Consider the following 230,686-nt stretch of genomic DNA (forward strand, 5'->3'; position numbering starts at 1 on the left):
TCGATGGTGGCCGCCTCGCCGGTGGGGGTGGCGGAGGTGTGGGGCGGAACCACGTTGCCCGCGGTGCGCAGCTCGAAGAGCTCACCGGGACGGGCGCCCGTGATCAGGGCCGGTACGACCCTGGAGTCGGAGCAGGTGATGAACAGGACGTCCGGTGACTGTCCCTTGGCGAGGTGAGCGAACTCCTCAGGGCGCTGTCCGAACATGCGGGCGTTGTCGATGAGGGGCTGCATGGTTGGTGACTCCTCCTGGCGCGCCGTGGGGTGCGCGTCGGACTTACACGACAGGGGTGGGGGTTGTGCTGCTCAGCAGCGGAACACCTGTGGAGCGGCGGGCGAGTGGGCGGACGCCCACCTCGGCCTGCCATCGTGCGCAATGCGGGCCGTGACCGCGTGACGCGGCCGAGGCCCGCCCCTTCATGGGCGGGCGGTCCGGCGTGCCGGAGACGCTACCGCCTGCCCGGGGCCCATTTCGGGTATGCAAAGGACCCGTTCGATCCCCGGGGACTTACGACTCCCGCGCTGTGTGCGCGGACGCAATGGGCACCGAACACGCCGGGAACTGGAGGACGAGCAGGACGGCGACACCGAAACTACGGTCTGGGGCTTCGTGACTCCGGACATGCGCCCTCCTGCCAGTCCACTACCCTTTGTGTGTACCAAGGCCCGGTCAATGGTCAGTCAAGAAACACATTAACTTGGCAAAGTCGTTTGCGGGGTTAACTGAGCGTTTGTGGCTGAAGAGAGCCTGAAAGTCGAAGTGGACTTGGCGTAAAAGTTTCTTCGACGGCAGCCGATGGCTGTTCGGCGCGGCGGAAGGCGGCCGTGCAACGCAATCGCGCCGGCGTCGCCCCTCGGAAACCGGGGTGTGACAGACGACCCCGTTTCCCCCTCCCACTCGACCGTATAGCGCATGGGGGATCTTGCCGCAAGCCCCCCACAGGGGACGAACATGGCCCTTCGCGCGACGAGACGCGACAGGAGGACTGGGGGAGTGAACATGCGGACGCTGTTGTCCACGATCGGCTCGCGGGGAGAGGTCCAGCCGGTGATCGCTCTGGCCCTGCGATTGCAGGAACTGGGGCAGGAAGCCGTGGTGTGCGCACCGCCTGACTTCCGGGAATGGGCGGAGTCACTCGGGGTCACCTATGTTCCGGTCGGTCCGCGGCTGCAGGCCACGGCGAAACAGCCGGCAGGAGCTGTGCCCACGCCCGGGCAACTGCGACAGATGATCGAGGGCACGGTCGCGGAGCAGTTCGCGGTGGTGGGTTCGGCCGCCGAGGGATGCGACGTGATCCTGGCAGGCGGTGCTCTCGCGATCGCGGCTCGCTCGGTGGCCGAGCAACGGGGCACCGGCTACGTCTACGCCGCGTTCGCGCCCATGACGCTGCCCTCCCCACATCACGCACCGCCCGTCTTCGGGATGCTGGGAGACAAGCCGGCGGACGGCACGATCGACAACCGGACCCTGTGGGACCAGGACGCACAACGCTGGAACGCCATGTGGGGCGCGGCCCTCAACGCGCAGCGCGAGGCCACCGGGCTCGCTCCGGTCGACGATGTCAGGCGCCACATCTTCACCGACGCCCCCTGGCTCGCCGCCGACCCCGCCCTCGCGCCGTGGCCCGAGCCGTCGGAGCTGGACGTCCTGCAGATCGGGGCGTGGACGCTGACCGACCACCGCCCGCTCCCGCCCGAGCTGGAAGAATTCCTCGACGCCGGAGAGCCGCCGGTCTACTTCGGATTCGGCAGCGTACGAGCCCCCGAGGGCGTCACCCGGACGGTGATCGCGGCCGCCCGTGCACTCGGCCGCCGCACGGTTCTCGCCCGCGGCTGGGCCGGCCTCTCGCTTGACGAGCCCGCGTCCGACTGCCTGGTGGTCGAAGAGGTGAACCAGCAGGCACTGTTCCCGCGCGTCGCCGCGGTCGTGCACCACGGCGGGGCCGGCACCACCACCACGGCTGCCACAGCCGGGACACCCCAGGTGCTCGTCCCGCAGATGTTCGATCAGTTCTACTTCGCACACCGCGTCGACGAGCTACAGATCGGCAGCGCCCACCCAGGGAGCAACCCGACGGCCGACTCCCTCACGACAGCGCTGCGACGTGCCCTCGCCCCCCGGACGGTGCGGGCCGCCCGTACCCTGGCGGGCCGGATGCGCACCGACGGCGCATTCACCGCCGCGCGCCTACTGATCGGCAAGCAGCACTGACCCACCGTCAGGCCGCCCGGCGCACGGGCTGCCGTTCCAGCTCACCGCCCCCTCGGGCCGACCGCACGGCGCGCACCTCCGGGGGAGAGAGACCCTCACGCACGCCCCGCCGGTCGTCAGAGGGCGGCGACACCGTGGTGCCGGGCGTACCGGGCGGCCTCCGCGCGGTTCGCCACGCGAAGCTTCCGCAGGACGGCGGCCACATGGTGCTCGACGGTCCGCCGCGACAGGAACAGCGCCTGCGCGATCTCGGCGTTGCGCAACCCGTCGGCCAGCAGGGCGAGCACCTCCCGCTCACGGGCGCTGAGCCCGTCGGGGCCCGCCGCGCGCGACGGGCGCCTGGGGATGTCGCGCACGCCGAGCCGGCGCAGCCGGCGGGCGGTGATGTCGCGCATCGGTCCGGCACCCAGACGGTCGAACGCGGTGAGCGCCTGCCGCAGTGCGCCCTCGTCGGTGGTGCCGGCGAGGGCGAGCGCGGCTTCGTAGGGGCAGCCGAGCTCCTGCCAGCGTGCGGACGCCGCCCGCGGGCGCCCCGACAGCTGGAGCCGGTACGGCTCGGCGACGTCCGGCGGCACGGCGGGAGGCCCGTCGAGCAGGGCGAGCCAGGAGGCGAGTTCACCCAGCAGCCACGGCTCACCCTGTTCCTCCGCCGCGGCCGACACCGACGTGGCGATCGCGCGCACCTGGCCGGTGTCACCCGTGTACGTGACGGCCTCGATCAGGGCCGGTGTGGCGCCGATGATCCAGCCCACGACCGGTTCGGCCGTGACCATGGCCGACCGTGCCGTGGTCAGCAGGGGACGGGGGTCGCAGTCGCCCCGGCGTGCGCGCAGCCGCCCCAGCACCACCATGCTGAGCATCTTGCGTCCGTCGTCCACGCCCGCCGTGCGCAGCACCTCGGACGCGAGCGCCTCCGCCTCCTCCCACCGTCCCTGGTCGAGCAGCGCACGGGAACGGAACGCGCGCAGCCACTGCCGCCAGACCTCCTGGCCGTGGTCGTCGGTGAAGGCGAGGGCCTCGCCGTACCAGCGTTCGGCCTCCGCGTACCAGCGGCGGGTCACGCAGATCAGCTGCAGCCAGAAGTAGGCGAGCCCGGCCTGGTCGTGAGCGGCCGCCCCGCGGGCCAGCCGGACGCTCTCCCCGATGAGGCCGAGGCCGGCCGCGTCCCCGCCCAGAGCGCGCCCGATGCCGATCGACGACAGCGCGAGCGCCCGCCCCTGCGGATCGGTTCCGTCGCCGGTCATCGCGAGGAGCCGCTCACCCCAGGCGAGCGCCTCGGTGTGCCGGAACGCCATCGCGGACAGTTTCGCGCGGACGGCGCAGGCCAGTGCCAGCTCAGGCGTCGGCGGCGGCCCGGACAGCAGCCCGAGGGCCTCCTCACAGGCCTTCTCGCCGAGCTGGATCTGCCGGGCCAGATGCGCCGCGGTGATCGCCAGACCGACCAGTGCCCCGCCCTGCCGTCGCCGGTCACCCGCCTCCCGCCACGCCTCGGCCGCTGCCTGCCGGGCCCGCAGGGCGGCTTCGAGGTCGTCGGCGAGATGGCACTCCCGTCCGAGTTCCTCCAGCAGCCCCGCCCGGTCCGCGGCCGGACCCGCACCGAGGGCGTCGAGCGCGTGGCGCAGGTGGGCGGCGGCTTCCTTGTGAGATCCGAGCGCGGACGCCCGCCGCGCCGCGAGGGGTGCGTGGACCAGTACGGCGGCCCGGTCGTGGGCCCGTTGCGCGTGCTCGGCGAGCCGGGCCGGTTCCACCTCGCCGGTCGGGCGCGCGGTGAGCACGGCCAGTGCCCGCCGGTGCAGCTCCGCCGCCCGCCCCGGCGGGACGGCCTGCTCGACTGCGACGCGCACCAGCTCGTGCCGGAACGCGACGGTGCCGCGATCGCCGGTGAGCAGCCCACGCTCCACGCACGCGTCGAGCTCTCGGGCCGGGCGGCCGGAGACCGCTTCGACCAGCCATGGCGCGGCCCGGGTCCCCAGGCAGGCGAGGGTGTCGAGTGCGTCGCGCGCCCCCGGTTCCAGACGTGCGGCTCGGGCGAGCACCGCGTCCCGGACGCTGGCGGGCACGGTCGCTCCGCGGTCGGCCAGCACCTGCGTCACGAAGAAGGCGTTGCCCCCGGTACGGCGGTGCAGTTCCCCCGGATCGATGCCGGTTCCCGCCGCGAGACGCGCGACGGCCGCCTCGGACAGCAGCGGCACGGTCAGCCGGCGCACCGAGGGAAGCGCCGCCAGGTCGCCGGCCAGCACCCGCAGCGGATGGCGGGGCCCCACCTCGTCCTGCCGGTAGGCCACGACGACCAGGGCCCGGCAGGCCCCGAGGCGGCGGCCGAGGAAGCGCAGCAGGTCCAGGGTGGCCTCGTCGGCCCAGTGCGCGTCGTCCAGCACCACACAGGTCGGAACACCGCCCTCGCGCAACTCGTCGAGCAGGAGGCGACGCACCTTCACGGGGTCGATGCCGTCGCTGAGCTCCCGGCGCAGCGGATCGGGCAGGGCGCCGGTCATGTCGCGCAGCGGACCGAGCGGGAGCGGTGTGGCCAGTGGTTCGCTGCTGCCGCTGAGCAGGCGTACGTTCCCCAGGCGTCGGGCGAAGGCGTGGAGCAGCGCGGTCTTGCCCGCCCCCGCGTCACCCCCGACCAGGACGAGGCGCCCGGCGCCGGCGGCTGCCTCGTCCCACCAGCGGGTCAGCGACCCGAGCTCCCGCTCCCGCTCTTCCAGCGCCCATGTTCCGGCCGTCACCCTTCGATGGTAGGTAGGCGACCGCCCGGGAGGATGGGTATCGCCTACCGATGTCCGCGCCCGGCCGTCGCGCGCACGCTGCCTGATGAGGAAGGGACCCATTAGGACGGCGGAGGCGGCCATGGACTACGACATGATCATCGTGGGCGCGAGCATCGCCGGCTGCACGGCGGCGACGGCGTACGGCCGGGCGGGGCTGCGGGTGGCGCTGGTCGAGCGGCACCGCAGCCCGCAGGCGCACAAGACGCTGTGCGGGCATTTCGTGCTCGGCGGTACGCACGACGTGCTGCGGCGACTGGACCTCTGGCAACCGATGCTCGCGCGCGGCGCGGCGGTGACGCACGGCCTCGGCGTATGGATCGGATCCGGGGCGGGGCCGGCGACCCGGCCCGGGACACGGGCCCAGGGCGGGACCGAGTGGATCGTCCCCCGGCCGGGCGACCAGGTCCCGCCCGCGATCAGCCTGCGCCGCAGGAAACTCGACCCGCTGCTGCGGGAGATCGCCGGGTCGACCCCTGGAGTGGACCTCAAGCCCGGGCACCGGGCCGTCGGCCTCGTCGAGGGCGCGGGGGGAGCCGTCGAGGGGGTCGTCACGACGGACGTCAGGACCGGACGCACCGCCACGCTCCGAGCCCGTCTGGTCGTCGGCGCGGACGGTCACCGGTCCACGGTCGCCGGTCTCGCCGGGGTCATCGAGGACCACGCCCCGAACGAGCGCTTCCTGTTCTGGACCTACTACGAGGGAGCGGTGGCGAACGGCCCCGGCGACGGTCAGGTCTGGCGCATCGGGCGGGACGTCGCCGTGTGCATCCCCGTCGACGACGGGCTCACCCAGGTGGGCGTCTTCCCGGCGAAGGACCGGCTCGCGGAGTTCACCGCCGACCGGACCGCCGCCTTCGAACGGTTCGCCGCGGGTCTGCCCGACGGGCCCTCCCTGGCCGGCGCGCGACGGGTGTCGAACCTCGTCGGCACCACCGACTACCCGTGCGTCCGCCGCGATCCCACGCCGCGGCCCGGGCTGGCCCTGATCGGGGACGCCGCGACCACCTCCGACCCCGTCCCGGCGGTCGGATGCGGCTGGGCGTTCCGCAGCGCGGTGTGGCTGGCCGACGCGACCGCCGAGACCCTGGCCCGCGGGGGAGACCTGCGCCCCGCACTGCGCTCCTACCGTCGGGCGCACCGGTTCATCGACCAGTACGACGCCCTGGGGCGGCGAGAGGCCCTGGCCGCACCGCCCGACCGTCTCCAACGGGCCGTCTACGCGGCCGCCGTGTCCGACCCCGACATCGCCCGCCGACTGGCGGTGTTCGCGATGCGGGCGGCCGGCCCGTCCGTCCTGCTCAACCCGAAGGTGATGGCCCGGGCCTTCGCCGGATCCTGGGTACGGGGCAGGCGGCGCGACGGGTCCCGGGTGCCGGCCGGCGCCGGCACGGGGCACCGTGCACCCATGCCGTAGGCGGGCGAGGATGGTAGAAGGGCAGGGTCCGACCCGGTGCCGGGAGGTGGCGACCATGCTGAAGACGCCGCTGTGCGACGTGCTGCGGATCGAGGTGCCCGTCATCGGCGCACCCTACGGGCCCTTCGAACAGGTCGATCTCGCCGCCGCGCTGTGCGGGGCGGGAGCCCTCGGCAGCCTGGGCACCGCGGTGCGCCCGGTGGCCGATCTACGGCGCCAGTGGGCCCGGATGCGGGAGCTGACCGACCGGCCCTTCGCCGTCAACCACACCCTGCGCCCGCTGAACGAGGAGGCGTTCCGGGCGACCCTGGAGGAGCGCCCGGCCGCGATCTCCTTCCACCTGGGCGTTCCCGGTGACCTGATCGAGCGCGCACACGAGGCGGGCATCCTGTGGATCCAGCAGGTCATGGACGTCCGGCAGGCGGAACAGGCCGTCCAGGCGGGCGCGGACGTCATCGTCGCCCAGGGCGGCGAGGCGGGCGGCCAGGGCGGTGAGGTGTCCACGATGGTGCTCGTCCCGCAGGTCGTGGACATCGCCGGGGACACACCCGTCGTGGCCGCGGGCGGCATCGCCGACGGACGGGGCATGGCGGCGGCACTGACCCTCGGCGCCCAGGGCGTCGCGATCGGCACGCGCCTGCTCGCGTCGGTGGAGATGGCCATCGCCGACGAGTGGAAGGACCGGATCGTCGCCGCCGATGCGCGTGACACGGTCAAGCTGCGGCACAGCGAACGGTTCATGCCGCCGTTCTCACGCCCCGGGGGTTACGCCTTCCCGCGTTCGCTGCGCACGCCCTTCCTCGACGACGCCGAAGCGCACCCCGAGCAGCTGGAGCCGGCCGAAGCCGGCCCCCGCATCGTGGAAGCGATGCTGGACGGGCGCGGACACGAGTTCCTGCCCTTCACCGGCCAGTCGGCGGCGCTGGTCCACGACGTCCTCCCGGCGGCCGAGATCGTGCGGGGCATCGCCGCTGAGGCGGAGTCGATCCTGCGCCGCACCGCGGACGCGTACACGCGCCCCACGTCACGCTGAGCGCGGTCCCGGGCCCGTCGGCGTCGGCACTCCGTCCGCTCAGGTCCTGGCCTTGCGTCCGGCGGAAGGGAGGTCCCCGGGGCCGGGGAAGATGTACAGCCCGATCAGCAACACGTACAGGGCCAGGCTGAGCACCGGGTTGACGAAGACCGCGGCGAAGGCGATCAGGTAGAGCAGCGGCCCGACGCGATAGCGGCGGGACACGGCCCGTACCAGGTCCGGATGCATCCGGGCGTCGAGCAGTCCGCGGCGCGCAGCCCACCACCAGCCGATGTTGAAGAAGACGGCCTCCCCGAGGATGACGCCGACGTAGATCCCCGCCGTCAGCACCTGCTCCTCGTGGCTGCCGCGCAGGTACTCGGCCAGCAGGCTGGCGGTCCAGGGGATCGGGGCGACGAAAAGGAGGAGGGCCAGGTTGAGGGCGAGCAGGGTCTGGTCGACCCGTTCGACATAGCGCCACATGTTGTGATGGGTGACCCAGATCTGGCCGACGATCAGGAAACTGATGACGTAGGCGAGGAAGGCCGGCCACTCATGCGCGAGCGCGGCACCGAGGCTCTCGGCCTCGGTCTCGCCCGGGACGAGGCCGAACAGTTCGACGGACATCAGCGTGAGCACAATGGCGATGACCGCGTCGCTGAACGCCTCGACCCGTCCGCTGTCCCGCTCGCGTTCCGCCCCGACCAGCCACCGCCCCGGTGCGGCGTTCACCCCACCGTGCGACGGCTCGTCGCCCGCGTCGCCCCCGGCCGCGGTGCCGTGTTCCGCCATACCGTCCGCCACCTCCGCTTCCCCGGTACAGCACCCGGAACGCGCCATATGTCACTTGGTTACCGAATCTAGGTCTTTGCCTGTCGTGGGCAATCACGGGACGTCCGCCGGTACTGCTCCGACCACGGGGCATCGCGTGCCGGAGGCGTCTCGGGCACAGAGCCGCTGACCGGTGTAGAGGCCCGTCGCCTCGGCCTGTAGGGTGCTTGTCCGACACACGGTGCCTCATGCGGCCGTAAGCGGCGCTTGGGAGAGGCGGAGTGGTTTTGGCTGACGACGCATCCGCCTTCGCGGGCGCAGAAGCGGCAGGCAGCAAACATGCGAGCGTGGTGTTCTCCACCGATGCCGAGTGGGCCGACCATGTGGAGGCGTTCGTCCGCGCAGGACTGCGGCGCAGCGAACAAGTGCAGTACTTCGCGGACACCACCGACCCCGGTCTCGTGATGCGCACCCTCACCGACCGCGGCATCGACGCCGACTCCGCCGTTCGCTGGGGTCAGCTGGTGGTGACGACCGCCGCGGAGACCTATCTGGCCGGAACCGGATTCGATCCCGACGCCATGGTCGGCCTGTGGCATGAAACCGTCGCATCGGCCACCGCGCGCGGTCATGCGGGCGTGCGGGCGATCGGGGAGATGTCCTGGGCAGCCCGCGACGTCGCCGGTGTCGATCGTCTGCTCGAATACGAGTTGCGCATCCACCACGAGGTCTTCGACCGTCTGCCGTTGACCGCATGGTGCTTCTACGACCGGCGTCTGCTGCCGCACGATCATCTCGAGGTGCTCGCGGGAGCACATCTGACGCAGCTGAGGCCGCCCGGGTGCGACGACCGTGCGCCCGGGCTGTCGGTCGTTCCCCTGGCCGACGGCCCAGGCCTGCGCCTCGCCGGATCGGCCGGATACGAGAACCGGCACGTCACCGCGGCGGCGGCGGCCGCCCTGGCCTGGTCCCCGGCGCAGCGGGTGACCCTGGACCTGTCAGGCCTTGATCATCTCGATGCCGCGGCGCTGGCCGACCTCGCTGAAGCGGCGATACGACGGTCCGCCGGGGCATCCGTACACGTCCTTGGTGCTCCTTTGGCTCTGACGCGCATCCTGGAGCTCTTCCCCGAGCTCGGCAGTGGTCTGGAAGTGGTCGGCCGATGACGACGTTGACACGCCCGTCTTCCGGCCCGGACCACGACGCGGTCTTCCACCACCCGGCCCTCTTCTACTCGACGCCGGAGGACTACCTGGCGGGCGTCGGCGAGTTCATCCGCTCCGACGCCTCCCGTGGACGTCCGGTGCTGGTGGCCGTGCCCGGCGAGCGTCTGCGTCTGCTCCAGGAGATGCTCGGCGCTGATCACCCGCACATCACCTGGGTCGACATGCGTCAGGCCGGACGCAACCCCGGGCGGATCCTGTCGATGCTGCAGGAATTCGCCGACCGCAACCGCACCGGGCGCCCGTCCATCGTGGGCGAGCCGATCTGGGTGGGACGCACGCCGGAGGAGACCCGGGAGGCCACCCGTCACGAGGCGCTGATCAATCTGGCCTTCGCCCACCGCGGTGCCACCATTCTGTGCCCGTACGAGACCGCGCTGCCCGAGCCCGTGCTGGCCGAGGCGGGCCGCACCCACCCCGTCATAGCGCGGGCCGACGGTTACCTTCCCAGCCCGGCGCACACGGATCCCCACGAGGTCTGCCGGGACTGCGACACGCCACTGCCCGAACCCGAGAGCGCCACCGTTCTGCACTTCGGCGAACGGGACCTCGCAGGCGTCCGGGACGCCGCGCGGCTCTGGGCGGAAGCGGAGGGCCTGTCACCCCGTCGGGGCACCGACTGGCTGCTGGCCGTCAGCGAGGCGACCAGCAACTCCGTCCGTCACGGTGGTGGGGAGGGCACTCTGCGTCTGTGGCGCTTGGGGCAGGCGGTGATCGCCGAGATTCGCGACCGCGGCCGGATGGCCGATCCGCTCGTCGGACGGCAGCGGCCCGACCCCTTCTCGGCAGCCGGCGGCCGGGGCGTGTGGATGATGCACCAGCTCTGCGACCTGGTGGAGATGCGCATGCTCCCCACTGGTCTCACCGTGCGCCTGCACATGACCGTGGACTGACCTGATTTGCCGTACGGGGGGCCAGACGCCCGGGTTCACCTGTCCCTCGACGTTCGTGCAGTCGGCCACCGACCTGGTGCTGTGTTGTGGCGCACGGGGACGGGTGCGTGCGTCGGTGCGGGCTGCGACTTCCCGGGTATCCGTCAGCCCCGTGCGTGGTGATGCGGCGACGCGCTGCTCGGCCGCTCGGCGGTACGCCATAAGGTGGGCGGGAACGGGCGTCTGGCAGTAGTGCGCCGAAGGAGGATCGTGGTGCCCGCCGACGCTGTCGTCCGGGCCCGGTGACGTGACGGAGTGCGGCGGGTATGCGAGTAGAGCTGGGCGCTGCGGTGTCCATGGCGCGAGAGATCGGTGAGCAGCTCCTGGCCCCACAGGCCGCGGCCGTGGATGAAGGGCGGAGCTGGCCTGAGAAGGGCATGGCCGCGCTGCGGTCCCGGCTGGGCGGGTTGGTGGTGCCGGCCGCATACGGAGGGATGGGGCACGGGCTGCTGGCAGTGGCACAGGTGGGGGAGGCGACGGGACGGGCCTGCGCCTCGACGTCGATCTGCTTCGGCATGCATCTGGTCGGCTCAGCGGTGATCGCCGCCAAGGCCAGCCGGCGGCAGCGGGAGCTCTATCTGGAACCGATCGCCGCCGGTGAGCACCTGACGACCCTGGCCCTGTCGGAGCCGGGGACGGGCGGGGAGTTCTGGCTGCCGCAAACCCGCATGGAGCGTGTGGCGGGGGACCGGCTGCGGCTGACCGGATCCAAGAGCTTCGTCACCAACGCCGGCCACGCCGATTCCTATGTCGTCTCCACTCTGGCCGCCGGACCGGGCATGCCACCGGGACAGTTCTCCTGCACGGTGGTCGACGCCACCGTGCCGGGTCTGGAGTGGGGGCCGCCGTGGCAGGGCTTCGGCATGCGCGGCAACGCCTCGCGCGGGATGGAGCTGCGAGGGGCCGAGATCGCCGACTGGTGCCTGCTGGGGGAGGAGGGCGACGAGATCTGGTACGTGTTCAACGTCGTCGCCCCCTATTTCCTGATGGCCATGGCCGGCACCTATCTGGGAGTGGCCGCTGCGGCCCTGGAGGAAGCCCGCACCCACCTGCTGCGGCGCAAAGGGGCGCGCACCGGCCGGTCCGCTGCCGGGCAGCCGGTGGTTCAGCACCGGCTGGGCACGATGTGGGCCCGCGTGGAGCGCACGCGGCGCCTGATCTACCACGCCGCCGCCGAAGCGGAGATCGGCAGCCCTGACGCACTTCTCGGGCTGGCCTCCGCGAAGGCCGAGGTGGCCGACGCTGCCGAGGCCACCGTCAACGACGCCCTGACCCTGGTCGGCGGGGTCGGCTACGGCGAGCAGTCACCGCTGCACCGTCTGCTCCGCGACGCCCGTGCCGCGCACGTGATGTCCCCCGTGACCGACCTGCTGCGCGTGTGGACCGGCCGGGCCCTGCTCGACGAACCGCTCCTCGAGGGCTGACACGATGAGCCACGGTCTGCCCCTGTTGCTGCTCGTCGACGTCCCGTCCGGGACGGTCAGCGCCGTCACCGCCGAACTGGCCGCAACGGCCGAGATCATCCAGACCACCGCCGAGGACGTACTGGCTTACACCGGCGGTACGCCCGGCCGGCGCCGGCCGACGGTGGTCGTGCTCGGGGAGACGGTCACGGCGCCTGTCGGCGTCGTCCACTCCCTGCGGCCGCACCCCGGGGACCTGGCCGTCGCCGTGACGGCCGTCCCCGCCACGAAGGACAAGCTCGCCGTGCTCCCGCTGCTGTTCTCCGACGAGGTGGTGCGTCGGGTGGAGGGCGGTCAGGCAGCGCATCGGCTGTCCGGTGTGGTGAGCGAGCTGCTGCGGCACCTCAGTCACCGTCGAGCGCACGTGGCGGCGCAGGCCGCCGCCCAGCGCAGCTTGTCGGCGGGGGCCTCGATCGACCGGCAGCTCGGGGAACGGCTGCTGGGAGAGTTCCTGTCCCAGGCTCCCATCGGTGTGTTCATGCTGGACGGCGACGCGGTCGTCGCCTGGAACCGGCGGGCCGCCGATGTACTGGAGCTGACCGAGGCCCAGGCACTGCACCGGCCGTTGACCGACCTGTTCCCCGAGGACCAGCGCACCGCGTTGCACCGCCACCTGACGACCGCCGGCCGACACCGGAACGCCGAACCCGACGCGGTCTTCGAACGCGTACGCGGCGACGGCACCTCCCAGGCGCTGAGCATGGCTGTCCGGCAGGTGCTGGACACCGAGGGACGCAGCCGGACGCTCGTCCTCACCGAGGACGTCACCGACCGCCTGCACGCCCAGCGCAGACTCGCCGAACGCACCACCCACGCGTTGCTCACCGCGGAAGTCGCCGCCGCCATGACGGCTCCCGGACCTCTGGGCGAACGCCTGCACCGGTGCGTGCGCGCCGCCACCGACCGCCTGGGCGCCGACCGCGTCTGCGTGTGGACCCTGAACACCCGTGGCGAACTGGACCATGCCATCTGCGCCGAAACCGACGCCGAACACCTCGACACCTCCCTGTGCGAGCGGAACCAGCGCGCTCTGGCGGAACGCGTGGTCGCGTCACGCCGACCGCACCTGGACCTCGCCTCACGAACCGAGCCGCACGCCTCCGAACCCTCGGAGACGCCTGGCTCGTTCGCCGGTTTCCCGCTCGTCTCCGGTGGGGAACTGCTCGGTGTACTGTCGATCACCACACCTCTGGCGCTGCCCGGTTCCGTCCTGGCCACCTTGGAGAACATCGCCGACCAGATGGCCGTCGGCGCCCAGCAGGACCGTCTGCTCAACCGCCTGACGGAGGCCACCCGCGCCCTGGAACGGCCCCTCCTCCCACCGCGCCTTCCCGACCTGCCCGGGTTCCAACTGGACGCCCGCTACGCCCCCTTCAGCCAGGGGCTGCACATCGGCGGCGACTTCTACGACGCCTTCACCGCCCCCGACGGCCGGCACGTGCTGGTCCTCGGAGACGTCTGCGGCAAGGGACCCGACGCGGCCGCCATCACCGGCCTGGTCCGGCACACCCTGTGGACCGCGGCCCAGCACACCAGCGAACCCACCCACGTGCTCGACCTGATCAACACCGCGCTGCGCCGCCAGAACACCCCTTTCTGCACCCTCGTCTACGTGGTCATCGACGCCAGCCGGACCCCCGCCCGCCTCCGGATCGCCAGCGCCGGCCACCCCGCACCGCTCCTGCGCCGAGCAGCCGGTGACACCGCCCCCCTGGAGACACGGGGCCCGTTGCTCGGCGTTCTGGACACACCGCGCCACCCGGTCACCGAAGCGGAACTACGAGCCGGTGACACCCTGGTGCTCTACACCGACGGCTTCACCGAGGGGGCCGGCGCCGCCGACCAGCGGACCACGGAAGACCTCGCTGCCATCGTCGCCTCCCTGCCGCCGGCCGGGGCGTCGCCACCCGCGCAGAACATGGCCACCGCCCTGATGGACGACGCTCACCGGTGGTGGGGTGAACGACTGCGCGACGACCTCGCCGTGCTGACCCTGACGGCAACTGCGCCGCACGGCCCACCCGGTGGGCTGGGTCCCTGACATCTGTCAGGAGCGGCAGCGCGTCTCGGTTCCTACGATACCGGTGCCCGGTCAAAGCGGCCGGACTGCGCCGACCTGCGTGCGCGCAGAGAGCAGGAAGACGAACGCGCCCTGCTTCAGGCCCCATGGGGCAGGTGGAGTGAGGCGCCGGCGCACAGGAAAGCACAGCGAGTCGGCCACCGACGAGCCACCCGGCACACGTTGTCGTAGAGGGAGAAACCATCATGCGGCGCAGGACTTCACGTTCGATGACCAAGCTCATGACCGCAGTGGCGGCAGCGATCGTGGTGGCGGGCGGCGCGGCCGTTCCGGCCGCCGCGGCACCGGCCCCGTCGGCGGAGCGACCCGCGGCCCAGCCCGCGAGCATTCAGGCGCAGACCGTCACCACCTGGATCAACGGCAATGTGCGCATCGGACCCTCGACGGGCTACCGGATCGCCTACACCGTCGCGGCGAACCAGAACCTGAGCGCCGAGTGCTGGCTCGAGGGCGGTTACGTCAACGCCAACGGCGTCTACCACAACAAGTGGGTGCTCCTCTCGGACGACAACTACATCTGGGGCGGCCTGCTCAAGGGCAACGAGGTGGGCAACGTCTCCAGGCCCTGCTTCTGACACATCGTCAGGCGCCTCGGTACGACACAGAACGTGCCGGGGCGCTGCTGTCCACCCGATCGCCTCTTCCTCCGGCCGGGCGGAGACGTCCGCGTGGGATGGGAGTGCCGTCCACTGTCCCGGTCCGCCCGGAAGACTCCGGCGACCTCGCCCCAGGTGGAGGAACAGGCCCACCGATGGCCGTCGGCGCTCCTCGAACACGGCGACCGCATCGAGCCCGGCGTGGCGCGGCGTCTGCTGGGCGGCGGGCTGCCGGAGCCGAGAGCGGTCAGGGCCGGGCCGGCTGGTGCTCGGGCAGCCGTGCCCGCAGTGTGGCGGCGAAGTCCTCGGCGCGGGCGAGCTGGACGCGTAGCTTCTCCACCTGCTCCGCCGCATTCCGCTCGTACTCGCGCACGCGTTGAAGGAGCGCCTCGCGCTCATCCGGGCCGAGTGCGTCACCGGCGTCGAGGCGGTCGGTGGCGTCCAGCAGGTCCCGCATCTCATCCAGCGTGAAGCCGAGCGGCTTCATCCGCCGGATGACCATGAGGCGGGCGACGTCGCTGTCGGTGTAGAGGCGGAAGCCTCCCTGGGAGCGGGCGGAGGGGACGACGAGACCGGTTTCCTCGTAGTGCCGGATGGTGCGCAGGGACAGCTCGGTGCGCGCGGCGACCTCGCCGATCTGCATGTGCCTGCCGTCCACGTCCTGCTCCTGGCCTTCCCTCGTGGCGGGCTGCGTCCCGTGCGACCTCACCGACCCCTACTCTAACGTTAGGGTAGAGTTGGGAAAGGTGAGGGCGGCCCGGCTGCCCCCGCCACTGCCGTTCCGGGGCCGATGCCGCTCCCGGCGAAGATCCGATTCTTGCAGGAGAGACGCGTGCGCGAGCCCATGACGCCCGGCGCCGCCGTCTGCCCGCCGTGACGCTCCGCCCCTGGACGTGAGCCCTGGCGCCCTCGCGCCAGCCCACTCCGCCCCGTCTGGTCCTCCGGCTCCGCGCATGACGGGGCCGTCCCCGCGACGTGCCGGACCGGCCCCTCCGCGACATCCCGCCCATCCCCGGCCTGCGACGGGGGTGTGCCCGAGCACGACAGGTTCCTGAACTCTTGTCCTCCGCTACCGCTGTGTCCCCGGCCGCGCGCCTGCGCGGCCTGAAGCCCGACTGGCTGAACAACCCGAAGGTCTGGCGCACCGAGGTCCTCGCGGGCCTGGTCGTGGCCCTGGCACTGATCCCCGAGGCCATCTCCTTCTCGATCATCGCCGGGGTCGATCCGGCGGTGGGCCTGTTCGCCTCTTTCACCATGGCCGTGGTCATCTCGGTCGTCGGTGGCCGCCGTGCCATGATCTCCGCCGCGACCGGCGCCGTCGCTCTGGTCATCGCCCCGCTCAACCGGGAGCACGGCCTGGGCTACCTGATCGCCGCCGTCATCCTCGCCGGCGTCTTCCAGATCGTGCTGGGCGCGCTCGGGGTGGCGAAGCTGATGCGGTTCATCCCGCGCTCGGTGATGGTCGGCTTCGTCAACGCCCTCGCCATCCTGATCTTCATGGCCCAGGTACCGGAGGTGACCGACGTGCCATGGGCGGTATACCCGCTGATCGTCGGCGGGCTCGCGCTGATGGTGTTCTTCCCGAAGGTCACCACCGTGATCCCGGCGCCGCTGGTCTCCATCGTGGTCCTCACCGTCATCACCGTCGGCGCGGCCATCGCCGTGCCGACCGTCGGGGACAAGGGCGCGCTGCCGTCCTCGCTGCCGGTGCCCGGCCTGCCCGACGTGCCGTTCACGATGGACACGCTCACGACGATCGCCCCCTACGCGTTCGCCATGGCGCTCGTCGGTCTCATGGAGTCGCTGATGACCGCCAAGCTTGTCGACGACATCACCGACACGCACTCCGACAAGACCCGCGAGTCCATCGGCCAGGGCGTCGCCAACATCGTCACCGGCTTCTTCGGCGGCATGGGCGGCTGCGCCATGATCGGCCAGACGATGATCAACGTGAAGGTCTCCGGTGCCCGCACCCGCGTCTCGACGTTCCTGGCCGGCGCGTTCCTGATGGTGCTGTGCATCGCCTTCGGCCCGGTCGTTTCCGACATCCCCATGGCCGCCCTCGTGGCCGTCATGATCATGGTGTCGTTCGCGACCTTCGACTGGCACTCCATCGCCCCCCGGACCCTCAAGCGGATGCCCGCGGGCGAGATCGCCGTGATGGTGATCACGGTCGCCTGCGTCGTGGCCACCCACAACCTCGCCGTCGGCGTCGTCGTCGGCTCCATCACCGCGATGGTGGTCTTCGCCAAGCGCGTTGCGCACCTCGCCCAGGTCACGGCCGTGCTCGACCCGGACGGCAGCACGGTGGTCTACCGGGTCACCGGCGAGTTGTTCTTCGCCTCCTCCAACGACCTCGTCGGCCAGTTCGACTACGCGGGTGACCCGAAGAAGGTCGTGATCGACCTCTCCGCGGCGCACGTATGGGACGCCTCCTCCGTCGCGGCCCTGGACGCGATCGAGACCAAGTACGCCCAGCGCGGCAAGAGCGTCGACATCACCGGCCTGAACGACCCCAGCGCGCGGTTGCACGACAAGCTCAGCGGCGAGCTCGCGGCCGGCCACTGACGTACCGGGAACCGTGAGCGTCCGGGCCGGGCGGCCGACGCCGATCAGGGCGGCCGACGCCGGTCAGGGTGGTCGACGCCCGGCCGGTCCAGTCGCCGTAGCCGGGCAGGTGCGGTCGCGTCTCTCCGAAAGCGCGGGTGCCGTCGGCAGGGAGGCGGCCGTGCGGACCGCGGAGGTTCGGCGGTGCCGGGTGGCCGACAAGGCCTCGCGGTGGCGGGCGCAGCGCGGGAGCTTCAGGCGGGGCAGCGCGCCGGTGTGCCGGGCGGCACGTCGCCCGCAACCGTGGCCGAGTACGCGGGACGAGTCCATCGGATCACGGCCCCCCGGGTTGTCGCGCCCGGTCGCGGTGCCGTTGACCGGAACCGCGCGTGGCAAGTGGAGGCCGTGGTGCGTACCCGGCATCGCCGAGCGCTCTTTCAGCAGGCAGGATTCGAGCAGTTCTGGGCTGGCGTGTCGCTGCGATCGGAGGGAATGGCGCACAGATAAATGGCTCAAAAGAGAAGGCCGCGGTCGGAATGGCGCGGCGCCGCGGTGCCGGACTTCTGGAAACGCGCCACGCTTCTCGGGGCCTGGTGGTCACACCGCCGTCCACCGCCCGGTCCGAGCGAACCGGCAGGCGGTGGGGCATGCGGCCAGGAGCGCGGGGGCGGCGGTGCCCGAGCGCCGTGACGCGGCCCGGTTTTTTCTTCTCAGGTCCCGGGTTTGAGTGTGAAACGGCGGGATACACGCCCTCTTTGGTGGGCTGCTGGACGGCCATCTCCCCTTCATCGTCGGGGGGTTGCCAACCTGTGACCCAACGTGAAAACTGTGAGCGCACTCGGCCGGGATGAACCGTGTCGAAGCGATTTCTTGGCACGTGAATCGTAAGAACAGGGGAGTTCTGCGCAGGGCTGCTGCGCGGAGAAGACACTGGGGGGACGTGGTGGTGTCTGCTAGGTGCCCTGGGCGCGTACCGCCAGGCAGCGCACGTGCGGGCCTGTCCGCTGCTCGGTGGGCGTCCGGACCGTTCGGAACCGCCGCCCCACCGTCCCCGTCGTGCCCTCGGTTCCGCTGACGCCGGTCCGGCACGTCCCGAGCGGTGGACGGCGCCACGCAGCTGGAGTCCATCGAGGATCCAGCCGCTGCCAGCGCCGACCCGGCTGAGCCACCGCGCCGGTCGCCTGGCGCGGAACGACCGCCCCGCGGTGCCACGCCCCCGATGGCCGAACCCGTGGCGGCCACCGCTGCCCGCGATCGGCCACCGCGCACGGTCGGCGGTCCGCCGCCGGATACGCGCGTCCTCACCCAAGGAGAAACGTGACAAGCACACAACTGACCGGGGCCGAATCGCCCCTTGACGCGTTACCCGAGCACTGGCGGTCCTTACGCGACGCGGGCCCCGTGACGTACGACGAGGAGCGGCGGCAGTGGCACGTCGTGGACCACCAGGGTGTCTCGGCGGTCCTGTCCGACCCGGCGACGTACTCCTCGGACATGACGCCGATCGCCCCCACCCAGGAGGACTTCGAGGCCTTCCGGCAGGGCAACTTCGTCGGCATGGACCCGCCGGAACACCGCAAGCTCCGCACCCTGGTGAGCCAGGCCTTCACTCCGCGCGTGGTCCACGGGCTCGCACCCCGCATCGAGGCCGTGTGCGCGCGGCTGTTCGACGGCGTCGCCGACCGCGACCGGTTCGACCTGGTCGACACCCTCGCCTACCCGCTGCCGATCATCGTGATCGCCGAACTCCTCGGTATCCCCGCCGAGGACCACCGGCTGTTCCAGGAGTGGGCCGCCACCCTCTTCGGCGGCGACCAGCTCGGGGACAGCCTCGACACGGCCGACCTGGAACGGGCGCTGGAGGCCATCGCCCCGACCGTGCGCGAGATGAACGGCTACGTCCTGGATCACATCCGGCACCGCCGCGCCCACCCCGGTGACGACCTGACCAGCAGCCTCCTCACCGCCGAGGTCGACGGAACCCGGCTGGAGGACCAGGAGATCGTCGGGTTCGTCGCGCTGCTGCTGGTCGCCGGGCACATCACCACCACCGCGCTGCTCGGCAACGCCATGGTCACCTTCGACCGGCGGCCCGGCACGCTCACCGCACTGCGCGAGGACCCGGACCGGGTGCCGAACGCCGTCGAGGAAGTCCTGCGCTGGCTGCCGCCCTTCCCCGAGCTCGGCCGGCGCACCACCCGGCCGGTGACGCTCGGCGGGCACGAGATCCCGTCCGGCACGCTGCTGATGGTGCACCTGGGGGCCGCCAACCGCGACCCCTCCCGCTTCACCTCGCCGGATGTCTTCGACGCGGCCCGCGATCCCAATCCCCATCTGACCTTCGGACACGGCATCCACTTCTGTTTCGGCGCCCCGCTGGCCCGGCTGGAGGCCCGTATCGCCCTGCAGATGATGATGGAACGTTTCTCCTCCATCGCGGTGCCCTCGTACGACGACGTCACGTACCAGAACCCGGCCGTCATCGTCGGCGTTCGCCATCTGCCGGTCGTCGTCACCAGGCCGTAAGGCGCGTCGACGCGCACGCCCCGCACCGCTCACCCGCGGGCCGGCCGCGTCTTTCGTCCCCGCACCCGCTCTCACCAGGAGTCACCTCCCCATGCCGTACCCGACCACCGCTCCGGCCGCGCACCGGCCGTCGACCTCCTCGCACCAGGAGTTAGGCAGCCGCCTCGACTCCCTCGCGCGCGCCCACCGCGTGCCCGGCGCCCAACTGGCCGTCCACACGGGCACCCAGGTCCTCAGCGCGCACACCGGCACGGCCGACGCCCTGGCGAACACCCCGTTCACCGCGGAGACGGCCGTCCCCCTGGGCTCCGTCACCAAGGTCGCCACGGCCGCGGCCGTCCTGCTCCTCGCCGACGACGGGGACCTGGACCTGGACGAACCCGTCAGCGACTTTCTGCCCGACTTGTCGGGGGAGATACCCGAGGTGACGGTGCGGCACCTGCTGAGTCACACCGCCGGTCTGCCCACCGGCCCCGACTCCGACAGTGCCGTCGGCACCACCGCCTCCCGGTACCTCTCCGCGGTCTGCACCGCCGGGAACACCCTCTTCCCGCCGGGCACCGGCTTCTCGTACTCCAACGCCGGCTACGTCGCCGCCGGCCGCATCCTGTCCGAAGTGACGGGCATGACCTGGCAGGAAGCGGTGGCAGCGCTCGTCCTGGAGCCCCTGGACATCGTCCCGACCTTCCTCGGCGACGTCGCCCCCGCCCGGCCGGTCGCCAGCGGCCACGCCCTCAACACGGCCACGGGCCTGGTACGCCCGGCCCGCCAGAACCTCGCTCCGGTGGAGGCCCCGGCCGGAGCGCTGCTGGCGAGCGCCGAGGACCTGGTCGCCCTGGGCAGGGCCGTGATCGGCAGGTCCGCCGGGCTGCCGGCCGCCGTCGGCGAGCGGATGCGGCGCCCCGAACCGTCCGCCGACCCCGGCGCCCTCGCCGACGCCTGGGGCCTGGGTCTCGCCCTCTTCCGGCAGGACGGCCGGGTGTGGTGCGGCCACGACGGGAACGCCCAGGGCACCTCCTGCCACCTGCGGGCGGACCCGGAAAGCGGCGTCGTCGTCGCCTTCACCGGCAACGCGGGCGCCGCCACCGCCCTGTGGCGTGACCTGGGCGCGGAGCTCGCCCGGCTCACCGGCGTGCGCGTGCCCACCGCCCCGGCCGCCGGCACCGGCCGCGGACCCGCCGTGGCGCTCCCGGAGTGCGCCGGGACCTACCGCAACGGGGGCACCGAGTACGTCGTCAAGCTCGACGGGGACGGCATGCCGACCCTGTCCGTCGACGGCGACTATCCCATCCCGCTGGTGTGCTACCCGGACCTGTCCTGCGACCTGGTGGATCCGGCCACCGGCCGGGTCGAACCGGGCGGCCGCTTCCACCGCGATCCCGCCACCGGGGCCATCGACCGCCTGCAGGTCTCCGGACGCACCGCGCGCCGCACAGGCACCGACTGACCGCGCGCCCGATCGGCACCGTCTCACGGTGTGCCGGATCGGCAGTGCCCGACCGCGCGCCGGACCGGCAGTGTCCGACGTGTGCCGGATCGGCAGTGTCCGGCCGCGCGCCGGATCGGCAGTGTCCGATCGTGTGCCGGACCGGCAGTGCCCGACCGCGCGCCGGAGGGACACCGTTCCGGCCGAACGCGGCACCGGCACCGTCCGGTCGCGCCCCGCACCCGCCCCGTAACGCAAGGACCCCGCACCGCTCCGGTGTGCCCACGGGCAGCCCGAGAGCGGGCGCGCCGGGTCCGTGCGCCGCCCCCGCCCGAAGGACTGCACCCCGATGACGGACCCGCACGCCCCGCGCCCCGCCACGCCCGTCCCCCCAGCGGCCGGCACCGTCCCGCCGGCCCCCGTCCGCGACGTCACCCGCCACGTGCCGCTCGGCGAGCTGTTCACCGGGTGGGTGACGCGCGACCCGGACGCCCCCGCGGTCACCGACGGCCGGACCACCTGGTCGTACGGGGAACTCGCCCGGCGGGCCGGCCGGCTCGCCGCCCACCTCGTCGCGGACGGCGCGGGACCGGAGCGGACGGTGGCCCTGGTCCTGCCGCGCTCGATGGAACTGATCGCCGCCGAGCTGGCCGTGGCCCTCAGCGGTGCGGCCTTCCTGCCCGTGGACCCCGCCTACCCGGCCGAACGACGGGCGTTGATGCTCGCCGACGCCGCGCCCGCCGTCGTGCTGGACGACCTCGACCGGGTCCGCGCACTGACGGAGGGCGAGGAGCCGGGGACGGACCCGGTCCCGGGGCGGACGCTCCCCGATCACGCGGCCTACGTCATCTTCACCTCGGGGTCCACCGGCACACCCAAGGGCGTCACCGTCACCCACCGCGGCATCGCCGGTTTCGCCGCGGCGGCCGCCGAACGCTACGCCGTCGGCCCGGGCGACCGCGTGCTGCAGTTCTCCTCGCCCAGCTTCGACGCCTCCGTACTGGAGCTGTTCATCTCCGTGCTGTCCGGCGCCCTGCTGGTGGTCCCGCCGCACGGGCCCTGGCTCGGCGACGAACTCGCCGGCGTCCTGGACGAACACGGCATCACCCACGCCCTCGTACCGCCGGCCGCCCTCGCCACGCTCCCCGACCCGGCGGACATCGGCGGCCTGCCCTCGCTGCGCACCCTCATCGTCGGCGCCGAGGCGTGCCCGGCCGCGCTCGTGGACCGGTGGGCACCCGGCCGCCGCATGATCAACTCCTACGGGCCGACCGAGGCCACCATCGTCGCCACCTGGACCGGGCCACTCACCGCCGGCACCGGGACGCCCGCCATCGGCCGTCCGCTGCCCGGAACCGAGGCGCACGTCCTGGACGCGGCGCTGCGCCCGGTGCCCCCCGGCGGCGAGGGCGAGCTGTACGTGGGCGGCGACGGCCTGGCCCGCGGCTACCTGGGCCGCCCCGGTCTGACCGCGACGCGGTTCGTCGCCCACCCCTCCGGGACGCCCGGCGCCCGGCTCTACCGCACCGGTGACCGGGTGCGCCGACGCGCCGACGGCGAGCTCGAGTTCCTCGGCCGGGTGGACCGGCAGGTCAAGGTCCGCGGCTTCCGCATCGAGCCCGGCGAGATCGAGGCAGCCCTGACGCGGGACCCGGACGTCCGGGAGGCCGTCGTCGTGGTCCGCGACGAGGAACCCGCCCGCGGTCGCCTCATCGGCTACGTCACCCCCGCCGCCCTCGCTCGCAGACCCGAGCCGGCCCGGCTGCGCGCCGCCCTCACCGCCGCCCTGCCGGCCCACATGGTGCCCTCGGCGGTCGTCGTGCTGGACGCGCTGCCGCTCACCCCGCAGCACAAGATCGACCTGCGGGCGCTGCCCGCCCCCGGCGGCGTGGCCGCCGAGCAGCACGTCGCACCGCGCACCGACGAAGAACGCACCCTGGCCGCGATCTGGGCCGACGTCCTCGGCGTCGACGCCGTCGGCGTCACCGACGACTTCTTCGACCTGGGCGGCGACTCGATCCTCGCGGCCCGCACCCTGACCCGCATCCGGGAGGCGTTCGGCGCCCGGCTCACCCTGCGCGACGTGTTCACCGCGCGGACCGTCGGCGCGCTCGCCCCGCTGACCGCCGACCCGTCCGCCGCCGCCCCGCAGGAGCCGATCCCCTCCGCACCGCGCTCGCGGCCCGTCCCGCTCTCCAGCGCCCAGCGGCGCCTGTGGTTCCTCGACGACCTTGCCGACGGCGGCACCGAGTACAACACCGGCGTGGCACTGCGCCTGCGCGGCCCCCTCGACAGGCCGGCCCTGGAACGCGCCCTGCACCGGCTCGCCGCCCGCCACGACTCCCTGCGCACCACCTTCGCCACCGTCGACGGACAGGCCGTCCAGCTCGTCGCCGCCGAGGCGCAGCTGCCGCTGGGCACCACCGACGTCGGGCACGTGCCCGCCGAGCGGCGGGACCAGGCCGTCGAACGCCTGCTGACCGACGAACTGCGCCGCCCCCACGACCTGACGACCGGACCCCTGACCCGGGCCCTGCTCGTCCGCAGGGCCCCCGAGGACCACGTACTGCTGCTGGCCCAGCACCACATCGTCACCGACGGCTGGTCGGTCGGCGTCCTGACCCGCGACCTGGCCGCGCTCTACCGCGCGGAGGCCGCGGGCGAACCCGACGGCCTGCCCCGGCCGGACGTGCAGTACCCGGACTTCGCGCTGTGGGAGCGCGCACGGCACACCGCCGACGCCCACGCCGACGACCTCGCCTACTGGAAACGCCACCTCGACGGCCTCCAGCAGCTCGACCTGCCCACCGACCGGCCGCGCCCCGCCGTGCGCACCACCGCGGGCGCGGCCCACCGCCAGGAGGTACCGCGCCACCTGGCGGACCGGCTGCGGCAGCTCGCCGCGGGCCGCGACACCACCGTCTTCACCGTGTTCGCCGCGGCGGCGGCCGTCCTGTTCGCCCGCTACTCCGGGCAGCGGGACGTGGCGTTCGGCACCGTCACCAACGGGCGGGACCGCCGCGAACTGGAGGACGTGACCGGCTTCTTCGCCAACACGGTCGTGCTGCGCGGCGAGGTCGACGACGCCGCCACGGTGGACCGGTTCGTGCAGACCATGCGCGCCACCGTGCTGGACGCGTTCGCCCACGACGGCGTGCCCTTCGACCGGGTGGTCGAGGAACTGGCCCCGCCCAGGGACCCCAGCCGCACTCCGCTGGTGCAGGCGCTGGTGGTCCAGCAGGCGGCGCCCGCCCGGCCGCCGGCCGCCGCCGGGGTACGCATCGAGGAACATCCCCTGCCCCGCCCGGCCGCCCGCTTCGACCTCGTGCTGGAGTTCGCGCCCCGGGCCGACGGCGGCCACGAGCTGACCGTCGAGTACAACACCGACCTGTTCGACTCGGCGACCGTGGCCCGGATGGGCCGTCAGCTGCACCGGCTGCTGGAAGGCATGGCGGACGGCCCGCAGCGGACGCTGGCCGAACTCCCGCTGCTGTCCGAGGACGAGCGGCGCGTGCTCCTGGACTCCTGGAACCCGCCCGTTCCGGCCGGCGACCGGACCGACGACGCCACGCTCCCCGCGCTCTTCGAGGAGCAGGTGGCCCGGACCCCCGGCCGGACCGCCGTCACCTGCGGTGGGACCCGGCTGGACTACGCCGGGCTGAACCGGCGCGCCAACCGTCTCGCCCGGCTGCTGGCGGCGCGCGGCGCGGGCCCGGAGTCCCTGGTGGCGCTGTGTCTGCCGCGTACCGCCGACCTGGTGCCGGCGCTGTGGGCCGTGCTGAAGTCGGGCGCCGGATACCTGCCCGTCGACCCCGGCTACCCGGCCGAGCGCATCCGCTTCATGCTCGCCGACGCGGCCCCCGCCCTCGTCCTCGCCACCCGGGAAACGGCGCACGCGCTCCCCGAGGGCTGCCGGCCGCTGCTGCTGGAGGACGTGGCGGCCTTCGACGCCGACACCCCGGACGCGGCTGGGGCCGACGCGCCGGGCGCGACCGATGCCGGTACCGCCGACCTGACCGACGCCGACCTGACCGACGCCGACCTGACCGACGCCGACCGGACGCGACCGCTGCATCCGTCCCATCCCGCCTACGTCATCTACACGTCCGGCTCCACCGGCCGCCCCAAGGGCGTGGTCGTCACCCACGGCAGCGTGGCCGCGCTGGCCGCCTGGGCCGGGGACACGTTCGGCGGGCGCGGGTTCTCCCACGTCGTCGCCTCCACCTCCCTCAACTTCGACGTGTCCGTCTTCGAGCTGCTGTGCCCGCTGCTGGCCGGCGGCAGCGTCGAAGTGGTCGCCGACCTCACCGCCCTGGCCGATGCCACCGCTTCCAGCGACGGTTCCCGGCCGCGCCGGGCCGGACTGCTCAGCGGCGTGCCGTCGGCGCTGTCCCGGGTGCTCGGGGACGGCGCCCTCGTGGCGGACACCGTCGTCCTGGCCGGCGAGGCCCTGCCCGCCCGGACCGTCCGCGACATCAAGGACGTCATGCCCGACGCCGAGGTGGCGAACATCTACGGCCCCACCGAGGCCACCGTCTACGCCACCGCCTGGTTCGCCGGCGGCACCGTCCCCGACCAGGCGCCCCCCATCGGCCGTCCCGTCGCCCGCACCCGCGCCTACGTCCTGGACCGCCTGCTGCGCCCGCAGCCGCCGGGCGTCACCGGCGAGCTGTACCTGGGCGGCGGCGGACTCGCGCGCGGCTACCTGCACCGCCCCGGCCTGACCGCCGCCCGCTTCGTCGCCGACCCGTTCGGCGCTCCCGGGGACCGCATGTACCGCACGGGCGACCTGGTGCGCTGGAGCGCCGACGGCCGGCTCGAGTACCTGGGGCGCGTCGACCAGCAGGTCAAGGTGCGCGGCTTCCGCATCGAACTCGGTGAGGTGGAGGAGGCCCTGCGCGGCTGCGCGGGCGTCGCCGAAGCCGCCGCCACCGTCCGCGACGGCGACGGCCACCGCCGCCTGGCCGGATACGTGGTCCCCGCCCCCGGCGCCCGGGTGGAGCCCGAGGCCGTACGCCGCGAACTCGGGCGCACCCTGCCCGACTACATGGTCCCCTCGGCCGTCGTGGTGCTGCCCGCCCTGCCGCTCAACCCCAACGGCAAGCTGGACCGCGGCCGGCTCCCCGACCCGGCGCCGGCCGCACCCGCCGCCCGCCACGTCGCGCCCCGCACCCCCACCGAGCGCACGCTCGCCGCCGTCTGGGCCGGTGTCCTGCACGTGGAACGGGTCGGGGCGGACGACAACTTCTTCGCGCTGGGCGGCGACTCCATCCTCGGCATCCAGGTCGTGGCCCAGGCCCGGCAGGCGGGCCTGGCGATCAGCTCGCGGGATCTCTACCAGCACCAGACGCTCGCCGCCCTGGCCCGCCGCGCCGACGAGACGGGCCGTCACCGGACCGCCGCCCCGGCCGCCCCCGTCGACGCCACCGGCACCGCGCCGCTGACCCCCATCCAGCGCTGGCTCTTCGACAGCACCGGCGAGCGGGCCGGGCACTTCGCCCAGACCCTCTCGGTGGAGCTGCCCGCCGACGTCGACGCGCACGCGCTCCAAGCCGCCCTCGACGACGTGGTGACGCACCACGACGCGCTGCGCTCCCGCTTCCCCGCCGACGACACGGGCGTGCGGTGGTTCATCGACGGCCCGGCCGTCCGCTGCGGCCTCACCCGCCACACCGGCCCGGACACCGACACCCCGCACCTCGGCCGGTACGACCTGCGCCAGGGGCCGCTGCTGCGCGCCGTCCTGCACGACCGGGGCGACGGACGGCCGCCCGTCCTGCACCTGTCCGTCCACCACCTCGTCGTCGACGGCGTCTCCTGGCGCCTGCTCCTCGAAGACCTCGAACGCGCCTACCACGCCCGCCGTGCGGGCCGGGACGGCGCGGCCGAGCTGCCCCGCAAGTCCTCTTCGCTGCGGCAGTGGGCCGAGCGCCTGGCCGCGCACACGGCCGCCGGCGGCTTCGACGACGAGAGGGCGTACTGGATCCGCGAGACGGAAGCCGCCCGGGCGGCTCTGCCGGCGGACCGGGAGGGCAGCAACACCTACGCCTCCCAGCGCTCGGTGACGGTGCGGATCGGCCCCGAGGACACCCGGCTGCTGCTGCGGACCCTGCCGGAGACGTACCGCACCCGGGCCAACGACGTCCTGCTCGCCGCACTCGGCCGGGTGCTGTGTCACTGGAGCGGCCACGACCGGGTGCTGGTCGACGTCGAAGGACACGGCCGCGAGGACCTCTTCGGCGACGTCGACACCAGCCGCACCGTCGGCTGGTTCACCACCCGCCACCCCGTCGCCCTGGCCGTCCCGCCCGAGGCGGCCTGGGACAGCGTGCTCAAGCAGGTCAAGGAACACCTGCGCGCCGTGCCCCGGCACGGCATCGGCCACGGCGCCCTGACCCTGCCGGGCCGCGACGACGCACCCCTGCCCGCGACCAGCGCGCAGATCAGCTTCAACTACCTCGGCCGGTTCGGCCTGTCGGACACCTCCGCGGGCCTGTACCGCGGGCTGGTGCGCCCGCTGGAGCTGGACGCCGATCCCGCCTCGCCGCGCCCGCACCCCCTGGAGGTCGTGGGGCGGCTGGACGGCGACAGCCTGGAGTTCACCTGGTTCTACTCGGACCAGCTGCACCGGCCGGAGACCGTCGCCGGCCTCGCGGAACGCTACGCCGACGCGCTGGCCGGTCTCGCCCGGTACGCGGCCCGCCCCGGCGCCGCCGGACGCACCCCCTCGGACTTCCCGCTGGCCCGGCTCGACCAGAGCCACGTCGACCGCATCACGGGGGAGGACCCCGCCGGCGTCGAGGACGTCCACCCCCTCACGCCCACCCAGGCCGGCATGCTCTTCCACCGGCTCTCCCAGGACGACCGCGGCGTGTACTTCCAGCAGCTGACGTTCGTCCTCGACGGCGTCCCCGACCCGCACGTGCTGGCGGACGCCTGGCAGCAGGTCACCGACCGCACTCCGGTGCTGCGGTCACGGGTGGTGTGGCAGGACGTGCCCGAGCCACTGCTCGTGGTGCAGCGCCGCGCAGCCGTGCCGGTGGAACTGCCCGACTGGCGCGGCCTGACCGCCGCCGAGCAGGACGAGCGGCTGCGCGACCTGCTCGACAGCGACCGCGCCCGGGGCGTCGACCTGACCCGCGCCCCGCTCCAGCGGCTGGTGCTGGCCCGGGTCTCCGACCGCGCGGTGCGTGTCGTGTGGTCCTTCGACCACCTGATCCTGGACGGCTGGAGCCTGTTCCAGGTCCTCTCCGACGTGTTCACCTGCCACGCGGGCGCGTCCGGCGGCACGCAGGTGCCGCCGTTGCCCGAGCGCCGCCCGTTCCGTGACTACGTCGCCTGGCTGCGGGAACGCGTCGACGCGGCCGAGGGCGAACGGCACTGGCGGACCCGCCTGAACGGCCTGGCCGAGACCACCGCGCTGCCCTTCGACCGCGAGCCCCGCGAGAGCCACCGCGCCGAGTCGACGGCGGCGGTCCGCGTCGCCCTGTCCGAGGCCGCCACGAAGGCGCTGCAGGACGTGGCCAGGACGGCGGGCCTCACGATGAGCACCCTCGTCCAGGGCGCCTGGGCGATGCTGCTGGGTCGTCAGACGGGCCGCGACGAGGTGGTCTTCGGCACCACGGTCTCCGGCCGGCCGCCCGAGCTGCCCGGGGCCGACGCCATCACCGGCCTGTTCATCGCCACCCTGCCCACCCGCGTGACCGTGCCGCGCGACGAGCCGCTGCTCACCTGGCTGGCCCGGCTCCAGCAGGAGCAGAGCGAGGACCGGCGCCACGACCACGTGCCGCTGCACCGCATGACGGCCTACACCGAACTGCCCGAACGGGCCGCCCTGTTCGACAGCATCGTCGTGTTCGAGAACTACCCGGTCGACGACGGCCTCGCCGCCGCGCACGGCCTCCGGCTCACCGGTCTGGACGGGATCGAGACCACCAACTACCCGCTCAGCCTGGTCGCCTACCCCGGCACGGAACTCGCCCTGCGCCTCGGCTACGACCCGGAGCTCTTCGACGCCGCCACCGTCGAGCGGATGGCCGAGTACCTCACCGTCCTGCTGGAGGGCTTCGCCGCCACCCCGCAGCGCACCCCCGCGCGCCTGCCGTTGCTGACGGCCGCCCGCCGTGAGCAGGTGCTCCGCACCTGGAACGACACGGCCGCCGGCACCCCCGCCGCGACCACCGCCGACCTCTTCGCCGCGCAGGCGGAGTGCACCCCCGAGGCCCCCGCGCTGCTGGCCGGCGCCGAGCGGCTGACCTACCGCGACCTCGACGCCCGGGCGGCGGCCCTGGCCGGCCGCCTGGCCGCGCTCGGGGTGCGTCCGGAGGCCGCCGTCGGCGTGCTGATGGACCGCTCGGTCGCCCTCGTGGTCACCCAGCTCGCCCTCGCCCGCCTCGGCGGCGTGTACGTCCCGCTCGACGGACGCGCTCCCCGGGAACGGCTGCGCACGATGCTCGCGGAGGCCGGCGCGGGCCTGCTGCTCACGGACGCGGAGTGGCACGAGACGGCCGCGGACCTGCTCCCGGACGGACGCGTCCTGTGCCCGGATTCGGACACCGGCGGCCCGACAGCGGACCTCGCCTCCGTGCCGCGCGTGCACCCGGACAACGTCCAGTACCTCATGTTCACCTCCGGCTCCACCGGCGCCCCCAAGGGCGTGGCCGTACGGCAGCGGGACGTCGCCGCGCTGGCCCTGGACCGGGCCTTCGCCGGCCACGACCGCGTCCTGGTGCACTCGCCGCACGCCTTCGACGCCTCCACCTACGAGCTGTGGGTGCCGCTGCTGCGCGGCGGCACGGCCGTCCTCGCCCCGCCGGGCGACCTGGACGCCGCCGCCGTCCGCCACGTGATCACCGAACAGGGCGTGAGCTGCCTGTTCCTGACGGTCGGCCTGTTCCGCCTGTTCGCCCAGGAGGACCCCGCCTGCCTGCGTGGTGCCCGGGAGGTGTGGACGGGCGGCGAGGCCGTGCCCGGCGCCGCGGTACAACGCGTGCTGGACGCCTGCCCCGGCCTCATCGTCGTCGACGTGTACGGCCCGACCGAGACCACCACCTTCGCCACCCGGCGGCCCTTCCGCGCCGGTGACCCGCTGCCCGCGACACTCCCCATCGGCCGCCCCCTCGACGACACCCGCGTCTACGTCCTGGACGGCGCGCTCCAGCCGCAACCGCCCGGTGTGCCGGGAGAGCTGTACCTCGCCGGCGCCGGACTGGCGCGTGGGTACGCCGGACGCCCCGGCGCCACCGCCGCCCGCTACCTGGCCGACCCCTACGGGCCGCCCGGCGGACGGATGTACCGCACCGGCGACATCGTGCGCTGGAGCGCCGGCGGCGAACTGCACTTCGTGGGACGCGCCGACGACCAGATCAAGATCCGCGGTTTCCGCGTCGAGCCCGCCGAGATCGAGGCCCGGCTCACCGCCCACCCGGCGATCGCCGAGGCGGTCGTGTCGGTCTCACGGCACGAGGGACGCAAGCGCCTGGTCGCGCACGTGGTGCCGGCCCCCGGGGCAGCCGTGCCGCAGGCGGCCGGGCTGCGTGACCACGTCGCCGCGGAACTGCCGGACTACATGGTCCCGGCCGCGTTCGTCACCCTGCCCGCGCTGCCCCTCACCGCGAACGGGAAGGTCGACCGGCGCCGGCTGCCCGAACCCGAGTGGTCGGCGGCGGCCGAGACCGCCCACCGCGCGCCGCGCACCGAGGCCGAACGGGTGCTCGCCGGCATCTGGGCCGACCTGCTGGGCGTGGAACGGGTGGGCCTGGACGACCACTTCTTCATGCTGGGCGGCGACTCGATCGTCAGCATCCAGGTCGTCTCCCGCGCCCGCACCGCGGGACTGGCGCTCACCCCGAGGGACCTGTTCCGTCACCCCGTGCTCGCCGACCTGGCCGCCGCGTCGACCGGGGCCGCCGCGACCGTGGCGGGCACCGGGCCGGTGTCGGGGGAGGTCGCCCTCACACCGATCCAGCACTGGTTCCTCGACGCCGGGCTCCCGCGTCCGGAGTACTTCAACCAGTCGGTGGTCGTCGAGACGCCCGAGGACGCCGACCCCGGCGCGCTGAAGGCCGCTCTCGCCGCGCTGTGGACCCACCACGACGCCCTGCGCGCCCGCTTCACCCGCGCAGCGGACGGCACCTGGCGCCAGGAGTACGCCGACGCGGACGCCGGCGTTCCGGAACTGCTGCGGGTGCACGACCTGAGCGGTCAGGACGCCCACGCCGCCGAGCAGGCCGAGGCCCGCCTGTCCCACGAGGCGCACACCGGCTTCCGGCTGGACACCGGGCCGCTGATCGCCGCCCGCCTCTTCACCGGCGGCGGCCGGTCGCCGCGCCTGCTGCTGACGGCCCATCACCTGATCGTCGACGGCGTCTCCTGGCGCGTCCTGCTGGAGGACCTGGAGACCGCCTACCGGCAGGCCCGGGCCGGTGAGCCGGTCCGGCTGCCGCAGCGCACCACGTCCGTGCGGGAGTGGGTGCGGCGGCTCACCGCCCGCACCGGCGAGGCGGACCTCGCCGCGCAGCGCGCCCACTGGGCGGACGTCTCGCGCCACTGCGCCGAACCGCTGCCGGTCGACCTCGACGGCGGCAACACCGTCGCCGACCTGCGCGCCGTCACCGTACGCCTCGACCGGCAGCGCACCGAGGAGCTCCTGCGCGAGGTCCCCGGCGTGTACCGCACCCGCGTCGACGACGTCCTGCTGACCGCCCTCGGCCGCGTCCTGGCCGACTGGACCGGCCACCGCACCGTCGCCGTGGGCCTGGAGGGCCACGGCCGTGAGGACCGGCACTTCGACGACGTCGACCTGTCCCGCACGGTCGGCTGGTTCACCAGCCTCTTCCCCGTAGCCCTCGACCTGCCCGAAGGGGACTGGGGCGCCGCGCTGAAGGCCGTGAAGGAACAGCTGAGGGCGGTGCCCGACCGGGGCATCGGCTACGGCGCCCTGCGCCACCTCGCGGACGACGAACGGCTCGCCGCCGCGCCGATGCCCGGCATCAGCTTCAACTACCTGGGCCGGTTCGACTGGTCCGCCCCCGACGCCCAGCTGGTCCGGGCCGTACCCGGCGGCCTGGACGGCGCGGAGGACCCCGGGGCGCCGCGTCCGCACCTGCTGGACGTGGTGGCCCGCGTCGAGGACGACGAGCTGGAGATCACCTGGCACTACAGCGGCGGCCGCCACCGCGAGGAGACCGTCGCCTCCCTCGCCGAGGGCATGCTGCGCTGCCTGGAGGAGATCGTCGCGCACTGCGCCTCCCCCCAGGCCGGCGGCCGCACCCCCTCGGACTTCCCGCTGGCCCGGCTCGACCAGGCGGCCGTGGACCGGGTCGTGGGCGACGGCCGCGGCGTCGAGGACGTGTACCCGCTGACCCCGATGCAGGCGGGCATGCTGTTCCACAGCCTGATGGACCCCGAGGGCCGCACCTACGTCAACCAGGTGCAGGTCGTCCTGCACGGCGTCACCGACCCGCACACCCTCGCCGAGGCGTGGCAGCGCACGGCGGACGCCAACCCGATCCTGCGCACCCGCCTGGTGTGGCAGGAGACGGCCGAACCCCTCCAGGTGGTGCAGCGACGGGCCGCCGTGCCGGTCACCCACCACGACTGGACCGGGTGGTCCGCCGAGCGGTGCGCCCGCGAGACGGAAGCCCTGCTCGACGCGGACCGCGAAGCAGGGATCGACCTCGGCGCGGCCCCGCTGATGCGCCTGGCGCTGATCCGGCTGGCACCGGACCGGGTGCGCATGGTGTGGACGTTCCACCACGTGCTCCTCGACGGCTGGAGCGCGGCCCAGGTCTTCGACGAGGTGTGCGAACGGTACGCGGCCCAGAGGGCCGGCCGCCGTCCGCAGGTGCCCGGCCGGGCCCCCTTCGCCCGCTACCTGGAGTGGCTGGCCGCCCAGGACACCGCCCGGGCGGAACAGCACTGGCGCGACACCCTCGCCGGATTCGCCGTGCCCACCGAACTGCCCCGCGACCGGCGCCCCGCCGACGCCCACCGCGCGTCCTCCTCGGGCACGGTGCGGGTGACTCTCGGCACGGAGGTCTCGGCGCGGCTGAGGGACACCGCCCAGCGGGCCGGGCTGACCGTCAACACGGTGCTCCAGGGCGCCTGGGGGCTGCTGCTGCACCACTACGGCGGCGGCGACGACGTCGTCTTCGGCACGACCGTGTCCGGCCGCCCGGCCGAACTGCCCGGCGTGACCTCCATGGTGGGGCTGTTCATCAACACCCTGCCCACCCGGCTGCGCGTCCACCGGCGGCGCCCCCTGCTGGAGTGGCTGCGCGAACTGCAGGCCGCCCAGTCGGAGTCGCGCCGCCACGACTTCGTGTCCCTGGCCCAGTTGCAGTCGTGGAGCGAAGTGCCCGGCGGCACCGGCCTGTTCGACAGCATCGTCGTCTTCGAGAACTACCCGTTCGACGCGGGCGCCCTGGCCCGGCACGGACTCGCCGTCGAGCAGGAGCGCGACGTCGAGCCGACCAGCTACCCGCTCAGCGTGGTCGTCGCCCCCGGCGACGACGTCACCGTCAGCCTCGACTACGACCCCGCCGCCTTCGACGCGGCCACCGTCGAGGGGATCGGCGCGAGCCTGCGCACCCTCCTGACGCAGGTCGCCGCCGGCGCCGACCGCAGCCTGGCCGACCTGGCCCCGCTCGAACCGGCCGCCGGACGCCGCCTGCTGGACCGCCTCGCCGGGCCGGGCGCGCCGCTCCCGCGGCGTACGCTGCCGGACGCGTTCGCGGCCCAGGCCGCCCGCACCCCCGACGCGCCCGCCGTCAGCGCCGGCGCCGACCACCTCACGTACCGGCAGCTCGACGAGCGCGCCAACCGGCTCGCGCGCCTGCTGATCGAGGCCGGGGCCGGACCCGAGCGGTTCGTCGCCCTGGCCCTGCCCCGCACCGCCGACCTGATCGTGGCACTCCTGGCGGTCCTCAAGAGCGGCGCCGCCTACCTGCCCGTCGACCCCGGATACCCGGCGGAGCGCATCGCGTTCCTCTTCGAGGACGTACACCCCGACGCGGTGATCACCTGCGCGGAGACCTCCGCGCGGCTGCCGGACGGCCCGTACGCGCGGATCGCCCTGGACGACCCGGCCTGCGCCACCCGGCTGGCCGCCGCGTCCGCCGCGCCCCTCGGCGACGACGAGCGGCGCGCCCGGCTGCTGCCGGACCACCCCGCCTACGTCATCCACACCTCCGGCTCCACCGGCCGGCCCAAGGGCGTCGTCGTCCCGCACGCCTCGGTGGTGGCGCTGACCGACTGGGCCGCCGCCGAGTTCACCGGCCGCGGGCTCGCCCACGTGGTGGCCTCCACCTCGCTCAACTTCGACGTGTCGGTGTTCGAGATCTTCTCGCCGCTGCTGGCGGGCGGCCGCGTGGAGGTCGTCCGCGACCTGCTGGCCCTCGCCGAGCGGCCCGAGCCCTGGCGGGCGGGCCTGCTCAGCGCCGTGCCCTCCGCCCTCGGCAGGCTGCTGGCCGAGGACACCGTGCACGTCGGCGCCGACACCGTCGTCCTGGCCGGCGAGGCCCTGCCCGCCCGCGCCGTCCAGCAGGTGCGCGCGGCGATCCCCGGCTGCCGCGTGATGAACATCTACGGCCCCACCGAGGCCACCGTCTACGCCACCGCCTTCACCTGCGACCCGGCCGACCCCGACCGGGTCCCGCCCATCGGCCGGCCCGTCGGCGGCGCCCGCGCCTACGTCCTCGACGCCCGCATGCGGCCGGTGCCCGTCGGGGCGCCCGGGGAGCTGTACCTCGCCGGGACCGGGGTGGCCCGCGGCTACCTCAACCGGCCCGGCCTGACCGCCGGCCGCTTCCTCGCCGACCCCTTCGGCCCGCCCGGCGGCCGCATGTACCGCACCGGCGACCTGGTCCGCTGGACCGCCGACGGCGACCTGCTGTACCTGGGCCGCACCGACGACCAGGTGAAGGTGCGCGGCTTCCGCATCGAACTCGGCGAGCTGGAGGCCGCGCTGGCCCGGCACCCGCAGGTCGCCGCGGCCGCCGCCCGCGTCGTCGAACACGACGGCCACAAGCGCCTCGTCGGCTACGCGGTGCCGCGCGGCGGCGACCTCCCGGCACCGGCCGAACTGCGGGCGTTCCTCGCCGGGACCCTGCCCGACCACCTGGTCCCGGCGGCCGTGGTGCCCCTGGAGCGGCTGCCGCTGGGCGCCACCGGCAAGCTGGACCGGCGCGCCCTGCCGGAACCGCAGTGGTCCGCTGCCGTCACTCCGCAGGACACCCGGCCGCCGCGCACCGCCACCGAGCGGGCCCTCGCCGGGATCTGGGCCGAGGTGCTGGGCGTGCCCGAAGTGGGCGCGACCGACAACTACTTCGCGCTCGGCGGCGACTCCATCCTCGGCATCCAGATCGTCTCCGCGGCCCGCCGGGCCGGACTGGCCCTCACCCCCCGGCACCTGTTCCAGTACCAGACGGTCGCCGAACTCGCCGCCGCGGTCGACGAGTCACCGGCCGGTCCCGCCGTCGTGGCCGACCAGGGCCCGGTCGTCGGGGACGTCCCCCTCACGCCCGTACAGCACTGGCTGTTCGACACCCTCACCGGCGATCCGGCCCGCTTCACGCAGGCGGTCTCCTTCGAGGTGGCGCCCGGCACCGAGGAGACACTGCTGCGCGCCGCCCTCGCCACGGTGCTGGAGCAGCACGACGCGCTGCGCATGCGCTACGAAGTGGCCGGTGAGGGCCGGTGGAGGCAGCTGGGCACACCGCCCGGCACCGAGCCGCACCTGGAGGTGCACGCGCCCGGGCACCCGGCCGCCGTCGCCGCCGGGCTTTGCGCCGGGTTCGACCTGGCGCGCGGGCCGCTGCTGAAGGCCGCCCTGTGCCACCGGGACGGCGACCGGCCGCCCGTCCTGCTGCTGGCCGCCCACCACCTGGTCGTCGACGCGGTGTCCTGGCGGGTCATCCTCGAAGACCTCGCCGGCGCCCACCGGGCGCTGCGCGCCGGCGAGACCCCCGACCTGGGCGCGAAGACCACCTCCTTCCGCGACTGGGCCCGGCGCCTGGCCGCGCACACCGCCGACGGCGGCTTCGACGACGAGGTCGCCCACTGGAGCGCCCTGCACCCGACGGCCCTGCCGGCCGACCTCCCCGGCGGCAACACCGCCGCCGACGAGGAGACCGTGACGGTGAGCCTCGACGCCGAGGAGACCGAGCGCCTCCTGAAGGAGGTCCCCGAGGCCTACCGCACGCGCGTCAACGACGTCCTGCTGTGCGCGCTCGGCCGGGTCCTCGCCCGCTGGACCGGACAGGACCGGGTGGTGGTCGCCCTGGAGGGCCACGGCCGCGAAGACCTCTTCGACCGGGTCGACCTCTCCCGCACCGTCGGCTGGTTCACCACCATGTTCCCCGTGGGCCTCGACGTGCCCCGCGACGCGGACCTCGGCACCGCGCTCAAGACCGTCAAGGAGAACCTGCGGGCCGTACCGCGCGGGGGAGTGGGCTACGGCGCGCTGCGGCACCTGCACCCGGCGGGACCCGAACTGCCCGACCTGCCGCAGGTGGGCTTCAACTACCTCGGGCAGCAGGACTGGAGCGCCACCGGGGACGGACTGCTGCGCGCGCCCCACGAGGGCCTGACCGGCGGCATGGACCGCTCGGCGGACCGGCCCCACCTCATCGACGTGCTCGGCCGGGTCACCGACAAGCGGCTCGAGTTCACCTGGTCGTACTCCCGCGCGGCGCACCGGCGGGACACCGTCGCCCGCCTCGCCGAGGAGACGGCCGGGGAACTGCGCCGCATCGTCCGGCACTGCGCCGAGCCCGGCGCGGGCGGGCGCACCCCGTCCGACTTCCCGCTGGCCGCGCTGGACCAGGCCGCCGTCGACCGGCTCGTCGGCGACGGGCAGGACGTGACGGACGTCTACCCGCTGACCCCCACCCAGACCGGCATGGTCGTGCACGGCATGGACGAGCCCGGCGAGGGCCTGTACGTCGAGCAGATCACCTTCGTCGCCGACGGCGTGCGCGACCCCGCGCTGCTGTCGGACGCCTGGCAGCACGTCGTGGACGCCACGCCCGTGCTGCGCACCGCCGTCGCCCTGACCGGGGTGCAGGCGCCGCTGCAGACCGTGCACCGCCGCGTCCCCCTGCCCGTCACCCGGCTCGACTGGGCCGACCTCGACCCGGCGCGGCGGGAGGGCGCGCTGAAGCGGCTGCTCGACGAGGACCGCGCCCGCGGCATCGACCTGCACCGCCCCCCGCTGCTGCGCGTCACCCTGATCCGGCTCGGCCCGGACCAGGTGCGCGTGGTGTGGACCTTCCACCACGTGCTGCTGGACGGCTGGAGCGTCTTCCACGTGCTGTCGGACGTCCTTCAGGCGCACGCCGCGCTCGCCGCCGGGACCGAGCCGCGGCTGCCGCGGCGGCGGCCCTTCGCGGACTACGCCGCCTGGCTGGCCGGCCGGGACACCGCGGCCGCCGAGGAGCACTGGAAGGCCGCCCTCGCCGGGTACACGGCGCCGACTCCGCTGCCGTACGACCGCAGGCCCGCCCCCGGCGCCGCCGCCCGGTCGGGCACCTGGCTGTCGCAGCGGCTCGACGCGGACGGCACCGCCCGGCTGACCGACTTCGCCCGCCGCCACCGGCTCACCCTCAACTCCCTGGTCCAGGGCGCCTGGGCGCTGCTGCTTGCGCGCACCGGCGGCGAGCGGGAGGTGTGCTTCGGCACCACCGTCTCCGGCCGGCCCGCCGACCTGCCGGGCGCGGACACCATCACCGGCCTGTTCATCACCACCCTGCCCGCGCGGGTCACCGTGGACGAGGCCACGGCGTGCACCGCCTGGCTGCGGGAGCTGCAGGCCGCCCGCGCCGAGGACCGGCGCTTCGACCACGTGCCGCTGACGGACCTCCACCAGTGGAGCGAACTGCCCCCCGGCACACCCCTGTTCGACAGCCTGCTGGTGTTCGAGAACTACCCGGTCGGCGACGCCACCGCCGGTGCGCACGGCGTGCGCGTGCGCGGCCTGGACGCCCGCGAGGCCACCAACTACCCGCTCACCGTGGTGATCTCGCCCGGCGACGAGCTGAGCGTGGAACTCGGCTACGACCCGCGGTACTTCGAGGAGAGCACGGCCCGAGCGCTGACCGACCGGCTGATGCACGCCCTGACCGCCCTGGCCGCGTCCGGTGACGAGACGCCGCTGCACGGGGTGGACGTGCTGCCGCCTGCCGAACGCCACCGGCTGCTGCACGGACCCGCCCGCCCGCACCTGGCGCCGCCGCCCCCGGCGACGCTGCCCGCCCTGATCGAGGCCGCCATCGACCGGTGGCCCGACCGACTCGCCCTGGACACGGAGGGGTCGACTCTCACCTTCGCCGAGACGGAGGCCCGGGCCAACCTGCTCGCCCACCGGCTGATCGCTCGCGGTGCGGGGCCCGGCGACATCGTCGCGCTGGTCCTGCCGCGCTCGGCGGACATGGTCCTCGCACAGCTCGCCGTGGCCAAGGCGGGCGCCGCGTTCCTCCCGGTGGACCCCGGCTACCCGGCCGAGCGGGTCGCGCTGATGCTGCGCGACGCGCGGCCCGCCGTCACGCTGACCGCCGAGGAGGTCGCCGGCCTGCTCGCCGCGCCGCCCGGCGGCACGCCCGGCCACCGGCCCGCCGACACCGACCGCGTCCGCCCGCTGCACCTCGACGACCCGGCGTACGTCATCTACACCTCCGGTTCCACCGGCACCCCCAAGGGGGTCGTCGTCACCCACCGGGGACTGGCCGCGTTCGCCGCCGCCGAGGCCGCGCACTACCACGTGAGCGCCGGGGACCGCGTGCTGGCCTTCGCCACGCCCAGCTTCGACGCCTCGGTGCTGGAGCTGTGCATGTCCCTGCCGCACGGCGCGGCACTCGTCGTACCCCCGCAGGGCCCGCTGCTCGGCGCCGAACTGGCCGGCGTCCTGCGCGGCGCGCGCATCACACACACCCTGCTGCCGCCCGCCGCGCTCGCCACCCTCCCGCCGGACACCCCCGGCACCCTGCCCGACCTGCACACCCTGATCGTCGGCGCGGACGCCTGCCGGGCCGAACTGGTCGCCCGGTGGGCACCGCACCACCGCATGGTCAACTCCTACGGGCCCACCGAGGCCACCGTCGTCGCCACCTGGTCCGATCCGCTGGAACCGGACGGCGCCGCACCGCCCATCGGCCGCGCCCTGCCCGCCACCGCCGCCTACGTCCTCGACGATCGCCTGCGCCCCGTCCCCGACGGCGTGCCCGGCGAACTGTGGCTCGCCGGACCGGCCCTGGCCCGCGGCTACCTGGGCCGCCCCGGCCTGACGGCGACCCGCTTCACCGCCGACCCGTTCGGGCCGCCCGGCGCCCGCATGTACCGCACCGGCGACGTCGTGCGCCGCGACGCCCGCGGCGAACTGCACTACCTGGGCCGCACCGACCACCAGCTCAAGCTGCGCGGCCACCGCATCGAGGCCGGCGAGGTGGAGGCCACCCTGGTGCGCCACCCGGCCGTCCTGGACGCCGTGGTGGGCGTGCGGGAGGACGAACCGGGGCTGCCGCGCCTGGTGGCCCACGTGCTCGTCGCCCCCGGCGCCGAACCGCCCTCCGGCGCGGACCTGCGGGCCCTCGCCGCCCGCACCCTGCCCGGCCCGATGGTGCCCTCGGCGTTCGTGGTCATGGACCGCTTCCCGCTGACGGAGAACGGCAAGACCGACCGGGCCGCGCTGCCCGCCCCCGGCCCGGAGACGCGACAGCCGGACGCCGGGTACGTACCGCCCCGCACACCCACCGAGGAGGCCGTCGCCGCCCTGTGGGAGGAGGCCCTGGAGACCACCGTGGGCGCGGAGGACGACTTCTTCGCCCTGGGCGGCGACTCCCTGCGCGCCCTGCTCATCGCCTCCCGCGCCAACGACGCCTTCGGCGTGCACCTCACGCCCCGCGACGTCCTGGTGGGCCGCACCGTCGCCGCCCTGGCGGACCTGGTGGAGGAACAGGTGCTGAGCGAACTCGAAGACGCCGCACGCGGCGACAGCGACCACGAAGAACGGTGAGGACCGGACGACCATGACGTCTTCGAAGCGAAACCGTGCCGAGGCCCTCCCGCAGGACCTCCAGGAAGCACTCCGCCGCCGGCTGGCCGGACGGGCCGCCGCGGGCGCACCCGGCACCGCCCGGCAGGCCATCCCGCGCGCCGACCGCACCCGGCCGCTGCCGCTGTCCTTCGCCCAGCAGCGCCTGTGGTTCCTGGACCGGCTGCGCCCCGGCGACCCGCGCTACAACAGCGCCGTGGCGCTGCGCCTGACCGGCGCCCTCGACCACACCGCCCTGGCCGCCGCAGTGGAGCACGTGGTGGCGCGGCACGAGGCGCTGCGCACCACGTTCGAGGAGCACGACGGCACCCCGGCGCAGACCGTGCACCCCGCCGCGCCGCTGCCGCTGCCCGTGCGGGACCTCACGGGCGAGGCGGGGGCCGACCCGGAAGCGGCCCTGCTGGCCGAGTACGAGCGGCCCTTCGACCTGGAGACGGGACCGCTGCTGCGCGCCCTGCTGCTGCGGGAGGCGCCCGACACGCACGTCCTGCTGCTGACGGCGCACCACATCGTCACCGACGGCTGGTCCATGGGCGTCGTGCTGGACGAACTGTGCACCGCCTACGACGCCCTCGCCCAGGGCACGCGGCCCGGCCTCGCGCCGGTGGCCACGCAGTACCCGGACTTCGCCGTCTGGCAGCGCGAGCAGCTCTCCGGCGCCCGGCTGGAACGCCACCTGGCGCACTGGAAGGAGAGACTGTCCGGGGCGGTCGCCCCCGAACTGCCGCTGGACCGGCCGCGCCGCGGCGAGGAGTCGGGTGCGGGCGCGGTGCACACCTTCACCGTTCCCGCCGCCACCACGGCCCGGCTGAGGCAGCTCGCGGCCGACCGGCACACCACCCTGTTCACCGCGCTGGTCGCCGCCTGCCAGGCCCTGCTGGCCCGCTGGTCCGGTCAGGACGACATCACCGTCGGCTCGCTCACCCCAGGGCGCGGCCGCACCGACCTGGAGCGGGCCGTCGGGTTCTTCGTCAACACCGTCGCGCTGCGCACCCGCGTCGAGACCAGCGGCTCCTTCCGGGAGCTGCTCACCGCCACCGCGGACACCGTCAACGACGCCTTCGCCCACGGCGACACACCGTTCGAGCGGCTGGTCGAGGCCGTCGGCGCCACCCGCGAGGCGGGCCGCAACCCCCTGTTCGACGTGATGGTCCTGCTGCACCCGGCGCCGCCCGCCGCACCCGACCCGCACGGCCTGACCGCCTCCCCGGTCGCCGTGCCGCGGCGGGCCGCCACGTTCGACCTGAGCGTCGAGTTCGTGCCCGACGGGGACGGGCTGACCGGGCTGCTGGAGTACCGCACCGACCTGTTCGACGCGGCCACCGCCGAGCGCATGGCGGACCAGCTGCTGCGCACGCTGGAGGGCGCCGCCACCGAGCCCGACCGGCCGCTCGGCGCCCTCCCTCTGCTCTCGCCCGAGCAGGAGCGGCAGGTGACGCGGGACTGGAACGCCACCGCGCGCCCGGTGCCCGAGGAGACCCTGCCCGAGCTGTTCGCCCGGCAGGCGGCCCGCACCCCGCACGCCACCGCCCTGGTCGCCGGCGACGTACGCCTGGACTACGCGACGCTCGACGCCGGCGCCGACCGCCTGGCCCGCCACCTGGTGGCGCGGGGAGCCGGACCCGAGCGCCTGGTCGCCCTGCGACTGCCGCGCACCGCCGACATGATCGTGGCGATCCTCGCCGTCTGGAAGGCCGGCGCAGGTTACCTGCCCCTGGACCCGGCGCTGCCCGAGGACCGGGTGCGGTTCCTGCTGGACGACGCGCGGCCCGCGCTCGTCCTCGACGAGGCCGCGCTGCGGGAGGCCGACGACACCCCCGGCGACACCCCCGGCGGCACGCTGGTGCCGCCGCACCCCGACACCACCGCCTACGTCATCTACACGTCCGGCTCCACCGGCCGCCCCAAGGGCGTCGCCGTGACGCACCGGTCGGCTGCCAACCTCCTCGCGGGCCACCGCGAGGGCTTCGTCGCCGAGGCCGGCGGCGGGCCGCTGCGCGTGGCGCTCACCGCGTCGTTCTCCTTCGACACCTCGCTGGAGGGCGTGCTGCTGATGGCCGACGGCCACCCGCTGCACCTGGTCGACGAGTCGACCCGGCTGGACGCCGCCGCGCTGGTCGCGTACGTGGTCGAGCACCGCATCGACTTCCTCGACCTCACCCCCACCTACCTGCGCCAGCTGCTGCCCGCCGGCCTGCTCACCGACCCGCGTCACACCCCGCGCGTCCTCATGCTCGGCGGCGAGGCCGTCGGCCCCGCCCTGTGGCGGGAGCTGGCGGCCCGGCGGGACGTGGCCGCGTACAACTTCTACGGGCCCACCGAGTGCACGGTCGACGCACTCGCCTGCCGGATCGGGGGCGACGGCCGGCCGACCGTGGGCCGGCCGCTGCCCAACGTGCGCGCCTACGTCCTCGACGACCGGCTCCGCCCCGTGCCGCCCGGCGTCGGCGGCGAGCTGTACCTGGCCGGTGTCCAACTGGCGCGCGGCTACAACGGGCGGCCGGGACTGACGGCCGCGCGGTTCCTGCCGGACCCGTTCGGCCCGCCCGGCACCCGCATGTACCGCACCGGCGACCTGGCCCGCTGGAGCGCCGACGGACGCCTGGACTACCTGGGGCGGGCCGACGACCAGGTCAAGGTGCGCGGCCACCGCATCGAGCCCGGCGAGGTCGAGGCGGCCCTGACCGACCTGCCCGAGGTCGCCGCCGCCGCGGTCGTCGCCGTCACCGACCCGCACGGCCACGTCCGGCTCGCCGCCTACCTCGTCCCCGCCGACCCCGACGCGCCGCCCGCCCCGGGCGAGGTACGGACGGCCCTGCGGCGGGTGCTGCCCGACCACATGGTGCCGTCCTCCTACACCGTGCTCGACGCCCTGCCGATGACCGTCAGCGGCAAGGTCGACCGGCGTGCCCTGCCCGCCCCCGACTTCGAAGCCGCCGAGCGGGAACGGGAGTTCGTCGCCCCGCGCACCCCCGAGGAGGAGACCCTCGCCCGCATCTGGGCCGAGGTGCTGGGCGCGCGCCGGGTCGGCGTGACGGACAACTTCTTCGAGCTGGGCGGCGACTCCATCCTCAGCATCCAGGCCGTCTCCCGCGCCCGCGCGGCCGGACTGCACCTGACCTCGCGGGACGTCTTCCGCCACCAGACCGTCGCCGACCTCGCCGCCGCCGCGTCCGCGCGCACCGAGCGGGTGCCCGCGCCCCGGCGCCCCGCCGAGGAGGGGCCGGCGCCGCTGACCCCCGTGCAGGAGTGGTTCTTCGCCACCCACGGCCCGCTGCGGCACTTCACCATGTCGATGCTGCTGGACCTGCCGTACGACCTGGACGAGCCCGCCCTGGAGCGGGCTCTGGAGGCGCTGGCCGCCCACCACCCGGCGCTGCGCACCCGCTTCGCCCGCTCGGGGGACGCCTGGCGCCAGCACCCCGGCGAGGGCCCGGCCACCGGGCTGCTCACCCGCCACGACCTCTCCGCCGCCGCCGACCCGGCGGCCGAGCGGGAACGGGCCGCCGAGGCCGCCCGCGCCGCACTCGACCCGGCAACCGGCGCCCTGCTGCGCGCCGCCTTGTTCACCCGCACCGGCGAGCGACCCCGACTCTTCGTCACGGCACACCACTTGGCGGTGGACAGCGTCTCCTGGCGCATCCTGCTCGCCGACCTCGCCGAGGCCTACCGGCAGGCGGCCGGGGGAGAGGCGGTCCGGCTGGAGCCCGTCGCCACGCCGTTCACCGACTGGGCCGCGCACCTCGCCCGCCGGGTGCGCGACGGCGACCTCGACGCCGACCTGCCGCACTGGACGGCCGAGGCCGCCGAGCCCCGCACCCCGCTGCCCGTGGACCGCCCGGGCACCCCGCTGGCCGGATCGGTCCGCACCCTCGGCACCCGCGTGGACCGCGCCACCACCGAGGCACTGCTGCGCCGGGTGCCCGCCGTCTACCGCACCCAGGTCAACGACGTGCTGCTCGGCGCGCTGAGCCGGGTCCTCGCCGACTGGACGGGCGCCGAGCGGGTGACCGTCCTGCTGGAGGGCCACGGCCGCGAGGACGACACGCTGGACCTGTCCCGCACGGTGGGCTGGTTCACCGCCCAGTACCCCGTCACCCTCGCGCCCGCCGGACCGCCCGGGGCGCCCGACTGGGGCGCCACCCTGAAGGCGGTGAAGGAGCGGCTGCGGTCCGTGCCCCGGCACGGCCTGAGCCACGAGGCGCTGGCCCGCCTCGGCTCGCCCGACCCGGCCGCCCGCGCCCTGCGGGACGTGCCGCTGCCGCAGATCAGCTTCAACTACCACGGCCAGTGGGAGGCCGCCGACGGCGGCGACTTCGCCCCGGCGGGCGAGGCCCCCGGCCGCGACATCGCCCCCGACGCGCCGCTGGACCACCTGCTGGACGTCTCCGCCGTGGTCTCCGACGGCGAACTGCACCTCACCTGGCACTACAGCGACCAGGTGCACGACGAGGCCACCGTGCGCGCCCTCGCCGACGGCATGACCGACGCGCTCGCCTCGATCACCGAGCACTGCGCCCGCCCCGGCGCGGGCGGCCACACCCCCTCCGACTTCCCGCTGGCCCGCCTCTCCCAGGAGCGCCTGGACCGCCTCGTCGGCGACGGCCGGGACGTGGAGGACGTCCTGCCGCTCACCCCCCTGCAGGAGGGCATGCTCTTCCACCGGCTGGTCGGCGGCCCCGACGACGTCTACGTCGACCAGGCGGGCCTGCTGCTGGAGGGCGTCACCGACCCGCACGCCCTCGCCGCCGCCTGGCAGCACGTCACCGACCGCACCCCGGCCCTGCGCGCCTGCGTGGTCTGGGAGGACGTCCCCGTGCCCCTCCAGGTCGTGCGCCGCGACGTACGGGTGCCGGTCACCCACCTCGACTGGCGCGACCTGGACGAGGCGGAACGCGCCGAGCGCCTGGCCCGGCTGCGCGCCGACGACCTCGCGCGGGGCATCGACCTCGCCGCCGCGCCGCTGATGCGGCTCACCCTGGTCCGGCTGCCCGACGCCCGGCTGCACCTGCTGTGGACGTCCCACCACCTGATCCTGGACGGCTGGAGCCTGGCCCAGGTGCTGACCGAGGTGTGCGAGGAGTACGCGGCGCTCACCGCGGGCACCGGGTTCCGCCCGCCGCTACGGCGCCCCTTCGGCGACTACGTGCGCTGGCTCGCCGACCAGGAGCCCGACGCCGCCCGCGCCCACTGGCAGGGCGTCCTGGCCGGCTTCGCCGAACCCACCCCGCTGCCCACCGACCGCCCCCTGCGCGAGGCCCACCGGGCCCGCTCCGCCGGGGTGCACACGGACGGCCTGGACGCGGAGGCGTCGGCCCGCCTCGCACGCACCGCCGGCGAGGCCGGACTCACCCTCAACACGGTCGTCCAGGGCGCCTGGGCGCTGCTGCTGTCCCGCTACGCCGCCCAGGACGACGTGCTGTTCGGCACCACCGTCTCCGGGCGGCCCGACGACCTGCCCGGCGTCGAGTCGATGGTCGGCATGTTCATCAACACCGTCCCCACCCGCGTCCGCGTGGACGCCACGCGCCCCGCCGGGGACTGGCTGCGCGAACTGCAGGACGCACAAGCCGAGTCGAGACGGTTCGCGGCCGCCTCGCTCGCCGAGCTGACCCAGCTCAGCGACGTGCCGTCCGGCAGCCCGCTCTTCCACAGCATGGTCGCCTTCGAGAACTACCCCTTCGACGAGGCCCGCACCGCCGGATCCGGGATCCGCCTGGCGGAGGTGACCTCCCGCGACGCCACCAACTACCCGCTGGTCCTGCGCGCCTACCACCGCGACCGCCTCGGCTTCGACCTGGCCTACGACCCGGACCTGTTCGACCCGGAGACCGTCCGCGCCCTCGCCGGCCGGCTGTGCCTGCTCCTCACCGGGCTGGCCGACGGCACCGACCGGCCGCTGCGCGCCCTGGCCTGGACGACGGCCGGGGAACGGCACCGCATCCTCACCGGCTGGAACGGCACCGAGTCCGGCCGGCCCGCCGAGACGCTGGTCGACCTGTTCGAGGCGCAGGCCGCCCGCACCCCCGGCAACACCGCCGTCACCTGCGGGGCCGAGCACCTGGACTACGCGACCCTCGACGCCCGCGCCGGCCGCCTCGCCCACCGGCTGGCCGAACTCGGCGCCGGACCCGAGCGGTTCGTCGCCCTCGCCCTGCCCCGCTCCACCGACCAGGTCGTCGCGATCCTGGCCGTGCTGAAGACCGGCGCGGCCTACCTGCCCATCGACCCGAACTCGCCCGCCGAACGCATCACCCACCTCCTCACCGACGCCACCCCGGTCACCCTGGTGACCACCCGCGACACCGCGGCCCGCGTCGACGGCACCGCTGTGCCCGTCGTCCTCCTCGACGCCCCGGACGAGGAGGCCGACCTCGCCCGGCGCCCGGCCGGCGGACCCGCCCCGGCCCGCCGCCCCCTGCCGGAGAGCCCCGCCTACGCCATCTACACCTCCGGCTCCACCGGCCGCCCCAAGGGCGTGGTGATCCCGCACGCCAACGTGGTGCGGCTGTTCACCCGCACCCGCCCCTGGTTCGCCTTCGGCCCGGACGACGTGTGGACGCTGTTCCACTCCTACGCGTTCGACTTCTCCGTGTGGGAGCTGTGGGGCCCGCTGCTGCACGGCGGCCGGCTCGTCGTCGTGCCCGACGAGACCGCCCGCTCCCCGGAGGACTTCCTGCGGCTGCTGGCCGAGGAAGGGGTCACCGTCCTCAACCAGACGCCGTCCGCCTTCTACCCGCTCGTCCGCGCCGACGCCGAGCACCCCGAGACCGGTGCCCGCCTCGCCCTGCGCACCGTCATCTTCGGCGGCGAGGCCCTCGACGTCGGCCGGCTCGCCGACTGGTGGGCCCGCCACCCGGCCGACGCGCCGCGCCTGGTGAACATGTACGGCATCACCGAGACCACCGTGCACGTCACCCACGCCCCGCTCGACCCCGCCACCGCCGCCCACGGCCCCGCCAGCCCCATCGGCGCCGGCATACCCGACCTGCGGGTCTACGTGCTCGACGCGGACCTGGCACCCCTGCCCCCGGGCGCGACCGGCGAACTGTACGTGGCGGGGGAGGGCCTGGCCCGCGGCTACCTGGGCCGCCCCGGCCTGACCGCCACCCGGTTCCTCGCCGACCCGTTCGGCCCGGCCGGCACCCGCATGTACCGCACCGGCGACCGGGCGAAGTGGCGGCCCGACGGCACCCTGGAGTACCTGGGCCGCGCGGACGCCCAGGTGAAGATCCGCGGCTACCGCATCGAGCCCGGTGAGATCGAGGCCGCCCTGCACGCCCACCCCGGTGTGGCCGAAGCCGCCGTCGGCGTGTTCGAGGACGCCTCCGGCACCCGCCGGCTGGTGGCGCACGTCGTCGGCACCGGCGGTGCGACATCCCCGGCGGCCGAGCTGCGCGCCCACCTGGAGCGGCTGCTGCCCGCCCACATGGTGCCCGCCGCCTACGTGCCGATGGACGCCCTCCCGCTCACGGTCAACGGCAAACTCGACCGGCGCGCCCTGCCCGCCCCCACGGCGGACGGCTACGCCGCCGACACCGGCCGGACCGCACCCCGCACCCCCGCCGAACGGGCCGTCGCCGCGGCCTGGTCGGACGTGCTCGGGGTCGAGGAGGTGCACGCGGGGGACGACTTCTTCGCGCTCGGCGGCGACTCCATCCTCGCCGTCCGCGTCACCGCCCGGCTACGTGCCGCGTTCGGGCCCGACGTCTCCCCGCGCCTGCTGTTCACCCACAGCACGGTGTCCGCGCTCGCCGCCGAACTGGGCGAACCGGCCGCCGCCGTCTGCGCCCCGCCCGCCGACGCGATCCCGGTGACCGCCCCGGACACCCCGGCTCCGCTGTCGTACGCCCAGCAACGCCTGTGGTTCCTCGACCGGTTCGAGCCCGGCAGCACCGAGTACACGACGCTGTCCGTGCTGCGCCTGCGCGGCGCGCTCGACGAGCCGGCCCTGCGCACCGCCCTGGACGGCCTCGTCGCCCGCCACGAGGCCCTGCGCACCACCTTCACCGAACAGGACGGACAACCCCGGCAGGTGGTGCACCCACCGCACCCGGCCGCCCTCACGGTGGACGACCTCACCGCCGCCCCCGACCCGCGCGCCGCGCTGGAGGAGCTGCTTGAACGCGAGGCCGCCACGCCCTTCGACCTGGCGGCCGGTCCGCTGCTGCGCGCCCGGCTGGCCCGCACGGCGGACGGCGAGCACGTCCTGGCCCTCGCCGTCCACCACATCGTCACCGACGGCTGGTCGCTCGGCGTCCTCGGCCGGGACCTGGGCGAGCTGTACGCCGCCGCCCGCGAAGGCCGCCGCCCCGAACTCCCGGCGCTGCCCGTCCGGTACGCCGACCACGCCGCCTGGCAGCGCGCCCGCACCGGCCAGGTCGAACGGCAACTCGCCCACTGGCGCGAGAAGCTGGAAGGCGTCCCGCCGCTGGAGCTGCCGACGGACCGGCCGCGCCCCGCCGTACGCACCCGCGACGGCGCGCTCGTCACCTTCACCCTGCCCGCCGAGCTGACCGGCCGGCTGCGCGAGCGGGGCCGGGAGGCCGACGCCACCCTCTACATGACCCTGCTGACCGCGTGCACGGTCCTGCTGTCCCGCTGGGCCGACCAGGACGACTTCGCCGTCGGCACCGTCACCGCGGGCCGGGAGCGGCCCGAACTGCACGACGTCGTCGGCATGTTCGTCAACACCCTGGTGCTGCGCAACGAGGTCCGGCCCGGCACGTCGTTCCGCGCGCTGCTGGAGCGGGTGCGCGGCACCGTCCTGGACGCGTTCGCCCACCAGGACGTGCCCTTCGAGCGGCTGGTGGACACCCTCCAGCCCGAACGGGACACCAGCCGCACGCCCCTGTTCCAGGTCATGGTCGCCCTGCACAACCTGGGTGCCGAGGCGCCCGCGCTGCCGGGCCTGGAGGCCGAACCGGTCCTGCCGCCGGTCCGGCACGCCACCTTCGACCTGGCCTTCGACTTCGTCGAGGGCGACGGCGGCGTCACCGGCCACCTGGAGTACGACACCGGCCTGTTCGACGAGGACACCGTCCGCGGCCTGGCCGCCCGCCTGCGGCTGCTGCTGGAGGCGGCGGTGCGGGACCCGGACCGCGACGTGCGGGCGCTGGAGCTGATGACCGCCGAGGAGCGGCGGCGGGTGCTGCACGACGGGCAGGGAGCGCACCTGACCGTCCCGGACACCACCTTCCCCGCCCTGTTCGAGGCGCAGGCCGCCCGCACCCCGCACGCCACCGCTCTGGTGGCCCGGGACGCCACCTGCGACTTCGCCGCCCTGAACGAGCGCGCGAACCGGCTCGCCCACCACCTGCTGGCCCTGGGCGCCGGCCCCGAGCGGGTGGTCGCCGTCCGGCTGCCGCGCACCTCCGAGCTGATGGTCGCGGTCCTCGCCGTCGCCAAGACCGGCGGTACCCTGCTCTACCTCGACCCCGGCCTGCCCGCCGAGCGCGCCGCCGGGCTCCTCGCGGACGCCGCCCCGCACACCGTCCTCACCGCCGACGCGCTGCGCGACACCCCGTGGGACCGGCTGCCCGCCCACGATCCCACCGACCGCGACCGCCCGGCCCCGCTGCGCCCGGACCACGCCGCCTACATCGTCTACACCTCCGGCTCCACCGGCCGCCCCAAGGGCGTCGTCGTGGAACACCGCCACCTGGTCAACCTCTGCCACGACCACTGCGCAGGGCTCGTCGCCCCGCACACCGCGGACGGAGAGCGGCTGCGCGCCGCGCTCAGCGCCTCGTTCTCCTTCGACACCTCCTGGGAGGGGCCGCTGCTGCTCGCCCTCGGCCAGGAGGTCCACCTCGTCGACGACGACGTACGCCTGGACCCCGAGGCGTTCTGCGCGCAGATCACCGAACGACGCCTGGACCTGGTCAACGTCACCCCGTCCTTCCTGCGCGAACTCCTCGCCGCCGGGCTCCTCGCACCCGGGCGCCACCACCCCCGCGTCCTGCTCGTCGGCGGCGAGGCGACCGGCCCCGACACCTGGCGCGAGCTGTGCGCCGCCGCCGAACTCGGCGTCACCGCCTACAACATGTACGGCCCCACCGAGTGCACCGTCGACGCCACCTACGGGCGCGTCACCGACCGCCCCGGCCGGCCGGTCATCGGACGGCCCGGCGCGAACCTGCGCGCCTACGTCCTCGACGGCGCCCTGCGTCCCGTGCCGCCCGGCACGCCCGGCGAGCTGTACCTCGCCGGCGCGCAGGTCGCCCGCGGCTACCTGGGCCGCCCCGGCCTGACCGCCGGACGGTTCCTCGCCGACCCGTTCGGCGCGCCGGGGGAGCGGATGTACCGCACCGGCGACCGCGCCCGCCGCGACGAGCACGGCGTGCTGGAGTTCCTGGGCCGCGCCGACGAACAGATCAAGATCCGCGGGTTCCGCATCGAGCCCGGCGAGGTCGAGGCCGCGCTGCTCGCCCACCCGGACGTGGCCGACGCCGTCGTCACGGCACGCGAGCACGCGGGCCGGCTGATGCTCGTGGCGTACCTGGTGCCCGCCGGGGACACCGCCCCGACCGCCGACGAGCTGCGCCTCGCGCTGCGCCGCACCCTGCCGGACCACATGGTTCCGGCGGCGTTCGTCCCGCTCACCCGGATCCCGCGCACCACCAGCGGCAAGACCGACCGGCGCGCCCTGCCCGCCCCGCCCGCGCAACCCGACACCACCGCCGCCCACGTGGCTCCCCGCCCCGGCACCGAGCAGACGCTGGCCGCCATCTGGGCCGACGTCCTGCGCGTCGAACGGGTGGGCGCGCGCGACAACTTCTTCGCGCTCGGCGGCGACTCGATCCTCAGCATCCAGATCGTCTCCCGGGCCCGCCAGGCCGGGCTCGCGCTGACCACCAAGGACGTCTTCCGCCACCAGACCGTCGCCGAACTCGCCCTGCGCGTCACCGAGTCGGCGCCGGTCACCACCGACACGACCGCCCCGGCAGAGGCACCGCTCACGCCCATCCAGCGCTGGTACCTCGACGGCCGCCGTCCCGGCGATCCGCTGCGCTTCAGCATGTCGCAGCGCCTCGAACTGGCCCCCGGAACAGACCTGCCGGCCCTGCGCACCGCCGTGGACGCCCTCGTACGCCACCACCCGGCGCTGCGCACCCGCTTCCGCCGCACCGAGGAGGGCTGGCGCCAGGAGGTCCTGCCCGCTCCCGCGGACGGCATCGTCACCCACCACGACCTGGCCGGCCTGGACGACCCCGCCCTGGAGGCCGAGACGGCCCGCCTCGCGGACGAGGCCCGCGCCGCCCTCGACCCCACCGAAGGCCGGACGGCCCGCGTCCTGGTCCTCGACCGCGGCCCGCGCCTCCCCGCCCACCTGCTGTTCACCGTCCACCACTTGGCCGTCGACGGCGTCTCCTGGCGGATCCTGCTGGCCGACCTGGAGACCGCCCACCGGCAGGCCGCCGCCGGACACCCCGTCGAGCTGCCCCCGGCCACCACCGCGTACGGCCACTGGGCGGCCCGGCTGGAGGCCCACACCCGCTCCGGCGCCCTGGACGGCGACCTCGGCCACTGGCGGCGCACCACGCAGGCCCCCGCCGACCTGCCCGCGGGCCGGCCCGGCCCCAACACCCACGGCACATCCGCCACCGTCACCGTGGAACTGGAGCCGGAGACCACCGAGGCCCTGCTGCGCCAGGTCCCGGAGGTCTACCGCACCCAGGTCAACGACGTCCTGCTCAGCGCCCTCGGCCGCACCCTGGCCCGCTGGTGCGGGCGCGAGAGCGTACTCGTCGGCGTGGAGGGCCACGGCCGCGAGGACCTCTTCGACGACCTGGACCTGTCCCGGACCGTCGGCTGGTTCACCGCCGAGTTCCCCCTCGCGCTGACCGTCGCCCCCGACGCCGGCTGGCACGACACCCTGCGCTCGGTCAAGGAGCAACTGCGCGCGGTGCCCCTGCACGGGCTGAGCCACGGCGCGCTGCGCCACCTGCTCCCCGACAGCCCCCTGGCCGCCGCCCCGGCGCCCCAGGTCGGCTTCAACTACCACGGCCGGTGGGACGCCGACGGCGGCGGCAGCGGCCTGTACGGCGCCGCCCTGCCCCCGGCCGGCTCCGACACCGACCCCGACGCCCCCCGGCCGTACCTGCTGGACATCACCGGCGTGGTGCAGAACGGCCGGCTCGAACTCGGCTGGACCTATCCGCCGGCCGTCTACGACGAGCCCACCGTCCGCGCGCTCGCCGGGCAGATGTGCGCGGCGCTGCGCGAGATCGCGGCCCACTGCGCCCGTCCGGACGCGGGCGGCCGCACCCCGTCGGACTTCCCGCTGGCCGGGCTCGGCCAGACGGAGCTGGACCGCCTCGTGGGCGACGGCCGGCACGTGGCCGACGTCCTGCCGCTGACACCGCTGCAGGCCGGCATGCTCTTCCACGGCCTGGTCGACACGGCGGGCGCCTACGCGGACCGCGTGGCCGTCCGTCTGTCCGGGGTGAGCGACCCGCGGGGCTTCGCCGCCGCCTGGCAGCAGGTCGCCGACCGCACCGAAGCCCTGCGCACCAGCGTCCACTGGCAGGGCCTGCCGCACCCCGTACAGGTCGTGCACCGGCGCGTGGAGCTGCCCGTCACCCACCTGGACTGGCGAGGCCTGACGCCCGAGGAGCGCGCGGCGGCCACCGAGGAACTGCTGGCCGCCGACCGCGCGGCGGGCATGGACCTCACCACCGCGCCGCTGACCCGCATCACCCTGGCCGCGCTGCCCGGCGACGAGATCCTGCTGCTGTGGTCCTCCCACCACCTGATCCTGGACGGCTGGAGCACCGGACAGCTCCTCACCGAGGTGTGCGAGCGCTACGCCGCCCTCACCGGCGGCCGAGCCGCCCCCGCACCGGTCAGGCGCCCGTTCGCCGACTTCCTGCGCTGGCTCCACGACCAGGACGACACCGCCGCCGAGGCCCACTGGGCCGAGACCCTCACCGGGTTCACGGACCGCACCCCGCTGCCCTACGACCGCACGCCGGCCGAGGAGCACCGCGCCCGCGCCGCCGCCCTCACGAGCCGGCGGCTGGACGAGGACCTGTCGGCGCGGCTGCGGTGGAGCGCCGCCCGGGCCGGGCTCACGGTGAACACCGTGATCGAGGGCGCCTGGGCGCTGCTGCTGGCCCGCCACAGCGGCCGCGACGACGTCGTGTTCGGCACCACCGTCTCCGGACGCCCCGCCGAACTGCCCGGCGTGGAGTCGATGATCGGCATGTTCATCAACACCGTGCCCACCCGCGTCCGCGTCGCGGGCGGGGGAGCGGCGTCCTGGCTGCGCGAGGTGCAGGAGCGCCAGAGCGACACCCGGCGCTTCGACTTCCTCGCCCTGCCCCGCATCCAGGCGCTGAGCGAGACACCGGCGGGCGAGGCGCTGTTCGACAGCATGGTGGTGTTCGAGAACTACCCCGTCGACGAGTCCGCCACGGCCCGCACGGGCGTGCGGGTCGAGGAGGTGCGCGCCGAGGACGCGCCCACCTTCCCGCTGTGCCTGCGCGCCCACCTCGGTGACCGCCTCGGCGTCGACCTCGCCTACGACGCCGCCCTGTTCGACGCGGACACCGCCGAACGCCTCGCGGACCGCCTCACGGTCGTCCTGCGCGCCCTCGCCCACGCCCTGGAGACCGGCGCCGATGTCACCGGCCTGGAGGCGCTGACCGAGGACGACCACCTGCTGCTGCGGCGGTGGAACACCACCGCCCGTCCGGTGGTGCCGCGCAGCCCCGTCGACCTGTTCGCCGAGCAGGCCCGCCGCACCCCCGAAGCTCCCGCGCTGCTCGATGGCGACACCCAATTGACGTACCGTCAGCTGGACGACTGGTCCGACGCCGTGTCCTCCCGGCTGCTCGCCGACGGGCTGCGGGCCGAGGACCGGGTGGCCCTGCTGATGGACCGCGGCGCCGCACTCGTCGTCGGCCAGCTCGCCGTCCTCAAGGCGGGGGGCGCCTACGTGCCCGTGGACGCCCGCGCCCCCGAGGACCGGCGTCGCGCGCTCCTCGCGCGGGCGGGCGCCACCGTCCGGCTCACCGCCGAGGACGTCACCATCGCGCGCACCCCCGTGCCGGGCGCGCCGGTCGCCGCACCGGCGGACCCCGACCGGCTCGCCTACGTGATGTTCACCTCCGGGTCGACCGGCGAACCGAAGCCGGTCGCCGTACGCCACCGTGACGTGGCCGCCCTCGCCACCGACGGCCGCTTCACCGACGGTGTGTGCGAACGGGTGCTGCTGCACTCCCCGGTGGCCTTCGACGCCGCCACCTTCGAGGTGTGGGCACCCCTGCTGACCGGCGGCTGCGTCGTCGTGGCACCCCCGCCGCCGCTCGACGCGGCACAGCTGCGGCTCCTGGTCCGCGACACCGGCCTGAGCGCCCTGTGGCTGACCGCCGGCCTCTTCCGGCTGCTGGCGCAGGACGCACCCGATTGCTTCACCGGTCTGCGCCAGGTGTGGACCGGCGGCGACGTCGTGCCCGCCGCTGCCGTACGGCGTGTGCTGGCCGCCTGCCCGGGCCTGACCGTCGTGGACGGCTACGGCCCCACCGAGACGACGACGTTCGCGACGTCGTTCGCCCTCCGCGACGCGACAGCCGTCCCCGACACCGTGCCCATCGGCCACCCCCTCGACGACATGCGCGTCCACGTCCTCGACGGCAGGCTGCGGCCCGTACCGCCGGGCTGCACGGGTGAGTTGTACCTCGCCGGCGAGGGCGTCGCCCGCGGCTACCTGGGCCGCCCCGGCGACACCGCGGCCCGCTTCCCGGCCGACCCGGCCGGCCCGCCCGGCAGCCGCATGTACCGCACCGGCGACCTGGCCCGCCGCCGCCCCGACGGCACCGTCGAGTTCCTGGGCCGCGCCGACGACCAGGTGAAGATCCGCGGCTTCCGCGTCGAACCCGGCGAGGTCGAGGCGGTCCTCGCGGCGCACCCCGGCGTCACCGACGTCACGGTGCTGGCCCGCGAGGACCGGCCCGGCAGCCGCCGCCTGGTGGCCTACGTGGTCGGCACCGAAGACGTCGCGGCCGTACGGGAGTTCGCCCGGCGCTCCCTGCCGGACTACCTCGTGCCGTCGGCGTTCGTCGTCCTGCCGGCGCTGCCGCTCAGCCGCAACGGCAAGGTCGACCGGGCGGCGCTCCCCGCACCCGAGCACGCGAGCGGCGACCCGCAGGGCGCACCGGCCGAACCGCGCACCGACGCCGAGCGGCGCACGGTGGAGATCTTCGCCGACGTCCTCTCCGTGCCGCACCCCGGTGTGCGGGACGACTTCTTCCAGCTGGGCGGCGACTCCATCCTCAGCATCCGGCTGGCCGTCCGCCTGGCCGAGGCGTTCGGCACCGACCTGTCCCCGCGCGCGGTGTTCACCCACCCGACCCCGGAGGCCCTCGCCGCCCTGCTCACCGAGGAACGCCCCGGCGACGCCGGGCCCGCCCCGATCGTCCCGGTCACCCGCGACACGCCCGCCCCCATGTCGTACGCCCAGCAACGCCTGTGGTTCCTGGAGGAGTTCGCGCCGGGCAGCGGCGAGTACGTCACCGCGCTGGCCCTGCGGCTGCGCGGGCGGCTCGACGTGCCCGCCCTCACCGCGGCCCTGCGGGCCCTGGTCGAGCGGCACGAAGCGCTGCGCACCACCTTCGACGCGGTCGACGGCCACGGCGTGCAGATCGTCCACCCGGCCGGGGACGTGCCGCTGACCCTGCACGACCTGTCCGCGCTGTCGGGCAGCGAACGCGACGCCCGGCTCGCGGACCTCCTGGACGCCGAACGCGCCCGCACCTTCGACCTGCGGCGCGGCCCGCTCCTGCACACCGGGCTGATCAGGTTCGCCGACGACGAGCACGTCCTGACGCTGACCCTGCACCACATCGTCACCGACGGCTGGTCCACCGGCGTGCTCACCGGCGACCTCGCCCACTTCTACCGTGCCCGACTCGGTGCGGAGCCGGGCACGCTGCCGCCGCTTCCGGTGCAGTACGCCGACTACGCCCACTGGCAGCGCGGGCGCGGCACCGACGACCACCTCACCTACTGGAAGGAGCGCCTGGCCGGGCTGGAGACGCTGGACCTGCCCACCGACCGGCCCCGTCCGGCGGTGCGCACCCACCACGGCTCCTCCGTGCGGCTCGTCCTGCCCCGCGACACGACCCGCCGCCTCGCCCGGGTGGGCCGCGACCGGCAGGCCACCCTGTTCACCACGCTGGTCGCCGCCGCCCAGGCCTACCTGGCCCGCCTGACCGGCGGTGAGGACATCACCGTGGGCACGGTCACCTCGGGCCGCGACCGGGCCGAGGTCCAGCACCTCGTCGGGTTCTTCGTCAACACCCTCGTGCTGCGCTCGCGCGTCGAACCCGACCGCAGCTTCCCCGAGTTCCTCGACGAGGTGCGCGGTACCGTCCTCGACGCCTTCGCCCACCAGGAGGCGCCGTTCGAGCAGGTGGTGGACGAGGTGCAGCCCGTGCGCGACACGAGCCGCACCCCCCTGTTCCAGGTCATGGTGGTCCTCCAGAACGCCCCGGCCGCCGCCCTCGACCTGCCCGGCATCGAGGTCACCGACGTCGACACCGAGCTGCGGCACGCCGCGTTCGACCTCACCCTGGAGTTCGCCGAGACCGGCACCGGCGAACTGCACGGTGTTCTCACCTACAACACCGACCTGTTCGACGCGGCCACCGCCGAACGCATGGCCGACCAGCTCGCCACCCTGCTGACCGCCGTCGCCGACGACCCCGACCAGCCCCTGGGCGCCCTGCCCCTGGCCACCGACGAGACGCTCAAGGCCGTACTCGACCAGGGACGCGGCACCGCCCGCCCGGTGCCGGCGGCGACCCTGCCCGAGCTGTTCGAGCGACAGGCCGCCCGCACCCCCGACGCCGTGGCCCTGGCCGACGCCGACGGCCGCGAGCTGACCTACGCACACGTCGAACGCGCCGCCAACCGGCTGGCGCACCGCCTCATCGCCCGGGGCGTGGGACCCGAGCGGATCGTCGCGCTGGCCCTGCCCCGCGGCGCCGAGACGGTCGTGGCGCAGCTCGCCGTCACCAAGGCCGGCGGCGCGTTCCTGCCCGTCGACCCGGACTACCCGCAGCAGCGCCGGGAGTTCATGCTGCGCGACGCCGGCGCCCGGCTCGTCCTCGACGACCCCGCCGCCGTATGGCACGCGGACGGCCCGGACACCGCGCCCACGGACGCCGACCGCACGGCACCGCTGACCGTCGACCACCCGGCGTACGTGATCTACACGTCCGGCTCCACCGGCACCCCGAAGGGCGTGACGGTGACGCACCGCGGCCTCGCCGCCTTCGCCGCGGCGGCCGCCGACCGCTACGACGCGGGCCCCGGCGACCGGGTCCTGCAGTTCGCCTCACCCAGCTTCGACGCCTCGGTCCTGGAACTGTGCGTGTCGCTGCTCAGCGGCGCCACCCTGCTCACCGGGGAGGAAGGCCCCCTCGTGGGCGAGCGCCTCGCCCAGGCCCTCACCGAACGGCGGGTCAGCCACACGCTGATCCCGCCCGCCGCCCTCGCGACGGTCGATCCGGAATCGGCCGACGCCTTGCCGCACCTGCGCACCCTCATCGTCGGCGCCGAGGCCTGCCCCGCCCACCTCGTCGAACGGTGGGCCCCCGGCCGACGGATGATCAACTCGTACGGTCCGACCGAGGCCACCGTCGTCGCCACCTGGACCGGCCCGCTCACCCCGGGCACGGGCGCCCCGCCCATCGGACGCCCGGCCGGCGCCACCCGCGTCCACATCCTCGACGCCGCCCTGCGCCCCGTCCCGCCCGGCGTCACCGGCGAGCTCTACATCGCCGGACCGGGACTGGCCCGCGGCTACCTCAACCGGCCCGGCCTGACCGCGTCCCGCTTCGTCCCCGACCCGTTCGGCGCCCCCGGCGAGCGCATGTACCGCACCGGCGACCTCGCCCGCTGGGCGGCGAACGGGGAACTGCGCTTCGCCGGACGCGCCGACGCCCAGGTCAAACTGCGCGGCTTCCGCATCGAGCCCGGAGAGATCGAGAGCGCGCTGCGCGGCAGCCCGCTGGTGCGCGACGCGGTGGTCACCGTACGCGGCGGCGGCAGCGACCCCGACGGCCGCTCCGGCGCGCGGCTGGTCGCCCACGTCGTCCCCGCCGAGGGCACCCCGGAGACACTGCCGGTGCCTGAACTGCGCGACCACCTCGCCGGGCTGCTCCCGCCGCACATGATCCCCTCGGCGTTCGTGCCGCTGGCACGGCTGCCGCTCACCCCGAACGGCAAGACCGACCGCAGCGCGCTGCCCGAACCCGGGCCCGCCCACACCGCCACCGGCCCGCACACGCCGCCGCGCACCGACACCGAACGCCGCATCGCCCGCATCTGGGCCGACGTCCTCGGCGTGGCCGAGGTGGGGGCGCACGACAACTTCTTCCACTTGGGCGGCGACTCGATCCTCAGCATGCAGGTCGTCTCACGCCTGCGACGCGACGGACTCCACCTGACCACCCGCGACCTGTTCACCCACCAGACCGTCGCCGAACTGGCCGGCGTCGTCACCGCCGCGCCCCGGCACTCCGGGGACGAAGCGGTGAGCGGCGAGGTGCCGCTCACCCCCATCCAGGAGTGGTTCCTGACCAGCCCCCGCGCCAGCCACGCCCACTTCAACCAGTCCCTGCTGGTGGAGCTCACCGCCGACGTGGACGCCGCCGCCCTGGAAACGGCCCTCAACGCCCTGCTCGATCACCACGACGCGCTGCGCATGCGCTTCACCGCGGACCAGGACGGCTGGCGCCAGTTCAACCCGCCGGTGGCCGACACCGACCGCGACGGGCTCCTGACCCGCCACGACCTCGGCGGACTGACCCCCGGAGAGGCCGACGCGGCGATGGAGAAGACCGCCGACGACCTGCACACCGGCTTCGACCTGGCGCGCGGTCCGCTGCTGCGGGCGGCCCTGTTCACCGGCGCCGCCGACCGGCCCGGCTTTCTCCTCCTGGTCGCCCACCACCTGGTCGTGGACGCCGTCTCCTGGCGCATCCTGCGCGACGACCTGGAGGCCGCCTACCGGCAGGCCGCCCAGGGCGGCCCCGTCACGCTGGGCGAACGCACCACCTCCTTCCGCGACTGGGCCCGGGGCATCGCCGCGCACGTCGCCGCGGGCTCCCTCGACCACGAATTGCCCTACTGGGAACGCGCGGTGAACGCCGAGCCGCTCCCGGCCGAGGCACCGCCCGGGCCGGAGGCGGGTGCCGTCGACACGCTCACCGTCGAACTGGACGAGGCGGACACCGAAGCGCTGCTGCGCGCCGCCCCGACCGCCTACCGCACCCGCGTCAACGACGTGCTGCTCGCCGCCCTCGCCCTCGCCCTGGCCCGCTGGACCGGCCGCGAGGAGGTCCGCCTGGACCTGGAGGGACACGGCCGCGAGGACATCCTCGACGACGTCGACCTCACCCGCACGGTCGGCTGGTTCACCACCGTCCATCCCGTCGCCCTGCACATCCCCGAACCCGCCGGCCTCGACGCCGACCGCGACTGGCGCACCCTGGTGAAGTCGGTACGCCGCCAGCTGCGCGCCGTACCCGGCAACGGCCTCGGCTTCGGCGCGCTGCGCACCTTCGGCCCGCCCGAGGTGCGCGAACGCCTCGGCCGCGCCGCGCACGGACAGGTCGTCTTCAACTACCTCGGACAGTGGGACGCCCGCCCGGAGACCCCCGGGAACGGCCTCGTCCGCGCCGAACACGGTTCGTTCGGCCGCCACCACGACCCGCGCGACAGCGGCTCCCACCCGCTGGAGATCGTCGGCGCGGTCCAGCGCGGCCGGCTGTCCTTCACCTGGCACCACCGCCCCGCCCTGCACGCCACCGACACCGTGCGCCGGGTCGCCGAGGACTTCGCCCGCGCGCTGCGCCACATCGCCCAGCACGCCCGCGAGCGCCGGTGACGCCCCTCCCCGTGGGCCGCGCCCCACCGCTGGCACCGCACGAGCGACCGTTCCGCACCACCCACCCGTCACGAACCGTCACGACCGAAGAGAGCGAGACCGACAGACATGGACGAGAACACCCGCTACCAGGTGCTGCGCAACGACGAGGAGCAGTACTCGCTGTGGCCCGCCGACCTCGAGGTCCCCGCCGGCTGGCAGCCCGTGGGCAAGGAGGGCACGGAGGCCGAGTGCTCCGCCTACGTCGACGAGGTGTGGACCGACATGCGTCCGCGCAGCCTGCGTGAGCGCATGGACAGCGCCCAAGCCTGACGCGTCCGCGCACCGTCACGCCGAACGGGCCGGGGCGCGCCGTCCGACAGCGCGCCCCGGCCCGGCCCCGGCCCGCCTGCCCGCCCTTCCCCCGGAGCCCTCATGACACCGGTCCTGCACACCGAACGACTCACCTTCCGTCCCTACCGCCCGCAGGACGAGGACGCCTTCGTGGCTCTGCTGCGCGACGAGGAGGTCTGCCGATGGATGGGCCAGGACCGCGTGCCCGAGGCGGACATCCGCACGCTGTTCCGCGCCATCCTCGACGATGTCTACCCCAAGCACCGGTTCGACGTGTGGGGGCTGTGGCAGGAGGACGTCTTCGTCGGGCACGCCGAGGTGAAGAAGACGGGGAATGCCGACGGACACGAACTGATAGCCGCTCTGGCACCTGCCTACTGGGGCCGCGGTCTCGGCACGGAGGTGGTCCGCGGCCTGCTGCGGCACGCCGCCGGCAACCTGGGACTGAAGGAGGCCTACGGAATGGTCGGAGCCGACAACACCGCCAGCCTTGCCCTGTGCCGCCGTCTGGGCTTCCGGCACGTGCGGGACGTGATCGGCGACGACGGGCAGGTGACCAGGCTGATGGTGATCGCGACGACGGAAGCGGGATGACCGGTCGGCGCAGCCGAGCCGAGGCGGGTGGGCTGATGGGAATTCCTGAGTACCGGAAAGCTCCATCTGGGTGGTCGGCGTGCGGGACCCCGGTGCCATGCACAGGTGTCCTCGGCCGGGCAGGTCATGATCGCCGCTCTCGCCCTGATCGCGGGTGTGGTCGGGCACTGGGTGCTCCGCAGTCGTCTGGAAGCCACGGATACACCGGCGCTGACGGTGCGTGACTTCGTACTGCCGCTGCAGACGCTCACCGTGTTCGTCCTCGCGTTCGTCCTGGTGACCGCGTCCACCTCGAACGGCAGGGCCGACCAGGCGGCACGTGATGAGGCCGGTGTCGTGGACCACCTGTACGAGGTCGCCGAGTACGCCCCGGCAGCCCAACGCCGGCGCCTGCAAGGTGACGTCGTCTGCTACGCCCGTGCCGTCCGCGCTCACGAATGGCCCCGCCATGGCGCACGGACACGGCGCGCGGCAGCCGAACGCGTGGAGCACCGATCTGCGCCAGACGCTGCGGCACATGCAGGACTCCGCCGTCTTCGGCATGCTGATCTCCTCCGACCGGGACCGCTCCGAAGCCCGGCAGACCCGCATCGCCGAGTCCACCCCCGCGATCCCCGGCGCCGTCTACTGGCTCATGCTCGCCGCTCTGGCCTTCCTGATCGCCACGCTCGCCCTGTGCCTGCCGCGGCAGAACACGGGCCTGGTGACCGCCGGACTCGTGGTGCTGACAGCGTTGCTGACGTCCGTCCTGCTCGTCATCCGGGACGTCGAACGGCCCTTCAGCGGTGTCATCACCATCCCGGCGACGGCCATGACCGCGGTGCAGGACGACATCAGCGAGGACTACGCGGCCGCCTACGGCCCGAACCGTCTGCCCTGCACCGGCGACGGCAGCCGCAAGCGCCCAGCCGCCTGAGACGCTTCACTCCGGACCCGCCGGCCCCTCGCGCGGCGGCAGGTCGATCCGGTCGCGCAGATGGGCCAGCCCCGCCGTGCCTCCCGTGCCGGGCTGGTCACCGATCATCCTCTCGACCAGGAACAGGTGCCGGGTCTGCCAGAGGGCAACGGCCCCACGCAGGGACTGCAACGCGGAAGCCGCCAGTGGCTGCCGGGTGGGAAGGGCGTCGTCCGGCGGGCCGAGGAGGTCGGCTGCGGCGACGCTGCGGAACAGTTCCGCGAACTGGCCGGACTGGGCTCCGCTGGCGTTGTCGAGCAGAGGGCGGAAGGAGACGAAGCTGTCGGGTCGGAGGTGGTCCAGGAGCGTGAGGTGGCGCTCGAGGACGTCCACGAGTGCGGTGACCCGGTGCAGGGCCGCGGCGGCTTCGTCGTCGTTCCCCGCCCGCGCCAGCTCGGTGGCCCGGCGCAGGTCCACCAGGGCCTGGCCGGCGAGGACTTCGGCTGACTGGTGAACGGTGATGAAGAAGCGCTCGTCCGCCCACTGGGCGGGCCGCTCGGCCGGGCTACGGGGCTGCTGCAGATCGAGGAGCACGGGAAGGCGCAGGTAACAGGCGTAAGGCGTCTCCATGCACGCGATGATGACGGCAGGTGCCCACCGATGCGCCCGTTGCCGCCCGGCTCGCCACCTCGCCACCCGATCGGCCTCCCAGGACCAGGACGGGCGGGGCTGAGCCCCAGTCAACTCGACGCCCCCGCTACCGTGTGGCCGTTCCCCTCACCTGAAGGCGCGTCCGGAGAAGCGCTGACAGCGCCCGTGCCGCGTCGCTGTCCCTGACGCGTGGTCAGGGCTCCTGACTGCCACCTTCATGAGTCCCTGCTGGTGGCATATGCCAAACGCATACTTGCAGATGAACAGCTTGTTCATAGTTTTATTGAATATGCGTCGGTCGCGGAACATGGACGGTCATGTGATGGTGGTGGTGCTGCCCAGTCGGCGCGCGGGTGATCGGCGCAAGGCCCTGACTTCCCGTCACTGAGGCGCAATCCATCCAAGGACCGTGCTGTCTTCTGTTCTCCCTGTGCGTAGGCCTGTCCGACACGGCCACCGCCGGGAGTGTGAGGCGGTGCGGCGAACCAGGCCGCGGTGTGTCCCCGCGTGGGGGCCGGTGCCCAGACCCGCACGCCGCCGCGGCCGATGTGAGGAGTGACTGCCGCCATGGCCGGTGCCATCGAGGACTACGCTTTCGTGGGGGACCTGCAGTCGGGCGCGCTGGTGGGCAGAGACGGTTCCATCGACTGGATGTGCCTGCCGAGATTCGACTCGCCGGCGTGTTTCGCGGCCCTGCTGCACGATGACAGCGCGGGCCGGTGGCTCCTGGCACCGGCCCAGGGCGGTCCGGCGACGCAGCGCCGCTACCGCGAGGACACGCTGATCCTGGAGAGCGAGTGGCACACCACCGAGGGCAGCGTGCGCGTCGTGGACTGCATGCCCCTGCGGGGGGAGGCGGCCGACATCGTCCGGGTGGTGGAGGGCCTCAGCGGCCGGGTGACCATGCGCATGGACCTGCGGCTGCGCCCTGACTACGGCCGGATCGTGCCCTGGGTCAACCGGGTGGGCAACGCCCTGCGCGCGGTGGCCGGACCTGACGCGTTCTGGCTCCACACGCCGGTCAAGGTGTACGGGGAGAACATGGCCACGCGGGCCGAGTTCACCGTCGAGGCGGGCGACCAGGTGCCGTTCGTGCTCACCTACAAACCGTCCCATCTGGCGGGACGCCCGCGTCCGGTGGACGCGGTGCCCGCCATCGAGGACACGGAGGCCTTCTGGAAGACCTGGATGAGCCGCTGCACCTACCGCGGCAAGTGGAACGACGCGGTGCGGCGCTCCTTGGTCACCCTGAAAGGGCTGACCTACCAGCCCACCGGCGGCATCCTCGCCGCCGCCACCACCTCCCTGCCCGAACAAATCGGCGGCCCGCGCAACTGGGACTACCGCTTCTGCTGGCTACGTGACGCCACCTTCACGCTCCAGGCCCTGGTGGGCACCGGTTACCTGGAGGAGGCGGCCGCCTGGCGCGAGTGGCTGCTGCGCGCGGTCGCCGGGAACCCCGCCGACCTGCAGATCATGTACGGCCTCGACGGCACCTGGCGCCTGCCCGAGTTCGAGCTCGACTGGCTCTCCGGCTACGAGGCTTCACGTCCGGTCCTGGCCGGCAACGCCGCCGCCGACCAGTTCCAGCTGGACGTGTGGGGCGAGGTCCTCGACTGCTTCCACGTCGCCCGCGAAGCGGGCCTGCCCGCTCACGACATCGCCTGGAACGTGCAGAAGGCGCTGCTGGACTACCTGGAGGGCAACTGGAGCCGGCCCGACAACAGCCTGTGGGAAGTGCGGGGCGAGCCCCGTCACTTCGTGCACTCCAAGGTCATGGCGTGGGCGGGCCTCGACCGGGCGGTACGCGCCGTACTGCACCACGACCGGTGGGGTCCGGTCGACCGCTGGGAACAGCTGCGCGACCGCATCCACGCGGAGGTCTGCGAGCAGGGCTACGACGCCGAGCGCAACACCTTCACCCAGTTCTACGGCTCCCAGGGCGTGGACGCGGCCCTGTTGCTGCTGCCACGCGTCGGCTTCCTGCCCTGGCAGGACCCGCGGGTGCGCGGCACCGTCGAGACAGTGGCCCGCGAACTGGGCGAGGACGGCTTCCTCGTGCGCTACCGGCCGGAGGCGGACGGGGGAGTGGACGGCCTGCCGGGCACCGAGGGCACCTTCCTCGTGTGCACGTTCTGGCTCGCCGACGCCCTGCACGGCGTCGGGCGCCACCGCGAGGCCCTCGACCTGTTCGAACGGCTGCTGAGCCTGCGCAACGACGTGGGTCTGCTCAGCGAGGAGTACGACCCCCTCACGGGCCGCCACCTCGGCAACACACCGCAGGCGTTCAGCATGGTCGGCCTGGTCAACAGCGCCCTGTGGCTGAGCGGAACCGCGGACATCACCTCCGTCGACGGTCACCACGAGCACGCCGTCGCCGACGCAAGCGACCCGTTCACCGCCACGCGCAGCCGCACCCGTCGCTGACGCACACACCCCGCAATCTCCCGCTCCCGCGGAAGGACGTCCATGAACAACCACGACCTGTCCGGCACCGAGTACGACGCGCTGATCATCGGCAGCGGCCCGGTGGGCTGTACCTTCGCCCGCAAGCTGGTGGAAGCCGGCAAACACGTGCTGATGATCGACGCCGGCGCGCAGCTGTCCCGCCGCTACGGCGAGCACCTGAAGAACAGCTACCTGTTCCAGAAGAACATCGACCTGTTCGTCTCCGTCATCAAGGGCAACCTGCTGCCCCTGTCCACCGCGACGAACAAGGAACCGGAACTCACCCTCGACCCGTCGGCCTTCTCCTACGACCCCGACAAGTACGCCGGGTTCTCGATGCGCAACCAGAACCCGGAGCAGAAGAAGCACACCAACCTGCCCGCGGCGGCCGCGACGTACGCCGTGGGCGGCATGGCCACACACTGGACCTGCGCCGTTCCGCGTTTCCACCCCCGGGTGGAGCGCCGCAACGGCGACGAGGAATACCCCATCGACGACAAGAAGATGGACGGCCTCTACGACGAGGCCGAGGTCCTGCTCGGCCGGCGCACCGACGTCTTCGCCTCTTCGGCCCGGCACCTGCTGGTCAAGCAGGTACTGCGGCAGGCGGGACAGGAGTTCACCGACGTGGCCGAGCTGCCCCTCGCCGTCAGCGACCGCGCCGACTCGCAGCGCACCTCGGCGGTGACCTGGTCAGCGGCCGACACGGTCCTGGGTGACCTCGCCGAGCCGGAACACCGGCCTGCCGCCGGCTCGTTCACCCTGCTGCCCGAGCACCAGTGCGTGCGCCTGGAGATCACCGGCGCCGGCCGGCGTCAGAAGGTGGAGTACGCGGTCGTACGCAACCTGCGTGACCTCCGGGAGGAGCTGCACCTGCGGGCCCGGACCTATGTGGTGGCCTGTGGCGCGGTGCCGACCCCGCAACTGCTGTTCAACTCGGGCGTCACCCTGCCGGCGCTGGGCCGCTACATGACCGAACAGCCCATGTCCTTCTGCCAAGTGGTGCTGCAGCAGGATCACATGGACAGCATCGAGTCCGTACTGCGTGCCACGTCCGGCACGGACGACGACCACGCGGCCCTGCTCGCCGCGGACCGCGTCGCCGACTACCGCGCCGCCCAGCTCAAGCGGCTGCACTCCGGTGACAAGACCGCCGACCCCGTGCCCGTGCCGCCGAGCGAGCGCGATCCGAACCTGGCCCTGCTGGTGACGGACGAACGTCCCTGGCACTGCCAGATCCACCGGGACGCCTTCACCTACGGCGCCGTGCCGCCCAACATCGACCCCCGCCTGATCGTGGACCTGCGCTGGTTCGGCATCTCCCGCCCGCGGCCGGAGAACAAGGTCACCTTCTCCCGCAGGATCCGCGACACCTTCGACCTGCCCCAGCCCACCTTCCACTTCCGTCTCGACCAGAACGAGCGGAAGGAGTCCGACCGCATGAACGAGCACATGCTGCGCACCGCTGCGGTGCTCGGGGGTTTCATGCCCGGATCCGAGCCGGTGTTCCTCACTCCGGGCCTGCCGCTGCACATCGCGGGCACCACCCGCATGGGCACCAGCGAGCTGGACAGCGTCGTCGACGAGTACTCCAAGGTCTGGAACATCGACAACCTGTACCTCGGCGGCAACGGCCTGCACCCCTTCGGCAACGCCAGCAATCCGACGCTGACCAGCGTCGCCATGGCCGTCCACGCGGCCAACACCATCCTCAGCGGCCACCCCGGGCACTGACCCCCAACCCGCCACCCTGAAGGACTGTCACATGCGGCGAGACACCACGCCTCTCCCCGAGGGCATCCACCTCGGCATCACCCCCACCTGCTGGACCAACGACGACTTCCCGCTCATCGGCAACGACATCCCCATGGAGCAGTGCCTGAGCGAGATCGCCCTCGCCGGCTTCGCCGGATGCAGCATCGGTCACAACTTCACCACCGACGTCGACGCGCTCACCGCCGCCATGCACCTGCGAGGCCTCAGCGTGAGCGAGCCGTGGGTGAGCACCTACTTCACCGTGCCCGACGGCGCCGAGCGCACCGCCTGCGACCTGCTGAAGGTGCTGGAGTTCCTCAAGGACTTCAACGCCGGCGACCCACCGGTGAAGACCACCACGATCGGCGTCGCCGAGTTCGGCCACTCCATCCACCTGCAGTCACTGAGCCTGCGCAGCAACAGGCCCGAGTTCACCGACGAACAGTGGGCGGACCTCTGCAAGGGGCTGAACAAGATCGGCGAGATCGTCGCGAGCCAGGGCTTCACCCTCGCCTACCACCCGCACATGGGCACCGGCGTGCAGACCGAGGAGGACGTCGACCGCCTGATGCGCGACACCGACTCGCGCCACGTCAGCCTGCTCCTGGACACCGGCCACCTCACCTGGGCCGGCGCCGACGTCCACGGCATCGTCGAGCGGCACCGGGAGCGCATCGCGCACGTCCATCTGAAGAACATCCGCAGCAGCGTGCGCGCTGACCGGACCCTGGCCGCGGGAAGCTTCCGCGAGTACGTCGAGGCGGGCATCTTCACCGTCCCCGGCGACGTGGAGGGCGACGTGGACTTCGACGCCTTGCTGAAGAGCCTCCGCCTGGGCGAGTCCTACCGGGGCTGGCTCGTCGTCGAGGCCGAACAGGACCCCCGCGGCGGTCAACCGCCCCTGTACCACGCGCAGACGGCCCACAGCTACCTCAGCCAGGCCCTCGCCTGACTCGTCAGCCCGCACGGCAGGCGCGCGCTGCCCTGCCGTGCGGGCGCCCACTCCACCGCGGGCCGGCACCCGACCCGCCGGCCCCACCATCGGAAGGCCCTTCCATGGCCGCAAACGCCCCCCTGAACCTCCACACCCCCAAGTTCGAACGGGAAGTCGTCGCCGACCAGCTCAACGACGGCTACTGGGTGGAGGCCCCGGACATCGACGGCGACACCAGGCCCGACCTGTTCGGCTACGGCCTGTCCCTAGGCGAGATCTACTGGTACAGGAACCCAGGCTGGAAACGGCAGTTGGTGGCCGACGGCTTCCACATGCCCATCGGTGCCCATTGCGCCGACATCTCCGGCAACGGCCGCCCGGACATCGTGGTCTGCTACGAGCTGTACGGGCCGGGCGGGCGCATCGACGACCCGAACCTAGAAGGCGGGAAGATCGACTGGATCGAGAACACCGGCAAGCCCGACGCCGACGTGCGCTGGGAGCGCCATTACATCGGCCGTGAGACCGGCATGCACCGCCTGCGCGTCGGCCACTTCACCCAGACCCGCAAGCCCGAGGTGATGGGCGTACCGTGCGTGGGGCCCCGGCACGTGCACGGTCTCATCCCGGTCGTGCTGTTCAGCCCCAACAACGACGTGCGCCAGCCCTGGGAGAAGCGAGTCGTCGACGACAGCCACTTCCGCATGATCCACGGCGCGGAACTGCGGCAGAACCCGCTGCCGGGCTGCGAGCACCTCGACTCGATCCTGCTCGCCTCGGAGGAAGGCGTCACCTGGCTGCACTACGACGAACGCGAGGGCCGGTTCACCACCACGCACATCGGCTCCGGCGAGCACTCCCAGTTCGAGCAGACCGGCTTCAAGGGCAGCGGCGACGTGGGCGCCGGACGCGTCGGCGACGACCCGCACGCCTACGTCGCGGCCACCGAGCCGTTCCACGGCAACACCCTGGCCGTCTACGTCAAGGAACAGCCCGGCGCACCCGTGGCGGAGGCCACCTGGCGCCGTGTCGTGCTCGACGTGTTCGGCGACCCGAACGAACTGGGTGAAGGTCCCGGCCACCAGATCGTCTGCGCCGACTTCGACAACGACGGCGACGACGAGTTCCTGGTCGCCCTGCGCGGTCCCTGGCCCTGGCAGGGCGTCTTCTACTACAAGGCGATCGACCTCCAGGCCGGCATCTTCACCAAGTGGCGCGTCTCCTCGGACTCCACCGCGCGCATCGCCGTCGGCGACTTCAACGGCGACGGCCGGCTGGACTTCGCCACCATCGCCTACAAGGTCGACAAGTACTTCGTCGCCCAGGACGCCAAGCTGTCCGTCTTCCACAACGCCATCGACGGCATCGCCCCCGCCGACGCGGACTAGCCCTGGTCACAGCGCGTGCGGCTCCGCCGGCCACCCGGCCGGGCCGCACGCCGACACGGCGTCCCGAGTACCGCAGCAGGAAGGAGACGGACGTGGCCACGACCGGTGACGACACCGGCAGCGCCGATGGCGGGCGGACCTCCGCCCGGATCCCCTCCGGCAGCGACTGCGGACCCGCCGGTGCGAGCGCGAGCGGCCTGCGGCCGAGATGGCGCACCCGCCCCGCGCGTCTGTTCGCCGCGGCAGCCGTCGTCCTGTCCCTGGTGGTGGTGGCGGTGGTCCTCTCCCACCTGCTGCGCCCGGCGCCGGAGCCGGTACACGTGGCCCTGGTGACCAGTCACAGCGGCCCCGGCAGCGCCCGCGGCCAGGAGATCACCCGCGGGGTCCGCTTCCAGATCGACCAGATCAACAAAAGCGGCGGCGTGGGCGGCCACCACATACGGCTGCTGCCTTTCGACGACGGCGCCGACCCCGAGACCGCGCGCCGCACGGCCGAACGCATCGTCCGCGACGACCGGGTCGTCCTCGTCATCGGCAACAACACCAGCGTCACGGCCACCCAGGCCGCACCCGTCTACGCGGCGGCCCGTATTCCGTTCATCACCCCCACGGCCACCGCCGACAGCATCACCGCGAGTCCCTGGTGCTTCCGCACGACCTACACGAACACGTACCAGGGCCAGTTCATCGCCGCTTACGCCCACCACGTGCTCGGCGCGCGCAGCGCGACCGTGCTGCGCGCCGACAACCCGTACGGAGCGTCCCTCGCCGACGGCTTCCGCCGGGCCTTCGCCCCGACGGGACGCGTCCACCGGGTCGTCGCCCTCGGCGAACGGAGCGGCGATCCGCGACCGGACCAGCTGGAGCAGGCGCTGGAAGCCGTCCGCGCGGACCCGGACCGAGGACCGGTCGTCCTCGCCCTGACCGAAGACGCCGCACTGACCACTCTGACCCACCTGCGCCGCCACGGCGTGGACGCCACCGTCATCGGCGGTGACGACCTGTCCAACGCCCAGTTCGGCGCCCGTCTGGCCGCCTCCGCCCAGGAACGGGCGGTACCCCGCTCGATGACCGGGCGGTTCTACGTGGCCTCACCCCAGCTCGCCGACAGCCTCACCGGTGCCGGCCTGACGTGGGCCACGGCCTTCCGTGACCACTACGGCTTCATGCCGTCCTGGAAGGCGATGTCGGCGCGGACCGCGGCCGACATGGCCGTGCACGCCCTGCAGCGGGCGAAGGTCCACCACCCCCGCCCGACCGAACGGGACAGAGCGGCCGTCCGCGCCGCGCTGGCCGCCATGAACGCCCCGGGCAGGGGCGTCCCCAGCGTGTACGGGCGGGTCTTCTTCGACCGCAGTCGCTCCGTGCACCTGCCCGTCACCATCGGCACCGTCCACGCCGGGGACGTGGTCTCCGCCCCCGTCCAGCTGACCGAGTACAGCCCGGAGGAGGACGTCGACGCGGCACGGGAGGTGGCCGCCGAGCGGGCCGTCTCCTTCCAGGGCAAGGTGCTGGCCCGCCAGCAGATCGTCTACACCGGTATCAACGTCAACCGGATCAGCGCGCTCAACACCCGGGAGGGCACCTTCAAGGCGGACTTCTTCCTGTGGTTCCGCTACAGCGGCAGCGACGAGGTCACCGACGTGGAGTTCCCCAACCTGGCGGACCAGAAGTTCAAGTGGGGCGCCCCCGTGCGCACATCGTCCGTTGACGGTGTCAAGTACAGGCTCCACCAGGTCGTGACGACTTTCAGCACCTCGCTGGACTTCCACCGCTTCCCCTTCGACCGGCAGCACCTCACCATCACCCTGCAGAACCGCTCCCAGCCGTCCTCCCGCGTCGTCTACGTCATCGACCGGCCCCTGCTGAAACAGGACCGGACCGAGGCTATGCACAGCGGCAAGGACGTCCACCAGACCATCGACGGACTGCCCAACTGGACGGTGCGCGACGTGGGCCTGTACACGACCGCCGTGGGCAGCACCGCGCGACTCGGCGACCCGGACCTCACGCAGGGAGCGCACGGCGTTCATTTCGCCCAGTACGTCGCCGACGTGACCGTGGCCCGCAACGTCGCCCCCTTCCTCGTGAAGAACCTCCTGCCGCTGCTGCTCAGCGCCGCCGTCACGTACGCCACGCTGTTCTTCCCGCGGGACCCCCGCTACACCAGCACCCGCGTCAACCTGGAAGCCACCGCCATGCTCAGCGCCGCCGTCCTGCTGACCAACGTCACCGGCTCCCTGCCGGACATCGGATACACGGTCGCACTGGAGTGGGCCTACTACACGTTCATGTTCCTCGTGGGCACCTGCGTCTTCATCTCACTCGCCGGCGCCTGGCTCGACGAGCATGGCAAGGTACGGGCCTGGAACCGGCTCGCCCTCGTCTCCCGCGTCTACTACCCGGTGTTCTGCCTGGCGGTCCTGCTCGTCTACCTCCGCCAGTTCGGCTGAGCCCCGTGGGCCAGGTGACCCAGTGAAGACTCCGCATCACGACCCGCTGCTGCACCGCCTGCGCGACGCCGCCCGGACCGTCGACGTGCTCGTCGTCGTCGCAGGGGTGCTCTTCGCGGTCACGCTCGCGGTCGTCGCCCACCTGGACCGCCGGCTCGACTTCGCCGACCCCGGACCGGCTCTCGGTACCGTCGTCACCACAGGCATGGCCTTGCTCCTGCTGGCCGGCCTGTCCGGCATCCGCCGTCTGAAGACCCACCGTTTGAGGCTGGCCAGCGCCTGGACCGCCACCGTCCTGCTGGGCGGCACCGTCCTGATCTGGTTCGCGACAGTGACCGACACCTCGCACGGTCTCACCCGAGGCACAGCGGTCACCACCCTGCACGAAACCGACACCTACCTGGCCCGCCACGCGCCCGCCCACCGCGTACGCATTCCGACCGGCGTGTTCATCCAGGCCCTGCGCTTCACGGGGCCCTACGACGTCGAGGTGAGCGGATACATCTGGCAGCGGTACGCCGACTCCGTGCCGGCCGGGATCCAGCGCGGCGTCGTCCTGCCGGAGGCGGACGACTCCTACGAACCCGACAAGGTCTACGACATCCACCGCGACGGCGAACACGTCATCGGCTGGTACTTCAACGTCAAGCTCCGGCAGGTGTTCGACTACCGCACCTACCCCCTGGACGAACAGGACGTCTGGCTCCGCATGTGGCACCCCGACTTCGAACACAGGGCACAGCTCGTCCCGGATTTCTCGGCGTATCCACCGTGGCACGGCCCTGCCGCCTACGGCCTGGACGCGAACTTCGTCCCCGGTAACTGGGCCGTCAAGAGTACGTCCTTCAGTTTCGACACTCCGCCCTATTCGGCCAACTTCGGACAAGGCCGCGAGTTCCGCCGCCAGGTTGATCCGGAGCTTTACTTCAACATGCACATGGCCCGGGAGTTCGTCTCCCCGCTCTTCGGGCGGATCGTCCCCCTGGCCTTCATCGCCGTCCTCGTCTTCGCCTCCCTGTTCGTCACGACGAAGAACACCCGGCGGTTCCCGCTCTCCGGATTCGACGGGCTGACGATGGTGGAGTTCGCGGCGGCGACGCTGCTGGTCCTCACCGTCGACCACAACACCGCGCGACAGGAAACCGGCTCCCATGGAATCACCTACATTGACTACGTCTACTTCTGCCTCTACTTCATGATCATCGTGGTGGTCTGGAATTCCCTGCTGCTGTCCCGCGGTCCACAGCTGGCGCTGATCCATTGGCGGGACAATCTGGCGCCCAAATTGCTGTACTGGCCTGTCCTGGCCTTCCTCCTGTGTGCCGTGACCGCTCTGACCTTTTTGGTGTGAGACCCCAACGGGCCCTGACGAAGCGGGTCACGTCCCGGACCGTCACACTGAAAATGGCTGAACTCGAGATCGTGTAATAGAGTTTTTTTCGAAGGAGCTGAATCGGAATTCCGGGAAATCGAAACGCTGGGAGAACGGCATGAGTGAAACCCCTGTCAATAAGCAGGTCAGAATCGTGCGTTCGCAGGACTTCAGCTCTGCGACGGCGCAGACTCCCGGCCTCTTGCGTGAGGTCGCGTTCGAGGGAGGAGGCTCCGGACCCGTCCGGTTGTCGGCCTTCAGGAGCACGGTGAGCCCGGGCGCGGCCACCGGCGCACACCACCACGAGGACCAGGAGACCGTCCTGTACGTGGTCAGCGGCACGGCCCATTACCGCTGGGGGGACCGCCTCGAGAACGTGGCCCAGGCCGAACCGGGCGACTTCGTGTTCATCCCGCCGTACGTCGTTCACCAGGAGATCAACAGGTCCACCGACTTGGAGACGGTCTGGGCCGTGGTGCGCTCCGGAATGACCGGCAAAGTCACCAATCTCCCGCACCTCGACAAGTACGGCGAAAAGCCGAAGGTCGATTACACCGCGGCGGAATAGCGGTACGTCCAGCCGTCCCGGCGTTTCGTTGGCTGATGCGACGGTAACCGGCAAACTGTGGCAAGTAGCTGGCCACCGATGTCGCCAGCGGCGACTCGACCAGGCGGTCACCCGCAAGGGCCCCGCTCGACGAACCGCTCCTCGAGAGCTGAGATGAGCCACACTCTGCCCCTGCTGCTGTTCGTCGACGTCCCGTTGGGGACGGTCAACGCCGTCACCGCCGAACTGGCCGCAACGACCGAGGTCGTCGGGCCTGGAACCGGCGGGCCTCCGACGTACTGGAACCGCCCGAGCCCCAGGCGTCTTGGAACGCGGAGTGCGGATCCCCTCGATGCACGGGCTGGGCGCACGCCGCCCGAGGTGACAGCTTCCCGGACCGGCTGCCGAGGACGGCCGGAGCCGACCGGCTGCCCGGGTGCTCACGGCGGACATCGCGGGCGGTGTGAGGTCCCGGCAGGTCGACGGCGCAGCCGAGTGAATGCGCCGGGCAACGCTCTGGCGCCTGCGGACGAGGGTCAGGTCCCGTATCGATCATTGGGTGCGGCGGCACGTCCGCGTCGCTGTGACACAGCCGGTGACGAGGCACCCGGGCGCTGCCTGCCGACCGTGGCGTGCCAGGACCAGGTGAAGGGAGACCCATGGACCTGACGTCGGTTCGCGAGGTGGTCGATGCACGGTGCGCTCTGCCGTGGCAGCCGGGTGACGCGTGGCTGGCCGGGGGTACGGCCCTGTTCGCCGAGCCGCAGCCCAGTTTGACCCGACTGCGGGACCTGGCGGGGATGGAGTGGCCATCGTGGGAGATCAAGGACGATCACCTGGTGATCGCGGCGACCTGCACCGTGACCGAGCTGCTGGCCTTCGCGCAGGACCGGCACGCCCCGTGGCCGCGAGCCAGGGCGTTGATCACAGCCTGCTGCCGAGCCTTCTCCTCCTCCTTCAAGGTGTGGAACACCGCCACGGTCGGCGGCAACTTGTGCCTGGCCCTCCCGGCCGGTCCGATGATCTCCATGGCCGTGGCGTTGGACGGCGTGTGCCGCGTGCTCACCCCCGATCAGGGTGAACGCCTGGTACCGGCGGCCGACTTCGTGACGGGGGCGGGGCGGACGCTGTTGCTGCCGGGTGAGATGCTGCGGTCGGTCCTCCTGCCCGCTGCCGCCCTGGCACGGCACACGGCGGTACACCGTATGAGCCTGCGCCCTCATGGCCGGTCCGCCGCCCTGGTGACCGGGACCCACGTCCCCGGCACCGGCCGCCTGGACATCGCGGTGACCGCTGCCACGAACCGGCCGTTGACCGTGCACTTCCTCCAGCCGCCGTCCCCGTCTCTCCTGCGCGCTCGACTGCAGGAGCTTCTCGAACCCGGCCTGATCGTCGACGACGTGCACGGGCACCCGGCGTGGCGCCGCCAGGTGACCCTGCAGCTCGCCGAGGCCGCCCGACACGAGCTGCTGGGGGAGTAGCCATGCCGTTCTCGGTCCGGATCAACGGCCATGACAGCGATGAACCGCCGGTGCCTGGTCAGTGCCTGCGCACGTATCTGCGAGCACGGGGCTGGACGGGGGTGAAGAAGGGCTGCGACACGGGCGACTGCGGGGCCTGCACCGTGCACGTCGACGGCACGCCCGTGCACAGCTGCCTGTATCCGGCGCACCGTGCCGACGGCCGTACGGTGACCACCGTCGAGGGCCTGGCCGGCGATGACGGACTGCACCCCGTCCAGCAGGCGTTCATGCGGGCACGGGCCTTCCAGTGCGGATACTGCACGCCCGGGTTCGTCATGACCACCACGGCCCTGACCGAGGGACACCTGGCCGACCTGCCGGAGGCACTGAAGGGAAACCTGTGCCGGTGCACCGGATACCGGGTGATCGGCGAGGCGGTCCTGGACGCACATCGGGGTGCCCGCTGCCTGCCCCCGACCCGGCCCCATGAGGCGGCCCGAGGCGCCGGCGGCCACCGCACGACCGTCGCCACCGACGCCGCCCAGGAAGCACAGGCCGTGGTCACCGGCGCCGCCTCCTTCACCCTGGACGAGCAGCCTCCCCCGGGGACACTGCACATCGCCCTGCTGCGCTCACCCCACCGCCACGCCCGCATCCTCGACATCGACACGACCGCCGCCCGGGCGGTGCCAGGGGTGAAGGCCGTCCTGACCCACCACCACGCCCCACCGACGCGGTTCTCCACGGCCCTGAGCGAACCCGCGCAGGACTGTCCCGCCGACGCCCGCGTCCTGGACGACGTGGTGCGCCACACCGGGCAGCGCGTCGCCGCCGTCGTCGCCGACCACCCCGCCGCCGCCGAGCAGGCTTGCATGCTGATCCGTGTCAGCTACGACGTGCTGCCCACCGTCACCGACCCCGAGGAGGCACTGCACCCGCAGGCGCCCCGCGTGCATCCCCAGGGCAACCTGGCCGACGAGATCCACCTGCGCACGGGCGACCTCAACCGGGGCATGAGCGAGGCGGACACCATCTATGAAGGCACCTTCCGCACCCAGCGGGTCCAGCACACCGCACTGGAGTGCCACGCATCACGTGCCTGGACGACCGAGGACGGGCGTCTCCACGTGCACACCACCACACAAGCCCCCCACCTGGTCCGCCGACGCCTGTGTGAGATCTTCGACCTGCCGGCCGAACGCGTCCGGGTGACCGCGGCCCGCCTGGGCGGCGCATTCGGCGGCAAGCAAGACCTGCTGACGGAGGACACCGCCGCCCTCGCCGCGCTGCACACCGGCCACCCGGTGCAGGTGGAGCACACCCGGGCCGAGGAGCTCACCGCCACCACCACCCGCCATCCCTTCCACGTACGCGTCACCTTGGGCGCCCGCCGCGACGGCACACTCACCGCCGTACGGCTGCGGGTCGTCGCGGACACCGGCGCCTACGGCAACCACGGCCCCGGTGTCCTGAGAGAAGGGTGTACAGCCGGCATCAGTCTCTACCGCAGCGCGAACATCACCGTCGACGGGTACAGCGTCCGTACCCACAACGTGCCCGCCGGAGCCTTCCGCGGCTACGGTGCCGGTCAGATCGCGTTCGCCATGGAGTCCGCCCTCGACGAACTCGCCCACACGCTCGGCCTGGACCCGCTGGCCCTCCGCCGCACGGCCTGCCTGCGCCCCGGCGAACCCACGGCGTTTCCCGGCGTCGGCGGGCGGCACCCGGTCATGGACACCGGCCTGGAGCAGTGCCTCAACGCGCTGCACACCGCCCGCGCTCGCCGTATGCGCGACAACCCCGTGCCGACGGCTCCCGGGGAGCTGACCGGGCAGGGCATGGCCGTCACCGCCCTGCACACCGAGCCCATGGACGGACACATCTCCCGCGCCCGCATCGCGCTGCGTGCGGACGGCCACTACGACCTCGCCCTCGGCGCGCCCCAGTTCGGCAGCGGCACCCCCACCGTCCTGCGCCGCATCGCCGCGAGCACCCTGCGCACCGAACCGGACCGCATCCACCTGTGGCAGGCCGACACCGACCTGCTCGATCACGACAGTGGCGGCTTCGCCTCAACCGGCATCCGCATCACCGGACGCGCCGTCACCCGCGCCTGCCGGACGCTGCTCGGGCAGCTGCGAGACCTCGCGGCGGCCCACACCGAGACGGCGCCGTCCTCCTTCCAGCCGGACAGCGAAGCGCTGCACGACCCCGACACCCACACCGTCATCCCGCTCACCACCCTGTACGAGCACGCCCGGGCGTACGGGCACCACCTCACAGCCACCGGCCACGCCGCTCCCGGGGAGGGCATGCCCACCCTGGCCGTCAGCGCCCAGTGGTTCCGAGTCGGTGTCACCCCCACGACGGGACAGGTACGCGTCCTGGACAGCGTGCACGCAGCCGACGCCGGTGTCGTCCTCGACGACTCCCAGTGCCGCGGGCAGATCGAAGGAGCCGTCGTCCAAGGCGTCGGCACCACACTGTGGGAGGTGCTCCTCACCGGTCCCGACGGCCACATCACCACACCCGACCTGCGGACCTACACCGTCCCCCACTTCGGCGACCTGCCTGCCACCGAAATCCACTTCGCCCGCCCGGACGCCAGCGAGGACCCCAAGCCGATGAGCGAACTCCCCTTCAACCCCGTCGCCGCCGCGCTCGCCAACGCCCTGCGCGACGCCACCGGCATCCGTTGCACCACACTGCCCCTGCGCCCCGACACTGTCTGGGCCGCGCTGAACCCGTCCTGAAACGGGCCCACCCGGACGCCTCGGTGCTACGGCATGGTGAGCCGGGAGCCATCCCGTGATCAGTAGCCGACCCGGAAGGTCGCGTCCTGCCGGTCCGTGGTCGTGGAGATGGGGTCGACGCGCAGGACGTGGTTCGAGTGGCGGATGTACCGGGTGGGGTTGTTGTACGACCGGAAGGACGCCCAGCTCGCGTCCGCAAGGCCTGTCGTGCGGTAGAAGGTCGCGTCCGCGGCGAACGTCGAGGTGCCGTCGTTCGCGTCCAGCTGGAGCGCGTAGTTGTAGTGCCGCAGATAGCGGGCCGGGTGGCTGACCGACCGGAAGGAGACCCCGGAGCTGTCGGCGAGCCCGGGGACCAGGGTCCACAAGGAGTCCTTGTACGGCTCGATCGGGTACACGTCGATCCGGCCCGCGTAGTTGGAGTGGCGGATGTAACGAGCCGGGTAGTTGTAGGACTTGAGCCGGTTCCAGGCCGGTGAGCCCCACCTGGCGAGCAGGTTGTCGTACTCGGCCGTGGTGATCGTCGTGATGCCGCAGTGCTTGGAGTTGACCGGCTGCGTGTACGTCTTCTGGTCCAGCGCGGTCCAGGTACCGGAGGCCAGGCTGCTCGACTGCCACGCGTAGAAGACACCGTTGGGCGTGTAGGTGTCGCCCCACAGCCACCAGTTGCCGGACGTGAGGGACTTGACCAGCGTCGGGGCCTCGGTCCCGCCGTGGGCCATACCGGCGCCGTACTCGGTGAAACTGCCCGGGTCGAGGGAGGTGGACCTGGCGCTCACCAGCGTCTGGTTCTTCTTGTAGTAGAGGTAGTTGTATCCGTTCACGCCGACCGCCATGTCGCCGTCGATGACGTCGTAGCCGGGGTCGAAGAACACCTGCGGGGCGGAGGCTGTGACGAAGTCGCTGGTGTAGTTGACCATGATGACGTTGTGGCCGCTGTCGTTCACGGAGGAGTAGATGACCGCGTACCGGCCTCGGCCGGCGTCCCAGAACGCCTCCGGCGCCCAGCTGTGGGTCGTCATGTCGTGCAGCTTCAGGCGCCGGTAGCCGGTGAAGGTGCGTAGGTCGGCGGAGTCCCACACGTGGATGTACTGGCTGTTGTAGCTCCAGTCGGTGCCCTTGAGGTCGGTGGCGAGCACCACGAAGGTGCCGTCCCGCTTGCGCATGAGGAACGGGTCGCGCAGGCCCATCGCGCCGGCCGTGGGAGTGACCAGGGGGTTGTTCTGGTTGAGCGGTGTCCAGTTCAGCCCGTCGGTACTGACGGCGAGGTGCAGGCCGTAGTCGGTACCGTCGCCGAGGTTGGTCGACTCCGTGAAGTAGACCATCGCGTACGCCGAGTCGGCGGCGTGGGCTGTGCCCGTGCCGAGGGTCAGCGCGAGGGGGACCGCGGCGGTCATGCCGAGGAGAGCGCGGCGGGACAGGCGGGGGTTCTGGCTCATCTCGTGCTCCAAGGTGGCGTGCGGGGGAGGACATCGAAACCGAAGGTCCGGTATACCGAACGGAGTTCGGGAAATCGGTCAGACCGTAGAGCCGGGTCCTGCGCTCGTCAATCTTCCTGTCGTGATTCGGGCCGCGGACCGACGCCGCGCGCTCCCCCCGACGCGGGGAACGGTGCACCAGGGCGTCTTCGTGGGCAGCCGCCGCACCGCCCTATTGATACTTAATGCAAGTCAAAAGAAAAGCCTGCGCGGAACCTTGACCGTGTCAGACGCGGCGGGCATGGTCGGGGAAGCGCTCTCCCACTCACCCCGTGTCGAGGAGTCTCCCCATGCCCGCTGTCGGCATACCCCCAGCTTCGCCGGTGCCACACAGACCCGGCCGCCGCGGCCTCGTCGGCGTGCTGGTCACCGCCCTGGCCGCCGCGCTGCTCGCCGTCGTCCCGGCCACGCAGGCCCAGGCCGCCCCCGTCCTGCTCTCCCAGGGCAAACCGGTCACCGCGTCGAGCCAGGAGCACTACGGCACCCCGGCCACGGCAGCGGTCGACGGCGACGACGGCACCCGCTGGTCCAGCGCCGCGTCCGATCCGCAGTGGATCCGCGTCGACCTCGGCGCCCCCGCCTCCCTCAGCCGCGTCGAACTGCGCTGGGAGGCCGCCTACGCCAAGTCCTACCGCATCGAGACGTCCCCGAACGGAACGGACTGGACGACGGCACACTCCACCACCACCGGCGCCGGCGGCACGGAGACCGTGAACGTCTCCGGCACCGCCCGCTACGTCCGCGTGCTCGGCACCGTCCGCGCCACCCCATACGGCTACTCCCTGTGGGAGTTCAAGGTGTACGGCACCACCGGAGACGACCCCGGCCCGGTCACCCCGGGCGGCGACCTCGGCCCGAACGTGCACGTCTTCGACCCGTCCACCCCGGGCATCCAGGCCAAGCTGGACCAGGTCTTCAAGGAGCAGGAGTCGGCCCAGTTCGGCTCCGGCAGGCACGCCTTCCTCTTCAAGCCGGGCACGTACGACAACCTCAACGCCCAGATCGGCTTCTACACGCAGATCGCCGGCCTCGGCCTCAGCCCCGACGACACGACGATCAACGGTGACATCACCGTCGACGCGGGCTGGTTCAACGGCAACGCCACCCAGAACTTCTGGCGCGGCGCGGAGAACCTCGCCGTGAAGCCGGTCAACGGCACCAACCGCTGGGCCGTCTCCCAGGCCGCCTCGTTCCGCCGGATGCACGTCAAGGGCGGCCTCAACCTCGCCCCCAACGGCTACGGCTGGGCCAGCGGCGGCTACATCGCCGACAGCAGGATCGACGGTCAGGTCGGCAACTACTCACAGCAGCAGTGGTACACCCGCGACAGCTCCATCGGCGGCTGGTCCAACAGCGTGTGGAACCAGGTCTTCTCCGGTGTCGAGGGCGCTCCCGCCACCAGCTTCCCCGAGCCCCGCTACACCACGCTCGGCACGACACCGATCTCCCGCGAGAAGCCCTTCCTCTACCTGGACGGCGGCGAGTACAAGGTCTTCGCGCCCGCCAAGCGGACGAACGCACGCGGCATCACCTGGGCCGGCGGCACCCCGCAGGGGGAGTCCGTTCCGCTGAGCAGGTTCTACGTCGTCAAGCCCGGCGCCACGGCCGCCACCATCAACGCCGCGCTCGCCCAGGGCCTGCACCTGCTGTTCACCCCGGGCGTCTACCACGTGGACCGGACCATCAACGTCGAGCGGGCGAACACCATCGTGCTGGGTCTCGGTCTCGCCACGATCATCCCGGACAACGGCGTGACCGCCATGAAGGTCGCCGACGTCGACGGCGTGCGGCTCGCCGGCTTCCTCATCGACGCCGGACCGGTCAACTCCCCGACCCTGCTGGAGATCGGCCCGCAGGGCGCGTCCGCCGACCACGCGGCCAACCCCACCACCGTGCAGGACGTGTACATCCGCATCGGGGGAGCGGGCGCGGGCAAGGCGACCACGAGCATGGTGGTCAACAGCCACGACACGATCATCGACCACACGTGGGTGTGGCGGGCCGACCACGGCGAAGGCGTCGGCTGGGAGACCAACCGGGCCGACTACGGCGTCCGCGTCAACGGCGACGACGTCCTGGCCACAGGCCTGTTCGTCGAGCACTTCAACAAATACGACGTGGAGTGGTACGGCGAACGCGGCCGGACGATCTTCTACCAGAACGAGAAGGCGTACGACGCGCCGAACCAGGCCGCCATCCAGAACGGCGCGACGAAGGGATACGCCGCCTACCGGGTCGACGACTCGGTCGACACCCACGAGGCATGGGGTCTGGGCAGCTACTGCAACTACAACGTCGACCCGAGCATCCGCCAGGACCACGGCTTCAAGACCCCCGTCAAGCCGGGCGTGAGGTTCCACAGCCTCCTGGTGGTCTCCCTCGGCGGCATGGGCCACTACCACCACGTCATCAACGACACCGGCGCCTCCACGGTCCCGGCCGGCACCTCGACCGTCCCGTCCACCGTCGTGTCCTTCCCCTGACGTCCCACCCCTGATCGGGCCGCCCGCCGGCCACGCATGTCCCCTCCGGGCCGGATGACATCCCCGCGCCCCGGCCCGGAGGGGCCCTCACGCGGTGCTCCCGCAGCGCCGCGCCGTTGGCTCTCCCCACCCCGCCAGGAGCAGACGTGTCCCCCACACCCCCGTACCGCGGACCAGCCGTCCGGCGCGCCGTTCCCCTGCTCGTCCTCGGCGCACTGGTGGCGTCCCCGGTCGCCCTCGCCACACCGCCCGCCCACGCGGCTCAGACGCTGCTCTCCCAGGGCAGGCCCGCCACCGCCTCCTCCCAGGAAGGGGACGGCTACGCCCCCTCGGCGGCCGTCGACGGCAACCTCACCGGCACCCGCTGGGCCAGCCGGTGGAGCGACCCGCAGTGGATCCAGGTCGACCTCGGACAGCGGTCCGACCTGAGCCGCGCCGTGCTGATCTGGGAGGGCGCGTACGGCAGGAGCTACCAGATCCAGGCGTCCGACAACGGCACGGACTGGCGGACCCTGACGACCGTGACCGGCGGCGACGGCGGCACGGACGATCTCGCCGTCTCCGGTTCCGGCCGCTACGTACGCATGCTGGGCACCGAGCGGTCCAGCGGCTACGGCTACTCCCTGTGGGAGTTCCAGGTCTACGGGACCACGGACGGCACGCCGCCCGCCGGGGCAGCGGTCGAGGTCACCGGCTCCCAGGGGAACTGGCACCTGACCGTCGGCGGCGAGCCGTACCCCGTCAAGGGCCTGACCTGGGGACCCGCCATCGCGGACGCTGCGAAGTACATGCCCGACGTGAGATCCATGGGCGTCAACACGATCCGCACCTGGGGTACCGACGGCGGCACCAAGCCGCTGCTGGACACCGCCGCCGCGCACGGGATCAAGGTCGTCAACGGCTTCTGGCTGCAGCCCGGCGGCGGACCCGGCTCCGGCGGCTGCGTCGACTACGTCACCGACACCGCGTACAAGAACGCCATGCTCACCGAGTTCGCCAAGTGGGTCGAGGCGTACAGGAACCACCCGGCGACCCTCATGTGGAACGTCGGCAACGAATCCGTCCTCGGCCTGCAGAACTGCTACAGCGGGACGCAGCTGGAGAACCAGCGCAACGCCTACACCGCCTTCGTCAACGACGTCACCAGGAAGATCCACGACATCGACCCCGACCACCCCGTCACCTCGACCGACGCGTGGACGGGAGCCTGGCCGTACTACAAGCGCAACGCGCCCGACCTCGACCTGTACGCGATGAACTCCTACGGCGACATCTGCGGCGTCCGTGCGGCCTGGGAACAGGGCGGCTACACCAAGCCGTACATCATCACCGAGGGCGGGCCGGCGGGGGAGTGGGAGGTGCCGGACGACGCCAACGGCGTCCCCGACGAGCCGGCCGACGTCCGCAAGGCCGAGGGCTACACCAAGGCCTGGGACTGCGTCACCGGCCACCGGGGCGTCGCCCTCGGTGCCACCCTCTTCCACTACGGCACCGAACACGACTTCGGCGGCATCTGGTTCAACCTCGTGCCCGGCGGACTGAAGCGGCTCTCCTACTACGCGGTCAAGAGGGCCTACACCGGCTCCACGGGCGGCGACAACACCCCGCCGGTCATCAGCGACATGACGGTCAGCCCGGCCTCGTCCGCTCCCGCGGGGGGTGAGTTCACCGTCCGCGCGGGCGTCCGCGACCCCGACGGCGACCCGATCACGTACAAGGTCTTCCTCAGCGGCAACTACGCGAGCGGCGACAAACGCCTGGTCGAGGCCAGGTGGCGGGCCACCGGCAACGGGACCTTCGCCGTGACGGCCCCCGAGAAGCTCGGCGTGTGGAAGGTGTACCTCCAGGCCGAGGACGGCCACGGCAACGCCGGCATCGAGACCAAGTCCGTCAACGTCGTCGCCCCACCGGTCACCGGCACGAACGTGGCGCTGAACAAGCCCACCACGGCCTCCTCCTTCCAGACCTCCTACGGCGACTGCCCGTGCGAGCCCGCCAAGGCGACGGACGGCAGGACCGGGACACGCTGGGCCAGCGACTGGAGCGACCCGCAGTGGATCCAGGTCGACCTCGGCACCGCCACCCCCATCCGCAGGCTCCAGCTCGTCTGGGACCCCGCCTACGGCAAGGCCTACGAGGTCCAGGTCTCGGACAACGGCACCACGTGGCGCACGCTCCACGCCACGACCACCGGTGACGGCGACGTCGACACCATCGACGCGGCGGCGACCGCACGGTACGTACGGCTGCACCTGACGGCGCGTGGCACCGGCTGGGGCTACTCGCTGCACGAGTTCGGCATCTACAGCTGACGACGGCGAAGGGCGCCCGGCGTCGCCCTTCGCACCACCCGGCTGTCACCCCACTGGCACCTCGGCGGGCAAGGAGGCCCCATGAGACCGCGTTCGAAACTCCCCGCGCTGCTGCTCGGCAGCGCCCTGCTCGCCGGCGTGCTCGGCGTCGGCACCGTCGCCACGGCTGCCGGCCCCGGCGACGCCCCGACCGCCTCGGCCGCCGGGCACACCGGGCACACGACGGCCGTGTCGTCCCGGGCGTCCGCCGACGACCCGGACGGCGACGGATACGTCCCGGCCGTTCCCCCCGTCACCGGCGTGACCCCGTCCGACGCCACCCCGCCGCCGCGCTACCACAAGGAGTTCCAGGCCAACTGCGCGGTCACGCACACCGCGCCGGACGACCCGATCGTGTACCCGGGGCAGCCCGGCAAGTCCCACGACCACACCTTCATGGGCAACACGTCGACGCACGCCGGCAGCACGACGTCGAGCCTGTACGGCGGAAGCACCACCTGTCTGGCACCGGCGGACGCCTCCGCTTACTGGATGCCCTCGCTGTACAACGGGGACAAGAAGATCCTCCCGGTCGGCCCGCAGGTCATCTACTACAAGTCGGGCATCACCGACTACACGAGCGTGCGCCCGTTCCCCAGAGGCCTGCGGTACGTCGTCGGCGACCCCCTGCAGAGCGCCCAGCAGTTCCGCGGCCACAAGGGCTTCGTCGAGGGCTGGGAATGCGGTGACAGCTTCTTCAACGTCGACTTCCCGGCCACCTGCCCGAGCCGCCCCGACGTCCAGCTCAACATCCGTTTCCAGGCGCCCAGTTGCTGGGACGGCAAGTACCTCGACACCCCCGACCACAAGAGCCACATGGCCTACCCGGTCGTGAAACCCGGCACGAACGACAACATGTGCCCGGCCTCCCACCCGGTCGCCCTGCCGATGATCGAGTTCAAGATGGCCTTCCCGGTCAACGGCGACATGAGCCGGGTCCGCCTCGCCGGCGGCCGCGGGTACTCCTTCCACTACGACTTCTTCAACGCCTGGGAGGAGCGGACCCTCAAGGCCCTGGTCGACCACTGCATCGTCGGCGGCCTCCAGTGCGACACACGCGGCTACGACCAGAACCACCCCGAGCGCGGAGCGGTGCTGAACGCCGACCACCGGCTGCCCTGACGCCCTCGCAGGCCTGTGGTCCAGCCCCACCCGCAGGCTTCCGTTCTAGTGGTCGTCGCAACACCCCGGCTCAGGGGATGCGATGGACTTCGAGATCCGGGAGGACCGGGGGCAGGCGCCAGGCCGTAAGGCCCTGGTCCGTGAGCGGGAGGAATACTTCCGGCTCATGGACCAGGGCGTCAGCAGCATGGCGGCCTGCCGGATCGTCGGCATCAACCGGCGTACCGGGAAACGGTGGCGCACGGCCGCCAGGCCACGGGAATCACGCGCGGTGCGCCGCCGGTTCGCCGCCCTCTCAGCTCCGCCGGCCCGTCGCGATATCTGCGCGAGGCCGACCGCATCCACATCGCCGACCGGCTGCGGGAGAAGGCGTCGATCCGGCAGATAGCCTCCGAGCTGGGCAGGAGCCCTTCCACCATCAGACGGGAGATACGCCGCAACGGCATTCCTCTGCGCGGGGACGCCTCCCGCTGGGCCTATCGGCCGCATGCCGCCCAGTCACGCGCCGACGCCCGACGCCGGAAAAGATCAGCCAGAACCCGGAGCTCCGCGAAGGCGCGATGGTCTGCCGAAGGCTTCGTCGACTCCTTTCCCGCCTACCAGGCCGTAGCCGAGCTGCAAGGCCCTGGGCGACTGCAGCAGGTCCGGCGAGAACTTGGTGACCGGGCCGGTCAGCGCGATGCCCCGCACGTGCCGGGCGCCGTAGTGCTTCAGGTAGCGGCCGACGGTCAGCGCGCCGAAGGACCAGCCGACCAGGGTCGGCCGGCGGAGTTCCGCGGCCTCGCGCACGCTGCGTATGCCGGCCGCCCACCGCGCGCCGTCCGCGTACGCGTCGGGCGAGCCGGGCACCGAGGAGGCGCCGTGCCCCCGCATGTCGAAGGTGACCAGGCGGAAGCGGTCAGCCAGGTGTGCGATCCGCCGATGCCAGGACAGGCCGCTTCGGCCGAGCCCGTGCGCGCCCGGATGTCTACCCCGACTCCGGTCACGCACCCTTCTACGACGACTACGCGCGCTTCAACCGCGACCTCGCCCGCTTCGCCTCCGCCTGACCGGCGGGGGGACCCGTGGTCGGCGCAGCACCGGCCCGCTTCCTCACGCAGCCTGGGTGCGGCGCGACGGTCTCACTGGTTCTCCGGGCGCGGCCTTCCCAGTGATGCGGGTCGCCGCCCGTGACGCCCGCCCGCGTTCGGCACACCACAGCAGGTCTGGGAGGATGGCCGGAGCCGTCCGAACCGGGTCCGTGAACGCGCGGGCGGCGAGAGACGGACGGGCACGGGCCATGGCCCGGTGGGCGGGAGAGCGGAGCGGTGCGGCACATGCCGGAGTACCCCGAGTACATTGCCGCGGCCTTGTTCGCCGCGGGCGGCCTCGTCAACGCCCTGTTGGCACCGCACCGGTTCTCCACCGCCGTCCTGTTCTGCCTCGCGGTGACCTCTGCCGGACTCGGCCTGGCCGCTCGCAGTGCGCCAGCCCAGCCGGCCATCGCCACCGCCCTCGCCGTCGCCGCGCTGCTCCTGGCGCTCGCGCTGGGGCTGCTGCTGCTCGCCGACGGTGTCCTTCTGGTCCGGCGCTACGGACCGCAGGCAGCTCTGCTGGCGACCGGGGGCACCGGCTGCGCGATGCTGGCGGTGCTCGGCCTCAACGCGGCCCACCATGCGCTAGGCGGCGAGGTGTTCGGTGCCCTCCTGGTCGCGCTGAACGCGACCGCGGGATACCTCACTCTGCTCTTCCTCGTCTTCGCCGGCTACGTGTTCGTCCGGGGCCGCAGCACCCCCCTGCCGGGGACCACTCATGTCGTCGTCCTGGGAGCAGGGCTCACCGGCGACCGGCCCGGCCCGCTGCTGACCCGCAGGCTGGAGCGCGCCCTCGCCATCGACGCCGCCCGCGCGCCGGACACACCCCGTGTGGTGTTCGTGGTCTCGGGCGGCCAGGGCGACGACGAGGTCCGCTCCGAGGCGGACGCGATGGCCGACTTTCTGCGCGGACGCGGAGTCCCCGCCGACCGGATCGTGCGGGAAGACCGCTCGGTCAACACCGGGGAGAACCTCCGCTTCAGCGCGGCCCTCGTGGACGGCACCACGGCCGGCCATCGTGCCACGGTGGTCACCAGCGGCTTCCACGTCTACCGCACGACCCTGCTGGCCCGCCGCGTCGGCGTGCCCGTGCACGTCGTGGGCGCGCCGACGTCCTCCGCCTACTGGCTGGCCGCGACACTGCGCGAATTCGCCGCCGTCCTGTGGCTGGACCGCCTTCCCCTGGTCGGACTCAGCCTGTTGCTGGCAGTGCCGGTGGCGACGGCGGTCTTCGGGCACTGACGCGCCGGCCGCTTCACTCCTCACGAGCAGACCGTGACTCTTCGCCGCCGGAGGCGGGTTGACCTCGTATTCGGGCGCGCGATGGCGGTCTGGCGCTCCTGGGATGCGCCGAATGACCCTGGCAGACCGTGGCCGGGCCTGCACGCGCGCAGGGGTTGGGGAGGCGCCCCTGCCGCTCCGGGCGTGTGCGCCTCCCCGGTCCACGGCTCAGGGGCTCAGCGCTGAAGGTGCGCAGGCAGCGGCACCCAGCGGCGGGTGGCGCGGCTGTCCATGATGTCCTGGCCGTCGTGGATCCTCAGTCCGGCCGCCGCACAGGCGTAGGCGAGTGTGTCGGCATCGTGCGGGAACGCTGACCGGCGCTGCCAGAAGCGGAAGTGCCAGTACGTGGCCGGGTCGTGCTCTTCCGGGGGGAGGCCTATCTCCTCGTGTGCGATGACTTCGCCGTCGCGGGCCAGGGTGCCGAACGTCCCGCCCTTGGGATTGAAATAGACGCCGTAGGCGGTGGTGCCCGCCGATAGCGCCCGCAGAACGGCGTCGTCGCTCGGCATATAGCCGCCCTGCGTGATGGCGCAGCCGCCAGGAGTCCCGGACACGCTCGTCACCCCCACATAACGGAGGGACTCGTCGTAGTCCATGACATCGAAGGGCGCGTGCTCGGAGTCTGCTGCCGGGCACTGCGCGGGCTCGGCGCCGAGCCGCCGGATCACCTCGTCCTCGCTCAGGCCCTGCACGAAGCAAATGCCGAGTCCTTCGGTCCACAGCTCCTGCTCACCGAAGGCCGCGATGAGGGTGTCCGCCGCTGTGAACGCCGCGGCTTCCTCCGCGGGCAGCTCCACCGCCCCGGGCAGATCCGCGACGAGCGGCGCGAGCGACGTGGTCAGCAGCAGCCGGCCGGGGGACCAGGGCCCGGTCTGCGGCGTCCACACGTCGGCCCCGGCGTCGATCAATGCCTGGACGCTGCCCGCGTCCACACTGCAGGCGGCGTACCACAGCGGCGTGTGTCCGTCCTCGTCGCGTGCGTCGACCTCCGCGCGATGCGACAGCAGGGCGGCTACCGCCTCCGCCGCCCCTTGCTCCGCAGTCAGATGCAGGGGAGTGGTGCCACGCCATCCGACGCGGGCGTCGGGCGGTGCGCCTGCGTCCAGCCGAGCACGGACGAGGGCCGCGTCAGCCCAGTCCTGGTATCCCAGTTGCTGCCAGTCGGCCCGCGGCACGTAGCGCTTGCGGGCTTCCTCCTGGCGGCGCAGCATCTGGCGCTGGTGCCGCGTCAGGGGTGGCGCCAGAAAGGCAGGCGGTCCGCTCACCTCCAGGTACCCGAACGTGTCTGGCTGCTCGGACGGATCCGGCGGCTCGAGCGCCGGCCAGACTTCGATCGCCCGAGCCGAGGCGGCATGGAGGGCAGCCACGTCGACCGAGGTGCGGGTCTCGGCGATCCCCTCGTCCGGCCATTCCACGACCAGCTGAGCCTCTCCGGTGGGTGGAAGCTCCGCCAGATACAGGTCGACGTCGGTCTTGAAGAGGGACCGGCGGGGATGGTGCAAGCCGGGATCCAACGGGATCAGCCCGACCGCTTGCGGCGTCGACGCCACGGTCACCTGTCCCTGCGAACCGGTGAACTCCACCCTGCGGTCCATCGTGCCGTCCAGCGAGGTCACCCGGCGGCCGTCGGAGAACAGCAGGCCCACCCGCAACCCGGACTGCCGTCCCGCAGCCGCGTTGTCCTGACGGGCCCTGCGGAAGACCGCCAGATGCAGGGTGGCTGCCTGCGGCCATACGGACCATCCGGTAAGCAGCACCTTCGTGTGCGGACCGGAGCCGAGCACCTCGAGCTGCGACAGCAGCGCGGGAGCGAACCAGTCAACCGGGGGCGCGTACCGCCCGGCGTCCTCCGCCGGCGGGCCTAACCGGACCAGTACCGTGCGCTGGGCGACCGGTTCTTCCGGCACCACCAGATCGTCGAAGAATCCCATGCACCGATCGTGGCAGAGGGGTCTGACAACAGCGGGAGGCCCTCTTGCGCGCTGGAGCGGATCTGCGGGCCGCAGTGTCCCCACGGACCGGCGTGAGTCAGGGAGCCTCCGGCAGCTGCGCGACGTCGGCCCCACCAGAAGCGGAGAACGCCGATAGCCGTCACCTCCTGCGGAACGAGCGCGAGTTCACCGGGTGTCACGCGATCTGCCGGTGACCAGGGCAGCCCGAACAACTCCCGCCGCACCACGAGGCGACCCGAGCAGAGTTCCAAGATCACGGCAACCCTTTGCGCGGCCTGTGACCACAAGGAATCGGATCCGGCCGGTTCCCGTGGCGGGGAGTGGCACAGGGATCCGGATTTCCACGTGAACAGCCTGCAAGGAGAACGCCTCCCCATGAACCACCCCACGAACGGCGGGCGCCGCGGGCGTCACCGCCGCCGCTGGACCGCCACCGGTCTGGTGCTCGGTGTGCCCGCCGTCCTCGTGCCGTACCTCGTGTTCGCCCAGGAGGACTCGCAGGCCGCGACGGTCGACGACGACGCCTACTACCGGCTGGTTTCCGTGCGCAGCGGCAAGGTGCTGGACGTCGACGGCTTCTCCACCGCCGACGGCACCCGTCTCCAGCAGTGGACCGACGAGAACACCGCCAACCAGCAGTGGAGGCTGCGGCCCACGGGTGACGGCTCCTACGAGCTGGTGAACCGCAACAGTGCCAAGGTGCTGGGCATAGCGGGCAATTCCCGAGCTCAGGGGGCCGCCGCCGAGCAGCAGACCGACAGCCCCGCCACTTCCCAGGAGTGGCGGATCAGCGAGGTGAGCGGTTCCGGCGCCGTCATTCTCACCTCCCGCAGGAGCGGGCAGGTCCTGGCCGTCTCGGGGGGCTCCACGGCCCGGGGAGCCGCGGTCGTCCAGAATCCGAGCCGGGGCGGCTCCCATCAGCAGTGGAAGCTGGTGAAGGCGGACCGGACCCCGGCGTCCGGGTCCGGGACCGCGCGGACCGCGGCCGCGGCAGGACCGTACGTGTGGAAGAACACCCAGGTGGTGGGCGGCGGTTACGTCACCGGGCTGGTGTTCAACCAGCGGGAGAAGGGCCTGCTGTACGCGCGCACCGACATGGGCGGCGCCTACCGCTGGGACACGGGGGCCGAGCAGTGGCTCCCGCTGACCGACTGGATCGGCGAGAAGGACTGGAACCTGCTGGGCATCGACTCGGTGGCCACCGACCCCGTCGACCCGAATCGCCTGTACCTCGGGGCGGGCACCTACACCAACGAGTGGGCGGGCAACGGCGCGATCCTGCGCTCCACAGACAGGGGCCGCACCTTCAAGCGCACCGATCTGCCGTTCAAGCTGGGCGGCAACGAGGACGGACGCGGGGCGGGCGAGCGGCTCGTGGTCGACCCGGCCGACCACGGCACCCTGCTGCTGGGCACCCGCAAGAACGGCCTGTGGCGCAGCACCGACTTCGGCGTGACGTGGCGTCAGGTCTCCTCGTTCCCCGTCAGGGACGGGGCGGGCAGCGGCGGGGGCATCTCCTTCGTGACGTACGGCCCGGCCGGAAGCAGGACGATCTACGTCGGCGTCAACGACAAGTCCACCTCCCTGTACCGCTCCACCGACGGCGGCAGCACCTGGCAGGCCGTCCCCGGGCAGCCCACCGGCCAGATGCCGCAGCACGGTGTGCTCTCCGGTGACGGCTCGCTGTACCTGACGTACACCAACGCCCTCGGCCCCAACGGCGTGACGGGGGGCTCGGTGTGGAAGTACACGCCGGCCCGCGGTGCGTGGAAGAACATCTCCCCGTCCAGTGGCGACTACGGGTTCTCCGGTCTGGCCGTCGACCCGCGCAAGCCCTCCACGGTCATGGTCACCACCCTCGGCCGCTGGTACCCCCAGGACGAGATCTACCGCAGCACCGACGGGGGCGCGACCTGGAAGGCACTGTCCGACAAGTCGGTGCGCAACGCCTCCGCCGCTCCCTACGTCGGCACCCACACCGGGCACTGGATGACCGCCCTGGCCATCGACCCCTTCAACTCCGGGCACGTGCTGTACGGCACCGGCAACGGCATCCTGCGCAGCAAGAACGCCAACGCGTCCGACAGCGGCGGCACCAGCCACTGGAGCATGGGCGCCCGCGGACTGGAGGAGACCGCGCTGCTGGACGCGATCGCTCCTCCCGGCGGCGCCACCGTCATCACCTCCATGGGCGACCAGGGCGGCTTCCGGCACGACTCCCTGACCAAGGTGCCCTCCGGGCGGCTGAAGAACCCGCTGATGACCAACAGCACCGATATCGACTTCGCCCAGTCCAAGCCCTCGATCATGGTCCGCGTCGGCCGGGGCGGCGCGCAGGACGGCGCCTACTCCACCGACGGCGGCCGCAGCTGGAAGGGCTTCAAGGCGGAGCCGGTGGCGGGCGCCCAGGACGGGCGGGTCGCGCTCGCGGCGGACGGTTCCACCATCGTCTGGACACAGGCCGGCCAGCCTCCGTACCGCTCGACCGACAGGGGAGCCAGCTGGTCGAGGGCCGTCGGCCTGGGCGACGACGCCGTGGTCGTCGCCGACCGCTCCTCGGCCAGGACCTTCTACTCACTGTCCGGCGGCACGCTCTACGCCAGCACCGACGGTGGCGCGACCTTCACCGCTCGCGCCACCGGCCTGCCCTCCGGGCGGCTCACAGCGGTGCCCGGGATCGCCGGAGACCTGTGGCTCGCCGGCGGCGCCAAGGGGCTGCTGCACTCCACCGACGGCGGCCGCACCTTCACCACGCTCAAGACGGTGCAGTCCGCCGCGGCACTCGGCTTCGGCAAGGCCAAGCCGGGCACCGCGTACCAGGCGCTGTACCTGATCGGCACCGTCAAGGACGTCACCGGTGTCTTCCGCTCCACCGACAAGGGCGCCACCTGGCTCCGCGTCAACGACAACGCCCACCAGTGGGGCGCCATCGGCGGCGTCGGCGTCATCACCGGCGACCCCGACACCTACGGCCGCGTCTACGTCGGCACCAACGGACGCGGCCTGCAGTACGGCGACCCGTCCTGACCGCGACACCCGAGCGGGGCCGCAGGCACTACCGCCTGCGGCCCCACCACGCCCCAGCTGCTTCGTCGACCTGTCACGCCGGCCCACGCGATGACGGGTCACGGGTTACGGGTAGCAGGGGCCGAACCAGCAGTCGTCGGCGACGACGTACCGGTAGCCCGCCTCCTTCATCCGGAGGACACCATCGCGTCGGTGGCCTGGCGCACCTGGGCCCCGGTGATGCCGCGCCGTCAACGCGGCGGCCGCGTGGAGCCGCAGCAGCCGTGTGTGCAGGGGGACACGGGGGTTCCTTCCCGGCCCGCAGAGCGGTAGCCGCTCTGCGGGCCTCAGCGGCCGGTCAGGAGTGTGTGATCGCGTGCGCGCGGGTCAGCGTCGCAGGGTGAGCAGACCCGGCCGGTACGGCAGTTTCAGGTAGTCGGTGCCGTCCGACGCGGGGGTCCTGCCCTGGTAGAGGAACTGCAGGTTGCAGGGGTCGATGGTCATGGTCTGGTCGGGGTTGGTGCGGACCAGGTCGCCGTGGCTGATGTCGTTGGTCCAGGTGGCGCCGCTGTTGGCCTTGCCGGCGAAGGGGCTGCTCTCGCTGCCGGCCTGCAGTGTCCACGGTCCGTTCAGGCTGGTGGCGGTGAACGAGCGGAAGTAGCGGCCGTTCGCACCCATCGCCTCGACGATCATGAGGTACTGGTTCTGGCCCTTGACCTTGTAGACCTCCGGCGCCTCGAACAGCTTCTCCTTCGTGTCGCTCATGACCGTGGTGTACGACGAGCCGAAGCTGCCCGGGAAGTTCCCGATCGGCATGGTCGACTTGTAGATCTTGCCGTTGTCATCGGCGAAGAACATGTACATGTTCTTCTCGTCGGCGATCATGGTCGGGTCGATCGGACCGCTCTCGGGGAGGCTGCCGGTGAACAGCGGCTGCGGGGCGGACCAGCCGTTGGGGTCGGTGGGGTCGCTGGACGTGCGGTAGGTGAAGGGCCAGGCGGTGCCCCACCCGTTGGAGGTCAGCACCCAGATGTTCTTGGGCGCGAAGTAGAACAGTTTGGGCGCCACCGCCAAGCCCGGGCTCATCCCGGTCTGGGTGGCCGTCGCCATGTCCGACCACTTCGTGAAGGGGCGGAACGCCATCGTGCCCCACGACGATCCGTCAGAGGTGGTCGCGTAGACCAGCTGCTTGCCGTTGTATGGCACGGTGGTGAAGTCCTTCAGCGCGATCCAGCCGTTCGACGGCTGCGCCAACGGGCCGGTCGACGACCACCGGTACGCCGACGGAAGAGCGCACGTCTCGCCCGGCGGCGCGGACAGACCGGTCCACTTCTGGTTGCTGCCGCCGTGGCAGTTCCACAGCTGTACCGCCGTGCCGTTGCCCGTGGCACCGCCGCTGACGTCCAGGCAGAGCCCCGACTCCACCCCGACGATCGTGCCGTCGGAGTGCACCCGCCACTGCTGGTTGGCACCGCCGTGGCAGGCCCAGATCTGCACCCGCGTACCAGCCGTGGTGGCGTGGCCGGGTACGTCCAGGCACTTGTTGCCGTACACGGTCAGCTGGTTGTTGTCCGTCAGTGTCCACTGCTGGTTGGTGCCGCCCGTGCAGTCCCAGATCTGCAGGTTGGTGCCGTCCGTCTGGCCGGCGTTCGGCACATCGAGACACCGGCCGGAACCGGCGCCGCGCAGCGCGCCGCTGGTGGCCGCCTGAGCCGGGTTGACGACGAGTGTCGCCGCTGCGGCGACCAGGGCCGCGACTACCACGGACAGATGCCTGGGCCTGAAACTACGTGTACGCATGGAGGTCTCATTCCTTGAGTGAGCGGTTCCGGTCGCCCCCGTCAGGGGCTGCCCGGACCGTTGATGCGCTACGACCCGACCTTGGCGTTCGCCTCGTCCTGCCGAACGTCCACGTTCGGTATTTCGAGCAATGGTCGAAGTGTCGCGCAAGCGGGAGTGGGAAAAGTGATCACCATCTGCCTCCGGGCGCTGTCAGTTCCGTACGATGCGCCAGCGGTTGTCGGCGGTACCGTCGTCCGAGGCCTGCACCGCGAAGGCGCCCACAGCGGTGGAGGTGTTCGCGATGGCGAGCAACTTGCCGCTGTGCACGTTGCGGATCTTGTAGGTTCCGTCTCCCTGGTCGAGCAGCGTCCAGCGGTGGTCGGCGGTGCCGTTGTCCGCCCACTGCAGCACGGTCGCGTTGTCCGCCGTGGACATGTCCTGGACACCGAGCACCTTGCCGCTGTGGGCATTGCGGAAGCGGAACCCGTTTCCGTCGGGGATCATGTGCCAGTCGTGGTCGGCGGTGCCCGAGTCGTTCCACTGCAGAGCGCGGCCGCCGTCGGCCGTGGACATGTTCTGGATGCCCAGCACGAGACCGCTGCCCGCGTTGGCGAGCCGGACGGTTCCGGTACCGCTGGTGTTCCAGTAGACGGTGTAGTTGTGGCCGTGCGCGTCGTGGAACGGGCCCAGGCCGACGGTGGAGCCGTTGGCCGTCGCGGTGAAGGCGAGCGACGTGTTGCCCGTGCGTCTGATCGAGGACGTGTCCAGCCTCGGCAGGGAGTTGAGCGCGGCGTCGCCGTAGTCGCCGGACAGGACCACCGGGCCGTAGGTGATCGCGGCGACGTTCGCGTCGTCGTTGGCCGCCCGTATGACGACCCGCATGGGCAGGCGGACGGTGACCGTGTCGCCCGAGGTCCAGGAGCGGGTCAAGGTGGCGTAACTGCCGGGGGTGGTGGTGATGTTCTGCGCCACGCCGTTGACGCTGACGGCGGCCCCGGAGGTCCAGCCGGGGATGCGGACGCGCATCGCCCAGGTGCCGCTGACGTTCCCGGTGACCCGCAGGGTCGTGGTGTCGCTCACCGGATAGGCCGTCGTCTGGGTGACCGTGATCCCGCGCTCCGACCAGTTGAGCACCGAGGGCACGAACATGTTCACGATCAGCGTGGTGTCACTCCGGTAGTAGACCGAGTCCATCAACCTCGTGTGCATCTCCAGGCCCGTGCCCTGGCAGCACCAGAAGGTGCCGTAGTCGGTGCTCCACGTGCCGCCGCCCCACGCCGGGCCCACACCGCGCCGGCCTCCGGGGTTGAGCGGGGTGAAGTAGGTGACGTGGCCGTGGTCGTCTGCCGGGTTCTGCTGGCCGATCATCTGGTTCAGCCACGCCTGCTCGTAGTAGTCGAACAAGGCGGCCCGACTCGGGTCCAGCGCGAACAGCTCCCGGGTGAGGGTGAGCATGTTGAAGGTGTTGCAGCTTTCGCACGTGTCCTTGTTCAGGTAGCCGGCGATGGCGTTCGGGGCCCGGAAGTGCTCCGCCTGGCTGTTGCCGCCGATGGCATAAGTGTGGTTGTTGACGCAGAAGTTCCAGGCACGGGTGGCGATGTCCCGGTACCGAGTGGTGCCGGTGGCCTTGAACTCCCGAGCGGCCCCGATCCACTTGGGAACCTGCGTGTTGGCGTGCAGTCCGTTGAGCTGGTCCTGGTTGGCCGCCAGAGGGTCGAACACCGCCGCGTGGTCGAACCGTTGGGCGACTGTGAGCCATCGCGCGTCGCCTGTCTGCTGGTAGAGATCGGTCAGCACCGTGTTCATGCCGCCGAACTCCGTCTGCAGCATGGCCTGCATCTGCTGGCCGCTCAGCCGGCCGGTGCGCCGGTCGACCCACCCCGCCAAGGAGAGCAGGACGTCACGGGCTTGTGTGCTGCCGATGTGGCGCCACACGTCCAGCAGGCCGGCCAGGGTCTTGTGGATCGTGTAGTACGGAACGTTGCCGTTGCTCAGGGTCCGCTGCTCGAGAGCGGTGAAGTCGGACTCGGGGTAGCCGGAGAGATACCCGGCGCTGAAACCGGCGGCACTGTTGTTGGCCTGGCATTTGGCCAACTCCGCCACCATCTGGATTGCCTTGTCCCGGCAGACGGTGTCCCCGGTGACGGCGTAGAGCTGTGCCCACGCCGTAAGGAAGTGCCCTTGGGCGTGGGTGCGGAAGGGGAACGTCGGCGCGTCCCAACCGCCGTTCGCCGTCGCGCCGTTGGTGGACAGGCGGTGGTTGGCGCGGAAGTTGTACAGCAGCCGGTCGACATCGACGAACCGCAGGTAGTTCCGCGTACGGTCCTGGTTGTCCAGCCAGCGGCTCGCGGTGAGCCGGACCTGGCCGAGTGCGAAGGGATGCGCGGACACCCCTATGTCGGCCCTGACGGGAGGGACGGCCGCTCGGGCAGGCGATGAGCCGATGAAGGACCCGGTCGCAGAGGCGGCGGCCGCGGCCCCGGCGACTTGCAGGAGGCGCCGTCTGCTGACGGAGGAAGCCATCTCGCACCTTTCGGTGGGTGGGGGGTTGGGGGGGGGGGACTGCCTGGATCTCGGTGCGTTCGCTCACAGGTCGGGCGTTCGAGCAGTCGAGCGTTCGGACGGTCGGACGCGGCGGTCACGTGCTCATCTTTCGAGGTCTCGCTTCGATCAGCCCTGTCGAGCGACACATGGGATGGATTAACGGATACGAACGTTGCTCCTGTCTAGTCTCGCGACACGGAAGACTTGACTACTCGCGGGTTTTTGTCGCCTCCCGCCCTGACGTCGCGTCAAACATGGGAGCTTCGGGCGGAAGTGAGCAGCGCATGAGCTGGATGACGGCTGTGGCCGGAAACCGACACCATTCCCGTGCGGTACGGACCATGCGCCCGGCCAGGCCGGACTCGACCACTACCAGGTCCGCAACTGGACCCCTGTCCCTCCTGACGCCGTCTCGATACCCGAGCTATCCGCGATCACGAAACCGCACCTGAAGTACTAGGACAGCAACTGACCCCCGATGGGGCTTGCCGCTACTTCGCCGTCGGTAGTGGCAGACTGCGTCGGGCTGCGACCGAGTGGTGTCGGTGCCAGTCGGACCACCATCCAAGTCTGTACGTCGGCGTCGCCGTCCACCGGACAGTATGGAGACGGTGGTTCTTGGAGGTGATCTCAACGGGCGCTGTGCGTCGGCCGGGCTGCCAGGCCGGGGCTACCGGATGAGTCCGGTAACCCCAGCCGGAGGTGGTCAGCGAGGGTCGTTCAGGCGGCTGCTGATCTGTTCGTGGAGTTCGTGCGGCAGGTGAATGGCCCAGCGGTCGGCGGCCTCGGAGGCCAGGTCGCGGCTTCAGCGCCAGCTGTTGCGTGCCGCCGTGCGCACGTCCTGGTCGCGGGCGGCAGCTGTGGTGGCGACGTAGCGATGACGGTCTGTGTCGGGCAGGTCCCGTTCGAGTCCGCGGCTGGGGGTGAGCCAGTGGGCTGTGCTGTTGCGCAACAGGCGGCAGAGCTGGAGTTGCTGGGGGGCGATGACGGTGTGCAGCAGGGCGTGGGCGCGGGCGATCTCCCCGCGGGCCAGGACGTGGGCGAGCATGAGGGTCCAGTTGGTCAGCTCGTTGGAGAGCTGCTGGGCAGTGGTCACCGGCTCGGGCGGCTGGAAGGTGGCCAGCTGCCGGGCGGCCTGGGTGAGCCGGCCGGTGCGGTCGAGCAGGACGGCGTCGTCGGGGCGGGGCAGGTGCACCATGCCTTGCCAGGTGGGGACTTCGTCGATGCCGGGACCGGCGGGGGCGAGGTGGAACTCGCCGCGCATCAGGTCGTCGAAGACGACGGCGAGGATGCCGTACATGTTGGTGTAGGAGAGCTGGAGCGGTGCGAGCTGTGCCAGGAAGCCGGGGCCGTCGAAGTCGGCGAGGCGGTCGTCCTGGATGTAGAGGTATGCCTCGATGTCGGAATGGGCGTCGGCCTCGCCCACGGTCCACGAGCCGTAGAGCAGCACGCCCTCCAGCCGGGTGTCGGCGTGGGCGAGCTGTCGTAGGCGTGCGATGCGGTCGTCCAAGGCGGAACGGGCAGAGTGAACGGACATGGTGTGGTCGTGTCTCCCCTGAAGGTGAGCGTGCGGGCACGCTGACGGAGCCCGGCACCTGCCGGGCACATGTCTGTGGACCGTCGCGGCCCGCTCAGGAGAAGTTGCCCATGATCCAGATCATAGGGGACGGCTCAGCCGCCGAGTCGGCGGAAGCAGGTCAGGGTGGCCCGGATACCGGCGAAGGGCGAACCGGACCCCTATGCGGGCATGTTCGACTGACAGATAGCAGCAACCGCATCGAAGAGACAGGCTTGGCCGGGCCATGACGCACCTCGGACCGCTCACATCCGGGAATCAGCTCTCCGGGCGTCGATGATGCAGCCGATGAGCTCCTGGCGCAGGTCCAGGCAGCTAGCCGGACACTGCGCTTCCCGGATCCCGTATCGTGCGGTCCGATGTCGCGGTCACCCACCGTCCGCCACCGGGTCGTGCCGTACCCGGCGGTGCCGGGTACGGCCGGAAGATCTGAACCGATACCGAGAATCAGGCCGCGAGGAGCTCGTGCTCGCGGTCCGGCGTCGTGATCCTGGGCTTCTTGTTCGGCAGCGAGAGCCGGAAGACCTTCCGCCACGCGGAGAACACCTGCTGGGGCAGCGGCCCGGTGACGTACTCCAGCTCGTACTTCTCGAACAGCGCACGGACCTTCACCGCGACCTCGGCGTACCGGTTGCTCGGCAGGTCCGGGAACAGGTGGTGCTCGATCTGGTGCGAGAGGTTGCCGGTCATGAAGTGCATGGCCTTGCTGCCGCTGATGTTCGCCGAGCCCATCATCTGGCGCAGGTACCACTGGCCCCGCGTCTCACCCTTGATCGACCGGCGCTCGAAGACCTGCACGCCCTCGGGGAAGTGCCCGCACATGATCACCGAGTGCGACCAGAGGTTGCGGACCAGGTTCGCGGTGAACGTGGCGGCGAGCGTCGGGAGGAACGACGGGCCCGACAGCAGCGGGTGGATCACGTAGTCCTTGAGCACCTGCTTGCGGATCTTGCGGCCGACGGCCCTGGCCCGCGCGCGGAACTCCGGGTTCTTGCGGCGGCGCTTGTTCAGGTTCTTGCCGAGCTCCAGGTCGTAGGCGGCGATGCCGTACTCGAAGAAGCAGGCGTTGAGGAAGTTCCACAGTGGCTGGCCGAGGTGGAACGGGTGCCACTTCTGGTCCTCGTCGACGCGCATGATGCCGTAGCCGAGGTCGTTGTCCTTGCCGATCACGTTGGTGTACGTGTGGTGCAGCTCGTTGTGCGAGTGCTTCCACTGGTCGGCCGGCGAGACGTGATCCCATTCCCAGGTGGTGGAGTGGATCTTCGGGTCCCGCATCCAGTCCCACTGGCCGTGCAGGATGTTGTGGCCGATCTCCATGTTGTCCATGATCTTCGCCACGGACAGACCGGCGGTGCCGATCAGCCACGCGGGCGGGAAGATCGAGAACAGCAGCACGCCCCGGCTGACCAGTTCGAGCTTGCGCTGCGCCGAGATGACCTTGCGGATGTACGCGGCGTCTTTCTCGCCGCGACTGGCGATCACCTCGTCGCGGATCGCGTCCAGCTCGCGGCCGAGCTCCTCGATCTGCTCCGCGGTCAGGTGGGCGGTGGGGTCGATGGCGGTCAAACTGTTCCTACCGTTCGATGTCGCAGGGGCCCGCCGCGGCGGACACGCAGGTCTGGATGAGGACGCCCGGCTCGGCCTCGGTGATCTCGCCGGTGCGCAGGTCGCGGACGGCGCCCGCCTTGAGCGGCGTGATGCAGCCGAAGCAGATGCCCATGCGGCACCCGGAGGGCATGAGCACGCCGGCCTCCTCGCCGACGTCCAGCAACGGCGTGGCACCATCGGCGCCGACGGTCTTGCCGGTGGCGCTGAACGTGACCTCACCGCCGTCGCCGGTGACGACCACGCTGGGGCGGAAGCGTTCGGTGTGCAGGCGCTCGGGTACGCCGTGCTCGCTCCAGTGCTTCTCGGCGGCGTCGAGCAGGCCCGCGGGCCCGCACGCCCAGGTCTCGCGCTCGGCCCAGTCGGGCACGAGTTCGCCGAGACGGGTGATGTCGAGCATGCCGTCCGTGTCGGTGTGCACCTCGGTGAGCCGCAGCTTCTTGTCGGCGACCAGGGCGTGCAGTTCGTCGCGGAAGATCACGTCCTGCGGCCGTGGCGCGCAGTGGACCATGACGACGTCGTCGAACTCGGTGTCGCGCAACATGCCCATCGCGGGCGTGATGCCGCTGCCGGCCGTCAGGTACAGCACCTTGGCGGGCTTGGCCCGCGGCAGCACGAAGTCACCGGTCGGCTGGTCGAGCTGGATCAGCGTGCCCGGTTTCACCCTGCGGACCAGGTGGTTGCTGACTTTGCCGTCCGGAATCGCCTTCACGGTGATCGTGACGCGGCCGTCGTGACGGTTCGCCGGTGAGGTGATGGAGTAGGCACGCCACAGGCGCACCCCGTCGACGTCGACCCCGATCCGCACGTACTGACCGGCTCTGTGACCGCGCCAGCCCCGTCCCGGCCTGATCACGATCGTCGCGGCGTCACTCGTCTCGGGGTGCACGGCCTCGATGCGCCCGCGCAGGTCAGCGCCCGCACGCAGCGGGCTGACCAGGTCGAGGTAGTCCGACGGCAGGAGCGGCGTCGTGACCATCTCCAGCAGTTTCCACGCCCTGCTGCGGAGGGCTGCACTCGTCATGACTCCAGCTTGCTGTGCCTTGAGGCGTAAAGTCCTGACCGAAGGACGTGAATCTGGTTGATCGATTTGTTCGCTAGGGATAGAAACGTGAGCCATGCACTCCGGAGGGTCAGCGAGCTGGCCTTGGATGAGACGACCGTCACCGCGCTGCGGGCCGAGCTGAAGAGCACTGCCGACGAGGTCGTCCAGGCGATCATCGACGAGGTCCCTCCCTACGCCAACGCCCTGTCGGGCCACATGGGTGCCACCATCCGCCGTGCCGTCCGCACCGCCCTGGGGCACTACCTGGACCTCGCGAGCGGGAACGCCACAGGCGGCGACGCCGGTGACGCGGCCTACGAGCTGGGCCGCGGCGAGGTGCGCGACGGCCGTTCGATGGACGCGCTGCTCAGCGCCTACCGCGTCGGTGCCCGTGTGGCCTGGCGGTGCCTGGCGGCGGGTGCCGTACCCGCGGGTCTGCCCGCCGCCGAGGTCGCCAAGTTCGCCGAGCTGACCTTCGCCTACATCGACGAGCTGTCCGCCGCGAGCGCCGCGGGCCACGCCGACGAGTTGGCCGCCCGGGGCAGGGCCCACGAGCGCCACCTGGAACACCTGGCCCGCGACCTCCTGGCAGGCGCGAGCCCGGACGTGCTGCTGACCTCTGCTCAACGGGCGGGCTGGCAGCCTCCGGTCTCGCTGACCGCGGTCCTGCTGCCCGCCGCCCAGGCCCGGCCCGCCTACCGCACGCTCGACCCGAGCACCCTCGTCCTCGACGATCTGCCGGACGCCACCGGCGTGCTGCTCGTTCCCGACGCCGACCGATCGCATCTGTTGCGGCAGCTGACCGACCGCACCGCCGTGGCCGGCCCGGCCCGGCCGTGGACGCGTGTGTCCGCCTCGTACGCACGGGCCGCACGCGCGCGCTCCCTCTCCGCTGATATCCGCGACACCGAGGAGCACCTGCCCGAGCTGGTCCTGAGCGCCGACGCGGACGCGTTCGCGGACCTGCGCGCCCGAGCCCTCGCACCGTTGCGGACCCTGCCCGCCACCACGGCACGGCGGCTGGAGGAGACGCTGCGGGCGTGGCTGCTGCACCAGGGCAGGCGGGACGAGGTGGCGGCGGCGCTGTTCATCCACCCCCAGACGGTCCGGTACCGGATGTCGCAGCTGCGGGAGCTGTTTCCCGATCTCGCATCGCCACACCGCGTCCTTGAACTGATGCTCGCGGTCGGTCTTCGGGCCGACTGACGAGTAGTTCCTCTTTCTCGGCGCCACCAGCTGGCTCATGCGGCCCCACCCCTGGGGTCACCGTGGTTCCGCGACGGCCCCACGCTCCCTCCCGACAGTCAACCGGACGACCGACCGGGTCGCCCGTACGCTGCCTAGCAAGAACCGGGGTCACCCGTGTCGAGTAGTACGCACTGATCGAAATTCATGCAGCCGCACTCCAGGCAGTCCGCTACCGCCTGCCGCAGGGCCTGGACTTGTGCGATGTGCCGGTCGAGTTCGGGCAACTTGCGCGTGGCCATGTCCCGCCACTGGCGCGTAGCGGATGGTGTGGTGTCACCGGCCAGCAGTTGCGTGATCTCGGCGAGGGTGAAGCCGGCCCGTTGTGCCATTCTGATCAGAGCGACGCGGCGGACGGTGGCCGCGGGCCACACGCGACGTCCGCCTTCACGACGCGCGCCGGGCAGCAGACCGCGCTCCTCCCAGTAGCGCAGTGCTGAAGCGCGCACGCGGGCTCTGTTCGCGATCTCACTGATGGGCAGATATCGCATGCCCGCCCTTTCCGAATCCGGCCTTGACTTCAAGTGTGCTTGAAGCACGACGGTGATCTGCATGTTCTCAGCAGCACCGGGACGCCCGATGCCCGGCCCCTACCGCTCCCTGTTCGCCGACCGTACCTTTCGGCGGCTGATGCCGGTCTTCGCGCTGTCCGACCTGGGCGACGGCATGACCGTCGTCGCCATCGCGTGGCTCGCGCTCACTCTTGGGCCCGACGGCAGCCAAGGCACGCTGGTCGGTATCGCTGTCGCAGCCTACGTCCTGCCCGGCGCCCTGGGCGCACTGTTCCTGGGCCGATGGATGGGAAGGCTCCCCGCGCAACGGCTCCTGGTCACCGACTCCGTTCTACGAGCCGTGCTGCTGGGGGCGGTGCCGGTCGCACACGTGGCGGGAGTACTCACACCGGCCGTGTACGTCGGGCTCCTGGGTGCCTCCTCGCTGCTTCACGCCTGGGGCAAGGCCGGCAAGCACGCCCTGTTCGCTCCTCTGCTTCCCGATGACCAGCGCCTGGCGGCCAACAGTGTGCTCAGCACCAGTCTGTGGAGCGCGACGATCGCGGGCCCGGCTCTCGCGGGCCTGCTCGTGGGAGTGGTGTCCCCGGTATGGATCATCGGCTTGGACGCTGCCACGTTCGCCGTGCTCGCTTTCCGAACCGGCCGCATCAACCTGCCCCGGTCCCTGGCCTCGGGGCCGGTGACCGGTGGCACACGGCAGGGGCTGAGTACTCTGCGGCGTCACCCGGAACTCCTCGGCCTGCTCGTCGTCACCTGGGTGTTCAACCTCGCCTTCGGACCCGTCGAAGTCGCCCTTCCCTTGTTCGTCTCCGACGACCTCGACGCCGGCGCGGGGATGCTCGGTGCCTACTGGGCCGCGTTCGGGATCGGAGCCGCCATCGGCGCTCTCGCGCTGGGCGCGGCCAGACGGCTTCCCCTGTGGCCGGCCATGCTCGGCATCATCGCGGGCCACGGCGTCGGGATGCTCCCCTTCGCCATCACACACACCGCCCTCCCTTCCCTGATCGGCTTCGCTTTCGCCGGACTCGTCTACGGCCCCTACTCCGCACTCTCCTTCACCCTGATCCAGGACCGCGCGCCCGCCGGCTCGCTCACCACGGTTCTGGCTGCCCGCAGCGCCGTACTCCTCACGGCCTCACCCCTCGGAGCGGCGCTCGGCGGCTTCCTCCTCGACCGGACCAGTGCTCCCGTCATCCTCGTCAGCTGCGGTGCAGTGATGATCCTCACCGTCCCCACCAGCACCGTCGCATTGAAGCTCTACGGAGTTCATCGACGCCGGCATCAGCCCTCACACACCCCCGCCCCCGCCCTCGCCGAGCGAGCAAAGGACACCGCCTGAGAAAGGAAGGCGCGGCGAGCCAGATTGAGGGCGAGGCGGACTCGATCTGATTGCGCTCTATCGCCAAGAAGTCGCACGGAAACTCGCCGGCCTGGGCCCCAACGAGCAGAACCCGCTTCCTGCGCACCACCATGGGCGTGGCCGACCCCGATCGTTACCTGCACGGGCACCGGGTCCGCTTCCCCAACCGCACCCCGTGGTGTTCACACCGTCGCGCGGTACATCCTGTCGCAAGCAGTGACGGCATCGCACGAGCTTCAGCTGGTGGCCGGCCGAGCCCGGCAGATATCCGGGGCACGCTCTTTCAGTCCCAGCAGGTCGAAGTAGTTCTGCCCGAGGGCGATGCGGCGGAAGGCCTCGTCACCGAGGTCTTTGTTGATGCGGCTCGTCACCTCCAACTCCTCCTTGTAGACGGCGTAGTTCTTGTCGGCTGACGCCACGAAGTCCGTTCCCGGAATGGCCCGGGAGGGGTGGGCGTCGAGGAACCTCGCGTACAGCCTGCGCACCCCCGGTTTGGTGAAGTACTGGTCGTGGAGGACACGCCAGCTGAGGTCCAGCGTCAGGTTCGGGTGCTCGTCGAGCAGGCGCTTGGTGATGGCGATGTGAGAGTGCGGGTCCATCGTCGCAAGCTCCTTTGACAGACCCATGTGCGCCCACACGATCTTGTTGCGCGGGTAGCGGTCAAGCACGCGCTCCAGTAGGTGCAGGTATTTTGTGGGTTCCTGGTCGTTGCCCAGATCCGAGTGGAGGGTGAGGGGGATGCTCCGTTTCCTCAGCACTGCCATGAAGTCCGCCCACTTGTTGATGTCCTTGGGCGTGGCTGGCTCGTGATGGTTGTGGAACAGTGCCGCCTTGACCACGTTGAGCTCGCCGCCCCAGCGGAACAGCCCCGGGAACTCCTCGTCGTACATGGCCAGGTCCGTCGGAATGGACTCCGGGTTCGCCACGTCGAAGGACGTCATCGACAGCGTCAGATGCGGGTCTGAGGGCTGCGACTCCAGGTAGTTCTCACCGTTCACGACGTCGTTCTTGATACTGGGCAGTACCGGCGTACCCGGGCAGTCCAGGTAGTAGGTGCAGTCGGAGTCGGCGGGCAGTTTCTGGCCGATGCCGAAAACGTTCGCGTGGTGGACACCGCTCTTCCTCAGATACGAGACGACCTCGTCGAAGGGAATGGCCTTGCCGCCGAAGGGGCGGAAGTGGAGGTGACCGTCGACCTGCGAGGTATGAGGCTGCGTCCTGCGGTCGAAGCAGTCCGCGGCGACCGCGGCGGAGCCGGCTCCTGCAGGGGAGGCCGCCACGGATGCGGCAGCCAGAGCGGCTACTGCGATGGCGAGGCGCCGGCGGGCGTAGCGTCCGGCTGCCGCACCGATGCGGGGCCGGCGCGGGGTGGGAGAGACGTTCATCGGCTGTCAGCGGCCCTTCCCTCGAACGGTGACCTTGCCGAAAAGGCATAGCGCGCCACGGCCGCCTGGCAGCCCACATGCTCGAGAATCCACCCGATCGGGATTCACCGCATCGGAGTTCGCACATCCCACGCCCTCAAGCAAAACGGGCGGGATGCCTTGGCATAGGCGCAGTCGCCGTGCCGGGGGTGGCCTCGCGCGGAGCACGGTGATGAACGACTTCCACGCCGGCCTCGATCGAGTCGACCACGAACTCCATCCGCTGCTCCCGCTGACCGCTGGACCGCCCCGGAGAAAATCATCCCCTGGGGGCCTGGTCGGAGGATGGCAGCTTGCGCCAGTGACCGCAGCGTTCGCCCCTTCGAGTGGCGATCAGACTCTCCGGCCACGAACGAGGGTGTCCCTGGTCGCGGAGTGCCATGATGGGCGCCCACGTAGTTCCCTGCTCCGCGGGTGGATCGAAACCGCTGTAACGGCAAGGGGCCGCGTCCTGTCATGGGCCCACTCACCCAGTCAGGCCTCGGGCGGGAAGGCCACGGGGCCGGCGCGGAGACCGGCTGTGCTCGCATTAGCTCGCTTTGTTCTGGAGATACGGGAGGCGCTTTGGAATCCGTGCAGCGGTATGAGGCGGAGATGCGCCCGGCGCGAGCCCGCTTCGTGACCGAGTCGGGCCTGGACCGGCTGCTGGGTACCCAGCTGAACCCCGACGTAGTGCATCTGGGTCTGATGTGTTTCGCCGCCTACGGCGTAGGGATGACGCAGCACGTCGAGGGGTGGATCCGCCGAGCCGGCCAGCGGTGTATCGATCTCGGGTATGCGGAGCTGGGCCAGGCGCTTCAGAAGCACGCCCAGGCCGAGGCCGATCATCACCTGATGATGATCGAGGACCTGCGGGCCCTGACCGCGGTGTGGAACAGCGAGGGCAGGCCGCCCCTGGACGCTGAGGCGCTGCTGGCTGCCCCGCTGCCGGAGAGTGTGCTGCGCTACCAGCGGCTGCACGAGGACGCCATCAGTGGGCCCACCCCCTTCGTGCAGATCGCCATCGAGTACGAGATCGAGCGCCTCTCGGTCGAACACGGCCCCCGTGCGCTGGCCCTGCTCACCGAGGTGCTGGGGGAGAACGTCCAGCGTTCGTTGAGTTTCCTGGTCGACCATGTCCGGCTCGACGTTGGACACACCCAGTTCAATCGTCGGCAAATGGATGCTTTCCTCCAGGACCACCCCGACGCCCTCAAGCCTCTCGTCGCCGCAGGAACCGAGGCCCTGGACAGCTACGCCGGTTTCCTCCGTGACTGCCTGACCTTGGCGCAGGACCTCGCGTCGGCCCCACACCGATGAGCTCCCCTCCCCGGCCCAGCGACTCATCGGTGACCTGGACCGTGCACCCCCCGCCCAGGCGGCCCGTCGGATGGCTGGACGAGCTTCGGGCCTTCCGCGCCCGCGTGCTCTACGACGATGGCAGGCGCCCGTGCTTCCGTACCCCCGACGGCGTCTTCGCCGACCCAGATCCCGCGGATCTGGACGCGTATCACATCGTCACCTTGACAGGAACCGGCATCGCGGGATGTGTTCGCCTGCTCCCCCTGGAGGTTGCCCGCACGGGACTCTGCGAGCAGCTACTCGGGTCCACGCAACTGGAAGCCGTGCTTGCCCGCCTGGGCACTACACGTGCACACACCGCCGAGTCCGGCGGATGGGTTCTGGATCGCCACCACCGGAGCACCACACTTGCTTTCCGCCAATGCGCGCTGGTCGCTGCCCTGGCCGAGTACCTGGGCCTGCAGATGCTCATCGGCGCGAGCGGCACCCGTGACGGCCAAGCACGAGCCCTGGAACGCATCGCCGGCTACCACGCCGTCCCCGAGTTGAACCCCATCCCCGTTCCTCGCTACGACGACGAGGTCCGCATCTGCTACACCCGCGGCCTCGACTCCGACGGAAGCCCTCGACTCAACAGCATGGGAAAACAACTCCTCTCCGAACTCCCGGAATTGGGGCCCCTCCACGCTGAAAGGCGAAAGCTGGACCCCGGCGCTGCCCAGCCCTCGTGGGGTGGCCGCCGAGGCTGACCGTAGTCCAGGCCCGGCTCACACTCCTGCCAGCCGTCGTCGTCATCGTCGAGGCCGACGGCGTTCGGGGCGCGCAGCGGATACAGCCTGTCGGTTGGTTGGGGGAGGCGAAACTGTGATGGCCCAGAGCAGTTGGTCATCATCGTGTACTTGATGCGGAAGAAGTGGCGGCCGTGAACTTGTTCTTTTTCTTCCGGCCCCGAACGGTGTCTCGTAGTGGGTCGCTCACTTGGGGGCTTGCCGGACGTGGGGGCGGCCTTCGTCTGATCCTGTGCTCCGACCAAGGTGCACGTGACCGAGACGAAGGCCGTGAGGGTGAGTCCGCTCCCTGATGTTGTGCGGAGGGATGCGTTCGCGGAAGCATCACGCTTACGGGGCGAGTTGTTACGAGTGTCTGACCGCTCGGCGCGGCGAGTTGTTCGAGCTGACGGATGCAGTGCTGTGTGCGGACGGTGCGGTGAAGTCCCCGGTGGGCCTGACGCTGCTGCCCGAGTATCGGCGTGGGCACGGAGCGATGTACGGAGGCCTGAACCACGACCGGATCGATGTCGATCAGGTGCGGACGGTGCTGGCTGGGCTGTCGCTGCCGCGGTTCGACGGCGGGCGTCTGGTCCTGGCCGTCGATGTGTCGCCATGGCTTCGTTCGGACGCGCTGTGCTCGGCTGAGCGGCTGTCTGCCATGTCTATGGCCGGGCGAAGACGGCGTCACAGTTCCTCCCGGGCTGGCCTACTCCTTCGTCGCAGTCCTGGAGTCTGGCGCCACCTCTTGGACCGCGATCCTGGAAACCCGGCTCGGGCTTGCCCGGTCCCTCGCCAAGGACCTCCGCCGAGCCTGTGAGAAGCCAGCTGCCTCCGGCCGGCTCACCCCTGCCCGGGTACGCCGAGGGTTCAGAGACATGTCGTCGGTTCAGGGCAGGCGGACCACGGTGACGATGGCGGGTCGGGTCGTGCCCGTCACGACCCACCACCACGTTGCGGACGGCGGGCGTGTAGGAGTCGCCGGCCTTCGTGAACGCCCGCCTTGGCCTGGGGGGCAGGCGCGGGCCGATGACGGACGCGAGTGCCGTCGTCAGCCGCTGGGGCAGCGCCCCCCGTCCGTCAGGGAGCCCTACGGCGAGCGCCTTCGGATGCCGGACTGTGCCGGTGAAGCTGACCACGGTGGCGTCGACTGTGTCCGCGTGCCTGTCCTCGCCCACACGGCCGGCCGTGTAGGACAACGGGAGCGGCTTGGCCGCGATTCCCTCAACGCCGGTGCCTTGGAGCGTCTTGGGCCAGAGCAGGGCAGCGAGGCACACGTGCGCCTGATCGGTCGGCGTACCCGCTGCTACCTCCCCCTCGCGCCAAGAGACCCGTATAACCACGGAGCCCGAAGCCGCTTGGTTCAATCTGCGATTCTGGCTCGCGAATTGTGCGGAAAATATTGACTCAGTTCACCGGAACCTTATGATCCACTCGATCGACACTTCGACCCATGTTCGATATATCGAACATATCAGGATCGCACCCCGTTGGATCCCGGACAGTCTCTGACGGGTGCACCGGTACCGTCAGTTCAAGGGATGACGAGGTTCGCATGCACCAGACGTAGTTTCAGCCGCAAACACCCGTCTGCGGTGCTCGTGGCTACCGTTGCCGCCCCGGGCCGCCTTGCGGCGGCGCTCCTCGCCGGCCCCGCTCAGGCGGCCACCACCAGCGCCGTGCGCGGCCGCCGACCCCGGCGCCTCCCGTCCGGGAACCTTCTCCACAGCACCGACGGCACCAACTTCCCCCGCCTCGGGCCCGCGTTCACCATGGGCGACACCTGGCAGTTCTCCATGGGCTGCCGCTTCGCCCTTACCAACCACGCCACGCGGACACTCGGCGGCTCCGTCCGCATCGCACGGTTCGCGCTTTCCACACCCCGAGCGCAGCAACGTCCCTCTCCCTGCATCTGACCGGCTGCTCAGTCCCCGAGCCGCAGCACCAGGAAGGACCACACCATGTCCAGTACCGACGTCCCCAGGCCAATGGCTCCCCCGACCGCAGTGAGACCACCCGCCACCGGTACGAGACTCGCCCGGGCAACCTGGGTGCTGCTCCTCATGTTGGCGTTCGCCGTCCTTCCTGCCGCGGTGCATCCCACGGCGGCCAGGGCCGACAACCCGATCGTGCAGCACGTCTACACCGCCGACCCGTCCCCGCTGGTGCACAACGGACGGGTCTACCTCTACACCGGGCACGACGAGGACGGCTCCACCTCCTCCTTCGTGATGAAAGACTGGCGCGTGTTCTCCTCCGCCGACATGGTCAACTGGACCGACCACGGCACACCGCTCAGCCTGGACACCTTCAGCTGGGCGGGCGCCAAAGCGTGGGCGGGCCAGGCCATCGAACGGGGCGGCAAGTTCTATTGGTACGTGCCGGTGACGGTCCGGGCGACCGGCGCATTCGCCATCGGCGTGGCGGTGGCGGACAGCCCCACCGGACCGTTCCGGGACGCGCTCGGCCGTCCGCTGCTGGAGAACACCGAGTTCGACCCGACCGTCTTCATCGACGACGACGGTCAGGCCTACCTCTACTGGGGCAACCCCAACCTGTGGTACGTCAAGCTGAACGCCGACATGATCTCCTACTCGGGCAGCCCCACCAGGATCCCGCTCACCACCTCGGGCTTCGGTACCCGCACCGGTGACCCCAACCGTCCCACGCTGTACGAAGAAGGGCCGTGGGTCTACAAGCGGAACGGTCTGTACTACCTGGTGTACGCGGCCAAGTGCTGCCAGGAGTTCATCGCCTACTCCACGGCCCCCGGCCCGACCGGGCCGTGGACCTACCGTGGAACAGTCATGCCCGCCCAGGGCAACAGCTTCACCAACCACGCGGGCATCGTGGACTTTAAGGGCGGTTCGTACTTCTTCTACCACAACGGAGCCCTCCCGGGCGGAGGCGGCTTCACTCGCTCGGTTGCGGTGGAGAGGTTCTCCTACAACGCCGACGGCAGCATTCCGACGATCAACATGACGAGCGCGGGTGCCCCGCAGGTCGGTTCACTTGATCCGTACGTCCGCCAGGAGGCCGAGACGATCGCCTGGGGTTCCGGGATCGAGACCGAATGGAACAGTGAAGGCGGAATGGACGTCGGCTGGATCGAGAACGGCGACTACATCAAGGTCAAGGGAGTGGCCTTCGGGGCCGGCGCCTCCTCCTTCGCCGCACGCGTCGCCTCGGCCACCAGCGGCGGCACCCTCGAAGTGCGCCTGGACAGTTCGAGCGGGTCGATCGTGGGCCGGTGCGGTGTGCCGCACACCGGTGGCTGGCAGTCCTGGACCACGGTGACCTGCCCGGTGAGCGGCGTGACGGGAACCCGTGACCTCTACCTGACGTTCAGCGGCGGCAGCGGCTTCTTGTTCAATGTCAACTGGTGGCAGTTCACCCGCGCCGCGTAACCGCACCGCGTTGACCTGCTCCTCGGGCTGAAGCCCGGGAATTCCGGGCTTCCCCGTCCATTGCTGTGCCGCTATGTGACACAGCAACGGACGGGAATCCGGGGCTTCCTGCTTCGTCGCGCTGTGCTGTGTTCCCCAGCCTGTCGAGTCGTTTCCATGCCCTGCCTGGAGCGCAGGGGTGGTGGTGAGCCGTTCGGTCTGCTCACGCAGGGTGCCGGCTCGTGCGGAGGTCTCCTCGTGTTCGGTCTCCAGCAGCCGCAGGAGTTCGCTCCCGTTCACCGGCTGGCTCCAATGCGGCCGGCGGTGCCCTGGTGGAGGACGCCGGGTTTGTGGTGGTGGAGGTCGAGGGCGTTCTCGATGTCGGTGATGACGTCGCGGAAGGGTTGGCGGGTGCCGTGGCGGGTGGGGAGGGGGCCGCAGGTGATGAGGGTGGCGCGTCCGGCGAGCTGGACGCGGCGCATGAGCTGGTCCAGGGCGTCGGTGAGGCCTGCCTCGTGCTGCTGGCTGTCGTCGTGGTTGTTGCGGTGGGCGTGGGCGCGGATGTGCTGCCAGGTGTGGTCGTTGAACGGCTGGTGGACGTGGTCGCGGTGGAACCAGGGGATTTCGGTGAGGTCGACGTCGTGGAGGCGGATCCGGATCTGGCGGACGTCGTGGGGGTTGTAGTGGATCTCCCATTTCCCGCTGCGGCCAGCGACGGGGGAGGGCTGGCCGCGGTAGGGGGCGAGGAGATCGTGGTCGTAGGTGCGGTGGTGGATGGTGATGCCGGCGGGGGTGAGGCCTGCCAGCGCACGGGCAGCAGTTCGAGGTAGTCGCGGCCGGTGAGCGGGACGGGGACACATCGGGTGACGCAGGCCTTCGTGGGGCCGGTGGTGATAGTGGACCAGCCACTCATCAAGCAGGTCCTGCAGCTGGGCGACGCTGTGACAGGCGTCTTTCTCGGTGTCGGGGCCGCGGCGGGCGACGTCGCAGCCGGACAGGTGCTGGCAGAACAGCGCGTTGATGATGCCGAAGGTCCGCTCCACGATGCCTTTGGCGGTGGGGGCTTGGGGCGGGGCCGGCTGGACGCTGATGCCGAGGTGCTCGCAGGCGGCGGTGAATGCGGCGGAGACGAAGACGTTGCCGCGGTCGACGACGATCGTCTCGGGCAGGACGACGGACCGGGCCGCCGCGCCGGCCAGCCGCTCGTCGAGTGCCGCCAGCCGCTGGTGGGGGAGTGCGGGAGCGTGGTCCATACGCAGGATGTCCGGCCAGGTCGGCCGGGCAGGGTGGGGGAGGGCCGTCTCCGTCAGCAGCAGGGCCGCGTCGACGGCCTTGGTCGCGCTCGGGCACAGATGGCGGCGAGGATGGCGCGGGTGGCGACGTCGACGGCGATGGTGTGGTGGTGGATTGACCGTTGACCGTTGTGGGGTAGGGGCACGGCGGGTTGGTGGGGGAGGGGTCAGCGCTGTCGGGCGCGTTGAAGTCTGTCGATGCGGGTGATGTTGTGGCTGGCCTCAGGGGCTCCACGAAACCGGGGTCAGCTCAGCGTAATCGACCAGATGGTCGGCGATTTGAAGGGCGTGGCCAGAGTCCAATCTGAAGCGTTCATGCGCGCGAAGTCGTGGCATCACCGTGAGGCACTCGAGGTGGAACAGGCCGCTGCCGGGCTGGCCCCTCGCTCGCCCGAGCGCCCCGCAGACCGAAGCGGCAACCCTGGCCCCGGCTTCGAGAGAGCGGCGGGAAAAAGGACGCCAGTCTGTGGGCTGGCCAGGCCCTTGCACGCGCTCGCGCCGATGGAGCATGTGCTTGCCCGCGAGGAGATGGTCCACCGCCTGCTCCGGTACCGGTGGCGCCGTCGACGTCGACCCACCACGTGTCCGACATGGGATGACCCCAGGGGCGCCCGAAAGAGACGAACGGAATGCCGCGTTCGCGCAGGAAGGTGATACGAGGGTCGTGGTCCTGGGTGGAAGTGATCATGAAGCAGTCGACGGTGTTCGTCGTGCTGCTCTGACACAAACCTTGAAGTGTGGCTGAGGCCGGTAGCGGCGCAGCGAGGCACACGCGCGCCTGATCGGTCGGCGAACCCGTCGTCGGGCTTCGTAATGATCATCAGCCCGGGCCCGCAGGTACTGTTACCTCCCCCTCGCGACAAGAGACCCGTATATCCACGGAATCCGAAGCCGCCTGGTTCAATCTGCGATTTTGGCTCGCGAATCATGCGAAAAATATTGACGCAGTTCACCGGAACCTTAAGATCCAGTCGATCGACACTTCGACCCTAGTTCGGCATGTCGAACACGCCAGGGTCGCACCCCGCCGGATTCCGGACGGCCTCTGACGGGCGCATCGGTACCGCCAGCTCAAATGATGACGAGGTTCGCATGCACAGACACAGTTTCAGCCGCAAACACCCATCTGCGGTGCTCGCGGCTACCGTTGCCGCCCTGGCCGCCTTGGCGGCGACGCTCCTTGCCAGCCCCGCTCAGGCGGCCACCACCAGCGCCGTGCGCGGTGTCGCTTCCAATCGGTGCCTCGATGTGCCGGGCGCCAGCCAGACCGACGGCACGAACGTGCAGATCTGGGACTGCAACGGCGGTACCAACCAGCGGTGGACGCTGACGGACAACAATCAGCTGACCGTGTACGGCAACAAGTGCCTGGACGTTCCGAACCACGCCACCACGGCCGGTACCCGGCCGGTGATCTGGCCCTGCAACGGCGGCACGAACCAGCAGTGGCGGGCCAACGCCGACGGAACGATCGTCGCCGTCGAGTCGGGGCTGTGCCTGGACGTCAGCGGCGGCGCCACGGCCAACGGCACGGCGGTGCAGCTGTGGAACTGCAACGGCGGCAACAACCAGAAGTGGACCGGCCTGTCCGGGACGAGCACCACGTGCGCACTTCCGTCGACGTACCGGTGGTCCTCGACCGGTCCGCTGGCGCAGCCGCAGAACGGCGCGCTCGCGGTGAAGGACTTCACCACCGCGAAGATCAACGGCCAGAACCTGGTCTACGCCACCACCTCCGACGGAAAGTCGTGGGGCGCGACGATGTTCAGTCCCTTCACGAACTGGTCGGACATGGGGACAGCCACCCAGTCCAAGGTGAGCGGGTCAGTGATCGCGCCCGAACTGTTCCACCTCTCGACCAAGAACATCTGGGTGATGGCCTCGAACGGGTGGGACACCGCCTGGCCCTTCACCTACCGCACGTCCAGCGACCCCACCAACCCCAACAGCTGGTCCGCGCCGCAACCGCTCTTCACCGGCAGCCTCCCCGTCGGCGGCCCGATCGACCCGACCCTAATCGCCGACGACCAGAACATGTACCTGTTCTTCGCCAACGACAAGGGCGGCATCTTCAAGTCGACCATGCCGCTCGCGAACTTCCCCAGCAGCTTCGGCTCGTCGTACGAGACGGTCATGAGCGACACCGAGGAGCGCCTGTTCGAGGCCCCGGAGGTCTACAAGGTCCAGGGCCAGAACCAGTACCTCATGATCGTCGAGGCGCGGGGGGCCAACGGGCGCTACTTCCGCTCCTTCACCGCCCCCAGCCTGAAGGACAACTGGACCGAGCAGGCCGGCACCGAGAGCAACCCCTTCGCGGGCAAGGCCAACACCAACCAGACCTGGACCAACGACATCAGCCACGGTGACATGATCCGCGTCAACTCCGACCAGACCATGACCATCGACCCCGGCAACCTGCAGTTCCTCTACCAGGGCAGGTCTCCCTCATCGGACGGCACCGACTACCTGTCGCTGCCGTACCGGCCGGCCCTGCTCACCCTGCAGCGCTGACCCGCCCGCTCAACGGTGATCGCGACGCGGGCCGGCCCGCCGACGCGTGGACGAGCAGTCCACGACGTGGGCGAACCCACCCCTGACCGACCCACCGCATGGGGAACCCCAGCCGCACGTCGGACGGGGTTCCTCCCTTCCGGGCCGCCTTCCTGCCGCGACTACGCGAGCCCATGCCGGCCATGAGCGAACGGCCCGGTGCCAAGGTCACCCAGTGGCCCTCCACCGGCGGCTCCAACCAGGACTGGCGATCCTCGCGGTGTGAGCCGCCGGGACGCTCAGTGAGGGCGGAGTTGCCCGGCCCAGATCGGTAGCAGAACAGGTGCCGAGTGGCTGGCACCAATGGCTATCCCGCACCCGCTGATCCACCATCACTCGCAGAAGAGGACGCCTGTATGAGAAAGCCCTGGATTTTCTCCCTGGTCACACTTGTCGCCGCCGTGCTCGGGGTGACGGCGGCGGGTGTGGCCCCTGCCTCCGCCGCCTCCGACACCCCTTTGCGGGTCATGCCGTTGGGTGACTCGATCACCTGGGGCATGGGCAGCAGCACCGGCAACGGCTACCGCGGGCCGTTGTGGAACAGGCTCGCGGCGGACGGGCATCCGCTGGACTTCGTGGGCACGGAACGGAGCGGCTCGATGTCCGACAACGACAACCAAGGCCACCCCGGGTACAAGATCCACCAGGTCGCCGCCCTCACCGACGCCTCACTGACCCGCTACCGGCCCAACGTCGTGACGCTGCATATCGGCACCAACGACCTTAACGAGAGCTACCAGGTCTCCACCGCCACCGCCCGGCTGAGGTCGCTGGTCGACCAGATCACCGCCGCCGCCCCCGACGCGACCGTCCTCGTGGCCTCCCTGGTCGTGTCCACCAGTGGCTCCGAGGAGCAGTACCGGGCCGCCTACAACCAGGCGATCCCCCAGATCGTGCGGGACGCACAGTCCGCGGGCAAGCGCGTCGCCTACGTCGACATGAGCAGTCTGACCACGGCCGACCTGGTCGACACGCTGCACCCCAACGACTCCGGCTTCCAGAAGATGGCCGACGCCTTCCACCGCGGGATCCGGTCCGCGGACAGCGCCGGATGGCTGAGGAACCCCGCCCCCGCCCCCGCACGCGTACAGTCCGGCATCGTCGGCAAGTGCATGGACGTCAACGGCGCCGCCACCGCTGACGGAACCGCCGTCCAGACGTGGGGATGCAGCGACGGCGCCAACCAGCTCTGGTCCGCCTACACCGACGGCACCCTGCGCTCCATGGGCAAGTGCCTCGACGTCGCCGGGGCGGGCACGGCCAACGGCACCAAGGTGCAGCTCTGGTCCTGCCACGGCGGCGCCAACCAGGTCTGGCAGCCCTTCAACGGCGGCTACCGCAACCCTGTCTCCGGCCGCTGCCTGGACATTCCGGGTGCCTCCACCGCCGACGGCACACAACTCCACCTGTGGGACTGCCACGGCGGCTCCAACCAGAAGTGGACCACCCTCGCCACCGGATGACCCGCACTCCCGGCGTCTGAACGCCTTCCGGGTTCTCCTCGCGTGAGGCCGACCCAGGGCCGGCCACCCGAACAAGGACCGGCCCGCCGCACCAGGAAGACCGGTACGGCGGGCCGCTCGCGGTTCTCAGCTCTCCAGCAGGGGAGTCAGGAGGAACACCGCGCGTCACCACCCGGCGGCCGTTGCGCCGGCTTACCCGTCCTTGTGTTGCACTCCAATCGGTGCGCCATTCGTGCGCGCTTGAGTGCGCGAATCATTGCGCTACTGGAGGTGACCTCTGTATCCACGGAGAACGAGCTGTTCAGTGCCGTCGATGCGCTGCTGGAGCAAGTCGCGCAGGACGACCTGCCGGTCCCCGCAGAGCGCAAGCGTCTGCGTGAGGCCTGAGCTTGTTCCTTGTCTAACAAGATCTTCCGGGCTTGCCGATGGCCTTGAGGGTCTCGGGGCGTTCGTACGCATCGCCACTACCGCCTACGCCGAAACCGAAACCACACGGGCCGCTTCTACGACGCATGCAGCCGCCTCGCCGCGACCTGCGCGCCGAACGAACCGCGCTCTACGCCGCCTACAAAGCCTGGTGCCACAACGAAGGCGCCCGGCACGCCACGCGTGGTCAGCTGCGTCTGTGCTCCGGCCGGCCGTGCCTGTTGACCCCCAGCGGCCGACCCAGCGGCCGGTAGCATCGGCTGGGCGCGGATGCGCTGGGTTCACGGTCTTGGTGTCAGCGGTGCCGTCTACGTTGTGCACATGGCCACTTTCAAGGACTTCAACTTCAAGCTCATCGTCGTCGAGCAGCTGATGTACATCGATGAGACGCTCACGCCCAAGTTCTGCCTCGCCGACCTCCTCAAGGAGAAGGGGCTCAGCGACACACCTTGGGAGTACGCGCAGCAGCACGGCCTGGCATACCAGATCGTTCCCGAGGCACGCAGCTACTTCGCATCCCTGGAGATCAGCGATGAACTCCTGGCCGGGGTCGTGGAGCTGTGCATGGACGGCGGAAACCAGGTGTACCAAGAGTGCGCCCCGATCTGGGACGGCGAGGACGACTTGTTCGACGTCGCTTCCCTCGACGACCTCGTGCTGCTCCCGAACCTCCGGCGCGTCCTCGGCTCCGAGTTCCTCGGCCCGGAGTTGCGGAACGCCCTCAGCGCCCACGGCATCATCGCCGATTGACGCCGCCGACGAGCGGCATCGACCACAGACGTGAGACCGATCAGCAGTAAGAAGCAGGGGACGGGAAAGAGCACGCGTGGACACACCCAGGGACATCGAACGGGCCGTCGAGGAAGGTTGCCAAGCCAGTCAGCGAGGAGAGTCGTATCTGACGTGCCCGTACCCACGGCCGTCCGCGCTGCGTACTGCGTGGATCAGAGGCCATAACGGCACTGCCCCAGGTGCTGCGAGCCAGCCGTCCGACCCGGGCGAGGAGTCCAGGGAACCACAGTAGGTGGCCACTTCGGCCATGTGGGACATCATCAGGAACCCTGCGGCGTCCGATCCCGACCCCGTGCGCTCGCACCGCGTCGAGCGCGCGGAGGTCGGCGCAGTGGTGTGCGCACCGTCGAACGGTACGTGAAGAACCAGATCAGAGACCGCGCTCGGACCTCGAAACGCGCGGCTGGAGCGGGAGATGACCAGGCGGTGGCAGCCCCAGGTCCGCGTTGGGGGGCCCGGCAGCGAGCGGCGACGACCGGCGGCATCGTCTCCGACACCCGCGCCCGCATCGGCTCACCGCACCGATCGGCACCACCGACGACGCCCGACTGCGGCACCTGACCGTCGCGCTCCCACCGCAGTACGCCGCGCGCCTCTTCGACGCCCAGCAGGCCGGCGCCGCCGACCAGCAGATGCAGCGCAGCGCCAGGGCGATTCGGATCCGATGCGCCTGCCGCGTGACCATGTCCACAGGTCGGCACGACCGTACGCTTTGTTCGTATTCAGGCGCTATGGCTTGGAGTGGCCTGCCGCGGTGGGGGTCGTGTCTCGCACAGTAACCGACAGAGAAGGGCTGAGTCTCACGATCGAGGGCGAACCTTCCTCTGCTCGTGACACCGCCAGCCCATATGCGCAGGACGTCCAAACCGTCCGGGTGGAAGAGTCCGTCGGGAGCGGAGGGCGGTCGAGGGGATGGTGCCGAACGAAGTCTCGAAGAAGTGTGTGAACTCCGTATCGCCGGGCACAAGGACTATCGCACCGAGGCCCTGGCCTTCGAGTCTGGTCGGGATCTACCAACCAAGGGACGAACTGAGGCCCTTGTGAAGCTTGAACGCACACGCGCTCGAGCCGGAATTGACGATGGGGTTGAGATGATTATTCTTGGACTTATTCTGCTGATTATCGGCCTGCTTGTCGGCATGGGCCTGCTGACGACGATCGGTGGCATCCTCATTCTGGTTGGCGCCATCCTGTGGATCCTGGGCGCGACCGGTCGCGCGGTCGGTGGACGCAAGCACTTCTTCTAAGGCAGGTCGTGCCTATCGAAGTACGGGCAGATAGTGGCGGTAAACCGCCAACACCAGCGTGGGATCGCCGGTTGGGCCAACCGGCGATCCCACGCTGGTAGTGCTTCGTCAGGCTCTGGTTCTGCTCTTGGCGAGGTGTCGGCCGCAGGTGGTGCAGGTGCCGGTCCAGCACCTCAGAAGGTCCTAGCGCTGTGATCGCATAAGTTCACCGGGTTGCTCGTTGTGCCGGTTGGCGGCGATGACTTCCAGCCAGCAGGGGAGGCGGGATGCACCACCGGTCAGGGTCCGCAGGCTGACAGAGCAGGAGGAGCAACAGCTCCAGCAGAATCGTGTGCGGCGGGACAGCACGAGCTCAGTACGGTTTCGGTGGGCGATGATGCTGCTGGCCTCGGCCGGCGGGAGCACGGTCCCAGTCATCGCCTGTCTGGTCCAGGCCGGGGAGGACACCGCCCGTGACGTGATCCACCACTTCAACGAGATCGGGCTCGCCTGCCTGCCTGCGCTGGCGGAACAAGAACCCCGCGCCACCCCAATGTCCTGGCTGCCCAGCGACGCGACGCGAACGGGCACGCGTCCGCAGGAGACGAGGTGTCCGCTGGGGCGGCAGGCCCCTGCCGACTGCGGTCTGACCACCCAACCCGGCATACCTTACGTCACAGCACTAGGGTCGCCATCCATGGCGAACCGTTCCTATCTCTACTCTGCCGACTCGATGCCGACCGAGGCGGAGATCCCCGCGCCGGTCCGATGCATATCCGAACACAACTGGGACATCCCGCTCGCGCACAAGCTCATGGTGGGGCGCGGAACGAGGTTCGTTCCGTCCATGATCTGGAGCCCTCCGATCGGTATCGCCGCGGACTATGCCGACGGGGCGGTCCTGCTGTGCGACCTCCTGCGCGCAGTCGGCAGAGGCCTGGAGGACGACGCCGGGTTCGCCGAATGCGTTGCCACCACCAGGGCCCACCTCGACAAGCAGCAGGCGACCTATTTCATCCTGGAGACCGGGGAGATCGTCTCGATGACGGACCAGGACCCGGTAGCGAGCGTGCAGCGTCTGGCGTCCGAGGGTATCCCCGACGCCGTCGCTCAGGCCGAGGCGGCTATCGCCGGCCACAACGACACCTGGCTGGCCTCGGTCCGAGCCGACTGGCAGAGCCACTTCGGATCCTTCTACAGCGAGGCGCTCTACTTCTCCTTCTCCAACTGACGAGGCCCGCGCACTCCCCCCGGCGCGGCGCGTCCGTCTTCCCGTTCGTGGTGAGGGGGATGGCGGCGACCCCCGTCACGCGGGCGGGCACCATGGCCGGCGACCCTCGAGGGCGTACCGCGCCTCGCCTGCAAACAGATGATCGTCTTGGCGGGGACTCTTCGGTAACGTGAGGGTATGAGTGTTGTTCCCGGAGGAGAACCAGCCCGGCGTGGACGTGATCCTGCCCGACTTCACCTCCATCCGGGACCGCCTCGACGACATCGTCGCCGTCGTCCTCACCCACGGCCACGAAGACCACATCGGCGGCGTGCCCTATCTGCTGCGGGAGCGGAGGGACATCCCCCTCGTCGGCTCCAAGCTCACCCTGGCCTTCATCGAGGCCAAGCTCAAGGAGCATGGCATCAGGCCCCGCACGGTGCGCGTGCGCGAGGGCGACCGGCGCGGCTTCGGTCCCTTCGACTGCGAGTTCGTGGCCGTCAATCACTCCATCCCGGACAGTCTCGCGGTGGCCTTGCGTACCGAAGCGGGGATGGTGCTGCACACGGGTGACTTCAAGATGGACCAGTTCCCCCTGGACGACCGGATCACCGATCTGCGCGCCTTCGCCCGCCTCGGCGAGGAGGGCGTGGACCTGTTCCTCACCGACTCCACCAACGCCGAGGTCCCCGGCTTCACCACCTCCGAACGCGAACTGAACCCCGCGATCGAACAGGTGATGCGTACCGCACCGCGACGGGTCATCGTCTCCAGCTTCGCCAGTCACGTGCACCGCATCCAGCAGGTCCTCGACGCCGCCCACCAGTACGGCCGCAAGGTGGCCTTCGTGGGCCGCTCCATGGTGCGCAACATGGGCATCGCCCGCGACCTGGGGTATCTGAAGGTCCCCTCCGGCCTGGTCGTGAGCACCAAGGAGCTGGAGAAGCTCCCCGATCACAAGATCACCCTGGTGTGCACCGGATCCCAAGGCGAACCGATGGCCGCCCTGTCCCGGATGGCCAACCGTGACCACCAGATCCGCATCGGCAAGGGCGACACCGTCCTGCTCGCCAGTTCTCTCATCCCCGGCAACGAGAACGCCATCTACCGGGTGATCAACGGCCTGACCCGGTGGGGCGCCAGCGTCGTCCACAAGGGCAACGCCAAGGTGCACGTCTCCGGCCACGCCAGCGCCGGTGAACTCGTCTACTGCTACAACATCGTCCGCCCCCGCAACGTCATGCCCGTGCACGGCGAGTTCCGCCACCTGCGCGCCAACGCCGACCTCGCCATCCGCACCGGCGTCGACCCCGAGCGGGTCGTCATCGCCGAGGACGGTGTCGTCGTCGACCTGGTGGACGGCCGTGCCTCCATCACCGGCAAGGTGCCCGCGGGCAACGTGTACGTGGACGGCATGGAAGTCGGCGGCGCGACGGAAGCCTCCCTCAAGGACCGCGTCACCCTGGCCGAGGAAGGCGTCGTCACCGTCGTGGCCATCGTCGACGCCGACACCGGAGCACTGACCGAGCCCCCCGACTTCCTGGCCCGCGGCTTCGTCCACGACGAGACCACCTTCGAACCGGTCATCCCCGTCATCGAGAAAACGCTGGCCAACGCCGCTCAGGAAGGCGTCGGCGACGCCCGCCAGCTCGAACAGCTCCTCGCCCGCGCCGTAGGCAACTGGGCGTTCCGCACCCACCGGCGCCGGCCGCTGATCATCCCGGTGATCATCGACGCCTGACCGGGGCACACCTCACCCCCTCAGACGAGAAGGACGTGCAGCCCTCCACCGGCCGCGGCACCGACATCCCGCGCGGACCGGTGGGGGCCGTCGAGGGCCCGGCGTGAACGCCGTCCGCACGCAACCAGGTGTGGACGCGACACCCCGCCAGCCGGGGTCACCGGCCCGCCGGGCCGACAGCAGTCCGGAAAGCGTCCCCAGTCGGTGGCAGCGCCCATCGGCGTCCACCGCCATTCCGCCCAAGTCGACCGCGTCGACCGCTGCGACCACGCCGCACTCGCTGGTCCGCCGACTGATTGGAGGTCGGCGGCTGCTGATGTCGTCCGTCGGCGCCGGACGCGGCGCACGGCATGACAAGCTGTGGTCTCACAAGCCCCATCCCAGGAGGTCGAAATGGCTGAAGAGTCTGCACCGCCACAAAGTTCGGAACCGGCCGACGCCGAGAACTCCGCTCTCTCACCCGACGCTGACGGTCAGTACGACCTGAAGCGCAAGTTCCGGGAAGCTCTGGCCCGCAAGCGGGGATTGCAGGCGGATGCCGCTGACGTGGCAGCCAGCCCACACGCGGCAAAGGTCCGAGGCGCGCACGGACCGGCTGCGCACCAGCGGTCGTTCCGGCGCAAGAGCGGCGGCTGAGCCGACACGGTCCAAAGGGCCGCTGAGGATTTCACCACGACACCACCCTGAACCATGACGGCGGCTCCGGGTTCACCGCTCGGCGCTGCGCCCGGAACCTCCCACGTCCGCGGAAACCGTGCTCTCCTCACTCCGCGCCGTTCCCCGACGCGCGCTCTGGCGACGAGTGCCGCCACCGTTCACCCTCCTGCCACGACCGCACCGTTGACGCGCGTAGCACTTGGGCTCAGGCTGGGGTCGATGGCGGCCACGAGAGCGGTGGTCGCCCCGACGACCGGGAGGTCTGGATGCTCAGACGGATCGCACGTCTCCTCACTGCGATTGTCATGCTCCTGTCAGGTGCGGTGGTCGGTGTGGGCGCCACCGCGGGCACCGCACACGCCGACGAGTGCTACACCTGGAGTCGAACCCTCTCCCAGGGCGCCTCCGGCAGCGACGTCACCCAGTTGCAGATCCGGGTGGCGGGCTGGGTCACGTCCGGGGAGCGCCTCTCCTACGACGGCCAGTACGGCGCCCGCACGGCCGCCGCCGTGCGGGCCTTCCAGTCCGCGTACGGCCTCGCCGCCGACGGGGTCGCGGGTCCGGCGACCTTCAACAAGCTCTACGCGCTGCAGGACGCGGACTGCACACCGATCCACTTCTCCTACGCCGAGCTCAACCGCTGCAACTCCGACTGGTCGGGCGGTGCCGTCCCGGCGGCCACCGCCAAGGCGAACGCGCTGAAGACCATGTGGAAGCTGGAGGCGATGCGACACGCGCTCGGCGACGTCCCGCTCACCGTCTCCAGCGGCTTTCGTTCCTACGCCTGCAACAACGCCGTCGGCGGTTCGTCCACCAGCCGCCACCTGTACGGCGACGCCGCCGACCTGACCGGCTCCCCGTCGCTTTGCCGCCTTGCCCAACAGGCCCGCACGCACGGCTTCTCGGAGATCCTCGGCCCGGGCTATCCCGGTCACAATGACCACACCCATGTCGCACTCGACCCTTCCCCGTACTGGTCCGCCCCTACCTGCGGCATCTGAACCGCTTGGTCGGTGCCGGCGGACGCAGCACGCGTGTGACCGGGACATCGCAGGACAACCGCGCACCCCTGCCGGCCACGCAACCGCCCGCGTTCGGCGCACCTCAACGGGTCCGGGAGGGTGGCTGGTGCTGGTAGACGCCGAACCGCCGCCGTCCGTCCTTCGCCGAAGGCGCCACAGGCGGTGCGCCGCAGCCCGAGGGCCGCAGCGGGGCGCGCGCCGCGTGCGGTCCGGGTCGCTGATCGGTGGCGGTGGGTGGCACAACCTGAGCGCAGCCGCTGAGCGGAGCGCCGCGCAGCCCGGGCGCTGTCGGCGTATCGTCACGCCGACAGCGCCCGGACCCGCATCCGACGTCGTCCCGCCCGCGCGCCTGTCGGCTTCGTCTTGGCCACGAGGCCGTCGGTTCGCCGGCAGGAACCGGCCCGGCACGCCGCTGTCCACGCTCTGCCCAAGGCAGGACACAGCCGACGCCCGGTCCGGTGACGCCTTCAGGATGACCTGCCGTACCGTCGAGCAGTCGGCTGACGCCGCGGCGCCGCGACTGGCCTCCGGCCGGGGGGCCAGTACGCACAGCGGGGAACAGGCAACGTAGTCGAGCCCGTGGTGGATAGCCGAACCGCGCCTCCGCCGCCGCCAACGCGGTCGACCAGGCGGTGCTGGCCGTGCTCGCCCGACACGGCTCTCCACGGGCCCACGGCGCCTGAGACGCCAGGCCCGACCGCTCTGCGCACTGCCCCTCCTCGTCGGCGTCTTGGCCGGCAACACCCACGACAGCGAAGCACTGAAGCCCATGGCCGTGGGCACCGAACGAGACACGCCCCTCACCGCGGCCGCCACTTCAAGCCCCAGCGCCTCCACGCGGACAAAGCCTACGACCGCACCGAGTTGCGGAAATGGTTACGTGGCATACGCATCGCAGTACGAATCGCGCGCAAAGGCATCGAGTCGAGCGGACGATTGGGACGCCGCCGCTGGGTCATCGGGCGCACCATGTCGTGGCTGTCCGGCTACCGTCGGCTCAGCCCCCGCTATGCGCGCCCCCCCCCGCAACTACTGGCCTGTCTCGGCCTCGCCGCCTTTCTCAGTCGTATGGCGTCGCCTGAGGTCCACATTCAGGTCCTCCCTGATGTAGATCTCGATGTACTCGTACAGCCATGGCAGGCTCGCGAGCCGGGAGAAATGGCGAGTGAGCGCTTCTTTCGTTGTGCGGGCATCCGTGCGGTTGGCCACCCGCCACAGTGACAGCGGTCGGGATTCCGTACCGGCCACCGCGTGCTCGACGTGGAAGAGAGGCTGGAGGGTGTCAGCCTTCACGAGTTCACCGGAATCGTCGACGAGTTGCGTCGCGCCGATGAACGTGACGCGCTGTGCGGCCGGGTCCAGACGCACCTGCTCAAGGACCAAGCCGTAGTCGGAGCCGCCGATCCACGGATGCTGCATCGACGCGCGTACGAACACGTCCACTCCGTCGTCACCGGTCGGCTGCTCGCCCCAGACGCGCACGCTCCCGGGCTCCATCACCGAGGGCAGATACGGCGCGGGATTGCGGGCTTTGCGGACCTCCATGTCCCACAGCATGTCGCGGGTCATGGTGAAGGAGGCGGGTGCCTCGTAGCTGTTCGCGATCACCTCGTTCACATCGAGCGGAGGCAGTTCCGAGTGCGTGTAGGCCGGGTCGTTCCACACGCGCTCGAATTCCGCCACGTGATCGAGTAAGCCGCTCTGCTCCATCGTCTCCTCCTGCGAATGTCAGGCACGGGATTATTATGATGCTACGGTTGAGCGCCTGGGTGGGCGTAATCAAGGATCAGTTTGTCAAGTTTTCGGTGGGCCGCCGCGTCGTTGAGGGAACCGCTCACCTACGAGACAGCCGGAGTGCCCCCTATGTCGCGAAGAAGTGCGTGGCTCGTTCAGCCATGAGCCCGTCCCGCGAATACCGCCTGCTGAACTGCCGTGTTCTTTCGAGGTTTTCTGTCCGTGCATTCGCTGTGCTTACATGCAGGGTTTTCCTGAACCATGATCCATTCGACTTCGCTGGGCACTGCACCGTGTAGAGGGCCGTCCTCAGTCGCCCGACCGTGACGGAGAGGGGGAGCACCCACCCTGGGCGTCGCCGGTCCAGCCCTCTACCGGCCCGGCCGTGCCTCGGCGGCACGGACGTCCGCCAGGGTCGTGGCCAGTGACTTCCAGATGTGGGCCGCCAGGTCGAGGTTCCGTGACATCGTCGCCTGCTGCCCGAGCCGTTCCAGGGCGGCGATGCCCTGGTCGGCGCGGCCCGACAGGATCTTCAGCCGGCCGTCGAGGACGGACAACCGCACCCGGTCCCGGTACGACAGGCGCAGATCCGCCTCGCCGAGCAGGTCCTCGCTGAGGGCCCGGGCGTCGTCCAGCCGGCCCTGGTGGAAGGCGAGATGGGCCTGGAGCGCGCGAAGTTCCTGGAGTTGCAGCGGCGTGCCGATCAGCCGCAGCACGGAGGCCGCCTCGGTCAGCCAGCACTCGGCGGCGGCCACGCCGGGCGGCGACATCTGCAGCGCGGCGGCGGTGGCGGCGGCGCGCAGCCGCGCCCACAGCGTCAGGTCGTCCCTGCTGGGCAGCAGCGCCAGGGCCCGGTCCAGCCGGGCCCGTGCCGTCTCGTCGTCACCCGCGCGGTTGCTGACGACGGCGGCCGTCCACAGCGCCTCGGCCGCCTGGGCCGCTGACGCCCGGGGCAGCAGGTCCCGTTCCAGTTCGGTGACGTGCCGGCCGGCCGCCTCCAGCCTGCCCAGTTCCGTCTCGACACTGATCAGCACCATCAGGGCGGCCAACGTGTCGGGCACGCGCACCTGGGCGTCGCGGGCGACCGACACCGCCTCCACGGCCGCCGGTTCCGCGGCGCGCATGTCGCCCAGGGCGCGGGTGCAGCGGGCGTACCGGACACGCGCCCGGGTCCGCAGCTCAGGGTCCTCCAACTGGTCGCTCAGCGCGATGAGTTCGCGTAGCCACGTGCGCTCCAGCTCGTAGTCGCCGTCGCGACCGGCAGCCCGGCTCAGCAGCCACAGGGCCTGCCAGCGGGCGGCGGGGTCGGCTCCCGCGTCCTCCTCGACCGCGCGGCCGAGCGCCGCCGTCTCGTCCGTGCCGGGTGGGGCCGAGGCCGCGGCGGCGAGGACGCCGGTCAGGGACCTGCCGTCCGAGGGGCCGGCCAGGGCGGAGGTGTCGACGCCGAGCCGGTGGGCGAGATAGGACACGGCGCGCTCGGTGGGGCGACGCTCCCCGGACTCCAGGCGGGACAGGTACCCCGTCGACATGCCGTCGCCGACGAGGGCGGCCTGGCTCAGCCCCCGGGCCAGCCGGAGCCTCTTCAGCCGACGGCCGAAATGCGGCTGTTCGAGCATCTCCCCCCTCCGGTTCGAAGGCGCGATCGGCGAGGTCCCGCGGCCGACGGACGACGCGGCCGTACCGCTCCCGGTCCTCGCCTGCCCGGTCGGGCGCGCCTGAGTTGTCAACACTCTAGGAAGCCGGGCAAGGGGCGACAACCCGTCAAGCGCAGGTCAACCGACCGTTGCCGAAGCGGTCTCCGGCCTCACCGACGATGGCCGAATCGCGGCTTCCGGTGCCCGAGAGGCGCCCGGTTGTAAAGGAGTTGACAGGTAGCCGACGTCACCTGGCAAAGCCTTGCCACCGAGATTGTCGACCCTTAGTCTCGAAGGTGATCCCCTGCTGCGATCCCATCTTCGTCAAGTGGAGGTTGTCGTGCTGCGCAGCTCCCGAACCGGCCCCTGGCGCAGGCCGGACGTACGGCCCGCCGGTCCGCCCGGTGACTCCACACCGGGAACGGACACCGAGATCGAATGGCCGTGACAACGTTTTCCACGGCAGTCAGACGCCGGCCGCCTCGGCGCCGCCTCCTCTGCCCCTCCTGACCGACCCCGGGACTCCGGCGCCTCGCCGCCGGCCCTCCGGGACGACGCGGGCATCCGGCCCGGCCGCCGACGAGGCGGCCCGCGCCGGCGCGGGACGTTCGCCGACACCCAGGCACAGCGCATCCGTCCGTCCGCGTTCGCACACCCTTCCCAGCCCCCACGCGCAGGAAGAAGGACGGTACGTCCGTGGCGACCACGAGTTTCCCCGACGCCTCGCCCCGTAAGAAGAACGCCGCCGCTCCGGCCGCCCCCGCCCGCCGCGACGCAACCGGCGGTGCAGCGCCGGGCGGTGACACCCCGGTACGCGCCTGTACGGCCCACGTGTCCCCCGGGGACCTGGCCGTCACGGCCGCGGAACCCGAATTCGCCCGCCAATTCGGCCTCAGCGCCGACGAGATATGCGGGTACGGATTCCTCGACCTCCTCGGTTCACCGGTCACCGCCCGCCTGCGGGAACAGTTCACGGCACTTTCCACGGGACGATGCCGGAGATTCAAGGAAAGGGTGACGGGCCGGGACGGCGCCGGGCGGGAATTCCCGGCGGACATCACCGCGGTCGCCGTCAGGAAGCCCTCCGGCGAGACCGCCGGGCTCGTCGTCTTCCTGCGCCGGTCCGGCAGCGGCATCCCCGGCGGGCCCTTGCTCAGCGCCCTCGACGCGCAGGTGCTCGAAGGGGTGGCGAGTGGCGAGTCCACGGTGCAGATGGCCTCCCGTCTGTATCTGAGCCGTCAGGGGATCGAGTACCGGGTGGGGCAGATGCTGCGCCGCTTCGACGCGCCCAACCGCCCCGCCCTGGTGGCCCGGGCGCACGCGCTCGGCATGTTCGCCACGGGCCTGTGGCCCCCGCGCGTCTTCCCGGAACACGTGCGGTAGCGGACGGCGGGACCGGGCGCGTCCCGGGCGAGGCGGCCGTGGCGGTGACGTACCGTCACGGCCGCCCGCGCGTGGGTCCGGGCCGGGGCGCCGGCGCCCGACTCACGCCGCCGACGGTTGCCAGGCCTCCTGGAACCGGCGGCGGGCGCGGAAGAGACGGGAGCGGACGGTGCCCACGGGCAGGGCGAGCACCTCGGCCATCTCCTCCTCGTTGAGCCCGTAGGCGCGCAGGGTGAGGACCTGCCGGTGCGCCTGGGACAGACGCTCCAGCACGTCGCTGATGTGCACCGCGTCCAGCGGGTTCGCCTCCTGCTGCGACTCGACCTCCGAGCAGCAGCTCTCCTCGCCGTAGCGCCGCGCGGTGCGGACGGCCTCGCGGACCGTCACCGAGCGCACCCAGCCGTAGAACGCCGCCGGCTCGCGCAGGGAGCGCAGGCCGCGGTAGATGGCCAGCAGCGCCTCCTGCGTCGCGTCGGCGCCGTCGTCGTGGGTGATGGACCTGCAGATGCGTGCCACGTAGGGGGTGATGCCGGTCAGCAGGTGGTTCATCGCGTGCTCGTCGCCCGCCTGGGCTCGGGGGAGCAGCGTCAGGGGGGAGGGGAGTTCGCTGACGGTGGTCATGTCGGGCAGTGCTTCCTTACGGCGGCCGGGCGGGCGGGGGGTGAGGGAAGGGAGAGGAGGAGCCGTGGTCAGCCGGTGGCGGCGGGAGCGGGACGGGTGTGCGCCGCGGTCGCGAAGCGCAGCAGCCCGGCGCGCACGTCGTCGCGGAACGCCCGCATGAACGACGGGCTGAAACAGGCGGTGGAGTGCGGGAACTCGATGGACAGCCGGCCTTCGAAGGAGACGACGCACGCCATGACGGGGCTGCGGCCCGCCTGCGGGAAGTAGTGCTCGCGGGCCGGCACCAGCCGTACGTCGGCCGCCCGCAGCCCCTCCGGCAGTCGCGGCCCGGGGACGACGCCCATGTTCGTGGCGATGACCGTGGCCAGTTGCAGAGCCGGGTTCCGCGGGATCTCGGGCGTGATGCGCATCTCGTGAACGTGGTCGCCGCGGGAGAGGAAGTCGCTCAGGCGACCGTGCACGGCCCGGGCCAGGTCCAGCGGCTCGGAGGCCTCGGACACCTCCAGGGTCTGCAGATGGGTGGTGACCGCGGGCACCAGGGCGGCGGCGGGCACCGGCGGGGACAGCCGGGAGCGCAGGTCGACGGGGGAGAGGCAGCCGAGGGTGCGGGCGCCCTCGCCGCCCAGCCGCCGCCGCGCGGTGGCCAGCAGTGTCGCGGCGATCAGGGCGTGCACGGAGACGCCCGCGCCGCGCGCCGCCCGGCGCAGCCGTGAGGTCAGGTCCGCCTCCAGGGTCAGTCTGCGGACCTCGATGTGCCCCTGCGCGCCGGCCCCTTCACCGGTGGCGGCGTCGTAGGGCACCAGCTCGACCGGGTTCCGCCGGACCGCATCCAGGCGGCTGTCGAGGTACTTCGCCGTGTCGGCGTCGTCGGCCGGTGGCAGCAGGCTGCTGACGGGCTCGGGCCAGCGCGGCAGACCGGGCCCGGAGGCCCCGGCCGGCGGGTGCCCCTCGACCAGCGCCCGGTAGCGGTCCCACAGGGCGTTGTGCAGCGCGATGCTGCTGTGACCGTCGGTCACGGTGTGGTCCACCACCAGTACGAACAGATGACGCTCGCCGTCCGCCGCGCTGACCAGGACGGCGCGGCTCAGCGGTCCCCCGACCGGCAGGGGCCTGTTCAGTTCGGCCGCGTAGGCCTCGTCCTCGTCGTGGCCCGTGCGCGTGATCAGCCGCGGCCGCTCGTCCTCGCCGAGCAGGCGCAGCACGGGTCCCGCGCCGTCCTGCGCGATACGGGACCGCAGGGGCGGGTTGGCCTCCGTCATGGCGTCGAAGGCGGCGGACAGGGCGGCGACGTCGACGGGTCCGCGCAGGGTGCAGGAGAGCACGGCTCTGCTTCTCTGGCCCACGTAGAGCGTCTCGACCGGACACAGCGCACGGTGCATGCCGTCAGCCTTCTTTCCGTCGTTCGTTTTCGGGTCCGCGGCCCGGAATGGGATGTCCGCCGCGGGGGTCCGCGGGGGTGTCAGGGGCCTTTCGAGAGTGCACGGCACCACGCGGCCGAATCCAGCCGAGAACCCGGTGCCGAGGAAAATCGCGTGATTTCCCTAGAAGTTCGAGCGGCGCGCACAATCCCCGGCTTCGCATTCTTCAGGGAAACCCCTGAATCAGGGCCCCGAAGCCCGGTTCCGCTTGACCCGGCCGCTTCCGTTGCACCACCGTGCTGTGCCGTGAGACGGGCGGGTGACGTGATGACCCCCGCCCTCGGCGTGCGGCCTCTCCTTCGCCCGTGGGCCGGCCCGGCGCGTCACCCCCCACGCGCGGGCCGCACGAGGCGGTGGCCGCGCCCCTCCCATCCGGCCGGGCCTTCTCCGTCCGGGACGTTACGGCTTGCCACGTGAGGGTTGTGCTATGTCACTGCAGGAGGACGAACGCCGGCCGCTGTCCGGAGCCCAGGAGGGCCTCTGGTACGCCGGGCGGCTCGCACCGGACAGCGCCGCGTACAACACCGCGGAGGCGGTGGAGGTCCACGGCCCCCTCGACACCGACCTGTTCGAGACCGCGCTGCGCCGCACCGTCGCCGAGGCCGACACCTTCGCGCTGCGCTTCGCCGACGGCGACGACGGCCCCCACCGCCGGCTCGCCCCGGACGCGGACGACTGGACCCTGCACCGCGTGGACGTCAGCGGCGCGCCCGATCCCGAGGCCGCCGCCTGGGCCCACGTCCGCGCCGATATGGCGACGCCCGTGGACCTGGAGAAGGGACCGCTGTTCGCGCACACCCTGCTCACCCTGGCCCCGGACCGCTTCCTGTGGCTGCTGAGGGCCCATCACCTGTTGCTCGACGGCTACAGCTACAAGCTCCTCGGGCGCCGCCTGGCCGAGACGTACAACGCCCTGGCCGAGCGGCGCGACCCCGGCCCCTCCGGCTTCGCGCCGGTGAGCCGGCTGCAGGAGGAGGAGGCGGCCTACCGCGCCTCCGAGCGGTACACCCGCGACCGCGACCACTGGGCGCGGCGCCTGGCCGGCCTGCCGGAACCCGCCCGGCTCACCGCGCGCACGGCCGCCCCCACCGCGCCCTTCCTGCGCCGCACGGCCGAACTGACACCCGCCGAGACCGCGGCCCTCGACGGCGCCGCCGCCCGCCTCGGCGTCCGGCGGACCGACCTGCTGACCGCGGCCACCGCCGCCTACCTGCACCGGATGACCGGCGCCGGTGACCTGGTGCTCGGCCTCGCCACCATGAGCCGCCTCGGCGGTGCCGCGCTGCGCACCCCCGGCACCGCCTCCGACGTCCTGCCGCTGCGCGTGGCCGCCGCCCCGGACACACCCGTGGCGCAGCTGGCGCGGACCGTCGCCGGCGAACTGGAGGCCCTGCGCCGCCACCAGCGCTACCGGGGCGAGTTCCTCCGCCGCGACCTGGGCCTGCTGGGCACCGGACGCCGGCTGTACGGGCCGGTGCTCAACATCGTCCCCTTCGACGAGTCCCCGGTCTTCGGCGGGCACCGCATCACCTGGCACCACCTGTCCGGCGGAGCCGTCGACGACCTGCAGATCTCGGTGCGGCCCGGCGCCCGTCCCGGCGGACTGTGGCTGGCCTTCGACGCCAACCCGGCCCTGTACGAGGAGGACGAACTCGCCCTGCACCGCGACCGGTTCCTCACCGTGCTGCACCGGCTCGCGGAGGCGGATCCGGAGACACCGCTGGGCGACCTGGACGTCCTGCTGCCCGGGGAACACCCCCGCGACACGCCCGTCCACACGTATCCGGTCGAACGGACCCTCACCGAACTGTTCGAGGAGCGGGCGGCGGCCGGGCCCGAGCGGATCGCCGTCACCTGCGGGGACCACCAGCTCACCTACGCCGAGCTCAACGCCGAGGCCAACCGGCTCGCCCGGCTGCTGACCGACCACGGCGCGGGCCCCGGCCGGGTCGTGGCCCTGGCCCTGGAGCGCGGCATCCGGCTGCTGCCCGCCCTGCTGGCCGTCCTCAAGACCGGCGCCGCCTACCTGCCCCTGGACCCCGGTCACCCGGCCGAGCGGCTGCGGCTGGTCGTCGAGGACGCGGCCCCCGTCGTCCTCGTCACCGAACACGCCCACGCGCACCTCGCCCAGGACGCGCTGCCCGTCGTCCGCCTGGACGACGAGGAGACCGTCGCCGGCCTGTCCCGCCGCCCCGCCGCCGACCTGACCGACGCCGACCGGCACGGACCGGCCGGCCCGGCCGACATCGCGTACATCATCCACACCTCCGGCTCCACCGGACGCCCCAAGGGCGTGCCCGTCCCGCACGCGAACGTCGTGCGCCTCTTCGCCGCCGCCGCCGGGCACTTCGACTTCCGGGCCGACGACGTGTGGACGCTGTTCCACTCCTACGCCTTCGACTTCTCCGTCTGGGAGATCTGGGGCGCCCTGCTGCACGGCGGCCGGGTCGTCGTCGTCCCGTACGCCGTCAGCCGCTCCCCGCGCGCGTTCCTGGACCTGCTGCACCGCGAGGGCGTGACCGTCCTCAACCAGACGCCGTCCGCGTTCGAGCAACTCGCCGACGCCGACCTCGAACGGGGCGGCGGCACCGGGGCGCTGCGGTACATCGTCTTCGGCGGCGAGGCCCTGCGCCCGTCGCGGCTGCGCCCCTGGGCCGACCGGCACGGCCTGGACCGCCCGGCGCTGGTGAACATGTACGGCATCACCGAGACCACCGTGCACGTCACCCACCACCGCCTCACCCGCGCCGACCTGGACGACCCGCGCCGCGGCAGCGTCATCGGCAGCCCCCTCGCCGATCTGCGCGTGCACCTGCTGGACGGCGAGGGCCGCCCGGTGCCGCCCGGCGCGACCGGCGAGATGTACGTCTCGGGCGCCGGCGTCGCCCCCGGGTACCTGGACCGGCCCGGCCTGACCGCCGAACGGTTCCTCGACGACCCCTACGGCCCGCCCGGCACCCGCATGTACCGCTCGGGCGACCTGGCCCGGCGCCGCCCCGACGGCACCCTCGACTACCTCGGCCGCGCCGACGCGCAGATCCAGCTGCGCGGCTTCCGCGTCGAACCCGGCGAGATCGAGGCCGTCCTCGCCGCCCACCCGGGCGTCACCCGCGCCGCCGTCGTCCCCCGCCGGGCCGCCAACGGCGCCCTGCACCTCGTCGCGTACACCGTCCCGTCCGACACCCCGGTGAGCCCCGCCGAGCTGCGCGCCCACGCCGCCGCGCACCTGCCCGAGCACATGGTCCCGGCCGCCGTCGTCCCCGTGGAGGCACTGCCGCTGACCGCGAACGGCAAGCTCGACGTCCAGGCCCTGCCCGCCCCGGACTTCACCGCCGCCGCGACCGGCACCCGCCCCGGCACGCCCCAACAGGTGCTGGTGTGCGCCCTGTTCGAAGACGTGCTGAAGCTCCCGCGCGACTCGGTGGGCGTGGACGCCGGCTTCTTCGACCTGGGCGGCGACTCGCTGCTCGCCACCCGCCTGCTGGCCCGACTGCGGCACGAGACCGGCGCCGAGATCCCCATCACCGCCCTGTTCGAGACACCGACCCCGGCCGCCCTCGCCCAGCGGCTCGCCGTACAGGACGCCGCCCTGCCCCGGCCGGCCCTCGGCGACGCCGTACGGCCGCGGCGGGTGCCGCTGTCGTACGCCCAGGAACGCATGTGGTTCCTCAACCGGCTCGACGAGGGAGCGGCCACCTACAACATCCCGCTCCTGGTCACCCTGGACGCCGACGTCGACACCGGCGCGCTGCGGGCCGCCCTCGGCGACCTCGCCGACCGGCACGAGATCCTGCGCACGGTGATCGCCGAGCACGACGGGACGCCGTACCAGCGCGTCCTGCCGCCGGGCGAGCTGCGCCCCGCACTGCGGCACGTCGACTGCCCCGCCGCGGAGACCGCCGCGCACGTCACCGCCGCGCTGCGGCACCGCTTCGACCTCACCGCCGAAAGCCCCCTCGCCGTCTGGCTGGTGGGCTCCACCCTGCTGTTCGTCCTGCACCACAGCGCCGCCGACGGCTGGTCGCTGCGTCCCTTCGCCGACGACCTGAGCACCGCCTACGCGGCCCGCCGCGCCGGACGGGCACCCGACTGGGCCCCGCTGCCCGCGCAGTACGCCGACTACGCGCTGTGGCAGCGCGCCCTGCTGGCCCCCGGCCCGGACGGCCCCGGCCGGCTGGAGCGGCTCACCGCCCACTGGCGCACCGCCCTGGACGGACTGCCCGAGGAATGCACCCTGCCCGGCGACCGGCCCCGACCCACCGCCCCGCGCGGCGGCGGAGCGCACGTCGAGACCGCCGTCGGCGCCGACCTGCACCACGCGCTGCTGCGCCTCGCCGACCGCGAGAACGCCAGCCTGTTCATGGTGCTGCACGCCGCCGTCAGTGCCCTGCTCACCCGCTGCGGCGCCGGCGAGGACATCGTCCTGGGCACCCCCGTCGCGGGCCGCACCGAACCCGCCCTCGACCCCCTGATCGGCCTGATCACCAACACCCTGGTGCTGCGCGCCGACACCTCGGGCGACCCCGCCTTCCGTGACCTGCTCGCCCGGCTGCGCACCGCCGACCTCGCCGCACTGGACCACCAGGACCTCCCCTTCGACCGGCTGGTGGACGACCTCAACCCGCCCCGCACACCCGGCCGGCACCCCCTGTTCCAGGTGATGCTGGCCCTCCAGAACAACGAACCCGCCGTCCTCCGGCTGGACGGCACCCGCGCCGAGCTGCGGCCCACCGCGACCGGCACCGCCAAGTTCGACCTCTTCGTCGACGTCCTGGAACGCCGGACCGCGCAGGGCGCGCCCGACGGCCTGACCCTGCACGTCGAATACGCCACCGACCTGTACGAGGCCGCCACCGCCGAGGCGTTCGCCGGGGCCCTGCACGACGTGCTGCGCGCGGTGAGCGCCGATGCGTCGGTCCGCCTCGGCGACCTGCCCGCGCTGCCCGAGCGCACCCCCGCCCCGGCCGCGACCGATCCGGCGGCACTGGCGGACGCGGCCCTGTCCGTGCCCGGCATCCGCGACGCCCACGCCCTGCCCGGCACCGACGACGCCCCGCCCCGTCTGTACGTGGTGCCCGGACGGGCGGACGCCGCCGAACGCGCCGAGGAACTCCTCGGCCGGGCGGGCCACGGCACCGTCCGCGTCACCGCGGTCAACGCGCTGCCCCGCACCGGGCACGGCACCGTCGACACCGCCGCCCTGCGCGCCCTGCCCGCCGTCGACCGCACCGCCGCCGACGCCTGGCGCGACCGGCTGACCCGGGTGCCCGGCGTCACCACGGCCGACGTGACGGTGGAGAACACCCCCGAGGAACTCGACCGCCGCCACACCGGCCTGCCCGGCCGCACCACCGGACCGGCCCCCGCCGGCCGCACCGGCACGGCCACCGCCGCACCGGCCCTCAGCGAAGGCCCCGCCCTCACCGAGCCGTCCGTGACCGGCTGGGCGCAGGCCCTGCGCCGCGCCGCCGCACGGGACCGGGGCGACATCGTCCACGTCCACGCCGACGGCAGCGAACACCGGCGCAGCTACGCCTCCCTGATCCCCGAGGCCTCCCGCGTCCTGGCCGGACTGCGCCGGGCGGGCCTGCGCCCCGGCGACCAGGTCATCCTCCAGTGCGACGCCACCGAGGACTTCCTCGCCGTGCTGTGGGGCTGCGTCCTCGGCGGCTTCGTCGCCGTCCCCCTGACCGTCCCCGCCTCCTACGACACCCCCTCGGCGGCCCTGACCAAACTGGAGGGCATCTGGCGGATGCTCGGACGGCCCTGGATCGTGTGCTCCGCCGGCCCCGAGGCCGGGGTGCGCGCGGTCGCCGCCCGGCAGGACTGGCCCGGCCTGCGGCTCACCACGGCCGACGCGCTGCGCGAGGCACCCGAGGACCACGACTGGCACCCCGCCGCACCGGACGACCTCATGCTGATGCTCATGACGTCCGGCAGCACCGGCCTGCCCAAGGCCGTGCGCCTCACCCACCGCAACGTCCTGACCCGCTCCGCCGCGACCGAGCAGACGAACGGCCTCGGCCCGGACGACGTCACCCTGAACTGGATCCCGCTCGACCACGTCACGGGCGTGGTGATGTTCCACCTGCGCGACGTGTACCTGGGCTGCCGTCAGATCCACGCACCGACCTCCTGGGTCCTGCAGGACCCGCTGCGCTGGATGGACCTCGCCGACCGGCACCGGGTCACCGTCACCTGGGCGCCCAACTTCGCCTTCGGGCTGCTCGCCGAGCAGTCCGGCCGCTTCACCGACCGCGCCTGGGACCTGTCCCCGATGCGGCTGGTGATGAACGCCGGCGAGGTCGTCGTGGCCTCGGCCGCCCGCCGGTTCCTGCACGCGCTGAAGCCGTTCGGCCTGCCGCAGGACGTCATGCACCCCGGCTGGGGCATGTCCGAGACCTGCTCGGTCGTCACCGACGCCGTCCTGCCCGCCGAACCCGTCGCGGGCGAGGGGACGTTCGTCAGCTGCGGCCTGCCCTACCCCGGGTTCGCCATGCGGATCGTGGACGAGCAGGGCAGGCTCCTCAACGAGGGCGAGGCGGGCCGGTTCCAGGTCCGCGGCACCTCCGTGACCGGCGGCTACCACGACAACCCGGCCGCCAACGCGGAGGCGTTCACCGAGGACGGCTGGTTCGACACCGGCGACCTGGCCTTCCTGCGCGACGGCGAGCTGTACATCACCGGCCGCGCCAAGGACGTCATCATCGTCAACGGCGTCAACCACTACAGCCACGAGATCGAGGCGTGCGTCGAGGAACTGCCGTACGTGGAGCGCAGTTTCACCGCCGCCGTCGCCGTGCGCTCCGACCCGGCCTCGCCCACCGACGAACTCGCCCTCTTCTTCCACCTCCCCTCCGAGGTCACCGCTGGCGCCCTGCGCGAGATCGCCGGGAAGGTGACCCGGGAGATCGGCGTCAGCCCCGCCTACCTCATCCCCGTCGAGCGGGACACGATCCCCAAGACCGAGATCGGCAAGATCCAGCGCACCAGACTGCGCAAGAGCTTCGAGGCGGGCGCCTTCGACGACGAGGTCCGCCGGACCCAGCTCCTGCTGGGCACCGCCGCGACCGTCCCCGACTGGTTCCTGCGCCCGGTGTGGCAGCGGACGGAACGCCCGGGGACCCCCGTGGCGCCGCCCGGCCGGCACACCCTCGTCCTCGCGGGCGGCGACCCCCGGGTGTGGCGGCTCGCGGAACGGCTCGCCGACGTCCTGCGGGCCGGTGGCGGCCGGTGCACGCTGGCCGTCGAGGGGACCTCGTACGCCCGGCTCGACGCCGCGCACCACCGCGTGCGGCCCGCCGAGGAGACCGACTACGCGGCGCTGCTGCGGCGGATGGACGAGGACCAGCGGCCGGTCGACGCCGTCCTGCACCTCGCCGGACTGCGCGGCGCGGGCGGCCCGGAGACGGCGCCGGACGACACGGCCGGCCCGGAGGACCTGCTCGCGTTCGCCCGTGCCCTCGCCGCACGGCCCGGCCCGCAGCGGCCCGTCGACCTCGTGTACGTGACGGCGGGCGCCCAGGACGTGCTCCCCGGCGACCGCCCCGACCCGGCGCACGCCATGGCGGGCGCGCTGCTCAAGTCACTGGCCGAGGAGTCCGGCCGGCTGCGCGGCACGCACCTCGACCTGCCCCCGGGCGACGGCACGGACCCGCTGCCCCTGCTGACGGCCGAGGCGACGGTCACCGCGGACGCCACGGAGGTGGCGTACCGCGACGGACACCGGTACGTACGCCGCCTCGCCGCCCTGCCCGACGCCCCGCCCCGCGACGAGCCGCCCGCCCAGGACGGCTTCACCCTGCTCACCGGCGGCCTGGGCGGCGTCGGCATCGAGCTCGCCGCCCATCTGCTGCGCACCCCCGGCACCCGGCTGCTGATCACGGGCCGCACACCGGAAGCGGAGGCCCAGGGGCTGTCCCGGCTGCGCGACTTGGGCGAGGTCCGGTACGCCCGCGCCGACGTCACCGACGAACGCCAGGTCCGGGCCGCCGTGGAGACCGCCGCGCAGGCGTGGGGCGCGCCCCTGGCGTCGGTGCTGCACCTGGCGGGGGCACTGGTGGAACGCCCCGTCGGCGAACTGGACACCGCCACCTGGCGCCGGGCCCTCGCCGCGAAGACGCGCGGCGCGTGGACGCTGCACCGGCTCACCGCCGACCACCCGGTCACCTCCTTCGTCACCTTCTCCTCGCTCAACGGCTTCTTCGGCGGCGCCATGAACGCCGCGTACGCCGCCGCCAACGCCTACCTGGACGCGCTCGCCCGCTACCGCCGCGGCCTCGGCCTGCCCGGGCAGTCGCTGGCGTGGAGCATGTGGCGCGAGCGGGGCATGAGCGACGGCTACCGGCTCACCGCGCTCACTCAGGCACGCGGCTACCGGCTGCTCGACGTCCCCGCCGCGCTGCGCTCGTTCGACCTCGCCCGCACCCTGGACGAACCGCACCTGCTGATCGGCGCCGACCGCACCGCCCCCTGGGTCCGCAGCCACGTCGTCGCGCCCGTGCGCCAGACGCGGCGCCTGGCCGCGCGCGTCGGCCTGGAGGACGGCACCGATCTCGGCGCCCTGTACCGGGCGGCGGCCGACGCGGCCCGCGCGGCCGGGCTCCCCGAGGACGCGTGGACGCTGCGCTCGGCGGGCACCGGCCCCCGCCCGGAGCAGACGGAGGCGGGGGAGGAGCTGCGGCGGCTGGAGAGCCGGCTCGCCGAGGTGTGGTGCGGCGTCCTCGGACGCGACCGGGTGGGCCGGGACGAGAACTTCTTCGACCTGGGCGGCAACTCGCTGCTCCTCGTCACCGCCCAGAGCGCCGTCAACCGCGCCTTCGGCACCGACCTGTCGGTGGTCGACCTGTTCGCCCACCCCACCGTCCGCGACCTGGCCCGCCACCTGTCGGCCACCGGCGCGCAGCCGTCGCCGGTCGCCGGACCGTCACCCCGGCCCGAGACCGATGGCCTGGACCGCGCGAGGGAACAGGCCCGCCGCCAACGCGCGGCCCGCTCGCGCCGGTCCGCCCGCCAGGGCAGGGACCGCGGCCGTGCCTGACCGCGCGGACACCACGCAGCACACCACCGAGCCCGGAGAGGACGAGGCACCCGCCGTGCACGACCCCAGCGCATCCCACGACGAGGAGTTCCCCGAGTTCCCCGCCGTCGCCGTCATCGGCATGGCGGGCCGCTTCCCCGGCGCCGACGACCTCGACGCCTTCTGGGAGAACCTCGCGGCCGGCCGGGAGGCGATCCGGCCCGTGTCCGACGAGGAGTTCCTGGCCGCGGGCGGTGACCCGCGCGACCTCGACGACCCGGAACTGATCCGGATGGCGTCGGCCGTCGAGGGCATCGACCGCTTCGACTCCGGCTTCTTCGGCTACAGTCCCGCCGAGGCCGCCGTCGTCGACCCGCAGCAGCGGCTGCTGCTGGAGACGGCCTACCACGCCCTGGAGGACGCCGGCTGCATCACCGGCGACCGCACGGCCGGGGCGTTCGGCGTCTACGCGGGCGCCGGTGACAGCCGCTACTACCCGGCCCACGTGCACCCGCGCTTCGCCGGGCGGCCCGGCTCGGTGGAGCTGGTCCACGCGGCCACCGCCAACTCCCTCGGCACCCTCGCCACCCGCGTCTCCTACGAACTCGGCCTCACCGGGCCCAGCGTGTCCCTGCAGACCGCGTGCTCGACCGCGCTGGTGGCCGTGCACACCGCCTGCCAGGACCTGCTGGACCACCGCTGCGACACCGCGCTCGCCGCCGCCGTCTCCCTCAACCCCTCGGCCGCGCTCGGCTACCGCCACGTGCCCGACGGGCCGTTCTCGCCCGACGGCCACTGCCGCGCCTTCGCCGCGGACGCCGCCGGGACCTCCTCCGGTGACGGCGTGGGAGCCGTCGTCCTCAAGCGGCTGGAGGACGCCCTCGCCGACGGCGACCGCGTCCGCGCCGTCATCCGCGGCACCGCCGTCAACAACGACGGCCGCCGCAAGGTCGGCTTCAGCGCGCCGAGCGCCGCCGGGCAGACCGAGGTGATCCTCGCCGCGCAGGCCCAGGCCGAGGTCGACGCCGGCACCATCGGCCTGGTCGAGGCGCACGGCACCGCCACCAAACTCGGCGACCCGATCGAGGTGTCCGCCCTGACGGAGGCCTTCCGGCACAGCACGGAACGCACCGGGTTCTGCGCCCTCGGATCGGTCAAGACCAACATCGGCCACCTCGGCGCCGCCGCCGGCATCGCCGGACTCATCAAGGCGGTCCTGGCCCTCGAACACCGGCAGATCCCGCCGAGCCTGCACTTCGACCGGCCCAACCCCCTCATCGACTTCGACGCGAGCCCCTTCCGCGTGCCCACCGGGCTGGAGGACTGGCCCGCCGGCGACCACCCCCGCCGCGCCGCCGTCAGCGCCTTCGGCATCGGCGGCACCAACGCCCACGTCGTCCTGGAGGAGGCCCCGCCCGCGGCCCCCGCGGCGCCCCGCGCGCCCGAGGACGGCCGCCGCCTGGTGCTGCCCCTGTCCGCACGCACCGCCGGCGCCCTGCGCGGCCAGGCCGAGGCACTCGCCCGGCACCTGCAACGGCGGCCGGAGCTGCGCCTGGACGACGTGGCCCACTCCCTGCGCGCCGACCGGCCCGCGCTGCGCCACCGCCTCACCGTCACGGCGGCCACCCCGGCGGAGGCCGTCGACGCCCTGCGCAGCGCCGCCCCGGCCGTCCCGCCGCCCACCGACGACCCGGTCCGCGTGGCGTTCCTGCTGCCCGGCGGCGGCACCCAGTACCCGGGCATGGGCAAGGAGCTGTACCGCGACCACGCCCTCTACCGCGACACCGTCGACGAGTGCGCCCGCATCCTGCGGCCCGTCCTCGGCGCCGACCTGCGCACCGCCCTGTTCGAGGAGCGACGGCCCGACGACACCTCCGCGTTCCTCGGGCTCATCGTCACCGAGTACGCCCTGGCCCGCACGCTCATGGAGTCGGGTGTCCGCCCCGACGCGCTGATCGGCCACTCGCTCGGCGAGTACACGGCCGCCTGTCTCGCCGGCGTCATCGACCTCGCGGACATGCTGCCCCTGGTCACCGAACGCATCCGGCTCATCAGCACCGCGGGCGGCGCCACGGTCGGCGTCGCCGCCCCGGCCGAGGAGATCCGGCCGCTGCTCGGCGGCGACCTGTCCCTGGCCGCCGTCAACGGCCCCGGCGCCTGCACGGTCGCCGGGCACCTCGACGCCGTCGCGCGCTTCGAGGCCGAACTGACCCGCCGCGGCGTTCCGTTCCGCCGCCTGCGCATCCCCGTCGCCGCCCACTCCCACGTCCTGGACCCGGTCCTGCCGGCCTACGAGGCCCACCTGCGCCAGGTCACCCTGCGTCCGCCGCGCATCCCGTACGTCACCAACGTGACCGGCACCTGGGTCACCGACGACCAGGCCACCTCCGTACGGCACTGGCTCGACCACACCCGCGGCACCGTGCGGTTCGCCGACGGCATCGCCGCCCTGTGGGACCGCCTGCACCCGGTCCTCGTCGAGATCGGGCCGGGCGACACCCTGACCAAACTCGCCACCGGCCGGCTCACCGACGCGACCCCGGTGACGGTGACCACCATGCGGCACGCCAAGGCCGACGCGTCCGACGGCTTCGTCCTCGCCGAGGCGCTGGGCCGGCTGTGGAGCGCGGGCGTCGACAGCGCCCTGCCCCCGGTGCCGGGCAGCCCCCGGCGGGCACCGCTGCCGCCGTACGCCTTCGAGCGGCGGCGCCACTGGATCGACGCCCCCGGCGCCCGCACCGGCTCCGGCCCGTCCGACGACACCCCGGCCACGCCGGGGAGCGCGCCCGGCCTCGCCCCGCGGCCCCGGCTGACGACCGAGCACGTACCGCCGCGCACCGACCGGGAACGCGAGGTCACCCGCCTGTGGGAGGAGACGCTCGGCATCGGCGGCATCGGCCTGCACGACAACTTCTTCGACCTCGGCGGCGACTCGATGCGCGCCGTGCTGCTGGCGGGCCGGCTGCGTGGCGCCGGGGTCCTCGACATCCCCGCGGCGACCCTGCTGGCCGCGCCCACCGTGGCCGGGGTCCTCGCCACGGCCGGCGAGGCGGACGAGAAGGCGCCCGGGACGGCCCCCACCGCCCTCGGCCCGCTGCTGCCGCTGCGCCCCGAGGGCACCGCCCCGCCCCTGTTCTGCGTCCACCCCGGCGCCGGCGTCGCCTGGCGCTACACGGGCCTGCTGCCGCACCTCGGCGGTGACCAGCCCGTCTACGGCATCCAGGCGGCCGGCCTCGACGGCACCACGCCGCCCGCACCCGACGCCGCCGCGATGGTCGCCCACTACCTGGACCTCGTGCGCCAGGTGCAGCCGCACGGCCCGTACCGGCTGCTGGGCTGGTCCTACGGCGGGTTCGTCGCGCACGCCATGGCCTGCGCCCTGCAGCGCGACGGCGAGCGGGTCGAGCTCCTCGCGATGCTCGACGCCCCGCAGCCGCACGGCACCGCCCACGACCCCGGCGCCGCCGAACGCCAGGTGGCGGCCCTGCTGTCGAGGGTGGCCGGGCTCGACGTCGACGGGACGCCCGTGGAGACCGTCCTGGACCGCATCGACGCCCGGGTCGCGGCCGACCCGGCGAGCGTCCCCGTCACCCGCTCCGAGGCCGCGGCCATCGCCGCCGTCATGCGCAACAACCTGCGCATCGCACCCCAGTTCGCACCCGGCGCCTACCGCGGTGACGTGCTGTTCTTCAGCGCCGCCGAGGAGCAGGCCACCGACTTCCCGACGGACCTGGCGGTGCTGCCCGGCAAGGCCGACAGCTGGCGGCCGTACGTCGACGGGACCCTGCACGACCACCAAGTGCCGTGCGGCCACTACGAGATGACCGAACCCGAACCGATCGCCCGGATCGGCGAAGCGGTCGCCAAGGCCCTGCGCGGCCTCGGCGACCCGGCCCCCGCACCTCCGTCCGCCACACCCTCGTCCGCCACGAACCCTTCCCCGTGAACCCGCGTTGAGGAGAACCAGCGTGAGAGCGACCCAGGACCTCTACGAACTCGGCGACGCCCCCGAGATCGGTACCGCCCCGACGAAGATGTACGCCTCGCTCATCCGCCGTGAGCGCTATGGACAGCCCGTCGACGCCTTCCGCACCGAAGTGGTCGACGTCCCGCCCGTCGGGCGCGGACAGGTCCTGGTGAAGGTGATGGCGGCCGGCATCAACTACAACAACGTCTGGGCGGCGCTCGGTTCACCGCTCGACGTGATCGCCGCCCGGCAGAAGGCCGGCGCCACCGAGGACTTCCACATCGGCGGCTCCGACCTGTCCGGGATCGTGTGGGCGGTCGGCGAGGACGTGCGCGGCGTGAAGCTCGGCGACGAGGTCGTCGTCCTCGCCAACCGCTGGGACGAGAAGGCCGAGGACATCCGCCTCGGCGGCGACCCCACCTGGTCCACCAGCCAGCGGGTGTGGGGCTACGAGGAGAACTACGGGTCCTTCGCCCAGTTCGCGGTCGTCGACGATTACATGCTCCACCCCAAGCCCGCCCGGCTGTCCTGGGCGGAGGCCTCCTGCTACATGGCGACCGCGGCCACCGCCTACCGCCAGCTCTTCGGCTGGCCGCCGCACACGGTGCGCCCCGGCGACCCCGTGCTCGTCTGGGGCGGTGCCGGCGGTCTCGGCTGCATCGCCATCCAGCTCGTGCGGCACGTCGGCGGCATCCCCGTCGCGGTCGTCTCCAGCGAGGAGCGCGGCGAGTTCTGCCTGAAGCTGGGCGCCGAGGGCTGGATCGACCGGCGCCGGTTCGACCACTGGGGGCGGCTGCCGGACACCTCCGACGACGAGGCCATGGGCCGCTGGCTGTCCGGGGCCCGCGCCTTCGGGCGGGCCTTCTGGGACGTGCTCGGCGAGCGCCGCAGCCCGCGCGTCGTGCTGGAGCACTCCGGCGCCGACACGATCCCGACGTCCCTGTACCTGTGCGACAACGGCGGCATGGTCGTCCTGTGCGGCGGCACCACCGGCTACAACGGCGACGTCGACCTGCGCTTCCTGTGGATGCGGCAGAAGCGCCTGCAGGGCTCGCACGTGGCCACCGCCCGCGAGGCCCGCGAGGTCACCCGGCTGATCGACCAGGGAATCATCGATCCGTGCCTGTCTCAGACCTTCGATTTCGACGAGATCGGCCTCGCACACCAGTTGATCCACGACAACCGCCATCCGGCGGGCAACATGGCCGCCAGGGTCGGCGACCGCGGGTGATTCACGCCCGGCCAGAGGGGTACCTGCGGCGGGGTACGACGCACACGCACCTCCCGGAGGTACCCCATGGGCAAGCTGGGCGACCTGATGAACAAGGCCAAGCAGAGGGCCAAGGGTCACCCCGACCAGGCCGACAAGGGCGTCTCGGGCGCCGAGCGCATGGTCGACGAGCGGACGGGCGACAAGTACGACGCGAAGACCGACAAGGCGGCCGACGCCGTGCGCCGTTCCTACCGGGACGGCGGCACCCCGGAACGCTGATACGCCCCCTCCTCCCGCCCTCGGCGCGCCGCGCCGGGGGCGGGACGTGTCCGCTCAGGCCCGGCCGGCGACCCAGCTGAACACCCCCGCGCCGATCCGCACCACCCGCACCCGCACGGCCCGGCCGGGATCGGCGCGCAGGCGGACACACAGGCCGCCCCCGCAGGGCGACGCCAGCAGATCCCGCAGGCTCCCCGCCGCTCCGGCCACGGCGAGGGCCTTCCACGCGGCCTCCTTGGCGGAGAACAGCTCCGACACCGACCATCCGGCGCCGCCCTCGGACGTCACCTCCTCCACCCGCACCCGCACGCCCTCACCATCGGCCGGAACGCCCTCGGCGGCGGGCAGCACGTCCCCGCCGCCGACCGGCGCGTTGCCGGCACGCGGCAGCGCACTCCCGTGGTCGACGGGAGCGTTCCCGACGACGAGCGGCGTGCTGTGGTCAGCGGCGGGACCTTCCTCGGTGACGGACAGCAGGCTCCCGCCGTCGGACGGTGCGTTCCTGGCAACGAGGAGCGTGCTGTGGGCATGGGGCGGCCCGCCCTGGGCAAGGGGCAGCGCGCCCCCGTCGTCGGCCCGAGCGTCTTCGTCCGCGAGCAGCGTCTCCTCGTCCGCGCGCAGGACCAGGCGGGCCGCCGCCCGGGGGAGGGGGCGCAGCTCCAGGTCGCAGCCGAGCGGCAGGTCCCGGCCCGGGGCGCGGGCCACCGCGACGGCGATGCCGGCACTGTGCGAGATCGACGCGGCCCGGCCCGGCGGGAACACCGGCAGCCGTCCCGCACGCGGGATCTCGCCGCACTCCAGCCCCACCGCGCGCAGGGCACGGCGGGCGGCCCGCCGGCCCGCCAGGAACTCCCGTCGGCGCCCCGGCGGCATCGCCGCCGCGGCGGCCGCCTCGGCGGGCCCGGCAGGCCGCGGCCACGGCTCCCGGACGGACGCGACACCCAGCCCCAGCCCGGCGGCGCCCAGCACCGGCGCCAGGGCCGCGAGGGAGCGTCCCACCGCCTCGGCGGGCTCCCGACCGGCGCGGGCCGGCCACGACGTCTTTGTCGTGGCCGGCCCGGTCTGCACGGGGCGCCCGGTCATCACCGTCCACCGCCCCACGCGCTCACGCCCGCAGCAGCTTCTTGACGATCTTCCCGGCGGGGTTGCGCGGCACCTGCTCGATGAACTCCACCCGCCGCGGGCGCTTGTACGGCGCGAGCAGGCCCGCGACGTGCGCCAGCAGCGCCGTCGCGTCCGCCCGCGCGCCGGGTTCCAGCGCGACGTACGCCAGCGGCACCTCGCCGTAGTCCGCGTCGGGCATCCCGACGACCGCCGCGTCCCGGACCTCGGGGTGGGTCATCAGGGCACGTTCGATCTCCGAGGGGTAGACGTTCTGGCCCGCGCGGAGGATCAGGTCCTTCGTGCGGTCCACCAGGCTGATGCGGCCCTCCTCGTCCATGAAGCCGAGGTCACCCGTCCTGATCCAGCCGTCGAGGGTGATCTCGCGCGTGGCCTCCGGGTCGTTCCAGTAGCCCTGCATGACGCCCGGTCCGCGCACCACGATCTCCCCGATCTCGCCCGGCGGCAGCTCCCGGCCGCCGGCGTCCACCGCGCGGGCGGACATCCCCGGCACGACCCGCCCGCACGGGATCCGCGCGGTGACGTCCCCGGGGGCGGGATGCTCCTCGGGGCCGAGCGTGACGAACGGGCCGCCCACCTCGGTCATCCCGTACACCTGCCGGAAACCGCAGCCGAGCCGCTCGACCGCGTCCGCGTAGACGTCCAGCGGCATCGGGGCGGCCCCGTAGAGCACCTCCCGCAGGGACGACAGGTCGGTGTGCCGGGACGCCTTCGCCTGGAGCATGAAGCGCAGCATCTGCGGCACCAGCCACATGTGCGTGGCCCGGTGCCGCTCCACCGCGGACAGCGCCCGCTGCGGGGTGAAGCCGGGCATCAGCACGACCGTCGCCCCGGCCGCCAGGTAGGTCAGGGACACGACCATGCTGCCGTGGTACAGCGGGCAGCAGTTGACCATGACCATGTCGTCGGTGGGGCCGGCCATCACCAGCCAGCCCAGGGCGATGGCCCGGAAGGACGCGCTGTCGACGGTGACGCCCTTGGCCTGCCCGGTGGTCGCCGAGGTGTGCAGCACGGCGATCGGGTCGGTGTCGGCCACGTCCGGCAGGTCCCGTGCCGCGCTCAGGGTGCCCAGCGCCGCGAACTCGGGCTTGTCGAAGGCCAGCCGGATCCGCACCGACGACGGCAGCCCGGCGTGCCGGTCCAGCAGCTCGGACTCGCCGAGGACCGCCACCGCGCCGACGCGCTCGACGATCCCGGCGACCTCGGACTCGGTCAGGCTGTGGTTCAGCGGCACGAACAGCGCGCCGAGCCGGGCCAGCGCGAAGTAGCTCTCCAGGACCTCGATGCGGTCCTTGGAGAGCACGGCGACCCGGTCACCCCGCTCAATGCCCGACTCGGCCAGGCCGAGCGCCAGTTCCCGGGTGCGGTCGTGCAACTCGCCCCAGGTGACGCTGCGCTCCTCGTCGACGAGGGCGGTACGGCCGGGCCGGCACTGGCGGTTGCGCTCCAGCAGCTGCGTCAGCCACATCACGCACCGCCGCTCGCGCCCGCGACCGCACGCTCGGCCACGAAACGCTCGTAGTCGCCGATCGTGCGCAGCTCCTCCATGTCCTCGGCGGTGATCTCGACGCCGAGCCGCTGCTCGACCAGGAGGACGAGGCGCACCAGGTCCCCGGAGTCGATGCCGCTGGCGGCCAGGTCGACGTCGTCGCCGACCTGGCCGGCGTACTCGGCCGTACCGGTGAGTTCGACCAGCAACTCCCTGATGGTGCTCATGGTTTCCCCTTTCGCCTCGGCGTGCCGGCCGCCGCGCGGTGTACGACTGTCACCCTTCAAGAGGGGGCACCGCCCGCTCCCACTCCCCGCGCCGGCCCGTGAGCTTTGTCACGCGCCCGAACCGAGCACGCCGGGGATAGCCGGGCCGCGCGCCCGGCCTCTTACCGCAACGAAGCCACCCGCTTCACCGCAACGAAGCCACCCGCTCCGACCGGCCCCGCGCGGGCGGTCCCCAGCCGAAGGAGTGATGCGCGTGCCCAGGCAGCCGGTACGGGTCCGGACCCCGCGGCGGCGCCCGCAGCACGGCACCGCCACGGCGGTCGCCGCACACCCGGGCGGTGCCCGGTGACCGCCGCCGCCACCGCTGCCGCGGACGAGGGCGAGCTGCTCGCCCACTTCGACGCGCTCGTCGCCGGCGGCGCGACGATCGAACCGCGCGACTGGATGCCCGACGGATACCGCCGCATGCTGGTCCGCCAGATCGCCCAGCACGCCCACTCCGAGATCATCGGCATGCAGCCGGAGGGCGCGTGGCTCACCCGCGCCCCCTCCCTGCACCGCAAGTCGGTCCTCCTCGCCAAGGTCCAGGACGAAGCCGGCCACGGCCTGTACCTGTACTCCGCCGCCGAGACGCTGGGCGTGGACCGCGCCGACCTGCTCGACGCCCTGCACCACGGCCGGCAGCGCGCCTCCGCCACGTTCAACCACCCCGCGCTGACCTGGGCGGACACCGGGGCCATCGCCTGGCTGACGGACGGCGCCGCCGTCATCAACCAGGCGCCCCTGTGCCGCACCTCCTACGGGCCGTACGCCCGGGCGATGCGCCGCGTCTGCCAGGAGGAGGCCTTCCACGTGCGGCAGGGCTACGACCTGATGCGCGCCCTGTGCGAGGGCACCCCGGAGCAGCGGGAGATGGCCCAGGACGCGGTGAACCGCTGGTGGCTGCCGGCCGTGGCGCTGATGTTCGGGCCGCCCGACACCGAGGCGGGCGGCGCCGACGCGCGCACCGCCGCTCTGGGCGCCGCCGTGTCCCGCCGCGCGATCGCCTGGGGTATCAAGCGGCACACCAACGACGAGCTGCGCCAGCGTTTCGTCGACACCTGCGTGCCGCAGGCCGAACGCCTCGGCCTGACGCTGCCCGACCCGGCCATCCGCTGGAACGAGGAGCGCGGCCACTACGACTTCACGCCGGTCGACTGGGACACCTACCGGGCCGCGCTGGGCGACGACACCCACTGGGCGCGGCAGCGGATCGCGCACCGCCGTGCCGCGCACGAGGACGGTGCCTGGGTCCGCCGGGCCGCCGCCGCGTACGCCGCCCGGAACGACGCGCCGACGGGAGGGGACGCATGAGCGGGAACCCGGAGGGCGCGCCGGCGTCCTGGGAGGTCTTCCTGCGGGCCCGGCGGGGCCTGGCCCACCAGCACGTGGGGTCGGTGCGCGCCGCCGGTCCGGACGCGGCGCTGGCCGCCGCCCGCGACCTGTACACCCGCCGGGGCGAGCCCCTGTCGCTGTGGGTGGTGCGCTCCGACGCCGTCCACGCCGCATCCCCGGACGAACGCGACCCGTACTTCGCGGGCGCCCGTGACAAGCCGTACCGCTACCCCGAGCACTTCGCACCGCTGACCGAGAAAGGCCCCGAAGGTGAGCACCACGCGTGACGTCCCGGCGGTGCGCCCGGGCGCCCTGCCGGGCGAAGGGCCCGGCTCCGACCTGGCCCGGTACCTGCTGCGCCTCGGCGACGACGCCCTGGTCCTCGGGCAGCGCCTGTGCCAGTGGATCACCCGCGCGCCGACCGTCGACGAGGACCTGGCCCTGTCCAACATCGCCCTCGACCTGATCGGCCACGCCCGCGCCCTGTTCACCCGGGCCGGCCACCTCGACGGGACCGGCCGCACCGAGGACGACCTCGCCTACACCCGCTCGGCACGCGAGTTCACCAACACCCTGCTCACCGAACTCCCCAACGGGGACTTCGCGGTGACGGTGGCCCGGCAGCTCGCCTACACGCATTACGCCGTCCTGTACTACGAGGCGCTCGCGCACTGCCCCGACCCGGAACTCGCCGGGTTCGGCGCGCGCGCCGCCAAGGAGGTCGCCTTCCACCGGCTGCACGCGGACCGCTGGACGGTGACGCTCGGGCGGGGCACCGAGGAGAGCGCCCGCCGCATGCGGCACGGCCTGGAGCGGGTGTGGCCCTACACCGGCGAACTCTTCGAGGAGGACGAGGTTCTACGCCGCCTGGCCGCGTCCGGTGCGGTGCCCTCCCCGGCGCCGCTGCGCGAGACATGGCTGGAACGCGTCACCGGCGTCCTCACGGAAGCGGGCCTCGCCGTGCCCGCCCCCACCTGGTCGGCCACCGGCGGCCGCTCGGGCCTGCACACCGAGGAGTTCGGGCCGCTCATCGCCGAACTGCAGTCGGTGCGGCGGCAGTTCCCCGGAGGCACCTGGTGAGCGCGAGCGCGGCCGACACCCCCCGCAGGACCGCGCGGGAGGTACGTGAGCGGGTGGCGGCACTCCCGGACCCGGAGCTGCCCGTGATCGGCCTGGGCGACCTCGGCGTGGTCGGCACCGTCGCCCCGGCCGCCGACGGCGTACTCGAGGTGGAGATCACCCCCACCTACCTGGGCTGCCCGGCGCTGCCCGAGATCACCGCGGCCGTACGGGACGTGCTGGCCGCCTGCGGCCACCCCGACGGGCGCGTCCGGCAGGTCCTCACCCCGCCCTGGACGACCGACCGCATCACCCCGGAGGGGCGGCGCAAGCTCGCCGCGCACGGCATCGCCCCGCCCTTGTCCCCGGCCCCCGACCGCCCGGTCACCGTCGCACTGGGCGCGGTGCCCTGCCCGCACTGCGGCTCACGCGCCACCCGCCCGCACAGCCCGTTCGGGCCCTCCCGCTGCCAGTCGGTGCTGTGGTGCACGGCGTGCCGCGAGCCCTTCCCCTACCTGACCGCACTGTGAGGCGCACGTGAACACCGCCGCACCCACCGCGCCCGGTTCCTCCCCGCGCACCCGCTGGCACCGGCTCCGCGTCACCGACGTGCGCCGCCCGACCGCCGACACGGTGGCCGTCACCCTGGACGTCCCCGCCGCCCTGCGCGCGGTCTTCGCCCACCGCCCCGGCCGGCACGTCGTCGTGAGGCACCGCGCCGGCGACGCCGAACTCCGCCGCAGCTACTCGCTCTGCCCGCCCCCGTACGCCCCCGAGACCCTCCGCCTGGTGATCGGGCGGGGCCACCCGGACGGCTTCGGCGCCCACGCCGCCACCCGCCTCGCACCCGGCGACCACCTCGAACTCTCCCGGCCCACCGGCTCCTTCGCCCTGCCGGACCTGCCCGGCGCCCACCACGTCCTCCTCGCGGGCGGCACCGGCATCACCCCGCTGGCCCCGATGGCCACGCACGCGCTGCGCCGGGACCCGGCCTGCCGGGTCACCCTCGTCCACTCGGTGCGCACCTCCGCCGACGCCCTGCTGGCCGACGAACTGGCGCTGGTGAAGGACGAGTTCGTCGACCGCCTCGCCGTGCTGCACGTGCTGACCCGGGAAGACCGGGGGAGTGGGGGCGGGCCGCTCGCGGGGCGGCTCGACGCCGGCGCGCTGCGCCGCCTGCTGGCGGCCGTGGACGCCCGCCCCGGCCGGAACACCGCCTACGCCCTGTGCGGACCGCCCGGCCTCGTCGGCACCGCCCGGCAGGTCCTCGCCGAGGAGGGCGCCGACCCCTCACGCGTGCGCTGGGAGCTGTTCACGCCCGGCGGGACCCCGCGGCAGGCCCCGGAGGGGCCCGCACCCTCCACATCCGCAGCGGAGGCCGCACCGGCCCTGCCGTCCGCCCCGGCCGGACCGGCACCCGGGGCCACACCCGCAGCGGAGGCCGCACCGGCACCGGGGACCGCGCCTGCGGTGGAGGCCGCACCGGCACCGGAGACCGCGCGCGCGATGGAGACCCCACCGGCCCGGGTCACCGCCCTGCTCGACGGGCGCCGCCGGACCGCCACCGTCCTGCCCCGGGACCCGGTCCTCCTTGACGCCCTGCTGCGCGCCCACCCCGACGTGCCCTACGCCTGCCGCGAAGGCGTGTGCGGCAGTTGCCGCGCCAAGGTCCTGTCCGGGCGGGTGACGGCGGACGGCCAGCACGCCCTGGACGAGCGGGACCGCGCCGCCGGATACACCCTGGTCTGCCGCGCCCGCCCGGCCACCCCCGACCTCACCCTCGACTTCGACGCCTGACCCGCACACCACGCCCCCCCAGCGAAGGAGACAACGATGACCGTCACCGCCCGGCACGAGGGAAAGACCGCCCTGGTCACCGGCGGCAGCCGGGGCATCGGCAGAGCCGTCAGCCGCCGCCTCGCCCGCGAGGGCGCCCTGGTGGCCGTCCACTACGGCCACGACCGGACGGCCGCCGAACGCACCGTCAAGGAGATCGAGGCCGACGGCGGGCGCGCCTTCCCCGTGCACGCCGAACTCGGCGTCCCCGGCGACGCCGACACCCTGTGGTCCGCCTTCGACCGCGCCCTGGCGGAGCAGGACGCCCCGCCGGGCCTGGACATCCTGGTCAACAACGCGGGCATCACCCTGCCGCGACCGTTCGCCCAGGTCACCGAGGCCGACTACGACCGGGTCTTCGCGATCAACACCAAAGCGCCGTTCTTCGTCATCCAGCGCGGCCTGGAGCGCCTGCGGGACGGCGGCAGGATCGTCAACATCTCCTCCGTCGCGACCCGCGTCGCCTTCCCGCCGATCGCCACCTACACCATGACCAAGGCCGCCCTCGACTACCTCACCCTCTCCCTGGCCCAGGAACTCGGCCCCCGGGGCATCACCGTCAACGCCGTCGCGCCCGGCTACACCGAGACGGAGATCAACCCCACCCTCGCCGTCCCGGAGATCCGCCGCCGCTACTGCGAGGCCTCGGTCTTCGGCCGGCTCGGCGACCCGGCGGACATCGCCGACGTCGTCTCCTTCGTCGCCAGCGACGACGCCCGCTGGGTGACCGGACAGTGGATCGACGCCTCCGGCGGCGCCCACCTCGGTGTGTGACCCCTCCGCACCCCTAGGAGAAGCGATGAACGACCGCACGTCCGCTCTCGACGAGCCGGTGACGGACGACGCCCTGACCCGGCCCTTCGCGGGCGCCAGCCCCTACGACACCTATGTGCACGCGTCCGTCCTCAACTCGCTGCAGCAGCCGCTCACCGAGGCCCCGGACGAGATGGGGTTCCTCGTCACCACCCAGGTGATGGAGCTGTGGTTCAGCCTGATCGTGCACGAGTGGCGCACGGCCCGCGTGGCCTTCGCCAAGGACGACCTGCCCGCGGCCGTGGACGCCCTGACGCGCAGCCGCCGCGCGCTGACCGCCCTTACCGCCTCCTGGGCGCCCATCGCCGCGCTCACACCGGCCCAGTTCAACGGATTCCGCGCCGCGTTCGGGCAGGCCTCGGGCTTCCAGTCGGCGATGTACCGCCACCTGGAGTTCCTCCTCGGCGACAAGTCCGCCGGGCTGCTGCGGGCCCACCGCGGCGACCCGGCCGTCCACGAGGCGCTCGCCGAGACCTACCGCGAACCGTCCCTGTACGACGAGGTCCTGGGGTACCTGCACCGGCAGGGCCTGCCCGTCCCGCGCCACGTCCGCGAACGGGACGTCACCAGCCCCTACACCGGCGACCCCGGGGTCGTCGAGACCTGGCGGCACGTCTACGCCGGACCGCGGCACCACCCCCACCTGGCGCTCGGCGAACTGCTCACCGACATCGCCGAACTCGTCACCCGCTGGCGCTTCGACCACGTTCTGGTGGTGCGCCGCGCCATGGGCGCCAAGCCGGGCAGCGCCGGCTCCGCCGGACTGGCCTGGCTGGAACAGCGGGCGGCCCGCCCGGTCTTCCCCGACCTGTGGGAGGTGCGCGGTGACCTCTAGAGTCATCTCCGCCTTCGCCGCCGAGGAGGAGCAGCGGGTCCTGAGCCTGAAACCGGTCCTCGCCCCGGTGCGCGGCCGCTACGGCGACCACCCCCACCACTCCTACGACGCCTGGCCCTGCGGCGACCCCGGCGCCCCGCTGGTAATCCTGCTGCACGGTGGCTACTGGCGCTACGACCGGATGCACCTGACGCCCTTCGCGGCCTGGCTCTCCCGGCAGGGCTTCGACGTCCTGCTGCCCGGCTTCCGCCGCTCCGGCGGCGCCGGCGGCTACCCCGAGACCTTCGACGACGTCGCCCGCATCGTCGACACCCTGCCCGAGGGGCGGCCCTACGTCCTGGCGGGCCACTGCTCCGGTGGTCACCTGGCCCTGTGGTGCGCCGCCCGGGGACTGCTGCCGGCCGGCTCGCGCTGGCACACCCGCACCCTGCCGACGAGCGTGCTCGCCCTGGCCCCGATCACCGACCTCTCCGCCACCCGCCGCGACCGCCTCAGCAACGACGCGGCCCTGCAACTCCTCGGCGGTGAGGAGCACTTCGGCGAGCGCCTGCCCGAGGTCGACCCCCTCACCCTGCTGCGGGAGGCCGGCACCACCGGTGTGCCCACGGTGCTGCTGCACGGCGCCGCCGACGAGGAGGTCCCGCTCGGCCAGTTCAGCGACTACGCGGCCGCGCACCGGGACGTCAGGACGGTCGTCCTGCCCGGCACCGGCCACTACACCCTCATCGAACCGGGAGCACCCGGCGCCCGCGCGGTCGCCGACACCCTCCGGGACATGGCGGCCGCCTTCACCCCGGGGGACTCCGCCCGCGCGGACGAGGAGGCCGCACCCTGATGACCACCGCACTGTCCGCACCGGCCGGCCTGCGCGAGAAGGCCGCACGGCTCGACGCCGACGACCCCCTGGCATCCCTGCGCACCCGTTTCCTGCTGCCGCCGGGCGTCGTCTACCTCGACGGCAACTCCCTCGGCCCGCTGCCCGCCGCCGTGCCCGCGGCCCTCGACGACGTGGTGCGGCGCCAGTGGGGCACCGGGCTCATCGGCTCGTGGAACGCCAACGGCTGGTGGGAGGCGCCCCTGCGGGTGGGGGACGCCGTCGGTGCGCTCATCGGCGCCGCGCCCGGCCAGACGGTCGCCGGGGACTCCACCAGCGTGCAGCTGTTCACCGCCCTCGACGCCGCCGCCGCGCTCCGCCCGGACCGCCCGCTGCTGGTCACCGACCCCGGGCACTTCCCCACCGACCGCTACCTGGCCGACGCGGTCGCCCGCCGCCGGGACCTGCGGGTGCGGCGCGTGCCGCCGGCGGACCTGCCGGACTTCCTCGCCGCCGAGGGCCACCGCGTCGCCGTCGTCAGCTACTCGCCCGTCGACTTCCGCACCGGCAAGCTGTACGACATGGCGGCACTGACCCGGGCCACCCACGACGCGGGCGCCCTCGCCCTGTGGGACCTGTGCCACGCGGCCGGCGCCCTGCCCCTGAACGTCGACGACCTCGGCGTGGACCTGGCCGTCGGCTGCGGCTACAAGTTCCTCTCCGGCGGCCCCGGCGCCCCCGCCTTCCTGTACGTGGCACGTCGTCACCACGCCGCGCTGGAGACGCCGCTGCCCGGCTGGACCGGACATGCCGACCCGTTCGCCCTGGCCCGGGAGTACACCCCCGCCCCCGGCATCGCCCGCGCCCGCATCGGCACGCCGCCGATCCTGTCCCTGCTGGCCCTCGAGGCGGCCCTCACCGCCTTCGACGGCGTCGACCTGGCCCAGGTACGCGCCAAGAGCCTGTCCCTGACCGGGTTCTTCCTGGCTTGCGCCAACGACCTCCTGGCGCCCCTCGGCTTCACCTCGCTCACCCCGGCCGACCCCGCCCGCCGCGGCAGCCAGGTCACCCTGCGCCACCCCCACGCCCGCGGACTGGTCGCCGCCCTCGCCGAACGCGGCGTCATCGCCGACATGCGCGCGCCCGACCTGCTGCGCTTCGGCGTCAACGCCCTCTACACCGGCCACCGGGACCTGCTCGGCGCCGCACTCCACCTGCGCGACCTGGTCCGGCACGCCGCCTACGACCCGGCCCCGCCGACCGCGGGGCCGGTGACCTGAGAGGGTGCGGCGGAAGCGCACAGCACGGCGGTGAAGGCCGGGAACCGCGGTGCCGGGGACCACGTGCACCGCGGCCTGGTCCGCCGGCCCGCCGGGCCGTTTCCAAGGCCAACAGATCCACCCGGCGCTCTTGAAGAAGCCGGTGCCGTCGAGGATGAGGACTCCGTCTGCCTCGCCGAGCTTGTCGGCGACGGATGTCTGCAGGTCGTCGCGGACGTCGTCGGCGTTCCAGGTGGCTCCGTTCAGTACAATGCCTTTGACCAGGCCAAATAGCGCAACGCTGCTGGTGTACTAGCGGCTGACCGCAGTGGGAGTCAGCGGCAAGGCGCGATCGAGCACTGGGACGATCGCCCGGCCGGACCCAGCACAGGCACCGGCCAGAACAGCGCCGGGACGAAGGCGCGGGACGATTGCCACAGCGCCCAGCGGAACCAGAAGCTGTGGATCATCAAGAGCGGCAAGCTTGCAAGGAGCAATCAGTGACCCTTTTCGTCAGGCGGGCCGGTGCCCTGATCCTCGTTCTGGAGGCCTGCTACCTGCTCCTCATGGAGTTGGCCCTTGCGGTGTTCGTGGTGGACACCTCTGAGATCGACCACACGGACGCGGCGGGGTACGGCGGCCTCGGCGGCGTCCTCTTCCACGCCGCCGAAGGGCTGACGGTCCTGCTGCTGCTCTGGGGAGCGGCCGCGCTCGGGCTCGCCTCCTTCGCGGACAAGGGCCCCTCGTGGGCGCGCGCCGCTGGATTCGGCCTCGTGACCGTCACGCAGGTCCTCGGCGTCTGGGCGGCGACGTCCAACGCGCTGGTGCAGGACGCCGGACCGGACGTGCTGGTCAACGCGGTGATGGTGCTGTTCGCCCTCACCGCCGGCGTCGCCTGCGCCCTGGGGCTCCGCGGCGCGGTGCGGAAGGCGCCGCTCGCGGCCTGAGCGGTCCCCTTCCCCACGGAAGGCCGGGGCCCGGTTCGGAAGAACCGGGCCCCGGCCTTCTTCGTGTCGGAGGGGCCGCCGGAGCACGGCGCGGCCGGCCCGTCCCACACGGCACACCTCCGAAGGTGAAGGCGCCGGGGCCGGGTTGGTGCCGGACCAGCTTCCGGTGAAGCCGACGCGCCAACGGCGCGGCCTGCCCTGACAGCAGCCGGACGCCTGACGTTCGACACCGCCGAGCAAGTGATGGGCCAGGTCTGGACTCAGCGCCATGACGGCATCCCTGACGGGCCGGGGCCTGGCCGCGGTCGGCCTGGCGGCCGGGGGACGTGGGGACCGAGCGGCAGGCCGAGCTGTTCATGGGGGAGGGCCGGCACCCGGAGCGCCGACCGGATCGAGCGCGAGCTCTTGGCGCAGGGCAGGAGCCCGGCCAGCGCCCGGCGTGCGACCGTGCTGGGCGAGCCCATCGAGCCCATCGAGTCCATCGAGTCCATCGAGCACAACCGCTCACCCGAGACCGACAAGGCCAAGGAGCGCATTCCCTGGCTCGGCATGCACCTGGTGTCCGGCTCTCGCCGACGGCCCACATGGCGTGGGCGCCGGCTGACTACGGGACCCGCCTGGTGCTGGAGCTGTGCCAGACCGGGGGTGCCGGGGCAGTATCCGGCTTCCCGTGCGGTGCGTCGTTCGGTGCCTCGTCCGGGTCTTTGCCCGTCCCTGCAGCAGGCGGCGGATCCGCGAGGACGAACTGCGGCCGGGCGGACGCTCAGCTGGACATCTTGGTGCGTTCACCGCCCGGGATTCTGCCCCACCGGCCCACGACGGCTGCCGCCGCGCCCGTCCCGCTGCCCGATCTTGGCAAGGCGCCGTCCTGTTCAGCGGGCGCCGGCGTCGTACCGCTGGCGCCACTTGTCGATCAGGGCCGCCATCTCGCGTTGCATGAAGCTGTAGAAGTCCTGCATCTCGTCGAGTCTGCGGCCGGCGACGCTGTCGTGCCCTGCGGCCTTGATGCCTTCGGCTGCGGCGTTCCACATGCTGTCGAGCAGGGCGTTCTGGTTGCCCATCAGGGTCGCCCACGCGTGTTCGCGGAAGCGGTAGTGGTCGCGGCGGCTGCCGGGGGCCGGTACACGCTCGACCATGCCGGTCGGGATGAGCTGGTTCACGGCGCCGGAGACCGCGCCGCTGCTGATCTTCAGTTCCTCGCAGAGGTCGGCGGCGGTCATCGTTTCTTGTTGGGTGAACAGCAGCGCGGTCATCACCCGGGCAGTGGTCCTCTGCATGCCGCTCTGGGCGAGCGTCAGCGCGAGCCGTTCCGCGTACTCACGCAGCTGAGTGTCCCTCTCGTCCATCAATGCCCTCCATCTTGACGAGTTCTTATCATACCGAGCACCCTGATAACTCAAAGCGTTTACAGATCTCTGAATGTTCGATACGTTGCGCACCATGGAGAACGTGATCGAGCTCAGGGAGCTCACCAAGACCTACGGTGCGCGCCGCGGCCTGGTCGACCTCACCCTCGACGTGCGCCAGGGCGAAGTGTTCGGCTACCTCGGCCCGAACGGGGCCGGCAAGTCCACCACCATTCGGCTGCTGGTCGACCTCATCCGGCCCACGTCGGGCCGGGCGACGGTTCTCGGGCTGCGCCCGCTGGAGGACGGGGTGGAACTGCGCCGCCGGATCGGCTACCTGGCGGGTGACTTCGTGTGCGACGGCCGTCAGAACGTCCGCAGCTATCTGCGTTTCCTGGCCGCGCTGCGCGGTGGTGTGCCCGAGGCGCGCATCGACGAGCTCGCCGAGCGGCTCGGCCTCGACCAGACCACCAGGATCAAGAAGCTCTCCAAGGGCAACCGGCAGAAGGTCGGCCTCGTCCAGGCCTTCATGCATGAACCCGAGCTGCTCGTGCTCGATGAGCCCAGCTCCGGACTCGACCCGCTGGTGCAGCAGACGTTCCTCGACATGGTGGCCGAGGCCCGGGACGCCGGCCAGACCGTGTTCATGTCCAGCCACATCATGAGCGAGGTCGAGGCGGTCGCCGACCGCGTCGGCATCATCCGCGACGGCCGTCTCGCCGCCCTCGACACCGTGGCCAACCTGCGTACCGGCGCCGTGCGCGACATCGAGGTCACCTTTGAGACGCCGGTGCCGTCAGGGACGTTCGCGAGCCTGCCCGGCGCAGACCGGCTCAGTCTCGACGCGGCGGGCACCACGCTGACCGGTCAGATCTCCGGCAGCCCGGACGCGCTGATCAAGGTGCTCGCACAGCACACCGTCACCAGCCTGCGCGCCACCGAACCGGCCCTTGAGGAACTGTTCCACAGCTACTACGCGGGTGCCCAGGATGCACCCCGCACCGAGACGGCATCCGCAGCCTGACGGCGTCGCCGTCGCCGCTCGAGAACCGTACCGAAAGGACAAAGGACTACCGATGAGCGCCGCTATCCTCACCAAGTACCTCTCCGACAGCCGACGGAGCCTGACCGGCTGGGCGGTCGGGACGGCGGTGGTCGGCATGGTGTACGCCAGCACGTACCCGTCGCAGCGCGAGAACACAGCGAACCTGCCCGAAGCCCTGCGCGAGGGTCTGAACATCGACCAGACCGCAGCGGGCTACCTGCACGCCAGCGTGTTCGGCGTCATCCTCCCGCTGCTCGCCATGATCTACGGCGTGACCGCGGGCACCCGTGCCGTGGTCACCGAGGAGGAGTCCGGCCAGCTCGACCTGATCCTCGCCCACCCCATCACGCGCACCCAGCTCACGGTCCAGCGCTTCGGCGCCCTGATCGCCGGCGCGCTCGGCATCGCGACGCTGGTGTGGCTCGGCCTGCTGGCCATCCGCAACGGCTCCGAGCTGACGAGCATCACCCCGCTGGAGTTCCTCGCCCAGTGCTTCCACCTGGCCCTGCTGGCGGTCCTCTTCGGCGCGCTCGCCATCGGCCTGGGCGCGGCCGTCGGCCGCAAGGCGGTCGTCCTGGTGGCGAGTGCCGTGATCGGCGTGGTGTCCTACACCCTGCACACCTTCGCCGGCCAGCTCGGCGCCGACTGGCTCGCGTACGTCTCGCCGTTCCACTACTACATCGGCGGTGAACCGCTGCGGCACGGCTTCCAGTGGATGGACGTGCTGGTGCTCGTGGCGGCCTCGGGGCTGCTGTTCGGCCTCGGCGTGTGGCGTTTCAACCGGCGGGACATCAACAGCTGAGCTCCCCTCGGGGGAAGCCGGCCGAAGGCTCTGGGGTGGGTGCTGGGGGATACCCCAGTGTGCGTCCCGGGGCCTCCTCGCAAGGCTGCATCGACCGACCCGCCCGCCAGGGAAAAGGTGATGGGATGTCCACGACAGGCATCGAGATCCCGCCGCAGCCCAACGTGAACGATCCGGCGATCTACGACTGGTACCGCATGATGCGCGACGAGCATCCCGTGCACCGGGACCCCGCCACCGGCTGGTGGGTGGTGTACAGGTACGCCGACGCCCGGCACGTCCTGACGAACCCGGGGATCTACTCGTCCGAAATGCATCGCATGGGCTTCCCCGAGTCCGGACTGGAAAGCTTGCCGCAGATGGACCCGCCGCGGCACACCCGAGTGCGCCAGATACTCAGCACGGCGTTCACTCCCGCATCGATCGCGGCTTACGAGCCATCGATCGTGCGGCTGACCCACGAGATCGTGGACGAGATCGCCGACCGCGGTCAGGTGGACCTCGTGGCAGATCTCGCCTACACGGTACCCATCGCCGTAATCCTGGAGATTCTCGGCCTGCCCGCCGAGGACCGCGTCCTCTTCTACGACTGGGCCCGCAAGGTCATGAACGTGACCCCGGAGGAAATGGCGCAGGAGGGATATCTCGAGGCGCTCGGCGAACTCCAGCAGGAGGCCATTTCGTATCTGAGGGAACGGGTACGGGAACGGAAGAACAAGAACACCGACGACATGCTCACCCGGCTCGCCAACGCCGAACTCGACGGCGACCGGCTGACCGAGGACGAAACGGTCAACTTCGCGAATGTGATGTTCGCCGGCGGTCATATCAGCACCACGATGACCATCGCCAACTCGATCGACCTCCTGGACCTGAATCCGGGCGCCCAGGCCGAACTGCGTGAGAACCGCGACCTGATTCCGCAGGCGGTCGAGGAAGTGCTGCGGCACCGGCCCCCGATCACCACCGGCCTGCGGGCATCGACCCGGGAGGTGGAGTTGGCCGGGGTCGTCATCCCGGAGAACCAGCACGTCGCAGCCAGCTTCTGCTCGGCGAACCGCGACGAGCGGCAGTTCCCCGACCCCGAGGCCTTCGACATCCACCGGCGCAGCGAGGGCCGGCACTTCGGCTTCGGCTTCGGCACGCACCACTGCATCGGAAACGCCCTGGGCCGACTGGAGACCAGGCTGGTCCTGAACGTCCTGTTCGACCGGTTCAAGGAGATAACGGTCGACCGGGACGGCGACCTCGCCTGGGCGATCCCCCCGCAAATGGTGGGCTTCGACAAGCTGCCCGTATCCCTGCGTCCCGCCTGACCCGGTCAGTGGGGATCACGCCACCCCTTGTCGGCCAGGGCAAGGGGTGGCTCGGTCATTTCCCGGCCTCCTCGGCCATAGGGGAGGGCCAATCTTGACGCTTCTTTAACGCTGCTCCATGTAGCACACACGGTGGCGACACGTGTTAGCTTTTGAACCAATTCGGATCGGCACGACGTCATACGGGCGGGGGAACGTGTCACGACCACCAAGGACATAACAGAAAAACCACACGCCAAAAGGTGCATAGTTTGCTATGCGCCTGCTCTGTCATGGAATCTTCCCGATCTTTTCGACTTTCCATCAAGGGGTGTGGCAATGCAGGAATTCCTGCTTCTGGAACGGGATCGCGAAATGGAGCTCATACGGGCGGGAGTGCGGCAGGCGCGCGGCGGTGACGGCGCGCTTGTCCTCTTCGAGGGAGCCCGCGGAGCCGGCAAGACGCGACTTCTCGCGGCGGCGCGGCAGGAGGCGGAGAAGGAAGGATTACAGGTGCTCCACGCGCGGGCGGGCGCGCTGGAGCGGAGATTCGTCTGGGTCGTCGTCCGCCAACTTTTCGAACACTGCCTCAGCGCCTCGGACCGCACGGACCGCGGCGACCTGCTCGCCGGTCCCGCGGCTCTCGCCGGCAGTATTTTCGACTACGCCGACCCCGGGGACATCAGCACACCGCCCCAGGAGGACGGCGGGCTGTACCGAGTCCTGCACGGTCTCTACTGGCTCTGCAAAAACCTTTCTGCATCGGCTCCCCTGATGCTGCTCATCGATGACGCCCACTACGCCGACACCGCCTCGCTCCGCTTCGTCGACTATCTCGTCAACCGGCTGGAGGGCAGCGGCGTCCTGCTGGTGCTCGCCAACGCCCCCGACGTACCCGGCGAAGCCCAGGAACTGCTTCTGTCCGCCAGCCGCTCACCGCTCGCCGGGCACGCCGCGCTGGAACCCCTGGGCAGGGACGCGGTATCCCAAGCGATCACCGTACGGCTCGGAGACGCTCCACACGACGACGTGACCGAAGCCTGCCTCGTCGCCAGCCACGGCAACCCCTCCCACCTGACGGAACTGCTCGATGAGATGCGCCGACGGGGCATCACCCCCGGACAGTCGGCCGCCGAGGAGGTGTTCAGCCTGGCGCCCGCCCGCATCGCCAAGGAGGTGACCAGCCGCCTCCGGCAACTGCCGCCGGCCGCACGTGCCCTCGCCGAAGCAGTGGCCGTCCTCGGCGACGACGCGGACCCCCGCCACTGCGCGGCCGCGGCCGCACTGGACAACGGCGTCGCCCTCGACGCCGCCAACGCCCTGCGCGAAGCCGACCTGCTCAACCCCGGAGTGCCCTACACCTTCCGGCGCCCCGTCGTACGGCAGGTCGTGTACGCCCAGATGTCGTCGGACGCGCGCAGCCGCGCCCACCGGCGCTCCGCCCACTCGCTGCACACAGCCGACGTCGACCTCACCACGGTGGCGGAACACCTGTGCCGTACCGAACCCGGCTGCGACACCTGGACCGTCCGGACCCTGCGTGCCGCCGCCGTCGAGGCCATGCGCCGGGCGTCGCCGGTGGACGCCACCAGGTACCTGCGCCAGGCACTGGCAGACTCCAGCACCGAGCACGACCCGTACATCCTGGGGCAGCTGGGGTCGGCCGAACTACGCGCCCGGCAGTCCTCGGCGATCGAACACCTCCGCGAAGCCCTGCGCCGCACCGACGAGCCGGCCTTCCGCAGAAGGATCCGACTCGAACTGGGCCTGGCACTGACCGCGTCGGGCCGCTACGACGAGGCACTCACCCTACTGGTGGAGCCGGGCGCCGCACCGCCGGACGTGACCGAGCCCGCCGAGCAGGCGGTGCGCACGACGGCCGCGGTGGTGGCCCGCATCGCCCCCGGCCGAGGCACGCTGATCCCGCCCCGCCTGCCGTCCGCCACCGCCGCCCCGAGAGCGCACGCGGCCATCGAGGCACTGTCACGGGGACGTCCGGCCCACCGCGTGGCCAGACTGGCCGCCGCCGCGATCACTGACGGAGCGGCACCGCACGGTGAGGACACGGAACTGACCGACGCCGCGGTCGCCGCCTGGACCCTCGCCCAATGCGACGAGGCGGAGACGGCGGAAAGGGTGCTGCGCGAGACCGCGCGCAAGGCGTCCGACGCGGGGCAGATGCTCGCCGCGGCCACCACCACGAGCCTGCTCGGCGGAATACTCCTCGACACCGGCCGGCTCTCCGAGGCCGAAGCCGACGCACGGCGCCTGCTGCAACAACAGGAGTGCTGTTCCCTGACGCTCGCCTGCGTGCCGCTGGCGGCCGCCGTACTCACCCACTGCCTCATCGAGACGGACCAGCTCCAGGAGGCCGAGGACACGCTGCGCCGCATCGGACTGACCGGACCCCTGCCGCCGTCGGCCCTGTCCGTCCCGCTGAGAATCGCGCGCGTACGGCTCAGCATCCGGCAGGACCGTTTCGAGGACGGGCTGCGGGAACTCACCGAATGCCGCGACCAGGCAGGACAGGAGGGATGGCTGTACCCGTCCGCGTCCTCCGAGTACCTGCCTGAAGCGGCGCGGGCCCTGGCGATCACGACCGGGCCGCGGGCGGCCCGCAAACTCGCCGCCGACATCACCGAACGCGCAAGGGCCTTCGGCGCCGTTCGCCCGCTGGCAGCCGCGCTGCGCACGCACGGCGAGATCGTCGGAGGAGACGAGGGGCTGGAGATGCTGGAGAGCGCCGACCGGCTCCTGGCCCCCACGCCCTACCTGCTCGAACGGGCGCGCGTCCGCGTCGCGCTCGGCGCCGCCCTGCGCCGCCAGGGCCAGCGGGGTGCGGCACGCAGCCGTCTGACGGCCGGACTGGACATGGCCCAGGGCATCGGCGCCTCCGTACTGGAGACCACGGCGCGGGCCGAGCTGCGCCTGGCAGGGGTCCGCCAGGTCAGAAGTGGTCTGCAGCAAAGAGCGCCGCTGACACCCGCCGAGGAGAGAGTCGCACACAGAGCCGCGGCCGGGCTCAGCAACCGGGAGATCTCCCAGGCCTTGTTCGTCACCGTCAAGACGGTGGAATGGCACCTCAGCCAGACCTACGCCAAGCTGGGCATCACCAAACGGGCCGAACTGTCCCAGGCGTTGGCCACCGGGCCGGCGGCACACGGCGAAACCGTCCGCCGCTCCGCGTAGGCCCCCGCCGCGTCTTCGGCGTACCCGCGGCCCCGGTCCCCCCCGGCCCACCTGTACTGGGGTCGCTGCTGGGGGAATTCCGGGGGCGGGCCGGGGTCCCGGTCGACAAGTCTTGGCCGCCGGTCCCGCCGGGCGCGATAGTTCTCGACCCCACGCCGGGACCGGCCACATGCCTAACCGAAGGGCGGGACACGTGACCAGCACGACGGAGAAGACCTACGCCACCCTGACCGAGGCCGAGCGGTCGTTCGTGGACGAGGTAGCGCGGCACTACCACGAGGCGCACGGCGTGACCTGGGAGAAGGGCCGGGTCATGGCGTGGATGATCATCAGTGACCCGATCGAGCAGACGCTGGACCAGATCTGCGCTGCGGTGGACGTCGACCCCGACAGCATCGAGCAGCTCATCGAGCAGCTGACGCTGGCCGGTCTGTACCGGCGCATCGAGTCTCCCGGCGAGGAGACCCGCTACCGGCTCGTCGACGACGGCTACCCCAAGGCCGTCGCCGACACCTTCGCGAGCTGGCCCGAGTACCACCGGATCTTCCGCTTCGGCCTCGAGGTCCTCGCCGATGCCGACGAAGACCGCCGTCGGCGGATAGCCGAGATCGAGGAGCTGTTCGGCCACATCGTCGGCGACCTCGCCGACATGTCCAAGCGCTGGGAGGAGCACCGCCGCACCGCTGCCGCCTGACCGACCGCCGCCCGCACGCACCGCGAGGAGAGCTCACCATGACCGAGCAGACCGCCCCCACCACCCTCTCCGAGGGTGAGCAGGCATTCGTGGAGAAGGTCGCCCAGTACTACTTCGAGAACGACGGAATGCCGCACGACCGCGGCCGCGTCGTCGGCTGGATGATGATCTGCGACCCGCAGGAGCAGACCGCCGCCGACATCGAAAAGGCCCTCGGTGTGCCGCGCGCCGCGATCGACCGCATCGTGGACCAGCTGACCCCGGAGAACGACCCCGTCAGCGTCTTCGAGCGCACCGGATCGCTTCAGGAGAACTACACCATCCGGCTGCGCGAGAACAGTTGGGGCCCCAAGGTCCGGGGCATCTTCTCGGAGTTCCCCGACTTCCACCGCGTCGCCGCCAACGGGCTGACCGGCCTCAGGGCCGAGAACGCCTCCGAGGAGCGCCTGCTGCGGCTGGCCAACATGGAGCGGTTCCTGGGCTTCGTCAGCGCCGAGATGCCCGCCATCCTCGAGCGCTACGAGCAGAGAAGGGCCGGCGCCGGCCGGTGACCGCGGCACCCGCCCCGACCGGCGGGTGCCCGATGAGGCCAGGACCCCGGACCCCGGGGTCGCACGCCAACGACGTCCGGACGCGGTACAGACGGGACGGGGCACAGATGACCACATCGCTCGTGCGGGCCGGCCGGACGGCCGAGGAGCACGGCCGTATCGGCGCGGAAGCGCTGGGCAGCGCGGCCTTCCGCGCCGACCACGGCGTCCGCTACGCCTACGCGGCAGGCTCCATGTACAAGGCGGTGGCCTCCGAGGAACTCGTCCTGCGGATGGGCAGGGCGGGCCTGCTCGCCTACTTCGGCACGGGCGGCCTGCGCGCCGACCGGGTCGTCGCCGCCGTACGCCGCTTCCAGCGGGAGATCGGTGACGGCCCGTGGGGAGTCAACCTCCTCGCATCGCACGAGAATCCGGCCAAAGAACAGGAGCAGGTACGGCTGTTCCTCGAGCACCGGGTCCGCCGGGTCGAGGCGGCCTCGTTCGTCGTCCCGACCCGGCCGCTGGTCCAGTACCGGATCAGTGGCCTGCGCACGGCATCCGACGGCTCCGTGCACGTGCCGCACCGGGTCATGGCCAAGGTGTCGAGACCCGAGGTCGCACAGTACTTCCTCGAACCCCCGCCGCGGCACCTCGTGGAGGAACTGCTGGCCGACGAAGCCGTCACCCCCGAGGAGGCGGCCCTCGCCGAACGCGTCACCCTCGCCGACGACCTGTGCGCCGAGGCCGACTCGGGCGGCCACACCGACCAGCGGCAACTCGTCGTGCTGCTGCCCGACACGGTCCACCAGCGCGACCGGGCCGCCGCCCGCTTCCCCGCCGCCGGGCAGGTGCGGGTCGGCGCTGCGGGCGGACTGGGGGTGCCGGAGGCGGTGGCCGCCGCGTTCGTTCTCGGCGCGGACTTCGTCCTCACCGGCAGCATCAACCAGTGCACCGCCGAGTGCGGCACCAGCGACCGTGTGAAGGACATGCTCCAGCAGGCCGAGGTCCAGGACATGACCGTCGTTCCGGCCGGCGACATGCTGGAGACCGGTGCCCGCGCACAGGTACTGCGCCGCGGCCTGTTCTACCCGGCCCGCGCCAACCGGCTCTACGAGCTCTACCGCCGCCACGACTCGCTGGACGACCTCGATGTACGCACCGCTGACCAGCTCCAGCGGCGCTACTTCCGGCGGACGTTCGACCAGGTGTGGGAGGAGACCCGCGCCTACTACGCACGGGCCAACCCCGCATCGCTGGCCCGCGCCGAGCGGGACCCGAAGCACAAGATGCTGCTCGTCTTCAAGGCCTACTTCGTGCAGTCGATCCGCCTGGCCATGAGCGGCTCGGAGGAACACCAGGTCGACTACCAGATCAACTGTGGTCCCGCGCTCGGCGCGCTCAACTCCCGCCTGCGCGGAACCGAGCTGGAGCACTGGCGCAACCGCCACGCCGACGAGCTGGCGGACCTGCTGATGCGCGGAGCGGCGGACGTCATGACGGCGAGGCTGGCCGGCCTGACCACCGAGACCCCCCACAGGAGCCGAACGTGACCGTCGCCCACCTCTTCGCCGGACAGGGTTCCCAGCGCGTCGGCATGGGAGCCGAGTTGCTCGCGACGTACCCCAACCTGGTGCGCCAGGCCGACGACGCGCTCGGCTACTCGGTCGCCGACCTGTGTCTGAACGGCCCGGCGGAGCGCCTGGCGGACACCAGGTTCACCCAGCCCGCCGTCTACGTCGTCGACGCCCTCGCCTACCTGGACGCGGTCCGCAGGACAGGCGTCATACCCGACGTGGTGGCCGGTCACAGCCTGGGGGAGTACGCCGCGCTCTTCGCCTCCGGCGCTTTCGACTTCCGCACCGGCCTGGAGATCGTCGCCCGGCGCGCCGCGTTCATGGCCGACGCCGGGCCGGGCACCATGGCCGCGGTCATCGGCCTGGACGAGTCCACCGTCCAGGACGTCCTGGACGCCGAGGGCGGAGACGTCGACCTCGCCAACCTCAACGCCCCGGACCAGATCGTCGTCTCGGGCGGCGCCGAAGACGTACGCAGGGTCTCGAAGGCGCTGACGGCACAGGCAGCCACGGTTGTGCCGCTCCCGGTCAGCGGCGCGTTTCATTCGCGGGGCATGCGACCGGCCGCCGAACGCTTCGGCCGCTTCCTGAACGGCTACGTGTTCGGCCGTCTCAAGATCCCCGTCATCGCCAACGCGACAGCCCAGCCCTACGGCGACCACGACATACGCGACCTGCTCTGCCGCCAGCTGTGGTCCCCCGTCAGGTGGACCGACACCGTGTACCACCTGCTCACGCTGCCCGACCCCGACCTGCGGGAGATCGGCCCCGGCAATGTGCTCACCGGCCTGACCCGGCGCATCCGCGCGACACGCGAAGCGGCGCCGGCGAGCAGCTGACGGGTGCGCCGGTCGGTCAGCGGGACGCTGGGAGTGCCGACGGGCCGTACCGGCCGGTGACCGGGACCAGGACTGCCGGGATGACCGGACGAGAAGACCGGACTGGAGGAACAACGGCGCATGGAGCCGAACGTCGTTACGGGTGACTTCCGCGTCACGCGAGCAGATGTCCTGGCCTTCGCGGAGGCGGCCGGGGACCACAGTCCGCTGCACGTGGACGAGACCTATGCCCGCCGGACGCCCTTCGGGCAGCCGGTGGCGCACGGCGCGCTGTGCGTGCTCCGGGCACTGGCCCTCGCCCCCGCGCCGGGCACCGGGCTGCGCTTGGCCTCACTCCGGGCACGGTTCCCCGGGCCGGTCTACCCGAGCCAACTCTACCGGTGGGAGGCGGAGCACACCCCTGGCGGCCCGACCTCCGTACACGTCCTCGACGGCCGGCGCACCCTGGCCGAGATCGAGGTCCGCTACGCCGAAGGCACCGTGCACGCGCCGCCGGCCAGGCCCGCGCGGCACCGGTTCACCGCCGAGGCGGCCCGCACACCGGTGACGCAGCTCGCCTCCGGCGCGCAACTGGGCACCCGCTACCGCCCCGATTGGCAGGCACTTCTGCGTCTCGTGGAGGCAGAAGGGCTCATGGGCCAGGGAGTGGGCGTGGACCATGCGGCCGTGCTGGCCTGGGCGAGCCAGCTCGCCGGCATGGAGGCCCCCGGCCGCGCCGCTCTCGTCAGCGGCATCGACGCCGACTTCGAAGCCCTCCCTGGACGGCGGGGCTTCACAGGGCGGGCGGTCCTCGCCGACGTGGACCCGCGCTACCGTTCCGTGCGGCTCACAGGCGACGTGACCGGCGGGCACACCACGGCACGCGTGGAGGTCCGCGTCTTCGCCCGGCGCGAGTCCAGCGCACCGGACCCGGACCGGCTGCGCCTCCTCGTACCCCGGCACGGTGCCCTGCGGGGCCGGACCGCCGTCGTGTGCGGTGGCAGCCGCGGACTCGGCGCGGCGCTCGTCCAGGCGCTCGCCCTCGCCGGAGCCACCGTCCACCTGGCCTACCGGGACAGCACCGCCGAGGCCGAGGCCCTCGTCGCCGCGCTCGGCCCCGACGGCACTCGCGTGCGCCTTCACCGGGGGGACGTCGCCGACCCTGCCTGGTGCACCGAACTCCGGCGGGCCGTGCAAGAGCGGGACGGAGCGGCCGACCTGCTGATCCTCAACGCCGGCCCGCCGGCCCGGCCGATGGACGTGCACCCGGACACGGCCGCACGGGCCGGCGAACACGTGACGGCGGCCCTGCGGCTCGCCCAGGCGCCGCTCGCCGCGTTCGCGGGGCACATGGCCGACGGCGGCCTCGTCATCGCCGTGTCCTCGGCGTACGCCCACGCACCACACCGCGGGCTGTCCCACTACACAGCCGCGAAGCGGGCGCTGGAAGGGCTCGCGGAGGCGGTGGTCGTCGACCGCCCCATGCTGGCGACGCTGATCCTCCGCCCACCGCGCCTGGCGACCACCTTCGCCGACAGCGTGGCCGACGACAGCGCCCTGGACGTCGAGCCCGTCGCCTCCGCCGTGGTTCGGCGCGTGGCGAGCGGCGTGGCGGCGGGGACCACCGAGGTGCTGGACGAGTTCGACGTGCCCGGGACAGCGGGCGGGGGAGGGGAACCCACCGACGGTGCGGGGGCGGATGCGCCGGGGCAGGGAGCTGGGGACGGCGGGCCGGGACACCCGTCCGGCGCTGGCGAACACCGTGCCGCCGAAGCGGCCGGCGCCTCCGTGACCGAGGCGGCTGACGCCCCCGTGACAGAGGCGACCCACGCCCCCCTGGGCGGTTCCAGCGGCACCCTCGCCGTGGCCGCCACTTTCACCACCGACCCGCTCCATCCCGTCCTGGCCCACTGGTGCGAGCGGCTCGGACTCGACCTGGCCGTGCGACCCGCGGCGTACGGGCAGGTGTTCCAGGAACTCCTGGACCCGGCCGGCGCGTTCGCGGCGAACCGGCGCGGCTGCAACGTGGTGCTCGTGCGCGTGGAGGACTGGCCGGAAGGACCCGAAGGCGAGCGCACGGCCGACGAGTTCGCCGCCGCGGCCCGCACGGCGGCCGCGCGCCTCCCGGCGCCGCTGCTCGTCGCGCTCTGCCCTGCGTCGCCGCCCGCCCTCGCCCGCCGCGCCGAAGCCCTCAAGGCCGTGGAAGACCGCCTGTGGCGGGCCCTTGACGGGACCCGCGGACTGCACCTGACCCGGCTGGATGACCGGGGTGACGGCCACTGGACGGCCGACCACCACGACGCGGCGCGGGAGGAGCACGCGCACATCCCCTACACGCCCGAGGCCTGCACGGCACTGGGCACTGCGGTCGCCCGCACCGTGCACGCCCTGCTCGGCCGCCCGTACAAGGTGCTCGTCCTCGACTGTGACAACACCCTGTGGCGCGGCGTCTGCGGCGAGGACGGCGCCCTCGGAGTGGAGCTGGGAGACGCCCACCGCCACCTCCAGGAGTGGGCGGTACGACGGCACGACGAAGGTGTCCTCGTCTGCCTGGCCAGCAAGAACTCCGCCGAGGATGTGGACGAGGTGTTCCGGCTGCGCCCGGACATGCCGCTGCGGCCCGAGCACGTCGCCGCCCGCCGTGTCGACTGGAACGCCAAGGCCGGCAACATCGAGGCGCTGGCCCGGGAACTCGGCGTGGGGCTGGACTCGTTCGTCTTCCTCGACGACAACCCGGTCGAGATCGCGGCCGTACGCTCGGCGCAGCCGCAGGTCCTCGCCCTCCAACTGCCCACCGACGAGGCGGACTGGGCCGGGTTCCTCGCCCGGCTCTGGGCCTTCGACCGCGCGCAGGTCACCGAGGAGGACCGCAGGCGCACCGAGATGTACCGCGCGGCCCGGCGCCGGGAGGAGGCCCGTGACGCGGCGCCGTCCCTCGCGGGCTTCATCGCCGGTCTCGGACTGCGTGTCGACGTCCACGAGGCTCGCGACGACCAACTGGCCCGCGTCGCCCAGCTCACGCAGCGCACCAACCAGTTCAACCTGTCGCCGCTGCGCAGGACCGAGGCCGAACTGCGCGGCGTGCTCGCCGACGGTGCCCGGTGCTGGGTGGCCGAGGTCGGCGACCGGTTCGGCGACTACGGGCTGGTGGGCGCCGCAGTGACCCGCGACGAGGGCGACCGGGTCCGGCTCGACACGTTCCTGCTGAGCTGCCGTGTCCTCGGGCGGGGCGTAGAGCACGCGTTCCTGGCCGCGGTGGCCCGCGCCGTCACCACCGAGGGCGGTCCCACCGTCCTCTCCGCCGAGCACCGACCGACCGGCCGGAACACCCCCGGACGCAGGTTCTTCGAGGCCGCGATGGGTCAGGCGGTGACGGGCGAAGCCGCGACCGGTGCAGCCGTGGTGGACGAGTCCGCGCACGGCGGGGGTGGGGCGCGGTTGCACACGGCGCCGCTGGACCGTCTCGCCGAGCTGACGTTCCGGCCCGATGACGGACCGGCGCCCGAGGACACCACGGCGGAGCGCCGCGCGGCACCGGCCGGCGGCAGCCCGGCCGCGGACGCTGCCCGGCGTGCGGCGCTGGCGCACCTGGCGGCCGAGCTGACCGACATGACCGCACTGCACCGCGCCGTCACCGGCGAGCGTGTGCCCGATCCCGCGCCGCCGGCCGCTCGGACGCCCGAGCCCGCGCACGGCGGAAGCGATCCGCTCGACGCCGTACGGGCCGTGGTCAGTCGGCTCAAGCGGATCCCGGTCACTGAACTCACACCGGAAACCACAGTGGAGTCCCTGCGGCTGGAGTCGCTGGAGATCGTCGACGCCACCGTCGCCCTGGAGAAGGACTTCGGACGGCTGCCCAAGACGCTGTTCTTCGAGCACCGCACCCTCGGCTCCGTCGCCCACGCCCTGGAGCCGTCCACGCCCGCCGCCTCGCCGGCGACTTCGCACCCTCGGCCCGTGCCACAGCCGTCTCCCACGACTGTGTCGCGGCCGTCGCCCGCGGCCGTGGGGGCCGGCGACGCCCCCGTGCCGACGGCCGGTATCGCTCCCGTGCCGTCGGCCGACGCCGCGAGCGTGCCGGACGACCGCATCGCCGTGGTCGGCATCGCCGGCCGCTACCCGGGCGCTGACGACATCACCGAACTGTGGGACAACCTCAAGGCGGGCGTCGAGTCGCTGGGCGACGTCGCCGTGCGCTGGGAACAGCGGGACGTGGTCGACCCGGACGGCGGCCCCGACCGCACGTACAGCTCGGCCGGCGGACTCCTCGACGGCGTGGACGAGTTCGACGCGCTGTTCTTCCACCTGGCCCCCAGCGAGGCGGAGACCATGGACCCGCAGCAGCGTCTCTTCCTCCAGGCGGCCTACCACGCCGTCGAGGACGCCGGACACACCCCCGCCGGTCTCGGCCGCGACGTCGGCGTCTACGTCGCCTCCATGGGCCCGGACTACGCCGTGCTCAGCGCCAACGCCGCGCTGGACGGCCACAGCCGGTACCCGAACAGCGACCTCTACCAGATCGCCAACCGGGTGTCGTACTTCATGGACTTCACCGGACCGAGCATCGCGGTCGACACGGCGTGCTCCGGGTCGGGCGTCGCCCTGCAACTCGCGTGCGACGCGATCCGCGCGGGAACCGTCTCCGCCGCGCTCGCGGGAGGCGTCAACCTGGTCCTGCACCCGGCCCGCCGCATCCAGTACGCCCAGCTCGGCATGATCTCGCGGACCGGCCGGTGCATGCCCTTCGGAGCCGACGCGGACGGCATGGTCACCAGCGAGGCCGTCGGCGCGGTCCTGCTGCGCCCGCTGCGCGACGCCCTCGCCGACGGCGACCACGTCTACGGCGTCATCCGGGCCGTCGGCGCCAACAGCGACGGACGCACCAACGGCTTCACCGTGCCCAGCCCGCAGGCGCAGGCCGACCTCATCGCCCGCACTCTCCGGCGGGCGGGCACCGACCCGTCCGCCGTGGGATACGTCGAGGCCCACGGCACCGGCACCCCGCTGGGCGACCCCATCGAGATCCGCGGTCTGAGCAAGGCCTACGCCTCCGTGCGCACCCCGGCGTCGATCCCCGTCGGCAGCATCAAGGGGAACATCGGGCACACCGAGGCGGCCGCCGCCCTGGCCGGACTGACCAAGGTGCTCCTGCAACTGCGGCACCGCACGCTCGTGCCGTCCCTGCACTCGCAACGTCTCAACCCCGACATCGACTTCGCGGCCACGCCGTTCCACGTCCAGCAGTCCACGTCTGCCTGGCCCGCCACCGCCGACGGCGCCCCGCGGATCGCCGCACTCAGCTCCTTCGGCGCGGGCGGGGTCAACGTGCACCTCGTCGTGGAGGAGGCACCGCCCACCCCGGCGGCCGGCGCGGCGCCGGCCGGGCCGGAACTCGTCGTGCTGTCCGCGCGGGACGAGGAGCAACTGCGCCGTGCCTGCGCGCGGCTGGCTGTCCGGCTGCGCGCCTCGGAGTGCGAACTCCGGCTGGCTGACGTCGCGTTCACCCTGCGGGAGGGCCGAGAGCATTTCGACACGCGCTTGGCGCTCGTCGTCGCGGGAACGGGCGAACTCGCGGACCGCCTGGAGCAACTCGGCGCCCCGGGACGGCAACTGCACGAGGCGGTGCGGGACACCTCCGACGCAGCGCTCGGCAGGCTGGACGACGCAGGCCGGCTCGGTGACGTCTTCGACGGAACGCCGGGCACCACCGAGGTCCTGCGCGCCCTCGCCGAGCGTGGCGAACTGGCCAAGCTCGCCCGGCTCTGGTGCCAGGGAGCCCGGCTGGACTGGCGGAACATCCTGCCGTGCGCCGACGGCCGGCGGGTGTCCCTGCCGGGTTACCCGTTCGCCCGCACACGGCACTGGCTGCCTCGGACCGGCGCCGCCCGTGGACCGGCCGCACCGGCCGGTGGTGCCGCCGCCTCCAGGCAGCGGCGCGCCGAACTCCACGTCCCCGACTGGACACCCGTCCCGGCCCCGCGGACGATGCCCACGGCACTCGCGCAGGATGCCACGGTGATCGTCGTCGGCGGCACGCCGGGCTGGGCGCGGAACGCCGGCCACCATGTCGCCCACCCCCGGGACGTCACCGGCCTGGTGCGCGGCCTGCGCCACGCCGTCGTGGTCGACCGCCGCGCCCTCGACCGTGCCGCCGAACCCCTCGCGCAGTCACTGACCGAGGCGACCGGCACTCTCGACACGCTGGCCGGCCTCACCGACGCCAGCCGGTCCGTCACCTACGTCACCGTCACCCCACCCGAGTGGGCTGACCCCGCCGCCGCCCTGGCCGTCGGCTTCGGGCTCGCCCTGGAGCGCGAGGTCCCCGGGTTCCGCTCGGTGCGGTGCGAGATCGACGCCGGGGAACCGGACCTGGCGCGGGTGCTGTCCCTGCTCGCCACCGGCGCGCCCGAACTGCTCGTGGACGGCACCGACCAACTCGTCCGCGCATGGACCCGGGCCACCGTGCCCGCCGGACAGGCGCCGCCCGTGCGGCACGGAGGGCACTACGTCGTCACCGGCGGCGCGGGAGGTGTCGGACGCCTGCTGACCGCGTACCTCGTCGAGCGGTGGGCGGCACGCGTGACGTGGGTGAGCCGTTCCGGCGCGGAGACCGGGCCCGGCGAGGCCCTGCTGCGGTCGCCGGCCCCAAGCGGCGGCGCGGTGCGGCAGGTGCGGGCGGACGCGACGGACCCCGGCGCCCTCGCCACGGCGCTCGCCGACGCGCGGGAGGCGTTCGGCCCCGTCCACGGCGTGATCCACGCGGCCGGGGTACTCGACGACGGCGCCGCCCGCGACCGTACGGCAGACGAGATGCGCGCCGTGCTGGCACCCAAGACGTGGGGCACCCTGGCCCTGGACGAGGCCACCGCCGGGGACCCGCTGGACTTCTTCCTGCTGATGTCGTCGTTCGTCGGCACCCTGGGCAACGCCGGCCAGACGTCGTACTGCGCCGCCAACCGCTTCCTCGACGCGTTCGCGGAGCACCGCGCCTCCCTGGTGGCGCGGGGCGAGCGGTCCGGCCGCTCGGTGTCCGTCGCCTGGCCGCTGTGGCGGGACGGCGGGATGGAGATGCCGTCCGCCGCCCGGCGCCTGATCGAGACCACGCTCGGGTTCACCCCGATCGACACACCGGCCGCACTCGCCGCCTTCGAGGACGCCCTCCGCCTCGGCCGGTCCCGCGTCCTGGTCGGCTTCGGCGACCAGGATCGGATCGGCGCGGCGCTCGCCGGGCGGCACGGGATGGCCGGCAGGCAGGGGGCGTCGGCCGGGTCTGCGCCATCCGCAGTGTACGAGGCGTCGCCGCGCACCGATGGCGGGCTGCGGACCGATGGCGCGGGGCAGGCCCTCGGCGGGGTGCGGACCGATGGCGGGATACAGGCCGTGGCGGCTCCGGTCGCCGACCGGGAGCGGTTGTGCGACCTGCTGCGCGACGAGGCGGCGGGTCTGGTCAAGATTCCGGCCGAACAGGTTCGGGTCACGGCTGAGTTCGGCGACTACGGTTTCAACTCCCTGCTGTTCACCGACTTCGCCAACCGCCTCAACGACCGCCTGGGGCTGGCCCTGACGCCGGTGGTCTTCTACCAGCACTCGACCGTCGAGGCGCTGGCGTCGGCGCTGCTGGAGAGCGCGGGACCCGCCCTGGCCGTACCGGAGGCGCCCACAGCCCCGGCCACGCCTCCGCCCCCACCCGCGTCCACCCCAACGCCCACGCCCACGGCACTGGCGGTGTCCGGGTCCGCGTCCCGAGCCGAAGCGCAGCCGCAGCCGCCCACCGCAGTGGTGACCGATCCCCGACCGTGGGCCTCGCGGCCCGCGCACCCCCGCACCATGCCCCCGGTCGCCGTCATCGGCATGGCCGGTCGGCTGCCCGGATCGCCGGACCTGGACGCCTACTGGGCCCATCTGATCGAGGGCCGCGACCTCGTCGTGCCCGCGCCCGGGGACCGCTTCGGCGATTCCGTGCCGGCCGGCGGGTTCCTGGACGACATCCTCGCCTTCGACGCCGAGTTCTTCGCCGTCTCCCCGCGCGAGGCGCGCCTGATGGACCCGCAGCAGCGGTTGTTCCTGGAAGCCGCGTGGCACGCGGTCGAGGACGCCGCGATCCGCCCGAAGTCCCTGGCCGGCAGCCGTACCGGCGTCTTCGTCGGCGCCACCCTGTCCGACTACGCCGACCTGCTCGGCCGGGCGGGCGAGGAGGTCGCCGCCCACAGCATCACCGGACACGTCCAAAGCGTCATCGCCAACCGTCTGTCCTACCTGCTGGACCTGCGCGGGCCGAGCGAGGTGGTCGACACCGCCTGTTCCAGCTCGCTCACGGCACTGCACCGGGCGCTGGCCGCGCTGGAGGCGGGGGAGTGCGACCTCGCCGTCGCCGGCGGGGTGAACGCGCTGTTCTCCCCGGCGTGGTTCGACTCGCTCGGCCAGGCCGGGATGCTCTCGGCGACCGGCCGCTGCTGGACCTTCGACGAGCGGGCCGACGGGTTCGTACGGGGCGAGGGCGTCGGCGTGGTCGTCCTCAAGCCGCTGGACCGGGCCCTCGCTGACGGCGACCCGATCCGAGCCGTCGTCCGGGGCAGTGCCGTGAACCACGGCGGCCGGGCCCACTCCCTGACCGCGCCCCGCCCGGAGGCCCAGGCCGAGGTCGTCACCGCCGCGCTGAACCGGGCCGGCGTCGACCCGCGGACCGTCACGTACGTCGAGACGCACGGCACCGGCACCCGGCTCGGCGACCCCATCGAGATCGCGGGCCTGACCGCCGCCTTCGGCCGGGCGGGCGCACGCACCGCGGGACCCTGGTGCCACCTGGGCGCCGTGAAGGCGAACATCGGGCACCTGGAGTCCGCCGCCGGTATCGCCGGGCTGCTCAAGGTGCTGCTCGCGATTGGCCACCGCACCCTGCCGCCGAACGCCGTGGGGGAGCGCGCCAACCCCCATCTGCGGCTCGACGGCACCCCGTTTCACGTACTGTGCGAACCACGGCGGTGGCGGCCTGTCGACGATTCCGGGGCACCCCTGCCGCTGCGCGCCGGAATCAGCGCCTTTGGCTTCGGCGGGGCCAACGCCCACCTGGTCGTGGAGGAGCCTCCCGCCCGCACCGTGGCCGCGACGCGACCGGAGCCCGCCGGGGACCAGGTCCTCGTCCTGTCCGCCCCCGACGACGACCGGCTGGGTGCCTACGCCCGGGTGGTGCGCGACGCACTGCGGCAGGAGGGGCAGGATCTCGCCGACCTCGCCCATACGTCGCGCGTCGCACGCGACCCGATGTGCGCCCGGCTAGCGCTCGTTGTTCCCGGTCGCGCGCAGGCCGTGGCCGCGCTCGACGCCTTCCTCGACGGCCGTACGGCACCGGGGCTGCACACCGGCACCGCTGCGGCCGCCGCCGACGGCGCGGGCCCCGGTCGGGGTTCGGGGCCGGGCTCCGGTTCGGGTGCGGGTTCAGATCTGCACGAGGCGGCCCGTCGGTGGGTCGCCGGTGAGGACGTCTCCTGGCCGATCGAACCGGGGCGACGCCGAGTGCCGTTGCCGGCCCGCCCGTTCGATCACTCCAACCAGTATGGCCCCCGGGCCCTGACCGCCGCGACCGTGCCGATGGCTCCGACCGCTCCGGCGGCCTCGGCGGCGCGGACGATCCCTACGGCCGCCATGGCCCCCGCCGCCACCACCGCCCCGGCCACCGCAAAGAGCCCCGCCGCCGACGCCGGCCCGCCATCACTGCGGCTGCTCGCCCGCACCTGGACGCCGGCGCCCGCGGGCGGTACGGCGCCGTCCGCCGGGCGCCTGACCACCCTGGTGCTCGTCGGCGCCGAGGCCGGCGCCGGACTGGCGGAGGAACTGGCCGGGCTCGACGGACACGACGTGGTCGTGCTGCGCGAGCCCTCACCACTGCCGCTCCCGTGCGCCCGCACCGTGGAGGCCGACCTCGACGACCGGGAGCGCACCCGCGAGGTCCTGCACGGGGAACTGGCTGCCCACGGGCCGTTCGACGCCGTCATCGACGTGGTCGACGCCCTCGCCGCTCCGGGACGGCCGTCCCGGCACGCGGGCCGGATCGCGCTGCTTCAGGAGCTGGCGTCCCGCGCCCGGGACCACGCGGTCACCGTGGTTCACGTCCGGCCGACGCCTGCGACCCGACCCGCCGGGGCCGGGCAGGGGGACGCGGTGCTGACCGCGGCTCGCATGGCCGGCTGCGTACGGGCCGTCGGTGCGGAGTACGCCGCCGTCACCGCCGTGACCGTCGAGTACGACGCCGTACCGGAGAGGCTTCCGGGCCCGGTGGCGCTGGCCGCCGCCGAACTCCCCACCGCGACAGCGGCCGAGAGTGCCGAGATCCGCTACGTCGGCGGGGCACGGCACGTGGGGGACCTGGAGCCGGTCCCGGTACCGGCCGCGGGGCACGAGGGGTTCCTCGGTTCCGTCGCCGTGACCGCCGACCGCCCGTACCTCATCACCGGCGGAACGGGCGGCCTCGGGATCGCCGCCGCCGAACTGCTCGTCGCACGCGGCGCCCGGCGGCTCGCCCTCACCGGCCGCCGCGCCCTGCCGCCGAGGGAGCGCTGGGCACACGCGACGGCGGACGACTGGTGGGCCACCCGCACGGCCGCGATCACCCGCATGGAGGCGGCGGGAGCCCAGGTGCTGCTGCACCACGGTCCCCCCGACCGGCTGGCCGCGTTCCTGGACGACGTGCGCGCCCGCTTCGGGCTGCCGGCGGGCGTCCTGCACTGCGCTGGTGCCGTCTCACTCACCCCTGCCTTCGTGCACAAGCCCCCGCACGAGTTCGACATGACGTGGGAGCCGAAGGGACCGGCGCTGGCCGCGCTCGACCGGGCCCTGGACGACGCAGATCCGGACTTCGTCGTGCTCTACTCCTCCGTCTCGGCCCTGATGCCGCGGCTCTCCGTTGGCCTCAGCGACTACGCCGCGGCCAACGCGGCCCTGGACGACTACGCCGCATTCGCACAAGCCCGCGCCGACGCTCGCGGCAGCGCCACCCGCTGGCTGTCCCTCGCCTGGGGCAGCTGGTCCGGCATCGGCATGGGCGAGGTCACCACGCCCCGCTACGGAGAGGTGGGCCTGGTACCCATGCGCCCGGAGGACGGACTCCTCCTGCTCGACGCCGCGCTGGCGACGGAGCAGCACGCCGCGCTCGCGGCCGTCGCCACCCGGCCCGTCGCCACCGGGTCCGGCACCGCCCCGGACGACGCGTCCCCCGAGGCGACCTCCCAGCCGAACGCCCGGCCCCGGCCGCGGACGGGAGCGGAGGCGGGGGCGGTGGCGGGATCCGAGGCAGGACCGGTGGCGGACGGGATCGATCCGCAGTCGGCGCCGGACGACACGCGGCTCGTCCAGCGCTGCGCCGATCACGTCGCGGACGTTCTCGCCGAGGTGCTCGGCACGCCACGTGACCGCATCGCGCACGACCGCCCGTTCGCCGACCTCGGCGTCGACTCGATCCTCATCGCGAGCATCGTCGTCCGGCTGGAGGCCGCCACCGCGGCGCCCCTGGACCCGTCCGTCGTCCTGGAACACCCCACGGTCGAACGGCTCGCCCACCACTTGCTCCACGCCCACCGCGAGGGCATCACACGCTGGGCCGCCGGGCCCGCCGGGCCCGCCGGACAGCCGACGACCGGCGTATCTCCCGCCCCGCCCCGCCCCGCGCCCGCACCGACCGGCGAACCGGCCGCCGGCACCGGCCCCGGCATGCCCCTCGCCGTCATCGGCATGGCGGGCCGGTTCCCCGGCGCCCCCGACACCGCGGCCTTCTGGGACCTGCTGCGCAACGGCCGGTCCGGCGTCCGCGAGGTCCCACGCAGCCGGTGGGACGTGGCCTCCCGTTACTCGCCCGAGTACGCGCCCGGCATGAGCATCAGCAAGTGGGGCGGCTACCTGGACGGCATCGAGGACTTCGACCCCGCCTACTTCGGCATCCCCGAGGCGGACGCCGCGCACGTCGACCCCCTGACCCGGCTCTTCCTGGAGACGGCCGAGACGGCCATCGCGGACGCCGGATACCGGGGCGAGGAGCTGAGCGGCCGGGCCGTCGGCGTCTTCGTGGGCTCCGGCACCAGCACTTACGCGTCGCGCATCACCGTTCCCGGCCGAGCCACCGCGACCGGCCTCAACCAGAACTTCATCGGCGCCCACCTCGCCCACCTGCACGACCTGCGCGGACCCAACCTCGTCGTGGACACGGCCTGCTCGTCGTCGCTGTCGAGCCTGCACCTCGCCCGGCAGGCGTTGCAGCTCGGCGAGTGCGAGATGGCCGTCGTGGGCGGCGCCGAACTGCTGCTGGACGAGACGCCGTACCTCTCGCTCAGCGCCGCGCGCGCCCTGTCGCCCGACGGCACCTGCCACGTGTTCGACGCGTCCGCCAACGGCTTCGTGCCCGGCGAGGGAGTCGGCGCGATCCTGGTGAAACCGCTGGCCGCCGCCCTCGCCGACGGCGACCGTGTCCTCGCGGTGATCGAGTCGACGGCCATGAACAACGACGGCCGCACCATGGGCCTGACCACCCCCAACCCCGACGCCCAGCAGGCGGTCGTCCGCGAGGCGCTGCGACGCGCCGGGGCCGACCCCGCGAGCGTGTCGTACGTCGAGGCGCACGGCACCGGCACCATGATCGGTGACCCCATGGAACTGCGGGCTCTGACGAGCGTGTTCGCGCAGTCCACCGACGAGAGCCAGTTCTGCGGCGTCGGCAGTGTCAAGTCGAACGTCGGGCACCTGCTGATGGCGGCGGGCATGGCCGGCCTCCAGAAGATCGTGCTGTCGCTCCAGCACCGGCAGTTGCCGCCCACCCTGCACTGCGAGCGCCCCAATCCGAGGTTCGCCTTCCAGACGTCGCCGTTCCGCATCCAGGACCGGTTGGAGCCCTGGCAGCCCCGGCACGGTGTACGCCGAGCCGGCCTCAGCGCCTTCGGCTTCGGCGGGACCAACTGCCACGTCGTCCTCCGCGAGCCTGCGGGCCCCGAGGAGACCGGCCGCAAGGCCGTACGGACGCCCCTGTCGCCGCCCGTGTTCCAACGGCGCCGGCACTGGGTCGAGCGCACCGGCCAGGACGATCCCCTGCGCATCACGCCCCGTCCCGTGCTCGAGCTGGAGGAATTGATCTAGTCATGCCGCAGAACCGGTCATCCGTCCAGCGCCCCCACGACCTGCTGCGCCCGCTCGCCGGCCGCCGCGCCACCACCGGCGTCGGTGCCGACGACCCGGCCGTCCGGGACCACCTCGTCCACCAAGTGCCGGTGCTGCCCGGCGTCTTCCTCCTCGACCTGGTGCTGCGGACCGTGCAGCGGGCGGGAGTCGACCCCGGCCTCGTCGCCCTGCACCGCATTGTCTTCCACGCCCCCATCGTCGGCTCCGGCGACCGCAGCGCCGTCGAGGTCGTCCTCGGCGACGCGGACCCCGGACAGCCGCTGCCCGTCACCGTGCGCAGCCGCCCCGCCGGAAACCCCCATGCCGCGTGGGAGACCAACTGCACCGCCGAGATCCACCCCGCCGACGGCACACCGTGGCGGCGGATCGACCCGGCCGGCCTGGCGGCGTCGGCGACACGCACCGTCGACGTGGACAGGCTCTACGGCTACGTCCGAGCCCTCGACATCCACCACCGCGGCTTCATGCAGGCGTCCGGCACGGTGCACGTCGCCCCGGGACACGCGCTGGCGCGCATGCGGCTCGCGGACGAGGCGGCCGAGCACGTGGACCACTTCCACGCCCACCCGGCGGTACTCGACTTCGCCACGCTGGTGCCCATGCTGCTGTTCCCGGAGCAGGATCTGGGCACGCCCCGGCACGCCTACATCCCCCTCTACATCGAGTCGCTGCGGGCCCGTACCGGCGTGGGTGCCGACAATCTCGTCCACGTGCCGGGACCGGTCACCGGGGGGTTCGACAGCGAACTCTTCCAGGCCGACATAGAGATCTGCGGCACGGACGGCGAGGTCGTCGCCGAACTGGTCGGCTTCCGTGCCAAGCGGGTCCGGTCCGCCGCCCTCATCACGGACCGCACCCGGCCGCCCGCCGAACGGATCCCGGAGCCCCTGTCGGCCACCCCCGCACCGGTTCACGCCGGGGCGTTCGAGGAACGGGTCGCGGCACTCGTCGCACGGCGCCTCGGCGTCGAGCCCACCCGTGTCGACCGTGAACTCGGCTTCTACGAGTGCGGCCTGAGCTCGGTCGACCTGCTCAGCCTCGTCGGCGACCTGGAGGAGATGCTCGGAACCGACCTCTATCCCACGCTCCTCTTCGAACACCCCACGGTCAGGCGCCTCGCGGGCCACCTGCGGGCGGAGCACCCCGAAATCGATGAACTGGGCGCGGAAGAGCCGGAGATGGACAGTCTGTCGGCCGCCGGGGACCGGGAAGCGGACCAACCGCGAGTCACGGACCGGGAAGCGGTGGGCCGGTCGCTGGCCGGCACCCCGGCAGTCGGCCGGCCGTCGTCGCCCGCCGTGTCGCCCGTCTGCGCTGCCCGTCCGGCAGTCGGCACTCCCGAGGGCGAACCGCTGGCCGTCGTCGGCCTCGCCGGCCGCTACCCAGGTGCCCGGACCCCGGACGAACTGTGGGACGTACTCGGCAACGGCAAGGACCGGGGGACGCCCGTCCCGCCCGAACGCTGGGACCACGAACCGTACTTCGACCCGTCCCGCGGCACACCGGGACGCACGTACTCCCGCTGGGGCGTCTTCTGCGACGGCGTAGCGGAGTTCGACGCGCCCTTCTTCCACATCAGCGCCCGTCAGGCGGAACTGATGGACCCGCACGAACGGCTCCTGCTCCAGGCGGCGTGGGAGGCGATCGAGGACGCGGGACACACTCCGGACGGGCTCGCCGCCCAGACCGACCGGGCCGTGGGCGTCTTCGCCGGCGCCATGTGGAACGACTACCAACTGCACGGCCTGGAGCGGCTGCGCGCCGGGACCGCCGACGTCGCGGGCTCCTGGTCCTCCGCCCTGTCCAACCGGCTGTCGTACTTCTTCGACTTCGCCGGGCCCAGCATCACCGTGGACACCGCCTGCTCCGCGAGCCTGGCCGCCCTGCACCTCGCCGCCGACGCGATACGGCGCGGCGAGTGCCGCGCGGCGCTGGTCGGCGGGGTGAACCTGTCCCTGCACCCGTACAAATACCTGAGGCTGGCCGAGCTGGGGCTGCTGTCGCCCACCGGGCGCTGCCGTCCGTTCGGCAGGGATGCGGACGGCTATGTACCCGGCGAGGGCGTCGGCGCCCTGCTGCTGCGGCCGCTGTCCGACGCGCTGGCCTCCGGCGACCACGTCTACGGGCTGCTGCGCGGCTCGGCGCTGCTGCACAGTGGACGGACCGGCGGCTACTCCGTGCCGAGCCCCGAAGCCCAGGCACGGGTGGTCTCCGCCGCGCTCGCCGACGCCGGTGTCGCGCCGCGCACCATCGGTTACGTTGAGGCGCACGCCTCGGGCACCGCCCTCGGCGACCAGATCGAGGTCGAGGCCCTCACCTCGGTGTACGCGCGGCACACCAGCGACCTCGGGTACTGCGTGATCGGCTCCGCCAAGCCGGTCGTCGGCCACCTGGAGGCCGCGGCGGGCATGGTCGGCCTCACCAAGGCGCTGATGGCGCTGCGGCACCGCATCCTCCCGGCCGTCGGCGACATCGGCACGCCCGCCCCCGGCATCCACTGGGAGCGGACGCCATTCCGGCTGGCCGCCGCCCCCGAACCCTGGCCCGCCCCGGTCGACCCGGACACCGGGCGCCCGCTGCCCCGGCGGGCCGCCGTGAGCGCCTTCGGGGCGGGCGGCGCCAACGCCCACGTCGTCATCGAGGAGTTCGCCCCTGCGGACGCCCCCGAGCCGCCCGGGGCCGGTCGGCCCCTCGCGATCCCGCTGTCCGCGAGGACCGCCGATCGGCTGCGCGAGCAGGCCGGGCGGCTGGCGGAACACCTGCGGGCCCGGCCCGGACTGCGCCTGGCCGACGTGGCGCACACCCTGCGCGCCGGCCGCCGCGCCATGGAGCACCGCCTCGCCGTGGTGGCCGCCTCTACGTCCGAACTCGCCGACGCACTGCGGGCGTTCGCGGACGGCCGTCCGCCGGCCCACCCCGCCTACGCCGGTACGGAGACCGTTGGCACCAGCACGAGCGGCGCCGCCGAGGAGACCGAGGCCGCGCGGTTGTGGGCCGCCGGCGCCCCGTCCGACTGGCCCGCCCTCGACGCGGCGCGGCGGATCTCCCTGCCGACCTACCCCTTCGAGCGCCGGCGCTACTGGCTCGGCGACCCCGGGCCGGGGCAGCCGTCCCCGACCCGCGACCAGCCCCGAGCCGCGAGCCCGGACGGTCCCGCCACCCTGCTGTATGTCCCGGACACCTGCCCCCTGCCCCTGCCGGCCACCGCGGCCACGCCCGTCCAGGACGGCCCACTGCTGCTCCTGGACGCCGACACCTACCGCGTACGGGAGATACGCGCGCTGCACCCCGACGTGGTCCGCGTCCGGCCCGGCATGTCCTACCAGCGGGTGTCCGCCGACGAGTTCGAGATCGAGCCCGGCGACGCCGAGCACTACGTCCGGCTCGTCGAGACCCTCCGTGCGGAGAACCGCGCGCCGGGAGCCGTCCTCCACCTGTGGCCGCTGTCCGGGGACACCACTGGGGAGACGAGCACCGGCGGCGTTCTGTCCGCCCTGCTGCTGTGCCGCGCCCTCGCCGTCGGCCTGACCCGGCCGCTGCCCGTGGTGTACGGGTACGCCGCCCGCGGCCCGAGCCCGGCGCACGCGGCCGTGGGCGGCCTCGCCCGCAGCGTCCGGCTCGAACAGCCGAAGCTCCTGCTGAAGACGGTGTGGCACCAGGCGTCGGCCGTCGAGGCGCGGACACTGCTCGCGGAGGCGTACGCACCGGCCGACGCCTACGGCACCGAAGTCCGGCACACCGCCCAGGGCCGGCTCACGGAGGTGTTCGTCCCGGCCGGGCCGCCCTCCGCCTCCCACGCCCCGGTGCGCCTCGGCCGCCCCGGCGGTGTCTACCTGATCACCGGCGGGGCCGGCGGACTCGGCCTGCACACGGCCCGCCGCATCGCGGCGGCGGGTGACGTCTGCCTGGCCCTGCTGGGCCGCTCCCGGAGGAGCGCCCACACGGACAGCGCCGTCGCCGAACTCCAGGCCTTCGGCGCACGTGCCGCCTACTTCTGCGCCGACGTGACCGACTGGGCCGCACTGTCCGCCGCCGTACAGGAAGTGCGCGAACGGTTCGGACCACTGACCGGGGTCGTGCACGCCGCCGGAGTCCTGGAGGACTCACTGGTCGTCAACAAGAGCCGTCCGGGGGTCGAGCGGGTCCTCGCCCCGAAGCTCCCCGGCGTCACCGCCCTCGACGCCGTCACGAGCGGCGACCGGCTCGACTACCTGCTGCTGTACTCGTCGCTCGCAGCGGCGGCGGGCAGCACGGGCGGCGCCGACTACAGCGCGGCCAACCGTGCTCTGGACGCCTACGCGGCCTGGCGCGAGGAGCGGCGCAGGGCCGGTGAACGGCACGGCGTGACCGTCGCGGTCGACTGGCCGCTGTGGCGCGACGGCGGTATGCACATCGACCCCGCGCTCCAGGACCGCGTCCTCGCCCGCACCGGATCGGTCCCGCTTGACACCGTCACCGCCCTCGACACCCTCGACACCGCCCTCGGGCTCGGCGTCGAACGCGTCGTCGTCTTGCACGGCGACGCCGCCCGCATGAGGTCCGCGCTGGAAACACCGCGCGCCGACACGGCCGCCGATGCCGCCGCCGACGCGGGCGACGTCCCGGACCCGCGCGGAGCACTCGATGTCCACGTCGTCACGGCGCTCGCCACGGCCCTGCGCCGCGCCGGCAAGGAGGCGCAGCCGTCGTCCGTGCGGGACGCGGGATTCATGGCCCTCGGCCTGGACTCCGTGGAACTCGCCTCGTTCACCACGGAGTTGGGGTCCTGGCTCGGTGTCGACCTGCCGGCCACGACGCTGTTCCGGTACCCGGACACCGACCGCCTGGTGAACCACCTGCTCGACACCCGCCCCGACGCCGTACAGGCCGCGCTGCGCCGCGAGGCGGCCTCCGCGCACGACAAGGCCGCACCCACCGACGCACCGGCACAGCAGCCCGTGGCGCCGCGGCACCGAGCGGACACCGACGACCGTGACGGCGCACCGGGACCGGAACAGCCCGTCGCCGTCATCGGCATGGCGGGACGCTTCCCCGGCTCTGAGGACATCGCGGGATTCTGGGCCGACCTCGTCGGCGGGCGCGACCTGGTGACCGGCGTCCCCGCCGACCGGTGGGACCACCGCCTCTACCACGACCCGCACGGCGAGCGGCCGGACGCCACCGACTGCGGCCACGGCGGCTTCCTCACCGACATCAGCCGCTTCGACGCCGCCTTCTTCGGACTCACCCCCGCCGAGGCCGAGGGCCTGGACCCGCAGACCCGCCAGCTGATGGAGGTATTCCACCGGACCGCCGAGGACGCCGGCGTCGCCGGCCGGCTGCGCGGCTCGGCGACCGGCACCTTCGTAGGCCGCTGCTTCAGCGACTACGACCAGGCGATGACCGCCGCCGGACGGCGGATGGGCGCCCACGACGTGACCGGCACCTCCGTCACCATGGCCGCGAACCGGATCGCCCACCACTTCGACCTGGCCGGCCCCTCCCTCGTCGTCGACACGGCCTGCTCCTCGTCCCTGTACGCCCTGCACCTCGCGGTCGCCGCCGTGCGGCGCGGAGAGTGCGACATGGCGTTCGCCGCCGGGACCAACCTGATCCTCGACCCACAGCACTACGTGCGCAGCTCGGCGCTGGGAGCCCTGTCGCCGTCCGGGCGTTGCCACACCTTCGACGCCCGGGCCGACGGCTACGTCCCGGCCGAAGCCGTCGTCGCCGTCCTGGTCAAGCCCCTCGACCGGGCCCTCGCCGACGGCGACCCGATCCACGCCGTCGTCCGCGAGGTCGGCGTCAATCACGGTGGCCGCGCCGGGTCCGTCACCGCGCCCAGCCCCACCCGCCAGACCCAGCTGCTCCTGGACACCTGGGCACGCGCCGGGATCGAGCCCGACGACCTCGGCTACCTGGAGGCGCACGGCACCGGAACCGCCCTGGGCGACCCCATAGAGATCGAGGGCGCCGTCGAGGCGTTCCGCCGCCACACGGCACGGTCCGCCTTCTGCGCGGTCGGCTCCGCCAAGGCCCACCTCGGACACGCCGAAGGCGCCGCGGGCCTCGTCGGCGTCGTCAAGGCCGTACTCCAGATCCAGCACGGCGTCATCCCGGCCATGCCGGACTACCGGCAGCCCAACCCGCACTGCCGCTTCGACGACACCCCGCTCTACGTCAACACGCGTCCCGTCGACTGGCACACGCCGGACGGACGACCGCGCATCGCCGGGGTGAGCTCGTTCGGCTTCGGCGGGTCGTACGCGCACGCTGTCGTCGAACAGGCTCCGGTGCGCGATGCGGCCCCGGCCCCGCGCATGCCCCGGCTGTTCCCGTACTCGGCCCGCGACGGCGAGGCACTGCGCCGGCTCGTGCGCGGCCACCGCGACTTCCTCGCCGCCGCGCCCGACGCGCCGCTCGACCGGATGGCGGCGACCCTCCACCAGGGCCGGGAGGCCATGGCGCGCCGGGTCGTCCTCGTCGCCGACTCCCACGACGGACTGCTGGCTGCGATGGACGCGTACCTCGCGGACCCGGACGCCCCGGCCGGCGTGCACGTGGCGGCCACCGCCGACGACCCTGGCGAGCCGCTGCTGGAGGCGGCCCGGACCTGGGTGGCGGGCGACCCGCTGCCCGCCACGACCGCGCCGGACCCCGCGACGGCGCGCATCAGCCTGCCGACGTACCCCTTCGGCGGCGCGCGGTTCTGGTTCGCCGAGGCGGAAACCGAACGAGCGGCCCCCGGCGCCCTGCGTCCCGCCGCCCGGCAGCGCGCCGTACTGCCGGGAGCCGACGGGGGACGACCCGCCGGCATCCGCCGGCCCGCCGTCCCCGTGGACGGTCAGCCCGCCGTCCCGGCCGAGGTGCGCGACGTCCGGCGCCACATCCAGGGCAGCGGGTTCGACGGACGCCGTGCCGCCCGGGGGATGGAACGGCTCAACGACCTGATCAGGCGCTGGTGTGCGCATCTGCTCGCCGACGGCGGCACCCCGCCCACCGCGCAGCGCCTGCGCGCACTGCTCGCGGACGAGGAGGGGTACGGCCGTCTCGCCGACGCGCTGGCCGCGCTGATGGCGAAGACACCCTCCGCGTCCCGTACGACCACCCCGGACTTCACGGCCGAGGCGTCCGAACTGGCCGCTGAGCACCCCGAACTGGCCCCGTGGCTGAAACTCGTACGGGTCTGCCTGCCCCGACTGCCCGATATCCTGACCGGCAGGGCCGACGCGCTGGAGGTGTTCTTCTCCCCGGACCACCCCGACCTCCTGCTGGGCATCTACGACGGCAATACCGTGGCCGACCACCACAACGAGATCGTGGCCCGCCTGGTGGCCGGCCGGGTGCGTGCCCTGCGGGAGTCCCGCCCGGACCGGCCGGTACGCCTGACAGAGATCGGCGGCGGCACCGGCGGGACCACGCGCAGGCTGCTGGAGGCCGTCGCCGAGCACGGAGAGGCCGTCCAGTACCGGTTCACGGACGTCTCCCCGGCGTTCCTGCCCGCCGCCCGCGCCCGGTTCGCCGACACCCGGGTGGACTTCACCTGCGCGGTCCTCGACCTCGACCGGGACCCGGTGGAGCAGGGCTTCGAAGCGGGCAGCGCGGACATTGTCGTCGCCGCCAACTCCGTCCACGCCACCCGGCACCTGGGCGAGAGCCTTGGACGCATCCGGCGCCTGCTCGCGCCGTCCGGTGCGCTCGTACTCGAGGAGCTGGTGCGCAACCACGACTGCATGACGGCCATGATCGGGCCGTTGCCCGGCTACTGGTCGGCCGTGGACGTGGCGGCGCGGCTGCCGCACTCGCCGTTCTTCGACGTGCCGCGCTGGCGCGCGGCGCTGGCGGAGCAGGGCTTCGAGGGGACCTGGGCGCTCGGCGCGCCGGACCTGCCGGAAACGGAGTTCGACAACGCGGTGCTGTTCAGCCAGGTACCGGCGGCGGCCGTGACCGGCGGCGGCACGCGGGTCACGGGCCTGGCGGAGACCCGCCCGCGGCCGCCCGCCCAGACCCCTCCACAGCCGTCCCTCCCCACCCAGCCCGCCCCGCAGCCGTCCGCGCCGCTGGATTCACGGCCGTCGGACGCACGCCCGAGCCGGCCGCATACACCAAAACCCCAGCGGCAGGACCGGTCCGCCGCCCCGGAGCCCGTGACGGCCGACGCCGACGAGGTGCGCGAGCGCCTGGTTCCCGTCTTCGCGCGGTTCTTCGGACTGGCCGTGGAGCAGGTGGACACCACCGTCACCTTCGACCACTACGGCATGGACTCGCTGAGCGCCATCCAGCTGGTGCGCAGCCTGGAACCGGAGTTCGGCAGGCTGCCGAAGGTCCTGCTCTACGAGCACCCGACGATCGACTCGCTGGCGGCGCACCTCGCTCAGCACGCGCCGGTCGCTACACGGAAGCACGCTCCGGCGGTCCCGGCCGGTACCACGGTCACCGCGAGCGACACCGGCGCCCAGCCGCCGCGGCAGACCCCGGACGCGGTGCACGAGCCGGCCGCCGCGGCACCCGTGCCCCCTGAGTACACCCCGCGAGGGCACCCCGCCTCCGCGGCAGACGCCGACGAGGACGACCCGATCGCGATCGTGGGCATGGCGGGCCGCTTCGCACGCTCGCCCGACCTGCGCACCTGGTGGCGGCACCTGCGAGACGGGACGCACCTGGTGGGGGAGATCCCGCAGGACCGGTTCGACTGGCGTGAGGTCTTCGGCGACCCGCACCGCACACCGGGCACGGTCAACAGCCGCTGGGGCTCCTTCATCGAGGGCGTCGACCGTTTCGACGCCGACTTCTTCGGCATGACGCCGCTGGAGGCCGAGCTGATGGACCCCCAGCAGCGGATCATGCTGCAGACGGCCTGGCAGGCGGTGGAGGACGCCGGCCACCGACCCGCGTCCCTGCGCGGCACCCGCACGGGCGTCTTCATCGGCGCCACCTCCCGCGACTACGACTGGCAGCTGCACCGCGCCGGCCGCCACCGCGAGGGCCACGTCGTCAGCGGTAACGGCCACTGCCTCATCGCCAACCGCATCTCGTACCAACTGGACCTGCGCGGCCCGAGTGAGGCCGTCGACACGGCCTGCTCCAGCTCGCTGACGGCGCTGCACCGGGCGGTGCGCGCGGTCCGGTCCGGCGAGTGCGAGGCGGCGCTCGTCGGCGGGGTGCACCTGTTCCTCACCGCCGACCTGTTCGTCGCCCTCGGCCAGCTCGGCATCATGTCGCCCGACGGCCGCTGCGCCGCGTTCGACCGGCGGGCCAACGGCATGGTGCGCGGCGAGGGCGCGGTGGCGGTCTTGGTCAAGCCGCTGTCCCGGGCGCTCGCCGACGGCGACACCGTGTACGCGCTGGTGCGCGGCAGCGGGGTCTCGCACGGCGGCGGCGGACACATGGACTCCCTGATGATGCCCAACCCGACGGCCCAGGCGGACCTGATCGCCACCGTCTACCGCGACGCCGGGGTGGACCCGCGCACGGTCGGCTACGTGGAGGCGCACGGCACCGGCACCGAGGTCGGCGACCCGATCGAAGTACGCGGCCTGCGCAAGGCATTCGCCGCGCTCGACGGCAGGCCCGACGGCGAACCGGTCGACCCCTGGTGCCTGCTCGGCACGGTCAAGTCGAACGTGGGGCACACCGAGGCCGCCGCCGGACTGACCGGCGTCGTCAAGACGGTGCTGGCCATGCGGCACGGCATGCTGCCGCCCACGCTCCACTTCACCGAGGCCAACCCGCTCCTGGACCTGGACGGCAGCCCCTTCCGCGTCGTGGACCGGCTGACCCCCTGGCCGACGGGCGGCTCACCCCGGCGTGCGGGCGTCAGCGCCTTCGGCCTCGGCGGGACCAACGCGCACGTCCTGCTGGAGGACTACCCCGACACCCGGCCCGCAGCGCCGGGCACGCCCGGGGATCCGGTCGTCGTCCCGCTGTCCGCCCGTACTCCCGAGCGGCTGCGGGCCAGGCTGCGGGAACTGCACGGCTTCCTCACGCGGGACCCGGCCGAGCAGTCCGGACCGCTCGCGCTCACCGACATCGCCCACACCCTCGCCGAGGGACGGGACGCGATGGCCCACCGGGCGGCGTTCGTCGCCGCGACGACGGAGCAACTCGTCGTCGCGGTGCGGCGCCTGCTCGACGAGGAGCCCGGCCCGGACACGTTCACCGGCAGCGCCGAGCAGCGACCGGACGGCCGGGCCGCGGACGAGCGCGCCGACGCTCCGGACCCCGATCCCTACGGAGCGGCCCGGCGCTGGGTGTCGGGCACGGGGCGGTTGCCCGCCTGCCCGGGCCGCCGCGTGTCGCTGCCGGCCTACCCGTTCGAGCAACGGCGCCACTGGGCGGAACCCCTCGAACCCATGACGCCCGCCCCGGCCCCGGCGTCGGTCCCCGCCCCGGCGACGGCCCCCGGGACCGCGTTGCCGGAGCTGCTCCAGGCACTCAACGAAGGCCGCCTCTCGGTGGACGAAGCGGAACGGCTCATGGAAGGTGCGCAGTGATCTCCAGGCAGAACCGTCGGCACATCCTCGAGCGCGTCAAGGCGGGTGAGCTGACCGTCCCCGACGCGGTCGCTCTCATGGGCGCGGCGGCCCCGTCCGGCACGGCCGCGGTGGCGGGCGCGCACGAGGTGGTGGCCTTCACGTCCGGCTGGGAGCGTGTGGCGCCGACCGCGCACCGCCCCCCGGCGCAGGGACGCCCGCCACTGATCGTGCTGGACCCGTCCGCCGCCCGTCGGCCCGGCATCGTGACACCGGGGACCGGCAGGGTCGTCGAGGCCGTCGCGGGGCCCGTGCCCGCGTCGGACACCCGCGCCGTCTCGCTCGCCGACGACGCGTCGTGGGAACGGCTGTGGGCGGCACTGGCCGCCGCTGGAGATGTGCCCGACCGCATCGTCCTGGTCACGGCCGAAGGGCCCGAGCGCTGCCTGGACGTCGTGTACCCGGCACTGCGCACCCTGATCCGCGGCCGGGTCGGCGAGCGCCTGGCCATCGCCTGCCTCGCGGTGGGTGAGGACAGCGCCCAGGCCGCGGACGCGCTCGGCGGCTTCTGCTCGATCGCCGCCCAGGAGGACAGCCGGATCCGTCCGGTCGCCGTCTGCGCGGACGGCGCGGCCGACCACGTAGCGCTGGCCCTGGACGAACTGGCGGAACCCGTCGCGCCCCTGCACCAGGTGCGCCACGACGCAGGCGGCCGCTGGGTGCGGACCATGACGTCCCTCCCGCTGGCCCTCGCCGGGCCCCCCGCCGCCGGGGTCCACCTGCTGTCCGGCGGTGGCGGCGGCATCGCCCTGAGCCTCGCGGAGCGGCTCGCCCTGCCGTCCGGCGCCCGGATCGTCCTGCTCGGCCGCTCCGACGCGGGCGCCCGCGTGAGGGAGACCCTGCGCCGCGCCAACGGCACCGGCACGGAGCGGATCCGGTACGTACGCGGTGACCTGACCCGGCCCGACGACGTACGGCGTGCCGTCGCCGAGGCCCGTGCGGCGTTCGGCCCGGTCACCGGCGTGCTGCACCTGGCCGGGGTCAACGAGGACGCGTACATCGCCAACAAGGCACCCGGCGGCCACACGCGCGTGCTGGCGCCCAAGCTGGCCGGCGCCCGTAACCTGGACGAGGCGACACGGGACGAACCGCTGCGCCACTTCGTGCTGTTCTCCTCCCTCGCCGGGTACGCGGGCCATCCCGGACAGGCCGACTACGCCGCCGCGAGCCGTGCGCTGGGCGGCTTCGCGTCCCACCGCGCCGCCCTGGTGGAGGAAGGCCGCCGCAGCGGACGCACCGTGTCGGTCGGCTGGCCGCTGTGGGCCGACGGCGGCATGACCCTCAGCGACACCGACCGCCGGGCCGTCGAAGTGCTCCAGGGCATGGTCGAGATGCCGCCGGACACCGGCCTCGCCGTGATGACGGCGGCGCTGCGGTCCGAGGCGCGCGAGGTCGTCGTCGTCCACGGTCACCGCGGCCGCATCGAGGAGTTCGTACGGGCCCGCCTCACGGGCGAGGTGACGCCCGGCGCCCCCGCGGCGGGACGGCCGGCCGAACCTGCGGCGGCGCCGGAAGCGGCGGCCGAGGTGGCACGAGCCTTCCTGCTGGACCTGGTGTCGCGGCTGACCCGTATGGCGCCCGGCAGGCTCCGGTCCGACCAGGAGTTCTCCGCGCTCGGCATCGACTCGGTGATGGTCAAGCGCATCACGGCCGCCCTGGAGGACCGGCTGGGGCCCATGCCCGCGACGCTGCTGTTCGAGCACCGCACGGTCGACGACCTCACCGACCATCTGGTGGCCCACCACCGTCCGGCCCTCGCCGCGTTGGCCGGCACACCGGCCGCCCCGGCCGATACACCGACTCCCCCCGGCAGCGCCCCGGTTGCTGCGGCCGGTATACCCGCAGCACCCGCCGCCGAGCCCGCCGCCCCCTCCCTCGACGTGCGCCCCGCCGCGCGGGCCACGCCCCGGCCCGCCGCCCAACTGCCCGACGCCGACGCCGCGCCCGGCGACGCCGTCGCCGTCATCGGTGTGGCGGGCCGCTATCCCGGCGCGCGGGACGTGTCACAGCTGTGGCGGATGCTCGTGGAGGGCCGGGACGCGATCGGGGAGATCCCGCCGGACCGGTGGGACAAGGAGCGCTGGTTCGACCACGGTGAGCGCCGGCCGGGCACCAGCTACGGACGCTGGGGCGGCTTCCTCGACGACGTCGCCCGCTTCGACTCGCTGTTCTTCTCCGTGGCACCGCGCGAGGCCCGCCGCATGGACCCCGCCGAGCGGCTGTTCCTGGAGGTCGCCTGGTCGGCGCTGGAGGACGCCGGCTACACCCGCTCCCGGCTGCACCGCACCACCCGCACGGACGAGGGACACGCGGTGGGCGTCTTCGTGGGCGCCACGGGCCTGGCGTACGGCCTGGTCGGCGCCGAGGAGTGGGGCAAGGGCAATCCGGTCCCGGCCTACTCGATGGAGTTCTCCCTCGCCAACCGGCTCTCCTACTTCCTGGACGTCCACGGCCCGAGCCTCACCGTCGACACCGCCTGTTCCGCCTCCCTCACCGCCCTGCACCTGGCCTGCGAGAGTCTGCGGCGCGGCGAGTGCCGGACGGCCCTCGTGGGCGGCGCCTACCTCAACCTCCACCCGATGAAGTACGCCATGCTCGCCGAGCAGCGCATGATGTCCCCCGACGGGGTCTGCCGGGCGTTCGGCGAGGGCGGCAACGGGTTCGTCCCCGGTGAGGGAGTGGGCGCGGTGGTGCTCAAGCCGCTGGCCGCCGCCCGCGCCGACGGCGACCGGATCGACGGCGTCATCCGCGCCAGCGCCATCAGCCACGGCGGCCACACCAACGGCTACACCGTGCCCTCACCGCGCGCCCACGCCTCCGTGATCGGCTCGGCACTGCGCCGCTCCGGACTGGACCCGGCGGGCATCGGCTACGTGGAGGCGCACGGCACCGGCACGGAACTCGGCGACCCCATCGAGATCGCCGGCCTGGCCCGGGTGTTCGGCCGGTCCATCGAGGAGCGCCAGTACTGCGCGCTCGGCTCGGTGAAACCCAACATCGGCCACGCGGAGGCCGCGGCGGGCATCGCGGGACTCACCAAGATCCTCCTCCAGCTGCGACACCGCACGCTCGCGCCGACCCTGCACAGCGACCCGCCCAACCCGAAGATCGACTTCGCCGGGACGCCGTTCCGCCTCCAGCGCACCGCCGAACCGTGGCACCCCCGGCCGGGGCACGACGTGCGCCGGGCCGCCCTCAGCTCGTTCGGCGCGGGGGGCGCCAACGCGCACGCCGTGATCGAGGAACACCTGGACGCCGTGCGCACCGACGACCGTCCGGCCGACGGCGGGGACCACCTGGTGGTCCTGTCCGCCCGCACACCGGACCGCCTGAAGGCCGCCGCCGACCGGCTGGCCCGCTTCCTCACCGGCCCGGACGCCACCGGACTGCGCCTGGACGACATCGCCCACACGCTCCAGACCGGGCGTGAAGCCTTCGAACACCGCGTCGCGTTCGTCGTGCCGACCCGCGCACACCTGGCGGAGGCTCTCTCGAGATATGTGACGACCGGCGCCGCCGACGCGGCCGGCCGCGTCGCACCCGAGGCGCCCCGGCGCGAGACGGCCGACACGCGCGGCCTGTTCGCCGGGCGCCGCTGGCACGAAGTCGCCGCGCGCTGGGTCGCGGGGGAGGAGTTCGACTGGCCGGAGGCCGCCGAGCGGCGCGACCGGCACGGCCGGGCGCCCCACGCCGTGCCTCTGCCCACCTATCCGTTCGCCGGTCCCGTGCACTGGCCCGAGACCGTGCACCCGGCGGTGGCCACGGCCCCCGGCCGGACCCCGGTACCCGCGGTGGCCGACCGGGCGCCGCTCGCCGAGATGGCTGTCGCGGCGGACGGGGCGGCCGAGTTCGCGGCCACGCTCACCCCCGATCACCCGTGGGTGGCCGATCACCTCGTCGACGCCCGGCCCGTCCTCGCAGGTGTCGCCCACCTGGCGCTGGCCCGCGCGGCGGCGGAACGAGCGGCGGGACGGCCGATCACCGAACTGAGCGAGGTGCGCTGGCGCACCGCCCTCGTCGTGAACACCGACGAGCAGCCCGTCGTACGCGTCCTGCCCGCCGCCGGGGACGGAGCCGTCCGCGTCGAGACCTGCACCGGCACCGGCGAACGGCGCACCGTACACGCCACGGTCACGGCATGGACCCGGGCGCCCCACTCCGACGACCCACCCCCCGCGCCGGCGCCGCTGGACATCACGGCCGTGCGGCTCCGCTGCCCCCGGGAGGTGAGCCACGAGGCGTTCTACGACCGGGCCCGCGCCACCGGCCTCGACTACGGGCCGTCGTACCGCAGGGTGGAGCGCCTGTGGTGCGGCGAAGGGGAGGCCCTGGCCGAACTGGTGGAACCCGCCGAACCGGCCGGACCGGCCGAGCGGGCGGGACTGTCCGCGCCGTTGCCCAGCCGCGCCCACGGCGGCATCACAGATCCCGGCGTCACCGATGCCGCCCTGCACGCCGTGCACGGGGCCGTGCCCGCGTGGCAGGAACCGGCGACGCTGCCCGCCGCCGTCGAACGGGTCCGCGTGCACAGCGCGGACGGAGCCGTCCGCCACGCCCACGCCCGTCTGGTGGCCGCCGACCCCGCACGCGGGACCGTCAAGTGCGACGTGCTGTTGACGGACGCCTCGGGCCGGGCCCTCGTGGAGTTCACCGGGCTGACCGTGGTGCGGGCTCCCGGCTCCTTTGACGTCTCCCACCTGGTGCCCGTGTGGCGCGTGGCACCCCGCCTCGACGCCCCGACCGCCCCGCACGCCTTGGCCGACCAGGACCCCGGACCCGCCCTGGTGCTCACGGCCGGGCACGACGCCGGACTCACCGCCGAGCTGGTCCGCCACCACGGCGGCGCGAGCGAGGCGGTCGAACTGACGGCGCTGCGCGACCGTGACGACCACGTGGCGCTGCTCCGGGCGCACCCGGGTGTCCGCACGCTCTACTTCGCCGGCGGCGTCGATACCCGCCGTCACTCCTCCACCGACCTGGCCCACCTGGAACAAACCCAGCGGCACGGCTGCCTCGCCCTGTTCCACCTGGCGCAGGCGCTGGCAGCCCAGCGCCCGCGCGGCCTCCGCCTCGTCGTCCTGACCAGCGACAGCCAGCAGCCCCTGCCCGGCGGCCCGGTCGACAACCCGTTCGCGGGATCCCTGCACGGCATGGCGCGCACGCTCTCGCGCGAACTGCCGTTCCTCGACGTGGTCTGCCTGGACCTCGCGGGCACCGACCTCGAACGATGCCGCGCCTTCGAGGACTGGCAGTCCCTCGTGCCTGCCGTCGCCGCCGAGCCGGCCGCCGCGCCCTTCACGGAGGTTGCGCTGCGCGAGGGTGTCCGTCTCGTCAAGCGGCTCGCCCCGGCCGAACTGCCCGCCCCCGCGGACCACCGGCTGCCCCTGCGACGCGGCGGCCGCTACCTCGTCGTCGGCGGTCTCGGCGGCCTCGGACGGGTCGTCAGCGAGCACCTGCTGAGCGAGTGGGACGCCCGGCTGCTGGTGATGGGACGCAGGCCCGAACGGCACCTGGCGGACGGCGCGCTCGCGCGGCTGCGGGCGCACGGCGGGCAGGTCGAGTACCTTCCGGGCGACGTCACCGACCCCGCCGCCGCGCGGGCCGCCGTCCGCCTGATGCACGAGCGGTACGGCGGTGTCGACGGAGCCGTGCACACGGCGTTCGTCCTCGCCGACCGGACCATCGCCCAGGCCGACGACGACGTCTTCCACGCCGCCTTCGCGCCCAAGACACGCGGGACCGTCGCCCTCGCCGACGCGCTCACCGCCGAACCGCTCGACTTCTTCGCCCTCTTCTCCTCGGCCATCACCCACACCGGCAACCCCGGCCAGTCCAACTACGCGTCCGGTTCGACGTTCATGAGCTCCTACGGCGCCCACCTGGCCACCCGGCTGCGATGGCCCGTGGCCGTGGTCGACTGGGGCTTCTGGGGCGACGAAGGCGCCGTCGCCACCCCCGAACACCGCGAACGGCTCGCCCGCTGGGGCGTGCAGCCACTGACCGCCGCCGAGGGACTGCACGCCTTCCGCCAGGTCCTCGCCTCCGGCCTCACCCAGGTCGCACCACTGCGCGCGGATCTCGCGGAACTGGGGCGGGTGACACCCCTGGAGCCCGGCACGCGCCGCTGGCGACCGGCCGTCGACACCCCCCTTCCCGCACTCGCCGCCCAGGACGAAACCGGCCGGGACGTCCTCGCCGCGCCCGCCGCGGCCGTCCTGGCCGCGCAGCACGCCGACGGCGAACCCTACGCGCGGGACTACCTGGACGCCGTGGACGCATACGCGCGCCTTGCCCTGCTGGAAGCCCTGAGCGGGGTCACCGACTGCCTGACACCCGGCGCGCATGTCACCCGCGCAGAGCTGCTGCGGAGTCTCGCGGTCCACGACGAGCGGCTGCCGCTGTTCGACGCGCTGCTCGCGTCCCTGGAATCGGCCGGTCACGTACGGTCCGAGCGGGGCCGGCTCACCGCACCGGCTGCGGCCGACGCGGACCGGCGGCACCGACTCAGGCACGAACTCACCGGCCGCTTCGGCCACGTGGCGCCCACGCTGGACCTCCTGGACGACTGCGCCGCCGCGTTACCCGACGTCCTCGCCCGCCGGCGGCGCGGCCTGGACGTCCTCTTCCCCGGTGGCTCCGACCGGCGCATGGCCGCCCTGTACGCGGACGACCCCCGCACCCGGCACTTCAACCGCCTCACCGCCGCCGCCGTACGGGCGGCGGTCGCCGACGCCGTCGCGGCCGACCCGGCCCGGCGGGTACGCATCCTGGAGATCGGCGCCGGCACCGGCGCCACCACCCGCGCCGTGCTCGACGCGATCGACGACCACCGGGCCTCGGTCACCTACGACGTCACTGACATCTCGCCCTCCCTGGTCGCCGGAACCCGCCGGCGGCTGGCCGAGGGCCGGCCCCACACCGACTTCCGCGTCCTGGACATCGCGGACGACCCGGCCACGCAGGGTTTCGACGGCGACCTGTACGACATCGTCGTCGCCACCAACGTCCTGCACGCGACCCCGGACATGCGGGGGACCCTGCGCAACGTCGCCGAGCTCACCGCGACCGGCGGCCTGCTGGCTGTCAACGAGGCCACCCGCGTCCTCGACGCGGTCACCCCGGTCTTCGGCCTCACCGACGGGTGGTGGCTCGCGGAGGACGCCGGACTGAGGCTCCCGCACGGGCCGCTGCTCGCCCCGCTCACCTGGCAGGCGCTCCTGGCGGAGGCCGGGTTCGACCGCAGCAGGCGCTTCGGCGTGCAGGGCTGGACGGACCACCAGGCGGGACAGCACCTCTTCGTCGCGGAACGCGGGCCCTGGCGTACGCCGCCACTTGCCGCCCCCCTGCCCGGGCAGCGCCGGGATCCTGCCGCCCGACTCGTGCCACCGGCCGGACCGCAGGCCCGTCCGTCGTCCCCGAACGGTTCCGAGGACCGGCTCCTGGCGGGCACGACGGAGCATCTGCGGAACCTGTTCGCGGACCTGCTCCGCCTGCCGCCGGAGGAGATGGACCCGGCCGTGCCCCTGGCGTCCCTCGGCACGGACTCACTGACGGTGATGGAGGCCGTCGAGCGCCTGGAACGCGACATCGGCCCGGTGCCGCAGGAACTGCTGGTGACCGGCGAGTCCCTCCGCTCGGTGGCCGCGGCCCTGGTGAGCGCGAAGGGGACGGAACTGGCGACGCTGACAGCAGTCGCCGCCGTGCCGGCCGACGACACGGACACGGCCGACCCGCGGGCCGCCGACCCGCGGACCGGCGACCCGCGGACCGGCGACTGTCCCACCGCCGACCTGCCGTCTCCGACCGCTCCGGAGGCCGACTCCTCGTCGCGGGCGCCGGAAGAAGCCGCACCGCACGACACCACCACGGCCCTGCCCGCTCCCGAGCCCATCGCCGTCGTCGGGATCGCCGGCCGGTACCCGGGTGCCGCGGACGTCGACACGCTCTGGGAGCACCTGCTTGCCGGACGCAGCCTCATCACCCCGGTGCCGCCCGGGCGATGGAGCGACGGGGAGAACGGCGACGGGCGTTCCTGGGGCGGTTTCCTCGACGACGTGGACCGCTTCGACCCCCTCATGTTCCGTATCTCGCCGCGCGAGGCGGAGCGCATGGACCCGGCCGAACGCCTCTTCCTGGAGACGGTCTGGGAGGCGCTGGAGGACGCGGCGCTGCCCCCGTCCCGCCTGCGCGCCCGAGCCGAGGGCAACGGCGGCAGGACCGGCGTCTTCGTCGGCCTCATGCACCACCAGTACGCGCTGCTCGCCGCCGAGGAGCGCGGACGCGGGAACGCCGTACAGGCCCTGTCCTCGGGCTGGTCCGTCGCCAACCGCGTGTCGCACACCTTCGGCCTGACCGGCCCGAGCATGGCCGTGGACACGGCGTGCTCCTCCGCGCTCACCGCGGTCCACCTCGCCGTGCGGAGCCTGCGCGAGGGCGAGTGCGGCACGGCGATCGCCGGCGGAGTGAACATCATCCTCCACCCCAGCCACCACGCCGACCTGGCCGCCGCGCGGATGCTGTCCCCGCACGGCACGCCACGGGTCTTCGACACCGCCGCCGACGGCATCGTCACCGGCGAGGGCGTCGGAGCGCTCGTCCTGAAACGGCTCTCGGACGCGATGCGCGACGGCGACCGCGTGCACGCGTGCATCCGCGGCTCGGCCGTCAACGCCGACGGCCCGACCGAGGCGTACGCCGTGCCCCGCGCCGGGGCGCAGATCGACCTCATCGCCCAGGCCCTGGAGGCGTCCGGAGCCGATGCGCGCAGCGTGCAGTACGTGGAGGCGCAGGCCACCGGCTCACCGGTCGGCGACCCGGTCGAACTGGCCGCCATACGCGAGGCGTACGGCGTCCGGGGCGAGGGTGACCGGCTGCGGATCGGATCGGTGAAGCCGAACACCGGACACCTCGAAGCCGCTTCCGGCGTAGTCCAGTTGACCAAGCTGATCCTCCAACTGCGGCACCGCACCTTCGCGCCCACCCTCGGCACCGACGGACCGCCGACCGCGGACTGCTTCCTGGTGCCGCGCGAGCCCGTCGCCTGGCCCGAGCAGCCGACCGGGGAACCCCGGCGGGCCGCCGTCAGCTCCTTCGGCGCGGGCGGCGCCAACGCTCACGTCGTCATAGAGGAGGCCCCGCAGCCGGACCGGTCCGAGGACACCACCGACGGCCGCCGGCGCTCCCGGCCGCTCCTGCTGCTCCTGTCGGCCCGCCGGCCGGACGCCCTGCGCACGTACGCCCGGCGCCTCGCCGCGTTCCTCGCCGGTCCCGGAGCCGCGCTGAGCCCGGTGGACGTCACCCACACCCTGCGGGTCGGACGCGAACCGCTGGCTGCCCGTCTCGCAGCCGTCGTCCACGACCTCGCCGACATCGTCTCGGTACTCACCGCGTACGCGGAGGACCGGCCCCACGACCGGCTGGTGACCGGCCCCCGGGGCGAGGCGCCCGACCGGCACGGCCTGCCGTCCCCTGACGCCGAGATCCTGGCACAGGCCCGGCGCTGGACGGACGGCGAACCCCCGGAGGCCCTCGCCGCACCCGATCCCGGCGCCCGGATCGTCTCCCTGCCGCACTACCCCTTCGCCGACGGCCGCTACTGGCTCCGGACGGCCCCCGCCGCCGACCGGAGCACCACGGGTCCGGTCCCGGCGGGGCCGGTGCCGACAGGTCGCGTACCCGTAGACCGGGTTCCGGCCCGCCCGGCCCTTGCAGATCCGGTTGCGGCAGCTCCCGCCCCCTCGCACCGCACCGCCGACGCCATCGAGCCCATTCCGCCCGCCACCGGTCCCAGCCCTTCCCAGGAGCCCTCTGTGACCCTCACGCACCCGACCGCCGACAGCGCGGGCGGCACACCGTCCGTCCACGCGATGCGGCACGTCGTCACCGAGGCCATCTGCGCCCTGGTGGGAGTGACGCCGCAGGACATTGACCCCGGTGACCACCTCAGCGACTTCGGGCTGGACTCGGTGACCATGGTGCAGCTCGCAGACCGCCTCTCGCGGACGACCGGCGTCGGCCTCACCCCCGACGTCCTGTACGGCTGCCGGGACATGGCGGCCGTGGTCGACCACCTCGTCGCCGCCACGGCCCAGGAACCCGCCCGCGCCCCCGTACCCGCCCCGTCCGCCGACGAGCCGCCGGCCCCCGGGCCGCTGGAGGCAGACGCACCCGCCGTACCCCCGGCCGGGCCCCCGCCCCCGGCGACCACCGCTGCCGCGGCGACGACCGCCTCCCCGGCGGTCACGACTGCCCCGGCAACCATCTCGATCGCGGCCGTGCCCTCCCACGACCGTGCCGCCGAACCCGTCGCCGTCGTCGGCATGTCCGGGTCGTTCCCCGGATCGCCGGACCTGGAGAGCTTCTGGAACAACCTGATCCAGGGCCGCGACCTGATCTGCGAGGCACCGCCCGAGCGCTTCGCCACCGCGGCGGGCACGACTCCCGTGCGCGGCGGATTCCTCGACGGTGTGGACCGCTTCGACGCCGGGTTCTTCCAGATCACTCCGCGCGAGGCGCGCGTCATGGACCCGCAGGCCCGGCTCTTCCTGCAAACCGTGTGGGCGGCCGTCGAGGAGGCGGGCCACGACCCCGCCGACCTCGCCGGCAGCGCCTGCGGCCTGTTCGTGGGCGTGGCCTCCTCCGAGTACGGCGAGCTGGCCCGCGAACGCGGTGTGGACGTCGACGGCCAGCTGATGACGGGCAACGACCACAGCGTCCTGGCCAACCGGGTCTCCTTCCTGCTCGACCTGCGCGGACCCAGCGAACCCGTGGACACCGCCTGCTCCAGCTCCCTCGTCGCCGTGCACCGGGCCGTCCGCGCCATCCAGACGGGCGAGTGCGACCTGGCCGTCGCCGGCGGCGTCAACGTCATCGTGGCGCCGACCGCGTTCGAGGCGTTCGGACGGTCCGGGATGCTGGCGCCCGACGGCCGCTGCAAGTCCTTCGATCACCGCGCCGACGGATACGTGCGCGGCGAAGGAGTCGGCGCCGTCCTGCTCAAGCCGCTGAGCAAGGCACTCGCGGACGGCGACCACGTGCACGGCGTCATCGCGGGCTCCGCGACGAACCACGGCGGACGCGCCACCTCGCTCACCGCCCCCAACCCGGCCGCGCAGGCCGAGGTGATCTCCCTGGCCCAGCAGCGTGCCGGGGCGCGACCCGAGACCATCGGCTACGTGGAGGCGCACGGCACGGGCACGGCCCTGGGCGACCCCATCGAGGTGACCGGCCTGCGCACGGCCTTCGAACGGCGTGGAGCGGGCGGCACGGTGCCGGTTCCGAGGCAGTTCTGCGGGCTCGGCAGTGTGAAGACCAACGTCGGCCACCTGGAGACGGCCGCCGGTATGGCGGGCCTGTTCAAGGTGCTGCTGTCCCTGCGGCACGGCATGCTGCCGCCGACCCTGCACGTGGAACGCGTGAACCCGCTGATCAAGCTCGCGGACTCGCCGTTCCACCTCGTCACCTCCGCCCGCCCTTGGACGCCGTTCACGGACGCCGGCAGCGGCGCGCCCCTGCCCCGGCGTGCCGGTGTCAGCTCCTTCGGCTTCGGAGGCATGAACGCCCACCTGGTGGTCGAAGAGGCCCCCGCGCCCGCCACCCCCCGCCCGTCCGCCCCGGCGCCGGACGGCGACCGGCTGTTCGTGCTCAGCGCCCGCGACGACGAACGCCTGCGGGCCGTGGCCCGCCGTCTCCTCGAACGCCTGGAGCGCTGGGAACGCGACGGACGACTGCATGCCGTGTCACCGGACGACGTGGCCTACACGCTCCAGGTGGGACGCCGGCCGTTCACCGCGCGGCTCGCGGTCGCGGCCCCGGACCTCGCCCACCTCGCCGACGCCCTGCGGACCCACCTCGACGGCGGCGACGACCCGCGCCTGACGACGAGCCGTGACACGGGTCCCCGATCCGGCGACGCCGACGACCTGAGCGACGCCGTACGCAGGGCCGCGGGCGGGGACTTCGGCAGGCTCGCGACACTGTGGGCGGCGGGTGCCGACGTGGACTGGCGGTCCCTGCACACAACGCAGAACCGCACCAGGGTCTCCCTGCCGACCTACCCGTTCGCCCCCGAACAGCACTGGCTCCCGGCGGCCACCACATCCGGGACGGTGCCTCGTGCCACCGCGCAGACGCCCGTACGCCAAGCCACCACACCCGCCCCCCGAGCTGCCGCGGCGCCCCCCGCGCCTCCCGCCCCGACCACCCCCGAACCGGCGCCCACCTCGGCACCCCGACCGGCCCGCACCTCCGCGAACACTCCGGCACCGCAACCCCTCCCCGCGCCCCCCGCCGCCCCCGCGGCCCCCGCGGCCCCCGCGGCTCCCGCCGCCCCCTCACTGCCCGACCGGCTCGCCACCCTCCGACAGCACGTCCGAGAGGCCGTGGCGGACGGCATCGGCATCGCGCCCGACGCCGTCGACCCGGCACGGGACTTCGCGAGCTACGGCGTCGACTCCATCGGCGCCATGCGGATCATGCGAACCGTCCAAGACCGCTACGGCGACCACATCCCGATGGCGGCGATCCTCGAATACCCCAGCGTCGACCGCCTCGTCGTCCACCTCGACGAGAGCTACGTGCTGCCCGACGCCGTACCGGAGACCCTCGACAGTGCGGACCCCGGCCCCGCCCTCAAGACGGAGCGGCCCCTGCCCGCCGCACGCGCAACGGTCGCGGCGCCGCGGCTCGTGCCCCTCGCCGAGGGCCGCGCCGGAGACCCGGTCTACTGCCTCTTCGGCGACACCGGCGAACTCACCTGGGTGATGCACCTGTGCCGGCACCTCGCCGAGCACGGCCCGGTCACCGGCGTGGAGGCACCCGGCTTCCCGGACGGCGCGGCCCCGGCCGCCGACATCATCCTCCTCGCCCGGGCCTGCGCCGACGCGATCGGCGCGGCCCACCCCGGCGCCTCCTGCCGGATCGCCGGGTACGGAGTCGCGGGCCTGGTCGCCGTCGAGACCGCCCGAATCCTGCAGGACCGCGGCCTGCACATCACCGAGCTGCTCCTCGTCCAGCCCCCCGGGCCGGGGGAGGAGCCGCTCGCCGAGACCGAGACCGAGTCGCTGGCGGCGGTGGCTGCGCCCCTCGCCGGCGTCTGGGGAGCCGACCGGCCGCTCGCGGGCGACGCGGACCTCGCCGGACTCGCACCGCACGCCGCGCTGGACCGAGTGACCGCCGCCCTCGCCCCGTCCGCGCCGATGGGCGCTGACGCGCTCCGGGGCCGGCTGGAGCGCGCCGCCGCCTGGAGGTCCGCCTTGGTCGCCGCCGCGGCCGTGCACCCCGCGCGCCCCCTCGGCGGACTGGAGCGGACCGTGGTCGTGCGGGCCGTACCGGCAGGGGGAGGCGACGGCGAGTACCACCGCTGGATCGCGCCACCGCCCGACCTGGTGGACCTCGACGTCGAGCCGTGGCTCCTCGTCTCCGCCGGGAACGCGGCACGCGTGTGCTCGCCACCCGCCGTACCGGAACCGGCCGCGCCCTGGCGGCAGGAGGTCTCGCCGGTCGTCGCGATCAACCGGCACGGGGACAACCGGCGGTCCGTGTGGGCGCACAACCTGTACGGCGAGGTGAGCTACGCGATCTACCTCTCCCGCCACCTGGGGCTGCACAACCCCGTCATCGGCCTGGAACAGATCGGCGCGGCAGCCGCGGACCGCATGCCCCGCAGGTACGACTCCGTGGAGGAGATGGCCGCCCACTACGTCGGCGAACTGCGCGACCGCTTCCCCGGCGAGCCCTACCTCCTGGGCGGCTGTTCCTTCGGCGGGGTGCTCGCCTACGAGATGACCCGGCAGCTGCAACTGGCCGGAGAGGAAGTCACGCATCTGATCGCCATCGACCCGATCATGCCCGGCACCGACGCCTGGGACAGCGTGGACTGGGGCACCGTCACCGAGGTCGAGGCGGAGGCCTTCTCCCTGGTGATGCTCGGCAACGCGATGTGCCAGCGCTGGGGCGTCAGCGAGCAGATCGGCCTCGCCTCGCTCACCGGCCTGGACCTGCCCACCCAGCTCAACCTGGTCGCCGGCCACATCCGCGACCGCTCGGCCGCCCGGCCCGACCGGGAGATGATCAAGCAGCAGATCATGGTCCGGCACGAACTGATGCTGCACAACGGCGACCTGCTCCAGGCCTACCGGCCGGCCCCGCTGCGCACCACAGTCCCTACCACCCTCTTCCATGCCACTCAGGGCTTCCTGGCCCCGGGCAACAGCAACGACCTGCCGCCGGTGCCGCGCACCAGCGACGACAAGTCCAACGGGCTCGCCGAGTTCGTCGGCCCGCGCATCACCGTCCACGAGATGAACGCCGACCACCACACCATCGCCCACGACGAGAACCTCGCCCGCATCGCCCGGATGCTGTCCCCGGTGCTGGCCTCCCGGAACTTCCCGACCAGCCTGTTCCCGGCCTCGCTCAACCCGGCCGGCCCCGACGGCACCAGGTGAGGAGCCCCATGGATTTCAGCGTCTACTTCTTCTCCGCGAACGACCGCAACGACTTCGGCACCCGCTACCGCTTCATCCTGGACGTGGCGCGCTTCATCGACCGGCACGGCTTCACCGCCATCTGGACGCCCGAACGCCACTTCCAGGAGTTCGGCGGCAGCTTCCCCAACCCGGCCGTGCTGTCCGCCGCGCTGGCCGTAGCCACCGAGAACCTGCACCTGCGAGCCGGCAGCGTGGTCCTGCCACACCACCACCCCGTCCGCGTCGTGGAGGAGTGGTCCCTCGTGGACCAGCTCTCGCAGGGCCGCGTGGGCGTGTGCGTCGCCACCGGCTGGCACCAGGGCGACTTCGTCTTCTACCCCGACCACTACGCCGAGCGCAGGCAGTACACCCTGGACAACGTGGACACGGTGGCCGCGCTGTGGCGGGGCGAGACCCGCACCTTCCCCGGCCCGGACGGCCGCGCCCTGGACGTACGCACCTATCCGCGGCCCTGCCGGCCGGAACTGCCGATGTGGCTGGTGCACACCTCCAACCCGCAGACCTGGGTGGACGCGGGCGAACGCGGTCTGAACATCCTGTCCCTTCTGACCAGTTGGGAGAAACTGGAAGAGGACATCAGCCGCTATCGCGCGGCCCGGGAGAGAGCCGGACACGACCCGGCGGCCGGCACGGTCACCGTGGGCATGCACACCTACGTCGGCGACGACGAACAGCAGGTGTGGAACGTGGTGCGCGAGCCGGTCAAGCGCTACCTCGCCTCATTCATGACGCAGAAGCGCAACGACGACGCCGTCAGCGGCACCTCCCGCGGTACCGACGCCGCCGAACAGGACCGGCTCGCCGAGCTGATGGCCGAGGACTACTACAGCCGCCGGTCCCTGCTCGGCACCGAGGACAAGTGCGCAGCCACCGTGGACAGGCTGCGCGCGGCCGGGGTCGACGAGGTCGCCTGCCTGATCGACTTCGGTCTCCCCTTCGATACCGTGACCCGGGCGTTGCCCGCCCTCGGCGCCCTGCGCCGCCGCTGCGCCGTCCGGCCCGAGCCGCAACCGGTCGGCCCGCCCGCGCCGGCGCGGGCCGACGCCCACCCGATGAGCTGGTACTACTCCACCTGACCGCGCCGTGCGGTGTCGCCGCGGCACCACCCGTCACCCGGCACCGCACCACAACACGTGAGGCAAGGCGTACGGGATGACCTCAACGCACCGGTCCAACACCGAGGCAGTGGCCGAACTCTACGACTCGATCAGCGAGTTACACAGCCGGGTATGCGACAGCAACCTGCACCTCGGCTACTGGGCGGACCCGGCGGACCACTCCACCTTCCAGGCCGCCACCGAGCACCTGACGGCACTCATGGTCGAACGCCTCGCGCCGCTGACCGGCCAGCGCGTGCTGGACATCGGATGCGGCATCGGCCAGCCGGCCTTCCACCTCGCCAGCGGACACGCGGTCGAGGTCGTCGGCGTGTCCGTCAGCCGGTGCCAGATCGAGCACGCCAGCAGCAGGGCCCGGCAGATGCGGCTCGCCGACCGGGTCCACTTCGAGCTGGCCGACGCCCAGAACCTGCCTTACCCCGACGCCTCGTTCGACGCCAGCTGGTTCTTCGAGTCGCTCATCCACATGCCCGACAAGCCGCGGGCGCTGCACGAGGCGGGCCGCGTCCTGCGGCCGGGCGCCCGGCTCGTCATCGCCGACATGTTCCACGAGGCCGGCGAGAACTGGTCGGCGACGCACCCCCTGGTCACCGCCCTGCCCCTCGACGCGTACGAGCCGCTGCTCACCGACGAGGGATTCGACGTCCTGGACGTCACCGACGTCACGCCGCACATTCGCGTCCCCGAACCGGTACGCCGCAGGATGCGGTCCATGCTGCTCGAACTCCGCGCCGAATGGGTGGAGATCGCCGGCGAGGACGTGGTGAGTGCCCTGCTGGACACCGGGACCGACGCCTTCTACACACCCGGCCTCGGCTACGTCCTCATCACCGCGCGCCGGCGTTGACCCGCACGCCACGGCTCAGGGCACGAGCGCCCTCAACAGCTCGGCCGTCAAATGCCCGAGCAGCTCCTCCCGCGACGGACCCAGGAAGAAGTGCCCACCGGGCAGCACCGCGGTGGCACACCCGGCGCTCGTCACCTCCGCCCAGCCAGACAGTGTCGCCGGGGACGTCTCCGGGTCCTCGGCGCCCCCGTAGGCGACGACGGGGCACCCGAGCGGCGATCCCGGCAGGTAGCGGTACCTCTCCAGCATCGTCGTGTCCGCGCGCAGGATCGGCAGATACAGAGCCCGCATCTGCGCGTCCTGCCGCAGCAGCGGCGGAATCGCTCCGTACCGACGGTCCAGCACGTCCAGGTACTCGTCGTCCGGCAGCCGGTGCACGCCGCCCCCGTATGTGCGCTGCTGCGGGGGATTGCGCGCCGACACGGCCAGCAGGACCGGCTCCGGCGCACCCCGCTCCCGCAGCGCCCGCACCGTCTCGAACGCCAGGAACGCGCCGAGGCTGTGCCCGAAGAAGGCGTACGGCCGCGCCAGCAGGGGCGCGAGGGCGTCGGCCAGCTCCCCCGCCGTCGCCACCAGGTCCGTGCGCAGCGGTTCGTGCAGCCGGGCGTCGCGGCCGGGCATGCGCACCGCCCACGGCTCGATCACGCCCGGCAGGCGGTCCGCCCAGCTGTGGTAGACGGCGGCGCCACCACCCGCGTAGGGGACGCAGATCAGCCGCAGCAGCGGAGCGGGCGCCGTGGCCTCCCGCATCCGCAGCGCCCACAGGCCGGCCGGCTGAATGGGTGTCTTGACCGTCATACGGCCTGGTCCGGCACGACGGCCCACGAGGGGACGTCCAGCATCTCCACGACGGCGCACGAGAAGGAGATCCCGGCCCCGGCGCCCAGCAGCATCACCCGGTCACCCCGCCGCAGCTGACCGGTCGACACCAAATGGTGCAGGCCGCTGATCTGGTCGTTGGCGCCCGTGTGCCCGACCGAACGCCCGAAGTCCCACACGCCCTTTGCGACGCCGGCGTCCTCGCCGAATGGTTCCAGCAGGCGGTGGAGCACGTTCAGGTCGCCGACGAACTGGTGGGCGACGCGGGTGACGTCGCCCGGGGTGAGACCAGCCTCGTCAAGGGTTTCCCTGATCAGCGCGCGCTGCGTCTCCCCCATCAACTGCCCCGCGTTCACCAGGTCCTGACCGCCCTTGTACGTGGCGGCACGCTCCCGCAGATCGACCTTGACGCCCGTCGTGCACCCCGGAGGGAAGAGCGGCTCACCGCCCCGGTTCAGCTCCTCCAGCTCCGGCAGGGACACGGCACGGACGTTGACCAGCCGTGCGAAGCCGGTCCGGCGGGACAGCACGCAGGCCGTCGCCGCGTCCCCGAACAGGCCGCCGGGGGTGGCCCGCCAGCGGTCGACCAGCGGGTCCCCCCAGTTGTCCGCCGACGTGATCAGGGCGGCGGTACGGTCCTCGGCCGCCGCCAGGTAGGTGCCGGCAAGTTCCATCGCGGCGAGGAAGCCGTTGCAGCCCTGGCGGATCTCCAGGGCGGGGATGGTCCCGCCGACGGTGTTCCGCAGGACGTAGTGCTGCGGGGACCACAGGTCGGGGCCCTGGTGGTTGCACGACACGTGCATCAGGATGTCGACCTCGGAAGTGGCGTGCCCGCACACCTCAAGGGCCTGGTGCGCGGCTTCGATCGCCAGGTCCGGGGCGGGCACGTCACCCGCGACGGCCACCGATTCCCAGCCGAGGGTCTCCGCCTCCGCCGCGTCGTACCACCCAGCGGCCACGGCCTCCTTCGTGGTGACGCGCTCGGGGATACGGGCGCCCAGACCCGCGATGTACAGGTCAGACAGGAGCATGGTCGAAACCCTTTCGTTCAGACGGGGTCGGGGCCATAGGCGGGTACCGGCGTCGGTCGGTCCAGACCGTGGTTGCGCAGCGAGAACAGGCGGGTGTTCAGCCACATGCAGGGCTGGATCAGCGTGTCGACGAACACCAGGAAGCAGACGGTGCCGAGGCCCACGGGCCCGCCCAGGACATAGCCGAACACCAGCAGAACGAGTTCGAGGCTTCCCTTGGCGGTCCAGAACGGCCAACGCCAGCGGTGCGTCATGCAGATGGCCACCAGGTCCATGGCCCGGATCCCGACACCGCTCATAATGATCAGCGCGGACCCGTATGTGCACAGCGCAACACCGAAAACCATGAGACCCCCGGCCGGGACCGGCAGGTGACCAGCGGCTCCGAGCGCCAGCAGGACGTCGATCAGACTGCCGCACAGGAAGAAGGTCACGAACGGCGACAGCGGGGGCCGGCGCCGGTTCCATGCGGTCCAGACGGCAAGACACACCAGGGCCACCAGGGCCTGGACGACGCCGATGGTCAAAGGAGCGTGCCTGAGCACACCCAACGCGAAGACGTCGAGGGGGTCGGTCCCCAGGTCTGCATGGATGAAGCAGGCCGCCCCGCTCGAGAACAGCAGGCACCCGCCTAGATAGACGAGGTACCGCTGCCGATACGCCATCAGGTGGCCACGCAGCCGCAAGCGTGCGGCCCTACCTCGGATCGGGTCACTCACCAGCGCTCCAGGGGTCCGGCAACCAGTACAGGTCGTCGCGGAAGAACAGCCTGGCCCACCCGCAGGGACGGCCGCCCTGGTATCTGCCCCAGCATCGACCCCAGCTCGGCGAGCATCCATGGCCCGTGACCGTGGGCCGCGCCTAGCGTCTGGTTAACGGCCTTTCTGCCGCACACCCACGATGGGAGGCGCCCGTGTCAGTGCCAACAGAAACCGTTCCTTGCTTCCGCGTGGAGCGGGGCCATCCGAGCAGCATGGACGTTGCTGCACTCATCGTGGTACTGGCACACCTGCAGCGCCGGGTGAGCACACAGGCCGCGAGCCCGGTCGAGTCCCCCTCCGGAGCCTCACGGGCGACCTGGCGGCGCCTTGAACGCCGTCGGTACTACCGCGGCCCGATCAGCTGGTGCCAGTGATGAGTGCTCGGGCCGGCGACGTCGATCGCATGCGCGCTGCGCGCCCACCCGCCCACGCCGCCAAGGCTCTGGACGTATGAGCCGAGCCAGGCGGGGAGTTCCGGGCTGAGCCGGGCGCACCCTGGGAGCCCCGGCCCGCTCCGCAGCCGGCCCCCGGCTCCTCGAAGGCCCAACCGGCGTGGGAGGCGTGTCGCTTGCCCGCAGAGCCGTTCGGCGTGCGGCGCACGACCTGCTGCAGTCGCTGCTCCGCCTGGTGTCAGGCGCCGGCCAAGAGGGCAGCAGGCTTGCGGCACGACGGTTCTGCGACATCAACCACGCGGACAGGTCCGGTCCGGTGGTGGGTGGCTCGCCGCCATGGGCAAGGTCAGCACCATGGTGAGGCCGCCACCGGGTGTGTCCTCGGCGTGCAGGGTGCCGCCAATGGCCTCGGTGAAGCCACGAGCGACCGCGAGTCCGAGGCCGACACCGTTGCCGCGCGGGGAGTCGCCGTAACGCTGGAAGGGTTCGAAGATGCGGTCCTTGGCCTCGTCCGGGACGCCGGGGCCGCGGTCCACGACCCGGACCTCGACCCGGTCGGCGATGGCGCTCGCCTTCACCAGGACCCGTGTGTCGGCGGGATTGTACTTGACGGCGTTCTCGACCACGTTCGCGACGGACCGCTCCAGGAGGCCCCGGTCGACGTTGACCATCGGCAGGGTCTCGGGGACGTCCATGTCGACGCTGCCTTCGGGGACGCCGCCGAGTGCCATCGGGACCACCTCGTCGAGGTCGGTCTCCCGGATCACCGGGGTCACGGTGCCGGTCTGGAGGCGGGACATGTCGAGGAGGTTGTCGACGAGGTGGTCGAGGCGGTCGGCGCCCTCCTCGATGGCCTCCAGCAGGTCCGCCCGGTCCTGCTCCGACCACTCGACGTCATCCGAGCGCAGGGACGTCACCGCCGCCTTGATCCCGGCGAGCGGGGTACGCAAATCGTGGCTGACGGCGGCGAGCAGTGCGGTGCGGATGCGATTGCCCTCGGCCTGCGCCCGCGCGCGGTCGGTCTCCTCCTGCAGCCTCCTGCGGTCCAGGACGACGACGGCCTGTGCGGCGAAGGCCGCCAGCACCCGCCGGTCCTCGGCCGGCAGTATCCGTCCGGTCAGGGCCAGCGCCATGTGGTCTCCGGCCGGTACGTCGACGTCCGCTTCGTCGGGGACGGTGCAGGGCCCCGGCCCCACGCTGGCGGCGCAGGTCCAGGGCGTCACGTCGTTCTCGCGCTCCAGCAGCGCCGCTGACTCCATGCCGAAGGTTTCGCGGACCCGGTCGAGTAACGCCTCCAGGCTGGTCTCGCCGCGCAGGACGTTGCCGGCCAGGAAGGAGAGGATCTCCGACTCGGCGCGCAGACGGGCCGCCTGGTGGGTGCGGCGGGCGGCCAAGTCGACGACGGAGGCCACGGACATGGCGACCCCGACGAAGATGCCGATGGCGACGATGTTCTCCGGGCCGGCGATGGCGAAGTTGTGGATGGGCGGGGTGAAGTACCAGTTCAGCAACAGGGAACTGGCCGCAGCGGAGGCCAGGGCGGGGAAGAGGCCGCCCAGCAGGGCCGCCGCCACCGTCATGGCCAGGAACAGCAGCATGTCGTTGGCGAGCCCGTCGTCCGGGGACACGCTGCGCAGCAGCCAGGTCAGCAGGACGGGGCCGCCGAGGCCGACGATCCAGCCCCAGAACCGACGGGACCGGCCGAGGCCTGCGCTACGGGGCACCTGCAGCCCGCATCCCTTGCCGGCCTCGTCGTGGGTGATGAGGTGGACGTCGAGATCGGGCCCGGAGTCGCGGGCGACCGTGGCGCCGACGCCCGGCCGGAAGACGTACTGCCAGCCCTTGCGACGGGAGACGCCCAGCACGACCTGGGTGGCGTTGACCCCGCGCGAGAAGTCGAGCAGCGCGAGGGGTATGTCGTCGCCGACGACGTGATGGAAGGTGCCGCCGAGGTCCTCGACGAGGGTGCGCTGGACGACCAGTTCCTTCGGGGAGGCCGCAGTCAGGCCGTCGCTGCGGGAGATGTAGACGGCCAGCACCTCGCCACCGGCCCCTTTCTCCGCGAGCCGGGCCGCGCGACGGATGAGGGTCCGGCCCTCGGGGCCGCCGGTCAGCCCGACGACGATCCGCTCGCGTGAGCCCCACACGGTGGAGCCCCGGTGCTCGCCTCGGTATTCGGTCAGATAGGCGTCGACCCGGTCGGCCAGCCACAGCAGCGCCAGCTCCCGCAGGGCGGCGAGATTTCCGGGCCGAAAGTAGTCGGAAAGGGCCGCGTCGACCCTGTCCGGCTTGTAGATGTTGCCGTGCGCCATCCTGCGCCGCAGCGACTGGGGGGACATGTCGACCAGCTCGATCTGGTCGGCCCTGCGGACGACCTCGTCCGGTACGGTCTCCCGCTGCCGGACACCCGTGATGGACTCCACGACGTCCGCGAGCGACTCCAGGTGCTGGATGTTCACCGTGGAGACGACATCGATCCCGGCGGTGAGCAGTTCCTCCACGTCCTGCCAGCGCTTGGCGTTGCGGGAGCCGGGGATGTTGGTGTGGGCGAGTTCGTCCACCAGCGCCACCTCGGGGTGGCGCGCGAGGACCGCGTCCACGTCCATCTCCGTGAAGGTGCCGTCCCGGTAGGCCAGTTCCCTGCGCGGGACCTGCTCAAGGCCGTGCAGCATCACCTCGGTGCGCGGCCGGTGATGGTGTTCGACGAAGGCGACCACGCAGGTGGTGCCCCGTTCCAGGCGGCGGTGCGCCTCGGACAGCATGGCGTACGTCTTGCCGACGCCGGGAGCCGCGCCGAGGTAGATCCGGAGCTTTCCGCGTGCCATGTTCACCCTTCGGAGCGGTAGCGTATGCCGGGCTCGGTGACGAGATAGCGGGGATGGGCGGATCTGTTTCCAGTTTGCGCCGCAGCTGGGCCATATGGACGCGCAGGCAGCTGGTCTTGTTGCTCCGGGAGCCGCCCCAGACCTCATGGAGCAGCTGCTTCCGCGTTATCAGCCGTCCCGGGTTGGTAACCCGGATCTCCAGCAGATGCCACTCGGTCGGGATGAGACAGCTCGAGCGGTGCCTCCGCGGTGCGGCGCACGGCGGCCCGCAGCCGGGCAAGGGGTTCCTCCGTGCTGAACGGCTCAGTGATGCAGTCGTCGGTGCCGGCGTCCAGGGCGGCGACCTCCTCGTCGGGCGCCTGCCGGGCGGACAGCACCAGGATGGGTGCCCGGGTCCAGCCGCGCAGGCCCTTGATGACATCGACGCCGTCTATGTCTGGCAGCCCGAGGCCGAGCAGGACCACGTCGGGCTGGCGGGCGCGAGCCAGACGGAGCGGGGTGGCGCCGTCGGAGGCCCGGTCGGCCCCGTACCGGCGTGCTGGAGTTGATGACGGACCCGTACGACCTGCGGATCGTCCTCCGTTCACCAGCCGTCCAACCAGTCTGGAGGACAGCGGGAGTTGGCGGAATCCGACTCTTGCCCGTCCGACGTGGCGGCCGGACATCCGCGCGGCGGTCATCTCCCGTACCCGGATCAACCTGCATCGAACAATCGTAGGCCGCGACGCGCGCAACGCGGCCTACTTTCGCGGTCCTTGATGTGGCCCGTGGCGACCACGCCGTCCTGCAGCCCATGCCGCGCCCCGATGCCTCGGGCAGATGAACCCGCTCAGACCGCTACCGGACGCTGGCTGGCACGGCCCGGCTTCGGCTCGGTTGCGCTGGCGGGACCGGTGTGCCGGTTCGGCTTCCTCACGGCGTACCTGTCCCCGGCCCCCGGCCGCCCGGTCACCGTAGAACACCGCGGGCAAGGACACCACCAAGATCCGCACCCGCACCGACAACCTCACCAAGTACAGGACCACCACTCCGGGCACACCAAGCTAGGTTCGACCTGTTTCCACCCCACCGCACTGGGACTGGCTTCCACGACCACCAACGGCGTCGACATCGGATTCATCCGCGCACCGGCGGGCACCTTGAACTCCATGACGACTAAGGAGGGGGAATTGGATAAGCGTCAACTGATCTTTGTGCTCGCAGTAATCATCGCCTTTGGGGTAGCAGGACTGGCCATCCGGCTGCTGGGTCTCGCAAGGACAACAGCACTCATTGCCTTTGTCGTCATAGCTGCGCCCTTGCTCTGCCTTATTTTCAGTCGGCCACAAAAAGGCAGGTAGGGTTCCGTACTGTTGGCGATGTCGTAGTCACCGGCACGCTCTGGGGCACAGGGGGCGACACCTCTGGCGACACCACTGCGGGCGGAACCCAGGCGGAGCGAGACAACGGCATGTGGGGCGGCCTAGTCCCAAAACACCCTTGCGATCATCGGCAGTTGTGCTGCTCTCACTTGCATCGTGGGAGTTGTTGCCACTGCGGCTGGACTTTCGACTGGCCGAGCTGGCACTCCGCTGCGCTTTTCACTGCGGTCGGCCTTGTTGCGGGAGGACTCGCCGTAGCACGGAGAAAGTCAGTGTCCGGAAGCGGCGAGGACGCGCGTTGACATCAGCGGCCAGCGACAGGTTGTACGGGCTCTGCGACGTGAACCAGGATTAACAGCATCTACCGCAAAGGTGAGGGCTGGATGCCAGGCGATTACCCGGCGTCCAGCCCTCACGAGGTGCTGGCGCTGGAAAGGGGGGCTTGTCGGTGTGTGGGGTGCTTGCTGGCCTGGTGTGTTATGGGTTCGTTGAGAGAGGCCGGGTGCACGGCCCCAGCGGGCGGTTCGGGGTGTGAGCTGGGGTTGTGTCGTGTGTTCTGAGTGGGGCGGGGCTTGTTGTGGGTTTCGTCAGCGTGCAAAGGCCGGTTGGTGTTTGTGCTGGTCAGCGCTGTTTTGCCTGGTCGGTGGGTGGGGGCTAGCGGCGTCGCGTGGGGCGCTTGTGTGGTTCGGCGAGGTGGTCGAGTTGTACCGCGTCGAGGGGGCTTTGGTGAGGCGTTCGGTGCCGTCGCCGATGGCGGTGATGGCTGCTTGGCGGATGGGTCGGGTGAGGGATCCGATGCGGCTGGCGGTGCGCTGGTGGAGGTAAGCAGCGTGGCGGGGGAGGGGGCCGCAGGTGATGAGGGTGGCGCGTCCGGCGAGTTGAGCGCCCCGTGTCCCGCTGAACAGGGGGTGTCGGTGACGTTGATGCCGGCGTAGACGAACGTGGCGGCCAGGCGTTCGGTGAGGTCTTTGAGCAGGTCGGCGGTCTGCGCGCCGGTGGTGGTGCGGGGGTTGAGGCGGTGGATTTCGTCGCTGAGGACGAGTTGGACGCCCGCTTGGATGTAGGTGTGGCGGACGGCGTCGGTGATCTGGGTCTGGGTCATGCGGGTGGTGACGGGGATGCCGAGGTAGCGGGCGAATTCGGTGATAAGGGTTTTCGCGGTGGCGCCGGGCGGGACGAGGACGTACGCCACGGGCGCCGCGGCGTGGGTTGATCCGGGCGGTGCGGGGTTTTTGAGGGTGTGGGCGAGGTGGCATGTGCGGCCGACGTTCAGCAGGGGACGCGGAGCAGCACGAGCGGTCGCTACGAAAGGGTTACGCAGCCCCGGCTGCCCGGATGTGGCGCAGGCGACCTGGGTGGCCTGCGGCGCGGGAGGTCCCGGATCCAACGGATAGGAACCCCCGCTGGCAGGTTGCTCGGGATGCGACTCGCTCAACAGCAGCCCGGGCAGTACGTACGTCGCTGCCTCGGCCAGAGCCAATGCGGTCCCGACGGGGTCAGGACGGCTCCGATGCTGCTGGTGGGTGGTCATGGGCGGGGTGTGCGGTGGTAGATCCTGCTGTCGGAGATCCCCGGGGACCCGTTCAGGGCGTATTGCCACCTTGCCGATGACCAGTCGTGCGCTGGCTCACCGCGATCACGAGGATGCCGCTCACCATGAGTACGCTACCGCTCAGGGTTCCCCACTGCCGGGTGTCGAGGTCGTTGGTCATCAGCCCGAAGGCCGCCTGACAGCAGAGTGCGATGGCAACGACCAACTGTCCCCAGCCGTAGAGCTGCGGGCGGCGAATCGGTTTCCGGTTCGTGGGAAGCACCCATCCTCGGGTGAGTGCCGCTATACCCGAAGCGGCGATGAGCAACGCCAGCAGAACGACGGGTATGCCGAGGTAGAGCCTCAATTTTCCTCCTTGCGAGCCGGATCCATGCCGTACATCCGCGTGATCATGGCACCCCTTGGGGCGCCCGTCCATGAGCTTGTGATCACGCGCCGGCCGGGCACGGCCGCAGAGGCGCGCCCCGGCCGACGCCGCGCAGCCGCGGCGGGGAGCAGGGACCCGGGCTCGAGGTAGGTGTGTTCACGGACTGGGCCCGTCAGACCGTGTGCCGGGGTGGCCGGGCGTGCCGTCCGGTACTCCGTTGCTGTTGCCGTTGCACGATCCCTCGGACTAGCGGCAGCAGGCCCAGTCACACCACCAGCATGACCGGCACGCTCGTGAAGGTGCCCACAACCAGGGCCGGAAGCGCGCACAGTGCCGCTCCGGCCGCTTCCTTGCCCCGCGTCACGAGAGTGGCGGGCAGATCCCGCACGGCGTGGCGCCGGGCCAGTGCCACGGCCGTGCCTCCCGCGTACAAGCTGTACGCACCACCGCAGACCACTGCCAGGGCGAGCGCGCACACGATGACCGGCTCGCCCTCCGGCGTATCGGCGGTCTCCTGGGAGACCTTGTCTTGCCGTACTTCGGTCGCGTAGTCCCGCCACAGGGGGACCGTCACGTTGTCACCGGCATGCAGGCGCTTGAGCAGCGGCTCCGAGGTGCCCATGTCGATGCTGCGGGGCACCTGCGTCGGACCACTCAGGTACAGCGTGTACTCCGATGACTTGTTCTGTTCCTTGATCACCGTGCGGGTCACGGTCGCGTCGAACGAGTGCATGCAATCGTCATGGGAAGTGGAGACGGTGGTGCGGGAGGTCGCGGTTCCGAACGCCGTCTCGTCCTCGATCAGACCCGGCTCGATGGCCAGTCCCGCAGCGCCCAGGAGGAGCATCACGACACCGAGCAGAGCCGTACACAGCCCCCACACGCGACGGCAGGTCGTACGCCGCCGGACGGTTCCCGGCTCAGGCGGCAGGCTCATGCGGTCGCCCACGAGCGGGTCACCGTGCGGCGGTATGACGGCTCCCCCTCACTCGCTCCATCAGAGTGAGCACGGTTACGGAGACGGTCGCCGCTGTCCCTGTGGCCAGCGCGTCCGCGACGTACCGGCCCAGCTCCGGCCGCAGGATGTCGACGAGTGCGAACAACACGGCAGTCCCCACGAGGCCGGCCGCGACCCCTGCCGGCCAGGAGCGGTGGCGCGCCCAGAACCACTGCATGAGGCCGGCGCCGATGAGGGGAGCAACGGACAGTTGCGGCTCGTCAAGGGCGGCGAGCACCCCATATCCCGGGCCGCTGACCGCCCAGCAGGCGGCGACCAGTGCAGCTGCATTCCAGGAAACGGATCGTCTCACACCCGCCGTCCACCTTTCACAATCCGGTCCGGTGGCGCTGCCGCACCCGGGCCATAAGGGCCGTCACGATCGAGCCGACCACGAGCGGCCCGGCGATCCAGCGGATCACATCCGCCGTCCAGCCCGGCTCCCCGTCGGTCATCAAGGTGACCGTCCCGAGGGCGAGGGAGATCCCCCCGGCAGGACAAAAGCCGAGCCCCCAGGCCCGGACTACCCACACGGGCTCCGGTGGCTGACTAGGCCGGAGCATGGCCCGACATCCCAGCCACACCTAGCCAAGCCCCGTGGTCGCCGTGAACACGTCGATAACCTGCCGAGCCCCTGGGTCACGGCCCCGAACATCCGCCCCTCGCTTCACCTGTCACGTCCTGCGCGCCTCAGAACGGCAAGGCCGGCGTCGGCATCGGTGCGGAAGGATGGCGGTTGCCAGGTGTGGTGGCCCGCCCGAAGGCTGGCTCATGAGCTGCCGTACCCTGCCCCCGTGGCGAACTGGAAGCGGTCCCTTGTTGATGCGTTCTGGGCGTGGGATCGGGCCCTGGGTGGGCAGCGGCCTCCGACCCGGATCCAGAAGTGGGTGGCCCGGCGCCCCATCGGCGCCGGACTCTGCGCGGCAGTGCCCTTTACGCTCTTCTTTTTGGCGCTGTCGCGTGAAGAGGAGCTCGACGACCTCCTGTTCGCTGCGTTCGCGGGGCTGGCCGTGGGAGTGGTCTTCGGCCTTACGGCCGTCTCGGAACGGCTCCGGCAGCGCAGGCTCAAACGTCTGGGCATATGGGACGGATCCTGAGCAGCGTCCAGCGTGGCCTGCTCGGAAGAGGCGCGAGGGCAGAGGGAACAAGGCAAAGTCACAAAACCCCAGGGGCGAGTTCTTCGACGGCCCGGGCTGGATGTGCCTGAGCGTCCTGTTCTACGGGTGGACAGCAGCCGGCAGCGGCACCACGCCCTGGCTGAGGGTTGTCGCGGCGCTGGGGCTGGGTGTCTGGGTGACGTTGCTCGCTGGCACCTTCTGAGACGCGCCCGGGGACATGGGCGTCATTGCGCACGTCGTCGACTGATCAGCCGTCGGACTCCGGCGTGTGAAGCTCCGGCGCTCCGGCATCGGGCGCTGCCTCACTGGACGGGGCGGCCTGGTCGTCGTCGACGGCCCAGAGTGCGCGGGCGAGGAAGTACAGGGCGATCATCCCGGCGTAGATGAAGGCGCCCCAGCCCACGATCAGCACGAAGACGCTCGCATCGCCGCGCGCGGAGCTGTAGGCGACGCCCTGTCAGGTGGTGAACAGCCACGGTAGCCAGGAGGAGCGGAGGAAGCCCGGGGCGGCGTAGCGGCCTCCACCCTGGCGCCACGCCAGCAGCGGTACCGAGGCGAAGCCGACGCAGGCCAGGCAGTACATGAAGGCGAAGAAGCCGTTGGCATTGAACTGGTGTCCGTTGGTGATCCCGTCGCGGCGCGGGAGGTCCTCGAGAGTGGGGCACGTGCCGGGGTGACGTAGGGCTGGCCGCTGAAGTCGACGGTGACCGTGTGCCGCAGGACGTCGTCGGCGTTGTCGAGGATGTGCTCGATCCGCAGGCACACCCGGTCGGTGGAGATCCCGAAGGCGCGGGCCTCCTGGTCGCTCACCTGCCGCGCTCGGGTGCCGGTGACCATCCGCACCGTCCCGTTCGGCACGCCCGGCGGCGGCGATCCGCGAGCCCGCCCCCAAGAAGCCCTCCGCACAGGAACGGGTGACCGCTCCACCACCGCTTCGTCTCGATGCCGACCGGGTGGGACCAGAGCCCTCTACGTCCGCATCACGCACCGGCGGTCGACAGGTCGGAGGACGTAGGTGAGTCGTGGCAGCCCGACGACCCCCGGCCGGCCTGCGAGAACTCGACGGCCCCGCCAGGCTCCGACGCGCCGGCCGCGTGATCGCGACGGTCGCGGACATCGACCAGGCCCTCCGCGCCTGGTCCTTGCTGCCCACCATGGCGGGCACACCGAGTGACGATCCGGGCGGCGATATGGTCCAGCAAATCGAGGAGGCGCCGGACGCCCTCCCCACCGCCAGTCACGGGACCACCGGCGTCGAACCGACGCCAACGCCCCCTTCGAAGGAAGGACCCTCACCTTCCGGACCGGCGGTCAACGGCGACCCAGGACGCGCGCCGAGAACATGTCAATACTGCGTCAAGGCCGTGTAAGGTTCCCAGCGGTGTGCCGGGAAGTCTGGTCGGCGGTTTGAGGACAAGTCTCTTCGCTGATCGGGGGTTCTGGTCATGGTGCTCGTCGTGGTCTTCGGGGCGGCGCTGCTCATAGCGGTGCTGTTGTCGGGGCTCGCTGCCCGGACCGTGCTCTCCACGTCCTTCCTCTTCCTCGTCGGCGGGGCCCTCGTCAGTGACGGGTTCCTCGGGCTGATCCACATCACCCCGGACAGCGAGATCGTGTCCGTCACGGCCGACCTGGCGCTGTTCGCGGTGCTGTTCACCGACGGCATGCACGTCTCCTTCCCCAAGCTGCGGGAGAACTGGCGCAACCCGGCCCGCGCTCTGGGGCTCGGCATGCCGTTGGCGTTCGTCGGCATGGCGCTGATCACGCACTTCCTGGTGGGCCTGGACTGGACGACCTCCTTCCTGGTCGGTGCCGTACTCGCGCCCACCGACCCGGTGTTCGCGTCGGCCATCGTCGGCCGCAAAGAAGTCCCGTCCAAGCTCCGGCAGTTGCTCAACGTGGAGAGCGGCATCAACGACGGACTGGCCCTGCCGGTGGTCCTCATCCTCATCGCCGCGGCCGGACCGACCTCCGGGCACGCCGAGGCGTCGCTCGGGAAGATCGCGCTGGAGCTGGTGCTCGGCCTCGTCTTCGGTGTCGTGCTGCCTTTCGTGGTGATCGAGCTCGTACGGTTCAGGCTGCTGGGCGCCGAGCCCAAGCTTCAGCCGCTGCTGCCCCTGGCCATCGGCGTTACCTTGTACGCCCTGTGTCACCTCACGCACGCCAACCCCTACCTCGCCGCGTTCTCCGCGGGAGCGGTGCTCACCGCGCGGTCACTGGAGGCGAAGGAGGCGTTCGAGCCGCTCGGCGAGGCGCTGGCGGAGCTGGCCAAGTTCGCCGCGCTCCTGGTCTTCGGAGCGCTTCTGACGCCACAGCTGTTCGGCGACCTGTCCTTCGGGGGCTACGTCACCGTCGTGCTCGCGATCGTGCTGATCAGGCCGGCCTCGCTGCTGCTGTCGCTGCTCGGCACCCGGTTCACCCGGCAGGAGAAGCTGGTCGCCGCCTGGTTCGGGCCGAAGGGCTTCGCCTCCGTCGTGTATGGCCTGCTGGTTCTCCAGGCCGGGATCCCGCAGGGCGAGGAGGCGTTCACCCTGATCGCCGTGTGCATCGCCTTCTCGATCGTCGCCCACAGCTCCACCGATGTGCCGATCGCCCGTCTCTTCAAGGTCGAGGACATCGCCGGCATCCCCGGCGACGAATCGGCTCCCGCTACCGCCCGTGACACCCGCTGATCGTCAGCCCAGCCCGCTGACTTCGAGAAACCCGATCAGGTGGACGCACACGGCAAGTACCTGTGAGAGGAGCATCCTCACCGTGTGCCGTACGGGCCACCGCCCCGGGCCGTCCCCAAGACAGGCCCGGGCCGCCGGACTCACACGGGCTCGCCTGCCCTGCTGCCCCGCGAGCGCTGTCCGCAGGGCACGTCTTCCCGCGGCACGGGTGATCCCGCGCCGTACACCGTGCACATCGCACCCAGGAGGACACGCTCCCGGACGCCGCCGTACGAGAACGTCGTCCACAACCGGACCGAGGTGACCTGGGCCAGAACGACGCTGCGTCGGCCGGTCAGAGCGCGTGCAGTCGACCGGTCCGAGAATGAGGTGCGGGCGGGCGCTCCTGGCACAGGTCCGGCAGGAACACCAGCGCGGTCAAGCCGGCCACCAGGGCCGGTGCCGTGGCCAGAAAGCTCCCTCGGAGAAGGGACCGAGTGCGAACGGAAGGGCCGTCACCACGGCCGTCACAGCCACAGCCGTGCGAGCCCGTCTTCGGACGGCCGCGGCCCCCGGCTCGCTGGGGAGCGAGTGGCGTGCCGCATCTCAGTCCCCGCCACCGCCCGGCGCCGGCCGTGCGGCGTGCCGGGCCGTGGAGTTCAGGACCAGGTGCTGCGGGTCGCTCGCCCGGTTGATCGCCGTCTCGACGGCGGCGATCCGGTCGGCCAGGACACCGAGGGCGGAGACGGCCCGGGCGATGTGGTCGTCCTCCGGGCCGCCGGGGGACTGGGCCCGGACATGTGCCGCCTTCAGCTCGGCCCAGCGGGCCGACTGCTCGGCCGTGAGAGTGCCGCGCAGCTCGGCCAGCTCGAGGAGATTGGTTTCGGCGCCGGTGGTGAGGGTCTGGGCCTCAGCTCGGTACTGGTCCTCGATCAGCGCGGCCAGTTCGTCGTCGTTCATGACGGGCCGGACGCGCTGGGCGATCTTGTGCATGGTGCGGTAGGAGCCCTGGAGCCGGAAGGGTGGTTCCGTGCGGGTCGTGTCCGACTGGGCCGCCGAGGCGATGTAGGCCGCGTTCACGGCCAGGACCGTCTCCCGGGCGGCGATGAGGTGACGCAGCACGGCCAAGATCTGCCCCAGCTCCCCGGGGGCGTCCGGATGTGTCAGGCGTTCCGCTCGCGCCACCGGGTCGTGCTGTGCGAGGCGGATCAGCAGGTCGAGGTCGGCGCCGTCACGGTCGGCGAGCGGGGCGAGGACGGAGTTGGCGGTGGGGGCGTTCTCGATGAGGCTGAGCGCGAAGACGTCGTCCTTGCCGGTCAGGACGTCGCCGAGGTTCCACACGTCGGCGCGGTTGGCGAGCATGTCGGGCATGCGATGGCCTTCACCGAGATGTCCATCACCTCGGCCTTGTGCGGCACGGGCAGTACGACCTGCCCGGTGAAGGTCACGTAGACCTTCCGCAGCTTGGAGACGGTCAGCGCCTTGCCCTGCTGCACCTTGCGGAACAGCAGGGAGAGACGAGCAGTACGGCGAGCAGGGTGACGGCGACGAGCACGCCGGCGCCCAGGAGGATGACATTTATGGCATAGGTCCTTGAGGCGCGAAGGAAGACGAAGCGTGAGAGAGCCGGCGGCGAGGGCCGACGGGGGTACTGCTCAGGCGTCGCGTGCCTGTCCGCGACCGCGCAGGCCGGGGTCGTTGGGCCGGCCGGGTTCGTCGAGGAAGAGCCGGTGCAGGGGACGCACGAACAGGCAGGTCAGTCGCCATGCGACGGGCGCGGCGGCTACGGGCAGGACCATGCCCAGCAGCCCGGTGGTGGCACCCGGCGGCGCGCACACAGCCAGCAGGAGGACGCCCCCGACGCTGAGGAACCAGGCCACGGCCGTCAGCATGGTGATGGCCACCACCACGGGTACGCCGCCCATGCCCCAGGCCCGGAGGTTGGCGTCCGCGTCGAAGGTGCCGACCGAGGCGAGACCCGTGGCGACGAGGAGCCAGAAGCACAGCAGCACGACGAGGGCGGTGGTCAGGAGGATCGTGGGCGGGCCGGTGACGACCGAGAGTAATGTCCGCATGCCGTACCCCCTGTCTCGTCCGCACTGCCCGTCAACCGCGCCGGCGGAGCACCGCTCGCTCAGGGTTCGGTGCCGGACACCTGCCGGTGTCCGGCACCGCATTCCCCGGTAGTGCTCCCCGCAGCCCATGCTGCACCCCAGGCGTCTGCCCACGCATTGCCGGTTCCCGGCAGTGTTGTTCAAGGTCTGGATGCCGGTCAGCCGCCAAGAGGCCGTCAGCGGTGCGTCAAGAACTGGGGCAAAACCCGGTGGGGTTGGGGATTCTGGAGGAGTATCTGGAGGGCTGCGCCCAGATACTCGGCGAGATCGCGGACACAGGTCGGCGCCTCAGCCGGGAAGAACTCACATTCCCGCGGGCACTCGGAGAGCAGGCGGCTGACGCCGGCCTCGGGCTGCGGGCCCTCCAACACGTCGGCCGACAGCCATACTTGACCATGCGGGGCCAACCCGCGGTGACGTGACGCGGGAGGGGCGGCAAGCCGGTGAACAGCGACACTCAGAGTGTGAGCAAGGCCGAGGTACGGCTCAAGTGGGACCCGAGTCCCTGGAACCAGCCATCTCACCATCTCGACATCATCGCCACGACCTACTCGGCGGATGCCCCCTACGGCCCGCCCGTGTACGTCGTCCACTTCGACAGCCGTTCACCGGACGGCACCATCAACATGGGCCGGCACAGCCGGACCGGTCAGGGTTTCGGCTACGTCGAGGTCATGACCCTGGAGCTCGATCGCCTCGCTTCCTCCTTCGCACGAGTGGTCGTGGGCGTGGCGATCCACCAGAACAACGGCCCCAAGACCTTCGGTGACGTTACGAACGTAGGCGTACTGGTCGTCGAGGGGTACAGGGAGCTCCTCAAGGACGACTTCACCCAGGTCTCGGGATCCACCGCGGCGACGGTCGCGGAGTTCACCCGGGATACTTCCGGAGCCTGGAAGTTTCACCAGATGGTCCGCGGGTTCGACAGCGACCCCACGGCCTTCGCCGCCGAGATGGGCAACGCCCCAAAGCCGTGACCCGGCACGGTCGGTTGCGCCGTCGGTTCCGGAAGGATGGGTGCAGGGCAGGAAGTCTGACGTGCCCTTCGGGTGAGGTCGGATACGGGCCGGCTCGGCGGCGCCGAAGGACGCTGGTGAACCGGGACGGGTCGACGTCGGCGGGCACGGTGTAGTTCTGACTGCCCTTGTTGCCCTTGAGTTTGCCGAGACTCACGTACGCGCGTCGTCGAAGACGTGCCAGCCGGCCCGCCCCTCCTTCACTGGCGCGTCGGTCAGCCACACGCGCAGATCCGGGCCGTTGCCGGTGACGAGGTCCTCCAGCGGTACGACATGAGATCCGTCGGCGAGCCGCACAAGCTTCACCTTGCCCGAAGTGGCGTGCTCGTGGCTGGTCAGTTCACCGCCCGCCGGCGTCCGGCACCGGGGCGCCGGGGAGGGGGACGCGGACGGTGCGCCCGGCCGGGAGGGGCCGCAGGAGCATCAGGGCTACGGCACTGGGCAGGGCCTCCTGCACGGTTTCGTCCTGCCCATCAGTGACACGATCACACACACCTCGGTGGTGTGCTCGACCCACAGCCGATGTCGTTCGGGATCCACACTCGGCACACCCACCGGCAGCGACTCGATCAGGACCCCGGCGGCGAGGAACACCATGGGTAGTGGACCGCCGCTTTGGCTGTCGAAGCCGTAGAGCACGTCACCGGCCTGCACCAGGGCGTGGAAGTCGGCCTCGCCGGCCGAGAGCGTGCGTCGGCCCACCCCCCCGCCTATTCCGTCGCAACCGGGCAGTCAGCGAACTCGGCGATGCAGCTGTGGGCCAGCACCGACGCCGGCCGCAGCTGGAACAGGCGCGCACTGCTTCAAGCGCTCGACCTGGCCGCACACCCGGCCACGCCCGCAGCGGTGAGGACCCGGCCGTCGGCGCTCAGTCCACCAAGCCGGAGCGTGTTGTGATCTCAGGATGTTCAGTCTGACTCTCGGCTTCGATCCCCGGCCGCCACCGTGAGTAACGAACCGTTGACACCGTGCAAGTGAGACGCAGCGACATAGAGGCGTCATGCTGCTGTCGTGGCGGGTCCCATCTGCTGCGCGCCGTGTCCGCGAATGCAGGAAGGGATCTGATGGCGAAGGCGCGGGGCATCATGACCGGTGGGGCTGAGTGCATCGGCGCCGAGGAGACGGTCCTGGACGCGGCCCGCAAGATGAAGGACCTCGGCGTTGGCGCCCTGCCGGTCTGCGGCACACGGACAACAAGCTCAAGGGCATGCTGACGGACCGGGACATCGTGCTGGGTGCTGGGTGCTGGGTGCTGGGTGCGGGTAAGGACCCCGCTACCTGTCCGGCTGGTGGCCTGGCACAGGGCGAGGCCGTCACCATCGGCGTCGACGACGACGTGCAGGAGATCTTGCGCACGATGACGGAGCATAAGGTCCGCCGCCTGCCAGTGATCGACGGCCACGACCTGGTCGGCATGGTCGCCCGGGCCGACGTCGCCCGCGTCCTGCCGGACCCCAAGGTCGGTGAGCTCGTTCAGGCCCTGGCCACCGACTGATTCCTGGGCGGCCGGGCCCCGACCGTCATCGGAAAAAGCGCCGGTATGACGTCCCCGGGTCCGGGGCATACGGATTGGTGTATTACCCATGTGAATGGCGGCAGCAGGGAGAACTCCGATGCTCATGGCACACCCCGCGGTACTGCGAACCCTGATCGACCAGTACGAAGCGCTGCGTATCCTGCACGCCGAGGACAGCAGCGCAGAGGTACGCCAGCGTATGGACGATGTCACCTACACGCTGTGCGTGTCGACCGGCACACGCGACATCGACTCCGCCCTCGTTGCTGCCCGTCATCAGCTGGCCGGTGCCCGCACCGAAGACGACTCCCTCCTCACCGCCTGACCGCCTTGCGTCGATCCGCCCGCCCTGTGAGCACGACAGCGAGCCTGCCGACCTTCACCAGTCTCCATGAGCTGACCCGGCTGGTCACCAGCCGCCGCGGGCTGTACGTGCGCTGGTCGCGTGGCCCGCAGCACGACCTGCCCGATGCGGCCAGCACGGACGACCTGACCGGCGTGAAACTGCCTGGGCTGTCGGCCAGCCTGCTGGACGTCGAAAACTGGTGGGGGGACCGGCCCGTGCCGATCTGGGTTGCCCGGCGGCTGTATGACTACTGCCACCTCCCGGGAGTGAAGGATCCGCGCACACGGCCGTGGGTTCTGCGGGGTGTGGAGACGGCCCGCGGACCGGACAACGAACCTCTGGTGACAGACGTGGACCCCCTCGGCTGGATCTCGGACCAGGTCATCGACGAAGCCTGCCATATCGTCGCCGAGCAGCCCGGACAGTGGGGCTCTCTCGACCGCGACGCAACCGCCTGAACCCCACAACCTGTGCGCCGCTCAGCCGGTTGCGCGTCGACCACAGTGCCCGCGCCGGGCGCGGGTAGTGTGCCGGCGGCGTGGGGCGGGCATTGCCGGCGGGGGAGGGGAGAGGTCGCAGTGCACGCAGTGCCGACGTGTGTGGAGGTGACGTCACCCGGCCGTCAGGCCACAGGCGCCCACCCGCTCGGGCTCGGCCAGCTGCACTAGCGCGCACAGCCGGAGTGCGCCGGGCACGCACGTGGTCTCGGACGTCCTCCGTGCCCTCAGCGGTGTCCCAGCGTGTCCGTACTGCCGCTGTTGGACAGCCGCCAGCACAGATGTCTGCCCGCTGGGGCATCGCGTCAGCGACCCGTTTCCGGGGTAGTCGCAGCGCATGAGCGAGATAGACCCCCGCAAGGATGTGCAGGACTGGGCAACCGGGGATGAACCGGCGACCGGCCCGCAGCTGAGCTACCTGAAGACCCTGGCCCGTGAGGCAGGCGAAGAGATCCCCGAGAATCTGACGAAGGCCGAGGCATCCCGGATGATTGACCGGCTGCAGCAGGCATCCCCGCGCACGCAACAGAACGGACCAACCGCCGAAGGACCGGGTCGTCACCGGGGCGCCTGACCACAGCAACCGGGCCCGCGCCGCCCTCGCTCCGTGCGATGGCACCCTGCCTCGACAGGCCGACGCACACCCCACTGCGCGCTACCGCCTGCGGTGGCCGGGTGGGGCAGGCCCCGCCACCAGGGCGTCAGCCGCGGATGGGACGCAGCATCACCGCATCGGGGAGTCGGAGAAAGGCTGGCTGTCGTCGACCTTGGTGTACCCCCAGGGCTCGTACAGCGCCATCACTTTCGAGTGGGTCGGGATCGAAATCGTCTCGCCTGCCCTGCGCGAAGCGCCTGCACAACGGCCCCCTTTCCGGGTTTCCACCGTGACTGGCCGCGCGCCACCGACTGGGTCGGTGCTGCTCTGCAGGAGCGACATGAGACCAATGCCAGAGACCAATGCCCTTGGTGGCCGCCAGCGCCTCTGCACCGACTTGATCTGCCTGCTCCCCGTCTCGGTTGACCAGCCACTGCACCTTCTCCTGATTCGTATGCTCCGTGCGGGCGGCGAGTCAGCCGGCCGGTCACCAGCATGATCGCTGCTCGGGCGGGGACGGGACGGCACCGGCGGCCCGAGAAGTAGCACGGGCGGCGCTGCTGCGCTTGGCTGGTAACCATGGTTCGCCCGCACGTTCCCGGAAGCTGTCCGCGGGGACGTCTGCGGTACGCACGGACGGGTACCTGCTTCAACTGGCGGAAAGGGGGCCCGCGTGTGAAGCGTGTAGCGGTGTCGGCATCTGGCGGCCTGGCGTGGTGCTGCCTGGTCGTAGGCGGCGGGCATGGCTGAGGATGCGGCGTCCTCGCTGGTGCGGCTGATGCAGGCCAGCCACATTGTCACGCTCGAGCAGCTTCCCCGGTTGATTGCCGAGCACGCCGCTGTAGCCGGCATGTATGACACGGCCGTGTTCGTGGTGGACATCCGGGAGACGGTGCTGCGCCAGCTGACGGGCCAGGGGCTGGACGCCGGGGACGGCGGGCAGGAGTTCTCCATCCAGGGCAGCCTGCCCGGCCAGGCGTATCAGCGCGTGACCCTCCTCGCCGAACCGGACAACAGCGGCGGTGTTGCCGGACGGCGACGGTGGTGGGTGGCCATCACCGACGGTGTGGAGCGCCTGGGCGTGCTGCGGGCCGACACCGACACCGACGACGAACCCCTGCGCCAGGCACTGCGCGACCTGGCCTCGATGATCGCGTTGCTGCTGCTCAGCAAGCGCTCCTTCAGCGACTCCTACGCCCGCCTGGTGCGCACCGAGGCGATGAAATGTGGCCGCGGAGATGCAGTGGAACCTCACTCCGCCGCCCGCCTACGCCGGGCAGGAAGCCACCGTCGGGGCGGTGATGGAGCCCGCCTACCGGGTCGGTGGTGACAGCTTCGACTACGCCGTGGCTGGCAGCACCCTCCACATGGGCGTCTTCGACGCGATGGGTCATGACACCACGGCGGGGATCACCGCGAACGTCGCGGTGGCCGCCTGCCGCAATGCCCGCCGCCAGGGCGCCTCGCTGGCCGAGACCAGCCGGCACATGGAGAAGACTCTGATCGAGCAGTTCGGCACCAGCCGTTACGTCACCGGCATCCTCGCCGACCTGGACATGGCAACCGGTCGGCTGACCTGGGTCAACCGGGGCCACCATCTGCCGATCCTGCTGCGCGGCAACCGGTGGACCACCGAACTCGCGTGCCCGCCGGCCGGCCCCCTGGGCGCCGACCTCGGACTGCCCGTGACCGAGTGCGTCGAGCAGCTGCAGCCGGGGGACCGCCTGCTGCTGTACACCGACGGCGTTGTCGAAGCCCGCGACGCCCGGGGTCAGGAGTTCGGACGGGACCGGTTCATCGATTTCATCCTGCGCCACCACTCCGGCGAACACACCCTGCACGAGGCGCTGCGCCGGCTGATGGCGGCGGTGCTGGACCATCACGACGGAAAGCTCGACGACGACGCCACCGTGCTGCTCACCGAGTGGCGCGGCGGTCACCAGCAGGAGCTGACCCCGTGACCCGGAACGCAAGGGAGTGGTCATGAGCACCGAAGGACCCGCCTCCTCCGGCCGGCAGGACACCCTGGAGCTGCAGGTGTGCTCACTTACCGCCGGCCGCTTCCTCGTGAGGGTTCTCGGTGATCTCGACCTGCACACCGCCTCGCGCTTTGCCGACGCCGTGCAGCCGCTCCTGCGCAGCGGCAGCCACAGTGTGCTCGTGGACCTGTCGGGCGTCACCTTCTTGGACTCCACCGGGCTGACCTGCCTGATAGGGGCCTACCGCGCGGCCCGGGACACCGGCGCCGGCCTGGTGCTGATCGCACCCAGCGAACGCGTACGGCACATGCTGGCCCTGACCGGCACCGATCAAGTACTGCACAGCTATCCCACCGTGGACGCCGTCCCCGACGAGCCGCCTGATCACTACTGACGAGGCTGAAGTGACGCCCGCGGCACAACAGAGCCGGACGAGATCGCTCCGGGCCGCTCGCAGACCCAGCGACTTCGCCGACGTGGGCGCGATCGAGCAGGTCTACTACGACCGCACCTACTCCATCGCCTCGGGCGGCAGAGTTCGGTGGCAAGGAACCAGGCGGGGGCATGGGTGAGGGCGGGGCTCCGTCACGTTCCCCGTCCTCACCGTCTCAACGCTACGCCTTGCACGGTCGCCCAGAGTCGGCGTTGCCCCCGTCCGTTCTGAGCGGTGGGTTGGGGCGGAGGTCGCGTCGCGGCTGGGGCCGTGTCATACACGGCCAGACGACGGTGGCGTCGTCGCCGAGCCGACCGGCATGGGGGTCCAGGACGGTGCCCATGAGGCGGCGCAGTACAAGGGAAGCCCTTCCTCACCTGACCAGCGGCCTGGCTGCTGGCATGCTCATCACCTCGACTGACGCAGCCGACGCCCGCGGGTATGGGCAGCGGCTTGTGTGGCACTCGCCTTTAGGCCCTGGCTGATGGGCGGCCGTCGAACGAGTGCAGTCGGGTGCCCACTACGCCAGCGACGTCGCCACCGGAGCCGCCGTCGGCCTGCTTCAGCGGGAGGCTCACTCACCGCGCCCGCGCCTGATCGCACGGCGATGGCGGTAATCACCCTGTTCGGTAAGGGCGTGGAACCGGCGGCAGTGGAGCCGGAATACCGGTGTGGCGGGAGCCCTGGTCCACGGTTCAGCGAAGA

General features: G+C 72.4%; 117 protein-coding genes and 16 pseudogenes. 92 read left to right on the plus strand and 41 right to left on the minus strand.

Going from position 1 to position 230,686, the window contains the following annotated elements:
- Window positions 1-233: carbonic anhydrase (locus AC07DA_RS22235; protein WP_479129897.1), on the minus strand; the 233-nt coding region annotated here is incomplete at its 3' end.
- A 766-nt stretch (window positions 234-999) separates the two neighbouring features.
- Between AC07DA_RS22235 and AC07DA_RS22240 the strand changes: the two genes are divergently transcribed.
- Window positions 1,000-2,211, plus strand: coding sequence for a glycosyltransferase (locus AC07DA_RS22240; protein ID WP_479129899.1), 1,212 nt, complete (start codon window positions 1,000-1,002; stop codon window positions 2,209-2,211).
- Between the two features lie 116 nt (window positions 2,212-2,327).
- Here the strand turns inward: AC07DA_RS22240 and AC07DA_RS22245 are convergent, their stop codons facing one another.
- Window positions 2,328-4,940, minus strand: coding sequence for an ATP-binding protein (locus AC07DA_RS22245; protein ID WP_479129900.1), 2,613 nt, complete (start codon window positions 4,938-4,940; stop codon window positions 2,328-2,330).
- A gap of 121 nt (window positions 4,941-5,061) precedes the next feature.
- Here AC07DA_RS22245 and AC07DA_RS22250 point away from each other — a divergent pair, with 121 nt between their 5' ends.
- Together AC07DA_RS22250 and AC07DA_RS22255 are read left to right on the plus strand one after the other, a co-directional pair.
- A complete protein-coding gene (locus AC07DA_RS22250) occupies window positions 5,062-6,396 on the plus strand; it encodes an NAD(P)/FAD-dependent oxidoreductase (protein ID WP_479129901.1) in 1,335 nt (444 codons plus the stop codon).
- A 55-nt stretch (window positions 6,397-6,451) separates the two neighbouring features.
- The gene (locus tag AC07DA_RS22255) at window positions 6,452-7,429 is read left to right on the plus strand and encodes an NAD(P)H-dependent flavin oxidoreductase (protein ID WP_479129902.1); all 978 of its coding nucleotides are present in this window, start codon (window positions 6,452-6,454) and stop codon (window positions 7,427-7,429) included.
- 39 nt (window positions 7,430-7,468) lie between these two features.
- Here the strand turns inward: AC07DA_RS22255 and AC07DA_RS22260 are convergent, their stop codons facing one another.
- The gene (locus tag AC07DA_RS22260; protein WP_479129903.1) at window positions 7,469-8,200 is read right to left on the minus strand and encodes a TMEM175 family protein; all 732 of its coding nucleotides are present in this window, start codon (window positions 8,198-8,200) and stop codon (window positions 7,469-7,471) included.
- Between the two features lie 260 nt (window positions 8,201-8,460).
- Here AC07DA_RS22260 and AC07DA_RS22265 point away from each other — a divergent pair, with 260 nt between their 5' ends.
- The 5 genes from AC07DA_RS22265 to AC07DA_RS22285 all read left to right on the plus strand — a co-directional run bounded on the left by AC07DA_RS22265 (window position 8,461) and on the right by AC07DA_RS22285 (window position 14,452).
- Window positions 8,461-9,345 (plus strand): MEDS domain-containing protein, encoded by an 885-nt coding sequence (locus AC07DA_RS22265; RefSeq protein ID WP_479129904.1) that lies wholly within the window; start codon window positions 8,461-8,463, stop codon window positions 9,343-9,345.
- Window positions 9,342-10,295 (plus strand): anti-sigma factor RsbA family regulatory protein, encoded by a 954-nt coding sequence (locus AC07DA_RS22270; protein ID WP_479129906.1) that lies wholly within the window; start codon window positions 9,342-9,344, stop codon window positions 10,293-10,295. The genes AC07DA_RS22265 and AC07DA_RS22270 overlap by 4 nt, the downstream gene beginning before the upstream one ends.
- Window positions 10,296-10,600: 305 nt before the next feature.
- Window positions 10,601-11,758, plus strand: coding sequence for an acyl-CoA dehydrogenase family protein (locus AC07DA_RS22275; protein WP_479129907.1), 1,158 nt, complete (start codon window positions 10,601-10,603; stop codon window positions 11,756-11,758).
- A gap of 4 nt (window positions 11,759-11,762) precedes the next feature.
- Window positions 11,763-13,838 carry a SpoIIE family protein phosphatase gene (locus AC07DA_RS22280; RefSeq protein WP_479129908.1) on the plus strand — a complete coding sequence of 692 codons (2,076 nt, stop codon included), beginning with the start codon at window positions 11,763-11,765 and terminating at the stop codon, window positions 13,836-13,838.
- A 248-nt stretch (window positions 13,839-14,086) separates the two neighbouring features.
- Window positions 14,087-14,452 (plus strand): hypothetical protein, encoded by a 366-nt coding sequence (locus AC07DA_RS22285; RefSeq protein WP_479129909.1) that lies wholly within the window; start codon window positions 14,087-14,089, stop codon window positions 14,450-14,452.
- A 268-nt stretch (window positions 14,453-14,720) separates the two neighbouring features.
- On the opposite strand, the gene AC07DA_RS22290 is transcribed toward AC07DA_RS22285, so the two are convergent.
- Window positions 14,721-15,131, minus strand: coding sequence for a MerR family transcriptional regulator (locus AC07DA_RS22290; RefSeq protein WP_479129910.1), 411 nt, complete (start codon window positions 15,129-15,131; stop codon window positions 14,721-14,723).
- Window positions 15,132-15,550: 419 nt separating this feature from the next.
- On the opposite strand from AC07DA_RS22290, the gene AC07DA_RS22295 reads away from it, so the two are divergent.
- The 9 genes and pseudogenes from AC07DA_RS22295 (at window position 15,551) to AC07DA_RS22335 (ending at window position 61,763) form a co-directional block, all read left to right on the plus strand.
- Entirely contained in the window at window positions 15,551-17,041 is a 1,491-nt protein-coding gene (locus tag AC07DA_RS22295; protein ID WP_479129911.1) for a SulP family inorganic anion transporter, read from the plus strand.
- 1,296 nt (window positions 17,042-18,337) lie between these two features.
- Entirely contained in the window at window positions 18,338-19,546 is a 1,209-nt protein-coding gene (locus AC07DA_RS22300) for a cytochrome P450 (RefSeq protein WP_479129912.1), read from the plus strand.
- A 91-nt stretch (window positions 19,547-19,637) separates the two neighbouring features.
- Window positions 19,638-20,993 (plus strand): serine hydrolase domain-containing protein, encoded by a 1,356-nt coding sequence (locus tag AC07DA_RS22305; RefSeq protein ID WP_479129913.1) that lies wholly within the window; start codon window positions 19,638-19,640, stop codon window positions 20,991-20,993.
- A gap of 328 nt (window positions 20,994-21,321) precedes the next feature.
- Window positions 21,322-39,981 carry a non-ribosomal peptide synthetase gene (locus AC07DA_RS22310; RefSeq protein WP_479129914.1) on the plus strand — a complete coding sequence of 6,220 codons (18,660 nt, stop codon included), beginning with the start codon at window positions 21,322-21,324 and terminating at the stop codon, window positions 39,979-39,981.
- A gap of 13 nt (window positions 39,982-39,994) precedes the next feature.
- Entirely contained in the window at window positions 39,995-59,920 is a 19,926-nt protein-coding gene (locus tag AC07DA_RS22315) for a non-ribosomal peptide synthase/polyketide synthase (RefSeq protein ID WP_479129915.1), read from the plus strand.
- A gap of 108 nt (window positions 59,921-60,028) precedes the next feature.
- Window positions 60,029-60,232 (plus strand): MbtH family protein, encoded by a 204-nt coding sequence (locus tag AC07DA_RS22320; RefSeq protein WP_479129916.1) that lies wholly within the window; start codon window positions 60,029-60,031, stop codon window positions 60,230-60,232.
- A gap of 102 nt (window positions 60,233-60,334) precedes the next feature.
- A complete protein-coding gene (locus AC07DA_RS22325; RefSeq protein ID WP_479129917.1) occupies window positions 60,335-60,847 on the plus strand; it encodes a GNAT family N-acetyltransferase in 513 nt (170 codons plus the stop codon).
- A 126-nt stretch (window positions 60,848-60,973) separates the two neighbouring features.
- Window positions 60,974-61,270 (plus strand): annotated as a pseudogene (locus tag AC07DA_RS22330) (bestrophin-like domain); the annotation flags it as partial.
- Between the two features lie 25 nt (window positions 61,271-61,295).
- The gene (locus tag AC07DA_RS22335) at window positions 61,296-61,763 is read left to right on the plus strand and encodes a bestrophin-like domain (RefSeq protein ID WP_479129918.1); all 468 of its coding nucleotides are present in this window, start codon (window positions 61,296-61,298) and stop codon (window positions 61,761-61,763) included.
- A 6-nt stretch (window positions 61,764-61,769) separates the two neighbouring features.
- Here the strand turns inward: AC07DA_RS22335 and AC07DA_RS22340 are convergent, their stop codons facing one another.
- Window positions 61,770-62,372: a tryptophan 2,3-dioxygenase family protein gene (locus AC07DA_RS22340; protein ID WP_479129919.1), complete on the minus strand. Its 603-nt coding sequence runs from the start codon at window positions 62,370-62,372 to the stop codon at window positions 61,770-61,772.
- Window positions 62,373-62,960: 588 nt separating this feature from the next.
- Between AC07DA_RS22340 and AC07DA_RS22345 the strand changes: the two genes are divergently transcribed.
- The 9 genes from AC07DA_RS22345 to AC07DA_RS22385 all read left to right on the plus strand — a co-directional run bounded on the left by AC07DA_RS22345 (window position 62,961) and on the right by AC07DA_RS22385 (window position 77,506).
- The gene (locus tag AC07DA_RS22345; RefSeq protein ID WP_479129920.1) at window positions 62,961-64,820 is read left to right on the plus strand and encodes a glycoside hydrolase family 15 protein; all 1,860 of its coding nucleotides are present in this window, start codon (window positions 62,961-62,963) and stop codon (window positions 64,818-64,820) included.
- Window positions 64,821-64,862: 42 nt separating this feature from the next.
- Window positions 64,863-66,575 (plus strand): pyranose oxidase, encoded by a 1,713-nt coding sequence (locus AC07DA_RS22350; protein ID WP_479129921.1) that lies wholly within the window; start codon window positions 64,863-64,865, stop codon window positions 66,573-66,575.
- A 31-nt stretch (window positions 66,576-66,606) separates the two neighbouring features.
- Window positions 66,607-67,548, plus strand: coding sequence for a myo-inosose-2 dehydratase (gene iolE / locus AC07DA_RS22355; RefSeq protein WP_479129922.1), 942 nt, complete (start codon window positions 66,607-66,609; stop codon window positions 67,546-67,548).
- Between the two features lie 104 nt (window positions 67,549-67,652).
- Window positions 67,653-68,918 carry an FG-GAP repeat domain-containing protein gene (locus tag AC07DA_RS22360; RefSeq protein WP_479129923.1) on the plus strand — a complete coding sequence of 422 codons (1,266 nt, stop codon included), beginning with the start codon at window positions 67,653-67,655 and terminating at the stop codon, window positions 68,916-68,918.
- A gap of 92 nt (window positions 68,919-69,010) precedes the next feature.
- Window positions 69,011-71,371: an ABC transporter substrate-binding protein gene (locus AC07DA_RS22365; protein ID WP_479129924.1), complete on the plus strand. Its 2,361-nt coding sequence runs from the start codon at window positions 69,011-69,013 to the stop codon at window positions 71,369-71,371.
- A 22-nt stretch (window positions 71,372-71,393) separates the two neighbouring features.
- Window positions 71,394-72,722 carry a hypothetical protein gene (locus AC07DA_RS22370; RefSeq protein WP_479129925.1) on the plus strand — a complete coding sequence of 443 codons (1,329 nt, stop codon included), beginning with the start codon at window positions 71,394-71,396 and terminating at the stop codon, window positions 72,720-72,722.
- A 139-nt stretch (window positions 72,723-72,861) separates the two neighbouring features.
- Window positions 72,862-73,311: a cupin domain-containing protein gene (locus AC07DA_RS22375; protein WP_479129926.1), complete on the plus strand. Its 450-nt coding sequence runs from the start codon at window positions 72,862-72,864 to the stop codon at window positions 73,309-73,311.
- Between the two features lie 638 nt (window positions 73,312-73,949).
- Window positions 73,950-74,771 carry an FAD binding domain-containing protein gene (locus tag AC07DA_RS22380; RefSeq protein WP_479129928.1) on the plus strand — a complete coding sequence of 274 codons (822 nt, stop codon included), beginning with the start codon at window positions 73,950-73,952 and terminating at the stop codon, window positions 74,769-74,771.
- A 2-nt stretch (window positions 74,772-74,773) separates the two neighbouring features.
- Window positions 74,774-77,506, plus strand: a complete 2,733-nt coding sequence (locus tag AC07DA_RS22385; protein ID WP_479129929.1) for a molybdopterin-dependent oxidoreductase — start codon at window positions 74,774-74,776, stop codon at window positions 77,504-77,506.
- A gap of 59 nt (window positions 77,507-77,565) precedes the next feature.
- Here the strand turns inward: AC07DA_RS22385 and AC07DA_RS22390 are convergent, their stop codons facing one another.
- On the minus strand, window positions 77,566-78,942 hold the full coding sequence (locus AC07DA_RS22390) for a glycoside hydrolase family 43 protein (protein WP_479129931.1): 1,377 nt from the start codon (window positions 78,940-78,942) through the stop codon (window positions 77,566-77,568).
- A gap of 329 nt (window positions 78,943-79,271) precedes the next feature.
- Here AC07DA_RS22390 and AC07DA_RS22395 point away from each other — a divergent pair, with 329 nt between their 5' ends.
- The 4 genes and pseudogenes from AC07DA_RS22395 to AC07DA_RS22410 form a co-directional block, all read left to right on the plus strand.
- Window positions 79,272-81,464 carry a discoidin domain-containing protein gene (locus AC07DA_RS22395; RefSeq protein WP_479129932.1) on the plus strand — a complete coding sequence of 731 codons (2,193 nt, stop codon included), beginning with the start codon at window positions 79,272-79,274 and terminating at the stop codon, window positions 81,462-81,464.
- A 146-nt stretch (window positions 81,465-81,610) separates the two neighbouring features.
- The gene (locus AC07DA_RS22400) at window positions 81,611-83,776 is read left to right on the plus strand and encodes a discoidin domain-containing protein (RefSeq protein WP_479129933.1); all 2,166 of its coding nucleotides are present in this window, start codon (window positions 81,611-81,613) and stop codon (window positions 83,774-83,776) included.
- Between the two features lie 81 nt (window positions 83,777-83,857).
- Window positions 83,858-84,937 (plus strand): DUF1996 domain-containing protein, encoded by a 1,080-nt coding sequence (locus tag AC07DA_RS22405; RefSeq protein WP_479129934.1) that lies wholly within the window; start codon window positions 83,858-83,860, stop codon window positions 84,935-84,937.
- A gap of 82 nt (window positions 84,938-85,019) precedes the next feature.
- A pseudogene (locus tag AC07DA_RS22410) lies at window positions 85,020-85,460 on the plus strand (helix-turn-helix domain-containing protein); the annotation flags it as partial.
- A 5-nt stretch (window positions 85,461-85,465) separates the two neighbouring features.
- Here the strand turns inward: AC07DA_RS22410 and AC07DA_RS22415 are convergent.
- On the minus strand, window positions 85,466-85,927 hold the full coding sequence (locus AC07DA_RS22415) for an alpha/beta fold hydrolase (protein ID WP_479129935.1): 462 nt from the start codon (window positions 85,925-85,927) through the stop codon (window positions 85,466-85,468).
- 326 nt (window positions 85,928-86,253) lie between these two features.
- Here AC07DA_RS22415 and AC07DA_RS22420 point away from each other — a divergent pair, with 326 nt between their 5' ends.
- On the plus strand, window positions 86,254-87,252 hold the full coding sequence (locus AC07DA_RS22420; protein ID WP_479129936.1) for a YdcF family protein: 999 nt from the start codon (window positions 86,254-86,256) through the stop codon (window positions 87,250-87,252).
- A 215-nt stretch (window positions 87,253-87,467) separates the two neighbouring features.
- Here AC07DA_RS22420 and AC07DA_RS22425 read toward each other — a convergent pair whose 3' ends face one another.
- Complete coding sequence (locus AC07DA_RS22425) at window positions 87,468-89,222, minus strand: ankyrin repeat domain-containing protein (protein ID WP_479129937.1); 1,755 nt, start codon at window positions 89,220-89,222, stop codon at window positions 87,468-87,470.
- A 396-nt stretch (window positions 89,223-89,618) separates the two neighbouring features.
- On the opposite strand from AC07DA_RS22425, the gene AC07DA_RS22430 reads away from it, so the two are divergent.
- Window positions 89,619-92,270 carry an RICIN domain-containing protein gene (locus AC07DA_RS22430; protein WP_479129938.1) on the plus strand — a complete coding sequence of 884 codons (2,652 nt, stop codon included), beginning with the start codon at window positions 89,619-89,621 and terminating at the stop codon, window positions 92,268-92,270.
- A 366-nt stretch (window positions 92,271-92,636) separates the two neighbouring features.
- Here the strand turns inward: AC07DA_RS22430 and AC07DA_RS22435 are convergent, their stop codons facing one another.
- The 5 genes and pseudogenes from AC07DA_RS22435 to AC07DA_RS22455 form a co-directional block, all read right to left on the minus strand.
- Window positions 92,637-94,049 carry a non-reducing end alpha-L-arabinofuranosidase family hydrolase gene (locus AC07DA_RS22435; RefSeq protein WP_479129939.1) on the minus strand — a complete coding sequence of 471 codons (1,413 nt, stop codon included), beginning with the start codon at window positions 94,047-94,049 and terminating at the stop codon, window positions 92,637-92,639.
- Between the two features lie 192 nt (window positions 94,050-94,241).
- Window positions 94,242-96,554, minus strand: coding sequence for a beta-L-arabinofuranosidase domain-containing protein (locus AC07DA_RS22440; protein WP_479129940.1), 2,313 nt, complete (start codon window positions 96,552-96,554; stop codon window positions 94,242-94,244).
- A gap of 727 nt (window positions 96,555-97,281) precedes the next feature.
- A pseudogene (locus AC07DA_RS22445) lies at window positions 97,282-98,112 on the minus strand (nucleotidyltransferase domain-containing protein).
- Window positions 98,113-98,598: 486 nt separating this feature from the next.
- Window positions 98,599-99,717 carry a fatty acid desaturase family protein gene (locus AC07DA_RS22450; protein WP_479129941.1) on the minus strand — a complete coding sequence of 373 codons (1,119 nt, stop codon included), beginning with the start codon at window positions 99,715-99,717 and terminating at the stop codon, window positions 98,599-98,601.
- A gap of 7 nt (window positions 99,718-99,724) precedes the next feature.
- A complete protein-coding gene (locus AC07DA_RS22455) occupies window positions 99,725-100,780 on the minus strand; it encodes a ferredoxin reductase (protein ID WP_479129942.1) in 1,056 nt (351 codons plus the stop codon).
- A gap of 87 nt (window positions 100,781-100,867) precedes the next feature.
- On the opposite strand from AC07DA_RS22455, the gene AC07DA_RS22460 reads away from it, so the two are divergent.
- Window positions 100,868-102,007: a PucR-like N-terminal domain-containing protein gene (locus tag AC07DA_RS22460; RefSeq protein ID WP_479129943.1), complete on the plus strand. Its 1,140-nt coding sequence runs from the start codon at window positions 100,868-100,870 to the stop codon at window positions 102,005-102,007.
- A 134-nt stretch (window positions 102,008-102,141) separates the two neighbouring features.
- Here the strand turns inward: AC07DA_RS22460 and AC07DA_RS22465 are convergent, their stop codons facing one another.
- A complete protein-coding gene (locus AC07DA_RS22465) occupies window positions 102,142-102,600 on the minus strand; it encodes a MerR family transcriptional regulator (RefSeq protein ID WP_479129944.1) in 459 nt (152 codons plus the stop codon).
- Here AC07DA_RS22465 and AC07DA_RS22470 point away from each other — a divergent pair.
- Window positions 102,599-103,897, plus strand: a complete 1,299-nt coding sequence (locus AC07DA_RS22470) for an MFS transporter (RefSeq protein WP_479129945.1) — start codon at window positions 102,599-102,601, stop codon at window positions 103,895-103,897. The genes AC07DA_RS22465 and AC07DA_RS22470 overlap by 2 nt on opposite strands.
- A 257-nt stretch (window positions 103,898-104,154) precedes the next feature.
- On the opposite strand, the gene AC07DA_RS22475 is transcribed toward AC07DA_RS22470, so the two are convergent.
- Window positions 104,155-105,303, minus strand: a complete 1,149-nt coding sequence (locus tag AC07DA_RS22475; protein WP_479129947.1) for an amidohydrolase family protein — start codon at window positions 105,301-105,303, stop codon at window positions 104,155-104,157.
- Window positions 105,304-105,906: 603 nt separating this feature from the next.
- On the opposite strand from AC07DA_RS22475, the gene AC07DA_RS22480 reads away from it, so the two are divergent.
- The 5 genes and pseudogenes from AC07DA_RS22480 (at window position 105,907) to AC07DA_RS22500 (ending at window position 110,797) form a co-directional block, all read left to right on the plus strand.
- Window positions 105,907-106,641, plus strand: coding sequence for a hypothetical protein (locus tag AC07DA_RS22480; RefSeq protein ID WP_479129948.1), 735 nt, complete (start codon window positions 105,907-105,909; stop codon window positions 106,639-106,641).
- Between the two features lie 104 nt (window positions 106,642-106,745).
- Window positions 106,746-107,372: a hypothetical protein gene (locus AC07DA_RS22485; protein ID WP_479129949.1), complete on the plus strand. Its 627-nt coding sequence runs from the start codon at window positions 106,746-106,748 to the stop codon at window positions 107,370-107,372.
- A 315-nt stretch (window positions 107,373-107,687) separates the two neighbouring features.
- Window positions 107,688-108,241: pseudogene (locus AC07DA_RS22490) on the plus strand (transposase); the annotation flags it as partial.
- 844 nt (window positions 108,242-109,085) lie between these two features.
- Window positions 109,086-109,306 (plus strand): annotated as a pseudogene (locus AC07DA_RS22495) (hypothetical protein); the annotation flags it as partial.
- 147 nt (window positions 109,307-109,453) lie between these two features.
- Window positions 109,454-110,797, plus strand: a complete 1,344-nt coding sequence (locus AC07DA_RS22500; protein ID WP_479129950.1) for a glycoside hydrolase family 43 protein — start codon at window positions 109,454-109,456, stop codon at window positions 110,795-110,797.
- Between the two features lie 275 nt (window positions 110,798-111,072).
- Here AC07DA_RS22500 and AC07DA_RS22505 read toward each other — a convergent pair whose 3' ends face one another.
- Complete coding sequence (locus AC07DA_RS22505; RefSeq protein WP_479129951.1) at window positions 111,073-112,029, minus strand: Mu transposase C-terminal domain-containing protein; 957 nt, start codon at window positions 112,027-112,029, stop codon at window positions 111,073-111,075.
- A gap of 1,131 nt (window positions 112,030-113,160) precedes the next feature.
- Between AC07DA_RS22505 and AC07DA_RS22510 the strand changes: the two genes are divergently transcribed.
- The 12 genes and pseudogenes from AC07DA_RS22510 to AC07DA_RS22565 all read left to right on the plus strand — a co-directional run.
- The gene (locus tag AC07DA_RS22510) at window positions 113,161-114,579 is read left to right on the plus strand and encodes a non-reducing end alpha-L-arabinofuranosidase family hydrolase (protein WP_479129952.1); all 1,419 of its coding nucleotides are present in this window, start codon (window positions 113,161-113,163) and stop codon (window positions 114,577-114,579) included.
- A gap of 395 nt (window positions 114,580-114,974) precedes the next feature.
- Window positions 114,975-116,081 (plus strand): ricin-type beta-trefoil lectin domain protein, encoded by a 1,107-nt coding sequence (locus AC07DA_RS22515; protein WP_479129953.1) that lies wholly within the window; start codon window positions 114,975-114,977, stop codon window positions 116,079-116,081.
- A 747-nt stretch (window positions 116,082-116,828) separates the two neighbouring features.
- The gene (locus AC07DA_RS22520) at window positions 116,829-117,257 is read left to right on the plus strand and encodes a DUF6892 domain-containing protein (RefSeq protein ID WP_479129954.1); all 429 of its coding nucleotides are present in this window, start codon (window positions 116,829-116,831) and stop codon (window positions 117,255-117,257) included.
- Window positions 117,258-117,333: 76 nt separating this feature from the next.
- The gene (locus AC07DA_RS22525; RefSeq protein ID WP_479129956.1) at window positions 117,334-117,531 is read left to right on the plus strand and encodes an Rmf/CrpP fold protein; all 198 of its coding nucleotides are present in this window, start codon (window positions 117,334-117,336) and stop codon (window positions 117,529-117,531) included.
- A gap of 95 nt (window positions 117,532-117,626) precedes the next feature.
- Window positions 117,627-117,958, plus strand: a pseudogene (tpg, locus tag AC07DA_RS22530) (telomere-protecting terminal protein Tpg); the annotation flags it as partial.
- Between the two features lie 279 nt (window positions 117,959-118,237).
- On the plus strand, window positions 118,238-118,546 hold the full coding sequence (locus tag AC07DA_RS22535; RefSeq protein WP_479130037.1) for a hypothetical protein: 309 nt from the start codon (window positions 118,238-118,240) through the stop codon (window positions 118,544-118,546).
- Window positions 118,547-118,784: 238 nt separating this feature from the next.
- Window positions 118,785-119,069, plus strand: a pseudogene (locus AC07DA_RS22540) (helix-turn-helix domain-containing protein); the annotation flags it as partial.
- Window positions 119,070-119,258: 189 nt separating this feature from the next.
- A complete protein-coding gene (locus AC07DA_RS22545) occupies window positions 119,259-119,756 on the plus strand; it encodes a DUF7822 domain-containing protein (protein ID WP_479130034.1) in 498 nt (165 codons plus the stop codon).
- A 181-nt stretch (window positions 119,757-119,937) separates the two neighbouring features.
- Window positions 119,938-121,476 (plus strand): ribonuclease J, encoded by a 1,539-nt coding sequence (locus AC07DA_RS22550; RefSeq protein ID WP_479129957.1) that lies wholly within the window; start codon window positions 119,938-119,940, stop codon window positions 121,474-121,476.
- A 393-nt stretch (window positions 121,477-121,869) separates the two neighbouring features.
- The gene (locus AC07DA_RS22555; protein ID WP_479129958.1) at window positions 121,870-122,112 is read left to right on the plus strand and encodes a DUF5302 domain-containing protein; all 243 of its coding nucleotides are present in this window, start codon (window positions 121,870-121,872) and stop codon (window positions 122,110-122,112) included.
- 287 nt (window positions 122,113-122,399) lie between these two features.
- Window positions 122,400-123,134 carry a D-Ala-D-Ala carboxypeptidase family metallohydrolase gene (locus tag AC07DA_RS22560; protein ID WP_479129959.1) on the plus strand — a complete coding sequence of 245 codons (735 nt, stop codon included), beginning with the start codon at window positions 122,400-122,402 and terminating at the stop codon, window positions 123,132-123,134.
- A 730-nt stretch (window positions 123,135-123,864) separates the two neighbouring features.
- A pseudogene (locus AC07DA_RS22565) lies at window positions 123,865-124,217 on the plus strand (transposase); the annotation flags it as partial.
- Here AC07DA_RS22565 and AC07DA_RS22570 read toward each other — a convergent pair.
- A complete protein-coding gene (locus AC07DA_RS22570) occupies window positions 124,185-124,865 on the minus strand; it encodes a hypothetical protein (protein WP_479129960.1) in 681 nt (226 codons plus the stop codon). The pseudogene AC07DA_RS22565 and the gene AC07DA_RS22570 overlap by 33 nt on opposite strands.
- 395 nt (window positions 124,866-125,260) lie before the next feature.
- A complete protein-coding gene (locus AC07DA_RS22575; protein ID WP_479129961.1) occupies window positions 125,261-126,505 on the minus strand; it encodes a helix-turn-helix domain-containing protein in 1,245 nt (414 codons plus the stop codon).
- A 714-nt stretch (window positions 126,506-127,219) separates the two neighbouring features.
- Between AC07DA_RS22575 and AC07DA_RS22580 the strand changes: the two genes are divergently transcribed.
- Complete coding sequence (locus AC07DA_RS22580) at window positions 127,220-127,906, plus strand: PAS domain-containing protein (protein ID WP_479129962.1); 687 nt, start codon at window positions 127,220-127,222, stop codon at window positions 127,904-127,906.
- 102 nt (window positions 127,907-128,008) lie between these two features.
- Here AC07DA_RS22580 and AC07DA_RS22585 read toward each other — a convergent pair whose 3' ends face one another.
- Window positions 128,009-128,527 carry an RNA polymerase sigma factor gene (locus tag AC07DA_RS22585; RefSeq protein WP_479129963.1) on the minus strand — a complete coding sequence of 173 codons (519 nt, stop codon included), beginning with the start codon at window positions 128,525-128,527 and terminating at the stop codon, window positions 128,009-128,011.
- Between the two features lie 68 nt (window positions 128,528-128,595).
- Window positions 128,596-129,906: a phthiocerol/phthiodiolone dimycocerosyl transferase family protein gene (locus tag AC07DA_RS22590; RefSeq protein WP_479129964.1), complete on the minus strand. Its 1,311-nt coding sequence runs from the start codon at window positions 129,904-129,906 to the stop codon at window positions 128,596-128,598.
- A gap of 466 nt (window positions 129,907-130,372) precedes the next feature.
- Here AC07DA_RS22590 and AC07DA_RS22595 point away from each other — a divergent pair, with 466 nt between their 5' ends.
- The 4 genes from AC07DA_RS22595 to AC07DA_RS22610 all read left to right on the plus strand — a co-directional run bounded on the left by AC07DA_RS22595 (window position 130,373) and on the right by AC07DA_RS22610 (window position 144,423).
- The gene (locus AC07DA_RS22595) at window positions 130,373-138,985 is read left to right on the plus strand and encodes an amino acid adenylation domain-containing protein (protein ID WP_479129965.1); all 8,613 of its coding nucleotides are present in this window, start codon (window positions 130,373-130,375) and stop codon (window positions 138,983-138,985) included.
- A complete protein-coding gene (locus AC07DA_RS22600) occupies window positions 138,978-142,910 on the plus strand; it encodes a type I polyketide synthase (RefSeq protein WP_479129966.1) in 3,933 nt (1,310 codons plus the stop codon). The genes AC07DA_RS22595 and AC07DA_RS22600 overlap by 8 nt, the downstream gene beginning before the upstream one ends.
- A gap of 22 nt (window positions 142,911-142,932) precedes the next feature.
- On the plus strand, window positions 142,933-144,162 hold the full coding sequence (gene ccrA / locus AC07DA_RS22605; protein ID WP_479129967.1) for a crotonyl-CoA carboxylase/reductase: 1,230 nt from the start codon (window positions 142,933-142,935) through the stop codon (window positions 144,160-144,162).
- Between the two features lie 66 nt (window positions 144,163-144,228).
- The gene (locus tag AC07DA_RS22610) at window positions 144,229-144,423 is read left to right on the plus strand and encodes an antitoxin (protein WP_479129968.1); all 195 of its coding nucleotides are present in this window, start codon (window positions 144,229-144,231) and stop codon (window positions 144,421-144,423) included.
- Window positions 144,424-144,477: 54 nt separating this feature from the next.
- Here the strand turns inward: AC07DA_RS22610 and AC07DA_RS22615 are convergent, their stop codons facing one another.
- From AC07DA_RS22615 to AC07DA_RS22625, 3 genes are all read right to left on the minus strand, one after another.
- Window positions 144,478-145,422: a 4'-phosphopantetheinyl transferase gene (locus AC07DA_RS22615; protein ID WP_479129969.1), complete on the minus strand. Its 945-nt coding sequence runs from the start codon at window positions 145,420-145,422 to the stop codon at window positions 144,478-144,480.
- Between the two features lie 106 nt (window positions 145,423-145,528).
- Window positions 145,529-147,013 carry a class I adenylate-forming enzyme family protein gene (locus AC07DA_RS22620; protein ID WP_479129970.1) on the minus strand — a complete coding sequence of 495 codons (1,485 nt, stop codon included), beginning with the start codon at window positions 147,011-147,013 and terminating at the stop codon, window positions 145,529-145,531.
- Window positions 147,013-147,261 (minus strand): acyl carrier protein, encoded by a 249-nt coding sequence (locus AC07DA_RS22625; protein ID WP_383326134.1) that lies wholly within the window; start codon window positions 147,259-147,261, stop codon window positions 147,013-147,015. Before AC07DA_RS22625 ends, AC07DA_RS22620 begins: the two co-directional genes overlap by 1 nt.
- A gap of 345 nt (window positions 147,262-147,606) precedes the next feature.
- Here AC07DA_RS22625 and paaA point away from each other — a divergent pair, with 345 nt between their 5' ends.
- From paaA to AC07DA_RS22670, 9 genes are read left to right on the plus strand one after another with little or no spacing between them, the layout of a single operon-like run.
- Window positions 147,607-148,614 carry a 1,2-phenylacetyl-CoA epoxidase subunit PaaA gene (gene paaA / locus AC07DA_RS22630; protein WP_479129971.1) on the plus strand — a complete coding sequence of 336 codons (1,008 nt, stop codon included), beginning with the start codon at window positions 147,607-147,609 and terminating at the stop codon, window positions 148,612-148,614.
- Window positions 148,611-148,922, plus strand: coding sequence for a 1,2-phenylacetyl-CoA epoxidase subunit PaaB (paaB, locus tag AC07DA_RS22635; protein ID WP_479129972.1), 312 nt, complete (start codon window positions 148,611-148,613; stop codon window positions 148,920-148,922). Before paaA ends, paaB begins: the two co-directional genes overlap by 4 nt.
- Before the next feature lie 10 nt (window positions 148,923-148,932).
- A complete protein-coding gene (gene paaC / locus AC07DA_RS22640) occupies window positions 148,933-149,715 on the plus strand; it encodes a 1,2-phenylacetyl-CoA epoxidase subunit PaaC (protein WP_479130035.1) in 783 nt (260 codons plus the stop codon).
- Window positions 149,712-150,224, plus strand: a complete 513-nt coding sequence (gene paaD, locus AC07DA_RS22645) for a 1,2-phenylacetyl-CoA epoxidase subunit PaaD (RefSeq protein WP_479129973.1) — start codon at window positions 149,712-149,714, stop codon at window positions 150,222-150,224. The genes paaC and paaD overlap by 4 nt, the downstream gene beginning before the upstream one ends.
- Window positions 150,225-150,231: 7 nt before the next feature.
- Window positions 150,232-151,491, plus strand: a complete 1,260-nt coding sequence (locus AC07DA_RS22650) for a 2Fe-2S iron-sulfur cluster-binding protein (RefSeq protein ID WP_479129974.1) — start codon at window positions 150,232-150,234, stop codon at window positions 151,489-151,491.
- A 36-nt stretch (window positions 151,492-151,527) separates the two neighbouring features.
- On the plus strand, window positions 151,528-152,304 hold the full coding sequence (locus tag AC07DA_RS22655; protein ID WP_479129975.1) for an SDR family oxidoreductase: 777 nt from the start codon (window positions 151,528-151,530) through the stop codon (window positions 152,302-152,304).
- 25 nt (window positions 152,305-152,329) lie between these two features.
- Window positions 152,330-153,178: a tryptophan 2,3-dioxygenase gene (locus tag AC07DA_RS22660; RefSeq protein ID WP_479129976.1), complete on the plus strand. Its 849-nt coding sequence runs from the start codon at window positions 152,330-152,332 to the stop codon at window positions 153,176-153,178.
- On the plus strand, window positions 153,168-154,013 hold the full coding sequence (locus AC07DA_RS22665; protein ID WP_479129977.1) for an alpha/beta hydrolase family protein: 846 nt from the start codon (window positions 153,168-153,170) through the stop codon (window positions 154,011-154,013). The genes AC07DA_RS22660 and AC07DA_RS22665 overlap by 11 nt, the downstream gene beginning before the upstream one ends.
- Window positions 154,013-155,272, plus strand: a complete 1,260-nt coding sequence (locus tag AC07DA_RS22670) for a kynureninase (RefSeq protein WP_479129978.1) — start codon at window positions 154,013-154,015, stop codon at window positions 155,270-155,272. The genes AC07DA_RS22665 and AC07DA_RS22670 overlap by 1 nt, the downstream gene beginning before the upstream one ends.
- 129 nt (window positions 155,273-155,401) lie before the next feature.
- On the opposite strand, the pseudogene AC07DA_RS22675 reads toward AC07DA_RS22670, so the two are convergent.
- Window positions 155,402-155,521: pseudogene (locus tag AC07DA_RS22675) on the minus strand (IS701 family transposase); the annotation flags it as partial.
- Between the two features lie 230 nt (window positions 155,522-155,751).
- On the opposite strand from AC07DA_RS22675, the gene AC07DA_RS22680 reads away from it, so the two are divergent.
- Entirely contained in the window at window positions 155,752-156,198 is a 447-nt protein-coding gene (locus AC07DA_RS22680) for a hypothetical protein (RefSeq protein ID WP_479129979.1), read from the plus strand.
- A gap of 286 nt (window positions 156,199-156,484) precedes the next feature.
- A pseudogene (locus AC07DA_RS22685) lies at window positions 156,485-156,836 on the plus strand (MobF family relaxase); the annotation flags it as partial.
- Between the two features lie 234 nt (window positions 156,837-157,070).
- On the opposite strand, the gene AC07DA_RS22690 reads toward AC07DA_RS22685, so the two are convergent.
- Complete coding sequence (locus AC07DA_RS22690; protein WP_479129980.1) at window positions 157,071-157,544, minus strand: GbsR/MarR family transcriptional regulator; 474 nt, start codon at window positions 157,542-157,544, stop codon at window positions 157,071-157,073.
- Between the two features lie 73 nt (window positions 157,545-157,617).
- On the opposite strand from AC07DA_RS22690, the gene AC07DA_RS22695 reads away from it, so the two are divergent.
- The 13 genes from AC07DA_RS22695 to AC07DA_RS22755 all read left to right on the plus strand — a co-directional run bounded on the left by AC07DA_RS22695 (window position 157,618) and on the right by AC07DA_RS22755 (window position 207,614).
- Window positions 157,618-158,568 carry an ABC transporter ATP-binding protein gene (locus AC07DA_RS22695; RefSeq protein ID WP_479129981.1) on the plus strand — a complete coding sequence of 317 codons (951 nt, stop codon included), beginning with the start codon at window positions 157,618-157,620 and terminating at the stop codon, window positions 158,566-158,568.
- A gap of 52 nt (window positions 158,569-158,620) precedes the next feature.
- Entirely contained in the window at window positions 158,621-159,391 is a 771-nt protein-coding gene (locus AC07DA_RS22700; protein WP_479129982.1) for an ABC transporter permease subunit, read from the plus strand.
- 164 nt (window positions 159,392-159,555) lie between these two features.
- Window positions 159,556-160,707 (plus strand): cytochrome P450, encoded by a 1,152-nt coding sequence (locus AC07DA_RS22705; protein WP_479129983.1) that lies wholly within the window; start codon window positions 159,556-159,558, stop codon window positions 160,705-160,707.
- Between the two features lie 318 nt (window positions 160,708-161,025).
- Window positions 161,026-163,875, plus strand: a complete 2,850-nt coding sequence (locus tag AC07DA_RS22710; RefSeq protein ID WP_479129984.1) for an ATP-binding protein — start codon at window positions 161,026-161,028, stop codon at window positions 163,873-163,875.
- Window positions 163,876-164,068: 193 nt separating this feature from the next.
- Complete coding sequence (locus AC07DA_RS22715) at window positions 164,069-164,569, plus strand: hypothetical protein (protein WP_479129985.1); 501 nt, start codon at window positions 164,069-164,071, stop codon at window positions 164,567-164,569.
- 38 nt (window positions 164,570-164,607) lie between these two features.
- A complete protein-coding gene (locus AC07DA_RS22720; protein ID WP_479129986.1) occupies window positions 164,608-165,120 on the plus strand; it encodes a hypothetical protein in 513 nt (170 codons plus the stop codon).
- A gap of 107 nt (window positions 165,121-165,227) precedes the next feature.
- The gene (locus AC07DA_RS22725; protein WP_479129987.1) at window positions 165,228-166,649 is read left to right on the plus strand and encodes a PfaD family polyunsaturated fatty acid/polyketide biosynthesis protein; all 1,422 of its coding nucleotides are present in this window, start codon (window positions 165,228-165,230) and stop codon (window positions 166,647-166,649) included.
- Window positions 166,646-167,512, plus strand: a complete 867-nt coding sequence (gene fabD, locus AC07DA_RS22730; RefSeq protein ID WP_479129988.1) for an ACP S-malonyltransferase — start codon at window positions 166,646-166,648, stop codon at window positions 167,510-167,512. Before AC07DA_RS22725 ends, fabD begins: the two co-directional genes overlap by 4 nt.
- A gap of 120 nt (window positions 167,513-167,632) precedes the next feature.
- Window positions 167,633-180,607: an SDR family NAD(P)-dependent oxidoreductase gene (locus AC07DA_RS22735; RefSeq protein WP_479129989.1), complete on the plus strand. Its 12,975-nt coding sequence runs from the start codon at window positions 167,633-167,635 to the stop codon at window positions 180,605-180,607.
- A gap of 2 nt (window positions 180,608-180,609) precedes the next feature.
- Complete coding sequence (locus AC07DA_RS22740; protein ID WP_479129990.1) at window positions 180,610-191,121, plus strand: SDR family NAD(P)-dependent oxidoreductase; 10,512 nt, start codon at window positions 180,610-180,612, stop codon at window positions 191,119-191,121.
- Complete coding sequence (locus AC07DA_RS22745) at window positions 191,118-205,607, plus strand: SDR family NAD(P)-dependent oxidoreductase (RefSeq protein ID WP_479129991.1); 14,490 nt, start codon at window positions 191,118-191,120, stop codon at window positions 205,605-205,607. Before AC07DA_RS22740 ends, AC07DA_RS22745 begins: the two co-directional genes overlap by 4 nt.
- Window positions 205,608-205,615: 8 nt before the next feature.
- Complete coding sequence (locus AC07DA_RS22750) at window positions 205,616-206,725, plus strand: MupA/Atu3671 family FMN-dependent luciferase-like monooxygenase (protein WP_479129992.1); 1,110 nt, start codon at window positions 205,616-205,618, stop codon at window positions 206,723-206,725.
- Between the two features lie 76 nt (window positions 206,726-206,801).
- Window positions 206,802-207,614 (plus strand): SAM-dependent methyltransferase, encoded by an 813-nt coding sequence (locus tag AC07DA_RS22755; protein WP_479129993.1) that lies wholly within the window; start codon window positions 206,802-206,804, stop codon window positions 207,612-207,614.
- A 15-nt stretch (window positions 207,615-207,629) separates the two neighbouring features.
- Here the strand turns inward: AC07DA_RS22755 and AC07DA_RS22760 are convergent, their stop codons facing one another.
- From AC07DA_RS22760 to AC07DA_RS22770, 3 genes are read right to left on the minus strand one after another with little or no spacing between them, the layout of a single operon-like run.
- On the minus strand, window positions 207,630-208,412 hold the full coding sequence (locus AC07DA_RS22760) for a thioesterase II family protein (RefSeq protein ID WP_479129994.1): 783 nt from the start codon (window positions 208,410-208,412) through the stop codon (window positions 207,630-207,632).
- A complete protein-coding gene (locus AC07DA_RS22765; protein ID WP_479129995.1) occupies window positions 208,409-209,464 on the minus strand; it encodes a ketoacyl-ACP synthase III family protein in 1,056 nt (351 codons plus the stop codon). The genes AC07DA_RS22760 and AC07DA_RS22765 overlap by 4 nt, the downstream gene beginning before the upstream one ends.
- Before the next feature lie 17 nt (window positions 209,465-209,481).
- Entirely contained in the window at window positions 209,482-210,183 is a 702-nt protein-coding gene (locus AC07DA_RS22770; protein WP_479129996.1) for a YczE/YyaS/YitT family protein, read from the minus strand.
- A 230-nt stretch (window positions 210,184-210,413) separates the two neighbouring features.
- On the opposite strand from AC07DA_RS22770, the gene AC07DA_RS22775 reads away from it, so the two are divergent.
- Window positions 210,414-210,599, plus strand: a complete 186-nt coding sequence (locus AC07DA_RS22775) for an acyl-CoA carboxylase epsilon subunit (protein ID WP_479130036.1) — start codon at window positions 210,414-210,416, stop codon at window positions 210,597-210,599.
- Between the two features lie 308 nt (window positions 210,600-210,907).
- Here AC07DA_RS22775 and AC07DA_RS22780 read toward each other — a convergent pair whose 3' ends face one another.
- Together AC07DA_RS22780 and AC07DA_RS22785 are read right to left on the minus strand one after the other, a co-directional pair.
- The gene (locus tag AC07DA_RS22780; protein WP_479129997.1) at window positions 210,908-213,442 is read right to left on the minus strand and encodes a DUF4118 domain-containing protein; all 2,535 of its coding nucleotides are present in this window, start codon (window positions 213,440-213,442) and stop codon (window positions 210,908-210,910) included.
- Window positions 213,443-213,444: 2 nt separating this feature from the next.
- A pseudogene (locus AC07DA_RS22785) lies at window positions 213,445-214,022 on the minus strand (winged helix-turn-helix domain-containing protein); the annotation flags it as partial.
- 568 nt (window positions 214,023-214,590) lie between these two features.
- Between AC07DA_RS22785 and AC07DA_RS22790 the strand changes: the two are divergent.
- Window positions 214,591-214,782 carry a hypothetical protein gene (locus AC07DA_RS22790; RefSeq protein ID WP_479129999.1) on the plus strand — a complete coding sequence of 64 codons (192 nt, stop codon included), beginning with the start codon at window positions 214,591-214,593 and terminating at the stop codon, window positions 214,780-214,782.
- 675 nt (window positions 214,783-215,457) lie between these two features.
- Here the strand turns inward: AC07DA_RS22790 and AC07DA_RS22795 are convergent.
- The 5 genes and pseudogenes from AC07DA_RS22795 to AC07DA_RS22815 all read right to left on the minus strand — a co-directional run.
- Window positions 215,458-216,079: pseudogene (locus AC07DA_RS22795) on the minus strand (TniB family NTP-binding protein); the annotation flags it as partial.
- 307 nt (window positions 216,080-216,386) lie between these two features.
- On the minus strand, window positions 216,387-216,701 hold the full coding sequence (locus tag AC07DA_RS22800) for a hypothetical protein (protein ID WP_479130000.1): 315 nt from the start codon (window positions 216,699-216,701) through the stop codon (window positions 216,387-216,389).
- Window positions 216,702-216,987: 286 nt separating this feature from the next.
- The gene (locus tag AC07DA_RS22805) at window positions 216,988-217,671 is read right to left on the minus strand and encodes a hypothetical protein (protein ID WP_479130001.1); all 684 of its coding nucleotides are present in this window, start codon (window positions 217,669-217,671) and stop codon (window positions 216,988-216,990) included.
- A 7-nt stretch (window positions 217,672-217,678) separates the two neighbouring features.
- Complete coding sequence (locus tag AC07DA_RS22810) at window positions 217,679-217,957, minus strand: hypothetical protein (RefSeq protein ID WP_479130002.1); 279 nt, start codon at window positions 217,955-217,957, stop codon at window positions 217,679-217,681.
- 91 nt (window positions 217,958-218,048) lie between these two features.
- Window positions 218,049-218,174 carry a hypothetical protein gene (locus AC07DA_RS22815; RefSeq protein WP_479130003.1) on the minus strand — a complete coding sequence of 42 codons (126 nt, stop codon included), beginning with the start codon at window positions 218,172-218,174 and terminating at the stop codon, window positions 218,049-218,051.
- A gap of 339 nt (window positions 218,175-218,513) precedes the next feature.
- Here AC07DA_RS22815 and AC07DA_RS22820 point away from each other — a divergent pair, with 339 nt between their 5' ends.
- The gene (locus tag AC07DA_RS22820) at window positions 218,514-218,816 is read left to right on the plus strand and encodes a hypothetical protein (protein WP_479130004.1); all 303 of its coding nucleotides are present in this window, start codon (window positions 218,514-218,516) and stop codon (window positions 218,814-218,816) included.
- Window positions 218,817-219,084: 268 nt separating this feature from the next.
- On the opposite strand, the gene AC07DA_RS22825 is transcribed toward AC07DA_RS22820, so the two are convergent.
- Complete coding sequence (locus AC07DA_RS22825; protein WP_479130005.1) at window positions 219,085-219,249, minus strand: hypothetical protein; 165 nt, start codon at window positions 219,247-219,249, stop codon at window positions 219,085-219,087.
- A gap of 1,033 nt (window positions 219,250-220,282) precedes the next feature.
- Here AC07DA_RS22825 and AC07DA_RS22830 point away from each other — a divergent pair.
- Entirely contained in the window at window positions 220,283-221,506 is a 1,224-nt protein-coding gene (locus tag AC07DA_RS22830; protein ID WP_479130007.1) for a cation:proton antiporter, read from the plus strand.
- A 585-nt stretch (window positions 221,507-222,091) separates the two neighbouring features.
- Here AC07DA_RS22830 and AC07DA_RS22835 read toward each other — a convergent pair.
- The 3 genes and pseudogenes from AC07DA_RS22835 to AC07DA_RS22845 all read right to left on the minus strand — a co-directional run.
- Window positions 222,092-222,856 (minus strand): annotated as a pseudogene (locus AC07DA_RS22835) (DNA repair ATPase); the annotation flags it as partial.
- A gap of 2 nt (window positions 222,857-222,858) precedes the next feature.
- Window positions 222,859-223,067, minus strand: a pseudogene (locus tag AC07DA_RS22840) (flotillin family protein); the annotation flags it as partial.
- 73 nt (window positions 223,068-223,140) lie between these two features.
- The gene (locus AC07DA_RS22845; RefSeq protein WP_479130008.1) at window positions 223,141-223,560 is read right to left on the minus strand and encodes a hypothetical protein; all 420 of its coding nucleotides are present in this window, start codon (window positions 223,558-223,560) and stop codon (window positions 223,141-223,143) included.
- 482 nt (window positions 223,561-224,042) lie between these two features.
- On the opposite strand from AC07DA_RS22845, the gene AC07DA_RS22850 reads away from it, so the two are divergent.
- Window positions 224,043-224,576, plus strand: a complete 534-nt coding sequence (locus AC07DA_RS22850) for a TerD family protein (RefSeq protein ID WP_479130009.1) — start codon at window positions 224,043-224,045, stop codon at window positions 224,574-224,576.
- 109 nt (window positions 224,577-224,685) lie between these two features.
- On the opposite strand, the pseudogene AC07DA_RS22855 reads toward AC07DA_RS22850, so the two are convergent.
- Window positions 224,686-225,084 (minus strand): annotated as a pseudogene (locus AC07DA_RS22855) (DM13 domain-containing protein); the annotation flags it as partial.
- On the minus strand, window positions 225,045-225,317 hold the full coding sequence (locus tag AC07DA_RS22860) for a hypothetical protein (protein WP_479130038.1): 273 nt from the start codon (window positions 225,315-225,317) through the stop codon (window positions 225,045-225,047). The pseudogene AC07DA_RS22855 and the gene AC07DA_RS22860, both read right to left, overlap by 40 nt.
- Before the next feature lie 362 nt (window positions 225,318-225,679).
- On the opposite strand from AC07DA_RS22860, the pseudogene AC07DA_RS22865 reads away from it, so the two are divergent.
- The 7 genes and pseudogenes from AC07DA_RS22865 (at window position 225,680) to AC07DA_RS22895 (ending at window position 229,942) form a co-directional block, all read left to right on the plus strand.
- Window positions 225,680-226,110, plus strand: a pseudogene (locus AC07DA_RS22865) (CBS domain-containing protein).
- A 118-nt stretch (window positions 226,111-226,228) separates the two neighbouring features.
- Window positions 226,229-226,456, plus strand: coding sequence for a DUF5133 domain-containing protein (locus AC07DA_RS22870; protein WP_479130010.1), 228 nt, complete (start codon window positions 226,229-226,231; stop codon window positions 226,454-226,456).
- Window positions 226,457-226,482: 26 nt separating this feature from the next.
- Complete coding sequence (locus tag AC07DA_RS22875; RefSeq protein ID WP_479130011.1) at window positions 226,483-226,935, plus strand: DUF6098 family protein; 453 nt, start codon at window positions 226,483-226,485, stop codon at window positions 226,933-226,935.
- 376 nt (window positions 226,936-227,311) lie between these two features.
- Complete coding sequence (locus AC07DA_RS22880; protein ID WP_479130012.1) at window positions 227,312-227,548, plus strand: DUF3072 domain-containing protein; 237 nt, start codon at window positions 227,312-227,314, stop codon at window positions 227,546-227,548.
- Window positions 227,549-228,311: 763 nt separating this feature from the next.
- Complete coding sequence (locus AC07DA_RS22885; protein WP_479130014.1) at window positions 228,312-228,899, plus strand: hypothetical protein; 588 nt, start codon at window positions 228,312-228,314, stop codon at window positions 228,897-228,899.
- Window positions 228,808-229,530, plus strand: a complete 723-nt coding sequence (locus tag AC07DA_RS22890; RefSeq protein ID WP_479130015.1) for a PP2C family protein-serine/threonine phosphatase — start codon at window positions 228,808-228,810, stop codon at window positions 229,528-229,530. Before AC07DA_RS22885 ends, AC07DA_RS22890 begins: the two co-directional genes overlap by 92 nt.
- 22 nt (window positions 229,531-229,552) lie before the next feature.
- Window positions 229,553-229,942 carry an STAS domain-containing protein gene (locus AC07DA_RS22895; protein WP_479130016.1) on the plus strand — a complete coding sequence of 130 codons (390 nt, stop codon included), beginning with the start codon at window positions 229,553-229,555 and terminating at the stop codon, window positions 229,940-229,942.
- Window positions 229,943-230,686: the final 744 nt, after the last annotated feature.

Source organism: Streptomyces sp. NPDC044921 (assembly GCF_056432865.1).

Coding starts and splice junctions, on each gene's coding strand:
- AC07DA_RS22240 (WP_479129899.1), top strand. CDS start 1,000: ATGCGGACGCTGTTGTCCACGATCGGCTCGCGGGGAGAGGTCCAGCCG.
- AC07DA_RS22250 (WP_479129901.1), top strand. CDS start 5,062: ATGGACTACGACATGATCATCGTGGGCGCGAGCATCGCCGGCTGCACG.
- AC07DA_RS22255 (WP_479129902.1), top strand. CDS start 6,452: ATGCTGAAGACGCCGCTGTGCGACGTGCTGCGGATCGAGGTGCCCGTC.
- AC07DA_RS22260 (WP_479129903.1), bottom strand. CDS start 8,200: ATGGCGGAACACGGCACCGCGGCCGGGGGCGACGCGGGCGACGAGCCG.
- AC07DA_RS22270 (WP_479129906.1), top strand. CDS start 9,342: ATGACGACGTTGACACGCCCGTCTTCCGGCCCGGACCACGACGCGGTC.
- AC07DA_RS22275 (WP_479129907.1), top strand. CDS start 10,601: ATGCGAGTAGAGCTGGGCGCTGCGGTGTCCATGGCGCGAGAGATCGGT.
- AC07DA_RS22280 (WP_479129908.1), top strand. CDS start 11,763: ATGAGCCACGGTCTGCCCCTGTTGCTGCTCGTCGACGTCCCGTCCGGG.
- AC07DA_RS22285 (WP_479129909.1), top strand. CDS start 14,087: ATGACCAAGCTCATGACCGCAGTGGCGGCAGCGATCGTGGTGGCGGGC.
- AC07DA_RS22305 (WP_479129913.1), top strand. CDS start 19,638: ATGCCGTACCCGACCACCGCTCCGGCCGCGCACCGGCCGTCGACCTCC.
- AC07DA_RS22310 (WP_479129914.1), top strand. CDS start 21,322: ATGACGGACCCGCACGCCCCGCGCCCCGCCACGCCCGTCCCCCCAGCG.
- AC07DA_RS22315 (WP_479129915.1), top strand. CDS start 39,995: ATGACGTCTTCGAAGCGAAACCGTGCCGAGGCCCTCCCGCAGGACCTC.
- AC07DA_RS22320 (WP_479129916.1), top strand. CDS start 60,029: ATGGACGAGAACACCCGCTACCAGGTGCTGCGCAACGACGAGGAGCAG.
- AC07DA_RS22325 (WP_479129917.1), top strand. CDS start 60,335: ATGACACCGGTCCTGCACACCGAACGACTCACCTTCCGTCCCTACCGC.
- AC07DA_RS22335 (WP_479129918.1), top strand. CDS start 61,296: ATGGCGCACGGACACGGCGCGCGGCAGCCGAACGCGTGGAGCACCGAT.
- AC07DA_RS22340 (WP_479129919.1), bottom strand. CDS start 62,372: ATGGAGACGCCTTACGCCTGTTACCTGCGCCTTCCCGTGCTCCTCGAT.
- AC07DA_RS22345 (WP_479129920.1), top strand. CDS start 62,961: ATGGCCGGTGCCATCGAGGACTACGCTTTCGTGGGGGACCTGCAGTCG.
- AC07DA_RS22350 (WP_479129921.1), top strand. CDS start 64,863: ATGAACAACCACGACCTGTCCGGCACCGAGTACGACGCGCTGATCATC.
- iolE (WP_479129922.1), top strand. CDS start 66,607: ATGCGGCGAGACACCACGCCTCTCCCCGAGGGCATCCACCTCGGCATC.
- AC07DA_RS22360 (WP_479129923.1), top strand. CDS start 67,653: ATGGCCGCAAACGCCCCCCTGAACCTCCACACCCCCAAGTTCGAACGG.
- AC07DA_RS22375 (WP_479129926.1), top strand. CDS start 72,862: ATGAGTGAAACCCCTGTCAATAAGCAGGTCAGAATCGTGCGTTCGCAG.
- AC07DA_RS22380 (WP_479129928.1), top strand. CDS start 73,950: ATGGACCTGACGTCGGTTCGCGAGGTGGTCGATGCACGGTGCGCTCTG.
- AC07DA_RS22385 (WP_479129929.1), top strand. CDS start 74,774: ATGCCGTTCTCGGTCCGGATCAACGGCCATGACAGCGATGAACCGCCG.
- AC07DA_RS22390 (WP_479129931.1), bottom strand. CDS start 78,942: ATGAGCCAGAACCCCCGCCTGTCCCGCCGCGCTCTCCTCGGCATGACC.
- AC07DA_RS22395 (WP_479129932.1), top strand. CDS start 79,272: ATGCCCGCTGTCGGCATACCCCCAGCTTCGCCGGTGCCACACAGACCC.
- AC07DA_RS22405 (WP_479129934.1), top strand. CDS start 83,858: ATGAGACCGCGTTCGAAACTCCCCGCGCTGCTGCTCGGCAGCGCCCTG.
- AC07DA_RS22420 (WP_479129936.1), top strand. CDS start 86,254: ATGCCGGAGTACCCCGAGTACATTGCCGCGGCCTTGTTCGCCGCGGGC.
- AC07DA_RS22425 (WP_479129937.1), bottom strand. CDS start 89,222: ATGGGATTCTTCGACGATCTGGTGGTGCCGGAAGAACCGGTCGCCCAG.
- AC07DA_RS22430 (WP_479129938.1), top strand. CDS start 89,619: ATGAACCACCCCACGAACGGCGGGCGCCGCGGGCGTCACCGCCGCCGC.
- AC07DA_RS22435 (WP_479129939.1), bottom strand. CDS start 94,049: ATGCGTACACGTAGTTTCAGGCCCAGGCATCTGTCCGTGGTAGTCGCG.
- AC07DA_RS22440 (WP_479129940.1), bottom strand. CDS start 96,554: ATGGCTTCCTCCGTCAGCAGACGGCGCCTCCTGCAAGTCGCCGGGGCC.
- AC07DA_RS22455 (WP_479129942.1), bottom strand. CDS start 100,780: ATGACGAGTGCAGCCCTCCGCAGCAGGGCGTGGAAACTGCTGGAGATG.
- AC07DA_RS22470 (WP_479129945.1), top strand. CDS start 102,599: ATGTTCTCAGCAGCACCGGGACGCCCGATGCCCGGCCCCTACCGCTCC.
- AC07DA_RS22465 (WP_479129944.1), bottom strand. CDS start 102,600: ATGCAGATCACCGTCGTGCTTCAAGCACACTTGAAGTCAAGGCCGGAT.
- AC07DA_RS22475 (WP_479129947.1), bottom strand. CDS start 105,303: ATGAACGTCTCTCCCACCCCGCGCCGGCCCCGCATCGGTGCGGCAGCC.
- AC07DA_RS22500 (WP_479129950.1), top strand. CDS start 109,454: ATGTTGGCGTTCGCCGTCCTTCCTGCCGCGGTGCATCCCACGGCGGCC.
- AC07DA_RS22505 (WP_479129951.1), bottom strand. CDS start 112,029: ATGGACCACGCTCCCGCACTCCCCCACCAGCGGCTGGCGGCACTCGAC.
- AC07DA_RS22510 (WP_479129952.1), top strand. CDS start 113,161: ATGCACAGACACAGTTTCAGCCGCAAACACCCATCTGCGGTGCTCGCG.
- AC07DA_RS22515 (WP_479129953.1), top strand. CDS start 114,975: ATGAGAAAGCCCTGGATTTTCTCCCTGGTCACACTTGTCGCCGCCGTG.
- AC07DA_RS22520 (WP_479129954.1), top strand. CDS start 116,829: ATGGCCACTTTCAAGGACTTCAACTTCAAGCTCATCGTCGTCGAGCAG.
- AC07DA_RS22545 (WP_479130034.1), top strand. CDS start 119,259: ATGCCGACCGAGGCGGAGATCCCCGCGCCGGTCCGATGCATATCCGAA.
- AC07DA_RS22555 (WP_479129958.1), top strand. CDS start 121,870: ATGGCTGAAGAGTCTGCACCGCCACAAAGTTCGGAACCGGCCGACGCC.
- AC07DA_RS22560 (WP_479129959.1), top strand. CDS start 122,400: ATGCTCAGACGGATCGCACGTCTCCTCACTGCGATTGTCATGCTCCTG.
- AC07DA_RS22570 (WP_479129960.1), bottom strand. CDS start 124,865: ATGGAGCAGAGCGGCTTACTCGATCACGTGGCGGAATTCGAGCGCGTG.
- AC07DA_RS22575 (WP_479129961.1), bottom strand. CDS start 126,505: ATGCTCGAACAGCCGCATTTCGGCCGTCGGCTGAAGAGGCTCCGGCTG.
- AC07DA_RS22585 (WP_479129963.1), bottom strand. CDS start 128,527: ATGACCACCGTCAGCGAACTCCCCTCCCCCCTGACGCTGCTCCCCCGA.
- AC07DA_RS22590 (WP_479129964.1), bottom strand. CDS start 129,906: ATGCACCGTGCGCTGTGTCCGGTCGAGACGCTCTACGTGGGCCAGAGA.
- AC07DA_RS22595 (WP_479129965.1), top strand. CDS start 130,373: ATGTCACTGCAGGAGGACGAACGCCGGCCGCTGTCCGGAGCCCAGGAG.
- AC07DA_RS22610 (WP_479129968.1), top strand. CDS start 144,229: ATGGGCAAGCTGGGCGACCTGATGAACAAGGCCAAGCAGAGGGCCAAG.
- AC07DA_RS22620 (WP_479129970.1), bottom strand. CDS start 147,013: ATGTGGCTGACGCAGCTGCTGGAGCGCAACCGCCAGTGCCGGCCCGGC.
- AC07DA_RS22625 (WP_383326134.1), bottom strand. CDS start 147,261: ATGAGCACCATCAGGGAGTTGCTGGTCGAACTCACCGGTACGGCCGAG.
- paaB (WP_479129972.1), top strand. CDS start 148,611: ATGAGCGGGAACCCGGAGGGCGCGCCGGCGTCCTGGGAGGTCTTCCTG.
- AC07DA_RS22655 (WP_479129975.1), top strand. CDS start 151,528: ATGACCGTCACCGCCCGGCACGAGGGAAAGACCGCCCTGGTCACCGGC.
- AC07DA_RS22660 (WP_479129976.1), top strand. CDS start 152,330: ATGAACGACCGCACGTCCGCTCTCGACGAGCCGGTGACGGACGACGCC.
- AC07DA_RS22670 (WP_479129978.1), top strand. CDS start 154,013: ATGACCACCGCACTGTCCGCACCGGCCGGCCTGCGCGAGAAGGCCGCA.
- AC07DA_RS22690 (WP_479129980.1), bottom strand. CDS start 157,544: ATGGACGAGAGGGACACTCAGCTGCGTGAGTACGCGGAACGGCTCGCG.
- AC07DA_RS22695 (WP_479129981.1), top strand. CDS start 157,618: ATGTTCGATACGTTGCGCACCATGGAGAACGTGATCGAGCTCAGGGAG.
- AC07DA_RS22700 (WP_479129982.1), top strand. CDS start 158,621: ATGAGCGCCGCTATCCTCACCAAGTACCTCTCCGACAGCCGACGGAGC.
- AC07DA_RS22710 (WP_479129984.1), top strand. CDS start 161,026: ATGCAGGAATTCCTGCTTCTGGAACGGGATCGCGAAATGGAGCTCATA.
- AC07DA_RS22720 (WP_479129986.1), top strand. CDS start 164,608: ATGACCGAGCAGACCGCCCCCACCACCCTCTCCGAGGGTGAGCAGGCA.
- AC07DA_RS22725 (WP_479129987.1), top strand. CDS start 165,228: ATGACCACATCGCTCGTGCGGGCCGGCCGGACGGCCGAGGAGCACGGC.
- AC07DA_RS22735 (WP_479129989.1), top strand. CDS start 167,633: ATGGAGCCGAACGTCGTTACGGGTGACTTCCGCGTCACGCGAGCAGAT.
- AC07DA_RS22740 (WP_479129990.1), top strand. CDS start 180,610: ATGCCGCAGAACCGGTCATCCGTCCAGCGCCCCCACGACCTGCTGCGC.
- AC07DA_RS22750 (WP_479129992.1), top strand. CDS start 205,616: ATGGATTTCAGCGTCTACTTCTTCTCCGCGAACGACCGCAACGACTTC.
- AC07DA_RS22755 (WP_479129993.1), top strand. CDS start 206,802: ATGACCTCAACGCACCGGTCCAACACCGAGGCAGTGGCCGAACTCTAC.
- AC07DA_RS22760 (WP_479129994.1), bottom strand. CDS start 208,412: ATGACGGTCAAGACACCCATTCAGCCGGCCGGCCTGTGGGCGCTGCGG.
- AC07DA_RS22765 (WP_479129995.1), bottom strand. CDS start 209,464: ATGCTCCTGTCTGACCTGTACATCGCGGGTCTGGGCGCCCGTATCCCC.
- AC07DA_RS22780 (WP_479129997.1), bottom strand. CDS start 213,442: ATGGCACGCGGAAAGCTCCGGATCTACCTCGGCGCGGCTCCCGGCGTC.
- AC07DA_RS22790 (WP_479129999.1), top strand. CDS start 214,591: ATGACGACTAAGGAGGGGGAATTGGATAAGCGTCAACTGATCTTTGTG.
- AC07DA_RS22815 (WP_479130003.1), bottom strand. CDS start 218,174: ATGACCGACGGGGAGCCGGGCTGGACGGCGGATGTGATCCGCTGGATC.
- AC07DA_RS22830 (WP_479130007.1), top strand. CDS start 220,283: ATGGTGCTCGTCGTGGTCTTCGGGGCGGCGCTGCTCATAGCGGTGCTG.
- AC07DA_RS22845 (WP_479130008.1), bottom strand. CDS start 223,560: ATGCGGACATTACTCTCGGTCGTCACCGGCCCGCCCACGATCCTCCTG.
- AC07DA_RS22870 (WP_479130010.1), top strand. CDS start 226,229: ATGCTCATGGCACACCCCGCGGTACTGCGAACCCTGATCGACCAGTAC.
- AC07DA_RS22880 (WP_479130012.1), top strand. CDS start 227,312: ATGAGCGAGATAGACCCCCGCAAGGATGTGCAGGACTGGGCAACCGGG.
- AC07DA_RS22885 (WP_479130014.1), top strand. CDS start 228,312: ATGGCTGAGGATGCGGCGTCCTCGCTGGTGCGGCTGATGCAGGCCAGC.
- AC07DA_RS22890 (WP_479130015.1), top strand. CDS start 228,808: ATGCAGTGGAACCTCACTCCGCCGCCCGCCTACGCCGGGCAGGAAGCC.
- AC07DA_RS22895 (WP_479130016.1), top strand. CDS start 229,553: ATGAGCACCGAAGGACCCGCCTCCTCCGGCCGGCAGGACACCCTGGAG.